The organism is Kitasatospora sp. HPM-01-4 (assembly GCF_051374625.1).
GTDB lineage: Bacteria > Actinomycetota > Actinomycetes > Streptomycetales > Streptomycetaceae > Kitasatospora.
In genome coordinates, this window is record NZ_JBPQGP010000005.1 from 4,634,018 (window position 1) to 4,862,609 (window position 228,592).

General features: G+C 71.7%; 190 protein-coding genes, 5 tRNA genes, 3 rRNA genes, 3 pseudogenes and 2 riboswitches (1 of these 203 only partly in view). Of the genes and pseudogenes, 110 read left to right on the forward strand and 91 right to left on the reverse strand.

Going from position 1 to position 228,592, the window contains the following annotated elements:
• Window positions 1-2,522, reverse strand: partial view of an ATP-dependent RNA helicase HrpA gene (gene hrpA / locus ACSMTC_RS20170; RefSeq protein WP_436561104.1) — the 5' portion only. It extends 1,444 nt beyond the left edge of the window; only the first 2,522 of its 3,966 coding nucleotides appear in the window; it begins with the start codon at window positions 2,520-2,522; its stop codon lies beyond the left edge, outside the window.
• Window positions 2,523-2,850: 328 nt separating this feature from the next.
• Here hrpA and ACSMTC_RS20175 point away from each other — a divergent pair, with 328 nt between their 5' ends.
• The 3 genes from ACSMTC_RS20175 to ACSMTC_RS20185 all read left to right on the forward strand — a co-directional run bounded on the left by ACSMTC_RS20175 (window position 2,851) and on the right by ACSMTC_RS20185 (window position 4,682).
• The gene (locus tag ACSMTC_RS20175; protein ID WP_436561105.1) at window positions 2,851-3,552 is read left to right on the forward strand and encodes a DUF899 family protein; all 702 of its coding nucleotides are present in this window, start codon (window positions 2,851-2,853) and stop codon (window positions 3,550-3,552) included.
• Window positions 3,553-4,072: 520 nt separating this feature from the next.
• A complete protein-coding gene (locus ACSMTC_RS20180) occupies window positions 4,073-4,408 on the forward strand; it encodes a helix-turn-helix domain-containing protein (protein WP_436561106.1) in 336 nt (111 codons plus the stop codon).
• 13 nt (window positions 4,409-4,421) lie between these two features.
• A complete protein-coding gene (locus ACSMTC_RS20185; RefSeq protein WP_436561107.1) occupies window positions 4,422-4,682 on the forward strand; it encodes a helix-turn-helix domain-containing protein in 261 nt (86 codons plus the stop codon).
• A gap of 131 nt (window positions 4,683-4,813) precedes the next feature.
• Here ACSMTC_RS20185 and ACSMTC_RS20190 read toward each other — a convergent pair.
• The 4 genes from ACSMTC_RS20190 to ACSMTC_RS20205 all read right to left on the reverse strand — a co-directional run bounded on the left by ACSMTC_RS20190 (window position 4,814) and on the right by ACSMTC_RS20205 (window position 5,592).
• Window positions 4,814-4,887 (reverse strand) — tRNA-Phe (locus tag ACSMTC_RS20190).
• Window positions 4,888-4,914: 27 nt separating this feature from the next.
• Window positions 4,915-4,988 (reverse strand) — tRNA-Asp (locus ACSMTC_RS20195).
• A 56-nt stretch (window positions 4,989-5,044) separates the two neighbouring features.
• A tRNA-Glu gene (locus ACSMTC_RS20200) sits at window positions 5,045-5,117 on the reverse strand.
• A gap of 133 nt (window positions 5,118-5,250) precedes the next feature.
• Complete coding sequence (locus ACSMTC_RS20205; protein WP_436564743.1) at window positions 5,251-5,592, reverse strand: metallopeptidase family protein; 342 nt, start codon at window positions 5,590-5,592, stop codon at window positions 5,251-5,253.
• A gap of 145 nt (window positions 5,593-5,737) precedes the next feature.
• Between ACSMTC_RS20205 and crcB (ACSMTC_RS20210) the strand changes: the two genes are divergently transcribed.
• The 6 genes from crcB (ACSMTC_RS20210) to ACSMTC_RS20235 all read left to right on the forward strand — a co-directional run bounded on the left by crcB (ACSMTC_RS20210) (window position 5,738) and on the right by ACSMTC_RS20235 (window position 11,208).
• Window positions 5,738-6,289, forward strand: a complete 552-nt coding sequence (crcB, locus tag ACSMTC_RS20210; protein WP_436561108.1) for a fluoride efflux transporter CrcB — start codon at window positions 5,738-5,740, stop codon at window positions 6,287-6,289.
• Entirely contained in the window at window positions 6,286-6,642 is a 357-nt protein-coding gene (locus tag ACSMTC_RS20215) for a DUF190 domain-containing protein (RefSeq protein ID WP_436561109.1), read from the forward strand. The genes crcB (ACSMTC_RS20210) and ACSMTC_RS20215 overlap by 4 nt, the downstream gene beginning before the upstream one ends.
• 14 nt (window positions 6,643-6,656) lie before the next feature.
• Complete coding sequence (gene crcB / locus ACSMTC_RS20220) at window positions 6,657-7,031, forward strand: fluoride efflux transporter CrcB (RefSeq protein ID WP_436564744.1); 375 nt, start codon at window positions 6,657-6,659, stop codon at window positions 7,029-7,031.
• Window positions 7,032-7,195: 164 nt separating this feature from the next.
• Complete coding sequence (locus ACSMTC_RS20225) at window positions 7,196-7,798, forward strand: hypothetical protein (protein ID WP_436561110.1); 603 nt, start codon at window positions 7,196-7,198, stop codon at window positions 7,796-7,798.
• Between the two features lie 195 nt (window positions 7,799-7,993).
• Window positions 7,994-10,267 (forward strand): DEAD/DEAH box helicase, encoded by a 2,274-nt coding sequence (locus ACSMTC_RS20230; RefSeq protein ID WP_436561111.1) that lies wholly within the window; start codon window positions 7,994-7,996, stop codon window positions 10,265-10,267.
• Window positions 10,268-10,380: 113 nt separating this feature from the next.
• A complete protein-coding gene (locus tag ACSMTC_RS20235; RefSeq protein ID WP_436561112.1) occupies window positions 10,381-11,208 on the forward strand; it encodes a TIGR02452 family protein in 828 nt (275 codons plus the stop codon).
• Between the two features lie 186 nt (window positions 11,209-11,394).
• Here the strand turns inward: ACSMTC_RS20235 and ACSMTC_RS20240 are convergent, their stop codons facing one another.
• The 3 genes from ACSMTC_RS20240 to ACSMTC_RS20250 form a co-directional block, all read right to left on the reverse strand.
• Window positions 11,395-11,691, reverse strand: coding sequence for a hypothetical protein (locus ACSMTC_RS20240; RefSeq protein ID WP_436561113.1), 297 nt, complete (start codon window positions 11,689-11,691; stop codon window positions 11,395-11,397).
• A gap of 77 nt (window positions 11,692-11,768) precedes the next feature.
• Window positions 11,769-12,479 (reverse strand): tyrosine-protein phosphatase, encoded by a 711-nt coding sequence (locus tag ACSMTC_RS20245; protein WP_436561114.1) that lies wholly within the window; start codon window positions 12,477-12,479, stop codon window positions 11,769-11,771.
• A gap of 241 nt (window positions 12,480-12,720) precedes the next feature.
• On the reverse strand, window positions 12,721-13,467 hold the full coding sequence (locus tag ACSMTC_RS20250) for an SDR family oxidoreductase (protein WP_436561115.1): 747 nt from the start codon (window positions 13,465-13,467) through the stop codon (window positions 12,721-12,723).
• Between the two features lie 100 nt (window positions 13,468-13,567).
• Here ACSMTC_RS20250 and ACSMTC_RS20255 point away from each other — a divergent pair, with 100 nt between their 5' ends.
• The 7 genes from ACSMTC_RS20255 (at window position 13,568) to ACSMTC_RS20285 (ending at window position 21,795) form a co-directional block, all read left to right on the forward strand.
• Window positions 13,568-14,002, forward strand: a complete 435-nt coding sequence (locus ACSMTC_RS20255; RefSeq protein WP_436561116.1) for a transglutaminase domain-containing protein — start codon at window positions 13,568-13,570, stop codon at window positions 14,000-14,002.
• A 133-nt stretch (window positions 14,003-14,135) separates the two neighbouring features.
• Complete coding sequence (locus ACSMTC_RS20260) at window positions 14,136-14,810, forward strand: nucleotidyltransferase domain-containing protein (RefSeq protein WP_436561117.1); 675 nt, start codon at window positions 14,136-14,138, stop codon at window positions 14,808-14,810.
• A gap of 154 nt (window positions 14,811-14,964) precedes the next feature.
• Window positions 14,965-15,037, forward strand: a tRNA-Lys gene (locus ACSMTC_RS20265).
• A 1,116-nt stretch (window positions 15,038-16,153) separates the two neighbouring features.
• Window positions 16,154-19,126 carry an AfsR/SARP family transcriptional regulator gene (locus ACSMTC_RS20270; RefSeq protein WP_436561118.1) on the forward strand — a complete coding sequence of 991 codons (2,973 nt, stop codon included), beginning with the start codon at window positions 16,154-16,156 and terminating at the stop codon, window positions 19,124-19,126.
• Window positions 19,127-19,366: 240 nt separating this feature from the next.
• Window positions 19,367-20,401: a 2,3-diaminopropionate biosynthesis protein SbnB gene (sbnB, locus tag ACSMTC_RS20275; RefSeq protein ID WP_436561119.1), complete on the forward strand. Its 1,035-nt coding sequence runs from the start codon at window positions 19,367-19,369 to the stop codon at window positions 20,399-20,401.
• A 52-nt stretch (window positions 20,402-20,453) separates the two neighbouring features.
• Window positions 20,454-21,443, forward strand: a complete 990-nt coding sequence (gene sbnA / locus ACSMTC_RS20280; RefSeq protein ID WP_436561120.1) for a 2,3-diaminopropionate biosynthesis protein SbnA — start codon at window positions 20,454-20,456, stop codon at window positions 21,441-21,443.
• 202 nt (window positions 21,444-21,645) lie between these two features.
• The gene (locus ACSMTC_RS20285) at window positions 21,646-21,795 is read left to right on the forward strand and encodes a hypothetical protein (RefSeq protein WP_436561121.1); all 150 of its coding nucleotides are present in this window, start codon (window positions 21,646-21,648) and stop codon (window positions 21,793-21,795) included.
• A gap of 127 nt (window positions 21,796-21,922) precedes the next feature.
• Here ACSMTC_RS20285 and ACSMTC_RS20290 read toward each other — a convergent pair.
• The 17 genes and pseudogenes from ACSMTC_RS20290 to ACSMTC_RS20370 all read right to left on the reverse strand — a co-directional run.
• A pseudogene (locus tag ACSMTC_RS20290) lies at window positions 21,923-22,912 on the reverse strand (hydroxyacid dehydrogenase); the annotation flags it as partial.
• A 186-nt stretch (window positions 22,913-23,098) separates the two neighbouring features.
• On the reverse strand, window positions 23,099-25,090 hold the full coding sequence (locus ACSMTC_RS20295; protein ID WP_436561122.1) for an FtsX-like permease family protein: 1,992 nt from the start codon (window positions 25,088-25,090) through the stop codon (window positions 23,099-23,101).
• A 64-nt stretch (window positions 25,091-25,154) separates the two neighbouring features.
• Complete coding sequence (locus ACSMTC_RS20300; RefSeq protein ID WP_436561123.1) at window positions 25,155-25,913, reverse strand: ABC transporter ATP-binding protein; 759 nt, start codon at window positions 25,911-25,913, stop codon at window positions 25,155-25,157.
• Between the two features lie 78 nt (window positions 25,914-25,991).
• Window positions 25,992-26,756: a DUF4097 family beta strand repeat-containing protein gene (locus ACSMTC_RS20305; protein WP_436561124.1), complete on the reverse strand. Its 765-nt coding sequence runs from the start codon at window positions 26,754-26,756 to the stop codon at window positions 25,992-25,994.
• A gap of 114 nt (window positions 26,757-26,870) precedes the next feature.
• Window positions 26,871-39,182, reverse strand: coding sequence for an amino acid adenylation domain-containing protein (locus ACSMTC_RS20310; RefSeq protein WP_436561125.1), 12,312 nt, complete (start codon window positions 39,180-39,182; stop codon window positions 26,871-26,873).
• A 79-nt stretch (window positions 39,183-39,261) separates the two neighbouring features.
• Complete coding sequence (locus ACSMTC_RS20315; protein WP_436561126.1) at window positions 39,262-39,480, reverse strand: MbtH family protein; 219 nt, start codon at window positions 39,478-39,480, stop codon at window positions 39,262-39,264.
• A gap of 38 nt (window positions 39,481-39,518) precedes the next feature.
• Window positions 39,519-40,274: a thioesterase II family protein gene (locus ACSMTC_RS20320; RefSeq protein ID WP_436561127.1), complete on the reverse strand. Its 756-nt coding sequence runs from the start codon at window positions 40,272-40,274 to the stop codon at window positions 39,519-39,521.
• Window positions 40,271-41,239 carry a TauD/TfdA family dioxygenase gene (locus ACSMTC_RS20325; protein ID WP_436561128.1) on the reverse strand — a complete coding sequence of 323 codons (969 nt, stop codon included), beginning with the start codon at window positions 41,237-41,239 and terminating at the stop codon, window positions 40,271-40,273. Before ACSMTC_RS20325 ends, ACSMTC_RS20320 begins: the two co-directional genes overlap by 4 nt.
• 228 nt (window positions 41,240-41,467) lie before the next feature.
• A complete protein-coding gene (locus tag ACSMTC_RS20330) occupies window positions 41,468-42,781 on the reverse strand; it encodes an MFS transporter (RefSeq protein WP_436561129.1) in 1,314 nt (437 codons plus the stop codon).
• A 73-nt stretch (window positions 42,782-42,854) separates the two neighbouring features.
• Window positions 42,855-53,576, reverse strand: a complete 10,722-nt coding sequence (locus ACSMTC_RS20335; protein ID WP_436561130.1) for a non-ribosomal peptide synthetase — start codon at window positions 53,574-53,576, stop codon at window positions 42,855-42,857.
• Window positions 53,573-58,561, reverse strand: a complete 4,989-nt coding sequence (locus ACSMTC_RS20340) for an amino acid adenylation domain-containing protein (RefSeq protein ID WP_436561131.1) — start codon at window positions 58,559-58,561, stop codon at window positions 53,573-53,575. Before ACSMTC_RS20340 ends, ACSMTC_RS20335 begins: the two co-directional genes overlap by 4 nt.
• A 46-nt stretch (window positions 58,562-58,607) precedes the next feature.
• Window positions 58,608-58,796: an MbtH family protein gene (locus ACSMTC_RS20345; protein ID WP_436561132.1), complete on the reverse strand. Its 189-nt coding sequence runs from the start codon at window positions 58,794-58,796 to the stop codon at window positions 58,608-58,610.
• A gap of 77 nt (window positions 58,797-58,873) precedes the next feature.
• Complete coding sequence (locus tag ACSMTC_RS20350; RefSeq protein WP_436561133.1) at window positions 58,874-59,815, reverse strand: TauD/TfdA family dioxygenase; 942 nt, start codon at window positions 59,813-59,815, stop codon at window positions 58,874-58,876.
• Between the two features lie 196 nt (window positions 59,816-60,011).
• A complete protein-coding gene (locus ACSMTC_RS20355; RefSeq protein WP_436561134.1) occupies window positions 60,012-60,944 on the reverse strand; it encodes an ornithine carbamoyltransferase in 933 nt (310 codons plus the stop codon).
• A 61-nt stretch (window positions 60,945-61,005) separates the two neighbouring features.
• On the reverse strand, window positions 61,006-62,811 hold the full coding sequence (locus ACSMTC_RS20360; protein ID WP_436561135.1) for a non-ribosomal peptide synthetase: 1,806 nt from the start codon (window positions 62,809-62,811) through the stop codon (window positions 61,006-61,008).
• A gap of 168 nt (window positions 62,812-62,979) precedes the next feature.
• Entirely contained in the window at window positions 62,980-65,322 is a 2,343-nt protein-coding gene (locus ACSMTC_RS20365; protein ID WP_436561136.1) for an MMPL family transporter, read from the reverse strand.
• 153 nt (window positions 65,323-65,475) lie between these two features.
• On the reverse strand, window positions 65,476-66,243 hold the full coding sequence (locus ACSMTC_RS20370; RefSeq protein ID WP_436561137.1) for a 4'-phosphopantetheinyl transferase family protein: 768 nt from the start codon (window positions 66,241-66,243) through the stop codon (window positions 65,476-65,478).
• A gap of 193 nt (window positions 66,244-66,436) precedes the next feature.
• On the opposite strand from ACSMTC_RS20370, the gene ACSMTC_RS20375 reads away from it, so the two are divergent.
• The gene (locus ACSMTC_RS20375; RefSeq protein ID WP_436561138.1) at window positions 66,437-67,597 is read left to right on the forward strand and encodes a hypothetical protein; all 1,161 of its coding nucleotides are present in this window, start codon (window positions 66,437-66,439) and stop codon (window positions 67,595-67,597) included.
• Window positions 67,598-67,658: 61 nt separating this feature from the next.
• Here the strand turns inward: ACSMTC_RS20375 and ACSMTC_RS20380 are convergent, their stop codons facing one another.
• Window positions 67,659-68,420 carry an AfsR/SARP family transcriptional regulator gene (locus tag ACSMTC_RS20380; protein WP_436561139.1) on the reverse strand — a complete coding sequence of 254 codons (762 nt, stop codon included), beginning with the start codon at window positions 68,418-68,420 and terminating at the stop codon, window positions 67,659-67,661.
• Window positions 68,421-68,778: 358 nt separating this feature from the next.
• Here ACSMTC_RS20380 and ACSMTC_RS20385 point away from each other — a divergent pair, with 358 nt between their 5' ends.
• The 7 genes from ACSMTC_RS20385 (at window position 68,779) to ACSMTC_RS20415 (ending at window position 76,394) form a co-directional block, all read left to right on the forward strand.
• Window positions 68,779-69,564: a VOC family protein gene (locus ACSMTC_RS20385; protein WP_436561140.1), complete on the forward strand. Its 786-nt coding sequence runs from the start codon at window positions 68,779-68,781 to the stop codon at window positions 69,562-69,564.
• Between the two features lie 166 nt (window positions 69,565-69,730).
• Complete coding sequence (locus ACSMTC_RS20390; protein WP_436561141.1) at window positions 69,731-70,495, forward strand: HAD family hydrolase; 765 nt, start codon at window positions 69,731-69,733, stop codon at window positions 70,493-70,495.
• Window positions 70,496-70,497: 2 nt separating this feature from the next.
• Entirely contained in the window at window positions 70,498-72,897 is a 2,400-nt protein-coding gene (locus ACSMTC_RS20395; RefSeq protein ID WP_436561142.1) for a glycoside hydrolase family 65 protein, read from the forward strand.
• 392 nt (window positions 72,898-73,289) lie between these two features.
• Window positions 73,290-74,525 (forward strand): S53 family peptidase, encoded by a 1,236-nt coding sequence (locus ACSMTC_RS20400; RefSeq protein ID WP_436564745.1) that lies wholly within the window; start codon window positions 73,290-73,292, stop codon window positions 74,523-74,525.
• 430 nt (window positions 74,526-74,955) lie between these two features.
• Window positions 74,956-75,363 carry a hypothetical protein gene (locus tag ACSMTC_RS20405; protein ID WP_436561143.1) on the forward strand — a complete coding sequence of 136 codons (408 nt, stop codon included), beginning with the start codon at window positions 74,956-74,958 and terminating at the stop codon, window positions 75,361-75,363.
• Between the two features lie 75 nt (window positions 75,364-75,438).
• A complete protein-coding gene (locus ACSMTC_RS20410; RefSeq protein WP_436561144.1) occupies window positions 75,439-76,053 on the forward strand; it encodes a sigma-70 family RNA polymerase sigma factor in 615 nt (204 codons plus the stop codon).
• Window positions 76,050-76,394, forward strand: a complete 345-nt coding sequence (locus ACSMTC_RS20415; RefSeq protein ID WP_436561145.1) for a hypothetical protein — start codon at window positions 76,050-76,052, stop codon at window positions 76,392-76,394. Before ACSMTC_RS20410 ends, ACSMTC_RS20415 begins: the two co-directional genes overlap by 4 nt.
• An 88-nt stretch (window positions 76,395-76,482) precedes the next feature.
• Here ACSMTC_RS20415 and ACSMTC_RS20420 read toward each other — a convergent pair whose 3' ends face one another.
• The 5 genes from ACSMTC_RS20420 to ACSMTC_RS20440 all read right to left on the reverse strand — a co-directional run bounded on the left by ACSMTC_RS20420 (window position 76,483) and on the right by ACSMTC_RS20440 (window position 78,186).
• Entirely contained in the window at window positions 76,483-76,968 is a 486-nt protein-coding gene (locus ACSMTC_RS20420) for an NUDIX domain-containing protein (protein WP_436561146.1), read from the reverse strand.
• On the reverse strand, window positions 76,968-77,474 hold the full coding sequence (locus tag ACSMTC_RS20425; protein WP_436561147.1) for a hypothetical protein: 507 nt from the start codon (window positions 77,472-77,474) through the stop codon (window positions 76,968-76,970). Before ACSMTC_RS20425 ends, ACSMTC_RS20420 begins: the two co-directional genes overlap by 1 nt.
• Window positions 77,471-77,602: a hypothetical protein gene (locus tag ACSMTC_RS20430; protein ID WP_436561148.1), complete on the reverse strand. Its 132-nt coding sequence runs from the start codon at window positions 77,600-77,602 to the stop codon at window positions 77,471-77,473. Before ACSMTC_RS20430 ends, ACSMTC_RS20425 begins: the two co-directional genes overlap by 4 nt.
• A 63-nt stretch (window positions 77,603-77,665) precedes the next feature.
• Window positions 77,666-77,884, reverse strand: a complete 219-nt coding sequence (locus ACSMTC_RS20435; RefSeq protein ID WP_436561149.1) for a hypothetical protein — start codon at window positions 77,882-77,884, stop codon at window positions 77,666-77,668.
• Complete coding sequence (locus ACSMTC_RS20440; RefSeq protein WP_436561150.1) at window positions 77,881-78,186, reverse strand: hypothetical protein; 306 nt, start codon at window positions 78,184-78,186, stop codon at window positions 77,881-77,883. The genes ACSMTC_RS20435 and ACSMTC_RS20440 overlap by 4 nt, the downstream gene beginning before the upstream one ends.
• 131 nt (window positions 78,187-78,317) lie before the next feature.
• Between ACSMTC_RS20440 and ACSMTC_RS20445 the strand changes: the two genes are divergently transcribed.
• The 5 genes from ACSMTC_RS20445 (at window position 78,318) to ACSMTC_RS20465 (ending at window position 80,691) form a co-directional block, all read left to right on the forward strand.
• Window positions 78,318-79,148, forward strand: a complete 831-nt coding sequence (locus ACSMTC_RS20445) for a helix-turn-helix domain-containing protein (protein ID WP_436561151.1) — start codon at window positions 78,318-78,320, stop codon at window positions 79,146-79,148.
• Entirely contained in the window at window positions 79,145-79,357 is a 213-nt protein-coding gene (locus ACSMTC_RS20450; protein WP_436561152.1) for a DUF397 domain-containing protein, read from the forward strand. The genes ACSMTC_RS20445 and ACSMTC_RS20450 overlap by 4 nt, the downstream gene beginning before the upstream one ends.
• A 279-nt stretch (window positions 79,358-79,636) precedes the next feature.
• Window positions 79,637-79,849 (forward strand): DUF397 domain-containing protein, encoded by a 213-nt coding sequence (locus ACSMTC_RS20455; RefSeq protein ID WP_436561153.1) that lies wholly within the window; start codon window positions 79,637-79,639, stop codon window positions 79,847-79,849.
• Between the two features lie 133 nt (window positions 79,850-79,982).
• Window positions 79,983-80,270, forward strand: a complete 288-nt coding sequence (locus tag ACSMTC_RS20460; RefSeq protein WP_436561154.1) for a DUF397 domain-containing protein — start codon at window positions 79,983-79,985, stop codon at window positions 80,268-80,270.
• A gap of 208 nt (window positions 80,271-80,478) precedes the next feature.
• Window positions 80,479-80,691, forward strand: coding sequence for a DUF397 domain-containing protein (locus ACSMTC_RS20465; RefSeq protein WP_436561155.1), 213 nt, complete (start codon window positions 80,479-80,481; stop codon window positions 80,689-80,691).
• A 625-nt stretch (window positions 80,692-81,316) separates the two neighbouring features.
• Here the strand turns inward: ACSMTC_RS20465 and ACSMTC_RS20470 are convergent.
• The 3 genes from ACSMTC_RS20470 to ACSMTC_RS20480 all read right to left on the reverse strand — a co-directional run bounded on the left by ACSMTC_RS20470 (window position 81,317) and on the right by ACSMTC_RS20480 (window position 84,212).
• Window positions 81,317-82,348, reverse strand: a complete 1,032-nt coding sequence (locus ACSMTC_RS20470; protein ID WP_436561156.1) for a ferritin-like domain-containing protein — start codon at window positions 82,346-82,348, stop codon at window positions 81,317-81,319.
• Between the two features lie 501 nt (window positions 82,349-82,849).
• Window positions 82,850-83,806 (reverse strand): aldo/keto reductase, encoded by a 957-nt coding sequence (locus tag ACSMTC_RS20475; RefSeq protein WP_436561157.1) that lies wholly within the window; start codon window positions 83,804-83,806, stop codon window positions 82,850-82,852.
• Window positions 83,807-83,858: 52 nt separating this feature from the next.
• Entirely contained in the window at window positions 83,859-84,212 is a 354-nt protein-coding gene (locus tag ACSMTC_RS20480) for an antibiotic biosynthesis monooxygenase family protein (protein WP_436561158.1), read from the reverse strand.
• Window positions 84,213-84,488: 276 nt separating this feature from the next.
• On the opposite strand from ACSMTC_RS20480, the gene ACSMTC_RS20485 reads away from it, so the two are divergent.
• Entirely contained in the window at window positions 84,489-85,427 is a 939-nt protein-coding gene (locus tag ACSMTC_RS20485) for a helix-turn-helix domain-containing protein (RefSeq protein ID WP_436561159.1), read from the forward strand.
• A gap of 62 nt (window positions 85,428-85,489) precedes the next feature.
• On the opposite strand, the gene ACSMTC_RS20490 is transcribed toward ACSMTC_RS20485, so the two are convergent.
• Complete coding sequence (locus ACSMTC_RS20490) at window positions 85,490-85,675, reverse strand: DUF1737 domain-containing protein (RefSeq protein WP_436561160.1); 186 nt, start codon at window positions 85,673-85,675, stop codon at window positions 85,490-85,492.
• Between the two features lie 380 nt (window positions 85,676-86,055).
• Here ACSMTC_RS20490 and ACSMTC_RS20495 point away from each other — a divergent pair, with 380 nt between their 5' ends.
• Window positions 86,056-86,481 carry a spore germination protein GerW family protein gene (locus ACSMTC_RS20495; RefSeq protein WP_436561161.1) on the forward strand — a complete coding sequence of 142 codons (426 nt, stop codon included), beginning with the start codon at window positions 86,056-86,058 and terminating at the stop codon, window positions 86,479-86,481.
• 143 nt (window positions 86,482-86,624) lie between these two features.
• Here the strand turns inward: ACSMTC_RS20495 and ACSMTC_RS20500 are convergent, their stop codons facing one another.
• Together ACSMTC_RS20500 and ACSMTC_RS20505 are read right to left on the reverse strand one after the other, a co-directional pair.
• Window positions 86,625-87,242: a hypothetical protein gene (locus ACSMTC_RS20500; protein ID WP_436561162.1), complete on the reverse strand. Its 618-nt coding sequence runs from the start codon at window positions 87,240-87,242 to the stop codon at window positions 86,625-86,627.
• Window positions 87,243-87,423: 181 nt separating this feature from the next.
• Window positions 87,424-87,942 carry an NUDIX hydrolase gene (locus ACSMTC_RS20505; protein ID WP_436561163.1) on the reverse strand — a complete coding sequence of 173 codons (519 nt, stop codon included), beginning with the start codon at window positions 87,940-87,942 and terminating at the stop codon, window positions 87,424-87,426.
• 223 nt (window positions 87,943-88,165) lie between these two features.
• Between ACSMTC_RS20505 and ACSMTC_RS20510 the strand changes: the two genes are divergently transcribed.
• From ACSMTC_RS20510 to ACSMTC_RS20540, 7 genes are all read left to right on the forward strand, one after another.
• Window positions 88,166-88,369: a hypothetical protein gene (locus tag ACSMTC_RS20510; protein WP_436561164.1), complete on the forward strand. Its 204-nt coding sequence runs from the start codon at window positions 88,166-88,168 to the stop codon at window positions 88,367-88,369.
• Window positions 88,353-88,862, forward strand: coding sequence for a DUF6879 family protein (locus ACSMTC_RS20515; RefSeq protein ID WP_436561165.1), 510 nt, complete (start codon window positions 88,353-88,355; stop codon window positions 88,860-88,862). The genes ACSMTC_RS20510 and ACSMTC_RS20515 overlap by 17 nt, the downstream gene beginning before the upstream one ends.
• 3 nt (window positions 88,863-88,865) lie before the next feature.
• The gene (locus ACSMTC_RS20520; protein WP_436561166.1) at window positions 88,866-89,693 is read left to right on the forward strand and encodes a helix-turn-helix domain-containing protein; all 828 of its coding nucleotides are present in this window, start codon (window positions 88,866-88,868) and stop codon (window positions 89,691-89,693) included.
• 148 nt (window positions 89,694-89,841) lie between these two features.
• Window positions 89,842-90,009, forward strand: coding sequence for a hypothetical protein (locus tag ACSMTC_RS20525; RefSeq protein WP_436561167.1), 168 nt, complete (start codon window positions 89,842-89,844; stop codon window positions 90,007-90,009).
• Window positions 90,010-91,182 (forward strand): methyltransferase domain-containing protein, encoded by a 1,173-nt coding sequence (locus tag ACSMTC_RS20530; protein ID WP_436561168.1) that lies wholly within the window; start codon window positions 90,010-90,012, stop codon window positions 91,180-91,182.
• A gap of 173 nt (window positions 91,183-91,355) precedes the next feature.
• Window positions 91,356-93,089 carry a pyruvate dehydrogenase gene (locus tag ACSMTC_RS20535; protein WP_436561169.1) on the forward strand — a complete coding sequence of 578 codons (1,734 nt, stop codon included), beginning with the start codon at window positions 91,356-91,358 and terminating at the stop codon, window positions 93,087-93,089.
• 450 nt (window positions 93,090-93,539) lie between these two features.
• On the forward strand, window positions 93,540-94,034 hold the full coding sequence (locus ACSMTC_RS20540; RefSeq protein ID WP_436561170.1) for a hypothetical protein: 495 nt from the start codon (window positions 93,540-93,542) through the stop codon (window positions 94,032-94,034).
• 39 nt (window positions 94,035-94,073) lie between these two features.
• Here the strand turns inward: ACSMTC_RS20540 and ACSMTC_RS20545 are convergent, their stop codons facing one another.
• On the reverse strand, window positions 94,074-94,847 hold the full coding sequence (locus tag ACSMTC_RS20545) for a helix-turn-helix transcriptional regulator (protein WP_436561171.1): 774 nt from the start codon (window positions 94,845-94,847) through the stop codon (window positions 94,074-94,076).
• A 111-nt stretch (window positions 94,848-94,958) separates the two neighbouring features.
• Between ACSMTC_RS20545 and ACSMTC_RS20550 the strand changes: the two genes are divergently transcribed.
• On the forward strand, window positions 94,959-95,543 hold the full coding sequence (locus ACSMTC_RS20550; RefSeq protein WP_436561172.1) for a helix-turn-helix domain-containing protein: 585 nt from the start codon (window positions 94,959-94,961) through the stop codon (window positions 95,541-95,543).
• A gap of 51 nt (window positions 95,544-95,594) precedes the next feature.
• Window positions 95,595-95,729 (forward strand): DUF6126 family protein, encoded by a 135-nt coding sequence (locus ACSMTC_RS20555; RefSeq protein WP_436561173.1) that lies wholly within the window; start codon window positions 95,595-95,597, stop codon window positions 95,727-95,729.
• A 47-nt stretch (window positions 95,730-95,776) separates the two neighbouring features.
• On the opposite strand, the gene pdxR is transcribed toward ACSMTC_RS20555, so the two are convergent.
• Window positions 95,777-97,222 (reverse strand): MocR-like pyridoxine biosynthesis transcription factor PdxR, encoded by a 1,446-nt coding sequence (gene pdxR / locus ACSMTC_RS20560; RefSeq protein WP_436561174.1) that lies wholly within the window; start codon window positions 97,220-97,222, stop codon window positions 95,777-95,779.
• A gap of 49 nt (window positions 97,223-97,271) precedes the next feature.
• Here pdxR and ACSMTC_RS20565 point away from each other — a divergent pair, with 49 nt between their 5' ends.
• The gene (locus ACSMTC_RS20565; protein ID WP_436561175.1) at window positions 97,272-97,751 is read left to right on the forward strand and encodes a carboxymuconolactone decarboxylase family protein; all 480 of its coding nucleotides are present in this window, start codon (window positions 97,272-97,274) and stop codon (window positions 97,749-97,751) included.
• 119 nt (window positions 97,752-97,870) lie between these two features.
• On the forward strand, window positions 97,871-98,701 hold the full coding sequence (locus tag ACSMTC_RS20570; protein WP_436561176.1) for an isocitrate lyase/PEP mutase family protein: 831 nt from the start codon (window positions 97,871-97,873) through the stop codon (window positions 98,699-98,701).
• A gap of 152 nt (window positions 98,702-98,853) precedes the next feature.
• Here the strand turns inward: ACSMTC_RS20570 and ACSMTC_RS20575 are convergent, their stop codons facing one another.
• The 10 genes from ACSMTC_RS20575 to ACSMTC_RS20620 all read right to left on the reverse strand — a co-directional run bounded on the left by ACSMTC_RS20575 (window position 98,854) and on the right by ACSMTC_RS20620 (window position 108,913).
• Window positions 98,854-99,876: a hypothetical protein gene (locus ACSMTC_RS20575; protein ID WP_436561177.1), complete on the reverse strand. Its 1,023-nt coding sequence runs from the start codon at window positions 99,874-99,876 to the stop codon at window positions 98,854-98,856.
• Between the two features lie 291 nt (window positions 99,877-100,167).
• Entirely contained in the window at window positions 100,168-101,403 is a 1,236-nt protein-coding gene (locus ACSMTC_RS20580) for a cytochrome P450 family protein (protein WP_436561178.1), read from the reverse strand.
• Between the two features lie 1,318 nt (window positions 101,404-102,721).
• Window positions 102,722-103,324 carry a GTP-binding protein gene (locus tag ACSMTC_RS20585; protein WP_436561179.1) on the reverse strand — a complete coding sequence of 201 codons (603 nt, stop codon included), beginning with the start codon at window positions 103,322-103,324 and terminating at the stop codon, window positions 102,722-102,724.
• Window positions 103,302-103,685 (reverse strand): DUF742 domain-containing protein, encoded by a 384-nt coding sequence (locus tag ACSMTC_RS20590; RefSeq protein WP_436561180.1) that lies wholly within the window; start codon window positions 103,683-103,685, stop codon window positions 103,302-103,304. The genes ACSMTC_RS20585 and ACSMTC_RS20590 overlap by 23 nt, the downstream gene beginning before the upstream one ends.
• A complete protein-coding gene (locus tag ACSMTC_RS20595; RefSeq protein ID WP_436561181.1) occupies window positions 103,682-104,095 on the reverse strand; it encodes a roadblock/LC7 domain-containing protein in 414 nt (137 codons plus the stop codon). Before ACSMTC_RS20595 ends, ACSMTC_RS20590 begins: the two co-directional genes overlap by 4 nt.
• Window positions 104,079-105,416 (reverse strand): ATP-binding protein, encoded by a 1,338-nt coding sequence (locus ACSMTC_RS20600; RefSeq protein WP_436564746.1) that lies wholly within the window; start codon window positions 105,414-105,416, stop codon window positions 104,079-104,081. The genes ACSMTC_RS20595 and ACSMTC_RS20600 overlap by 17 nt, the downstream gene beginning before the upstream one ends.
• Window positions 105,417-105,689: 273 nt before the next feature.
• Window positions 105,690-106,823: a PP2C family protein-serine/threonine phosphatase gene (locus ACSMTC_RS20605; RefSeq protein WP_436561182.1), complete on the reverse strand. Its 1,134-nt coding sequence runs from the start codon at window positions 106,821-106,823 to the stop codon at window positions 105,690-105,692.
• Window positions 106,824-106,973: 150 nt separating this feature from the next.
• Window positions 106,974-107,189, reverse strand: coding sequence for a hypothetical protein (locus ACSMTC_RS20610; RefSeq protein ID WP_436561183.1), 216 nt, complete (start codon window positions 107,187-107,189; stop codon window positions 106,974-106,976).
• Between the two features lie 330 nt (window positions 107,190-107,519).
• On the reverse strand, window positions 107,520-108,089 hold the full coding sequence (locus ACSMTC_RS20615; RefSeq protein ID WP_436561184.1) for a TetR/AcrR family transcriptional regulator: 570 nt from the start codon (window positions 108,087-108,089) through the stop codon (window positions 107,520-107,522).
• Complete coding sequence (locus ACSMTC_RS20620) at window positions 108,089-108,913, reverse strand: alpha/beta fold hydrolase (RefSeq protein WP_436561185.1); 825 nt, start codon at window positions 108,911-108,913, stop codon at window positions 108,089-108,091. Before ACSMTC_RS20620 ends, ACSMTC_RS20615 begins: the two co-directional genes overlap by 1 nt.
• Before the next feature lie 226 nt (window positions 108,914-109,139).
• Between ACSMTC_RS20620 and ACSMTC_RS20625 the strand changes: the two genes are divergently transcribed.
• Both ACSMTC_RS20625 and ACSMTC_RS20630 read left to right on the forward strand, forming a co-directional pair.
• Window positions 109,140-109,343 carry a tautomerase family protein gene (locus ACSMTC_RS20625; protein WP_436561186.1) on the forward strand — a complete coding sequence of 68 codons (204 nt, stop codon included), beginning with the start codon at window positions 109,140-109,142 and terminating at the stop codon, window positions 109,341-109,343.
• A gap of 171 nt (window positions 109,344-109,514) precedes the next feature.
• A riboswitch (cyclic di-AMP (ydaO/yuaA leader) is annotated at window positions 109,515-109,673 on the forward strand.
• A 12-nt stretch (window positions 109,674-109,685) separates the two neighbouring features.
• Window positions 109,686-110,561: a M23 family metallopeptidase gene (locus ACSMTC_RS20630; protein WP_436561187.1), complete on the forward strand. Its 876-nt coding sequence runs from the start codon at window positions 109,686-109,688 to the stop codon at window positions 110,559-110,561.
• 273 nt (window positions 110,562-110,834) lie between these two features.
• Here ACSMTC_RS20630 and ACSMTC_RS20635 read toward each other — a convergent pair whose 3' ends face one another.
• A complete protein-coding gene (locus ACSMTC_RS20635) occupies window positions 110,835-111,698 on the reverse strand; it encodes a hypothetical protein (protein ID WP_436561188.1) in 864 nt (287 codons plus the stop codon).
• 146 nt (window positions 111,699-111,844) lie between these two features.
• Here ACSMTC_RS20635 and ACSMTC_RS20640 point away from each other — a divergent pair, with 146 nt between their 5' ends.
• Both ACSMTC_RS20640 and ACSMTC_RS20645 read left to right on the forward strand, forming a co-directional pair.
• Entirely contained in the window at window positions 111,845-112,468 is a 624-nt protein-coding gene (locus tag ACSMTC_RS20640; RefSeq protein WP_436561189.1) for a GNAT family N-acetyltransferase, read from the forward strand.
• 70 nt (window positions 112,469-112,538) lie between these two features.
• A complete protein-coding gene (locus tag ACSMTC_RS20645; RefSeq protein WP_436561190.1) occupies window positions 112,539-113,282 on the forward strand; it encodes a sensor domain-containing protein in 744 nt (247 codons plus the stop codon).
• 89 nt (window positions 113,283-113,371) lie between these two features.
• On the opposite strand, the gene ACSMTC_RS20650 is transcribed toward ACSMTC_RS20645, so the two are convergent.
• The 7 genes from ACSMTC_RS20650 to ACSMTC_RS20680 all read right to left on the reverse strand — a co-directional run bounded on the left by ACSMTC_RS20650 (window position 113,372) and on the right by ACSMTC_RS20680 (window position 120,817).
• Entirely contained in the window at window positions 113,372-114,547 is a 1,176-nt protein-coding gene (locus ACSMTC_RS20650; RefSeq protein WP_436561191.1) for a hypothetical protein, read from the reverse strand.
• Between the two features lie 84 nt (window positions 114,548-114,631).
• Window positions 114,632-114,871 carry a hypothetical protein gene (locus ACSMTC_RS20655; protein ID WP_436561192.1) on the reverse strand — a complete coding sequence of 80 codons (240 nt, stop codon included), beginning with the start codon at window positions 114,869-114,871 and terminating at the stop codon, window positions 114,632-114,634.
• Between the two features lie 492 nt (window positions 114,872-115,363).
• Window positions 115,364-115,437 (reverse strand) — tRNA-Met (locus ACSMTC_RS20660).
• A 75-nt stretch (window positions 115,438-115,512) separates the two neighbouring features.
• Window positions 115,513-116,865 carry a PrsW family intramembrane metalloprotease gene (locus tag ACSMTC_RS20665; RefSeq protein ID WP_436561193.1) on the reverse strand — a complete coding sequence of 451 codons (1,353 nt, stop codon included), beginning with the start codon at window positions 116,863-116,865 and terminating at the stop codon, window positions 115,513-115,515.
• A gap of 162 nt (window positions 116,866-117,027) precedes the next feature.
• The gene (gene trmB / locus ACSMTC_RS20670) at window positions 117,028-117,858 is read right to left on the reverse strand and encodes a tRNA (guanosine(46)-N7)-methyltransferase TrmB (RefSeq protein ID WP_436561194.1); all 831 of its coding nucleotides are present in this window, start codon (window positions 117,856-117,858) and stop codon (window positions 117,028-117,030) included.
• Between the two features lie 55 nt (window positions 117,859-117,913).
• Window positions 117,914-119,152 (reverse strand): L-2-hydroxyglutarate oxidase, encoded by a 1,239-nt coding sequence (gene lhgO, locus ACSMTC_RS20675; protein WP_436561195.1) that lies wholly within the window; start codon window positions 119,150-119,152, stop codon window positions 117,914-117,916.
• Between the two features lie 243 nt (window positions 119,153-119,395).
• Window positions 119,396-120,817 (reverse strand): NsdA family TPR-like regulatory protein, encoded by a 1,422-nt coding sequence (locus ACSMTC_RS20680; protein ID WP_436561196.1) that lies wholly within the window; start codon window positions 120,815-120,817, stop codon window positions 119,396-119,398.
• A 1,003-nt stretch (window positions 120,818-121,820) separates the two neighbouring features.
• Between ACSMTC_RS20680 and ACSMTC_RS20685 the strand changes: the two genes are divergently transcribed.
• The 3 genes from ACSMTC_RS20685 to ACSMTC_RS20695 all read left to right on the forward strand — a co-directional run bounded on the left by ACSMTC_RS20685 (window position 121,821) and on the right by ACSMTC_RS20695 (window position 125,667).
• Window positions 121,821-124,109, forward strand: coding sequence for an asparagine synthase-related protein (locus ACSMTC_RS20685; protein ID WP_436561197.1), 2,289 nt, complete (start codon window positions 121,821-121,823; stop codon window positions 124,107-124,109).
• 174 nt (window positions 124,110-124,283) lie between these two features.
• Window positions 124,284-124,787, forward strand: a complete 504-nt coding sequence (locus tag ACSMTC_RS20690; protein WP_436561198.1) for a universal stress protein — start codon at window positions 124,284-124,286, stop codon at window positions 124,785-124,787.
• Window positions 124,788-124,971: 184 nt separating this feature from the next.
• Entirely contained in the window at window positions 124,972-125,667 is a 696-nt protein-coding gene (locus tag ACSMTC_RS20695) for a DsbA family oxidoreductase (RefSeq protein ID WP_436561199.1), read from the forward strand.
• A gap of 18 nt (window positions 125,668-125,685) precedes the next feature.
• On the opposite strand, the gene ACSMTC_RS20700 is transcribed toward ACSMTC_RS20695, so the two are convergent.
• Together ACSMTC_RS20700 and ACSMTC_RS20705 are read right to left on the reverse strand one after the other, a co-directional pair.
• The gene (locus ACSMTC_RS20700; protein ID WP_436561200.1) at window positions 125,686-127,899 is read right to left on the reverse strand and encodes a sigma-70 family RNA polymerase sigma factor; all 2,214 of its coding nucleotides are present in this window, start codon (window positions 127,897-127,899) and stop codon (window positions 125,686-125,688) included.
• 284 nt (window positions 127,900-128,183) lie between these two features.
• Window positions 128,184-129,458: a TetR/AcrR family transcriptional regulator gene (locus tag ACSMTC_RS20705; RefSeq protein ID WP_436561201.1), complete on the reverse strand. Its 1,275-nt coding sequence runs from the start codon at window positions 129,456-129,458 to the stop codon at window positions 128,184-128,186.
• Between the two features lie 380 nt (window positions 129,459-129,838).
• On the opposite strand from ACSMTC_RS20705, the gene ACSMTC_RS20710 reads away from it, so the two are divergent.
• From ACSMTC_RS20710 to pstB, 13 genes and pseudogenes are all read left to right on the forward strand, one after another.
• Window positions 129,839-131,230, forward strand: a complete 1,392-nt coding sequence (locus ACSMTC_RS20710; protein WP_436564747.1) for an NAD(P)/FAD-dependent oxidoreductase — start codon at window positions 129,839-129,841, stop codon at window positions 131,228-131,230.
• A 431-nt stretch (window positions 131,231-131,661) separates the two neighbouring features.
• Window positions 131,662-132,966 (forward strand): annotated as a pseudogene (locus tag ACSMTC_RS20715) (PP2C family protein-serine/threonine phosphatase); the annotation flags it as partial.
• 635 nt (window positions 132,967-133,601) lie between these two features.
• Window positions 133,602-135,125, forward strand: a 16S ribosomal RNA gene (locus ACSMTC_RS20720).
• 287 nt (window positions 135,126-135,412) lie between these two features.
• Window positions 135,413-138,523 (forward strand): 23S ribosomal RNA (locus ACSMTC_RS20725).
• A gap of 81 nt (window positions 138,524-138,604) precedes the next feature.
• Window positions 138,605-138,721, forward strand: a 5S ribosomal RNA gene (rrf, locus tag ACSMTC_RS20730).
• The 16S, 23S and 5S rRNA genes sit together here, the layout of an rRNA operon.
• Window positions 138,722-138,891: 170 nt before the next feature.
• The gene (gene mshD / locus ACSMTC_RS20735) at window positions 138,892-139,908 is read left to right on the forward strand and encodes a mycothiol synthase (protein ID WP_436561202.1); all 1,017 of its coding nucleotides are present in this window, start codon (window positions 138,892-138,894) and stop codon (window positions 139,906-139,908) included.
• Window positions 139,909-140,325: 417 nt separating this feature from the next.
• A complete protein-coding gene (locus ACSMTC_RS20740; RefSeq protein WP_436564748.1) occupies window positions 140,326-142,707 on the forward strand; it encodes an RNA degradosome polyphosphate kinase in 2,382 nt (793 codons plus the stop codon).
• Between the two features lie 203 nt (window positions 142,708-142,910).
• Complete coding sequence (locus tag ACSMTC_RS20745; protein ID WP_436561203.1) at window positions 142,911-144,029, forward strand: CHAD domain-containing protein; 1,119 nt, start codon at window positions 142,911-142,913, stop codon at window positions 144,027-144,029.
• A 27-nt stretch (window positions 144,030-144,056) separates the two neighbouring features.
• Window positions 144,057-144,545, forward strand: coding sequence for an NUDIX hydrolase (locus ACSMTC_RS20750; RefSeq protein ID WP_436561204.1), 489 nt, complete (start codon window positions 144,057-144,059; stop codon window positions 144,543-144,545).
• 227 nt (window positions 144,546-144,772) lie between these two features.
• Window positions 144,773-145,906 carry a phosphate ABC transporter substrate-binding protein PstS gene (gene pstS, locus ACSMTC_RS20755; protein WP_436561205.1) on the forward strand — a complete coding sequence of 378 codons (1,134 nt, stop codon included), beginning with the start codon at window positions 144,773-144,775 and terminating at the stop codon, window positions 145,904-145,906.
• Between the two features lie 139 nt (window positions 145,907-146,045).
• Complete coding sequence (gene pstC / locus ACSMTC_RS20760; protein ID WP_436561206.1) at window positions 146,046-147,020, forward strand: phosphate ABC transporter permease subunit PstC; 975 nt, start codon at window positions 146,046-146,048, stop codon at window positions 147,018-147,020.
• Window positions 147,017-148,087, forward strand: coding sequence for a phosphate ABC transporter permease PstA (pstA, locus tag ACSMTC_RS20765; RefSeq protein ID WP_436561207.1), 1,071 nt, complete (start codon window positions 147,017-147,019; stop codon window positions 148,085-148,087). The genes pstC and pstA overlap by 4 nt, the downstream gene beginning before the upstream one ends.
• Window positions 148,088-148,126: 39 nt before the next feature.
• On the forward strand, window positions 148,127-148,903 hold the full coding sequence (pstB, locus tag ACSMTC_RS20770; RefSeq protein ID WP_436561208.1) for a phosphate ABC transporter ATP-binding protein PstB: 777 nt from the start codon (window positions 148,127-148,129) through the stop codon (window positions 148,901-148,903).
• A 116-nt stretch (window positions 148,904-149,019) separates the two neighbouring features.
• On the opposite strand, the gene ACSMTC_RS20775 is transcribed toward pstB, so the two are convergent.
• Both ACSMTC_RS20775 and ACSMTC_RS20780 read right to left on the reverse strand, forming a co-directional pair.
• Window positions 149,020-150,009 (reverse strand): inorganic phosphate transporter, encoded by a 990-nt coding sequence (locus ACSMTC_RS20775; protein ID WP_436564749.1) that lies wholly within the window; start codon window positions 150,007-150,009, stop codon window positions 149,020-149,022.
• An 11-nt stretch (window positions 150,010-150,020) separates the two neighbouring features.
• On the reverse strand, window positions 150,021-150,641 hold the full coding sequence (locus ACSMTC_RS20780) for a DUF47 domain-containing protein (protein WP_436561209.1): 621 nt from the start codon (window positions 150,639-150,641) through the stop codon (window positions 150,021-150,023).
• 288 nt (window positions 150,642-150,929) lie between these two features.
• Here ACSMTC_RS20780 and ACSMTC_RS20785 point away from each other — a divergent pair, with 288 nt between their 5' ends.
• On the forward strand, window positions 150,930-151,244 hold the full coding sequence (locus ACSMTC_RS20785) for a metal-sensitive transcriptional regulator (RefSeq protein ID WP_436561210.1): 315 nt from the start codon (window positions 150,930-150,932) through the stop codon (window positions 151,242-151,244).
• Here the strand turns inward: ACSMTC_RS20785 and ACSMTC_RS20790 are convergent.
• A complete protein-coding gene (locus ACSMTC_RS20790) occupies window positions 151,230-151,466 on the reverse strand; it encodes a hypothetical protein (RefSeq protein ID WP_436561211.1) in 237 nt (78 codons plus the stop codon). The genes ACSMTC_RS20785 and ACSMTC_RS20790 overlap by 15 nt on opposite strands.
• 138 nt (window positions 151,467-151,604) lie before the next feature.
• Window positions 151,605-152,468: an SCO4651 family lipoprotein gene (locus ACSMTC_RS20795; RefSeq protein WP_436561212.1), complete on the reverse strand. Its 864-nt coding sequence runs from the start codon at window positions 152,466-152,468 to the stop codon at window positions 151,605-151,607.
• Window positions 152,469-152,626: 158 nt separating this feature from the next.
• Here ACSMTC_RS20795 and ACSMTC_RS20800 point away from each other — a divergent pair, with 158 nt between their 5' ends.
• Window positions 152,627-152,827 carry a hypothetical protein gene (locus ACSMTC_RS20800; protein WP_436561213.1) on the forward strand — a complete coding sequence of 67 codons (201 nt, stop codon included), beginning with the start codon at window positions 152,627-152,629 and terminating at the stop codon, window positions 152,825-152,827.
• Window positions 152,828-152,889: 62 nt separating this feature from the next.
• Here the strand turns inward: ACSMTC_RS20800 and ACSMTC_RS20805 are convergent, their stop codons facing one another.
• Both ACSMTC_RS20805 and ACSMTC_RS20810 read right to left on the reverse strand, forming a co-directional pair.
• Complete coding sequence (locus ACSMTC_RS20805) at window positions 152,890-153,636, reverse strand: phosphatase PAP2 family protein (RefSeq protein WP_436561214.1); 747 nt, start codon at window positions 153,634-153,636, stop codon at window positions 152,890-152,892.
• 151 nt (window positions 153,637-153,787) lie between these two features.
• Window positions 153,788-154,846: a C40 family peptidase gene (locus tag ACSMTC_RS20810; RefSeq protein ID WP_436561215.1), complete on the reverse strand. Its 1,059-nt coding sequence runs from the start codon at window positions 154,844-154,846 to the stop codon at window positions 153,788-153,790.
• 289 nt (window positions 154,847-155,135) lie between these two features.
• On the opposite strand from ACSMTC_RS20810, the gene ACSMTC_RS20815 reads away from it, so the two are divergent.
• From ACSMTC_RS20815 to ACSMTC_RS20840, 6 genes are all read left to right on the forward strand, one after another.
• Window positions 155,136-155,447, forward strand: coding sequence for a hypothetical protein (locus ACSMTC_RS20815; RefSeq protein WP_436564750.1), 312 nt, complete (start codon window positions 155,136-155,138; stop codon window positions 155,445-155,447).
• A gap of 135 nt (window positions 155,448-155,582) precedes the next feature.
• On the forward strand, window positions 155,583-156,392 hold the full coding sequence (locus ACSMTC_RS20820; protein WP_436561216.1) for a hypothetical protein: 810 nt from the start codon (window positions 155,583-155,585) through the stop codon (window positions 156,390-156,392).
• Entirely contained in the window at window positions 156,382-157,656 is a 1,275-nt protein-coding gene (locus tag ACSMTC_RS20825) for a hypothetical protein (protein WP_436561217.1), read from the forward strand. The genes ACSMTC_RS20820 and ACSMTC_RS20825 overlap by 11 nt, the downstream gene beginning before the upstream one ends.
• Before the next feature lie 61 nt (window positions 157,657-157,717).
• Window positions 157,718-159,292 (forward strand): SCO6880 family protein, encoded by a 1,575-nt coding sequence (locus tag ACSMTC_RS20830; RefSeq protein WP_436561218.1) that lies wholly within the window; start codon window positions 157,718-157,720, stop codon window positions 159,290-159,292.
• A gap of 21 nt (window positions 159,293-159,313) precedes the next feature.
• A complete protein-coding gene (locus tag ACSMTC_RS20835; protein ID WP_436561219.1) occupies window positions 159,314-160,663 on the forward strand; it encodes an ATP-binding protein in 1,350 nt (449 codons plus the stop codon).
• 121 nt (window positions 160,664-160,784) lie between these two features.
• Complete coding sequence (locus ACSMTC_RS20840) at window positions 160,785-162,560, forward strand: bifunctional metallophosphatase/5'-nucleotidase (RefSeq protein ID WP_436561220.1); 1,776 nt, start codon at window positions 160,785-160,787, stop codon at window positions 162,558-162,560.
• A 60-nt stretch (window positions 162,561-162,620) separates the two neighbouring features.
• On the opposite strand, the gene ACSMTC_RS20845 is transcribed toward ACSMTC_RS20840, so the two are convergent.
• The 5 genes from ACSMTC_RS20845 to ACSMTC_RS20865 form a co-directional block, all read right to left on the reverse strand.
• Window positions 162,621-164,084 carry a sensor histidine kinase gene (locus ACSMTC_RS20845; RefSeq protein ID WP_436561221.1) on the reverse strand — a complete coding sequence of 488 codons (1,464 nt, stop codon included), beginning with the start codon at window positions 164,082-164,084 and terminating at the stop codon, window positions 162,621-162,623.
• Window positions 164,081-164,854: a response regulator transcription factor gene (locus ACSMTC_RS20850; RefSeq protein ID WP_436561222.1), complete on the reverse strand. Its 774-nt coding sequence runs from the start codon at window positions 164,852-164,854 to the stop codon at window positions 164,081-164,083. Before ACSMTC_RS20850 ends, ACSMTC_RS20845 begins: the two co-directional genes overlap by 4 nt.
• 92 nt (window positions 164,855-164,946) lie before the next feature.
• On the reverse strand, window positions 164,947-166,068 hold the full coding sequence (locus ACSMTC_RS20855) for a S1C family serine protease (protein ID WP_436561223.1): 1,122 nt from the start codon (window positions 166,066-166,068) through the stop codon (window positions 164,947-164,949).
• 117 nt (window positions 166,069-166,185) lie between these two features.
• Window positions 166,186-167,229, reverse strand: a complete 1,044-nt coding sequence (locus ACSMTC_RS20860; RefSeq protein ID WP_436561224.1) for a LacI family DNA-binding transcriptional regulator — start codon at window positions 167,227-167,229, stop codon at window positions 166,186-166,188.
• A gap of 143 nt (window positions 167,230-167,372) precedes the next feature.
• A complete protein-coding gene (locus tag ACSMTC_RS20865; RefSeq protein ID WP_436561225.1) occupies window positions 167,373-168,107 on the reverse strand; it encodes a response regulator transcription factor in 735 nt (244 codons plus the stop codon).
• 753 nt (window positions 168,108-168,860) lie between these two features.
• Here ACSMTC_RS20865 and ACSMTC_RS20870 point away from each other — a divergent pair.
• From ACSMTC_RS20870 to ACSMTC_RS20895, 6 genes are all read left to right on the forward strand, one after another.
• The gene (locus ACSMTC_RS20870; RefSeq protein WP_436564751.1) at window positions 168,861-169,106 is read left to right on the forward strand and encodes a MoaD/ThiS family protein; all 246 of its coding nucleotides are present in this window, start codon (window positions 168,861-168,863) and stop codon (window positions 169,104-169,106) included.
• A 172-nt stretch (window positions 169,107-169,278) separates the two neighbouring features.
• Complete coding sequence (locus ACSMTC_RS20875; protein WP_436561226.1) at window positions 169,279-169,950, forward strand: LmeA family phospholipid-binding protein; 672 nt, start codon at window positions 169,279-169,281, stop codon at window positions 169,948-169,950.
• A 243-nt stretch (window positions 169,951-170,193) separates the two neighbouring features.
• On the forward strand, window positions 170,194-170,274 hold the full coding sequence (locus ACSMTC_RS20880) for an Ms5788A family Cys-rich leader peptide (RefSeq protein WP_370118893.1): 81 nt from the start codon (window positions 170,194-170,196) through the stop codon (window positions 170,272-170,274).
• Between the two features lie 213 nt (window positions 170,275-170,487).
• Window positions 170,488-171,321, forward strand: coding sequence for a sulfurtransferase (locus ACSMTC_RS20885; protein ID WP_436561227.1), 834 nt, complete (start codon window positions 170,488-170,490; stop codon window positions 171,319-171,321).
• A gap of 39 nt (window positions 171,322-171,360) precedes the next feature.
• Window positions 171,361-171,651, forward strand: coding sequence for a DUF1416 domain-containing protein (locus ACSMTC_RS20890; protein ID WP_436561228.1), 291 nt, complete (start codon window positions 171,361-171,363; stop codon window positions 171,649-171,651).
• Window positions 171,652-171,729: 78 nt separating this feature from the next.
• Entirely contained in the window at window positions 171,730-172,002 is a 273-nt protein-coding gene (locus ACSMTC_RS20895) for a DUF3099 domain-containing protein (RefSeq protein ID WP_436561229.1), read from the forward strand.
• A 4-nt stretch (window positions 172,003-172,006) separates the two neighbouring features.
• On the opposite strand, the gene ACSMTC_RS20900 is transcribed toward ACSMTC_RS20895, so the two are convergent.
• On the reverse strand, window positions 172,007-172,369 hold the full coding sequence (locus ACSMTC_RS20900) for a DsrE family protein (protein WP_436561230.1): 363 nt from the start codon (window positions 172,367-172,369) through the stop codon (window positions 172,007-172,009).
• A 273-nt stretch (window positions 172,370-172,642) separates the two neighbouring features.
• Here ACSMTC_RS20900 and ACSMTC_RS20905 point away from each other — a divergent pair, with 273 nt between their 5' ends.
• From ACSMTC_RS20905 to ygfZ, 3 genes are all read left to right on the forward strand, one after another.
• On the forward strand, window positions 172,643-173,227 hold the full coding sequence (locus ACSMTC_RS20905; RefSeq protein WP_436561231.1) for a heme-binding beta-barrel domain-containing protein: 585 nt from the start codon (window positions 172,643-172,645) through the stop codon (window positions 173,225-173,227).
• 113 nt (window positions 173,228-173,340) lie between these two features.
• A complete protein-coding gene (locus ACSMTC_RS20910) occupies window positions 173,341-173,790 on the forward strand; it encodes a Fur family transcriptional regulator (RefSeq protein WP_436561232.1) in 450 nt (149 codons plus the stop codon).
• Window positions 173,791-173,800: 10 nt separating this feature from the next.
• Window positions 173,801-174,796, forward strand: a complete 996-nt coding sequence (ygfZ, locus tag ACSMTC_RS20915) for a CAF17-like 4Fe-4S cluster assembly/insertion protein YgfZ (protein ID WP_436561233.1) — start codon at window positions 173,801-173,803, stop codon at window positions 174,794-174,796.
• A gap of 31 nt (window positions 174,797-174,827) precedes the next feature.
• Here ygfZ and dtd read toward each other — a convergent pair whose 3' ends face one another.
• Window positions 174,828-175,298: a D-aminoacyl-tRNA deacylase gene (dtd, locus tag ACSMTC_RS20920; protein ID WP_436561234.1), complete on the reverse strand. Its 471-nt coding sequence runs from the start codon at window positions 175,296-175,298 to the stop codon at window positions 174,828-174,830.
• 384 nt (window positions 175,299-175,682) lie between these two features.
• On the opposite strand from dtd, the gene ACSMTC_RS20925 reads away from it, so the two are divergent.
• The 3 genes from ACSMTC_RS20925 (at window position 175,683) to ACSMTC_RS20935 (ending at window position 177,660) form a co-directional block, all read left to right on the forward strand.
• Window positions 175,683-176,306, forward strand: a complete 624-nt coding sequence (locus ACSMTC_RS20925) for an RsiG family protein (RefSeq protein ID WP_436561235.1) — start codon at window positions 175,683-175,685, stop codon at window positions 176,304-176,306.
• 73 nt (window positions 176,307-176,379) lie between these two features.
• Window positions 176,380-177,336 (forward strand): asparaginase, encoded by a 957-nt coding sequence (locus ACSMTC_RS20930; protein WP_436561236.1) that lies wholly within the window; start codon window positions 176,380-176,382, stop codon window positions 177,334-177,336.
• A 108-nt stretch (window positions 177,337-177,444) separates the two neighbouring features.
• Window positions 177,445-177,660 (forward strand): dodecin, encoded by a 216-nt coding sequence (locus ACSMTC_RS20935; RefSeq protein ID WP_436561237.1) that lies wholly within the window; start codon window positions 177,445-177,447, stop codon window positions 177,658-177,660.
• 227 nt (window positions 177,661-177,887) lie between these two features.
• On the opposite strand, the gene ACSMTC_RS20940 is transcribed toward ACSMTC_RS20935, so the two are convergent.
• Both ACSMTC_RS20940 and ACSMTC_RS20945 read right to left on the reverse strand, forming a co-directional pair.
• On the reverse strand, window positions 177,888-178,559 hold the full coding sequence (locus ACSMTC_RS20940) for a biliverdin-producing heme oxygenase (RefSeq protein ID WP_436561238.1): 672 nt from the start codon (window positions 178,557-178,559) through the stop codon (window positions 177,888-177,890).
• 252 nt (window positions 178,560-178,811) lie between these two features.
• Window positions 178,812-179,303, reverse strand: coding sequence for an inorganic diphosphatase (locus ACSMTC_RS20945; protein ID WP_436561239.1), 492 nt, complete (start codon window positions 179,301-179,303; stop codon window positions 178,812-178,814).
• A gap of 76 nt (window positions 179,304-179,379) precedes the next feature.
• Here ACSMTC_RS20945 and dacB point away from each other — a divergent pair, with 76 nt between their 5' ends.
• From dacB to folE, 6 genes are all read left to right on the forward strand, one after another.
• Entirely contained in the window at window positions 179,380-180,873 is a 1,494-nt protein-coding gene (gene dacB / locus ACSMTC_RS20950) for a D-alanyl-D-alanine carboxypeptidase/D-alanyl-D-alanine endopeptidase (protein ID WP_436561240.1), read from the forward strand.
• A 195-nt stretch (window positions 180,874-181,068) separates the two neighbouring features.
• Window positions 181,069-182,271, forward strand: a complete 1,203-nt coding sequence (locus ACSMTC_RS20955) for a zinc-dependent metalloprotease (protein ID WP_436561241.1) — start codon at window positions 181,069-181,071, stop codon at window positions 182,269-182,271.
• A gap of 415 nt (window positions 182,272-182,686) precedes the next feature.
• Window positions 182,687-183,871 (forward strand): tRNA lysidine(34) synthetase TilS, encoded by a 1,185-nt coding sequence (gene tilS, locus ACSMTC_RS20960; protein WP_436561242.1) that lies wholly within the window; start codon window positions 182,687-182,689, stop codon window positions 183,869-183,871.
• Window positions 183,872-183,930: 59 nt separating this feature from the next.
• Entirely contained in the window at window positions 183,931-184,485 is a 555-nt protein-coding gene (hpt, locus tag ACSMTC_RS20965) for a hypoxanthine phosphoribosyltransferase (protein ID WP_436561243.1), read from the forward strand.
• A 242-nt stretch (window positions 184,486-184,727) separates the two neighbouring features.
• The gene (gene ftsH, locus ACSMTC_RS20970) at window positions 184,728-186,788 is read left to right on the forward strand and encodes an ATP-dependent zinc metalloprotease FtsH (RefSeq protein WP_436561244.1); all 2,061 of its coding nucleotides are present in this window, start codon (window positions 184,728-184,730) and stop codon (window positions 186,786-186,788) included.
• A gap of 103 nt (window positions 186,789-186,891) precedes the next feature.
• A complete protein-coding gene (gene folE / locus ACSMTC_RS20975) occupies window positions 186,892-187,497 on the forward strand; it encodes a GTP cyclohydrolase I FolE (RefSeq protein WP_436561245.1) in 606 nt (201 codons plus the stop codon).
• An 88-nt stretch (window positions 187,498-187,585) separates the two neighbouring features.
• Here folE and ACSMTC_RS20980 read toward each other — a convergent pair whose 3' ends face one another.
• Together ACSMTC_RS20980 and ACSMTC_RS20985 are read right to left on the reverse strand one after the other, a co-directional pair.
• Window positions 187,586-188,341 (reverse strand): ferritin-like domain-containing protein, encoded by a 756-nt coding sequence (locus ACSMTC_RS20980; RefSeq protein ID WP_436561246.1) that lies wholly within the window; start codon window positions 188,339-188,341, stop codon window positions 187,586-187,588.
• Window positions 188,342-188,459: 118 nt separating this feature from the next.
• The gene (locus ACSMTC_RS20985) at window positions 188,460-189,641 is read right to left on the reverse strand and encodes an alpha/beta hydrolase (RefSeq protein ID WP_436561247.1); all 1,182 of its coding nucleotides are present in this window, start codon (window positions 189,639-189,641) and stop codon (window positions 188,460-188,462) included.
• A 455-nt stretch (window positions 189,642-190,096) separates the two neighbouring features.
• Here ACSMTC_RS20985 and ACSMTC_RS20990 point away from each other — a divergent pair, with 455 nt between their 5' ends.
• The 7 genes from ACSMTC_RS20990 (at window position 190,097) to ACSMTC_RS21020 (ending at window position 197,206) form a co-directional block, all read left to right on the forward strand.
• On the forward strand, window positions 190,097-191,941 hold the full coding sequence (locus ACSMTC_RS20990) for a phosphatidylglycerol lysyltransferase domain-containing protein (protein ID WP_436561248.1): 1,845 nt from the start codon (window positions 190,097-190,099) through the stop codon (window positions 191,939-191,941).
• Between the two features lie 183 nt (window positions 191,942-192,124).
• Window positions 192,125-192,979 carry a dihydropteroate synthase gene (gene folP / locus ACSMTC_RS20995; RefSeq protein ID WP_436561249.1) on the forward strand — a complete coding sequence of 285 codons (855 nt, stop codon included), beginning with the start codon at window positions 192,125-192,127 and terminating at the stop codon, window positions 192,977-192,979.
• A gap of 26 nt (window positions 192,980-193,005) precedes the next feature.
• A complete protein-coding gene (locus ACSMTC_RS21000) occupies window positions 193,006-193,503 on the forward strand; it encodes a nuclear transport factor 2 family protein (RefSeq protein WP_436561250.1) in 498 nt (165 codons plus the stop codon).
• A 226-nt stretch (window positions 193,504-193,729) separates the two neighbouring features.
• Window positions 193,730-194,089 (forward strand): dihydroneopterin aldolase, encoded by a 360-nt coding sequence (gene folB / locus ACSMTC_RS21005; RefSeq protein WP_436564752.1) that lies wholly within the window; start codon window positions 193,730-193,732, stop codon window positions 194,087-194,089.
• A 46-nt stretch (window positions 194,090-194,135) separates the two neighbouring features.
• The gene (gene folK / locus ACSMTC_RS21010; protein WP_436561251.1) at window positions 194,136-194,732 is read left to right on the forward strand and encodes a 2-amino-4-hydroxy-6-hydroxymethyldihydropteridine diphosphokinase; all 597 of its coding nucleotides are present in this window, start codon (window positions 194,136-194,138) and stop codon (window positions 194,730-194,732) included.
• Window positions 194,733-195,008: 276 nt separating this feature from the next.
• A complete protein-coding gene (locus ACSMTC_RS21015) occupies window positions 195,009-195,497 on the forward strand; it encodes a DUF3180 domain-containing protein (RefSeq protein ID WP_436561252.1) in 489 nt (162 codons plus the stop codon).
• Between the two features lie 158 nt (window positions 195,498-195,655).
• A complete protein-coding gene (locus ACSMTC_RS21020; protein ID WP_436561253.1) occupies window positions 195,656-197,206 on the forward strand; it encodes a hypothetical protein in 1,551 nt (516 codons plus the stop codon).
• Window positions 197,207-197,279: 73 nt separating this feature from the next.
• Here the strand turns inward: ACSMTC_RS21020 and ACSMTC_RS21025 are convergent, their stop codons facing one another.
• Both ACSMTC_RS21025 and ACSMTC_RS21030 read right to left on the reverse strand, forming a co-directional pair.
• Window positions 197,280-197,855 (reverse strand): TerD family protein, encoded by a 576-nt coding sequence (locus ACSMTC_RS21025; protein ID WP_436561254.1) that lies wholly within the window; start codon window positions 197,853-197,855, stop codon window positions 197,280-197,282.
• Between the two features lie 111 nt (window positions 197,856-197,966).
• A complete protein-coding gene (locus ACSMTC_RS21030; RefSeq protein ID WP_436561255.1) occupies window positions 197,967-198,455 on the reverse strand; it encodes a hypothetical protein in 489 nt (162 codons plus the stop codon).
• Window positions 198,456-198,611: 156 nt separating this feature from the next.
• On the opposite strand from ACSMTC_RS21030, the gene arfB reads away from it, so the two are divergent.
• The gene (gene arfB, locus ACSMTC_RS21035) at window positions 198,612-199,043 is read left to right on the forward strand and encodes an alternative ribosome rescue aminoacyl-tRNA hydrolase ArfB (protein ID WP_436561256.1); all 432 of its coding nucleotides are present in this window, start codon (window positions 198,612-198,614) and stop codon (window positions 199,041-199,043) included.
• A 129-nt stretch (window positions 199,044-199,172) separates the two neighbouring features.
• Here arfB and ACSMTC_RS21040 read toward each other — a convergent pair whose 3' ends face one another.
• Window positions 199,173-199,718, reverse strand: a complete 546-nt coding sequence (locus tag ACSMTC_RS21040; protein WP_436561257.1) for a flavin reductase family protein — start codon at window positions 199,716-199,718, stop codon at window positions 199,173-199,175.
• Between the two features lie 371 nt (window positions 199,719-200,089).
• Between ACSMTC_RS21040 and ACSMTC_RS21045 the strand changes: the two genes are divergently transcribed.
• A complete protein-coding gene (locus tag ACSMTC_RS21045) occupies window positions 200,090-202,027 on the forward strand; it encodes a GGDEF domain-containing protein (protein ID WP_436561258.1) in 1,938 nt (645 codons plus the stop codon).
• 123 nt (window positions 202,028-202,150) lie between these two features.
• Entirely contained in the window at window positions 202,151-203,080 is a 930-nt protein-coding gene (locus ACSMTC_RS21050; protein ID WP_436564753.1) for a CBM35 domain-containing protein, read from the forward strand.
• 139 nt (window positions 203,081-203,219) lie between these two features.
• Here ACSMTC_RS21050 and nagA read toward each other — a convergent pair whose 3' ends face one another.
• The 3 genes from nagA to ACSMTC_RS21065 form a co-directional block, all read right to left on the reverse strand.
• Window positions 203,220-204,374, reverse strand: coding sequence for an N-acetylglucosamine-6-phosphate deacetylase (nagA, locus tag ACSMTC_RS21055; RefSeq protein WP_436564754.1), 1,155 nt, complete (start codon window positions 204,372-204,374; stop codon window positions 203,220-203,222).
• A gap of 71 nt (window positions 204,375-204,445) precedes the next feature.
• Window positions 204,446-205,393 (reverse strand): ROK family protein, encoded by a 948-nt coding sequence (locus tag ACSMTC_RS21060; RefSeq protein ID WP_436561259.1) that lies wholly within the window; start codon window positions 205,391-205,393, stop codon window positions 204,446-204,448.
• 192 nt (window positions 205,394-205,585) lie between these two features.
• On the reverse strand, window positions 205,586-206,506 hold the full coding sequence (locus tag ACSMTC_RS21065) for an SIS domain-containing protein (RefSeq protein WP_436561260.1): 921 nt from the start codon (window positions 206,504-206,506) through the stop codon (window positions 205,586-205,588).
• Between the two features lie 268 nt (window positions 206,507-206,774).
• On the opposite strand from ACSMTC_RS21065, the gene ACSMTC_RS21070 reads away from it, so the two are divergent.
• Complete coding sequence (locus tag ACSMTC_RS21070; protein ID WP_436561261.1) at window positions 206,775-207,569, forward strand: DeoR/GlpR family DNA-binding transcription regulator; 795 nt, start codon at window positions 206,775-206,777, stop codon at window positions 207,567-207,569.
• 46 nt (window positions 207,570-207,615) lie between these two features.
• Here ACSMTC_RS21070 and ACSMTC_RS21075 read toward each other — a convergent pair whose 3' ends face one another.
• Complete coding sequence (locus ACSMTC_RS21075; RefSeq protein ID WP_436561262.1) at window positions 207,616-208,044, reverse strand: nitroreductase/quinone reductase family protein; 429 nt, start codon at window positions 208,042-208,044, stop codon at window positions 207,616-207,618.
• A gap of 158 nt (window positions 208,045-208,202) precedes the next feature.
• Complete coding sequence (locus ACSMTC_RS21080) at window positions 208,203-208,556, reverse strand: cupin domain-containing protein (protein ID WP_436561263.1); 354 nt, start codon at window positions 208,554-208,556, stop codon at window positions 208,203-208,205.
• 125 nt (window positions 208,557-208,681) lie between these two features.
• On the opposite strand from ACSMTC_RS21080, the gene ACSMTC_RS21085 reads away from it, so the two are divergent.
• Together ACSMTC_RS21085 and otsB are read left to right on the forward strand one after the other, a co-directional pair.
• Window positions 208,682-208,918, forward strand: a complete 237-nt coding sequence (locus tag ACSMTC_RS21085; RefSeq protein ID WP_436561264.1) for a DUF3263 domain-containing protein — start codon at window positions 208,682-208,684, stop codon at window positions 208,916-208,918.
• 103 nt (window positions 208,919-209,021) lie between these two features.
• Window positions 209,022-209,888: a trehalose-phosphatase gene (otsB, locus tag ACSMTC_RS21090; RefSeq protein WP_436561265.1), complete on the forward strand. Its 867-nt coding sequence runs from the start codon at window positions 209,022-209,024 to the stop codon at window positions 209,886-209,888.
• Window positions 209,889-209,962: 74 nt separating this feature from the next.
• Here otsB and ACSMTC_RS21095 read toward each other — a convergent pair whose 3' ends face one another.
• Together ACSMTC_RS21095 and ACSMTC_RS21100 are read right to left on the reverse strand one after the other, a co-directional pair.
• The gene (locus ACSMTC_RS21095) at window positions 209,963-211,477 is read right to left on the reverse strand and encodes an alpha,alpha-trehalose-phosphate synthase (UDP-forming) (RefSeq protein WP_436561266.1); all 1,515 of its coding nucleotides are present in this window, start codon (window positions 211,475-211,477) and stop codon (window positions 209,963-209,965) included.
• Window positions 211,478-211,796: 319 nt separating this feature from the next.
• Window positions 211,797-212,822, reverse strand: a complete 1,026-nt coding sequence (locus tag ACSMTC_RS21100) for a glucosyl-3-phosphoglycerate synthase (protein ID WP_436561267.1) — start codon at window positions 212,820-212,822, stop codon at window positions 211,797-211,799.
• Between the two features lie 172 nt (window positions 212,823-212,994).
• Window positions 212,995-213,128, forward strand: a riboswitch (SAM riboswitch).
• Between the two features lie 17 nt (window positions 213,129-213,145).
• Here ACSMTC_RS21100 and thrC point away from each other — a divergent pair.
• The 5 genes from thrC (at window position 213,146) to ACSMTC_RS21125 (ending at window position 218,046) form a co-directional block, all read left to right on the forward strand.
• Entirely contained in the window at window positions 213,146-214,444 is a 1,299-nt protein-coding gene (gene thrC / locus ACSMTC_RS21105) for a threonine synthase (RefSeq protein ID WP_436561268.1), read from the forward strand.
• A 49-nt stretch (window positions 214,445-214,493) separates the two neighbouring features.
• Entirely contained in the window at window positions 214,494-214,772 is a 279-nt protein-coding gene (locus ACSMTC_RS21110) for a MoaD/ThiS family protein (protein ID WP_436561269.1), read from the forward strand.
• Between the two features lie 615 nt (window positions 214,773-215,387).
• Window positions 215,388-215,594, forward strand: coding sequence for a cold-shock protein (locus tag ACSMTC_RS21115; protein WP_344637795.1), 207 nt, complete (start codon window positions 215,388-215,390; stop codon window positions 215,592-215,594).
• A gap of 356 nt (window positions 215,595-215,950) precedes the next feature.
• Window positions 215,951-217,576: a chaperonin GroEL gene (groL, locus tag ACSMTC_RS21120; protein WP_436561270.1), complete on the forward strand. Its 1,626-nt coding sequence runs from the start codon at window positions 215,951-215,953 to the stop codon at window positions 217,574-217,576.
• Window positions 217,577-217,689: 113 nt separating this feature from the next.
• The gene (locus ACSMTC_RS21125; RefSeq protein ID WP_436561271.1) at window positions 217,690-218,046 is read left to right on the forward strand and encodes a hypothetical protein; all 357 of its coding nucleotides are present in this window, start codon (window positions 217,690-217,692) and stop codon (window positions 218,044-218,046) included.
• A 20-nt stretch (window positions 218,047-218,066) separates the two neighbouring features.
• Here ACSMTC_RS21125 and ACSMTC_RS21130 read toward each other — a convergent pair whose 3' ends face one another.
• Window positions 218,067-218,708 carry an HD domain-containing protein gene (locus ACSMTC_RS21130; RefSeq protein ID WP_436561272.1) on the reverse strand — a complete coding sequence of 214 codons (642 nt, stop codon included), beginning with the start codon at window positions 218,706-218,708 and terminating at the stop codon, window positions 218,067-218,069.
• A gap of 233 nt (window positions 218,709-218,941) precedes the next feature.
• Between ACSMTC_RS21130 and ACSMTC_RS21135 the strand changes: the two genes are divergently transcribed.
• Window positions 218,942-219,628, forward strand: a complete 687-nt coding sequence (locus tag ACSMTC_RS21135) for a copper homeostasis protein CutC (protein WP_436561273.1) — start codon at window positions 218,942-218,944, stop codon at window positions 219,626-219,628.
• 101 nt (window positions 219,629-219,729) lie between these two features.
• Here ACSMTC_RS21135 and ACSMTC_RS21140 read toward each other — a convergent pair whose 3' ends face one another.
• Complete coding sequence (locus ACSMTC_RS21140; protein ID WP_436561274.1) at window positions 219,730-221,850, reverse strand: HelD family protein; 2,121 nt, start codon at window positions 221,848-221,850, stop codon at window positions 219,730-219,732.
• A gap of 300 nt (window positions 221,851-222,150) precedes the next feature.
• Here ACSMTC_RS21140 and ACSMTC_RS21145 point away from each other — a divergent pair, with 300 nt between their 5' ends.
• Entirely contained in the window at window positions 222,151-222,306 is a 156-nt protein-coding gene (locus ACSMTC_RS21145; RefSeq protein WP_436561275.1) for a hypothetical protein, read from the forward strand.
• 54 nt (window positions 222,307-222,360) lie between these two features.
• On the opposite strand, the gene ACSMTC_RS21150 is transcribed toward ACSMTC_RS21145, so the two are convergent.
• Window positions 222,361-223,989: a DNA repair helicase XPB gene (locus tag ACSMTC_RS21150; protein WP_436561276.1), complete on the reverse strand. Its 1,629-nt coding sequence runs from the start codon at window positions 223,987-223,989 to the stop codon at window positions 222,361-222,363.
• Window positions 223,990-224,017: 28 nt separating this feature from the next.
• Here ACSMTC_RS21150 and ACSMTC_RS21155 point away from each other — a divergent pair, with 28 nt between their 5' ends.
• Window positions 224,018-225,649, forward strand: coding sequence for a recombinase family protein (locus tag ACSMTC_RS21155; RefSeq protein WP_436561277.1), 1,632 nt, complete (start codon window positions 224,018-224,020; stop codon window positions 225,647-225,649).
• A 464-nt stretch (window positions 225,650-226,113) separates the two neighbouring features.
• Here the strand turns inward: ACSMTC_RS21155 and ACSMTC_RS21160 are convergent, their stop codons facing one another.
• Complete coding sequence (locus ACSMTC_RS21160; RefSeq protein ID WP_436557603.1) at window positions 226,114-226,956, reverse strand: IS5 family transposase; 843 nt, start codon at window positions 226,954-226,956, stop codon at window positions 226,114-226,116.
• Window positions 226,957-227,694: 738 nt separating this feature from the next.
• Between ACSMTC_RS21160 and ACSMTC_RS21165 the strand changes: the two genes are divergently transcribed.
• Window positions 227,695-227,835: an HNH endonuclease gene (locus tag ACSMTC_RS21165; protein ID WP_436561278.1), complete on the forward strand. Its 141-nt coding sequence runs from the start codon at window positions 227,695-227,697 to the stop codon at window positions 227,833-227,835.
• 420 nt (window positions 227,836-228,255) lie between these two features.
• On the opposite strand, the pseudogene ACSMTC_RS21170 reads toward ACSMTC_RS21165, so the two are convergent.
• A pseudogene (locus ACSMTC_RS21170) lies at window positions 228,256-228,417 on the reverse strand (IS30 family transposase); the annotation flags it as partial.
• Between the last annotated feature and the right edge of the window lie 175 nt (window positions 228,418-228,592).

Genomic DNA, 228,592 nt, shown 5'->3' on the forward strand with positions numbered 1-228,592 from the left:
TGCTCGTGCCGGGCCTTCTTCCACCAGGAGTCGAAGTGCCGGGTGGAGACGATCTCCTCGGGCAGCCGGGAGTCGTAGAAGTCGAACAGGGTCTGGTCGTCCACCATGATGTCGCGGCGGCGGGCCCGGTTCTCCAGCTCCTCCACCTCGGAGAGCAGCTTGCGGTTCTCACCGAAGAACTTGTGGTGGGTCTCCCAGTCGCCCTCCACCAGTGCGTTGCGGATGAACAGTTCGCGGCAGAGCTCGGGGTCGATCCGGCCGTAGTTGACCTTGCGCTGGGCGACGATCGGCACCCCGTAGAGGGTGACCTTCTCGTACGCCAGCACCGCGCCGGACTTCTTCTCCCAGTGCGGCTCGCTGTACGTCTTCTTGATCAGGTGGCCGGCCAGCGGCTCGACCCACTCCGGCTCGATCTTCGCGTTGATCCTGGCCCAGAGCCGGGAGGTCTCGACGAGTTCGGCCGACATCACCCAGCGCGGCGGCTTCTTGAACAGCCCCGAGCCCGGGAAGACCGCGAACCGGGCGCCGCGCGCACCGCCGTACTCGCGCTTCTCCACGTCGAACAGGCCGATGTGCGAGAGCAGTCCGGAGAGCAGCGCCTGGTGGATCCGGTCGCCCTCCGGCTCCGCGTCCGGCTGCGGCTCGTCGATGGACACGTCCAACTGCTTGGCCACCGTGCGGAGTTGGTGGAAGATGTCCTGCCATTCGCGTATCCGCAGGTAGTTGAGGAACTCCGACTTGCACATCCGGCGGAAGGCGGAGGAGGAGAGTTCGCGCTGCTGCTCCCTGACGTACCGCCACATCGCCAGGTAGGAGAGGAAGTCGGAGGTCTCCGAGGAGAAGCGGCGGTGCCGGTCGTCGGCGGCCTGGCGCTTCTCGGCGGGGCGTTCGCGCGGGTCCTGGATGGAGAGCGCGGACGCGATCACCATCACGTCGTGGACGCAGCCGAGCCGGTCGGCCTCCAGCACCATGCGGGCCATCCGGGGGTCCACCGGGAGCTGGGCCAGCTTGCGGCCGAGCGCGGTCAGCCGCTTGCGCGGGTCCTTCTCGGCGGGGTCGAGGGCGCCGAGCTCGTGCAGGAGGCTGACGCCGTCCTTGATGTTGCGGGAGTCCGGCGGGTCCAGGAACGGGAAGGCGGAGATGTCGCCGAGACCGGCCGCCGTCATCTGCAGGATGACCGAGGCCAGGTTGGTGCGCAGGATCTCGGCGTCGGTGAACTCGGGGCGGGCGAGGAAGTCCTCCTCCGAGTAGAGCCGGATGCAGATGCCGTCCGAGGTACGGCCGCAGCGGCCCTTGCGCTGGTTGGCACTGGCCTGGCTGATCGCCTCGATCGGCAGCCGCTGCACCTTGGTGCGGTGGCTGTAGCGGGAGATCCGGGCGGTGCCCGGGTCGATCACGTACTTGATGCCGGGGACGGTGAGCGAGGTCTCGGCGACGTTGGTCGCCAGGACGATCCGGCGGCTGCTGGAGCGCTGGAAGACCCGGTGCTGCTCGGCCGAGCTCAGCCGGGCGTAGAGCGGCAGGACCTCGGTGAACTTCAGGTTCAGCTTGTTCAGCGCGTCGGCGGTGTCGCGGATCTCACGCTCGCCGGAGAGGAAGACCAGGATGTCGCCCGGGCCCTCGGCCTGGAGTTCCACGGCCGCGTCGCAGATCGCCTGGACCTGGTCGCGGTCCCGGTCGATGTCCTCCTCGCTCTCGCCCTCCTCCAGGATCGGGCGGTAGCGGACCTCGACCGGGTAGGTGCGGCCGGAGACCTCGATGATCGGGGCGTCGTCGAAGTGCGCCGCGAAGCGTTCGGGGTCGATGGTCGCGGAGGTGATCACGACCTTGAGGTCGGGGCGGCGGGGCAGCAGCTGCTTGACGTAGCCGAGGATGAAGTCGATGTTGAGGCTGCGCTCGTGCGCCTCGTCGATGATCAGGGTGTCGTACTGGCGCAGCTCGCGGTCGGTCTGGATCTCCGCCAGCAGGATGCCGTCCGTCATCAGCTTGACCAGGGTGTCCTGGCCGACCTGGTCGGTGAAGCGGACCTTCCAGCCGACCGCCTCGCCGAGCGGGGTCTTCAGCTCCTCGGCGACCCGCTCGGCCACCGTACGGGCGGCGATCCGGCGCGGCTGGGTGTGGCCGACCAGGCCCTTGATGCCCCGGCCCAGCTCCAGGCAGATCTTCGGGATCTGGGTGGTCTTGCCGGAGCCGGTCTCGCCCGCGACGATCACCACCTGGTGGTCGCGGATCGCGGCGAGGATCTCGTCCTTCTTCCGGCTCACCGGCAGCTCTTCGGGATAGCTGATCGCGGGGACGGCCTCGCGGCGCGCCCGGACGCGGAGCTCGGCCCTGTCGATCTCCGCCGACAGCTCCTCGGCGATCTTCTGCCGGGCCTCCGGCTTGCGGACCCGCCGGGCACCGTCCAGCCGTCGGCCGATCCGCTGCTGGTCGCGGATCGTGAGCTCGGGCAGTCGGGCGGCCAGCCCCCCGATGGTGGGCGCATCGGCGGGCTGGGCTACGGGAGAACTCACTGCGGACATCCCTCTAGGTTCGCAAGGAGGCGCAGGCAGGCGCACCTCGGTTTTCGAGCCCCTCCAGTGTCACAGACCGCCCGCCGCTACCGTCGAAGGCCGTCGGGGTCCGCGCCCGTGCTGGTCGATCCGCCCGCCTCGGGACGCCGTGCCCGCGTCCGGCGGGCCCTGAGACCGACCGGCACGCGACGCCGTGGGCCCTGTCGCCGGTCGGGCTGAGCGGGCGAGAGCGCGAGGTAGCGGGCCGGGGCGAAGGATTCCCGATTGCGCGGGCCGGGTAGCGGACGGAGGCTGACCGGTAGTCATCCATCGCCCCTTCGTCCCCAGGAACGGTCCCATGGCGAACCCTGGCCCCCGCCCTCACGACACCCGGCTGCCGGGCGAATCCCAGAGGTACCGCGAGGCCCGCGAGGAGCTGCGGCTGGCGGAGATCGAGCTGATGCGGCAGCGCGAGCGCCTCGCAGCCCAGCGCCGCGCCCTTCCCAAGGGGCCGCCGGTGCCCGACCACACCTTCCTGGAGGGCCCCCGATCGCTCGACGCGGGCGACGAACCGGTGAGCCGGGTCCGACTGAGCGAGCTCTTCACCGGGCCCGGGCGACCCCTGGTGATCTACCAGCTCATGTACGGCAAGCGGCAGACCGAGCCCTGTCCGATGTGCACCATGTGGATCGACGGGTACAACGGTGTCGCCCGGCACCTCGCCCGGAACATCGACTTCGCGATCGTCGGGGCCGCCGATCCGGTGCCCCTGCGGGCGCACGCACGCAGCCGCGGCTGGCACCGGCTGCGGCTGCTGAGCTGCGGGGATAACACCTTCAAGTACGACATGGGCAGCGAGGACGAGAACGGCGAGCAGGACTCCCGGATCTCGGTCTTCGACCGTGGGGCGGACGGCACCGTCCACCATCACTACTCGGCGACTCCGAGGATGGCCGAGGACATCGACCAGCGCGGGATCGACCTGCTCTCGCCGGTCTGGCACCTGCTGGACCTCACCCCGCAGGGGCGGGGCGACTGGTTCGCGGGTCTGGACTACTGATCCCCCGGGCGGCCGGCTCCCGCTTCCTCGCGGACCCGATCAAGGAGGTGGCCGTCCGCCGCGCCGTAGGGCTCAGGAGACACGAAAATGCCCCCCGGAGCGGGCTGCTTCGGGGCCTTTTCAGAGTAGTCCGGCGCCGGGACCGGCAGCGCCCGTACGCGGTGCTTGCCACGGCCCCGTTCCTCGGATCGGTACAGGGCTTCACGGCCGGCTGCGGTGAATGCGACGGTGTTATCGGTCAGTTCGACTGCGGCGAGGCCCGCGAGCACGGTGAGCGGGCACGCCACGCTACGACACCGCCGTGGCGCGCCTGGTCCAGCTCCGTGATGCCTGTGGCCACGTCGGGCGCGGCCTTGCGTTCCGGCAGCGGCTGGCCGCGCTCCGCGACCGGCACCTCCCCGGCTTGCTGCGCAGACTCGGGAACGGAGGTCAAGCGAGCCAAGGCTGCCAAGCTGGTGTGCGAGACGGGGCATCCGGAAGCTCATGAGATCTACAGTCGCAACACGGCGGAGGAGGAACGGTGAACCACGCACGCTGGCAGCTGGCTCGGGACAAGCGCGCGCTCCACGGGGAGTTCGAGCCCCCAGCGATCATCGCCGAGCGAGAGCAGATTCGTCTGGCCATGGCGCTCGGTCAGCTGGTCTACGACCGGCGCACCCAGCTGGGACTGAGCGAGGACGAGCTGGCGGTTCGCCTCGGTAGCACCGCTGATGAGGTGGAACACATCGAGGTTGGTGGAGTCCTCCCGGTCACGTCCGACCTGCTGCTGCGGATTGCCGCAGCTCTGGAGGTGTCAGTGGACGTCCACCTGGCGACCTCGGGCACGGCAGTCAGCTTCGCCGCTCGCGCCGCCTAGCTGGGAGGAAACCGTGGACTATGGCCAGCAGCCGTCCGTCGCTCTGCGGGACAGGCGAAAGCAACTGGGAATCTCCCAGACCGAACTCGCCCGGCGGGCCGGCATGACGCAGCCTGGCATCTCCCGCGTGGAACTTGGGGAGACGACCCCGACCCTGCCCCTCCTGGCGCGGCTCGCCGAGGCGCTGGAGGCAGACCTCGACATCCGGCTGGCCCCTCTGGACGGAAGGACGACGATGCGCTTCGTGCCCCACCGTCACGCCGACGCGGCGTGACGGCAGGGCCGGTGGCTTTGCGGCAGAGACGTGGAGAGGTCCTGACCGTCCGCTGTGCCGTTGGCGTCAAACGACGCAAAAATGCCCCCGAAGCGAGCTGCTTCGGGGGCACCGTGCCTGGTCATACGTTGTGGCCAGGGCCGGGGTCGAACCGGCGACCTTCCGCTTTTCAGGCGGACGCTCGTACCAACTGAGCTACCTGGCCGTACTGCACCGTCTCTTGCGAGACGAGCGATCCCGACGGGACTTGAACCCGCGACCTCCACCTTGACAGGGTGGCGAGCTAACCAACTGCTCCACGGGACCTTGCACGGTATCTCTCCGCGCAGGCCTTGCGGCACTGACTTTACTACGGTACTACGTGCCCCCAACGGGATTCGAACCCGTGCTACCGCCTTGAAAGGGCGGCGTCCTGGGCCACTAGACGATGAGGGCTTGCGGCCCTTCCGGCTGTTATCCAGCGTTCGGGGACGTCGAGAAGCATATGGGATGCCGGGCGCGAACACCAAAACGGATTCCGTCCGGGCGAGGCGGACCGTCAGGGCGGGCCGCCCGTACGGGGTGCGGGTCAGGACCAGCCGAGCTCGTGGAGCTCGCCGTCGTCGAAGCCGAAGTGGTGGGCCACCTCGTGGATCACCGTGGTGAGGACCTCCTCGACGACCTGTTCGCGGGTCTCGCAGTGCCGCAGGGTCGGGCCCAGGTAGATCAGGATGCGGTCCGGCAGCACGCCCGCGTACCACTCGCCGCGCTCGGTGAGCGGCGTGCCCTCGTACAGCCCGAGCAGGTCGGGGTGGTCCGGATCCGGTTCGTCCTCGACGAAGACGGCGACGTTGTCCATCATGGCCGCGAGCTGCGGGGGGATCTGGTCCAGGGCATCTGCGACCAGCGTCTCGAACTCGTCCCGGGTCATCTCCACCGCCCCATTGTCGGATGACGGGTGACGCGTCGCCAGATGATCGGCGGGGCGGCTTCCGGTGGGGCGGCTTCCGGTGGGGTGGCTTCGGGCGGGTCGGCCGGTCGTGCGGGGTGGTGATCGGCTGGTGATTCACTGAGGTGTGAATTCGGAACAAAAAGGGCGGGGCCGACGGCCATCGGCCCTCAGCGGGCAGGGACCCGCGGTGGCCGTGGTCGCGCTCGGCGGGATGGTCGGCGCCGCCGCGCGCTACGGCGCCGGCCTGCTGTGGCCCACCGCGCCGACCGCCTTCCCATGGACCACGCTGGTGGTGAACGTCGTCGGCTGCGCGGTGATCGGCGCCTTCCTGGTGCAGATCACCGAGGGGCGGACGCCGCACCCGCTGCTGCGCCCGTTCTTCGGCACCGGCGTCCTGGGCGGCTTCACCACGTTCTCGACGTACGCGGTGGACGTGCGGCGTCTGGTCGAGCACGGGCAGGCGGCGCGCGGCATGGCGTACCTGGCGGGGACCCTGCTGGCCGCGATGGCGGCGGTCTGGGCGGCATCGGCGCTGGTCCGGTGGCTGCGGGTGGTGTGGCGGGCCCGGGTCGCGGCGGTGGCGGGCGCCGGGGCGGCCGTCCGGGCGGCGTCCTCGGCCGGTGAGGGCGGTCCCGTCGGCGGCGGGACCGCAGAGGCTGATCGGAGTACGGAATGACCAGGCTGACGGGTGGCGCGCTGCGGCTGACGGTGTTCGTCGGGGAGAGCGACGGGTGGCACCACCGGCCGCTGTACAGCGAGATCGTGCACCGGGCGCACGCCGCCGGGCTGGCCGGGGCCAGCGTCTTCCGGGGGATCGAGGGCTTCGGGGCGTCCTCGCTGGTCCACACCGCGCGGCTGCTGTCGCTCAGCGAGGACCTGCCGGTGGCGGTGGTGATCGTGGACACCGAGGAGCGGGTGCGGGCCTTCCTGCCTGAGCTCGACGGACTGGTCGGGGAGGGGCTGGTGACCCTCGACGAGTGCGAGGTGGTCCGGTACGTCGGCCGCGGCCGGCAGGAGGCGGCCGAATGAGTACCGCGACGCTGGTGAACTGGCTGCTGGTGCTGGCGGGGGCCGCGGTCGGCGCCCCGCTGCGCTATCTGACGGACCGTGCGGTGCAGGCGCGCCACGACACGGTCTTCCCCTGGGGGACCTTCGCGGTCAACGTGGGCGGCTGCCTGGTGCTGGGGCTGGTCACGGGGGCGGTGGCCGCCGGGGCGGCGGGCCCGCAGGTGCAGCTGCTGCTCGGCACGGGCCTGTGCGGGGCACTGACCACCTACTCCACCTTCTCGTACGAGACGCTCCGGCTGGCCGAGGGCGGGGCCCGGCTGTTCGCGCTGGCGAACGTGGCCGGCAGCCTGCTGGCCGGGCTGGGCGCGGCGTGGGCGGGTGCCGCGGCGGCCCAGGCGCTCTGGGCCTGAACGGGCGGGGCCTGAACGGGCGGGGGCCTTCTCCGGGCGCCCGGGCAACGACTTGGTCACTGCCCGTGTCCGGTGGGCGCCGCGCGCGTTGGGCACCGGAAGCGGAGCGTGCGCGGCGGCCGTCCCAGGCCGGTCCGGGCGCGGGGAGGAGAAGTGGCTCGGTGATGGCAGGGCGGGCGAAGGCGGAGCGCGTGGTCCGGGTGGCCGCCGGGGACGGGGGTCGGCGCCCGAGGGGGAGCGCGCGGGTGCGGGTGGCCGGCGGGGTGGTGCTGGCGCTGGCCGGGATGGGGGTGGCCGGGTGCATGTCGGTCGGTGCGGGCTCCCCGGAGCAGCCCGGTACCCAGCCGGTCGGACGGACCGAGGTGGTCGGGAAGGTCGGCGCCAGCGGCGCGCCGGGCAAGCCCGGGGGCGGGCAGCGGTCGGAGCGTCCGGGCGAGCGCGGCGGGGGTCCGGAGGCGCCGGCCGGCGGCGGCGCCGAGGCCGCCCCGGGCGCGCCCGCACCCGGGGCCACCCCGCAGCCGGCCGCGGGGCAGCCGGGGACGACGCCCGGTGCGGAGAACGGCGGCACCCCGAGCGCGACGCCCGAGACGCCCGTGGCGGGCTCGTCGAAGCCTCCCGGCGGGCCGTCCGCGCCCCCGTCCGCCTCCTCGGGCGGTACGCCCAGCAGCGCCCCGAGCCCGGCTCCCCCGTCACCGACGAAGGCGCCGGAACCTTCACCGAGCAGTAGTCAATCGACGGCCCCGACCGGCGGATCCACCGGCCATTAGCGCTGTGGCCAGGGCATTTGCCTTGGATCCGGAGACTCCTCTATGGTGGTAGATCGTTCGTTTGATCCATTTGACTGGCGCCCTATTCCCATCTGGCGCCCTTGGCGCGTTCCGGCGATCCGTGGCTGACCGCATAGAGGCGGTTGTAAATCAGACCCCCGGACTTAGGCGCGTGCCACTTCCGGAAGGTTTTGAATGTCTCTCGTTGACGACGACCGCTTCGCCATGCCCGCGAACGGTTCGGACGCCGATGCCCCTGCCGCCACCGACTCCACCGAGATCGCCGACTCCGTCGAGACCGTCGACGCTGAGAACGTCGACGCCGAGAACGTCGACACCGCCGATGCGGACACCGCCGAGCCCACCATCACCTTCGGTGACCTGGGCCTGCCGGACGAGGTCGTGCGCGCCCTCGCCAAGCGCGGCGTCACCACCCCGTTCCCGATCCAGGCCGCGACCATCCCGGACGCCCTGGCCGGCAAGGACGTGCTGGGCCGTGGCCGCACCGGCTCCGGCAAGACCCTGAGCTTCGGTCTGCCGCTGCTGACCCGCCTCGCCGACGGCGACCGCACCAAGCCCAAGCACCCGCGCGGCCTGATCCTGGTCCCCACCCGCGAGCTGGCGATGCAGGTCGCCGACGCCCTGGAGCCGTTCGGCTCGGTGCTCGGCCTGCGCCTCAAGGTCGTCTGCGGCGGTACCTCGATGTCCAACCAGATCTACGCGCTGGAGCGCGGGGTCGACGTCCTGGTCGCCACCCCCGGCCGCCTGCGCGACCTGATCAACCGTGGCAGCGCCAAGCTGGACGACGTCCAGGTCGCCGTGCTCGACGAGGCCGACCAGATGGCCGACATGGGCTTCCTGCCCGAGGTCACCGAGATCCTCGACCAGGTCCCGGCCGGTGGCCAGCGCCTGCTGTTCTCCGCCACCCTGGAGAACGAGATCGACACCCTGGTCAAGCGCTACCTGAACAGCCCGGTCACCCACGAGGTCGACCCGTCGGCCGGCGCGGTCACCACCATGACCCACCACATCCTCGTGGTGAAGCCCAAGGACAAGGCGCCGATCACCAACGCGATCGCCGCCCGCAAGGGCCGCACGATCATCTTCGTCCGCACCCAGATGGGCGCCGACCGGGTGGCCGAGCAGCTGATCGAGGCCGGCGTGAAGGCCGACGCGCTGCACGGCGGTATGACCCAGGGCGCCCGTACCCGGGTCCTGGGCGACTTCAAGGACGGTTACGTCAACGTCGTGGTCGCCACCGACGTCGCCGCCCGTGGCATCCACGTGGACGGCATCGACCTGGTCCTCAACGTGGACCCGGCCGGTGACCACAAGGACTACCTGCACCGTTCCGGCCGCACCGCCCGCGCGGGCCGCTCCGGCACCGTCGTCACCCTGGTGCTGCCGCACCAGCGCCGCAGCGTCTTCCGCCTGATGGAGGACGCCGGTGTCGACGCCGGCCGCCACATCCTGGACCACGCCTTCGACCCCGAGGTCGCCCGGATCACCGGTGCCCGTTCGCTGATCGAGGTCCAGGCCGAGTCCGCCTCGGGCATCGCCGGTGCCGCCGAGCGCGAGGTCGCCGAGATGACCCGCCAGCTGGAGCGGGCGCAGAAGCGCGCCACCGAGCTGCGCGAGGAGGCCGACCGACTGGCCGCCCGGGCCGCGCGCGAGCGGGCGGAGCTGGGCATCGAGGACGAGCCCGCCGCTGAGGAGGGCACCGCCGAGGCCGCCGCCCCCGCGACCGAGACCGCCGCTCCGGCGGCCGAGGCCACCCGTACCCCGTCGTACCGCGAGGCGCGCGGTGAGCGCGGTGAGCGCGGCTCGTACGGTGACCGCGACCGCGAGCGCGGGCGTGAGGACCGGGGCTTCAGCCGGGACCGCGACCGGGAGCGTCCGTCCTTCGGCCGGGACCGTGGCGAGCGTGGTTTCGGCCGCGACCGGGACGACCGTGGCGGTCGTTCCTTCGGTGACCGTCCGGCCCGTTCCTTCGGTGACCGGGACCGTGGCGAGCGTGGTTTCGGCCGCGACCGCGACGACCGTGGCGGTCGTTCCTTCGGTGACCGTCCGGCCCGTTCCTTCGGTGACCGTCCGGCCTTCGACCGCGACCGCGGTGAGCGCGGCGGCCGTCCGCAGGGTGGCTTCAACCGCGATGACCGCGGCGGCCGTTCGTTCGGTGACCGGGACCGTGGCGAGCGTGGTTTCGGCCGCGACCGCGACGACCGTGGTGGCCGTTCCTTCGGTGACCGTCCGGCCCGTTCCTTCGGTGACCGTCCGGCCTTCGACCGCGACCGCGGTGAGCGCGGCGGCAACACCCGTCCGTTCGCCCGCCGGGACGACCACCGCTCCGGCGGCCGTCCGCAGGGCGGCTTCAACCGCGACGACCGCGGCGGCCGTTCCTTCGGTGACCGCGACTCGCGTGGCGGCAGCTTCAACGGCGGTGACCGCAAGCCGCGTTGGAAGAACTGACGCACCGCGTTGACCTTCGTCCGGGCCCGCTCCACTTCGGTGGGGCGGGCCCGGACGCGTTGCGGCCCGAAACCTTGTGGTGGTACGGCACGGGCTCACGTACGGTCACGGACATGAGCAGTGGATTGCACCAAGTCGCGGTCGTGAACGAGGAGATCGCGGAGCGCGGCAGCTACCGGGCGGACGGCACCGGGGCGGTCGTGGAGATCGGCGGGCTGCTGGCCGCCGCACGGGCGGGGACGGTCTCCTACGGCCCGGAGGAGAAGACCTGGGACGCCGGCCGGGGGCCGTTCACCGGGATCCCGGAGGTCACCGCCGAAGGGAGCATGCAGGCGGCCAGGCGCCTGGTCGAGGACGGCGGCGAGCACGTGGGCGTGCTCAACTTCGCCTCCGCGCGCAACCCCGGCGGCGGGTATCTGCGGGGCGCCAGGGCGCAGGAGGAGGACATCTGCCGCAGTGCGCTGCTGTACCACTGCCTGCTGGCGGCTCCCGACTACTACGAGGCGCACCGGGCCTCCTCGGACCTGCGCTACAGCCACCGGGTGATCTTCTCCCCGCACGTACCGGTGATCCGGGAGGGCCGGGGCGCCCTGCTGGCGCGGCCGTACACGGTCTCCTTCCTCACCTCGCCGGCTCCCAACGCCGGTCAGCTGGCCCGCCGTTCGGGCGGAACGCCGGTGGACGTCCGGGACGTGCTGGCCGAGCGGGCCGAGCGGGTGCTCGCGGTGGCGGCGCGGCACGGGGTGCGGGAGCTGGTGCTCGGGGCCTGGGGGTGCGGAGTCTTCCGCAACGACCCGAGGGAGGTCGCGGCGGCGTTCGAGTACGCGTTGGGGGCGTACGGCGCGGAGTTCACGCGGGTGGTGTTCGCCGTGTGGGACCGGGCCGCGGTGTCCGCGAACCGCATGGCGTTCGAGCAGCGCTTCGGCGGGGCGGCCCGCTGAGCGTTCTCCGCGTGGCGGGAGGGGCCCGGCTGAGGGGGCGGGGTGGCCTCCGGTCGACAAGTCGCGGGCCTGTCAGGGCACTCGGGGGGACCACCGGCCCGGCGGCCGGGTGAACGCGGGGGCCTGCCGCCGCCCGCGCTTCCCCGCGCCCAGGGGGTGCTTCTCAGCGCCCCCTGGGCGGGGCGCTCAGCGGCGGGTGGCGAGGACGGAGGCGGCCGCGACCACCCCGGTGACCGCGAACACCGAGGGCCAGGCGCCGATCTTCTTCGCGAGGGGGTGCGAACCGCCGAAGGCGGCCACGTAGAGGCCGGTCAGGGCGGCGGCCGTGCCGGTGCCCGCCTGCCGCTGCCACTGGTAGGCCGAGGCGGCACCCGCCGCGGCGAGGACCGCCCCGCCCAGCTCGCGCCGGCCGCTCCAGCGCGCGGCCCCGTACCCGCCGATGAGACCGGCCGCCGCCACCGCCGCCGTCGGGATCTTCGCCATCGTCCAACTCCTCCGCTGCTCTGTTCGTCGGCTTCCCGACGACCCTAACGCGCGCCCCTCGCCGGGAGTGCCGCCCGTCAGCCGGTCAGCGCGGCGCGCAGGGCGGTGAGCTCGGCGGCGGTGACGCCGTGGGCGCCGAGGAAGGCCTCGACGGAGCCGTGCCGGGTGCGCAGCCGGTGCAGGGCGTCCAGGAGGCACTCGGCGGTGACGGGACGGGAGAGCCGCTCCGCACCGGTCTCGTCGATGTACGGGACCGGCCCGTCCAGAAGGCCGAGGCCCGCGTTGGAGCGGAGGAAGTCGGCGGTGATGTCGGCCTCGGCGGCACCGAGCAGCTGCTGCAGGACGGCGACGGTGAGGCCGGTGCGGTCCTTGCCGACGGCGCAGTGCACCAGGGCCGGCAGCATGGCCGGGGCGGTGAGGTGCCGGATGACGGCGGCGATCGAGGGCCCGGCGGTCTCGGCCATGTAGAGGTAGAGCGCGGCCTGGTCGTCCGGCCAGGGGCGCTCGTCGCCCTGGCGCTCCGGGAGGGTCGGAAGGTTGAGGGCGGCCAGGTCGAGGCCGTGGAGCTCGTCCGGCCAGTGGGCCAGTTCCACGGCACCGCGGAGGTCGACGACGGAGCGGATGCCCAGCGCCTTGAGGCGCTGCGCACCCTCCGGGGTCAGCTGGTTGAGCGAACCGGAGCGGTAGAGCAGGCCCGGGCGGATCGGCCCGATGGCCGCGTCGCGGATGTTCCGGACGCCCGGGATGTCGAGGAATGGTGACGCTGCGTCGGAGTCACGGAGGCTCATGCCCGCCACCGTAGCTCGCCGGTGCCTTAGGCACGGGGCGTTCCGGATGAACGGTGGGCATCGGTGCCCCGGGGGTGGGCGGGTCGACCGTTCCGCGGAGCCGGCAAGCCGTACGGCCCCGCCGAATCGTCCCGCAGGTGCCCGCGGCGTCAACCGGCCCGCCAGGAGCGGCAGATCGTCGACACCCTCCTCCCCGCACCGCCCGTCGACCGTGCGGGGGCTCCGCGGGCCGTACGGGCGTTCAGCGTCCGCCGGCGAGGTCGAGGAAGCTGCCGGTGGCGTACGAGGAGGCGGGGGAGAGCAGCCAGAGGATGGCCTCGGCGACCTCCTCGGGCCGGCCGCCGCGTCCCATCGGCAGACTGGGGGCGACCCGGTCCACCCGGCCGGGCTCGCCGCCGAGCGCGTGGATCCCGGTGTGGATCAGGCCGGGGCGTACGCAGTTGACGCGGATGCCCTCGCGGGCGACCTCCAGGGCCAGCCCGCGGGTCATGGTGTCGAGGGCGCCCTTGGAGGCGGCGTAGTCCACGTACTCGTTCGGCGAGCCGAGGCGGGCGGCGGCGGAGGAGACGTTGACGATCGCACCGCCGGAGCCGCCGTAGCGGGTGGACATCCGGCGGACGGCCGCGCCCGCGCACAGGAACGGTCCGGTGATGTTGGCGGACCAGGTCCTGGCCAGCCGCTCCTCGTCCAACTCGTCGAGACGGCACTGCTTTTCGAGGGTGCCCGCGTTGTTGACCAGGCCGGTCAGCGGTCCGAGCTCCTCGTCCACGGTACGGAACAGCCGCTCCACGTCGGCGCTCCGGCCGACGTCCGCCCGGACCGCGAGCGCGGTGCCGCCGGCGGCGCGGATCTCCGCCACCACGGCGTCCGCGGCGGCTTCGTCCGACCGGTAGTTGACGCACACGTGGTACCCGCGGGCGGCAGCGAGCCGGGAGGTGGCGGCGCCGATACCGCGGCTGCCACCGGTGACCAGTACGACCTCGGACATGGTGGGACCTCCGCTATCGGCTGGGTGCACTGTCCGGGCCACCGTAGCCCAGATACCGGAATCCGCTGAGCTGGCCCGGGAATTCGCCGATCATGCCGCCATGAACGCCGAGACGAACGCTGAGACGAACGCCGCGACGGTTGCCGGGGCGAATGCCGAGGCGGATGCCGGGCCGTGCACCGGCTCGAACGCCGGGCCGATGAGGCTGCGCCCCGCCTCCGCCGCACTCGCCGACTACCTGGCCGCCGACGAGGTGATCGACCACGGCCACCCGGAGATCCGGGCCCTCGCCGACCGGCTGCGCGGCGTGCGCCCCGAGGCCGGGGCGCGCGCCGCCTTCGAGTACGTACGGGACGAGATCGCGCACTCCGGGGACGTCGGGGAGTGGAGCGCCGCGTACCGGGCCTCCGATGTGCTCGCGAACCGGAACGCGATCTGTCACGGCAAGGCGCACCTGCTCACCGCCCTGCTGCGGGCGCTCACGCGGGCGCGGCCTGGTGCGGCCGGGTACGACTACCTGCCGTCGGAGCTCTGAAGCCGTCCCCGCCCGTGTGCCGCACGGGGGGAATTCGTTCGCGTTCGGCCCGGTCAGCGGGAAGACTGCCTGGTCCAGGCGCTCACCACCCCGAGCCCCACCACCTTCAGCTCGCCGAGGGGGCGATCCACCCATGCGCATACTGCTCTCCGGCATCGTCGGCTCCACCGCCTACGGCCTCGCGCACGCCGGCTCGGACATCGACCGGCTCGGCCTGTTCGCCGCGCCCACCGAGCAGTTCCACGGCCTGCACCGCCCGGTGGAGTCGCGGGTCACCACCGCACCCGACCGCACCCTGCACGAGGCGGCGAAGTGGTGCCGGCTCGCCCTGAGCTGCAACCCGACCGCCGCCGAGCTGGTCTGGCTGCCCGACGGGCTGTACGAGGTGCGGACGCCCCTCGGTGAGGAGCTGATCGGGATCCGGCGCTCCTTCCTGAGCGAGCGCGCGGTACGGAACTCCTACCTCGGTTACGCCACACAGCAGTTCAGGAAGCTGAGCAGCCGCGACCCGTCCGACCGGACCTCCCGGACGCGGGCCGCCAAGCACGCCAGGCACCTGGTCCGGCTGCTCCGGCAGGGGCTCGCGCTGCACGAGACCGGCGAGCTGCGGATCCGGCTGTCCGACCCCGAGCGGGTCCGTGACCTCGGCGAACGCTACGCGGACCACCCGGAGCAGGCCGCCGGCCTGCTCGCCGACGCGGAGGCCCGTTTCGACCGCCCCGGCGTCCTGCCCGCCGAACCTGACGAGGACCCCGCCGAGTCCTGGCTGCGCCGCGTCCGCCTGGCCCACCTGGCCTCCCCCGCCTGACCGCCGGGAACGCCCCGCCCCTCCGGCCGTCTCGACCGGCGCACGTCAACCGGACACCTCGGCGCGACCGGACAATCCACTGGCCAATCGGCGGTGATCTCCGGGTAGGATCACCCTGGCAGGTGCTCTACCACTACGGTGGAGCGCAAGCCGCGGGCCGCTAGCTCAATTGGCAGAGCTGCGGACTTTTAATCCGTAGGTTCAGGGTTCGAGCCCCTGGCGGCCCACCGTGAAACGCCCAGGTCACCTGCTTCGGCCTGGGCGTTCGGCATTTCTTGAGCACCTGCCTCCGGCGAATATGTCGGTGCTCATTCAAATTGGTGATCAAGTGCCGGCCTGGCGTGCGAGGGGCGTGCCCGGACGGCACTGATGAAGCGTCAGGCGATGCGCCTCGATCCATCCGGCTCGCGGGTGCCGACTCCGGCGCACGGGGCCACGCTCGGCTCATGGTGAGTGGGGTGGAATCCGAACGGCGGCCTCGTCCTCGATGTGTTCCTGCGGGAACTGGGCCCTGGATGGCCGGAATCCGTCGGCCGTGTGCGGTGACTCCATGGCGGACCGGGCATAGCCATCGCGTACATGCCTGGTGAAACCGCCTTTCTGCTCGGGGAGTTGCACGTCGAACCCGGGTGATCGTGGGCGCGGCGGGGCATGGGGTGGTCGGCCGCGTCGAGCCGGGGCCGCGGCTGCCCGAAGAGGCGGCTGTCGAAGGAACGCGGCCTCCGGCGACGGAGTGTGACGGTCTTTCAGATAAATCCGACGCACTTCCACGGATTCCGATTTCCTCTCCGTCGCGGGCACGGAGACGGAACAGGGCGCGGCGGCAGTGGTTCTGGACGAGTCCGGTCGCATGAGGGGTCGGCGGGGTGTTTCCCGGGACGGGTGCGGGGGGGATGAAAGGCGGGATCGGGATGAGTGCCGGGGTGTGAGGAGGGGAGCTGGGTGCCGGGAAATAGCGGCGCGGGGCGCCGTGCGGCATCGGGGAGTTCGGCGCCGGTGGGGGCTTGGTGGCCGGTCAGTGGGGTCCGGGTGGCCGGAAGGCGGGGCCGGAGTGAACGCCGGTGCCGTGGAAGGGAAGGTGGGGGCACGGCGGTGGAAGGGTTCCCCCGATGGCATTACGTGGCCCGCCCGGACGAGGAGCACCGGTCCGTTGGGAGTCGGGTTCGGACGGAGCCAGTCGGCCGCTTCCGGAAGGTGCCGGAAACAAGTGGAGAAAGCTACTAGAGCGGTAGCGCGGTCCGACCGGTACTGTGATCATCGGTGGATCGGGCGTGCACTGAACGTGACTCGCTAGGGGTGGCGAGCCTCCCAATGAGGGGGCGGTTCGATGAACGGGGGAGCCGTTGGACGTTCAGCTCGACTTCGGACTGCTGGGGCCGCTCTCGGTGTCCGCGGCCGGCCGCCGTATCGCCGTCGGCGGGCCCAGGCAGCGGAGCGTTCTGGCGCTGCTGCTGCTCTCGCCGGACTCGGTGGTCTCGGTCGACGCCCTGGTGGACGCGGTCTGGCAGGGCGACCCTCCGGCCACCGCCCGTACCCAGGTGGCGATCTGCGTCGCCGGACTGCGGAAGATCTTCCGGGCCGAGGGCTGCGGCGACGACCTGATCACCACGGTGCACCCGGGCTACCAGCTCAACACCGCGGGCCACCGGGTCGACCTGGTCGAGTTCAACGAGCTGGTGGCGACGGCCGAGCAGGCGGTGAGCAGGGGGGACACCGCGGCGTCGGGGGAGCTGTACGACCGGGCGCTCGGGCTGTGGCGCGGCCCGGTGCTCTCGGGGGTCACCGGCCGGGCGGTGGAGGACGAGGCGGCGCGGCTGGAGGAGGTGCGGCTGGCGTACTACGAGGAGTCCACCAAGGTGCAGCTGGCGCTCGGCCGCCACCGGGAGGTGCTCGGCGGGCTGGCGGCCGTGGTCCGCGAGCATCCGCTGCGCGAACAGGCCAGGCACACCCTGATGCTCACTCAGTACCGGGCGGGCCAGCGGGCCGAGGCGTTGGAGACCTTCCGGGAGGGCCGTCGCCACTTCATCGACGAACTGGGCCTGGAGCCGGGCCCGTTGCTCCAGCAGCTGCACGACGCGATCCTCCAGGACGATCCGGCGCTGCTGCCTCCCCAGTCCGCCCCGGTGGCCGTGGAGCGGCCGGCGGCGCCGGCCGGCACCCACCCCACCCCCTCCTTCCTGCCGCCGAACGTGCCCGCCTTCACCGGCCGCGGCGAAGAGATCGCCACCCTGGACCGGCTGGTGACGGACCGTTCGGAGGAGCAGCCCCCGGCGATCGGCTTCATCACCGGAGTGGCCGGGGTCGGCAAGACCGGGCTCGCCGTGCACTGGGCGCACCGGGCGTCGGCGAACTTCCCGGACGGCAGGCTCTACGTCGACCTCTACGGGCACGACGAGACGCATGAGCCGACCACGGCCTCGGAAGTGCTGAGCCGCTTCCTGCGCGCGCTGGGCGTCCCCAGCGAGCAGATCCCGGCCGACCCCAACGAGCGCGGCTCGCTCTACCGCAGCCTGCTCGCGGACCGGCGGGTCCTGGTGGTGCTGGACAACGTCCGGACCATCGCCCAGGTCGTCCCCCTGCTGCCGAGCAACGGCCGCTGCTGCGTGGTCGTCACCAGCCGGCTGCCGATGGAGCAGCTGATGCTGCGGTACGGGGCGATCCGGGTCCAGCTCGGTGTGCTGCCGCCGGCCGAGGCGGTCGAGCTGCTCGCCAGGATCGTGCCCGAGGGCCGGATCGAGGCCGATCCGGCCCAGACCGAGCGGCTCTCCGAGCTGTGCGACCGGCTGCCGCTCGCGCTGCGGATCGCCGCCGCCCGGCTGGCCTCCAAGTCGCACTGGTCGGTACGCCACCTGGTGAACCGGCTGGCCGACGAGCGGCGCAGACTGGACGAGCTCAGCCAGGGCGAGTCCCAGGTCCGCGCCGGATTCGCGCTCAGCTACCGCTACCTTCCGTCGGACGCCGCCCGGCTGTACCGAAGACTCGGGCTGCTGGAGGTGCCGGACTTCACCGCCTGGGTCGGCGCGGCCCTGCTCGACGTACACCCCTTCGAGGCCGAGCGGCTGATGGAGCACCTCGTCGACGTGCAGCTGCTCGAGGTGGTCGGCACCGACGCCACCGGTCAGCTGCGCTACCGGCTGCAGAACCTGCTCCGGCTCTTCGCCAGGGAGCGGGTGCTGCAGGAAGAGGAGGAGGCCGACCGGACCGAGAGCCTGCAGCGGGCACTGCGCAGCTGGCTGACCATCGCCGAGCAGGCCCACCGGCTGGAGTACGGCGGCGACTTCTCGATCATCCACGGCGGCACCCCCCGCACCCCCGTCGACCCCATCCTGATGGAGGAGCTGCTCGCCACCCCGCTGGACTGGCTGGAGGCCGAGCGCCTCTCGCTGATCGCCGTGATCGAGCAGGCCGCCCGGCTCGGTGAGGACGAGCTGGCCTGGGATCTGACGATCTCCATCGCGGTGCTGTTCGAGACCCGTAACTACGTGGAGGACTGGCGGTTCTGCGCCGAGCGGTCCCTGACCGCGACCCGGGCGAGCGGGAACGTCCGCGGCGAGGCGATGATGCTGGAGAACCTGGGCGCGATGCGGACCCGGGCGCTCCAGCTGGCCGAGGCCGAGGAGTGCCTCAGCGCGTCCCTCGCGGGGTTCGAGCAGGTCGGCGAGGAGCACGGCCGCGCGCTGGCGCTGCGCTCGCTGGCGATCGTGGACCGTACCCGGGGCGATCTGGAGACCGCCGGGGTGCGTCTGCACGAGGCGGTGGCGACCTTCCGCAAGGTCGGTGACGTCTCCTCGGAGGCACACGCCCTGGGGTACCTGGCCCAGGGCGAGCTGGATCTGGGGCGGGCCGACGGAGCGGTGCGGTTCGGCCTCGAGTCGGTACGGATCTCCCGGGCGATCGGTGAGACCAGGGGCATGGCCCAGGCCATCCACCGGCTCGCCCGCGCGCATCTGATCCAGGGCCAGTTCGAGCTGGCCGAGGAGTCCTTCCGGGAGGTGGCCCGGATCGTCCGGGCGAAGGGCGATCTGCTGGGCACCGTGTACGCGCAGCTCGGCCTGGGTGAGACCAAGTCGCAGCGCGGGTTTCCCGACGAGGCGGCGGCCGAGCTGCTGGCGGCGCTGGAGGTCGTGCGGCAGATCGACAACCCGCTCGCCGAGGGCCGGGTCAATCTGGCCCTGAGCCATCTGAACGGCTGCCAGGGACGCATCGGCGAGGCGCGCCGGCAGGCCGCCCGGGCGAGCGAGCTGTTCCTGCGGGCCGGCTCCATGCGCAACCGGGAACTGGCGGAGAAGGAGCTGGCCAGGCTGGCCAGCGACTGACGCGAAGCGGGTGCCGAGGCCCCGCGGCGGACACCGGAAACGGGTGTCCGCCGCGGGGCCCCGGTATTTCCCGGCCCCCCTCGTCGAGTATTTGAAATCCATAGTCGCCGTATGAATTCCTGCTAGATCTTTTGCATAGATTCCGATGGCGCCGACGGAGAAGTCGGTGTTCGGCTGCTCGTCACGGCGACTGCGCAATTGGTACGAGGGCCGAGGAATAATCCGAGTTACGGAGTCCGCATGTCCCGAAGCAGTACGGTCCCCTCGTTCGCCGTGATTTCCGGTGCGCAGGTCCACGGCATCCTCGACGGCCGGCAGAAGGAGGTCGTCGACATCGTCGAGCAGGCCTATCGGATCCACGGCGACGGGGAGACGGTGAACCCGCCCTCGTACTTCCTGCGCTTCCCCGACCGGCCCAGCTCGCGCATCATCGCGCTGCCGGCCTCGATCGGCGGCGATGTCCGGGTGGACGGTCTGAAGTGGATCTCCAGCTTCCCGGAGAACGTCGCGGCGGGCATTCCCAGGGCCTCCGCCGTCCTGATCCTCAACGACCACGAGACCGGCTACCCGATCGCCTGCCTGGAGAGCTCGATCATCAGCGCGGCCCGCACCGCCGCCTCGGCCGCGCTCGCGGCCGCCAAGCTCACCGAGGGCCGCGAGCGGCCGCGCCGCATCGGCTTCATCGGGGTCGGCCTGATCGCCCGCTACATCCACAGCTACCTGGCCGGCACCGGCTGGTCCTTCGACTCCGCCGGGGTCCACGACCTGTCGGCCGAGCACGCGGCGGGCTTCGCCGGCTACCTGGCGCAGGCCGGGGACAACGGCGAGGTCACCGTGCACGACAGCGCCGAGTCGCTGATCAGGTCGAGCGACCTGGTGGTGTTCGCCACCGTCGCGGGCGCACCGCACGTCCACCAGCCCGAGTGGTTCTCGCACAACCCGCTCGTCCTGCACGTCTCGCTGCGCGACCTCTCGCCCGAGGTGGTCCTGGCGGCGACCAACATCGTGGACGACGTCGAGCACTGCCTGAAGGCCGACACCTCGCTGCACCTGGCCGAACAGCGGCTCGGCCACCGGGAGTTCGTCGACGGCACGCTCTACGACGTGCTCACCGGCCGCCTCCGGCCGCGGGCCGACCGGCCGGTGATCTTCTCACCGTTCGGGCTCGGTGTGCTCGACCTGGCGGTCGGCAAGCACGTCCACGACTGTGTGGCGAAGGCCGGACAGCTGGCGGTCGTCGAGGACTTCTTCCACGAACTGCGGCGCTACGGCTGATCCGTGACGGACCGTTCGCACCCTGCTCTGTCCGAATCTGGGAGGTACCACCGTGCCGATCATCTCGGCTCCGCACGACTTCAATGAACACGATCTCTTCGTCGATCTGAACCCCGGTCTGGGAATTCCGCTGTTCCTCAAGTGCGAGGGCATGAACTTCGCGGGCTCGGTCAAGCAGAAGGCCGCCGTCTCGATGATCGAGGAGGCGGAACGGGCGGGCCGCCTCGGGCCCGACTCGATTGTGGTGGAGTCCTCCTCCGGGAATCTCGGTGTGGCGCTCAGCATGATTGCGGCGAGCAAGGGCTATGGCTTCCTGTGCGTCACCGACTCCCGCTGCAACCTGGCCACGAGGCGGATGATGGAGGTCTTCGGGGCCCGGGTGCACACCATCACCGAGCCGGACCCGGTGACCGGTCTGCTCGGCGCCCGACTGGACCACGTCCGCCGGCTGGTGGAGAGCGACCGGCGGTACGTCTGGCTCAACCAGTACCTCAACCCCAGCAACTGGCAGGCCCACTACCGCTGGACGGCGCCGGCCATCGCCGCGCAGTTCCCGGAGCTGGACGTGCTGTTCGTCGGTGCGGGCACCACCGGCACCCTGATGGGCTGCGCCCGCTGGTTCAAGGAGCACCGCCCCGAGGTGCGGATCGTCGCGATCGACAGCGTCGGCTCGGTCATCTTCGGCACCCCGGCCGGGCCGCGCATGATCCCCGGCCTGGGGGCCGGGGTCCGGCCCGCGATGCTGGACGAGTCCTTCGTGGACGAGGCCCGCCACGTCGAGGAGGCGGACACCGTGCGGATGTGCCACCGTCTGGCCTCGCGCGGCTTCCTGTTCGGCGGCTCCACCGGCACGGTGGTCGCGGGGGCCGCCCGCTGGCTGGCCGAGCACGACGCCGTCGGCGCCGGTATCACCGCCGCGGCCATCTCCCCCGACCTGGGAGAGCGTTATCTGGACACCGTCTACCAGTCCAACTGGGCCCAGGGCGTCTACGGCGAGGACGTCCTCGCCGAACTCCACAGAGGCGAACCCGAGCTGGTGTGAACCCGACCTCTGCCGAGCCGACGACAAGTCGCTCGGCAGAGGTCTTCTGCCGTCCGGCCGACGGCTTCACCGGTCGGCCCGGGGCTCGTTATCGACCGCTCCGGCAGGCGAAAACGAATCGATAAGGGTTCGAAGTCGCCGCTTCCTACTGTCTATCTCGTCAGCGGGGAACACCGGACACTTCGGTAGAAAAAGGATTGACATGCGCCTCCTCGGTACCAAGATCACCAAGCAGATCGTCGTTGCTGCGCTGGGCGCGCTGGCGGTCTTCGGCGCCGTGAGTGCTACCGAGGCGGCCTCCCACACCCAGGCTGACGGCCAGATCGTGCCCGCCACCCAGGAATGGGGCTGAGCCGACCCCCTCCGACGGCAGAAGACCGCCGGCCCGCCCCGTGAACTCCGGGGCGGGCCGGCGGTCTTCTGTCACCGCACGGTCAGGCGGCAAGGACCTGTCGGCCCCGGGCCTCGACCGCCGCACCGTTGACCGCGTCCGGGACCGGCTCACCGGCCAGGGCCCGGCGCACCGACTCGGCGGCGAACACTCCCGCCTTCTCCTGGGCCTCGACGGTGCCCGCTCCCAGGTGCGGGGAGACCACCACTTGCTCCAGGCCGAACAGCGGGGAGTCGGTGCACGGTTCGACCGCGAACACGTCGAGGCCCGCCCCGGCGACCCGGCCGTCCCGGAGTGCCTCGAACAGTGCGGCCTCGTCGACGATCCCGCCACGGGAGGCGTTGACGATCCGGACACCCGGCTTCACCCGGCGCAGCGCCTCGGTGCCGATCAGCCCGACGGTCTCGGGCGTCTTCGGCAGGTGCACGGTGACGAAGTCGGCCTCGGCGAGGAGCTCCTCCAGGGAGACCTTGCGGACGCCGAGTTCGGCGGCGCGCTCCGGGGTCACATAGGGGTCGTAGGCGATCACGTCCATGTCGAAGGCGCCCATCCGGCGGGCCACCAGGGAGCCGATCCGGCCGAGGCCGACCACACCGAGGACCTTGCCCGACAGCTCCACGCCGGTGAACCGGCTGCGCTGCCAGGATCCGCCCTTGAGCGAGGCGTCGGCCTGCGGCAGGTTGCGGGCGACGCAGAGCAGCAGTCCGACGGCGAGCTCGGCGGCGCTGACGATGTTGGAGGTGGGCGCGTTCACCACCAGGACCCCGGCCTCGGTGGCGGCGGCCACGTCCACGTTGTCCAGGCCGACGCCCGCGCGGGCGATGACTCTGAGCCGGGGGGCGGCGGCGATCGCCTCGCGGTCCATTCTGGTCGCGCTGCGGACCAGGACGGCCTCGGCCTCGGCGAGCGCGGCGAACAGCGCGGCCCGGTCGGTGCCGTCGCAGTGGCGCACCTCGACCTCGGGGCCGAGCGCGGTGACGGTGGCCGGGGAGAGCTCCTCGGCGAGCAGGACGACGGGCCGGGCCGCGCCGGAGCGGGCCGGACGGTGGGTGGTCGGGCTGAGCTGGGAGCTGTTCACCGGGGTCTCCTCGGAGTCGGGCAGGTGGGGCGGGTGAGCGGGTCGGGCAAGTGGGTCGGGTGAGCGGGTCGGGCAGGCGGGTCGGGAAAGTCGGGGAAAACGGGTCGGGAAAACGGACAGGGGCGCGGGGCCCTGCTTGATCGACAAGCACGGCCCGGCGCCCCTGAGCGGTCTACTGGCGCCGGCCTACTGGCGCTGGCCCGCCAGGTCCAGCGGCCTGATGCGCAGCGCGAGCGAGGCCGGGAGCAGACTGGCGGCCAGGGCCAGGACCAGGCAGACGGCGGCACTGCCGGCCAGCGTGGTCCAGGGCAGGTTCCAGGCGATGGACGCCTGCGACCTGAGGACCATCCGGTTGAGCAGGCCCACCATGCCGGCCTGGGTGGCCGCGGTGACGAGCAGCGCGAGCGCGGTGGCGGTGGCGGTGGCCAGGACGGTCTCGAAGGCGACCATCCGGAGCACCTGGCGGCGGGTGCCGCCGGTCAGCCGCAGGGTGGCGAAGTCCCGCAGGCGGTCACCGGTGGACATCATCATGGTGTTGACGATGGCGATCAGGGCGTAGAGCAGGGCGGGGCCGAGGATCGCGATCATGGTGATCCACTGCTGGCGGACGGCGGGGTCGCTGTCGGCGCTCCCCCAGCTCTGGGCGGCGGTGAGCCGGGCACCGGTCCCGGACAGGGCGCTCTCGGCGGCCGCGCGGCCGCCGTCGGCGACGCTGAGGTAGGCGGCGCCCACCTGGCCGGTCGGGAGGTGTCCGGCCACCGCGTCCTCGGGCAGCAGTACCTGGGCCAGGCTGAGCTGGGCGCGGAACAGCGCGACGAGGCGTACGGGCACCGTGGTGCCGTCGGCGAGCGAGGCGTTCAGCCGGTCGCCGACCTGCCAGCCGTAGCCCTTGGCGAGTTCGGCGGAGACGGCGACCGAGGGGCCGTGCAGGTCGGCGGGCGAGCCGCCCTCGATCGGCAGGTTCCAGGCCGCGGCGAGGTCGCCGTCCACCACGGCCGCGGCGGTCGGGATCGACGGGGCCGGGACCACCTGGCGGTCGGCGTCCGGCATGCCGTCGAAGTCCAGGCCCTCCAGGACGGTGGGCGTCATGGTGACCGCGTTCGCCCCGGGCAGCGCGCGCAGCTTCCGGACGGTGTCCTGGGAGAGCCCCTGGCCCTGCGGCGGCTGCACCACGTACCCGGCCCGGAGCGCGGCCCGGGTCTGTGCGACGCGGGCGTCGGAGAAGCTCAGGGTGCCGCCGACGACCGCGCCGGTCAGGCCGATCACCAGGAACGCCGGAGTGACGGTGGAGACCGTACGGCGCACGGCGGCCAGCGCGTTCTGGCGCGCCAGCAGGCCGGTCGCGCCGCGCAGCGGGAGCACCGGCAGGGTGAACAGCCTGACCAGCGAGGGCACCAGGAGCGGCGCGAAGACCGCGATCGCGATGATGACCAGGACGTCGAAGAGCAGCGACCACTGCGGCAGGCTCTGCGGGTCGTGCATCGCCGGGTCGCCGCCCTGCTGGTTGCGGGAGGCGAAGAAGGCGCCGATGTCGGCGGCGACCAGGACCAGGTAGAGCACGCCGAGCAGCCAGCGGCTGAGCGGCATGACCTTGCGGTCCACCTTGGCGTCGCCCAGCGCCTCGGTCGGGCGCACCCGGCTGGCCCGGCGGGCGGCGGTGAACGCGCCGAGCAGGGCGACGACCAGTCCGGTGGCCGCGGCGATCAGCAGCGGAAGAGCGGCCGGGTGCGGGCCGAAGCCCGGCTGGGCCGCGCCGTGGTCGACCAGCCAGGAGGCGAAGGCGGGCGCGACGAGCAGGCCGAGCAGGCAGCCGGCGGCCGCGGCGGCGACGGCGACCACCAGGGCCTCACCGAGGACCAGCACCTGCACCTGCCGGGGAGTGGCGCCGACGGCCCGCAGCAGCGCGGTCTCCTGCCGCCGCTGTGCCACGGCGAAGGCGAAGGTGCTGGCCACCACGAACACCGAGACGAACCCGGCCAGGAAGGAGGAGTAGCTGAGCAGTTTGTGCAGCGAGGGTGCGCCGGGGGCCGAGTTGTCCTCGATGGTGGAGTTCAGCAGCAGCCCGACGGCGGCGATCAGGCCGACGCCCAGGGTGAGGGCGGTGAAGGAGCCCAGGAAGCCCAGCCAGCGGCGGCGCAGCGTCGCGGCGGCTATCGGGAGCAGCAGACGGGTACTCATGCGTGCGCCCCGCTCCGCTCGGCGGGGACGTCCGTCCGTACGCGCTTTAGGGTGGTTCGCTCGCTCATGCTCCCGCTCCCTGCGGGGACTTGTCGGACTCCAGCCGGGTCATCCGGTCGGCGACCTGGGCGGCGCTCGGCCGCTCCAGCTGGTCGACCAGCCGGCCGTCGGCGAGGAAGACCACGCGGTCGGCGTAGGAGGCGGCGACCGGGTCGTGGGTGACCATGATCGTGCTCTGCCCCTCGCCGTCCACCAGGGTGCGGAGCAGGCGCAGCACCTCGCGCCCGCTGCTGCTGTCGAGCGCACCGGTCGGCTCGTCGGCGAAGAGCACCTTCGGCCGGGTGATCAGGGCGCGGGCGATCGCCACCCGCTGCTGCTGACCGCCGGACATCTGCGAGGGCAGGTGACGCAGCCGGTCGCCGAGGCCCACCTGGGTCAGCGCCTCGCGCACCCGGTCCGCCGAAGGGCGGCGGCCCGCCAGGCGCAGCGGGAGGCCGACGTTCTGTTCCGCCGTCAGGGCGCCCAGCAGGTTGAAGGACTGGAAGACGAAGCCGATCCGCTCGCGACGGAGTTCGGTCAGCGCGGTCTCGTTGAGCGAGCCGAGCTCGACGCCGTCCACCAGGACCGAACCCGAAGTGGGCCGGTCGAGCCCGGCGGCGACCTGCAGCAGGGTGCTCTTGCCGGACCCGGAGGGGCCCATCACGGCCGTGAACGAGCCGCGGGCGAAGCCGATCGTGACCCCGGCCAGTGCCGTGACCTCTCCGGCGCCGTCCCCGTAGGACCGCCGCACCTGGTCCAGCTGTACCACGGTGTCGTTGTTCATCTCTTCTATCTCACTGTCGGGATCATGGGGCGGTCCAGGGTCCCACCGCGGGGTTCTTGGACGAAGGCTGAGTGGAGATCAGCCCGCGGAGGTGACCGAGATGTTGCCGCCGTCGGTGTGCACCTTGATCCGGTGCGGTGCGGACGGGTCGGTCTTGACCTGGACCTGCTGCGAGCCGCCGGTCGTGCCGGCGTCCACCGCGTAGACCCCGTCGGGCAGTTGGGTGGACACGTTGCCGCCGGAGGTGGTCAGCGTGACCTGGTCGGGGACGGCCGCGAAGCCCACGCTGATCGAGCCGCCGTCGGCCTTGGCGGTCACCTGCTTCGCCGTCAGGCCGTCCGCGTGGATCGCGCCGCCGTCGGAGCTCAGCTCGGTCGCCCCGGCCAGACCGGTGACCTTGATCGTGCCGCCCGAGCTGTGCAGGTGCGCCGCCACGTCCTTGGGCACCTCGACCCGGTAGCCCACCTCGCAGACCTTGTCACCGAAGAGGCCGCTGCCGCACTCGGAGGCCTGCAGGCTCAGCTGCGCACCGGAGGTGGTGTGCGTGCTCTTCGGCTTGTCGCCGTTGTAGCGCAGGGTCTCGGTGACCTGGACGGTGTTCTGGGTGCCGGCCACCACCTCGATCGTCCCGCCGGGGCTCTGCACGTTGAGGGTCGTGATGTGCTCGGAGACCTGGTAGGTCTGGGTCTCAGTGGAGACCTTGTCGCTGCCGCACCCGGTGAGCAGCGCTCCCGCCGCGACGGTGACGGTGCACCAGGCCAGGGCCTGCCGGGCCCTGGTCGAGGAACGGCGGGTGCGTATGGGGGCGGTGGCCGGGGACTGGATCTCTCGCTGGCTGTTCACGTGTTCGTCCTTCACTGTGGGCAACCGGCGCAAACCGGCTGATGATCGACTGGGGCCGGGCCCGGCCTGCGGACGGGGGTGCCGCAGGCCGGGCGGTCGGGAGGGCGGGCTCGGTCAGTAGCCGCCCCACTGGGCGAGGAGCTCGAGGTGCTCCTCCGGGGAGAGCAGATCGACCTGGCCGACGGGCAGCTGGGCGTCGTTCACCAGCTGTTCCATCACCCGGACCACCTGCTCCAGGAACCGTCGCGTCTCGGCCTCGGTGTAGACGTCCGGCCGGTAGCCGAGCCGCAGGTCGAGGGTGCTGCTGGAGAGCCCGCCCGCCTGCATGCGCAGCGGGTAGTGGGTGGCGTCCTGGCTGGTCGGCTCGGCCAGCCGGAGCTCGTCCCCGAGCAGGGCGGCCAGCGCCGAGATGTCCAGCGGGGTGTTCATGACGACCGTGGTGGTGTCGAAGAGCGCGCCGGTGCCCGCGAGTTGCTGGATCTCGCTGAGACCGAGGTGGTGGTGGTCGATCAGGCGGGACTGCTCGTCCTGGAGCCGGACGAGCAGCTCGGCCAGCGGCTCGTCCGGGCGGATGCGGACCCGGACCGGGACGGTGTTGATGGTCATGCCGATCATGCGCTCGATGCCGGGGACCTCGGCCGGGCGGCCGGAGACGGTCGAGCCGAAGACCACGTCGTCGCGGCCGGTCATCCGGGCCAGTACCAGGCCCCAGGCGGCCTGGACCACGGTGTTCAGCGTGATGCCGAGCGAGCGGGCCCGCTCGCCGAGCTCCGCCGTCAGCTGCTCCGCCACCTCGGTCCTGACCTGCTCCTGCGGCACCTCCTCGCTGTGGGCGAGTCCCGGCGCCACGATGGTGGGTTCGACCGGTCCTGCGAGGGCCTCGGACCAGGCGCGGGCGGCGCCCTCGCGGTCCTGGGCGGCCAGCCAGGCGAGGTAGCCGCGGGACGGGACGGGGGCGGGCAGCGAGCTGTCGTCGCCGTCGTGGGTGTAGAGGGTGAACAGCTCCTCGACCACGACCGGCAGCGACCAGCCGTCCCACAGGATGTGCGGCGCCGTCAGGATGACGCGGTGGTGACCGGACGCGAGCGCCACGACGTGGAAGCGCAGCAGCGGGGGGCGGTCCAGGTCGAAGGGCCGGCCGCGCTCGGCGTCGGCGATACGGGCCGCCTCGGCGGCGCGGTCGGCCTCGGTGAGGTGGCCGAGGTCGCTCTCCTGCCAGGGCAGTTCGACACTCCTGTGCACCACCTGGAGCGGGTGGTCGAGCCCCTCGTGCCGGAAGGCCACCCGCAGGTTGGACTGCCGGGCGAGCAGCTGCTCAGCCGCCCGCCGCAGCCTGGCCGGGTCCAGACCGCCGAGGAGGTCGAAGCGGATCTGCGTGGTGTAGGCGTCCGTCTCCCCGCCCGAGACCAGGGCGTGGAAGAGGAAGCCCTCCTGCAGCGTGGACAGCGGCAGTACCTCGGCGAGCCCAGGGTCGGCGGCCAGCAGGCGCGCGGTCTCCTCCTCCAGCCCGGGGAACGGACGGCCCTCGAAGTCCTCGGCCGCCTCGGCGGTCTCCTTGAGGCGGTCGGCGAGAGCGGCCGGGGTCCGGTGCTCGAAGATCTCGCGGACCGTGACCGCCAGCTTGCTTCCGCGCATCAGGGAGACGAGTTGGATGGCGGTGATGCTGTCGCCGCCGAGGTCGAAGAAGGAGTCCTCGGGGCCGGCCTGGGGGAGGCCGAGTACCTGGGCGAAGAGGGTGCAGAGGAGTTCCTCGCGCGCGGTGCGCGGGGTACGTCCGGTGGTTTCGGTGGCGAAGTCGGGTGCGGGCAGGGCCTTGCGGTCGATCTTGCCGTTGGGGGTGAGGGGGAAGGCGTCGAGGTGGACGACGGTGGCGGGGACCATGTACTCGGTGAGTGACTGGGCGAGGTGGGCGCGCAGTTCGGTGGAGTCGATGGTGTGGCCGTGGGTGGGGACGGCGTAGGCGACGAGGATCTTCCGGCCAGGCTGGTCCTCGCGGACGATGGCGGTGGCCCGGTCGACGGTGGGGTGGTTGGTGAGGGCTGCCTCGATCTCACCGAGTTCGATGCGGAAGCCGCGGATCTTGACTTGGTGGTCGGTGCGGCCGAGGTATTCCAGGGTGCCGTCGGGGTTGCGTCGGGCGAGGTCGCCGGTGCGGTACATCCGGGAGCCGGCGGGGCCGTAGGGGTTGGCGACGAAGCGTTCGGCGGTGAGCTCGGGGCGCTGGTGGTAGCCGCGGGCCAGGCCGGCGCCGGTGAGGTAGAGCTCTCCGGCGACGCCGGGCGGGGTGGGCTGGAGGTTGGCGTCGAGCAGGTAGACCTTGGTGTTGGGGACGGGTCGGCCCATCGGCGGGACGGTGCGGCCGGAGAGCGGTTCGCTCATGGTCGAGCAGACGGTGGACTCGGTGGGGCCGTAGCCGTTGAGCATCCGCCGGCCGTGGGACCAGCGTTCCACCAGGTCGGGTGCGCAGGCCTCGCCCGCGACCATCAGGGTGACCTGCGGGGGCAGGCCGTGCTCGGTCATCACCGGCAGCGCCGCCGGAGGAAGCGTCGCGTGCGTGATGTCCTGGCGGTGGACCACCTCGGCCAGGTTCGCACCCGGGAGCAGCTCCTCCGCCGAAGCGACCACGGCACAGGCACCGGTCAGCAGCGCCGGGTACAGCTCCCAGACCGCCGCGTCGAAGCTCGGCGAGGCGAACAGCAGGACCCGGCTTCCCGGGCCGAGGCCCATGCCCGCGACCTGCGCCGCGACCATGCTGGAGATGCCGTTGTGGGTGACGACGACGCCCTTGGGGCGGCCGGTGGAGCCCGAGGTGTAGATGACGTAGGCGGGGTTGAGCGCCGAGGCGCCGAGCGGGTGCGCGGTGGGTGCGTCTTCGAGCCGGTCGAGCAGCAGCACCGGGGTGCCGGCTGCGGGGAGCCGGTCGGCCAGCCGGGAGGTGGTGAGCAGCAGCGCGGGTGCGGCGTCGCCGATCATGTATTCCAGGCGGTCGGCCGGGTAGTCCGGGTCGAGCGGCAGGAACGCGGCACCGGACTTCGCGACCGCGAGCTGCGCGACGACCAGGTCGATCGAGCGGTGCAGCGCGATCGCCACGAACCGCTCGGGCGCCGCTCCGTGGGCGGCCAGGACGCGGGCCAACTCCTCGGCACGGCGGTCCAGTTCAGCGTACGAGACCTCCTCGTCCCCGTGGACCAGGGCGGTCGCGGCGGGGGTGCGGGCGGCCTGGGCGGTGAACAGTTCGGCGATCGTCCCCCGGGGCACTTCGGTGTCGGTGTCGTTGCCGTCCTCCAGCAGCCGCTGCCGCTCGGCGGGCGAGAGCACCTCCACCCGGCCCACCGGCACGGCCACATCGGCGACCAGCGTCTCGACCACCCGGACCAGGCGGCCCGCGATGGCCTCGACCTCCTGGCGGGAGAGCAGATCGGGCTGGAAGTCGAGCCGGAACCGCAGGGCGTCACCGGGCAGCGCGGCCAGGCCGAGCGTGTAGTGCACCGCGTCGTAGCCGCGCAGTCCGGTGAGCCGCGGACCGTCCTCGCTCCCGGCGAGGGTGGCCGGGTCGAGCGGGTAGCTCTCGAACACCATGGCGGTGTCGAAGAGTTCGCCGACCCCGGCGAGCCGCTGGATCTCGGCCAGGCCCAGGTGCTGGTGGGCCAGCAGCAGGGACTGCTCCTCCTGGAGCCGGGTGAGCAGCTCGACCAGGGTCTCGCCCGGGTCGAGGCGGAGCCGCAGCGGCAGGGTGTTGATGAACAGACCCACCATGTCCTCCACCCCGCGCAGCTCGGGCGAGCGGCCGGAGACGGTGACACCGAAGGTCACATCGGTGCTGCCGGTGGTCCGGCCCAGCGTGATGGCCCAGGCCGCCTGGAGCACGGTGTTCATGGTGAGCCCGAACGTCCGGGCGCGCTCGGCCAGTTGGGCCGACAGCTGCTCGCAGAGGCCGAACTCGACCCGCTGGGGCACCACCGGGTTACGGCCGGGGCGGACCTGGGCGACCCTGGTCGGGGTCTCCAGACCGTCCAGCGCCTGCCGCCAGGCGGCCCGGGCGGCCGGGCGGTCCAGGGTGGCGAGGTGCTCCAGGTGGTCCCCGAACGGGCGCACCCGGGGCAGCCCGGTGTGGTCGCCGCCGGACGCGTAGAGCGCCAGCAGCTCACGGACCAGGATCGGCATCGACCAGCCGTCCAGCAGCAGGTGGTGGTTGGTCAGCACCAGCCGGTGCCGTCCGGCGGCCAGCCGCAGCAGCGCGCAGCGCAGCAGCGGCGGCCGGGTCAGGTCGAAGCGGCGGGACCGCTCCTCGGCCTTCACCTGCTCCGAGCGCAGCTCGCGCTCGGCCTCGGCCAGGCCGATCACGTCGACGTCGGCCAGGCCGCTGAGGTCGACGCTCCGCCACTCCACCGCGACCCCGTCGAGGACCACCTGCACGGGGTGGCGCAGGCCGTCGTGGTGGAAGCCGGTCCGCAGGATCGGGTGCCGCAGCACCAGCGCGTCCACGGCGGCGCGCAGCCGGCCCGGGTCGAGCTCGCCGTCCAGGTCCAGGGCGACCTGGGCGGTGTAGACGTCGGCGCCCTGCTCGTCGTAGAGGCCGTGGAAGAGCAGGCCCTCCTGCAGCGGGGAGAGCGGCAGGATGTCCTGGAGTCCGGGGTGGGCGGCCTCCAGCAGCTCGACCTCGTCCTGGGTGAGCTCGGCCAGCGGGACGTCCGAGGGCGTACGGCCGCCGGCGCCCGGCCGGCCGGTGTGCTCGACCAGCCGGCGCAGGACGGCGAACCAGGACTCGGCCAGCTCGCGCACGCGCCGCTCGGGGAGCACTCCCTGCGCCCAGGTCCAGGTGGCGACCAGTTCGGGCCCCTGCGGGCCGTCCTCGGTGAGCGCGTTGAGCTCCAGTGCGTGGGCGAGCGGCATCCGCCCGTCCGCGCTCGGCAGGGCCTCGCCGGTCTGCGGCAGCAGCTGCCAGTCGCCGGTGGTGCCGGTGGCGAAGCGGCCCAGGTAGTTGAAGCCGATCTGGGGCTGCGGGTACTCGGCCAGCACGGCGCCGGCGTGGGGGTTGAGGTGGCGCAGCAGGCCGTAGCCGATGCCCTTGTCGGGCACCGAGCGCAGCTGCTCCTTGACCCGCTTGAGGGCCGCGCCGAGGTCGGGCGAGGCGGCGGGGTCCGGCTGGCCGGCGTCCAGGCGCACCGGGTACAGGCTGGTGAACCAGCCGACGGTACGGGACAGGTCGGCTCCGCCGACGGCGTCCTCCTCCCGGCCGTGGCCCTCCAGGTCGATCAGCGTGCCGCCGTCCGCCGGGCCGCGCCACTGGGCGAGCGCCACGGTGAAGGCGGTCAGCAGGACGTCGTTGACCTCGGCGTGGTAGGCGGACGTGGTGGCGGTCAGCAGCGGCTCGGTGAGGTCGGCCGGCAGCCGCAGCGTCAGCCGTCCCGAGGTGGCCGCGGTGTCCAGCCCGGCATCCAGCCCGCGCTCGCCGAGCAGCGGCTCACCGCCGGCCAGCAGGCCGCGCCAGAAGGGGAGTTCGGCCTCCCGCTCGGGGGTCAGGGCGGCCTCGGCCAGGCGCCGGGCCCAGGTGCGGTAGGAGGTGCCCACGGGCTCCGGCGCCGGGGTGCGGCCCGCGGCGACGGCCGCCCAGGCCCGCTCCAGCTCCGGGACCAGGACGCGCCAGGAGACGCCGTCGACCACCAGGTGGTGCAGCATCAGCAGCAGCCGTCCCGGCAGGTCGGGGCCGCGGTCGAACCAGACCGCCCGCACGGTCCGGCCCGTACGCGGGTCGAGCCGGGTCAGCGCGGCCTCGGCCTGCTCGGCCTGCAGGGTGTCCAGGGCGTCCTCGGCCAGGCCGGCGGCCGGGATCCGGTGCACGGCGTCGGCGGCCAAGCCGGTACCGGGGGCGGTGACCTCCAACTGCCAGTCGCCGTCGGTGTCCTGGACGGTGAGGCGCAGGCGCAGCGCGTCGTGGTGGTCGATCACGGCCTGCAGCGCGGCCGTCAGGTCCTCCACCCGGAGGCCGGCGGGGGTCCGCACCACCATGGCCTGGTTGAAGCCGGTGACGGGGCCGCCGCGCTCGGCCAGCCAGCGGACGATCGGAGTGGCGGGCACCGGGCCGATGCCGGCGCCGGGCGCCTCGGCCGTCCCGGTGCGCACCTCGGTCGCCACCTCGGCCAGACCGGCCGGGGTGCGGTGCCGGAAGACGTCGCGGGTGGTGATCGCCAGGCCTGCCCGGCGGGCCCGGGAGACCAGCTGGATGGACATGATGCTGTCGCCGCCGAGGTCGAAGAAGGAGTCCTCGGCCCCGGCCCGGCCGACTCCGAGTACCTCGGTGAAGAGGGAGCAGAGGAGTTCCTCGCGCGGGGTGCGCGGAGCACGTCCGGTGGACTCGGCGCCGAAGTCCGGCGCGGGCAGCGCCTCGCGGTCGAGCTTGCCGTTGACGGTCACCGGGAGGGCGGGCAGTTCGACGAAGGCGGCGGGCACCATGTGCTCGGGCAGCGAGCGGCCGAGGTGGGCGCGGAGTTCGGCCGGGTCGGGAGCCTCCTGGCCGGCGGCCACCAGGTACGCCACCAGGCGCTTGTCGCCGGGGCGGTCCTCGCGGACCACGACCGCGCACTGCGCCACCTCGGGGTGGCGGGCCAGCGCGTCGTCGATCTCACCGAGCTCGATCCGGAAGCCGCGGATCTTGACCTGGTGGTCGGTGCGGCCCAGGTACTCGACGGCACCGTCGGAGCGCCATCTGGCCAGGTCGCCGGTGCGGTACATCCGGGAGCCCGGGGCCCCGAAGGGGTTGGCGACGAAGCGCTCGGCGGTCAGCTCGGGACGGCCCAGGTAGCCGCGGGCCAGGCCGGCTCCGGCGATGTACAGCTCGCCGGGCACGCCGGGGGCCACGGGCTGCAGCGCCGCGTCGAGCACGTACAGGCGGATGTTCCAGATCGGACGGCCGATCGGCACCGGGCCCGGTCCGGCCTGCGGGTCGCAGGGCCAGTACGAGACGTCGACGGCGGCCTCGGTCGGGCCGTACAGGTTGTGCAGGCCGACGTCGAACCGGGCCTGGAACTGGGCCTGGAGCTCCCTGGGCAGCGCCTCACCGCTGCAGATCACCCGGCGCAGCCCGGCGGCGTCCGCCTCGGTGGCCTCCAGCAGGAACGCCTGCAGCATGGACGGCACGAAGTGCACGGTGGTGATCCGCTCGGTGCGGATCAGCTCGGCCAGGTACGCCGGGTCCTTGTGGCCCTCGGGCCTGGCGACCACCAGGGCCGCGCCCTCGATCAGCGGCCAGAAGAACTCCCAGACCGAGACGTCGAAGCCGGACGGCGTCTTCTGCAGCACCCGGTCGTCGGCGCCGAGACCGTACTCGGCCTGCATCCAGCGCAGCCGGTTGACGATCGCGGCGTGGGTGACCACGACGCCCTTGGGGCGGCCGGTGGAACCCGAGGTGTAGATCATGTAGGCGGGGTTGCCGGGGGTGGCGTCGCGTAGAACCCCGGCACCGTCGAGGGCGGCGGCGGTCTCGGGCAGGTCGAGCAGCAGCCGGGGGGTCTCGCTCGCGGGCAGCAGGCGGCTGGTGGCCGCGGTGGTGAGCAGCAGCGCGGGGGCGGAGTCGGCCAGCATGTACTCCAGCCGGTCCGCCGGGTAGCCGGGGTCCATCGGGACGTACGCCGCACCGGCCCGGTGCACGGCCAGCAGGGCGACGACCAGCTCGACGGAGCGCTCCAGGGCGACCGCGACGAACCGCTCGGGACCCGCGCCGTGGGCGGCCAGCAGCCGGGCCAGCCGCTCGACCCGCTCGTCGAGTTCGGCGTACGTCAGCTCGGCGTCCTCGAAGACCAGCGCGGTGGCCTGCGGGGTGCGCGCGGCCTGGGCGGAGAACAGCGAGGGCAGGGTGGCGCCGGCGCCCGCCAGGACGGGGTCGGTGTCGGTGCCGTTCCAGCCCAGCAGCACCTGGTGGCGCTCCTCGGCGGAGAGCAGGTCGACCAGGCCGACGGGCTGCGCCGGGTCGGCCGCGACGGCCGTGAGCAGCAGGCTCAGCCGCTCCAGGATCCGTCCGGCCTCGGCCTCGGTGTAGACGTCGGGCCGGTAGCCGAGCCGCAGGTGCAGGGCCGGGCTGAGCAGCCCGGGGCCGGCCTGGAGGCGCAGCGGGTAGTGGGTGGCGTCGTCGCTCTCCGGAGCGGTCAGCCGGAGCTCGTCCCCGAGCAGCGCCATCAGCGCGGGCAGGTCGAGCGGGAAGTTCTCGTACACCATGGTGGTGTCGAAGAGCGGTCCGGTGCCCGCGAGTTGCTGGATCTCGGCGAGTCCGAGGTGGTGGTGGTCGATCAGGCGGGACTGCTCGTCCTGGAGCCGGGCGAGCAGCTCGGCCAGCGTCTCCTGCGGGCGGATGCGGACCCGGACCGGGACGGTGTTGATGGTCATGCCGATCATGCGCTCGATGCCGGGGAGTTCGGCCTGGCGGCCGGAGACGGTCGAGCCGAAGACCACGTCGTCGCGGCCGGTCATCCGGGCCAGCACCAGGCCCCAGGCGGCCTGGATCACCGTGTTGAGGGTGACGCCGAGCGAGCGGGCCCGCTCGCCGAGCTCCGCCGTCAGCTCCGCCGACAGGTCGAGGTCGAGCTGCAGCTGCGGGCCCGCCTCGCCCTCGCCCAACTGCGGTGCCACGATGGTTGGTTCGGCAGGTCCTTCGAGCGCCTCGGACCAGGCCAGGGCGGCGCCCTCGCGGTCCTGGGCGGCCAGCCAGGCGAGGTAGCCGCGCACCGGGACGGGGGCGGGCAGCGAGCTGTCGTCACCGTCGTGGGTGTAGAGGGTGAACAGCTCCTCCACCAGGACGGGCAGCGACCAGCCGTCCCAGAGGATGTGGTGTGCCGTCAGGATGACGCGGTGGTGACCGGACGCGAGTGCCACGACGTGGAAGCGCAGCAGCGGGGGCCGGTCCAGGTCGAAGGGCCGGCCGCGCTCGGCGTCGGCGATACGGGCCGCCTCGGCGGCGCGGTCGGCCTCGGTGAGGTGGCCGAGGTCGCTCTCCTGCCAGGGCAGTTCGGCGTTCCTGTGGACCAGCTGGAGTGGGTGGTCGAGCCCCTCGTGCCGGAAGGAGGAGCACAGGTGGGGGTGGCGGGTGAGCAGTCGCTCGGCGGCCCGGCGCAGCCTGGCCGCCTCCAGGCCGCCTTCGAGGTCGAAGCGCAGCTGCGTGGTGTAGACGTCGGACTCCGCGCCGGACATCAGGGCGTGGAAGAGGAAGCCCTCCTGCAGCGTGGACAGCGGCAGTACCTCGGTGAGCCCAGGGTCGGCGGCCAGCAGGCGCGCGGTCTCCTCCTCCAGTCCGGGGAACGGACGGCCCTCGAAGTCCTCGGCCGCCTCGGTCGGGGCCGACTCCCGGGCGATCCCCGCCAGGGCGGCCGGAGTCCGGAGGGCGAAGATCTCCCGAACGGCGAGCGTCAGGCCCGACTGCTGGGCCCGGGAGACGAGTTGGATGGCGGTGATGCTGTCGCCGCCGAGGTCGAAGAAGGAGTCCTCGGGGCCGGCCTGGCCGACTCCCAGGACCTGGGTGAAGAGGGTGCAGAGGAGTTCCTCGCGCGGGGTGCGCGGGGTGCGTCCGGTGGTTTCGGTGGTGAAGTCGGGTGCGGGCAGGGCCTTGCGGTCGATCTTGCCGTTGGGGGTGAGGGGGAAGGCGTCGAGGTGGACGATGGTGGCGGGGACCATGTACTCGGTGAGTGACTGGGCGAGGTGGGCGCGCAGTTCGGTGGAGTCGATGGTGTGGTCGTGGGTGGGGACGGCGTAGGCGACGAGGATCTTCCGGCCGGGGGTGTCCTCGCGGACGATGACGGTGGCGCGGTCGACGGTGGGGTGGTTGGTGAGGGCTGCCTCGATCTCGCCGAGTTCGATGCGGAAGCCGCGGATCTTGACTTGGTGGTCGGTGCGGCCGAGGTATTCCAGGGTGCCGTCGGGGTTGCGTCGGGCGAGGTCGCCGGTGCGGTACATCCGGGAGCCGGCGGGGCCGTAGGGGTTGGCGACGAAGCGTTCGGCGGTGAGGTCGGGGCGCTGGTGGTAGCCGCGGGCCAGGCCGGCGCCGGTGAGGTAGAGCTCTCCGGCGATGCCGGGCGGGGTGGGCTGGAGGTTGGCGTCGAGCAGGTAGACCTTGGTGTTGGGGACGGGTCGGCCCATCGGCGGGACGGTGCGGCCGGAGAGCGGTTCGCTCATGGTCGAGCAGACGGTGGACTCGGTGGGGCCGTAGCCGTTGAGCATCCGCCGGCCGTGGGACCAGCGTTCCACCAGGTCGGGTGCGCAGGCCTCGCCCGCGACCATCAGGGTGACCTGCGAGGGCAGGCCGTGCTCGGTCATCACCGGCAGCGCCGCCGGAGGAAGCGTCACCTGGGTCACACGGTGACGGTGGATCACCTGGGCCAGGTTCGCTCCCGGCAGGAGTTCTTCGGCGGAGGCGATGATGACGCAGGCGCCGGTCAGCAGGGCGGCGTAGAGCTCCCAGACCGCGGCGTCGAAGCTCGGCGAGGCGAAGAGCAGGACCCGGCTGTCGGGGGTGAGGCCCGTTCCCATGAGCTGGGCACCGGCGACCATGCTGGAGATGCCGTTGTGGGTGACGACGACGCCCTTGGGGCGGCCGGTGGAGCCCGAGGTGTAGATCACGTAGGCGGGGTTGAGCACCGAAGCGCCGAGCGGGTGCGCGGTGGGTGCGTCCTCGAGCCGGTCGAGCAGCAGCACCGGGGCGCCCGTCGCCGGGAGGCGGTCGGCCAGCCGGGAGGTGGTGAGCAGCAGCGCGGGTGCGGCGTCGCCGATCATGTATTCCAGGCGGTCGGCCGGGTAGTCCGGGTCGAGCGGCAGGAACGCGGCACCGGACTTCGCGACCGCGAGCTGCGCGACGACCAGGTCGATCGAGCGGTGCAGCGCGATCGCCACGAACCGCTCGGGCGCCGCTCCGTGGGCGGCCAGTACGCGGGCCAACTCCTCGGCGCGGCGGTCCAGTTCAGCGTACGAGACCTCCTCGTTCCCGTGGACCAGGGCGGTCGCGGCGGGGGTGCGTGCGGCCTGGGCGGCGAACAGTTCGGCGATCGTCCCCCGGGGCACCTCGGTGTCGGTGTCGTTGCCGTCCTCCAGCAGCCGCTGCCGCTCGGCGGGCGAGAGCACCTCAACCCGCCCCACCGGCACGGCCACATCGGCCAGGACGGCCTCCAGGAAGCGCAGGAAGCGGTCCTGCAGCTCGGTGGCCTGCTCCGGGGTGTAGCCGGCGGGGTCGGTGTCGAAGTCGATCCGCAGCCCCTGCTCGGACGGGGCGTACACCGCGATGGCCAGGTCGTCCACCGGGCCGTTGGAGAGGTTGTGCGCGGTCACGGAGTGGGATCCGAACCGCAGGTCCATGGCGAAGGACATGATGTTGATCGAGGGGCCCACCAGAGCCTCGCCGCTGCCGCCGCCGAGCAGGTCGCGGCAGAGGTCCTCGTACCGCGTCAGCTGGTGCTTGAGCGTCTCGCGGACGGTCGCGGAGACCTGCGGGAGGAGGTCGGCCGGGCTCTGCTCCGGCCGGATGTCCAGGCGCAGCGGCAGCACGTTGGAGCACATGGACGGGGTCCGGCGGGCGAGCGGGGTGGCCCGCCCGGTCACCGGCAGGCCGAGCACCAGGTCGCGCCGGCCGGTCGTCCGGTGCAGGTACGCCGCGGTGATGGCGATCAGCAGGACGTGCCAGCGGGTACGGGACTCCTCGGCCGCGCGCTGCAGCCGCTCGGTGTGCCGCGGTGAGAGGTGGACGGTCCGGCGGGTGAAGGCGGTCGGCCCGGTGTGCACCGCGTCCGTCACCGCCTGCTCGGTCAGCCTCGGCGGCTCGGGGTGGTCGGCGAGCCGCTGCCGCCAGTAGCGGGTGTCCTCGGCCGCCCCCTCGGACGCCCGGTAGGCCGCGTCCTCGGCCAGCAGCTCGGTCAGCGCACCGAACGGGCTCGGGCCCGGTTCCGCTCCGGCGGCCAGCTGCGAGTAGTGCTCGGCGAACCGGTTGAGCAGCAGGTGGGCGCCGTACCCGTCGATCACGATGTGGTGCAGGCGGCGGTAGAACCGGAAGCGGTCCTCGGCCAGCTTGAACAGCGCGTGCCGGAAGAGCGGTCCCGCGGTCAGGTCGACCGGGGTGGCGAGGTCCTCGTGCATCCAGGCCAGGGCGGCGGCGTCCGGGTCGGGCTCGGCGGAGACGTCGACGAAGTCCAGGCCGGAGTCCGGCCCGACCTCGGCGTCGACGAGCTGCCACAGCCCGTCCGCGTCCCGCACCACGGCACGCGTCCGCATCGCCTCGGACTCCTGTCTGACTCTTCGCCAGGCCTCGTCCATCAGCGCCGGGTCGAGGGCACCGTGGATGTCGTGGTAGTCGGCCACGCTGTACTTGCGGCCGCTCGGGTCGAGGTCGTGGGCGAACCAGATGCCGGTCTGCGGAACCGACAACGGCAGGCGCAGGGTGCGTGCCACTTCAGACATTGCTCTCCACCATCAGGTCAGGTCGTGCTGTCGGTTCAGCGGGTCGGGCCGAGCGGAAAAACGGTGCGGGCGGCGGGAGTTACCGGGCGCCGGACATCTCGTCGCGGACGCTGCGCGGACGCAGGTCACTCCAGTGCGTGCGGATGTACTCGGCGCACTGCGCACGCGCGGACCGGTCGAGCGCCACCGTCCAGCCCTGCGGGATCGCCGCGAAGGCCGGCCAGAGGGAGTACTGCTGCTCGTCGTTGATCAGCACCAGGTAGTCGCTGTTCTCGTCGTCGAACGGGCTGGTCGCCATCGGTGTGCTTCCTGTTCGTGGTCGGAGGGGGTCGTGGATCAGGCCGCGCCGAGCCGGTCGACCAGCAGCGCGATGAGCTCCGCCGTCGCCGTCTCGGTGTAGAAGTGGCCGCCGGGCAGCACCTGCACCTCGTGTCCGGCGGTGCTGTAGGCGGCCCAACGCCAGGCGTCGGCCGTGGTGTTGGAGTCGTCCTGGTCGCCGACCAGCGAGGTGATCGGGCACAGCAGCGGCGCCCCGGGCGAGTAGCGGTAGCCACCGGTCAGCGCGAAGTCGCCGCGCAGCGCGGGCAGGGCCAGCTCGCGCAGCTCCTCGTCGTCGAGCATCGCCGCGCCCGCGCCGCCGAGCCGGCGGACGTAGGCCAGCACGCCCTCCTCGCCCTGGAACTCCGGCGGGAGCGGACGGCAGTCGGCGGGCGCCCTGCGGGCCGAGGTGAACAGCCGGACCAGCGCGGGACGCACCGGCGAGGGCAGCCGGCGGGCGGTCTCGAAGGCCACCGTCGCACCCATGCTGTGCCCGAAGAAGGCCGTCGGCCGGTCGAGCAGCGGGATCAGGGCCCGGGAGATCTCCCCCACCATCGTGGCCATGTCGGCGGCCGGCTCCTCGCCGAAGCGGTCCTGGCGGCCGGGGTACTGCACCGCGACCAGTTCGACCGACGGCGGCAGCAGCCCCGTCCAGGACCGGAAGGAGCTGGCCGCGCCGCCGGCGTGCGGGAAGCAGACCAGCCTGATCCGGGCGGCCGGGCGCGGGACGAAGGTACGGAACCACACGCTGGTGGCGGCGGGGGCCGTCGTCACCGCTGTGCGCCGTTCTGCGGCGGCGAGTACGGCTCGGCCATCGCGACGGCGATCTTGCGCGGGCCGGTGAAGGGCTCACGGCCGTGCGCGGCCAGCATGTTCTCGACCACCAGGACGTCGTCCTGCCGGTAGTCGAAGCGGGTGCTCGCGGCCCGGTAGCAGGAGCGCAGGTGGTCCAGGACGTCGTCGGGGATCCGGCCGCCGTCGCCGTAGTAGGTGTTGCTCGGCAGGTCGTCCTCGCCGAACAGCTCCAGCAGGCCGGAACGGACGTCCTCGGCCAGGGTGGTGACGTTGAAGAAGGTGATGTGGTTGAACCACACCTGCGCACCGGTCTCCGGGTGGGTGTGCACCGCCTCGCGGACGGCCCGGGTGCGCAGCCCGCCCTCGCGCCACTCGACGTCGAGCCGGCGGCCGCGGCAGTACTCCTCGACCTGGGCGCGGTCGTCGGTGTTGAAGACGTGCCGCCAGTCGGCCCCGAAGCCCTCGTGGAAGTTGCGCACCACCATCCACTTGCGGCGGGTGAACTCCTCGCGCACGGACGGGTCGATCAGCTGGTAGACCTTGCGGATGTCGGCCAGCGGGGTGGCGCCCAGGGTCAGCGGGGGCTGGACGCAGTGGAAGAACAGCAGGCGCGGCCAGGTGGCCTGGTAGGAGTTCTCGTTGTGGAGGAAGATCTCCTCCTCCGGCGGGTAGTCCGTCGAGGTGTAGACGTTGCCCTTGATGGAGTGGCGGGGCGAGGAACGCTCGGCGTAGGTGAGCGGTTCGCCGGAGAGCGCCCTGACCACCTCGGCGAAGCCGTCCACACCGCCGACCTCGAAGCCCCTGAGCAGCAGCGCACCGTGCCGGATGAGCTGCTCCCGGAGGTACTCACGCTCCTTGCCGATCAGCTCGACGATCCCCGGCCCGTCCTGCTCGCGCTCCAGGACGAACGGCAGTGGCTGCCCCTCGGCATGTGCAACGGTCATCAGCTGCGGTGCCCTTCACTCACGGTGCGGTCCGGCGGTGGACTCCGCCGGTCCGTACCACTCTCGCGAGCGGGCCTATATTTCTTTGATAGCCGGGTATTTAGGCGGCTGCCCGGCCGGATGGACGCCCAAGTCGCGTACGGCGCGGCCCGTCCGACCGCGAACGCGAGCGGCCCCGGCCGCGCGCCTGAAGGAGGCGGGCGGCCGGGGCCGGGGTCACAGCGGTCGTCAGGCGGCCCTGCGGACGGCCGGGGTGGCGATGGCCACGACGGCGAGCGCCGCCATCACGGCGGCCGCGCCCAGGATGGTGCGGGTCGTGCCGAAGTGGGCCAGCAGGAAGCCCGCGCCGAGCACGCCGATCGAGTTGAGTCCCGAGCTGATCAGGGCGAACACACTGGAGACCCGGCCCTGGAGCTCGTCCGGGGTCATCCGGACCTGGTAGACGCCGGCGGCCACGCTGAGCAGCGCCCCGGCGCACGCCGCCGCCGCCGAGAGCCCGGCGAGCACCGGCACCTGCGAGCTGAGCGCCATCGGTACCAGCAGCACCGCCCAGAGCACCAGCGAACCGGTGACGATGCCGGCCACCGACAGCCGGTCCATGAACCAGGAGCCGGCCAGCGCGCCGGCCACCCCGCCCAGGCCCGAGCCGAGACCGATCAGGCCCATCGCCGCCGGGGAGGCACCGTGCCGGGCGACGACCAGGACCAGGCCCAGCGCCACCACCTGGAACGCCATGTTGCTGCCCGCGACCAGCCCGACGGCGGTCCTGATGAAGCGGTTGCGCCAGACCCAGCCGAAGCCCTCGGCCAGTTCGGCGCGGACCGAGCCGGACGGCGTCCTGCGCTCGGTGCTCAGGTCGGTGCGGACCATCAGCAGCGCGCCCAGGGAGAGCAGGTGGGCCAGCGCCGAGACGCCGAACGGCATCCACCGCAGCAGGGCGAACAGGGCGCTGCCGGCCGGCTGGCCGAGCAGACCGGAGGCCTGCCCGCGGGCCTCGTTCTGCGACAGGGCCGCGGGCAGCTGCGCCTCGGGCACCACCTGCCGCACGGCGGCCCGCTCGGCCAGCAGGTAGACGATGCCGGCGGAGCCCTCCAGGAAGGCGGCGGTCGTCAGGTGCCACAGCCAGATGTGTCCGAGGGCGACGGCCACCGCCACGCTGGCCATGGTCAGCAGACCGACCAGATTGCTCAGGACCATCAGCCGGCGGCGGTCCCAGCGGTCCACCATGATGCCCGCGGGCAGCTGGGAGACCAGCCGGGGCAGCATCGCCGCGAAGCCGAGCACCCCGGCGGCGACCGGGGAACCGCCCTGCCAGACCAGCAGCAGCGGGTACGCGGCGGCGGTCGCCCGCATACCGATGGTGGACAGTCCTGCGCCGGTCCACAGCAGCAGGAAGTCCCGGTTCTTGCGGAGCGGTGCCGGGCGGCCGTGGGTCTCGGGCCCGGCCTGGGCCTCAGCGGCCGGGACCTGCTCCTCACCGGACTGGACCTCGGACTCCGCCCCGCCGGTCGCGGCGGGCGCTGCCAACTGGTGCGTGGTCACGTTCTCGACCTCTCGTGAGCATGGCGAGGGGTGCGGCAGGAGGGAAGCCCTCCTGCCGCACCCGGGGAAGGGGTCAGCCTCGGAGCGAGGCCGAAGCGGCGGTCAGCACCTGGGCGCTGGACTCCGCGTTGGTCAGCACCACCAGGCCGCTGCCCCGGTGGACCTGGCTCATCGAGACCGCCTGGTAGCCGCCGGGCGATCCACCGTGGCCGAACTCGACCTCCAGGCCGCCGGCGTCCACGATCGTGCCGAGACCGTAGAAGCCGGTGCTGTGCGGGGTGAGCATCTGCTCGGCGCTCCGCTGCGAGAGCAGGGCCAGCGGCCTGCCCAGGTAGCTGCGGCGGATCTCCAGTTCGAGCCGGGCCATGTCGGCCGCGGTGGTCCACAGGCCCGCAGCGGCGAGCTCCGTCTGGACCACCCAGCCGCCGGGGAGCACCCGGCCGTCCTGGTCGTGTCCCAGCGCCACCGGACGGCCGGCCCGCTGCGGGAGGGTCTGGTCGAAGCCGGTCGCCGCCATGCCCACCGGCTCGAAGACCAGCTCGGCCATCAGCACGGGGAAGGGCGCGCCGACGACGTCGGCCAGCAGCTGCTCCAGCACCGAGAAGTGGGCGTTGGACTTGCGGAACACCTCCCCCGGCGCCAGCTCCCGCCGCGTCGGCAGCCCGTCGCCGGGCGCGCCGTGGCGCAGCAGGTCGAGCAGGTCCGGCACCGGCTCGCCGGGACGGACCCCGCGCCGGGGCGTCTCGGTGAGACCGGCCAGGTGGCTCAGCAGGTGCCGGACGGTGACCGGCCGCTGGGTCACCTCGCCGGGCAGCTGCCAGGACCGGAGGTAGCGGTTGACGTCCTCGTCGAGGTCGATCAGACCGCGGTCCACCAGCCTGAGCACACCGAAGGCGGTGGCGTGCTTCGCCCAGGAGCCGACCTGGAAGAGCGTCTCGGGGGTGACCGGTTCCGAGCCGCCCTCGGCGAGGGTGCCCAGGGCGTGCAGCTCGACCAGCTCGCCGCCCTCGACCACCGCCAGGCTCGCTCCCGGGACCCCGCACTCCGCCAGGGCGTCCAGGACCGGCTGCAGGACGGTGTGCCCCTGCGGTCCGGCGGGTGCCGCGGCTGGGCCGGTCACCCGCTCCTCGGCGGCCTGGCCGTCGAGCGCCGCGGCCAGCTCGCCCAGCGTCCCGTACTGGTACAGCTGGAAGAGCGAGAGCGGCAGCCCCGCCTGGCGGGCCCCGGCGACCACCTTGATCACCAGGATCGAGTCACCGCCGAGCCGGAAGAAGTTGTCCAGGGTGCCGACCTGCTGTCCGCCGAGCACCTCGGACCAGATCCCGGCCAGTCGCCGCTCGGTGGCGGTGGCCGGCGCCACGTACTCGGTGCCGCGCTCCGCCGACTCGCCCGGCTCGGGCAGCGCGTTCCGGTCGACCTTGCCGTTGGCGGTCAGCGGGAGCGCCTCGAGCGGGACGAACACCGTCGGGATCATCGACTCGGGCAGCGACCGCGCCAGCAGCGTGTGGAGCTCCTCGGGCTGCGGCAGCTCCTCGGCCGGTACCAGGTAGCCGACCAGCCGCGGCCGGCCGGGGACGTCCTCGCGGACCGCCACCGCCGCCTGGGCGACCTGCGGCAGCTCGGTGAGGGCCGCCTCGATCTCGCCCAGCTCGATCCGCACGCCGCGGATCTTCACCTGGTGGTCGACCCGGCCGAGGAACTCCAGCGAGCCGTCCTCGTTCCAGGCCGCCACGTCACCGGTCCGGTACAGCCGCGACCCGGCCGGACCGAACGGGTCCGGGACGAACCGCTCGGCGGTCAGCTCCGGCCGGCCGCCGTAGCCCCGGGCCACGCCCACGCCGCCCGCGTACAGCTCACCGGGCACCCCGACCGGGGCCGGGGTGAGCGAGGCGTCCAGCACGTAGAGCCTGGTGTTGCGGACCGGGCGGCCGATGGTCACCCGGGCCTCGCCGATGGTGCTGTCGGGGCCGATCACCGCATGGGTGATGTCGTCCGAGCACTCGGTGGGGCCGTAGGCGTTGACCAGCGGGACACCGGGGAAGCGGTCGAGCCAGCGCCGGCACAGGTCCGGCGGGAGGGTCTCGCCGGTCACCACCAGGTACCGCAGCTCGGGCAGGGCGGCGGTCAGGGCACCGCTGTCCCAGGCGTCCAGGGCCGCGCGGAGCAGGGAGGGGACGACCTCCAGGACCGTCACCCGCTGCTGCTCGGCCCGCGGGACCAGCGCCAGCGGATCCACCGCCGAGGCGGCGTCCACCACATGGGTGCGGCCGCCGACCGCCAGGGCCGACAGCATCTGCCAGACCGAGATGTCGAAGGACATCGAGGCGTTCTGCGCCACCGCGTCGGCCGCGGTGATCCCGAGGTCCTCGATCTTGGCGATCAGGTGGTTGGCCATCCCGCGCCGGTGCACCTGGACGCCCTTGGGGCGGCCGGTGGAGCCGGAGGTGTAGATGACGTACGCCAGGTCCCCGGGCCGGGCCGACGGCTCCGGGTTGTCCGCGGGCCGGTCGGCCCACTGCCCGGGCTCGTCCAGCAGGACGGTGACCGGCGCCGGGGCCAGCGCCGCCAGCCGACCGGTGGTCAGCACCACCGCGACCCGGGCGTCCTCGACCATGTAGGCGAGGCGGTCGGCCGGGTAGGCCGGGTCGAGCGGCAGGTAGGCGCCGCCCGCCTTGAGCACCGCGAGGACGGCGACCACGGTGTCCGGGCTGCGGTCCGCGCAGATGCCGACCAGGGTGTCCCGGCCGACGCCCAGGGCGCGCAGGTGGTGGGCGAGCCGGTTGGCGCGCTCGTTGACCTCGGCGTAGCCGAGCACCGTGCCGTCGGCGGTCAGCGCGGGGCTCGCGGGGGTCGTCGCGGCGTGCCGCTCGAACTCCGCCTCGATGCTCAGCCAGTCCTCCGTCCGGCCGGTGGCGGTCCAGGCCGCCAGCAGCCGCTCGTCCTCGGCGGCCAGGCAGGCGGCCCTCGCGTCGCCGTCCGGGTCCGCGAGCATCGCCTCGAACACCGACCGGTACATCCCGGCCAGCCGCTCGCCGCCGCTGCGGCCGATCACCCTGGAGTCGGCGGTCAGGTTGAGACCGGCGCCGCCGGTGGCCACGCTCAGCGCGAACTCGGTCGAGCTCTCGCCGATGCTCGACGCGGCGTCGATGTCCGCCGAGTCGAAGGAGCGGAAGTCGTGGTAGTTGAAGATGACGTCGATCTGCCGGCGGCCGCCGCCCGTCTCCCGCTGGATCGTCTGCATCGGGTACCGGCGGTGCGGCCAGAGTTCGACCTCGCGGGCGAAGGTCCGCTCGACCAGCTCGCGCCAGGTGCGCGCGGTCCGGTCGGCCGGGAACGGCAGGGTGTTGAGGTACATGCCGAGCACCCGGTCGGCGCCCTCCACCTCGGGGCGGGCGTCGCAGACCAGACCGGTGTGGAAGGCGGCCTCGTCGGTGAGCCGGCTCAGCACCTTCAGGTGTCCCGCCAGCAGCACGCTCTTCAGCGAGACCCGGGCCTCGGACGCGAAGGCGCGCAGCCCCTGCTCCAGATCGGCCAGCGGCACCTGGAAGACCAGCGTCTTGCCCGGGCCGTCGCCCGGCTCACCCCAGCCCGCGGGCAGGCTCAGCGGGGCGTGCCGGCCCACCACGTCGTGCCAGTAGGCACGCTCCTCGGCCGAGGCCAGCGACTCCAGCTCACCGGCGATGAAGTCGGCGAACCGGACCGGCGGCATGTCGTACGGGGCGGGCTCCAGACCGTCCCTGAGCCGGCGGTAGCACTCCACCAGCTCGGTGAGCAGGGCGAACTGGCCCCAGCCCTGGGTGATCGCGTGCGGCTGGCTGAAGGCCAGACGCCAGGACCGGTCGCTCTCGAGGTGCACCGTCACCCGGAACAGCGGGGTGGCGGCCGGGTCGAAACCGGCTGCCCGCTCGGCGGCGAAGAAGGCGCGCAGGGCGCCCTGCTGCTCCTGCTCACCGAGCGCTCGCAGGTCCTCCACCCGCAGCGGTACGTCGACGTCCGCGTGCACCAGCTGCAGCGGCTGCGCGTACCCGGTCAGGTCGAAGGAGGTACGCAGCACCTCGTGGCGGTCGGTCACCACCGCGAGCGCCGCGCGCAGCGCGGGCTCGGAGAACGGCCGCTCGTCGCGGACCCGGTGCGAGACGCACTGCTGGTAGTTGGTGCCTTCCTCACCGGTACCCGACAGCATCTCCACCAGCATGCCGAGTTGAGCCTGCGAGACGGGGTAGGCGTCGGTGATGTCGGTGGGGAGTGCGGCCCGGTCCTCGGGGCTGATGAGGGCGAAGGGCTGGATGGTGGTGGCGGGTGCGGCGGTGGCGGGTCGGCCGGTGATGTGTTCGCAGAGCCGGGCGACGGTGCGGTGTTCGAAGACGTCGCGGACGGTGGTGTCGAACCCGGCGCTGCGCAGGGCACCGACCAGGGCGACGGCGCGGATGGAGTCGCCGCCGAGGTCGAAGAAGGTGTCCTCGATGCCGACCCGGTCGCGCTCCAGGACCTGGGCCCAGATGGCGGCCAGTTGCTCTTCGGCGGGGGTGCGCGGGGCGATGTAGGTGTCGCCCTGGGTTTCGGTGTCGGGGGCGGGCAGTGCGCGCTGGTCGAGCTTGCCGTTGACGGTCAGCGGGATCGCGTCCAGCGCCACGAAGGCGGCCGGGACCATGTAGTCCGGCAGCGACTGCCCTAGCAGCGCCCGCAGTTCGCGCGTCTGCGGCACCTCCTCCCCGGACGGGACGAGGTAGCCGACGAGGCGCTTGTCGCCGGGGGTGTCTTCGCGGACGACGACGACGGCTTGGCGGATGCCGGGGTGGGTGAGCAGGGCTTGGGTGATTTCGCCGAGTTCGATGCGGTAGCCGCGGATCTTGACCTGGTGGTCGATGCGGCCGAGGAACTCCAGGGTGCCGTCGGGGCGGCGGCGGGCGAGGTCGCCGCTGCGGTAGAGGCGTGAGCCGGTGGGTCCGTAGGGGTTGGGGATGAAGCGTTCGGCGGTCAGTTCGGGGCGGCGCAGGTAGCCGCGGGCCAGGCCGGGGCCGCCGACGTGGATTTCTCCGGGGACGCCGATGGGGACGAGGTTGCCCTGCTGGTCCAGGAGCACCACCGAAAGGTCTTCGAGCGGATCGCCGACGCGGTTGCTCGCCAGCGGCTCAAGGTCTTCCTCGGTGAGGCGGTGGTAGGTGGTGTGGACGGTGGTCTCGGTGATCCCGTACATGTTGATGAGTGCGGGGGCGTCGAGGCCGCGGCGGTCCACCCAGGGGCGCAGTTCGGTGGTTTCGAGTTTCTCGCCGGCGAAGACGACGGCGCGCAGGGCGAGTTGGTCGATGCGCGGGTCGTGGTTGGCGGCGAGGGCGATGAGTGAGCGGAACGCGGTGGGGGTCTGGGAGAGGACGGTGACCTTCTGTTCGACGAGGAGGTCGAGGAAGTCCTCGGGTGAGCGGGCCACGTCCTGGGGGATGACGACGACGGTGCCGCCGAACATCAGGGCGCCCCACATCTCGAAGACGGAGACGTCGAAGGCGTAGGAGTGGAACATCGACCAGACGTCGGTGGGGGAGAAGGCGTAGTGGCGGTTGGCGGTGTCCATGAGGCGGACGACGTTGGCGTGGGTGAGGACGACGCCCTTGGGCTTGCCGGTGGAGCCGGAGGTGTAGATGACGTAGATGGTGTTGTCCGGTCCGGCCTGCGGTTCGGGGTTGCCGGTGGGCTGGGCGGCGAGTTGTTCGGTGTCGCGGTCCAGGACCAGCTGGTGGCCTTCGAAGACGTCTTCCAGTACGCCGGTGGTGGTGCTGGTGGTGATGGCGATCTTGGCGCCGGCGTCGGCGAGGACGTAGCCGAGGCGGTCGGAGGGGTTGGCCGGGTCCAGCGGGAGGTAGCCGGCGCCGGACTTCAGCACACCGAGGAGAGTGGGGATCAGGTCCGCTCCGCGCTCCAGGCAGACACCGACCAGTGACTCCGGTCCGGCACCCAGGTCGCGCAGCAGGTGCGCGATGCGGTTGGCGCGCTCGTTCACCTCGGCGTAGGTCAGCGTGAGGCCGCCGGCCACCACCGCGACCGCGTCCGGCGTCTCGGCCGCCCGGGCCTCGAACAGCTCATGCGTGCACCGCTCGACGGAGCCGGTGGTGCGCGGTGTGCTCCACTCCTCGGCCAACTGCCGGTGCTCGTCGGCCGGGAGGCGGACGGCGGTCGCGTCGCCCTCGGCGTCCGCGGCCATCGCCTCCAGCACGGCGCGGTACATCCCGGCCAGCCGGTCGGAGTTGGCCTGGTTGATCGCGTGGCTGTCGGTGGTCAGGATGACGTAGCCGCCGCGCGAGGAGACCGTGAGCGGGAACTCGGTCGGGCTGTCGTCGTAGCCCACACCGTGGGCGACCAGCTCGGCGTCGACCTGGCGGAAGTCCTGGTAGTTGAAGAAGACGTCCATCAGGCGGCGGGAGCCGCCCCACTCACGCTGGATGGCCGGCATCGGGTACTGCCGGTGCGGCCAGAGTTCGACCTCGCGGGCGAAGGTCCGCTCGACCAGTTCGCGCCAGGTGCGCGCGGTGCGGTCGGCGACGAACGGCAGGGTGTTGAGGTACATGCCGAGCACCCGGTCGGCGCCCAGCGCCTCGGGGCGGGCGTCGCAGACCAGACCGCTGTGGAAGCTCGCCTCGTCGGTGAGCTGGCTCAGCACCTTGAGGTGCGCGGCCACCATGACGCTCTTCAGCGAGGCCTTGGCCTTTCCGGCCAGTGCGCGCAGCCTGGTCTCCAGGTCGTGCCAGGGCGCGGCGGTCTGCAGCATCCGGCGCGGCGTCTGCGGCGAGTCGCCCCAGCCGGAGGGCAGCGTGAAGCGGGCGTTGCCCGTCATCACACCCTGCCAGTAGGCGCGGTCGTCCTCGGACTCCAGCGCCTTCAGCTCGGTGGCGATGAAGTCGGCGAAGCGGACCGGCGGGTTGTCGTACGGCTCCGGCTCCAGACCGTCCCTGAGCGAGTGGTAGGTGCGGAGCAGCTCCATGACCAGCGAGTGGTGGCTCCAGCCCTCCAGGATCACGTGGTGCTCGGTGACCGAGAGCCACCAGCCGCCGTCGACCAGATGGGCGTCGAAGCGGATCAGCGGGGGTACGGCGGTGTCGAAGAGGTCGGCGCGCTCCTGGGCCGAGAAGGCACGCAGGGCCCGGTCCACCTCCTGGTCGCCGAGGCCGCGCAGGTCGTGCATGCCGAGCGCCATCTCGGCGGAGGCGTGCACCAGTTGGAGCGGCCGCGAGTACCCGGTCAGGTCGATGGAGGTGCGCAGCGCCTCGTGCCGGGCCGTCACCACCTGGCCCGCCTGCTGGAAGGCGGCGAGCGAGAAGGGCTTCTCGTCCTTGATCCGGAAGATGCTGCAGTTGTGGTAGCTGTTGCCGCCCTCACCGGCCTCCATCTCGACCACCATGCCGAGCTGGACCTGGGACAGCGGGTAGGCGTCGGTGATGTCGGTGGGGAGTGCGGCCCGGTCCTCGGGGCTGATGAGGGCGAAGGGCTGGACGGTGGTGGCGGGTGCGGCGGTGGCGGGTCGGCCGGTGATGTGTTCGCAGAGCCGGGCGACGGTGCGGTGCTCGAAGACGTCGCGGACGGTGGTGTCGAACCCGGCGTTGCGCAGGGCGCCCACGAGGACGACGGCGCGGATGGAGTCGCCGCCGAGGTCGAAGAAGGTGTCCTCGATGCCGACCCGGTCGCGCTCCAGGACCTGGGCCCAGATGGCGGCCAGCTGCTCTTCGGCGGGGGTGCGCGGGGCGACGTAGGTGTCGCCCTGGGTTTCGGTGTCGGGGGCGGGCAGTGCGCGCTGGTCGAGCTTGCCGTTGACGGTCAGCGGGATCGCGTCCAGCGTGACGTACGCGGCCGGGACCATGTAGTCGGGCAGGGTCTGGCTGAGCAGGCCGCGCAGTTCGCGGCCCTCCGGTGCCTCGCCGTCCACAGGGACGAGGTAGCCGACGAGGCGTTTGTCGCCGGGGGTGTCTTCGCGGACGACGACGACGGCTTGGCGGATGCCGGGGTGGGTGAGTAGTGCTTGGGTGATTTCGCCGAGTTCGATGCGGTAGCCGCGGATCTTGACCTGGTGGTCGATGCGGCCGAGGAACTCCAGGGTGCCGTCGGGGCGGCGGCGGGCGAGGTCGCCGCTGCGGTAGAGGCGTGAGCCGGTGGGTCCGTAGGGGTTGGGGATGAAGCGTTCGGCGGTCAGTTCGGGGCGGCGCAGGTAGCCGCGGGCCAGGCCGGGGCCGCCGACGTGGATTTCTCCGGGGACGCCGATGGGGACGAGGTTGCCCTGCTGGTCCAGGAGCACCACCGAAAGGTCTTCGAGCGGATCGCCGACGCGGTTGCTCGCCAGCGGCTCAAGGTCTTCCTCGGTGAGGCGGTGGTAGGTGGTGTGGACGGTGGTCTCGGTGATCCCGTACATGTTGATCAGTGCGGGGGCGTCGAGGCCGCGGCGGTCCACCCAGGGGCGCAGTTCGGTGGTTTCGAGTTTCTCGCCGGCGAAGACGACGGCGCGCAGGGCGAGTTGGTCGATGCGCGGGTCGTGGTTGGCGGCGAGGGCGATGAGTGAGCGGAACGCGGTGGGGGTCTGGGAGAGGACGGTGACCTTCTGTTCGACGAGGAGGTCGAGGAAGTCCTCGGGTGAGCGGGCGATGTCCTGGGGGATGACGACGACGGTGCCGCCGAACATCAGGGCGCCCCACATCTCGAAGACGGAGACGTCGAAGGCGTAGGAGTGGAACATCGACCAGACGTCGGTGGGGGAGAAGGCGTAGTGGCGGTTGGCGGTGTCCATGAGGCGGACGACGTTGGCGTGGGTGAGGACGACGCCCTTGGGCTTGCCGGTGGAGCCGGAGGTGTAGATGACGTAGATGGTGTTGTCCGGTCCGGCCTGCGGTTCGGGGTTGCCGGTGGGCTGGGCGGTGAGTTGTTCGGTGTCGCGGTCCAGGACCAGTTGGTGGCCTTCGAAGACGTCTTCGAGGACGCCGGTGGTGGTGCTGGTGGTGATGGCGATCTTGGCGCCGGCGTCGGCGAGGACGTAGCCGAGGCGGTCGGAGGGGTTGGCCGGGTCGAGTGGGAGGTAGCCGGCGCCGGACTTCAGCACACCGAGGAGAGTGGGGATCAGGTCCGCTCCGCGCTCCAGGCAGACACCGACCAGTGACTCCGGTCCGGCACCCAGGTCGCGCAGCAGGTGCGCGATGCGGTTGGCGCGCTCGTTCACCTCGGCGTAGGTGAGGGAGAGGCCGCCGGCCACCACCGCGACCGCGTCCGGCGTCTCGGCCGCCCGGGCCTCGAACAGCTCATGCGTGCACCGCTCGACCGAGTGGCCCGCCTGCCCGGTGCCGCCGGTCAGCAGCGCGGTCTCGGCGTCGTCCAGGATCTCCAGCCGGGAGAGCGGGAGGGTGGGGTCGGCCGCGGCGGCGGAGAGCAGGCGGATCAGGTGCCGGGCGGTCCGCTCGACGGTGGCCCGGTCGAAGAGCGAGGTGGCGTACTGGAGGCGCCCGCCGAAGGAGCCGTCCGGCCCCTCCTCGACCTGCAGGGTCAGGTCATACTTGGCGATGGCGTCGCGCCACTCGAAGGGCTCGATTCGCACACCCGCGAGGTCGACCGCGTCACCGCGCCACTCGTGCATGGTGAAGGCGACCTGGTGCAGCGGGGTACGGGACATGTCCCGCTCCGGCTGGAGCTCGTCCACCAGCAGGGCGAACGGGACGCCCTGGTGGTCGAAGGCGTCCAGCACGGTGCTCCGGGTGACGGTCAGCAGGTCGGTGAAGCGGGGGTCGCCCGCCCACTGGCCGCGCATCACCAGGGTGTTGATGCCGTAGCCGATGAGCTGCTGCAGCTCGGGCCGGGTCCGGCCGGACACCACGGTGCCGACCGAGACGTCCGACTGCCCGGTGTAGCGGGCGACGAGCACCTGGAAGGCGGTGAGCAGCACCGCGAACGGCGTGGTGCCGTGCTGCCCGGCCAGCTCGCGGACCCGGTCGCTCAGACCCGCCGGGAAGCTGAAGGGCATCTCGGCGCCGTCCGGCACCCGGACGGCCGGGCGGGGCCGGTCGGCGGGCAGGTCAGTGGGCAGTGCACCGGACAACTGGCCGCGCCAGTAGCTCAGTTGGCGCTCCAGCGCGGCGCCGGACAGCTGTGCGCGCTCCCAGGCCGCGTAGTCGGCGTACTGGACGGCGAGCGGGGCCAGCGGGGAGGGCAGGCCCTTGGCCAGGGCCGCGTACAGGGCGCTCAGCTCACCGCCGAAGATCCTGGTGGACCAGGCGTCGCAGGCAATGTGGTGGAAGACCACGGCCAGCACGTGGTCGTCCTCGGCGAGGCGGAGCAGCGTGGCCCGGACCGGCCACTCGGCCGCCAGGTCGAACGGCTTGGCCGCCTCCTGCTCCACCAGCTCCCTGGCGTGCGCCAGGCGCTCCTCGGCGCTCACCCCGGTGAGGTCCACCACCGGCAGGGCCGGGGCCGAGGGGGCGTCGACGACCTGCTGCGGCTCGGAGCCCCGCAGGGTGTAGCGGGTGCGCAGGATCTCGTGCCGGACGATGAGCTCGACCCAGGCCCGCTCCAGCGCGGTCGCGTCCAGCTCGCCGCGCATCCGCAGCACCAGCGGCACCAGGTACTCGGCGCTCTCCGGCTCCAGCCGGTTGAGGAACCACATCTGCTGCTGGCCGTAGGAGAGCGGCAGCGGCCCCGAGCGGTCCGCCCGCCCGATGCCCGTGCCGCGCGCGTTCCCGCGCCCGGCCCCGCGGCGGCCGGCCAGCCGGCTGCGCAGGAGCTCCTCGCGGAGAGCGTCGGCGGTGGCCGATCTCTCGTTCTCGGTGATGCTCACGCGTGCTCCTCGAACAGTTCGGAGTCGGTCATCCGGTCGATCTCGGCGCGGACGGCGGCCTCGACGGCCTCGGCCAGTGCGGCGATCGTCGGACCCTCGAAGACGGTGCGGATGGGAAGGGTGACGTCGAAGTCGGCCTGCAGCGAGGCGATCAGACGGATCGCCAGGATGGAGTTGCCGCCCGAGTAGAAGAAGTTGTCGAAGATCCCGACCCGGGTCCCGAGCAGCTCCTCCCAGATCTCCGAGATCCGCTCCTCCAGCGGCCCGCGCGGCTCGGCGCCGCCGGCGACCGGAACGGCCTCGGGGGCGGGGAGGGCCGCGCGGTCCAGCTTCCCGTTGGCGGTCAGCGGGATCGCCCCGATCGCGCTGAAGGCACTGGGCACCAGGTAGTCGGGCAGCTGCCGGGCGCAGTGCTCGGTCAGCTCGGCGGCCGGAACCTCGCCGTCGGCCGGGACGAAGTAACCGACCAGCCGGGCCTCGCCGTTGGCCTCCACTCTGGCGACCACCACGGCCTCGCGCACCCCGGGGTGGGTGGCCAGTACGGCCTGGGCCTCGCCGGGCTCGACCCGGTAGCCGCGGATCTTCACCTGGTGGTCGATCCGGCCGAGGAACTCGACGCTGCCGTCGGCGAGCCAGCGGGCCAGGTCGCCGGTGCGGTAGAGGCGGGCGCCCGCCGGACCGAACGGGTCGGGCAGGAAGCGCTCGGCGGTCAGCTCCGGACGTCCCGCGTAGCCGCGGGCGACTCCGGTGCCGCCGACGTACAGCTCGCCGACCGCACCCGTCGGCACCGGGCGCATCGCCTGGTCCAGCACGTACATCGACATGTTCGGCAGCGGCCGGCCGATCGGCACCACGCCGGCGCCGGCGTTGAGCGGCACCGGGTAGGTGCAGGTGCCGACCGAGGCCTCGGTCGGGCCGTACTCGTTGACCAGCCGGCCCTCGCCGAGCCAGCCGGCCCACTGCGCGGCGAGCTTGCCGGGCAGGGCCTCACCGGCCACCACCACGATCCCGGCCAGCGAGGCGGCCTGCTCGGGCGTCAGCTGGTGCGAGAGGATCTCCAGATGGCCGGGCGTCAGCTTGAGGAAGCTGAACGGACCGGCGGCGAGCAGCCGGGCGCCGAGCTCGGACAGGTCCAGGTCGGCCGGGAGCAGCACGGTGCGCTGACCGGCCATCAGCGGTGCCCAGACGTTCGGCACCACCAGGTCGAAGGCGACCGAGGAGAAGACCGCGCCGCCGCCGGTGCCGCGGGCGGCCAGCTCGTCCACCGCCCACTGGAGGTGGTTGGCCAGACCCCGGTGGGTGACGGCGACGCCCTTGGGGCGGCCGGTCGAGCCCGAGGTGTAGATCAGGTAGGCCAGCCGGTCGAGCGCCCCGGGGACACCGGGAGCGGTGGCCGGACGGGCGGCGATCGCCTCGGCGTCGAGGTCGACCCGCACCAGCTCGCCGGTGAAGGCCGCGAAGCGCTCGGCGTAGGCGGCCGAGGTCAGCACGGCGGGCGCGGCACTGTCGGCGGCCATTCCGGTGACCCGCTCGGCCGGCCAGGACGGGTCCATCGGCACGTACGCGCCGCCGGCCTTCCAGACCGCCAGGAAGGCGGTGACCAGCTCGACGCCGCGGTCCAGCAGGACGCCCACCGCGGACTCCGGGCCGACCCCGAGCTCGCGCAGGTGGTGGGCGAGCCGGTTGGCGCGGGCGTCCAGCTCGGCGTAGCTCAGCTCGACCCCGTCGGCGACCAGGGCCACCGCGTCCGGCGTCCCTGCGGCGTGGGCCTCGAACACCTCGTGCGCGGGGCGGTCCACGGGCGCGCCGGGGGCGGTCGCCCAGGTGCCGAGCACCTGGTCCAGTTCTTCGGCGGCGAGCAGTTCGATGTCGCCGAGGGCGGTCTCGGGGTCGGCGCTGACGGCGGACAGGACGCGCAGGAAGCGGTCGGCCAGCCGCTCGATGGTCGCGGCGTCGAACAGCGCGGTGGCGTACTCCAGGTTGCCGGCCATCGAGCCGTCCGGGCAGCGCCGCAGGTAGAGCGTCAGGTCGGTGTGGGCGATGCCCCACATCTCCTGCAGGACGAGGTCGTCCTCGGGGCGGCTGTCGGCGCCGTTGAACGATTCGTCGTGCAGGTCGAAGGCGACCTGGTAGAGCGGGGTGCTGGAGAGGTCGCGCTCCGGCGCCAGCGCCTCGACCAGCCGCTCGAACGGCAGGTTCTGGTGGGCGAAGGACTCCCGGGCGACATCGCGGGTGCGCTCCAGGGCCTGGCGGAACGTCAGCTCCGGCTCCAGCGCGCAGCGCAGCACCAGGCTGTTGAGGAAGAAGCCGACCACGCCCTCGATCTCGGGCAGGTCGCGCCCGGCCACCGGGGTGCCGACCGGCAGGTCCCACTGGCCGGACTGCCGTGCCAGCAGGGTGGCGAAGGCGGTCAGCAGGGTGGCGAACGGGGTGGCCCGGTGGCGCTGGCCGAGCGCGGTGAGCGCCTCGGCGACGGCCGCGGGCACGGTGAAGTTGACCACCGAGCCGCGCCCGTCGCGCACCGCGGCGCGCGGCCGGTCGGTGGGCAGCGAGACCGGGTTGGAGCCGGAGAGCACGGACTTCCAGTGCGCCAGCTCGGCCGTCAGCACCTCCTCGGTCAGCTGCGCGCGCTGCCAGACCGCGTAGTCGGCGTACTGCAGGGTGAGCGGGGCCAGGGCCGGCTCGCGGCCCTCGGCGAAGGCGGCGAGCAGCTCGAAGAACTCGCGCTCCAGCACGGCCGAGGACCAGCCGTCGGTGGTGATGTGGTGCATCACCAGCTCCAGCACCGGCTCGGGCTCGCCCTCGATGGTGATCAGCAGGGCGCGGACCAGCGGGCCCTGCTCCAGGTCGAAGCCGCGGCCGAACTCCTCGGCCAGCACGGCACCGGCCTGCTCGCGGGCGAGCCGGAGTTCGCGCAGCGGGAGCGGGGCCGGCGCGTCGATGACCTGGCGCGGCTCGCCGTCGAGGACGGTGAAGCGGGTGCGCAGCGACTCGTGCCTGGCCACCAGGGTGTCCAGCGCGCGGCGCACATCGGCGACCGGGGTGCCGGCGGGCACCCGCACCGCGAGTCCGGCCACGTACTCGGCGCTCTGCGGGTTCATCCGGTCCATGAACCAGAGCCGCTGCTGGCCGAAGGAGAGCGGCAGCACCCCGTCGCGCGCGACCGGGCGGACCGGCTCCGCCGCCGCCTGCTCGGGGGAGACCAGCTGGGCCTGGGCCTCGACGGTGGTCGCCGAGAACAGGCCGCGCAGCAGGATCTCCCGGCCGGAGGCGGTGCGCAGCTGGTTGGCGAGGCGGGTGAGCTGGAGCGAGGAGCCGCCCAGCTTGAAGAAGTCGTCGTGGACGCCGACCGAGTCGACCTTCAGGAGGTCCTGCCAGATCTTCGCGACCAGCCGCTCGGCGGTGGTGCGCGGGGCGATCTGCTCGGCCGCGGCGGCCTCCTCGGCCAGCCTGTCGGTGGGCAGCGCGGCGCGGTCCACCTTGCCGCTGGAGTTCAGCGGGAAGCTCTCCAGCCGGACGATCGAGGCGGGCAGGTGGGTGGTCGGCAGCCGGTCGCGGAGGAACTCGCGCAGCTCGGCGAGGACGCCCTCGTGGGCGGTCCGCACGAAGGCGGCGAGCCGCTTGGAGCCGTCGGCCACGGTGTAGGCGGTGACGGCGGCGCCGTGGACGCCCGGGTGGGCGGCCAGCGCGTCCTCGATCTCGCCGGGCTCGATCCGGACACCGTTGATCTTGACCTGGTCGTCGATGCGGCCGAGGTACTCCAGGATGCCGCCCTCGCGCCAGCGGACCCGGTCACCGGTGCGGTAGAGCCGGGAGCCGTCCTTGGCGAACGGGTCGGGGACGAAGCGCTCGGCGGTCAGGTCGGGGCGGCCCAGGTAGCCGCGGGCCACGCCCACCCCGCCCGCGTACAGCTCACCCGGGACACCGGGCGCGACCGGGCGGCCGGTCTGGTCGACGACCAGCACCCGCAGGCCGTCCAGCGGGCGGCCGATCGGCACCGGTCCCGACTGCTGCGCGGGATCGAAGCGGTGCGCGGTGACGTCGATCGAGCACTCGGTGGGACCGTAGGTGTTCCAGATCTCCACCGGAGCGGGGGCCAACGCGAGGACCTGCTGGGCCAGTTCGGCGTGCAGGGCCTCGCCGGCCGAGAAGAGCAGCCGCAGGCTGCCGCAGTGCTCCCAGCCCGGCTCGGCGACCAGCAGCCGCAGCACGGAGGGGACGACCTGCAGCACGGTGATGCGGTGGTCCGCCACCGCCCGCAGCAGCGCGGCCGGGTCGCGCTCCGCGCCGGCCGGGGCCATCACCACGGTGCCGCCGGTGACCAGCGGGCCGAAGACCTCCCAGCAGTGCGCGTCGAAGGTCAGCGCGGTCTTCTGCAGCATCCGGTCGGCCGCGGACAGGCCCGCGCGGCGGACAGCCCAGCCGATCCGGTTGGCGATACCGCCGTGGGTGGTCACCACGCCCTTGGGCGTCCCGGTGGAACCGGAGGTGTGGATGACGTAGGCGGCGTGAGCTGCGCCGACCGTGTTCTCGGGAGCCGTCACCGGCTGCGCCTCGATCGCCGCGCGGTCGTCGGCGGGCACGACCGGGCGGGCACCGGTCTCGCGGACCGCCTCGGCCAGCTCGGCGCCGGTGAGCACCAGCTCCACGCCGGTGTCCTGGACCAGCCAGGCCAGCCGCTGCCGCGGCTGCTCGGGGGAGAGCGGGACGTAGGCGGCGCCCGCCTTCCAGATCGCCAGCAGCGCGACGGCCAGGTCGAGGCCCCGGGGCAGGAAGACGCCGACCATGGCGTCGGGTCTCACCCCGAGACCTCTCAGGTGGTGGGCCAGTTGGTTGGCACGGGCGTCGAGCTCGGCGTAGCCGAGCTCTCGCTCCCCATCGACGACGGCGACCGCATCCGGAGTCAGCGACGCCTGGTGTGCGACGAGTTCGTGGACTAGGAACGGTCCCTCGGGGAAGGCGCCCGCTCGCGACTCGGGATTCATGACTTGGTGCTCCTCGTGATGGTCGGCGGTCCGTGGTTGGAAGGGGTCAGCCGGCGGTGCGCAGGCTCAGCGGACGCATGTCCGTCCAGATCTCGCCGATCCGGGCCAGGCACTCCTCGCGGGTGCCCTGCGTCCCCTCGGCGTGCCAGCCGGCCGGCAGCGCGCGGGCGGCCTGCCAGATCGAGTACTGCTCCTCGTCGTTGAGCACCACGAGGTAGGTCTGGTTCTCGGACACGGGGTCTCCTTGGTGGTTTCCTTGGTGATGGCGTGCGGTGGTGGTGTGCGGCGGTGGCGTGCGGTGGGGTGGAGCGGTCAGTCGGACATCGCGACGAGCACCCGTCGCGGGCCGGTGAAGGGCCGGCGGCCGTGGCCGACCTGGACGTTGTCGATCAGCAGCAGGTCGCCGGTGTGCCAGTCGACGTCGACGGCGGCCTCGAGTGCGCGGTCCCGCACCTGGATCACGTACTCGGCCGGGATCGGGCTGCCGTCGGCGAAGGCCACCGACTGCGGCAGCTCGTCGGCCGGCATGATCTGGGCGAGGGCCTTCGCGGTCTCGTCGCCCAGTGCGGCGGGGTGCCACTGGTCGGCCTGGTTGAACCAGACCTCCTCGCCGGTCAGCGGGTGGCGGGTGAAGGACGGGCGCAGCTGGACGATCCGCAGGCCGCCGTCGGCCTTCCACTCAAAGCCGGCGTCCGAGTCGGCCAGGAACTTCTCGACCTCGGCCCGGTCCTCGGTCTCGAAGGTCTGCTGCCAGCTCTTGCCGAGGCCCAGGCCGCCGTGCAGGTTCTGGGTGTAGCGCACGCCGCCGGCGAACGCCTCCCGGACCTCGGGGTCGACGGCGGCGAGCCAGCGGGTGCCGTCCACGACCGGGGTGGCACCGCCGGTCTCCGGCGCGACCTCGCAGAAGAACAGCAGCCGGGCGGGCCACTGGTGGGCGTACGACATCTCGTTGTGCATCGAGATGGTGAACTCCGGCGGGTACTCGGTCGAGGTGTAGACGTTCGAACCGACCTTCGTCCGGGGCGAGTTGCCGTGGACGTAGGCGAGCCGACGGGCCAGCGCGAGGTCGATCACCGGGTCGAGCCCGGCGCGGTCGACCTTGAATCCCCGGAAGACCAGGGCCTTCTCGCGGGCGAGCAGCCCACCGAGGTCGCGCACCCCGGTGAGGTACTCGATCAGCCCTTGCGCGCCGGCCGCCACCCCGGCGGAGTCCGGGGTGATCTCCAGCGGCGCCCAGTTGGGGCCAGCGTTCATCGACGATTCTCCTTACCGGGCAGGACTCCCGCCCGTTCGCACTCACTGTGTGCGGACGGCCTATATTTCTTCGTTCATTTCTCGGGCCCGGACGGGCACTTGGGGCATGGCTGACGGACCACCGACAGGTCTCTGACGGGCCTGTGACAAGCCCGGGTCCGCACCGGGTGGCACCGCCGGCCCCGGCGCGGCCGCGTCAGGCGACGACGCCCCGGCGGCACCACTCCAGAACGGCCATCGCGCTGTGCATCTTGTTCTCGGCCTGCTGGAAGGCGATGCTCGCCGGACCGTCCAGCACCTCGGCCGTGACCTCCTCGCCCCGGTGGGCGGGCAGGTCGTGCATGAAGACCGCGGCCGGGCTGCGCTCCATCAGCTCCCCGGTGATCTGGAAGGGGGCGAAGCGCTCGCGCCAGTCCGCGTCGGCCTTGCTGGTGCCGGTGGTCTGCCAGCGCGAGGTGTAGACGACGTCCGTGTCCTTCGGCGCCTGCTCCATGTCATGGCGCTCCGTCAGGCTCGACCCGGTGCGCGCCGCGTGGGCCAGTGCGCGCTCCAGGATGTGCGGTTCGAGCCCGTAGCCCGCCGGGGTCCGCAGCTCCAGCTCCACCCCCGGGTAGCGCATGAGCCCGAGGGCGAGCGCCGCGGCGGTGTTGTTGCCCTCGCCGACGTAGAGCACGCGCAGGCCCTCGATCCGGCCGAACTGGCCGTACATCGTGGTGAGATCGGTGAGCCCCTGGGTCGGGTGCTCGTCGGCGCTCATGGCGTTGACCACCGACATCCGGTCCTGCGCGGCCCAGCCGCGCATCTCCTCGGGGTCGTCCGAGGTCCTGGCCACCAGGACGTCGAGCATCCGGGAGAAGACCCGGCCGGTGTCCTGGGTGGTCTCGCCGGTGTTGGTCTGCAGGTCGGAGCCGCTGAAGGAGACGATCTGGGCCCCCAGCCGGAGCGCACCCGCCGAGAAGGCGGTCCTGGTGCGGGTCGAGGTCCGGCGGAAGTAGATCCCGGCGACCTCGCCGTGCAGCGGCTGCCCGCCGCGGGCGGTGCCCGCGGCGAAGGCGGCGCCGCGGCCCACGATGGCGTGCAGGTCGGCATCGGTGAGGTCGTCGAGCGAGATGAGGTGGCGTGCGGTCACAGCGGACTCCTGACGGTGGCCGGGCGGCGTCGCCGCCCGGGTGGTGACGGATCTGGCGGGGTCAGGCGGGAACGGGGGCACAGAGCAGCCGGGCCTGGGCCTCGACGGTGGTCGCGGAGAACAGGCCGGGCAGTCTGATGTCCCGGCCCGAGGCGGCACGCAACCGGTCGACCAGCCGGGCCAGTTGGAGCGAGGAGCCGCCGAGCCGGAAGTAGTCGTCGTGGACGCTGACGTCCCTGACCTTCAGCAGCTGCTGCCAGACCTCGGCGACCAGCCGCTCCTCGGGGGTCCTGGGCGCGACTCTGGCCGGCCCCTCGGCCGCCCCCGGGCCGCCCGGAAGCGGGAGCGCGGTGCGGTCCACCTTGCCGCTGGCGGTGAGCGGGAACTCCTCGACCTCGATCAGCACGGCGGAGACGGGCGTCCGGGCGAGCCGCTCGTCCAGGTACGCGCCCAGCTCCCGGAGGACCTCACCGCCCCTGGTCTGGACGTAGGCGGCGAGCCTCTCGGTGCCGTCCTCGGCCGTGAAGGCGGTGACGATGACGCCGCCCACCCCCGGGTGGGCGATCAACGCGCCCTCCACCTGGGCCGGTTCGATCCGCGCCCCGTCGGCCCAGGAGTGTTCGCCGATCCGGCCGAGGTACTCCAGGACGCCGTCCTCGCGCTGCCGTACCCGGTCGCCGGTGCGATAGAGCCGGGAGCCGTCCCCGGCGAACGGGTCGGGGACGAAGCGCTCGGCGGTGAGGGCGGGGCGGCCCAGGTAGCCGCGGGCCACGCCCACCCCGCCCGCGTACAGCTCACCCGGGACGCCGGGGGCGACCGGCCGGCCGTCCCGGTCGAGCACCAGGGCCCGCAGGTTGTCCAGCGGGCGGCCGATCGGCACCGGTCCCGACCGCTGCGCGGGATCGAAGCGGTGCGCGGTGACGTCGATCGAACAGGCCGCCGGGCCGTAGGTGTTCCAGATCTCCACCGGCCCGGGGACCAGGCGCATCGCCTGCTGGGCCAGTTCGGCGTGGAGCGGCTCACCGGCCGAGAACAGCAGCCGCAGGCTGCCGCAGTGCTCCCAGCCCGGCTCCGCGACCAGCAGCCGCAGCACCGAGGGGACCACCTGCAGCACGGTGATCCGGTGCTCGGCCACCGCCCGCAGCAGCACCGCGGGATCGCGTTCCGCACCGGCCGGGGCCATCACCACCGCGGCCCCGCTCACCAGCGGGCCGAAGACCTCCCAGCAGTGCGCGTCGAAGGTCAGCGCGGTCCTCTGCAGCACCCGGTCGAGCGCGCACAGACCGGGCCGGCGGACCGTCCAGCCGATCCGGTTGGCGATACCGCCGTGCGTGACCACCACACCCTTGGGCGCACCGGTGGCACCCGAGGTGTGGATCACGTAGGCGGCATGGTCGGGCCCGGCCGTGCTCTCCGGTGCCGTCTCCGGCAGCCGCTCGGAGCGGGCGAGCACGGCGGAGAGCGCCACCGGACGGGCACCGGAACGGGCGAGGACCTGCAGCACGGCGTCCTCGGCGACCACCAGCCCGACGCCGGTGTCCCGGACGGCGGCGGCCAGCCGGGAGCGGGGCTGGTCCGGGTCGAGCGGCAGATAGGCGCCGCCGGCCCGCCACACCGCCAGCAGGACGCAGACCAGGTCGGCGCTGCGCCGCAGGCAGACGCCGACCACGGTGTCCGGGCCGACGCCCAGGCCGCGCAGGGCGTGCGCCAGCCGGTTGGCCCGGGCGTCGAGCTCCGCGTAGTCGAGTTCCCGCCCGGCGGCCACCACGGCGGTCGCACGCGGGGTCAACGCCGCACGGGCGGCCACGAGTTCATGGACCAGGGCGGTCCGGGCGGGGGCGCCGACGGGCGGCGGTCCGGAAACCATGGGTACTCCTCCGGCGGTCAGCAGCGATTCACCTCCAACTGTCCGGTCGGGTTCCATACACGGCCCCTATTCGGGCTATCGGGCGGCGGTATCCGCCACCCCCCGCGGACGGAAACGGCCCGGCCGCCATCCCCTCGGGGACGGCGGCCGGGCGGTGGTGGCGGTACGTCAGACCAGGGCGAGCTCCGGCTCCGCTCCGGCGGCCCGGGGCTCCTCCCCGCTCTCCTCCTCCGCCTCGATGGTCAGGCCGGGAACCCAGCGCAGTGCCCGGGGCAGCGACCAGGCGCGTTCACCGAGCAGTTCGAGCAGGGCCGGCAGCAGCACCCCGCGGACCACCGTCGCATCGACCAGCACGGCGGTGGCCATGCCGACGCCGAGCATCTTGTAGTCGGCTGCGGAGAGGGTGGCGAAGATCGAGAAGACCGCGACCATCACCGCCGCCGCGCTGGTCACCACGCCGGCGCTGCCCCCGATGCCCTGCACGATCGCCTCGCGGCCGCTCGCTCCGCCGCTCCGCAGCTCCTTGATCCGGCTGAGGATGAAGACGTGGTAGTCCATCGAGAGCCCGAAGAGGATGACGAACATGAACAGCGGCAGCCAGCTGATCACCCCGCCGTACGGGTGGAAGTCCAGCAGTGAACTGCCGTGCCCGTCCTGGAAGATGAAGGTGACCAGGCCGTAGGCGGCCCCGATGGACAGCAGGTTGAGCAGGATCGAGATCAGCGGGATCCCGAGCGACCTGAAGGCGGCGACCAGCAGCAGGAAGGCGAAGCCCAGGACGAAGGCGAAGACGACCGGGGTGCGGCTGTCCACCGTGTCGGCGAAGTCGGAGATGGCGGTCTCCCCGGTGACCGCGTAGCGCAGCCCGTCCACCTTGCCGAGGCTGGCGGGGAGCGCCCGCTCCCGCAGGGTCTTCAGCGCCTGCCGGGCGGGGGCGTCGCTGACGTTCCCGGCCAGCGGTACGTAGATCACGGCGGTGTCGCCCCGGCCGATCGGGGTGAGCGCGACCGGCTCGTGCAGGTCCGTGCCGTCGGCCGCGACCTGGGCGTGCAGCTCGGCGACCGCCCGGTCGAAGGCCGGCGAGTGCAGCGCGGGGCCGGTCGCCACCACGATCGCGGGGGCGGGGCTGCCCGGGAACGCCTGCTGGATCGCGGTCATGTCGGCGATCTGCGGGATGCTCTGCGGCATCCGGTTCTCCAGGCTGGGGTCGGCCAGCCGCAGTCCGAGCGCGGGGAGCGCGGCCAGGGCCAGCAGGAGCACGGCCGAACCGCCCCACACCAGAGGACGCCTGACGACACGCCCGACGACCGCGTGCCAGAAGCGGGAGGTACGGGCGGTGGCCCGCCTGCGGCCGAGCCACGGGATCCGCGCGGCGTCGATCCGGTCGCCCAGCAGGGCGAGCAGGGCCGGGAGCGCGGTCAGCGAGCCGACCACCGAGAGCAGCACCACGGCGATGGTGCCGACCGTCATGCCGGTGAAGGTGTCGATACCGGTGAACAGCAGCCCGGCCATCGAGACCATCACGGTCAGTCCGGAGACCGCGACCGCCCGGCCCGAGGTGGCCGCGGTGATCCGCAGCGCCTGGGCGTGGCTGCGGCCCTCCCCGCGCTCCTCCCGGAAGCGGCGGAGGTAGAAGAGCGAGTAGTCGACGCCGACGGCCATGCCGACCAGCAGCACCACCGAGGAGGCCGTGCCGTTCACCGGCAGCCAGTGGCCCGCCAGGTGCATCGTGCCCAGCGCGGCGGCCACGGCGGTGATCGACAGCAGCACCGGGATGCCCGCGGCGACCAGCGCGCCGAAGACCACCAGCAGGATGACCAGCGTCAGCGGCACCGAGGTCAGTTCGGCCGTGGAGAAGTCCTTGTCCGTCGCCTCCTTGACCGCCTGGGCGACGCTGACGTCGCCCGCCTCGACGATCTTCAGCTCGGGGTGAGCGGCGGCGGTCTTCGCGACCGCCTGCTGCGCGGCCGCCACCGTGACATCGGAGTCGTCCCAGCCGAAGCCGGGGCCGACCAGGGTGAAGGTGACCAGCACGGACCGGCCGTCGGCCGAGACCTGGCCCCTGGCCTCGGCGGGCGTGGGTGCCACCACGTCGCCCACCTGGCCCGGCAGCGCCCGCAGCGCGGAGGCCACGTCGGCGACCCCGCGCTGGAGCGCCGGGTTCGCGGCGAAGCCCGCGGCGCCCTGGCCCGCCTGGACCAGCACGCTCTCGGCCGGCGGCCGGGAGTTGGGGCCGGCCTGGTCGATCATGCGCTGGGCCCGGCCCGACTCGCCCGGGTCGTAGCTCTTGGGCCCGTCGCCACCGGCCAGGCCGCCGGCGACCAGGCTCAGCACCACCAGGGCGAGCCAGCCGGCCAGGGCCGTCCAGGGACGGCGCGCGGACCAGCCGGCCACCCGCTGGATCAGGGGTGGCCGGCTTGGGACGGTCGTACGGATGTCGAGGGGATCTTGGCCACCGGGGACTGGCACGAAGCTCACCGCCGTTCTCTTCTCGGGAGTTCTCTTCTTCATGGGGAGTTCTCTTCGGAGCTGCTTCGGGTCCGCGCGGTCGGTCTTATCCGGGCTGCCTGCCCGCGTCGCACGGGTGGAGCGGGTTCCGGGGCCGCACCGCGGATCGGGGTGCGGGTCGGTCGGCCGTGCGTGCGCCGCCCGGCGGAGGGCCCGTCAGGGCGCGTGGTCGGCGGGCGGCGGGGTGAACCCGGCGGGGTAGTCGCGTACCAGCAGCGGTCCGGCGCCCGCCTGTTCACGGGCGATGGCCGCGTAGTGGCCGGGCCGTACCGGGACGTCCTCGACCACCCAGCGGCCGGGTCCGGTGGCGGCGGCGTGCTCGATGACCACCGGGCCCGCGGCCTGCGGCTGCACCTCGACGGCGCGTACGTCCGCGATCAGGCCGACGCCGCTGGCCTTCAGCACCGCCTCCTTGCGGGTCCAGCAGCGCAGGAACGCCGAGAGCCTGCGGTCCGGGTCGGGCTGGGCGTCCAGGTAGGCGAGTTCGGCGTCGGAGAGCACGATCGGGCCGACCTCCGCGGTCTCGACACCCGGCATGTCCTCCAGGTCGACACCGACCTGGAAGCCCGAGGTGACGGCCAGCAGCCAGTGCGGACCCGATCTGGAGAGGCTGTAGCTGAGATCGGTCGGCGGCCAGACGACACAGGGCGCGCCGTGGTCGGTTCCGGCGCACTCCGGGCAGCGCAGCCGGCCGAGCCGCAGACGCTCCGGTGCCACCTCCAGATAGCGGCCGAGGATGCGGCGGACCGCCGCATGGGCGCCCGCGTAGTGCAGGCCGGCCGGACTGGTCATCCGACGCGCCCGGTCCTGCTCGGCGGCGGACAGGATGCGTTCGTCGTCCGCACCGAGCGGCCCGACGGTACTGCCCTGCCACACGTGGGTCACGTCGGCGTCGAAGACATCGCGGTAGCCTCCGGCGCTCATCAACGGTGTCCTTTCCTGGGAAGCGTCGAACCCAGGTTGTGCGCTGCGGCTATACCGTTCCTATGCGAGACCCCTACCGCGCCTGGCATTTGAGAGGGTGTGGCTACCTATAGGGTCTAGGGTCCGATACAGGGAAAAGATAGAAGGCACCGGCACAGTCGGAGCGACGTCCCATTTCGCGAAGGAGACAGCGATGGCCAGTGATTCCGGGCCGTGTCCTGCCGACGGCCGGCCTGTCCCCGCCGCATGGACCAGAGGCCCGCAGGGGCACGAGGGGGTGTTCCAGCTGTGGCGCACCGTGCTCCGGGGCGAACCCTCCGACGGGGCCGAAACCGGCTTCGACGACCGTGAGTTGGCGGACGCGCAGCTGGCCTGGGCACTGCCGGCGGCCCGGACGCTCGACGCGGGCGAGCGGGCGCTGCGGCGCGCGATCCGCCTCGCGGTGGAGCGCCAGGGGCCGACGGGCCGCCCGCCGGCCGAGGATCCCGATGTGCGCCGCTCGCTGAGCCGGGCCGCCTCGCTGCTGTTCGCGGCCGAGGCGGCCGCCGTACTCTCGGCCCGGGCCGTGCACACCCTGACCGGAGAGCTGAGCGTCCTCGCCCCGGTGGTGTCGGCCCTCGTACCGACGCTGGTCGCCGAGGTGACGGCCACTCTCGCCGACCTGACGGAGAACGGCCCGGTGGACGTCCTGGCGGACCGGTACGAGCCGGTCGGCCCGGAGCCGCTGAGGGAGCGGAACGCGCTGGCCGCCCAGTTCCCTTGGCTGGTGCACGGGTTCGCCCTGGAGTCGACCGATGACCGGCTGCCCTCGACCATGCTGCTCGGTGCTCCGCTGCCGCCGCTCGACCGGTCCCGGCTGGTGCCACTCTCGCGCGGGGGGTGCAGCGTGGTGCAGGCCCTCCCGGCCGCCGTCGGGGTGCTGGGCCAGGACGGCGCCACGGCCCACGGCGGTGAGATCCACGACCTGGCCAAGGCCGTGCTCGCGGCCGGTGACGAGCTGCACCGGAGGATGGCCGAGGTGCTGAGCGTCACCGACTTCGAGCAGCCCGACCGCCGGCTCGCGGCCGGCTACGAGGACCTCTACGCGGCGGCCGCCTGCCTCCAGCTGTGGTCGGCGCAGCGCACGGCGGCCGACGGGCAGCCGCTGTGGGAGGACGGCATCTGGCTGCGGGCGGCCCTGCGCGAGCTGCTGCTCCGGCTGCGCGGTCTCCTGGAGAGTGCCCCGGCGGACGTCCCGGACCACGTCGGCGAAGCGCTGGCGGACCGGCTGGTCCACGCGGTCCGAACCGGTGGTCCGCTCACGCCGTTCGCGGTCGTGGCCGCCGGCGCCGCCGTGTCCGGCAGCGCGACCTGACACGGTCGGGGAAGAGTTCGGGAGCCCCGGTCCACGACCGGGGCTCCCGCTGGTCGGCGGATCAGGACGCCAGCTGGTGCGGGACCGCGGTCCTGACCTCGCCGCTCAGGATCGCCTGGTAGGTGCGGACCAGCAGCCGGCCGGGCTCCACACCCAGCTCGTCCGCCAGGATCCGCCGCCCGTCCAGGTACAGCGACATCGCCTCCGCCTGGCGCTCGGAGCGGTACAGGGCGGTCATCAGCAGCGCCCGGAACCGCTCGCGCATGGGGTACTGGGTGACCAGGCCGGTCAGCTCGGAGATGAGCTGACGGTGCCGGCCCAGGATCAGGTCGACCTCGATCATGGCCTCCAGCGCCTCCAGCCGGGCCTCGTCCAGCCTCGGCCGCTCGGCCAGCACCAGGTGGTCGGTGACGTCCGCGAGCGCCTCGCCGTGCCAGAACCCGAGCGACTCCCGCAGCCGCTCGGAGGCCAGCTCGTAGCGCTGCTCGCGCAGCGCCCGGAAGCCCTCCTGGGAGAGCTGGGTGAAGCGGGTGAGGTCGCAGGGGACGTGCTCGGCGATCAGCCGGTACCCCATCCGGAGTCTGACCAGTGGCACCTCTGAGCCGACTCTGCGCCGGATTCTGGAGGCATAGGTGTGGATCTGGGCACCGGCCGTGCTGGGCGGATTGGTGTCCCAGAGCATCCGGCTCAGGTACTCGTCGGACAGCGCCCGGCCACCGGCGAGCACCAGCGCGGCGAACATCGTGCGCTGCTTGGTGCCGCTGAGCGAGTCTTCATGGCCGCTGGTCCGGATGTGGACCGGACCGAGGATCCGGAACTCCATGGTGTCGTCCTCTCTCGTGGTTCCCCCGCGGCACCGCGTGGGATCGTGCGACGGTCGTGGCGGCCGGTACCGTCAAGCTCGTCGAGAGACGGGCTTGCGGATCCGTGATCCGCTGACCCCCGGAGCGTAGGAGCGGGCGTCATCGGGTCGATATCGCTTCTCTATCGGCCCTCCTCCGCACCCGCTGTGACCTGCGCGAACCAGCCGGCGTATAGAGCCCGTACAGAACGGGATGCCAGGCTGTCGGGCGCGTTTGCCGCGGGGCCGTCCCAGCACCGGGCCGGGCCGTTCCTCCGGTGGCAGGATCAGGCGGCGGCGGTCAAGGTGGGCGACGGGGGTCACCGCCGAGGGAGACGAGATGTCTGAAGTTACCGAGAAGTATGCGCCCGGTACCCCGTGCTGGGTGGACCTGATGGCGCCGGACCAGCAGGCCGCGCTCGACGTGTACCGCGACCTGTTCGGCTGGCAGGGCGAGATAGGCCCGCCCGAGTTCGGCGGGTACGCGATGTGCCTGCTGAACGGGAAGCCGGTCTGCGGCATCGGCCCGGCGATGGCGCCCCCGGGGCAGCCGGCCCCGCCCACCGTCTGGACCACCTACCTCTCGACCGACGACGCCGACGCCGCCCAGGCGGCCATCACCGCCAACGGCGGCACCGTGATGGTCCCGGTGATGGACGTGGGCACGGTCGGGCGGATGCTGATCGCCTCCGACCCGACCGGTGCGGTCTTCGGTGTCTGGCAGCCGCTGGACTTCTTCGGCGCGCAGGTGGTCAACGAGCCCGGCGCGCTCACCTGGAACGAGCTGCACACGGGGGACCCGGCCAAGGCGAAGACCTTCTACAAGGCCGTCTTCGGCGCCGATATCGAGCCGATGAGCATGGCGGAGGCGGGCGACTACCACGTGCTCAAGGTGGGCGGCCGCCCGGTCGGCGGCGTCGCCAACCTGGCCAACGCCCCGGCCGGCATGCCCGCGCACTGGCTGACGTACTTCGCCGTGGACGACACGGACAGCACGGTGGACGCACTGGTGAAGCGCAACGGCAACGTGCTGGTACCGCCCTTCGACATGCCGGCCGGGCGGATGTCGGTGGTCGCCGACCCGCAGGGCGCCGTCTTCGCGGTGATCAAGACGAAGCCGATGTAGGACCGGCGACGGGGAGCACGGCGAAGCGCGCCGACGGCTCCCCCTGGGCCGAACACCGCCTGGCCAGACAGAACTTGGCCGAAAGTCGCCGGGGCCGCCCGTTCGCGACGCGCAGATGCGGCGCAAATGGGCGGCTTCCGCTGCCGTTCCGCGCCACACTGGCGGCATGCTGGGACTTCCGGACCACATCCGAGCATTCCTCTTCGACCTCGACGGAGTGCTGACACAGACCGCGAAGGTGCATGCGGCGGCCTGGAAGGACATGTTCGACTCCTTCCTGAGGACCGAGGCCGAGCGCACCGGCGAGGAGTTCATCCCGTTCGACCCGGTCGGTGACTACGACGCGTACGTCGACGGCCGGCCCCGGCTGGACGGCACCCGGGAGTTCCTCGCCTCCCGGGGCATCCGGCTGCCCGAGGGCACCCCGGCCGACCCGCCGGGCACCCGCACCGTCCAGGGGCTGAGCAGCGCCAAGAACCGCACCGTGCTGCGCATGATCCAGGAGCAGGGCGTGCAGCCGTACCCGGGCTCGGTGGAGTACCTGCACCGGCTCCGGGTGCTCGGCCTGCCGCGCGCCGTGGTCTCCTCCAGCGCCAACTGCCGGGACGTCCTGCGGGCCGCGGGCATCGACGGACTGTTCGACGTGGTGATCGACGGGCTGGTCGCCAGGCGCGACAAGCTGCCGGGCAAGCCCGCGCCCGACACCTACCTGGCCGCCGCCCGGGCCCTGAAGACCCCGCCCGAGCACGCCGCCGTCTTCGAGGACGCCCTCGCCGGGGTGGAGTCCGGGCGGGCCGGCGGCTTCGGCGCGGTGGTCGGCGTGGACCGGGTCGGCCAGGCCGGAGCGCTGCGCGAACACGGCGCGGACATCGTGGTCAGGGACCTGGCCGAACTGATCGAGGCGGACTCCGCTCAGGAGGAGGGGAGTTAGGCATGGCCGCGACCAACGTCTTCACCATCGACCCCTGGGGCGTCGCCGAACACGGCCTGGACATCCCGGGGCTGGCCCGCGCCGAGTCGGTGTTCGCGCTCTCCAACGGCCACATCGGCCTGCGCGCCAACCTGGACGAGGGCGAACCGCACGGCCTGCCCGGCACCTACCTCAACGGCGTCTACGAGCTGCGCCCGCTGCCGTACGCCGAAGGCGGCTACGGCTTCCCCGAGTCCGGCCAGAGCGTCATCAACGTCACCAACGGGAAGATCATCCGGCTGCTGGTCGACGACGAGCCCTTCGATCTGCGCTACGGCAAACTCCTCAGCCACCAGCGGCAGCTGGACTTCCGCGAGGGTGTCCTGCGGCGCGAGGCCGAGTGGACCTCGCCTGCCGGGCGGACCATCAAGGTCACCTCCTCCCGGCTGGTCTCGCTGACCCAGCGGGCGGTCGCCGCGATCGACTACCGGGTCACCGCGGTGGACGGCCCGGTGCGGATCGTGCTCCAGTCCGAGCTGGTCGCCAACGAGCAGCTCCCGGAGGGCGTGGGCGATCCGCGGGCCGCGGCGGCCCTGGAGTCACCGCTGCTCGCCGAGGCCGCGCACGCCATCGGCAGCAAGGCGGTCCTGGTGCACCGGACCAGGTTCAGCGGCCTGCGGGTGGCGGCCGGGATGGACCACCTGGTCGAGGGGCCCGAACACTTCGACGCCACCGCCGAATGCGCCGAGAACCAGGGCCGGTACAGCGTCACCACCGTGCTGAACCCGGGCGAGTCCCTGCGACTGGTCAAGTTCATCGCGTACGGCTGGTCGGGCACCCGCTCGCTGCCCGCCGTCCGCGACCAGGTCGAGGCCGCGCTGACCGCCGCCCGGTTCACCGGCTGGGACGGGCTGGTCGCCGAACAGCAGCAGTTCCTCAAGAAGTTCTGGGAAACCAGCGACGTCCAGCTGGACGGCGACGTGGAGTTGCAGCAGGCCGTCCGCTTCGGGCTCTTCCACGTGCTCCAGGCGGGTGCGCGCAGCGAGGAACGGGCCATCCCCGCCAAGGGGTTGACCGGCCCCGGCTACGACGGCCACAGCTTCTGGGACACCGAGACCTTCGTCCTGCCGGTGCTCACCTACTCCATGCCGTCGGCGGTCAGGCAGGTGCTCGCCTGGCGGCACAGCACCCTGCCGATGGCCCGCGACCGGGCCGCCCAACTCGGCCTGTCCGGAGCGGTGTTCCCCTGGCGGACGATCCACGGCGAGGAGTGCTCGGGCTACTGGCCCGCCGGCACCGCGGCCTTCCACATCGGCGCGGACATCGCCGTCGCGGTCGCCCGCTACTGCCGGGCCACCGGGGACGTCGAGTTCGAGAAGACCCTGGGGCTCGAACTTCTGGTGGAGACCGCCCGGATGTGGCGCTCGCTCGGCCACCACGACTCCGAGGGCCGGTTCCGGATCGAGGGCGTCACCGGACCCGACGAGTACAGCGCCGTCGCCGACAACAACGTCTTCACCAACCTGATGGCGCAGACCAACCTGCGGGTCGCCGCCGAGACCGCCACCCGGCACATGCACGAGGCCACCGCCTTCGGCGTGGACACCGAGGAGGCGGCGACCTGGCGGGACGCCGCCGCGGCCATGTACATCCCCTACGACGAGCGGCTCGGCATCCACCCGCAGGCCGACGGCTTCACCGACCACCAGTTCTGGGACTTCGAGAACACCCCGCCGGAGAAGTACCCGCTGCTGCTGCACTACCCGTACTTCGACCTGTACCGCAAGCAGGTGGTCAAACAGGCCGACCTGGTGCTGGCCATGCAGGTGCGCGGCGACGCCTTCACCGACGAGCAGAAGGCCCGCAACTTCGCCTACTACGAGCGGCTCACGGTCCGCGACTCCTCGCTGTCCGCCTGCACCCAGGCGGTGATGGCGGCCGAGGTCGGCCAGCTGGACCTGGCGTACGACTACACCGCCGAAGCCGCCCTGATGGACCTGCACGACCTCGGCGGAAACACCAAGGACGGCCTGCACATGGCCTCGCTGGCCGGCGCCTGCATCGCCCTGGTGGCGGGCTTCGGCGGACTGCGCGACCACGACGACGAGCTCTCCTTCCGGCCCCGACTGCCCGCCGGGCTGCGTCGGCTGGCCTTCGCCATGGTGGTCAGGGACCGGCTGCTGCACGTGGACATCACCCACCAGCGCACCACCTACACACTGCGCCGGGGCCCGGCGATGACCCTGCTGCACGAGGGGGAGCAGCTGAAGCTGGAGCACGGCAGGCCGGTCGGCCGTTCCACCACCGTGCCCGAGACACCGCCCGAGGGGCTGTGTAACCAGCCACCCGGACGCGAACCGGCCAGGCGGCAGCCGCAGGCGGGCCTGCCGATCGGCGTGGTGGAGCACCTGCCGGCCGAGTGACGCCGCCGGGGGCGGAGGTCGCCGAGGGCGACGCTGCTTGATGCGGTGTCACCGCAATATTGCGCACCGTCAACTCCTCGGTGTGCCAGTGGGTTCCGTGTTGCGAGCGCAATGCCTCCGACCTGTGAATTGCTGTGAGTTCGACCAGCCCTTTCCCTTCGGGTGGTAAAGGGCTGGTCGAATCCTGGGCTGCCCATTGTTTGACCTGGCCATGTCTGGCTAGCGTCGGCGCCAGTTCCCGGTGGTGAGTAACGGCCTGAGCGGCCGTCATCTTCACCTGCCCGGATGCCGGCCCCCATCGGTCTCCGTGCGACCGCCCCCACGCACAGCCCCCACGCCTTCAAAGGGCTACCAGCCCAGCCACAGGAGGAAGTTCGGTGCATTCCCCCACCATGCCCGCGTCCACCCGCCGGTTCGCCCTGGCCCTCGCCGGTACCGCGGCCCTCGCCGTGTCCGCGATCTCCACCGCCGCTCCGGCCGGCGCCGCGTCAGCCACCGTCTACCACAAGGGAAACACCTCGTGGGTGCGGGCCTGTGACACCCTCGCCAAGGGTGACACCGTGAGCTGCAACGCCCTTCGGGTCACCAGCACGGTCCAGAAGGTCAAGCCGATGGGCGTCACCCCCAACGCGACGCCGTCCGGCTACGGCCCGAGCGACCTGATCGGCGCGTACAACCTGCCGGCCAACGGCGGCGCGGGCCAGACCATCGCCATCGTGGACGCGTACGACGACCCCAACGCCGAGTCCGACATGGCGGTCTACCGCTCCCAGTACGGCCTGCCGGCCTGCACCACCGCCAACGGCTGCTTCAAGAAGGTCAACCAGACCGGTGGCACCAAGCTGCCGTCGGCGAACTCGGGTTGGGCCGGTGAGATCTCGCTCGACCTCGACATGGTCTCCGCGATCGCCCCCAACGCGAAGATCATCCTGGTCGAGTCCACCACCGCCGGCATGGCCAACCTCGGCACCGGCGTGAACACCGCCGTCAAGCTCGGCGCCAAGTTCGTCTCCAACAGCTACGGCGCCCCGGAGTCCTCCTCCGACGCCTCGTACGACAGCTCCTACTACAACCACCCGGGCGTCGCCATCACCGTCAGCGCCGGTGACTCGGCGTACGGCGCGGAGTACCCGGCCTCCTCCAAGTACGTCACCGCCGTCGGTGGCACCGCGCTCAACCGCAGCTCCAATGCCCGTGGTTGGAGCGAGTCGGTGTGGTACACCAACAGCACCGAGGGCACCGGCTCCGGCTGCTCGGCCTACATCGCCAAGCCCACCTGGCAGAAGGACACCGGCTGCGGCAAGCGCACCGTCTCGGACGTCTCCGCCGTCGCGGACCCGGCCACCGGTGTGGCGGTCTACCAGACCTACGGCGGCAGCGGCTGGGCGGTCTACGGCGGCACCAGCGCCTCGTCCCCGATCATCGCGAGCGTCTACGCGCTGGCCGGCACCCCGTCCACCGGTAGCTACCCGGCCTCCTTCCCGTACGCCCACACCTCGTCCCTCAACGACGTGACCACGGGCTCCAACGGCAGCTGCTCCCCGTCCTACCTCTGCACGGCGGGCGTCGGCTACGACGGTCCGACCGGCCTCGGCACCCCGAACGGCCTCACCGCCTTCGCGGGCTGAGCCGGGCTTCGCCGAGTGGAGACGCGTCTTCAGGGATGCGGAACTGTGCTGCGGTGCCGCACTGTTCGGCGGCAGGGCTGAGGCGCGTCTGACGAATGCACGTGCCGGCTGACCCCTCGGCGGGCCACCACGGCCCCCGTACCTTCCTCCCCGTGTGGGAGGTCGGTGCGGGGGCTTTCCGCGTTCGAGCCGAGATCCTCCACCGGCCCGGGCGAGCGGCAGGACGTGGGCCCGGCACCGGGGCCGGTGCCCGCGCGGCAGATCAGGGCCGGCCTGCGGGGCCTGGGCACGCTCCCTCCGAGGAGCAGGCCGTGGTGAAGTTTCTCGGATGTGGTCGCAACCTCGGGGGACGTCGCACGTCTGGTGGGTTGAAGGCGCCCTTCAGCTGTTGTTCCAGACCGTGTTTCCGTCACTTCCTCGGGAGAGTCCCATGTCTTCGCACGCCAAGTTGAACTACCGTCCCCGCCTCCGGGTCCTGGGCACCGTCACCGGTGTCGCGCTGCTGCTGGGCGGCGGCTTCGCCGCGCAGGCCGTCGCCGACTCCGGCGCGAAGCCGGCCCCCGCCGCGCCGAAGGTCACCACGACCGGGGACGCGGCCCCGAAGGTCGTCGAGCCGGGCAAGTCGGGCGGTGCCCCGAAGGTCGTCGAGCCGGGCAAGTCGGGCGGTGCCCCGAAGGTCGTCGAGCCGGGCAAGTCGGGCGGTGCCCCGAAGGTCGTCGAGCCGGGCAAGTCGGGCGGTGCCCCGAAGGTCGTCGAGCCGGGCAAGTCGGGCTCCGGGGCCGCCCCGGCCGAGAATGCTCCCCGGGTGATCCAGCCGGGCAGCGGAGTCCAGAAGTAGCAGCAGCGGCAGCACCACGGGGCGGGCCGGCCTCTCCGCAGGCCCGCCCGCCCCTCCCGCAACGGATCGAGGCCCATGCAGTACGCCATTCCCGCAGCGCCGACATGGTGGTCCCGTCTCCTCTTCCGCGTGCCCCGGACCGGGGACGTGCCGGTACGGGGACATCATCTGCGGGCGCTCGATGCGCCGTACGACGACGAGCCGCCGCCCACGCTGACCGAGCTGTACCGGGCGCGGCGGCTCGACATGGTGCGGCTCGCGCTCTTCCTGGTGGACGATCTGCACACCGCCGAGGACGTCGTCCAGGACGCCTTCGCCGCAGTCCACCGTACGCACGGCACCTCGCTGAACGGGCTCCAGGACCCCGAGGCCTACCTGCGTACCGCCGTTGTCAACGCGGCCCGCTCCGTGCTGCGCAGACGTCGCACCGCCCGTGCCTACACCCCGCCCCACCAGGGTTACGGGCCGCCCGTCGAGGAGGGGCTGCTGCTCGCCGAGGAGCACCGTCAGGTGTTCGACGCGTTGGCACAATTGACGCGGCGCCAGCGAGAGGTGCTGGTGCTGCGCTACTGGTCGGAGCTGACCGAGGCGCAGATCGCGCAGACGCTCGGACTGTCGCGCGGCACGGTGAAGTCCACCGCGAGCCGCGCGCTGGATGTCCTGGAGAAGAAGCTGGGGGCGGGCCGATGAAGCCGGATGCCGAAGACCGCCGGTCGGCGACCGAGGACCGGCTGCGCGCCGCGCTGGCCGCCCGCGCCGCGCTCGTCACGCACCGCGACCTGTGCCGCGACGCACCCCCGCAGGGACGCGATTGGGGGGTGCGCCGGGTACGCGGGGTTGCCTTCGCCGCGCTCGGCGTGGCGGCTGCCGTGGTGGCCCTGTGTCTGCTGGTGCTGCTGCCCGGCAGCCCACGGGACCCGGCTCCGACGCCGCCCGCCGGCACCCCGGGCATCACTGAACCATCGCCGTCCACACCTGTGCGCCCGGTCGGCCCGTCCGCTGCGGATCCCAGTGTGATCAGCCGGCCATAGAGCATGTCCGGATCGCGGCCGGCCTTGCGCACTTCGCATCCTCGGACCCCGACGTCGTGCACACCGGTGCGTGGTTCCTGCCGGAGCATCAGACTGCGATGGCGCGGCCTTCGACGTGGTACACGGGCGCGAACGGGTCGGTGAGACGCAGCAGGGCGGACCAGATGCGGCGGGTCTGGTCGTCGGTGCAGCGGTCCGGGATGTAGTCGGGTTCGACCCAGGCGATCTCGCTGATGGTGGCGAGCGCCCTGGCGGGGATGGTCGCGGTGGCGGCGGTCTGCGTGGTGACCTGTGCCGTGAAGACGTGGTCGATGCCCTGGGGTGCGTCCTCGCGGGCGGTGACGTCGACGATGAGGGCGTCGGTGAAGTCCAGGCTGAGCCCGGTGGTGGCCCGGACGGTGCGGGCGGCGGCCAGGTGCGGCTGCTCGCCCTGGTGGGCGGGGCCGCCGGGCAGGGTCCAGCCGTCGCGGTCGTCCGGGTTGATGAGCAGGACGAAGCCCCGGGGGTTGGTGATCAGGGCCTGGCACTCCAGACGGATCCGGGGGAGCTGGTCGGGGGCGGTGTCGAAGTGCATCAACTGTCCTTAGTGGTCGCGCTGTTCAATGGAGAAGGTCGGGTGCACGGTGCCGCTTCGGCCGGCCGGACAGCGGTTGCGCGCCAGGCCGCGAGTCTCACCGCACCCCGGATGAAGCCCCAGGCCGCCGCCCCGTACGCGGCGACGACGGCGCTCCGCCAGGTGTGGACGATGAGCGAACCGGCGGTCAGGGCTGCGGCGGCCGTGAGCACCGCCAGGACGACGCTCATCGTCCGGTGGTGCCGCTCCAGCCACTGGGCCGGCGGCGCGGGCCGCTCGATCTGAACCATGCTGCTGTGCTTTCTGCTTGGTGCTCGTTGCTCCCAGCCGGCCGCGCACGCCTCGGGGGTGTACGCACGCGGCCGACCGGGGTTTCCCGCCCGGACTGGGGAGTTGTCGGACCCGGGCGGGAGTTCAATGCGGTGGCGCTCCGCGCGGACCGCCGCGCAGGCGCTGACCGCGAGGGCGAAGACCAGAGCCGTGCCGAGAAGCAGGTCGAGCGTCACGGCCCGTCTTCCGGGGACTTCGCGAACGTGCCGTCCTCGGCCAAGTCCTCTGCCTCGTCGGCGGGTTCGGGGCCCTTGGTGTCGGCCGGCTCGGGGGGATCCGCCCAGGCACCGTAGTCGGTATTCATGAAGGCAGTGGGTCGGTACGTCATCGCGGGATCTCCGTCAGCGTGGGCGCGGGGCAGGGGAGGTCATGTGGTCGCCTTCTTCGCGGGCCGCAGCAGGAGTCCGACCCGCTGGAAGACCGGCTCGTCCGGATGCTCGGCCGCGTACTCCGGGGGGAGCGTGTAGCCGAAGGCCCCACAGCCCGGACAGCGCCACTCCCGTACGCCGCCGTCGGACGGGGCGCTCGCCTCAATGTGCCTGCCGCAGCCCGGAGTAGAGCACGCCAGTGGACCGTTGTAGCTCATGCGATCCCGGTGCCCGACTTCGCCAACTGCGCCTCGGCGCCGAGCCTTACCACCGCCGCGAGTCGAGCAACCACGTCGGGCCGAGCCCTGCCCAGCTCCACCACGAAGACACCGCTGCCGATCACGGGAACCTGGTCAACTCCAAGGGAAGGCAACACGATCCCCGCCTGATCCAATGCGTCGGCCAAGCCGCGCCAGGCGGCCAGTGCCTCGATTCGCGGGCGCGTCATCATGCGATCAAGCAGTCTCGGCGGGCACTTCGCACGGTCGATCTGCGGCGGTCTGAGGGCGACGGCAGGCATAGGGGTGCTCCGATCGGTCGGGGGTGGTGACCCCGAATCTCACGTTCTGTGCTCCAAGGGTTGCGCTCCGGAGCTACGATCGGAAGTACGTCGCACTGGACACTTTGGTGCTGTGAAATGAGGCAGAAGCCTTGAGAGAAAAGAATCTTGATCCAACGTCATCTCCAGCTGCAGCCTACGCGGTGCAACTCCGCAGGTCGCGTAAGGCCAAGGGCTACTCACAGACGGAGCTCGCCAAAGAGGTGCGGTTCAGTGGTACCTACCTCTCGTACCTCGAACGAGCGGAGCGCGCGCCCACACTTCACTTCTCCCAGGCCGCCGACGTCGCCCTCGAAACTGGCGGGACCCTCGAACTGATGTGGTGGCACCTCAAGCACACGGCGCTGCTTGAGGGCTTCCCGGAGTACGTCGCCCAAGAGCAGAAGGCCACCGAGATTCGGATTTTTGGGCTGGGCATCATCCCTGGGCTTCTCCAGACCTCCGGGTACGCCGCAGCGCTCGCAGCGGCAGCCGTGCAGCGCGGCAGCATCACCCAGACCCAGGCCGAAGAACGCATCGAGTTTCACGTGACCCGCCAGCGGGTTCTGGAACGGACTCCTGCGCCGCTGGTTCATGCCGTACTCGACGAGTCCTGCCTCCGCCGCCCGATCGGAGGTCCGCAGGTCATGGCTGACCAGCTTCAGTTCTTGACGGCCTTGGCAGGCCGGTCAAGCGTGATCATCCAGGCGGCCCCGTTCGCTTTGGCTGAACTGGCGCCGTTCACTCTGGGCGTCATGCTGTTGACGCTTCCGGATCGAACGGTCCTTGGCTACTCGGAAGCCCAGCAGCGAGGCTTTCTTGAGCGCACAGCCGAGACGGTTAGGGCTTGGGAGAGGGACTACCATCGCTTGCAGGTTGAAGCGCTGCCCCAGGCTTCCTCCCTGGCAATGATCCGCGCCGCACGAGAGGAATTGCACGCATGATCAACTCCGTTGACCTGACTGGCGCGTTCTGGGCCAAGTCCTCCTACAGCCAGTCCGGCGGCAACTGCATCGAGGTCGCCCCGGGCTATCCCGGCATCATGCCCGTCCGCGACTCCAAGGACCCGCAGGGGCCCACCCTGGTCTTCTCTGCCGATGCCTTCGCGGCCTTCGTGGCGGGTGTGAAGAACGGCGAGTTCGGCGCCGTCTGACTATCCGTCTGCCCGAGACCCCACCGCCGTCCTCGTTCGGCCGTGGGGTCTCCTCATGTCCGCGCCTGTAGCTACACCGCCGACCCGGCATGAACGCCCGCATCGGACTCACCTTGCTGACCATGGCTGGATGCATCCAACTGCTTGCGCGGGATACCCCAACCAGGGGCGTTCCAGGCACGGGACCGGGCAGCTGTCGCTACGATCGACCTCAGGCCGCTGCGCCTGCGCAAGTCGCTTCCCTGGACGTCATCCGTGCAGCTTGGAGGAACTCGCATCATGACTCCCAACCCTGACCTGACCGGTGCTTCCTGGCTCAAGTCCAGCCACAGCAACAACGGCGGGCAGTGCATCGAGGTCGCCCCGGGTTACCCCGGCTTCATGCCCGTCCGCGACTCCAAGGACCCGCAGGGGCCTGCCCTGGTCTTCTCCGCCGACGCCTTCGCGGCCTTCGTGGCGGGTGTGAAGAGCGGCGAGTTCGGCTCCGTCTGATTACCTCTCCCTCACCGTACCTAGGGGTTGATAGAAGGCTCCGGTGCCGGCCACCCGCAGGGGTAGGAAGGTGCGGGACCGCTACCCGCCTCTGCCCGACCGATTCGCCGAGTCGTGAAAGGAACTGGCGACCATGACCTCCTCCCTCGACCTGTCGGGCGCGATGTGGATCAAGAGCACGCACTCGGATGGAAACGGCGGCAACTGCATCGAGTGGGCGCCCGTGTTCGCCCCACTCGGCGTGATCTCCGTCCGCGACTCCAAGGACCCGCAGGGGCCCGCCCTGGTCTTCTCCGCCGAGGCCTTCGCGGCCTTCGTGGCGGGTGTGAAGAACGGCGAGCGCCGTCTGACGGCCCGTACGCCCGAGACCCCACCGCCGTCCTCGTTCGGCCGTGGGGTCTCCTCAGCTCCACTCCTGTAGCTACACCGTCGGCTCGGCATGAGCGCCCGCATCGGACCCGCCTCGCTGACCATGGCTGGATGCATCCAACTGCCTGCGTGGAGTACCTCCAACCGGGGTTTCCCTGGAACGGAACCGGGCAGCTGTCGCTACGATCGGCCTCAGGCCGCTGTGCCTGCGCAAGTCGCTTCCCTGGACGTCATCCGTGCAGCTTGGAGGAACTCGCATCATGACCCCCAACCTTGACCTGACCGGTACTTCCTGGCTCAAGTCCAGCCACAGCGACAATGGCGGACAGTGCGTCGAGGTCGCCCCGGGCTACCCCGGCATCATGCCCGTCCGTGACTCCAAGGACCCGCAGGGGCCCGCCCTGGTCTTCTCCGCCGACGCCTTCGCGGCCTTCGTGGCGGGTGTGAAGAGCGGCGAGTTCGGCGCCGTCTGACTGCCCGCCCTCCCGAGACCCCACCGCCGTCCTCATTCGGCCGTGGGGTCTCCTCATCCCGACGGGCCTTGTGCAGCGCCCCTGATCTCAAGGGCTGCTCAGCGCCTGTCTCCGATCCCTCTCCCATGAAGCGGGCACGTCCTCAGCAGATAGGCCACGGTGACTCTCGGTGCGACCACGTCGCCCACCAGCGGTCGAATCATCCGCTGAACGTCGCCGCCGCGTTCGAGTGAGCCGGTCAAACCCCAACCGGTCGACAACTACCGCACCCTGCTCCAGAAGGTCGACGCCAGCGGGCCCGCCCAGACCTCGCGGACGAAGGCCGCCGCGCTGACCAAGCAGGCCCTGGACGCCTTGGAGGGCCTTAAACGAGGAGTCCCGCCCCTGCGGAGGTCGCCCGGAAGCTGGGGGCCGGGTGTCGCCGCGCTGCTGGTGCCGGCCGAGGGCCGCGTAAGCGCTGGCCCACCGGGAGTCCGTCACCGGATCGAGGCGGTCGCGCTACCTCGGGGACGGGGCGGGGACGGGGACGGGGACGGGGACGGGCGCTACGCGTCGTGGGCCAACCACGACGCGTGCGCCCGCCGGCTGAGCCGCACCCTGGCGGTATGCGGCGGTATCGCCTGGGTCAGCCGTGCTTGGGGTGGCCGGGGTGGATGAGGAACTCGGGCCCGTACACATGTGCGCTGTCATCCCGTAGGGGCTCGGCCATCAACGCCTGCGCAGCCGGTTTCAGCGCGAACATCGCACCGATCGAATCGCCCAGCGCGCCGTTGTCTCCCTCCTGCCATGCCTTCTCCAGGAGGCTGAGCATCTCGGTGTACTTGTCGTTGAAGGCGGTGAGGAGTCCCTGCACCTTCTCCGTGGGGTTGGGCCAGCGCTCCGCTGTGAGCCTGCCCATGGGGTACGTCTCGGGGAAGGGGACCGGATCCCCGACCCAGTCGTACGCTGTGGGGCCGTTGGGTGTGGGCACCAGCCTGTGTCCCTTCCAGATCTCACCGAAGCCGTAGTAGTGGGCCAGCCGTCCGTCGGCGGTGGGGTCGTCGGGGAGGTGGCTGGTGCCCTCTCCCTGCTCCTTGATCACGTCGATCGCCTCCGTGATCTGGTCGACCGAGGTGAACTTGGTCAGCTTGTTCCTGCCGATCGGCGTCTCCATCTGATGGCCCGCCCCGATGGTCGGGTTGACGTTCTTGAACGCGTCCCGCACCGCGTCGTAGAACTTGCCGATCGTGATCCACTCCTCGTACAGGGGCGCGAGCGGATTCTCGGGCATCTCGATCTCCATGAAGACCTCCCGGACGTACGTCTGGGTCAGCCCCTGGAGATACACCTCGATCGTCGGCCGCACATTGCCCGGCAGCTTGCCCGGATATGTCGGGGCCGCGGCGAGGATGTGCGGCGTCCCATCGATCGCCGACAGCATGTTGCACGCCATCCCCATGTGGTACATCTCGTCGTGGACGACGCTCTTGATCAGCTTCTCGGCTTCGGAGCCCTGGGTCTTGATGGACCACATGCCGCACAGGTAGGGCGGCAGGGTCGACAGCTCCAGGGCGATGGCGGACTGCAGACTGTCCTTGATCCACTTCAGGTCGTGATCGACCGCTGGGATCTCCATCAGCTCGGCGATCGGCATCGGTTTGGTGGCGAAGGTGGTCACGGCGATTCCCGTTCGTTCGGCGGAAGCGGCGGGCAGGCCCGGTCAGCGCGGACGAAGTCCAAGAAGAAGCCCCGGGGCCGATTGCGACAGATCAGTGCGACTCCGCACGCCGCTGAGTGCGCCTGCGATCGTTCCCGGGGGTGGATCGCGGCAAAGCGGGCAGACGGGTGAAGACTCCTTCGGCGTAGAGCCCCAAGAACGGCCCTGAAGCCGGCGTTCGAACGCCGATCCACCCCGGCCACCCAAAGCTTGCCGCACTCCGGGCAATCGGCCCGGCCTGCGCCGCTGAGTTCGGCCGCCACTCGCTTCCGCAGTCGGCGTTCCACCCGCCACTGCCCGGCACGACACGCCGTCGAGCAGAACACCGCATCGGGCCGCGCCGTCGGCCTCAGCCGATCACCGCAGCCCCTGGACTTCCGCTCCCCGGCCGGCTCGGTGCCTTGCGACACCAAGCCGGACCAGGACTCCGGGCTACCCAAAGTAGCGAACGGACACAGCCGTTCAGGCCACGGCGGGCGCCGCGTCGAGAATCGCGTCGATCTCGGCCAGTTCCCCGGGGGTCGGTACCCACTGCCCGGCGGCGGCATTGGCGCGCACCTGCTCGGCGCTGGTCGCCCCGGCGATGACCGAGCCGCAGCCGGGCCGTGCGGCGAGCGCGCCCACGCCGATCTCGAGGACGCTCCGGCCGTGCGCCTCGCCCCAGGCTGCGAGGCGCTCGACCGTGTCGAGGCCGGCCTCGGTCACCCGCTCGGGCCGCGATGCCAGGCGCGAGCCTGCGGGCACGCCCGTGGCACGGCGCACCTTCCCGGTCAGCATGCCGTTGGCGAGCGGGAAGTACGGCAGCACACCGAGGCCGTAGTGCAGCGCCGCAGGCACCACCTCCCGCTCCGCGCCACGTTCGAGCAGCGACCACTCGTTCTGGGCCGAGACGAACGGGACGGCCCCGATCTCCCGGGCGACGTGCGCGGCCTCGGCGATCTGCCAGCCGGTGAAGTTGGAGTGCCCGATGTAGCGCACCTTGCCTTCACGCACCAGCTCGCTGAGCGCGGCCAGCGTCTCGGCGATCGGGGTGTGCGGGTCAGGGGTGTGCAGCTGGTAGAGGTCGATGTGGTCGGTCTGCAGGCGTCGCAGCGACTCCTCGACCGCGCGCCGGACGTAGGCCCGACCGCCCTTCGCCCCGGCCGCGGGCCCGTACCCCATGTCCGCCTGCTGATGGCCGAACTTGGTGGCCAGCACGACCTCGTCGCGCCGCCCCTTCAACGCCTGGCCGAGCAGCGTCTCGGAGCCGCCCCCGCCGCCGTACATGTCGGCCGTGTCGAAGAGCGTCACCCCGGCGTCGAGTGCCGCGTCGACCACCGCGAGTGTCTGCGCCGCGTCGAGACGTCCGCCGAAGTTGTTGCAGCCGAGTCCGACCACGGAGACGAGGAGTCCGCTGTTGCCGAGCGTTCTGTATTCCATCGGGTCACTCTAGTTCCGGCACGACAACAAGACCGGCAGGCATGCCACTTGGTCACACTCGCGTGAACCCGTGGCTCCGCTCCACCTTCGCCACGTGCAGCGTGTAGCTCTGGTACCACTCGGCCCGCCCGCGCTTCTGCGCCGCGCGGTGTTCGGCGTTGGACTGCCACTCCGTGAGGGCGTCGGCGTCGCGGAAGTAGGCGACGGTGATGGCCAGCCCGCCGGGATTCTGTGCGTAGTCCATCCCCAGGTACCCGGGGATGTCCTTCACCAGGTCTTCCAGGCGTGCGTTGGTCTCGCTGTAGCCGCTCTGGTCCTCGGTTCGCACTGCACTGAAGACAGCCGCGTAGTAAGGGGGTTCATAGGCCTGGACGGGCGCAACAGGCGCTTCGGAGTGATTGCTCATGGCGCCACCGTATGGCGGGACGCGCCCGATGATCCAGGGTCTTTCCTGAACGGTGTACATAAGGGATCGAGCTCTTGACCAAAGCTGTCCGAGCTCCCCTCCAGCTCCCGGAAGCGGCCACGAGCCCGCCCAGCGTGTGCAGGAGTGCCCGTCGTCCTGGCCGTGTGCGGTATGCATGTGACGTATGTTCAGCGACTCTGAGGACGTCTCGGTCCGGGGCCCAGCTGGGGGAACAGCCTTGAGTCTCCAGTGACTGGAGACGGCAGAGTGGGGGACATGGACGCTACGGCCCTCTACTCGATCGGGGAGCTCTCCCGGCGGACCGGCCTGCCCGTGAGGACCATCCGGTTCTACTCCGATGCGGGGGTGGTAGCGCCGACCACCCGAAGTCCCGCCGGTTACCGGCTCTACGACCTCGACGCACTGCTTCGCCTGGAACTCCTCCGCACACTGCGCGAGCTGGGCGTGGACCTGGCCACGGTCCAACGGGTACTGGACCGCGAGCTCTCGGTGGCGGAGGTCGCCGCGGCGCACGCCGACGCCGTGGACGTCCAGATCCGGATGCTGCAACTGCGCCGGAGCGTTCTGCGAGTCGTGGCCGGACGCGGGTCCGATCCCGAGGAGACCAAGCTCATGCACAGGCTCACGCAGTTGTCCGACGAGGAACGCCGGCGTCTGATCGACGATTTCATCGATGGCACCTTCGGCACGGTGGATGCCGAACCGGCCGTGGTGGCCATGGTCCGCGCGGCCACTCCCGACCTCCCCGATGATCCGTCCAGCGAGCAGGTCGCCGCGTGGGTGGAGCTCGCCGAGCTGATCGGCGACGAGGACTTCCGGGCCCGGATCCGCCGGACGGCCGTGCACCAGGCCGCCGGGCGCACGCTCGACATCGAGAGCGAGGCCGGCGAGGAACTGATGGAGTTCACCCGTCAGAAGGTGGCGGAGGCCCGGGAGTCGGGCATCGACCCGCTCGGCGACAGGGCGGCACCCGTCATCGACGACCTCGTGCACCGCTTCGCCGAGGTGTTCGCGCGCACCCCTGACGCGGAGTTCCGGGACTGGATGGCCCGGCAGTTCGAAGAGGCGCACGATCCCCGGGTGGACCGGTACTGGCGGCTGGTGTGGATCGTCAACGGCTGGCAGGTGGTACCGGACCTGCTCCCGGTGTACCCCTGGCTCATCCAGGCCCTGCGCAATGACCGCGACGCGTAGTCACCGCGGTGTAGGCCGCCCCGGACCGTGGCGCCCGGCCGCCGGGTTCGCGCCCACGAGTCCTACGACCGTGTCGGCCACACCACCGCCTGGGCGACGATGACCCGCTCACCGTTGAAAGTGACCGCAGGGCCTTCGTGCAGTTCGTAGCCGAGAGCCAGCGCTTCGCTCACACGGTGGCAGAACGCGGCGTCGTCCGGGCCGGTCAGGACTCGGTAGATCGGCAATCCGTCCGGTGGTGTACTCATGAAGAGAAAGATCTCATGCGCACCCGCCCACCGAGCCAAGCGACCGGCATTCCCAGGGCCGATCGCTCCCAAGGTCGATCGCTCCCAAGGTCGTAAGGCGAACGCTGGCCGATGCGGCACCGGCCCGGCGCGAACGCCCTCATCGGACCCACCTTGCCGATCACGGGGGCGGCATCCAACTCGCCTGCGGGGACTGCTCCGAACCGGGGCTTGCCCGGAACGGGACCGGACTGCCGCCGCTACGATCGGGCTCAGGCCGATGCCCCTGCGAAAGCGGACTTGGTACTTGCTCATAGGTTTGCGGTCCGGTGAGCGGAGGACGGCTCGGCACGCTTCGTGGTTCCTGGCATCGCCGTACACACCGCCTCAGGAGGCGCTCGATGACCGTCCCGAATGAGATAGCCCGGCCCACCCCGCCTGCGAACTCGGCCACTGACCACGCCTCCGCCACCCTGCTGGGGCGGCTGGCCGGTGAACTCAGCAGCCGGGCCTCGAAGACGGTCGTCTACGGCGAGCCCGTCACCGCCGAGGGCGTCACCGTCATCCCGGTCGCCGAGGTCGGCATCGGCTTCGGCTTCGGTGGTGCTGCGGGACGCGAGGCCGGCGCCGCCGGGGCCGGTGAAGGCGTAGGGGGCGGGGGAGTTACGGCCAAGCCCCGTGGCTTCATCGAGATCAAGAACGGCGCGGCCACGTACAGGTCGATCCGCAAGCCCTGGCTGGACGTCGCCGTACCGATCGCCGCTCTCCTGGCGGGCGCCGCCGTTCCACTGGTCGCACGCCGCCTCACCAAGCGCCGCCTTGGGTGAGCAGGCCGTCTCTGTCGACCATGCCGGGCTGATCCGATGACGAGGACGGTGAACGGCCGGGGCGTCCTTGCCCGGGCCGTTCACCGCTCAACTCTCCTTCTCCCGTGCTCCGGTGGCGGGAGGCCGAGTGTTTCCCGAAGCCGTTACGAGGCGTTGGGCAGCTGGGCCTGCGCGTCGGCCAGGGTCCTCTGCGGGACGCCGATCAGCACCTGCGGGGAGCCGATGTCCCCGCTCGGGCAGAAGCGGGCGTCCTTGAAGACCGGGATGGGCAGAGCCAGGACTCCCTCGTTGCGGACCATGACGAGGAGGTTGCCGGTGGTGCAGCTCGCGTTCGGGGCGACCGGCGGGGCGGAGAGCCAGGTGACGGGCTGGTAGACCGAGTGCCCGACCTGCACCACCGTGCCGTGCTCCCGGTCGGTGGAGAAGATGCCGTCGCCCAGGACACCGGTGGTCAGCTTGGTGAACTCAGCGGTCGTGTGGTCGGTCCGCAGATCGGCGGGCCCGTACATCACGCAGTCCTGCCTTGAGGTGTTGGTGAGCTTGATGACACCGGTCCACCGGCCATCGGCACTCTCGTGCAGGCCGACCATCTTGGCCGCGATGTCGCTCTCCAGCTCCGAGTTGCCGCACAGCGCGACGTCATCACCACCCGACCTCGGCGCCGCTGCGGCGGCACTGGCAGGGCCGCTGAAGGCGGTGAGGGTGAGCACGGTGGTCGCGGCGAGAGCGGCGGCGGTGAAGAGACGGCGGTGAGCCGACATGGTGAACCCCCTGTGTTTCCCGGCCTGTTGGTCACAAGCGGCCGGTTTTGCGGTTGCTGGCACCCCTCTACACGTAGCTCCGGCCCCGCCGGTCGCGCCTGTTACAGTCCTGTGACGGACGGTTGTGCCGTGGCCTCGGCGCCGCGCCCCTGGCAGCGCCGGGCGTGCCCTGGTGCGGCCGCTACGCCGCAGGCACCAGGTTGCCGCGTTCGAGGGCCTCGCACAGGACGGAAGCGATCTCCTCGGGCAGCAGGTTCAGCGCCTCGATGGCCTCGGCGGTGAGGGGGACCTCTTCGAGGATGTACTCGCCGCGGTCGTCCCGCTGGAACTCGGGACCGCTCCTGTCGTCGAAGTTCCAAGTGCTGATCCGGGCGAGGTAGAAGAACTCCTTCTCCCCCTTGGCATTCTCCATCTCGTGGAGCAGGCGCACGATCTCGGCGTCGCCGGCGATCTCCTCGCGGACCTCTCGCAGCAGCGCGTCCTCCCGGGTCGCGTCGCTCTCCTCGACACCGCCACCGACGATCACCCAGTACGGCTCGATGCCCGGCCGGATGCGTTTGATCACGAGCGTGGTGCCGTCCGGGGTGATCAGGACGGCGCGGACGCGCTGCTTCGTGGGGTTGGTCTCTCTCTGCGGTTTGGCGGGACGGGGTGGTTCGTGGAGTGCCTGGTCGGCGTAGGTGATGACGGTGGTAACCACGAGGCCGGTGATGCCGTCTCGTCGGCGTACTCGGGTCGATTGTGGTTCTACTCAGAGCTCGTGTGTGACACATGACGTCCGCTATCGAAAGCATGATTGAGGAACCGTCAACAAACACTCGGATGGCGGTCTTTCCTGTACTGGAAAGCGAGGGGCCTTGACCCTGCGGTTGCCGAGTCGGGAGCATCGGACGAGGTGGTGAAGCGACCGAGGAGGGGCAACAGTGGCGCTTGAGAAGCTGGTGAGCGACTGCCGGGAGGGGCCATGCCCCACGCTGTGGCGTACGGAGGATGGGCGGTACATCGTCCAGGGCTACAAGGTGCTCGACCCTGCGCGGCTGGCCCAGATCGGCCTGCCGGAGAACGAAACGGCCGTGGAAGTCACGGCGGAACTCCTGGAAGGGTTCTTCGGTGCTGCTCGCGGGTGACGACTTCAACCGGCTGTTTCAGACCTTCGAGTCGTCCGCGTTCAAGATGGAGACCAAGGACCGTTACGACGTCGATGGCGAGCGTGACGTGTTCCGATCGTTCCTCGAAGGCGGAGAGATGCCCGAGGACTGGGAAGACAGCCCCTGGGTCCGGTCGATGACGGATACCGGTAAAACTCTGCAGAGGGTCCACATCATTTGCTCTCCCCTGAGTGACTACCTTCGGTTTGAACTCGGATGGGGTTACGTCGGGAACTCCCGTGCCGGTGAGGACATCCGAATCATCGACCTTGCAGGCCGGGAGATCAGCGGTCTTCCGGACCATGACTTCTGGCTCTTCGACGACTCCCGGGTCTATCGAATGCATTATGGCGTGGATGACGAATTCCTGGGGGCAGAGTCTCTGGGGGCGGAAGCCTTGCCGCAGTACCGGGCCTACCGGGATACATCGTGGAAGTACGCTATGCCGTATGCCGAATACTGGCAGCAGTAAAACTTGACCGCGAACGACAATCGTGAACTAGGGAAAGCCCTGCGGGCGCTTCGGGTGGCATCGGGAGTCACCGGTGAAGCCGTCGCCCGCAGGGCTTCCATGTCTGCGGGAAAGCTCAGCAAGATCGAGAACGGCCGGACATTGCCGACTGTCACTGACGTAGAGCTGATCCTGACCGCTCTCGGGGTTTCCGAGGGCGCCAAGGCTGAGTTCCTGGCGCAGGCCAGGGCGGCAGCCACGGAGGCGACGGCATGGCGCGTGCTGCGCCGCATGGGGCCTTGGAAGCATCAGCAGGCCATCAAGGCCATCGAAGTCCAGACGGCCAGGCTGAGACTCTTCCAGGGGCAGCTGATTCCCGGACTTCTTCAGACTCCGGAATACGTGGCGGCTGTTTTCTCTCTGGTCCCCGGGCAGTCGGTTGACTCCAAATCCAAAGCTGTGGCCGCTCGACTGGAGCGGCAGGTCGCCCTATACCAGACTGGCAAGGAATTTCACTTCCTGATCTGTGAGCATGTGCTGCGGTGGCTTATCTGTGATCGACTGGTCATGGCGGTGCAGCTCGACCGGCTGGTTTCACTCTCCCGTCTGCCCAATGTGAGCATCGGCGTACTTCCGCTCGCGCGTAGGATGCCGGACTTCCCGATGACGTGCTTCAGTCTCTATGACGATCGTATGGTGATCGTGGAAACTTTCCACTCCGAGATCACGACGAGAGACCCGAGGGACATAGAGACCTATGTCGGCACCTTCGACCAGTTTGCCTCGGTGGCTGTCCATGGCGATGAGGCGCGCAGTCTGATCGAGAACATTCGGGACGAGTTCTTGCAGTAGCAGGAAAGTTGGTGGATTGTGCTCCCCGTCGTCTTTAGCTTGGTCTCTGTCCCACCCGGGCTGCGGAAAGCCGGGTGGGCGGCCCGGCAAGAGGTAGGACAGGCAGCGGAAGCATTCTCTGCCTGAAGTGACGACCTGGAGGTACGCCATGCCCGCGTGGATCCTGTACAACGACCCCAAGCACGGCGGGGGAACCGGCTCCGGTACCGGCGGCAGCCAGCAGGACGACAGCAGCAGCGGCAACAAGCACGGCGGTGCCGGCAGTGACGAGGGCGGTAACACGTCCGACGGCCAGGGCCCGGCGACGGGCCGCTGAGTGAGCACCGAGGACATGGCGGAGGCCGGCCGTACACGGCTGGCCTCCGCGCTCATCGCCAACGGCTCGCTGTCCTCTGACTGGCTGGGGGCGTACAACGCCGTCCCGCGCCACCTGTTCGTGCCGGACACCGTTTGGCCCGGTATGGCAGATGGCGTTCGGCAGGGCGAGGCCGTCAGCCGGAAGAAGGACTCCTACGCCTGGTGGAACGCCGTCTACACCGATGTCCCGCTGACAACGCAGTGGGACGACGGCGAGCACGCAGGAGCCGGACGGGGTGCCATGCCGAGCTCGTCCAACTCCATGCCGACGATGGTGTTTTCGATGCTCAAGGCACTTGAAGTGCGCGGCGGCGAACGGGTGTTGGAGATCGGCACGGGCACCGGTTGGAACGCCGCTCTTCTCTCCCATCGGCTCGGTTCGGGCAACGTCGTGACCGTGGAGGTGGACGCGAGCAGCGCGGCCGAAGCCCAACGTCGTCTTGCCCGCGCGGCTTACGCTCCGCTGCCGATCGTCGCGGACGGCGCGGACGGCTATGCCAAGGGCGCGCCGTACGACCGGGTCATCGCCACGTGCTCCGTCCGGGACATCCCGCACGCCTGGGTGGAGCAGACGCGGCCCGGCGGCGTGATCCTCGCACCGTGGGGGCCGGAGTACGGCGGAGAGGCACTTGTCCGCCTCACGGCCGGGGGAGACGGCACCGCGAGCGGCCACTTCGTGACCTCGTCCGCCTTTATGCGGTTGCGCCGGCAACGCGCCGACCGGCCGAGCAGTCTGGCCTATCTCTCCGGGCCCTGGCCGGCGGACGGGACGAGGTCGTCAACCGGGCTCTCACCGGAGGAAATCGGCGGATGGCTCGCCATGTTCGCCATCGGGGTGCAGGTGCCCGAGGCCTTCCCGCTGACCGAGCGGTACGCGGACGGCTCGTACACGCTCTGGCTCCATGACAGCGCCGTCACCTCCTGGGCCACGGCGGACTGGGAACCCGGCCGGGACGAGTACGAGATCGTGCAGTCCGGGCCCCGCCGGCTGTGGGATGCCGTGGCCGAGGCCTGGACGTGGTGGGACGACCAGGGCCGTCCCGGCTTCGACCGGTTCGGCCTGACCGTGACGGCGGACGGACAGACGGTCTGGCTGGACAGCCCGGACAAGCCCGTGCCCCAACACCGCTGAAAGCCGGGGAGTGAGCGCTCCGCCGTGCGCGCCCCTACGACGCACACGGCGGAGCACCACCGCCCGTCCGTACATCCGCAGCTACCGCGTCCGGCCCACCCCGGATGCCCGGGGCTCACCGGACCCGCAGGCTGGTGCCGTCCTGTGACCGGCCGGTGAGACGAGGTGGCCCGATGGGCAGTGTGGCCGAGCAGATGGTGGAGGTACTCCGGCAGGCCGGGGTGGAGCGGGTCTACGGCGTGGTGGGTGACAGTCTCAATCCGGTGGTGGACGCCATCCGCCGGGCTCCGGACGTGCACTGGGTGCATGTCCGCAACGAGGAGGCGGGGGCCTTCGCGGCGGCGGCCGAGGCGGAGCTCACCGGCAGGATCGCGGTCTGCGCGGGTTCCTGCGGGCCCGGCAACACCCATCTGATCCAGGGGCTCTACGACGCCCAGCGCAGCGGCGTCCCGGTACTGGCGCTGGCCTCGCACATCCCCTCGGGGCAGATCGGCACCGGGTTCTTCCAGGAGACCCACCCGGAGCGGGTGTTCACCGACTGCAGCAGCTTCTGCGAGATGGTCGGCACCCCGGCTCAACTCCCGCGCCTGCTGCGGGTCGCGGTGCAGCACGCGATCGGTGCGCGAGGCGTCTCGGTGCTGGCCTTCCCCGGCGACGTCGCCGCCCTGCCCGCCGCCGGGCCGACCGGTACCAGCCACTTCCTCGCCGAGCAGGCCGTCGCCGCGCCGCCCTGGTCCCAGGTGCAGGCCCTGGCCACGGCGCTCAACTCGGCGGAGCGGGTGACCCTCTTCTGCGGGGCGGGGGTCAGGGACGCCCACGCCGGGGTGATGGAACTCGCCGGGAAGCTCAACTCCCCGATCGGGCACTCGCTGCGCGGCAAGGAGTGGATCCAGTACGACAATCCGTACGACGTCGGGATGAGCGGACTGCTCGGCTACGGGGCCTGCCACGATGCCCTGTACCAGGCCGATCTGGTGCTGCTGCTGGGTACCGACTTCCCGTACGACACCTTCCTGCCGCAGTCCCGCACCATCCAGGTCGACCACGACGCGACCCGGCTCGGGCGCCGCACCCCGCTCGAACTCGCGGTCCACGGCGATGTCTCGGCCACCCTGCGGGCGGTGATGCCGCTGCTGGAGCAGAAACGGGACCGCCGCTTCCTCGACGACACGCTGGCCAAGCACTGCAAGGTACTTGAGGACGTGATCGGCGCCTACACCAGGAAGATCGAGAACCAGGTGCCGATCCATCCCGAGTACGTCGCCGCCGTACTGGACGAACTGGCCGCCGACGACGCGGTGTTCACGGTCGACACCGGTATGTGCAACGTCTGGGCGGCCCGCTATCTGACGCCCAACGGCCGCCGCCGGGTGATCGGTTCCTTCCTGCACGGCTCGATGGCCAACGCGCTGCCGCACGCGATCGGCGCCCAACTCGCCTTCCCCGGGCGGCAGGTGATCTCGATGTCCGGTGACGGCGGAATCGGCATGCTGCTCGGCGAACTCCTCACCGTCGCCAAGCACCGGCTGCCGGTCAAGACCGTGGTCTTCAACAACGGCGCGCTCGGCATGATCAAGCTGGAGATGCTGGTCTCCGGTTACCCCGAGTGGGAGATCGACAACGGCGACGTGGACTACGCGGCCATCGCCCGCGCGATGGGCATCGAGGCGAAGCGGGTGACCGAGCCGGCCCGGGTGCGGGAGGTGCTGGCCGAGGCCCTGGAGCAGCCCGGTCCGGTGGTGGTGGACGTGGTCACCGACCCCAACGCGCTCTCCATCCCGCCGCGCATCACCGCCGCCCAGCTCAAGGGCTTCGCCCTGGCCGCGGGCAGGACCGTGCTGGCCGGAGGGGTCGGCAAGATGATCGACCTGGCGCGCAGCAACCTGCGCAACATCCCCCGGCCGTGAGACCGACCGACGGGCGACGCCGCGGGCCCTGTCGCCGGTCGGTCCGAGCGCGGACCAGCGCCCCGCGCTCCCTGGACTCCCCTGTGGTCCAGGGCAGGCGGGATCGGCTGCCGTCCGGCGCGAGAGTGGGGGCGGGCGGCCGGCGGTGTCTCTCCCGCCCCTTGGCTGAGATCCTGGCAGCCGCGCCGGGCCGGTGCCATGGGACGAACTTCCTACTGCGGCGGGCGCCGCCTCCGGGCCGGGGTGCGGTGCCCGCGCGGCCCCTTCTCACCCGCGCGGCGTCTTCACTCGCGCGGCCCCTTCTCACCCGCGCGGCCGCTTCTCATCCGCGCGGCCTCTTCTCACCCGCGCGGCGCCTTCACTCGCGTGGAGTAAGCGCACGGGCGGGAACCCGCTCGGGAAAGTAACCAGGAAGGGGGGAACCGCCGTCTTCGACCACCGGAGCCCGTGATGACCCGCACCCCGCGAACCCGCTCCAGCACCCCTGGACTGGCCGCCCCCCAGGGCGGGGGCCAGTCCCAGACCGTCGATCGCCCCAGTCCGCACCCCGGCGTGGTCTGGTTCCGCGCCCTGATCGCCGCGGGCTTCGCGGTGCTCGCCGCGCTGGCTCTGACCATCCTCATCCGCGGCTTCCTCGGCCTCGACGCCTTCGAGAGCCCCAGTGCCGCACACGAGGGCGATGATCCCAACACCGGTGCGCTGAGTGCCGGCGTCTTCGTCGCCACCCTGCTCGCCGTGGTCGTACTGCAGGTGGTCCAGCGGGTGTCCGAGCGCCCTGCCCAGGTCTTCCTGGGCGTCCTGGCCGCGGCCTACGTCGCTTTCCTGCTCGTCACGCTCTTCAGTGACCTGACGCCCTCGCAGAAGTCCGGTCAGCTCCTGGTCGGCCTGGCTCTCGCGGTCATCATCGCGATGCTGGCGGGATGGGCCGCCAAGGCGCCTGACTGACCTCCCCGGCCCGCCCCGCGGGTGGCCCGTGCCCGGCCTTCAGACCAGGCCCATCCGGCGGGCCACGAGCCCGGCGGAGACCTTGTTGTCGGTGCCGAGTTTCCGGTAGATCCGTTCCAGGTGGCGTTTGACCGTGTGCGGGGAGATGGCCAGCCGGCGGCCGATGGACGCGGCCGTGAGGCCTTCGGCGAGCAGGCTCAGCACGGTCACTTCGCGCGGTGTCAGCCCGTGCTCCACGGCCCGCTGCACCGTACTGACGGCACCGGCCGCCGCGGCGGCGTCGCGCAGCTGCCGCAGCCTGTGCTGCTGGCGGTCCGCGCTGCTCAGCAGTGGCTGGATCCGCTCGGCCATGGTGAGCAGGCGCGGGCCGAAGTCGCCGCCCCGGCGGCTGAGGACGACGGTCCGGACGGTGTTCCGGGTGGTGGTCAGCGGCAGGCCGAGCTGCTGGGTGGTGCCGAACGCCTGGTAGGCCTGGTCGTAGCAGGCCGAGCCGCGCCACCGGTCGCAGATCTGGGCCACCGTCACCGGACGGAACCCGCCGCCGCCGAGGTACCCGACCAGGGGGTGCTGCTGCTGGACCTGCCGCTCGACGTGCTCGCTGATCTCCGTTCCGATCCGCTTCGGCGCCCATCCATCGGTCCGGGCCGTCCGGTCGGCCCAGTGCATCTCGGTGATGCTCACGGTGCTGCTGGCGAAGACGTCGAGCAGGTGCTCCGCGAGCAGGTTCCACAGGTCCTCCGGCTCGTCGGTCTCCAGAACCGCGACGACCAGATCGAGTACCCGCCCGTATTCCAGGGTGTCCGACTTCGTCATGGCCCCAGCATCGCCTTCCGGACGGGCGGTCGTCGATGCCGCACCCTGGGTGAGTTTTGCCTCCTAGGCAAAATTCTTGCCTGAGAGGCATGGCGGGTGTGAACTGGACGCATGAGTGCGGACCAGGAGGTCGAGGGCCTCGCCGCCAGGCTCCGGGAGCGCCGGCTGAACAGTCGGCACACGCTCGAAGCGGCGGCGGCCCGGGTGGGCCTCTCCCCAGCGTATCTGTCGCGCCTGGAGACCGGGCAGCGGCAGCCCTCGCTGCCGGTGCTGCTCGGGCTGGCCCGGGCGTACGGCACGACGGTGGCCGGGCTGCTCGGCGAGCTGCCGGGCGAGCCGGACCCGGTGATCAGGGGCGGCGAGATCGGGCCCGGCCGGGCCGGCGGCTGGGGCTACCGGCGGGCTGGTGCCCCGGGGCGGGCGATGCAGGCGCTGCGCGTCCAGGTGCCCCCGGGTCTGCAGGACGCGGTGGTCCGGGTGCACCCCGGCGAGGAGTGGCTGTACATCCTGCGGGGGCGGCTGCGGCTGACCCTCGGCGAGCAGGACCACCTGCTGGAGGAGGGCGACTCCGCGCACTACGACTCGTTCACCCCGCACCGCATCGCGGCCGACTCCGCCAACGGTGTCGAGCTGCTCTTCATGCACACCCTGTTGCAGAGCCCGGGCGGCGAACTCTGCCTGGGCGGGGGCCACTGAGCTCCCAGGGTCCCGGTTTTTCCCAAGTAGGCCTCTGAAGGGAGACCCATCATGGCCAAGCAACCGATCGACGCCGCTGCGGTCCCGAACCGCGGTATCTGGGTACGCATAGTCCTCTACACCGTGGCGGGTCACGTGTTCGCGGGGTTCCTCTTCCTGCTCTTCGAGCTCGGCAACCGGAGGTAGCAGCCGGCCGGTCCGAGACCGGCCGGCGACGGCTCTCGCCGGCCGGTCTAGGGCGCGTCAACTCGCGGCGCGGACAGGCCGATCAGCGTGCACAGCGCGTCCAGCGCGGCCGGGAAGGCGTGCTCCGGCGGGGTGCCGTACCCGATCACCAGCGACGAGGGTGCGTCGGGTACGGGCTCGGCGGCCGGGGTGCGGCACTCCGACATGGTCTGCAGCGAAAGTCCCAGCCAGGCCGCCTGACGGCGGAGTTCGTCCTCGCTGAGCGAGCCCGGGGGCAGTCGCAGGACCGCGTGGAGCCCGGCCGCGATGCCGGTGACCTCGACGTCCGGGGCCCGTTCGGCCAGGGTGCGCACCAACTGGTCGCGCCGGCGCCGGTAGTGCAGCCGGCAGCGGCGGATGTGCCGGTCGAAGCCGCCCGAGGTGATCAGCTCGGCGAGGGCCAGCTGTTCCAGGACGCCGGACTGGTTGTCGGCCAACTCCTTCTCCCTGAGCACCGGTTCGAGCAGCTCCCCGGGCAGTGCCAGCCAGCCGAGGCGCAGTCCCGGCACCAGGCTCTTGCTGGTGGTGCCCGCGTACACCACCCGCTCCGGGTCCAGCGCCTGCATCGCGCCGACCGGCTGCCGGTCGTAGCGGAACTCGCCGTCGTAGTCGTCCTCGATGATGATCCCGCCGGTCTCCCTGGCCCAGGCGACGGCTGCGGCCCGGCGTGCGGCCCGCAGCGGCACGCCGGTCGGGAACTGGTGCGCCGAGGTGAGCACCACCGCACCCGCACCGGAGCCGGTCAGCAGATCGGTGCGCGCGCCGTCCTGGTCCAGCGGCAGGGCCACGGTCTCCAGGCCGGACGCCGTGATCACCTGCAACTGCGGCGGCAGCCCGTACTCCTCCACCGCGACCGCCCGTACGCCGCGCCCGCGCAGCGCGCCGCAGAGCAGACCGAGGCCCTGGGTGTAGCCCGCGCAGATCAGGATCCGCTCGGGGTCGGTGCGCACCCCGCGGGCCCGGGCCAGGTACTCCGCGAGGGCGCGGCGCAGCTCGATCCGCCCGCGCCGGTCGGTGTAGCCGAACGCCTCGTTGGGCGCGGCGGTCAGGGCCCGGCGGGAGGCCGCCAGCCAGGCGGACCGGGGGAACGTCGAGAGGTCGGGGCGGCCCGGCATCAGGTCGTAGCGGACCGAGGCGCGGCGCGGCCGGGTGGTCGGCGCGGTGGGCTCGGACGGCGTGCCGCGTTCGGCCACCACGGTGCCGGAGCCCTGCCGGGAGGCCAGCCAGCCCTCGGCGGCAAGCTGGGCGTAGGCCTCCGCGACGGTGTTCCTGGCGATACCGAGGTCGCCCGACAGGGCCCGCGAGGACGGCAGCCGGGTGCCGGGAGCCAGGCGGCCGTCGCGGACCGCGGCGCGCAGCGCGTCCTCCAGGGCCGCGCGCAGACCGAGCCCGCGCGACCGCCCGGCGGTCAGGTCGAGGTGCAGGTCGCCACCGAAAGTGGCCCAGGAATCCATGCTCCAAATGAACCACATGAGGGGGACACCCTCTGCCTACGGTGGTCGCATGACGACGAACCAGGATGCCTACGTCCCCGCCCCGCTCCAGCGGCTCTCGCTCCCGAAGCACGCTCCCGAGTTCTACCGCGCCATGATCGACCTGGACCGGGCCGCCTCCGCCGGGCTTGACCCGGTCATCGCCGAGCTGGTCAAGACGTACGCCTCGGTGATCAACGGCTGCGCCTTCTGCCTGGACATGCACACCACCGACGCCCGCAAGATCGGCGAGCAGGACCACCGGCTGCTCAGCCTCCCGGCCTGGCGCGAGACCCCGTGGTTCACCGCCCGCGAGCGGGCCGCCCTCGCCCTGACCGAGGCGGTCACCAAGGTCACCGAGGGCCATGTGCCGGACGCGGTCTTCGAGGAGGCGGCCAAGCTCTTCGACGAGAAGGAGCTGGCCCAGCTGCTCGCGATGATCATCACCATCAACTCGTGGAACCGCATCGCCATCTCCACCCGCCTCAGCCCGGCCCCCAGGGAGGCGTGAGCAGGGCCCTTCCGGGGGCGGGGCGAGCACGTGGAGCCCGCCCCGCCCCCGGAGGGGTTCTGCCGTTCAGGGCCGATTTCCGCCAGTCCACTGCTGCGTCTCACCGACAGGCTGTCACCATGACCACTCAGTACGACAAGGCCAAGCTCTTCACCGACCTGCACAGCCCCGGCAAGCCCCTGGTGCTGGCCAACGTCTGGGACGCCGCGAGCGCCCGACTGGTCGCCGCCGCCGGCGCACCGGCGATCGCCAGCGCCAGCGCCAGCGTCTGCTGGACGCTCGGCGCCCGCGACGGCGGCGGCCTCGACCGGGACCGGGCGCTGGCCCAGACCGCCCTGATCACCGGCGCGGTGGACCTGCCGGTCACGGCCGACCTGGAGAGCGGCTTCGCCGAGACCGCCGCCGGGGTGGGCGAGACCGTCACCGCCCTGCTGGCGACCGGCGCGGTCGGCGTCAACCTGGAGGACGGCCTGGACGGCGGGGCCCGCGAGCTGCGCCCGGTCGCGGAGGCGGCCGAGCGGATCGCCGCCGCCCGCGCCGCCGCCGACGCCGTGGGCGTAGCGCTGTTCGTCAACGCCAGGACGGACGTCTTCCTGCGCGGTGTCGGTGAGCCCGAGAGCCGCCTGGACGCCGCCCTCGCCCGGGGCCTGGCCTACGTCGAGGCGGGTGCGAACGGCGTGTTCGTCCCCGGCACGGCCGACCCGGCGGTGATCGCCGCGCTCGCCGAGGCCCTGCCGGTCCCGCTCAACGTGTCCGGCTCCGCCACGACCCCGAACGTCGCCGAGCTCGCCGCCCTGGGCGTCGGCCGGATCAGCCTCGGCCCCGGCCTCGCCGAGGTCGCGTACGCGGCGGTGCGGCGGGCCGCCCACGAGGCCTACGCCGAGGGCACCTTCGGCTCTCTCGCGGACGGCCTCACCTATCCGGAACTCAACGGTCTGTTCCGGAGCTGACCGGGAATCAGTAGCTGGGCCGCCCGGTCGCGGCCGCACCGGCGTCACGGGGCGCCGGTCACCGCGGCCGGGAAGGCCGGCAGCCGACAGGGGTGCGGGGCCCCGCCTGGACCAGGCGGAGCCCCGCACCCCTGTCGGCTGCCGCGGGCCGGTCAGCTGCGGCGGGCGCGGCGCCTGAGGCCGAACAGTGCCACGGTTCCGGCGGCGATCAGGGCGAGCGCGCCGGCGACCAGGCCGGTGCTGTTGCCGCCACCGCCCGTGGAGGCCAGCGAGGCCTCGGTGGTGGCCGGAGTGGCGGGGGTGGTCGGTGCGTCGCTGCTCCGCGGAACGGTGGCATCGACCACGGAGGCCTTGACGGGGGCGGTGGAGCTGCCGGTGTCGCCGGTGGTGGTCGTGCCGGCCGCGTCGTCGGCCGAGTCCGCCGGGCCGCCGGCGGGCGCCTTCGGGGTGGTGGACGTCTTGGTGGGCGCGGGCTCGGTGGCGGGCTTGGAGGACGCGTCGGTCGGGGCGGTGCTGGAGGTGGAGCCGGTGGACGGCTGCTCGGAGGGCGCGGGCTGCTCGGTGTCCGGCAGGGCGGGCAGCTCGGCCTTGCCGCTGGTCGGGCTGATGTCGCCATCCGCGCCCGCGTAGGCGAAAACGGCGCCGTACTTGATCGTCTTGGCCAGGTCGGCGGGCGCCTTGATGCGCAGGTCGAAGGAGCGGGACTGGCCGTCCGCGAGCGGGCCGTCGAGGGCGGCGGAGTTGACGTAGGCGGACGGGTCGCAGCCGCCGTGGGTCGGGAGCACGGCCGCCTGGCCGTCGTGCATCCACTCGATGGTGCCGGTCTTGGTGCCGATCACGCCGAGCTGGGTGAAGAAGGCCGGGACGGGCGTCACGTGCTGGTAGCCGGCACCGGTGTTGTTGGTCTCGGTGAGCCGGTACTCCCAGACCGCGGTGTCCCCCTCCACGTGGAGCGGCTTGGTGGAGCTCAGGGTCAGCGTGGGCGAGCCCTGGTGGACCGGGGCGTCGGCGACCGGGGACTCGCCCGGCAGCTTCACCACCGAGTCGTCCGCGCAGGGGATGACGGTGCTGCGGGCGGCGAACGCCGGAGTGGCGGCGGTGCCGACCACGGCGAGCACCAGGGCGGCGGCAGCGGCGGACTTCTTGGCGAGCGAGGCAGGGCGCCGGACGGTCATGGTGATTCCCCCTGGGATGTCGAAGTGGTCATGCTGTGGTGACGCGTCCCCCTGCACCGTTCTCTTCCCCCGGGCCAGTCCGTCGCGCAAGGAAAAGACTGCCAGCTGATCATCCGTAAGTAGTACGCCTACCGTCACCAAAACGTCACAAGCATCGCGGGTCCTCCACGGAAGGGGCGTTCCGTCGTCGCAGGTTCAGGGGGTCGTCGGCGACATGAGCCCAACTCCGCCCAGAGGAAGGCGACTTCGGCCGGACCGGGTACAAGCCGCCTTCCCCTGGGCGAGGTTTCCTCAGCGCCGCAGCCGCACCCGCAGCTCACGGACGCTGTTGCTGACGAAGGAGGCGATCGGCTCCGGCTCCGGTCCGTCCGCGAGCGAGAGGCCGGGGAAGCGTTCGAACAGGCCGCGCAGCGCGGTCTCCGCCTCCAGCCGGGCCAGGCCCGAGCCGAGGCAGAAGTGCGGGCCGTGGCCGAGCGAGAGGTGCCGGGCGGGCCGGCGGGAGAGGTCGAAGCGGTCGGCGTCGGGGTAGTGGGTCCCGTCCCGTCCGACGGCGGCGTACGAGGCGAGCATCGCCTCCCCGCGCCGGATCAGCGCACCGCCGGCGGAGGGGCCCCCGCCCACCTCGATGTCCTCGATCGCGTACCGAAGCGGGAACTGCCCCACCGGGGAGTCGTACCGCAGCGTCTCCTCGACCACCGCCGACCACGAGTACGTCCCGTCCAGCACCTGCCGCAGCTGCTCCGGGTGGGCGAGCAGCGCGCGCACCGCGTTGGTGATCAGGTTGAGCGTGGTCTCGTGCCCGGCGACCAGCATCAGCAGCAGGGTGCCGACCAACTCCTGTTCGCTGAGCCGGTCGTCGTCCTCGCGGGCGGCGATCAGGTCGCTGGTCAGGTCGTCGCCCGGCTCGGCCCGCTTGGCCTCGGCCAGCGAGGCCAGCAGCGCGAACAGCGAGGCCCGCGCGGCGACGGCGGCCTCCGGCGTGGCCGAGCTGCTCACCAGGGTGTCGGACAGGGCGTGCAGTTCGTCCTGCTGCTTCGGCGGCAGGCCGAGCAGCTGGCCGATCACCTGCATCGGCAGCGGGTAGGCGAAGTGCTCGCGCAGGTCGAAGTCGCCCTCCAGCAGGGCGACGTCGTCGAGCAGCCGCGCGGTCAGCCGCTCGATCCCGGGCTGCAGCGCGCTGACCCGGCGCGGGGTGAAGGCCTGGCTGACCAGGCCGCGCAGCCGCCGGTGGTTCTCACCGTCGGCGGTGACCATCCCGGGCACGGTGACGAAGTTGAGCAGCGGCCAGCCCTGGGGCAGGCGGTTCTCCCTGAAGGTGTCCCAGAGCTGCGGGTCCTTGCCGACCCGGGGGTCGGCGAGCAGCTGCTGCAGGGTGTCGTGGTGGGTTATCGCCCAGACCACCACCCCGCCAGGGAGTTCCACCAGGACCGCCGGCCCCGACTCTCTGAGCCGGGCGTTCTCGGCGTGCTGGTCGCGCCCGAAGGGGTCGAGCCGGACGGGTGCGGTGCGGGTGTCGGGGGTGTCCATACGGGCCTCTCTGGGGCGGGGGTACGCGGCGGGGTGAAGGCGCTGTAGAGCACCGGCAGGGACACCAGTGCTCGTGACCACGGCGACGGCCGCCAGGCCAGTTCGTGGGCGGGTACGGCGAGTTGGAGGTCGGGAAGCCGGTGTACCAGAGTCTCCACGGCGGTCTCCACGATCAGCCGGGCCGGGTGCTGGGCCGGGCAGACGTGCCGCCCCGCACCCCAGGCCAGGTGGGCGCGGTTGCCGCCGACCCCCTCGGAGCTCTGGACGGCCGGGTCGGCGTTGGCGCCGGCGATGCCGAGGACCAGCATGTCGCCCTCGCTGATGTACTGGCCGCCGAGGACGGTGTCGCCGGTGGCCCAGCGGCCGGGGAAGTTCTGGGTGGGCGGGTCGCGCCAGAGCACCTCGTCCAGGGCGTCCGAGACGGTCAGCCGGCCGCCCGCGAGGGTCGCCCGGAAACGGCGGTCGGTGAGCAGCAGGCGCAGGGTGTTGCCGGTCCAGTTGATGGTGGTCTCGTTGCCCGCGACCAGGATCACCACCAGGTGGTGCACCGCCTCCTCGTCGCTCAGCCCGGCCTCGTGCGCCAGCAGCCAGGAGGTGAGGTCGGCTCCCGGTGCGGTCCGGCAGCGGCGGACCAGGTCGACCAGGATGGCCTGGAACTCGGCGTTCGCCCGGACCGACTCCTTGCTGCTGTCCACGAAGTGGCTGATCAGTTCGATCAGGTGCGGTCCGGCCTCGGCGGGCAGGCCGAGCAGCTGGGTGAAGACCAGCAGCGGCAGCCGGCGCGCGTACTGGGCGATCAGGTCGGCGGTGCCGTCCGGACCCCAGCCGTCGATCAGGGAGTTGGCGGCGTTCTCGGTCAGCTGCCGCAGCTGCCGGTGGTCGATCCGGGCCAGGGTGTCGGAGACCGCGCCGCTGAGACGCTGGTGGTCGGCCCCGTCCAGGTTGAGCAGGGTGGGCCGCCAGGCGGTCATCGGCAGCAGCCGCGAGTCGGGTCTGAGCCTGCCCTCCCGGGGGATCCGCCAGCGGCGCGAGTCCTTGGAGAACAGCTTCTCGTTGCGGGTGAGTTCGAGCAGTTCGGCGTAGCCCAGCACCAGCCACGCCTCCACCCCGGGTTCCAGCTCGATCGGGGCGACCGGGCCGTGCTCGGCCCGCATCCTGGCGTACAGGCCGTGCGGGTCCTCCGCGACCGCGGCACCGTACAGCGGTGCGGTGCCGAGGCTCTCGTGCATCGGGCAGCCCGGTGGCGGGAGCCGGTGGTCGCCGGCGGCCCGCCCGCTCGTCGCCGGCTGCCGGACCGCGCCGTCGGGCGGGGGAATCGTCATGGCTGGAGCTCCAGGACCGCGGTGGAGTGCAGGTGGTCGACGAAGTCGATCAGGACGTCGTAGGCGGCCCGGCGGTCCCGGGCGTCGCACTTGAGCACCGGCACCTCGGGCAGCAGGTCGAGCGAGGAGCGCAGCTCCTCGTCGGGATAGTCCGGTGTGTCGGGGAAGGTGTTGACGGCGACGGCGAACGGGATCCGCTGCTCCTCCAGCCGCCCGAGCACATCGAAGCTCTCCTCGATCCGCCGGGCGTCGACCAGCGCGATGGCGCCGAGCGCGCCGCGCGAGAGGTCGTCCCACAGCGGCCAGAACCGCTGCTGTCCGGGAGTGCCGAAGAGGTAGAGGGCGAGCCTCGGGTTGAGTGTGATCCGGCCGAAGTCCAGGGCGACCGTGGTGGTGGTCTTCTCGGGGCGGCCGGTGAGGTCGTCCACGTCCGCGCCGGCGGCGGTCATGGTCTCCTCGGTGCGCAGCGGGGTGATCTCGCTCAGCGAGCCGACCAGGGTGGTCTTGCCCACCCCGAACGGACCGGTGACCAGGATCTTCACCGCACCCTGCACGGTGGACGGAAGGTAGACCGGCTCAGCGGAGTTGGCGGAGGCCAACGAGCACCTCTTCCAGAAGGGTTGCGGGCAGGCGTGCGGCCTGCCGTACGGGTGGGACTGCGGGGGGCAGGACCTGGACGGCGCCGAGGTCCCAGAGGTCGCCGATCAGCACCTTGACCACGGCGAGCGGCAGGCCGAGGTGGGCGGCGACCTCGGCGACCGAGAGCAGCTCCCGGCAGAGCGCCAGGATGCGCCGGTGCTCGCGGTTCAGCCCGGGCTGCTGCTCCAGGAGTTCGTCGATCCGGACGGCCGGGTCCACGCTGACCAGGCTCTCCAGCGCCAGCTCCGCCAGCTCCTGGACGCGCCCGCTCGGCCGGCTGCGGCCGCCCGTGATCACATACGGCCGGACCGGGCCGTTCAACGCGGCTCCCCGGCGGCCGCCTCCACTCGGGGCGGGCTGGTCAGGTGGGTTCCGATCCGCTCGACCAGCATCTGCATCTGGTACGCCACCAGGCCGGCGTCCACGGCCTCGCCGGTCACCACGGCCAGGTGCGCGCCGGCCCCGGCGGCCACGATGAACAGGTAGCCGCCGCCGTACTCGATGACGATCTGCCGGGTGCTGCTCTGCTGTCCGCCGAAGCCCTGCGCCACTCCGCGGGCCAGCGACTGGAGTCCGGAGCAGGCGGCGGCCAGCCGCTCGGCGTCGTCGCGGGCGATCCGCTCGCTGCGGCCGATCTCCAGACCGTCGTTGGACACCACGACGGCGTGCTGCACCTCGGGAACGCTGATGATGTCGGCCAGCAGCCAGCCGAGGTCAGGAGTGGTGGTCATGGAACTCTCCGAAGTGCCGGGGGGATTGGGGGGGAAATTGGGAGAAGGGCGAAGGGGAGGGGGAGGGGGAAGCGGGGAGGTCTTCGGGCAGCGGCCGGCCCCGGGCCGCCGAGCGGCCGTTGGCGGTACCGGCCTGGAAGAGGGACATGAAGGTCTGCGCGTCGCGGGCGGAACGCGGCGGTACGGGCAGCTCGACGGTCGTCTCGTCCGGAGCGTCGTCCGGAGCGTCGTCCGGAGCGTCGGTGGGCGCGGGGGCGGCGTGCCGGCGGTTCGCCCGGCGGGGCAGGCCGCCGGGGGTGGGCGGCAGCGCGGGTGCGTGCTCCTCGGGGGAGGGCCGCTGCTGCTCGGGGACCCGCTCCACCGGCGGCGGGTAGCCGGTGCCGGGCCTCACCGGGTGCTCGAACTCCTCCGCGCCCCGCCCGGTCGCGGACTTGGGCAGCGGTTCGGTGAGCAGCGGGGTCGGCAGCAGCACCACCACCCGCACCCCGCCGTACGGCGAGGGCGCGGAGGAGAGGGTGACCCTGAAGCCGTACTGCTCGGCGAGCCGGCCGACCGCGGCGAGTCCCAGCTGCGGGACCTCGCCGAGCCGGGAGACCTCCATGGCGCTGCCGCCCGAGAGTGCGACGGCGGCCTTCGCCACGGCGTGCTCGGGCATGCCGACCCCGGCGTCGTCGATCTCGATCACCGCGCCGTTGTGCACCGGCATCAGGGTGACGTGGACCTGGGTGCTGGGCGGGGAGTACCTGGTGGCGTTGTCGAGGAGTTCGGCGACGGCGTGGATCAGCGCCTCGGCGGCGGCGCCGACCACGGCGGTCTCGATCCGGCTGCGGATCACCACCCGCTGGAACGGCAGGATCCGGGACTGGGCGCCGCGCACCACGTCCTCCAGCGCGACCGGTTCGGGCCAGTGCCGTCCGGCCCGGGCACCGCAGAGCACGGCCAGGGTCTGTGCCAGGCGGGCCTGTTGGGCGGCGGCGTGGTCGGCCTTGAGCAGTCCCTCCAGCAGGGCGGGGTCGTCGTGCCGGCGCTCCATCTCGTCCAGGCCCGCCTGCTGGTCGTGGGCCATCACCAGGATGCGCCGGGCGACGCTGAGGAAGGCCCGGCGGGTGGAGGCGTTGAGCTCCTGCTCGTGCTCGATGGCGGCGTGCTCGCTGCTGCGCAGGGCGGCTTCGTCCTCCAGCCGGGCGCGCAGGGCGGCGAACTCCTGCTCCTGGACGTCCAGTCTGGCCTTCAGAGTGCGGCTGACCGCGCGGTACCGGGCGGCGGCCAGGAGGAAGAAGACGGCGAGCACGCCGGCAGCCGAACCGCACCACTGAGTCATCGTCACGCGGGGATTCTAGGGGGATGATCCTACGTATGTATGAACGTATCTGACGTTCAGTGACCTGATCACGACATTTCTGCTGTAGGACGGCTTGTTCAGGGTCGAAGTTTTTCGATTCGGACCATGGTTCACCTGGTGTAAACCTCAAATCCGGTTACAGTTCGGCAATTTCAGGTAGGGGCGCGGAGGTGTTCGGAGCGGGGAGTCCGCGCTCCCGGGCGCCGGCCCGGACGCTTACGGCTCCAAGCGCCTGCGCTTCCGGCCGCCGGCTCAGCTGCCCGCACCCAGGCGGCGGACGACGACCACCGTCCGGTCGTCGGCGACGTTGCGGGCGACGGTCCGCAGCAGCTCCGCCGCCGGATCGCCCGGCCCGCCGTACCGGAGCAGCGGCGTGGCCGCCTCCAGCAGCCGTCCGATGCCCTGGTCGATGTCCTCTCCGGGCACCTCCACCAGGCCGTCGCTGTAGAGCAGCAGCGAGTCCCCGTGCGCGAGCCGTCCGGCCGCCGGGGGGTAGTGCGTCCCCGCGAAGATCCCCAGCGCGGGCCCGCTCTCCCCGCGCAGCTCCCAACTCCCGCCGTGCGCACGGTGGTAGTGCCCGGCCGGCGGGTGTCCGGCGGTGAACAGCCGGTAGCGCCCGGTCGAGGGGGCGAGCGCGAGGTGGACGGCGGTGGCGAACTCGTCCTCCCAGTCACTGCGCGCCAGGTAGTCGTTGGCGCGGGGCAGGAAGGCCTCGGGCGGCACCGAGCCGAGCAGTATCGCGAACGCGCCGGACAGGTGCATCGACCGTGCGGCCGCCCGGCTGCCCTTGCCCGAGACGTCCACCAGGACCACCTCCAGCAGGTCCCGCTCGGGCCGCTGCGAGGTGAGCAGGAAGTCGCCGGCGAAGAAGACGCCGCTGACCGGGGAGATGGCCCGGTGGAAGCGCCAGTCCAGCAGCCGCTCCGGGAGACGGCCGAGGTCCCGGGTGCGCTCGGCGAGCTCCAGCAGCATGGTGTCGCCCCGGGTGCCGCGCAGTCCGAGCCGGCTGCGGTGGCGGGACATCAGCAGCCCGATCATCGCCGCGACCACCACCATCAGGGCCGAACCGGTCCGCACCCCGATGGGGGCACGCAGCATCCAGTCGGCGATCAGCCCGAGTCCGACCGGGATCAGCAGCAGCAGCTGCAGCCGGATGTGCAGGACGAAGCCGCCGACCAGCAGCGGCAGCATCAGCGCCGAGGGCGGGCAGTCGTCGGGCGCGACGATCGCCAGCAGGGTGAGGAGCACACTGGAGACGGCCAGCAGGGCGAGGGCGATCCGCTCCGCGCTCGGGTCGCCGTCCAGCAGCCGGCTCAGCCAGCGTCCGTAGGGGCCGCGCCGCACTGCTCCGGCGAGCCGTCGTGCCATCGTGGTGACTGCGGGCACGAGGACCTCCGCCGAGACTCGGGCCAGTCCGCTGACCAGCCGTAGGCTCAGGTCAATCTAGCGTCGCGGGCCCCGATCCACGTGAATGCCGCGTCGGGCGCACCCGGCGTCCGTCCGGCCGGGCCGCCGGTCCGGTGCCGGCGTCCGTCCCTACTGGCCGTCGCTCTCCCCGTACGGCTCCTGGGCGCGGACGGGGACCGGCCGCAGCGAACGCAGGCCCCGGGCGATCGCGAAGGCGCGCCGCAGGGTGTCGGCCAGGCCGTCGCCGAGAACGGGGCGGGCGGTCGTCGCGACGCCCGCGGCCGTGCCGCGCTGTCCCGGGATGAGACCGGTACCGGGACGGGTGGTCCGCGTGGTCTGCGTCATGCCGCCCTCCTCCTCGTGATCGTGCCCTGGGGCGACATGCCCCGTGTCCCTGGGCAGCCGGGCGCCGCTGACGGTTCGTGGGCCGCCCGGATGGTACCTACCCAGGCCGGACTCCGGTGCGGCCGGTGCTCTGCGACGGTTGGGTCTCGAATTCCACCCGGATCCGTATCGGGACGGCCGGATCCGCCCGGTCCGGTGCCCCTGTCCGACACGGGCCGTCGGCCGGACTCCCCCGCCGGCGAACTGCCCTGAGGGTCCGTCCCGTCCAGCCACCCTGGGCCCTGGGGAGCACATCCGTCAAGCCGGTGCCCCGCCTTCCTGAAGCCGTCTTCAGGGTGCCGGCCAGGCCCGCAGACCCTCGGTCAGCACGCGGACCAGCCGCTGCCGGGTCACCGTCAGGTCCTCGGCCAGTTGGAAGGCCCCGCCGGTGCAGAGCGAGGCGAAGCCGTGGGCCATCGAGCGCACCGTACGCGCCGCGTGGATCGCCTCCGGGCCTTCGAGTCCGTAACCGCGCAGCACCGCCAGGATCACCCCGACCAGCCGGCCGGCCGCGTACCGCAGCTCCTCGTCCTCCTGCGGGGCCTGCGGCAGCGCGGCGTACCGGCGCGGGTGGCGGCCCGCGTAGTCCAGGTAGGCCGCCATCAGCGCCTCGACGGCCTCGTCCCGGCTGCGCCCCAGCACCGCCGTGGCCAGCTGCTCGGCGAGCTCCTCGGTGATCCGGACGGCGATCAGCCGGCGCAGCTCGGCCAGACCGCCGCTGACGTGCTTGTAGAGGGACGGGGTGGCGACGCCCGCGCGGGTGGCGACGGCGGCCAGGGTGAGGGCCTCGGGGCCCTCCTCGTCGATCAGTTCGAGGGCATGGCCCACGACGGCGGCGGGGGTGAGTCCGACCCTGGGCATCAGGCGACCTCGTGCAGGAAGGGGAGCAGGGCGTCGGCGGTGGCCTCGGGGAACTCGGCCATCGGGTAGTGCCCGGCACCGCCGATCATCACCTTACGGCCCTTCAGCGCGGCGGCCTGCCGGTCGGCGAGCGCGGCCGGGTCGGGGAAGTCGACGTCCTTGCCGCCCATGATCACCAGGGCCGGGCAGCGCACCGTCGCCGCCGCTCCGAGGGCGATGGAGTCACCGGTCAGCTGGCCCCGGGTGGCGGCCTTCCGGCCGGGGGTGCGCAGCGCCGCCACCAGCCGAGCCCGGTGATTCTCGAAGTCGGCGGGCCTGCGCGAGGGGTAGTAGTACCGCTGGGCGGAGCCCCAGACGCCGGGGAAGGTCAGTACCAGCGGGGCCAGCGCCTTCATCAGCGCCCGCTGCAGGGCGTTCGGCGAGTGCTCCAGGAAGGCGGCGGTCACCGCGACCCCGGCGACCCGCTCGGGGGCGGCGGCCGCGGCCTTGACCACGGTGGCGCAGGTGTACGAGTGGCCGACCAGGACGGCCCGCGCGATGTCCAGGTGGTCCAGCAGGGCGAGCACGTCCTGCGCGACCGCATCGGGGGAGTAGTCGTCCCAGGCGATCGAGGACTCGCCGAAGCCGCGCAGGTCCATGGAGATCACCCGGTGGCCGGCCGCGGTGAGCAGCGGACGCAGGAACCGGTACAGGGTGCGGGACTCGAGTATCCCGGGGAGCAGCACCACGGTGGCGCCGCCGGTGGCCGCGCCGCTGTCGTCGAACGCGATCCGGCCGCCGGGGACGTCGAGGAACCGGGTGTCGGGCTGCTGGGTGCTGGACATGTCCTGCCTCCGCTGTCTTTCGTGGCTGCTTCCTGTAGCCATAAAGCTAAGGCTATTAGCCTTAGCCGTCAAGGGGTCCTCGGGGCGAGGTCTTCGGGGTCGGTTCCCGGGCTGAGGCGTCTTCGGGTGAGGCGTCCTCGGGCGAGGGGCCTTCGGGTCGAGGGGTCTTCAGGAACCGTGCGATACGGTGCGGCTGGCCGCAGATTCCGACCCCGAGGAGCCCCCCGTGCCGTTCATCAACGTCAAGCAGCTGGCCGGTCGCACCGAGGAGCAGAAGGCCGAGATCGCTCGCGAGCTCACCGAGACGTACTCCCGGATCACGGGCGTGAAGCCGGAGAACATCTGGGTGGCGATCGAGGAGGTGCCGCGTGAGAACTGGGCGATCGCCGGTACGACCGTCGCTGAGCTGGACCGTCAGAGCCAGGGCTGAACACCCTGGTGGATAACGGTCCGTCATCGGACAACCTGGCCAATAGTCACAAATCGACCATTACGCCCCAGGAAGCCAGGACTTCACCAGCTGTGCAGCTTGGAATCATGGGCTTCTCGGATTAACGTTTGATAACGCAGCGCGGTCGGCAACGCCGTACCCGAACGGCACCGTGCGCCGTCGCCTAATCCTCAGGACCCGCCTGCCGGACGGGTCCGGGAGCCGGGGAACCACGTTCCTGGGGTGAATCGGGCGGGCCTCGGTCCGCCCGTAGGAGACCTTCCTGCTCCGAACCCGTCAGCTAACCCGGTCGGCGCGAAGGAAGGAAAGGAGCGCGCCTTGGTGGCGTCCTTGTCGCACAGCCCTGCCAACCTCGGGCTCGGCAGCCTCGGGTCCGGCCCCCAGCTGCTCGACCTTCCGCAGGAGCCGGCAGCCGACGGGGCGGCTCGGCACCGGCTGCCGCGTCAGTCGCGCAGCGGCGGCTCGCTGCTCGGCGTGACCGCGATGGCCGCCGGCCTGGGTGCCACCGGGCTCGCCACCGCGGGAACGGCCGCCGCGGCCACCGTCGCCCAGCCGCCCGCCCCCGCACCGGCGCTCTCCGTCCCCGACACGGCCTCGGACCACGTGCTGGCCACCGACCCCGGACTCACCCTCACCGCCCGGATCCAGCAGCAGGCCGACGGGGAGCGCACCACCGCCGAGGAGTCCGCCCGGCTGGCCGCCGCTCAGGGGGCCGAGGCCAAGCGGGCCGTCCAGCAGGCCGAGGCCCAGGCCGCGGCCGAGCGTGCCCGGCTCGGCACCCTCCGGCTGCCGGTCGGCGACTACACGCTCACCGCGGAGTCCGCCCAGGCCGGTTCGCACTGGACCCGGCCGCACCCCGGCCTGGACTTCGCCGCCCGCGTCGGCACCCCGGTCACCGCCATCGGCGCGGGCACGGTCACCGCGGCCGGCTGGAGCGGAGCCCACGGGTACCGGGTGATCCAGACCCTGCCCGACGGCACCGAGATCTGGTACTGCCACCTCTCCGCCGTCTCCGCCGTCTCCGGTCAGGTCGCCGCCGGCACCCAGCTCGGCAGGGTCGGTGCCACCGGCAGCTCCCACGGCCTCCGGCCGGACAGCGCTGCCCCCGGCCCCCGCCTCCACCTGGAGGTCCGCCCGGCCGGCGGCGCCCCGGTCGACCCGCTGGCCTGGCTCCACTCCCACGGCCTCCAGCCGTAGCGGCCGTTCGGCCACCGGGCCGCCGACGGTGAGACGCGGGTAACTCCGGTGGCCGTGGCGGCCGTTCGGTGACCTGGCTTATCGACGGCGAGACGCGGGCGGCCCGGCGGCCTGGCGGTCGTTCGGCCACCGGCACGACTCGCAACGGGGCGCGAGCGACCCGGCGCCTTCGCGGGGCTCGCGCCGTCCGGGAGCCGGGGAACCGGACGGCTCCCGAGTTTCCCCGGGCGGTCGCACCGCCGATCGGGTGGCCGGGTGTTCCCGGCCGGGCCGTCAGGCCTGTGTGCCCGCCACGTACTCCTCGATCTCCTGCGTCCCCGGCTCCGGCGCGAGGTCCGGAAACTCCGCCACCAGCAGCTCGGGCAGCCCCGGCACCGTCCACTCCCCGCACAGCCGCAGCGCCTCCGCCGCCACCGCCGCCTCGAACCCCTCGAAATCCCCCGCGAGTTCGTCGGGCATCGGCAGCCCCAGGGCGTTCCGCCCGGCCAGATTGCGGTAGCTGCGCTCCATCAGCCGGTTCTCCAGCAGCAGCCGCGCACCGTCGGTGGCCATCCCCACCGAGAGCAGCCGCGCCCGGTTCCATCCCTCGTCCCCCTGGACCGGCTCCAGCAGCCCCTGCTCCTCCAGCCAGACGAAGCACGCGATCCGCTGCTCCTCAGTCAGCCCGCGGAACTCCTCCAGCCAGGCCCGCACGGCCGCCCCGTCGGCGACGTCCACGCCGTCGGCGCGCATCAGCAGCGCGTACAGCCGGGGCCAGGTCACCAGATGGGGCCGGCGCAGCAGGTCGCAGAGCAGCTCGCCCTGCCACTCGGCCTCCGCGTGCAGCTTCGCCTGCCGCTTCGCGTTCAGCCGCCGGGCGGCCCGCTGGTGCTCGATCAGCAGCCGCACCGCCCGCCCGTACGCCTCCGGCTCCGCCACGGGCTGCACGTACAGGTACAGCTGCTCGTACAGCAGCTGCTCCAGCAGCGCCGAGCTCAGCTCGGGGAAGCCCTCGTGCATCGGCGCGCCGCCGAGTTCCAGCAGGGTGAGCACCGTCCGCAGCGCCTCCTCGGGCACCGGCTCGTACCCCTGCTCGGCCGCCCAGGTGAGCAGGTCGGTGGTACGGGTATGCGGGGTGAGCTGCAGATCGTGGTTCACGCTACGTACCGTAGCCGGTGTGCCCCCACCCGGCGGCCGGGCGGGCGCCGGGCCCGCGCCTGCGGCCCGCCGTAGCGCAGTCCCGGACCGGCGGGCCCGGGGCAGCACCGGGCCCGCGCCTGCGGCCCGCTGTAGGGTCGGACGGCATGGAGCCAGAACTGGAGTCGGCCGAACCGGGACCGGTACGGCCGGGGCAGGCCGTGCTGCTGACCGGCCCGCGCCTCGCCCTCCGCGAGTTCCACCACACGCCCCGGGACGTGGACGCCCTGTACGCGGTCTTCGGCGACCCCGAGGCCGCCAGGTACCTGGCCTTCGAACCGGGTGACCACGACATGTGCGCCGACCAGATCGAGCTCTACATCGAACAGGCCGAGGCCGACCCGCGCACCGACTACCGGCTCGCCGTCACCGTGCTCGCCGACGACGAACCCGGGTACGCCACCCCGATCGGCACCGCCGTGCTCAGCCTCGGCGACCACCGCTCCGCCACCCTCGGGTACGCGCTGCGCCGCGACAGCTGGGGGCAGGGGTACGCGAGCGAAATCACCGCGCTGCTCTGCGAGTTCGCCTTCGGGACGCTCGGACTGCACCGCCTCGCCGCCCGGGTCGACCCGGAGAACGCCGCCTCCGTCCGAGTGCTCACCAAGGCCGGCTTCCAGCCGGAGGGCCGCCTCCGGCACGACCTCCGCCTGCGCGGCACCTGGTACGACTCACTGCTGTTCGCACTGCTGGAACACGAGTGGGTGGCGCCCGCTGCAGGACGGGGGTAGGGAGAACCCCACCCCGAAGTCGGCAGCAGGCTGCATTACGGCGGCGGGCCGGAACTGACACCGTTGAGGTGTGAGCACGGACGACACCAAGGGGCAGGCGATGAGCAGCACCGCGACCGGCGGCATGCACCGCACCGACCGCCACGACTCGCAGGGCAGCGCCGGGTCGGGGCTCTCCATCTTGCTGGCCCCGGTCACCGCCGCCACCTGGCGGCAGATCGGCTTCGCACTGAGCTCGCTGCCGCTCGCCGTGGCGGGCTTCGGCTTCGTCGTGGCCTTCTTCGCCGCCGGCATGGGCCTGCTGGTCACCGCGCTGGGCCTGCCACTGCTCGCCCTGCTGCTCACCGGCGCCCGCGGGCTCGGCGCCCTGGAGCGCCACCGGGCCCGTACGCTGCTCGACGCCGAGATGACGGCGCCGGCCCGGGTGGCGCCCAGCCGTCCAGGCTTCTGGGGCCAGATCACCGCCCGGCTGGCCGACCCGGCGGGCTGGAAGGCGGCGCTCTACCAGGTGGTGATGCTCCCCTGGAGCATCATCAGCTTCGCGATCACGACGGCCTTCCTGCTCCTCGGCTGGGTGCTCGCGCTGTACCCCACCTACCACTGGGCGTACCGCAAGTACGCGGGCTGGCCCGGCATGCAGCTGTTCGACTTCACCACGGAGAGCGGGCACTACCAGTACTACATATCCGCGCCCTGGCAGATCGCAGGCGTCTCGCTCCTCGGCATCGCGTTCCTCTACCTCACCGCGGGGCTGGTCCGTGCGATCAACGGTGTCAGCCGGGCGGCCATCCAGGGCCTGCTCTCCAACCGCTGACCTCAAGCCGTGCGAACCGCCAGGGCGCGTGGACCGGTGGGCAGCGCGGATGCAGGGGCAGGGGCAGACGCCTCCGGTGGCTCTCCCGGCTACACCTCTGCTCCGGCTTCCGCCGTGGCCCCGGTCCCGGCCCCGGTGCCAGTCCCGGCCGCAGCCCCGGCCGTCCCTGTCACCGCCCCCGGTCCGGCCGCGGTAGCGGTGCCGGTGCCCGTGCCCGTGCCAGCCTCAGCCCCGGCGGCCGCCCCTGCCCCGGCGCTCGCGCCCGTTCCGGCGCTCGAAGGTCCGGCCAGCAGCTGCAGGATCTCCTCGCCGACCACGCGCCGCCGCGAGTACGGGGGCACCGCGCTCACGTTCCGCAGCTTGTAGTCGATGGCCTCCCGCAGCGTCGCCCGCTGCTCATCGGTCAGTGCCGAGTCGGTGGCGATCTCCCGGGCGGCGAGCAGTGCCTGCAGCAGCTCGAACGGCGAGAGGTTGCGGTCGATCGCCCGGACGATCAGATCGAGGTTGGCCGGGTCGGGCTTGCCCTGGAGGAGGGCCAGCGCCTGGACCCGCAGGCCTTCCACGCCCGTGTCGAACATCTTCCGGACCTCGGGTGAGGTGTAGTCCAGCGCGCCCGCCGAGTTGGAGGTCTGGGCCACCGAGTCGGCCAGGGTCTGCCGGTCGGCGGTGGAGAGGGCCCGGGCGAGCAGCAGCCGGGTGAGCAGCCATCCGGACAGGAAGCCGAGCACGCCGAAGTAGACCACCACCACGGCCACCAGCGCTGACGCGCCGCTCTCGTCCCCGACCATGGGTGCCAGCGCGTCGCCCAGCTGCCGCAGCCGGTGCGGCACCGCGCCGAGCTGGGTGAGCCCGGCCCCCAGCAGGATCTTGGTCAGCCAGTCGGAGGCCTGCTCCAGGTTGGTGTTCGGCGCGTAGCTCGCGGTCGAGGTGGCGCTCAGATCGTTGGGGTGTGCGGCGGCGCCGCTGCTGAGCAGCCGGGGGATGCCGAACAGGAAGCCCATCCCGCCACCGACCGCCGTGGACATCGCGGCCACCAGCAGGCCCCCGCCGAGCACCCCGGCCCAGTGCCCGCTCGCCGCCGAGTAGAGCACCAGCCCCACCAGGCCGGCCCCGACCACACCGCCCAGGCCGTACCGCACCTCCGGCGCCAGCCCGGCTTCGTACCGCCCGTACCGGGCGTACCGGCGCCCGCCCGCCCGCCGACGCGTACCGGACAGCGAGCCGGCCACCGGACCGGACACCGCCCCCGACTCAGAACCGATCACCGACGGCCTCCCCCGATCCATCCGTTAGGTCCCAGCGACTGTAGCGGGCGCCGTCGGGGGCCGGACAGGGAGTGTGGCAGGGCTTCAGGAGTCGGCCGGGCCCTTGCCGCGCCGGGGGAACGACCGGTGTCTGAAGCGACGGCGGACCTCCCGGGCCGAGTTCCGCAGCTCGCTGAGCATCAGCAGGAGCAGCCACGGGCCGGTGATCAGCAGGGCGTTCCTGACCCAGCCCTGGTGCGAGATCCAGACGGACGCCCAGCTGGCGATCCCCGTCGTCAGGACGAAAGCGGCGACCGGAAGCACTCGGCGGAGATGTCTGGTCATTGGAGGCTCCCGGGCAGTGACGCATGGCGGATCGCAGTGCCGACCAGTCTTCCCGGCTCACCTTTGCGCGATCTTATCCGTTCATAGGTTGGGATCACTGGGTCGAATCCGGTCAAGGTCTGGAGACCCAGAGTCGGCCGGGCCCGGAAAGGCCGAACCCCCGGGGCCTCTACCTGAGGGTGTCCCGGGGGAACGACTACATCTGCGCGGTAACGCGTCCGCGGGGCCGGACCTAGAAGGCGGCCGCCACGGAGGCGCGCCCGAGCGAGTCAGATGCGCCTACCTGCGCAGTTGCGTGCGTACTCAACTCAGGATCACCTCCTTTCGTGTTCTGAGGCCAACCATAGGCAGGCCGAAGACCGGAGGCAACGGATTTATCCGCGGGAATCCGGAGCGGAAGCCCGGGGCGCGGATCGGGGATCAGGGGCGGAGCCGGTGAGGAGAACGCAGAAGGCCCGGCAGACGAATCTGCCGGGCCTTCTGGCTACTGAGTAGCGGGGACAGGATTTGAACCTGCGACCTCTGGGTTATGAGCCCAGCGAGCTACCGAGCTGCTCCACCCCGCGTCGGTGAACACAACAGTACGGGAGAGTCGCCGATAAGGGAAATCGGTTCTGTCGCGGCCCCGGGGCGCGGGTGCGTCATGCGGCGTTCCACCGTCTGGCCGAGCGCCTGGCCGGCGGATTGCCGGGCGGGTGGTCCGGGTGCCGGCCGAGTTTCGCGGTCCGGGTCCGGGCCCACACCGAGAAGCAGACCAGTGCGGCGAAGGCGGGCACCATCACCATCGCGTACACCAGCAGGAAGCCGTGGGTGCCGAGCCCGGCCGCAGCGTTCCAGACTCCGTGCAGGGCCATCGCCAGCAGCAGGCCGACCGGCGCCGCGAGCCTGGCCGCCCAGCGGCGGCCGGTGGTCAGGCTGATCGCGATTCCGAGCCCGGTGAGAGCGCTGAACAGCGGGTGCGCGAAGGGGGAGAGCAGCCCGCGCAGGACGAAGGTGTGGACGGTGGTGTCGAAGTCCCGCAGGCTGGGCGGCTCGCCGAGGCCGATGCCGTCCAGCCTGGTCTGCTGGTCGTCGGTGAAGGCCCGCCCGAGGTAGAGGGCGTTCTCGGTGAACGAGAAGCCGCAGGCGGTGACCCCGCCCAGGACCACCCCGGCCGCCAGGGTGCGCGGGCTGGACCGGGCCCGTCGCCGTCCGCCGCGCGGGTGCGGGCCGTGGTAGGTGACCGGGCGGAAGTACGGCAGCGGGCGCAGGAAGCGGCGCAGTCGCGGGGTGCCGCGCAGCCGCCGTACCGAGCGGCGCAGCGAGGCCGGGGACCGCCGGACCAGGACGGCGCAGGTGCGCTCGGCCCGGCAGCGCAGGCGCCGGTGCAGCGGGAGCAGCAGTATGACCAGGGCGGTGCCCTTGGCGCTCTCCTCGATCAGCGGGGTGGCGAAGTCGGCCCCGATCGTCTCGCCGCGCATGCTGCCCTGGTGGGCGACCAGGAAGTCGCTGGCCCAGCCGTTCGCCATGATCGCCACGGTGGTCGCCGCACAGGCGCCCCAGGCGAGGCAGAACAGGGCGTGCCGCAACGGCACCCGGGCGGTCTGGTTGAGCCAGGCGAGCGCGCCCAGCACGAAGGGCAGTGGCAGCAGCGCCAGGCCCAGGCCGACCAGCAGCCCGGTGGTGCCGGTCTGCCGGTGCACCAGTTGCAGGATGAGCACACCGCAGGCGGCGAGTGCGACGGCGGCCAGCGCGGAGGAGAGCGCGGGGTAGCGCAGGCTCGCGGCCCGCCTGAGCAGGCCCTCCAGGCGGACGTACCGGTGCCGGTCCAGCAGTCGGCCGATCCGTCGCACCCGGGGCCCCGGGATCGGCCCGGTACCGGCGGTGTGCGCGGACGTGCTGGCGGCGGACCCGGACGGTTCGGCGGCGCCCGGCACCGTGCCCGGGGCGGGGGAGGCGGCCGGGGGGAAGGGCGTTGCGTCGGGGGATGGGCCGTCGTCGGACGGACTGCTCACCCGGAAAGCGTAGGGGAACGGCGCAGCCCCAGGGAGCCTCCCGGCACTATCGGTGCCGGGGCAATCACCTCGGGTGACACCGCTTCGTCCGATCGCCGTGCGGCCGCCCCCGGAGGGCGTACGACCGGAGCCCGTCGCCGGGCCCGGTCGTCGCACCGTGTTTCAGCGGCGGCGGAACAGCAGGTCGTGTACGACGTGGCCCTTGGCTATCCCGGCGCGCTCGAACTTGGTGACCGGGCGCCAGTCGGGCCGGGGCGCGTAGCCGGGCACGCTGCCCTCGGGGTGGTCGGCGGGCTCCAGCCAGCCGGTGCCGTCGCCCTCGGGGTGCAGGTTCTCCAGCTCCGGCGAGGCGGAGAGTACGGCGAGCATCTGCTCGGCGTACGGCTCCCAGTCGGTGGCGCAGTGCACCAGCGCGCCGGGTGCCAGGCGGGGGAGCACCAGGTCGAGGAAGTGCGGCTGGACCAGGCGGCGCTTGTGGTGCTTGGGCTTGGGCCACGGGTCGGCGAAGAACACCCGCAGACCGGCCAGCGAGGCGTCCGGCAGCATGTCGCGCAGCAGGATCACCGCGTCACCGGCGGCCAGGCGGACGTTCTCGGAGCCGTCGCGCTCCAGCAGCTGCAGCAGGTTGCCGTGACCGGGGGTGTGCACATCGGCGGCCAGGATGCCCGTCGCCGGGTCGGCGGCGGCCATCGCGGCGGTGGTCTCCCCCATGCCGAAGCCGATCTCCAGCGTGACCGGCAGCCCGCCGAACAGGCTCCCGAGGTCGAGCGGGGTGCCGTCGATCGCCAGGCCGTACCGCTCCCAGCCCCGGTCCAGGGCACTGGCCTGGGCGCCGGTCATCCGGCCCCGGCGGGGCTGGAAGCTGCGGATCCGGCGCTCGCTGTGCTGGGCCTCGGTGGCCTTGTGCGGGTACATCGGCGCGGGGTACGCGGCCGGAGCGGCGGAGAGCCGGGCGGACGGGGAAGGCTGGGTGCTGGAGGCGGTGGCAGTCACAATCGCCCCATTCTACGGGGGTGCTGTCGCAACCGTGAGGGCCCTCGGGGCGCGGTCACACCTCCCGTTCGAAGGCGGCGACCGCCCGGCGCGCGACCTCGCGGCCGATCGGGAGCGAGGCGGTCGCCGCGGGCGAGGGCGCGTTGAGCACATGGACGGTCCGCCGCGGCGAGGACGGGTCGGCCGGGTCGAAGCCGGCGAAGGCGAAGTCGTCCAGCAGCGAGCCGTCCCGGGCCACCGCCTGCGCCCGCACCCCGGCCGTGGCCGGCACCAGGTCGGCGGCCGAGACCGCGGGGAGCAGCCGCTGCACGGCGGTCGTGAACGCCCGCTTGGACAGCGAGCGGTGCAGCTCGCCGATCTCGTACCGCCAGTGCCGCCGCGCTATCCGCCAGGTGCCGGGGAAGCCGGCCGTCTCGGCGAGGTCGCGCGGCCGGACCGTCCGCCAGTCGTACCCCTCGCGGGCCAGTGCGGGCACGGCGTTCGGGCCGACGTGGACATCGCCGTGCACGCCCCTGGTGAGGTGCACGCCGAGGAACGGGAAGGCCGGGTCGGGCACCGGGTACACCAGCCCCCGGACCAACTCCCGCCGCTCCGCGGCGAGCTCGTAGTACTCGCCGCGGAACGGGACGATCCGCACCCCGGGGTCGTCCCCGGCCATCCGCGCGATCCGGTCGCTGTGCAGCCCGGCACAGTTGACCAGCACCGCGCTGCGCAGCTCGGCGCCACCCTCGATCCGTACGGTGATCCCGTCCGCCCGCCGCTCGATCCCCTCGAGACCGCAGCCGGTGCGCAGCACCGCGCCCGCCTCCTCGGCGAGCACCGCGTAGCGCCGGGCGACCGCGGCGAAGTCGCAGATGCCGGTGGTGGCGACGTGCAGTCCGGCGATGCCGGTCACCTCGGGCTCGTACCCGGTGATCCCGGCGGCGTCCAGCTCGGTGACCGGGATGCCGTTCTCCCGGCCGCGCTGCGCCAGGGTGTGCAGGCGGGGCAGCTCCTCGCGTCCGGTGGCGACGATCAGCTTGCCGGTGACCTCGTACGGAAGGCCCTGCTCGCGGCAGAACGCGACCATCTCGGCCGCGCCCTGGGTGGCGTACCCGGCCTTCAGCGAGCCGGGACGGTAGTACACGCCGCTGTGGATGACCCCGCTGTTGCGGCCGGTCTGGTGGGCGGCGAAGCCGGGTTCCTTCTCCAGCAGCAGGACCCTCAGGTCCGGCCGGTGCCGGGTGAGCGCGTACGCGGTGGACAGCCCGACGATCCCGCCGCCCACCACCGTCACGTCGAAGTCGTACGCCACCGCCGCACCTTCTTCCTCCCCGGCACCCGCCGCCGGATGCCCGCGGCAGCGATGTTCCCAGGGGGAAGGGTGTGACCACCAGAGCCCGCGCCCCCGCCGGTGTGAGGGGGAGGCGGCGGGTGCGGGGCGCCGGATGTGTGTGGGGGGCCGAGGCCGGCGAAGGATCCGACGGCAGCCGGGAGGCCTGTCCTGGTCCGTCAACCATCCGACGGGAGGGCCGAGTTGCTCCCGTCGGAAGCGGCATCACGCCGGTGCGGCCAGCACCATCCGGGCCCGCTCGGTCAACTCCCTCACCCTGCGCTGGTCCTGGAACGGTTCGAGGCGGCGCAGCAGCTCGATCACGTAGTCGCGGCTGCGCTGGGAGGAGATCCGGCCGGCCACCTCGACCGCGCGCTCGCCGGCGGCGATGGCGGCGTCCAGGTCGCCCGCCTCGGCCTCGGCCATCGCCGAGACCACCAGCCGCAGGCCGTGCGAGCGGACGAAGCCCTCGGTCGGACGGGCCAGCGCCTCACGGGTGAACTGCCGGACCTTGGAGGGGACTCCGAGGTCGCGGAAGCACTCGGCGGCGTCGGCGGCCAGCCGGTCGTAGGCGTAGAAGTCGATCCACGCCGGATCGGGATCCCCGGCGCGTGAGCGCTCCAGCGCGCTCTCTGCCGCTGCGAGAGCGGTCGCACACGCCTGCGCGTTGCGGCCCTTCGCCTGGGCCCGGGCCTCCACCAGGTGGAAGAAGCTCATGGTGCGGGCGGTCGCCAGCCCCCGGTTCCGCTCCAGCGCGGCCTGGGCCAGGTCCACCGCCTCCTCGGCGAAGCCCCGGTAACTGGCCTGCAGGCTCATCGAGGCCAGCACATAGCCGCCGAGCGGTACGTCGGCCGCCGCGCGGGCGAGCCGCAGCGCCTGGATGTAGTACCGCTGGGCCGCCTCGTGCTGGCCGGTGTCGAAGGCCATCCACCCGGCCAGCCGAGTGAGTTCGGCCGTCGCGCCGAACAGCGCCCGCCCGACCGCGTCGCTGTACGAGGCCAGCAGCAGCGGTGCCGCCTCCACCCGCAGGCACTCCGGCACCATCGAGGAACGCCAGTCGCCGCCACCGTACTTGGAGTCCCAGCGGCGGGCCTCCTGGGCCGCCTCGCGGAGCTTGGCGGCGTCCGAGTGGCCGACCCGGTAGCCGGTCAGGTCCGGTGGCTGCACCTCGCGGGCCACCGAGCCGTCGGCCGGGGTGATCAGCCAGCGCGAGACCGGGGTGGCGTACGCGGCGACCGAGAAGGTCCCGGCCAGGCTGTCGCTCCACCGGCCGCCGCCGGGGCCGCGCCGCAGGTCCAGGTCGACCCGCCACAGGTCGGTGGCGGACCGCACCGCCTCCGGCACCTCGCGCGGGAAGGCGAGGCCGAGTTCGGGGGTCGGGTCGGTGTCGCCCAGGCCGATCTCGTCGAGCGGGACCGGGCGGCCGAGCTTGCCGGCGATCGCGGAGGCGATCAGATGCGGCACCGGGCCCTGCGGGATCATGCCCTTGCCGACCCAGCGGGCGACCGAGGTCTTGTCGTAGCGGAGCGTCAGGCCGCGCTGGGCGCCCAGGTCGTTGACCCGGCGGGCGAGGCCGGCGTTGCTGATCTGGGCGAGGGTGAGGAGCGCGCCGAGCCGTTCGTTCGGCCCTCGTGAGCTGATGGTCATGGTGGCGGCGGCACCCCCTGGCGGCGTCGTGCGGTGGCTGTGCTCCGGTGGTTTTTCCCGGCGTGCTTCGGTGGTACGTCAGTAGTGCCCGGTGGTGCCCCGTCGATCGGCTGGGCGCGGGCGGTACTTCGGCGGCTCTTCGGTGGTGCTCCGGCGGCGCGGCTGCCGCGGTGCCGGGGTGGCTCGCACTCGGCTTTCCGCCCGTCGCGGCGACGGGCGGGCCGCCGTGGCGCGGGGAAGCCCGCTCGGGGTTTCGAAAGCGACGCGTGGAACCTGGATGGTGCTGCACCTAGAGTAGTCGTCCGCGTTCCGAGGGTTAAGGGTCTGCATTCCGGATGGCGGGATCGCGCACCTGCCCCGGCGGCCTCCCGCCGGTATGGCGTCGGGCGGGGCCGCGCGTCGCGGACCCCCGTGCTCCGGTCCTGTGCAGACGTGCGCCCGGCCATGCCCCTTGGCCGGAGCGGCAGGTGGGCGATTCGCTGGTATCCGTGGGTCGGCCCGTCGTCGAGGACCCGGCGGGCCGGGGGATGCCGCTGCCTCCATCCCCGCGGGCGGCGGTGGGTCCGGGAGGGCATGCGGATGCCCTCCCGGGCAGTGCGATGCCTTTCGGCCATCCGTTGATGTCCATGTCAGAAGGGTCGCAAGGGCGGTTCCGGGTCGCGGAGGGGGAGGCCCGGCCCCGCTCCCAACCCCTCCCGGTAGTGGCCGCGGCCCTGTTCACGGGTGCTCCGCGAGTGGTCGCGGTCGCGCTCCAGGGTGCTCTGCGGGCGACAACGGCCAATGTGGGCAGATCCGGTGGCACCATGTCTCCAGGCGGTGCGTCGACGCCTGGCGGTGGAACGGCGTACCTGGTTCCCCGTCAGCTGGAGGCGTGATGCGGTGGCTCACGGGCTGGAGCGGCAGCGCGCCGACAATGAGCGCTGGCGCGTCTCCTGGCGTACGCCGGGCTCAAGGTAGTGGATCGCAGGCGCGTTCAGTGCCGCGCACACCCCCAGGTGCGCGGGTGCCCGACACGGCGTCCGGTGCTGCGGGTCCGTCCGCCATCACGGCGCACGCCGCGGCGCACCCCGCGGACCTCGCGCCCCCGCCCGCGATCCGTCCGCTGGCTGCCACCACCCTGTGGTCCGGGCCCAACCCGCTCTGGGCGGTGGGTGACTGGCGTCCCGAGGAGATCCGGCTGGTCTCCCTCAGACCCGGAGCCCCGGCCGTGGTCACCAGCGGGCCGACCGCACCCGAGGCCACCGAGGACGACACCCCGGCCACCACCCGCCTCGCCGTCATCGGCCACTGCGCCGCCTCCGACGCCGAGCTCGCCGCCGGCCTGGCCGCCGCCCGTGGCGGCGCGGTCCGTCACCTCACCGCCTGGCCCGGCAGCTACACCGTGGTGCTCAGGACCGGCACCCGCAGCACCGTGCTGCTCACCGACCTCGCCGGCGCACTCCCGGTCTTCCACGCCCCTTGGTACGGCGGAACGGCGTACGCAACCGCCGCGCTCCCCCTTGCCGACCTGATCGGCGCCGCGATCGACACCGGCCATCTCGCCGCCCGGCTGGCCTGCCCCGAGTCACCCGAGGCCCTCGGCACCGGCACCCCCTACCTGGGCGTGCGACGGGTCCCGCCCGGTCACGCCCTGAGCATCCACGGCGGGCGGCCCTACAGCGAGCCGTACGAGCCGGAACCAGCCCCAGGACGGCGCGAGGAGGCGCCGGCGGTGCGCGAGCTCACCCGTGCGCTGCTGGAGTCCGTCCGTTGCCGGGTGCGCACCCCGGCGCCGCCCGGCGACCGCCCCCGGCTCGGCGTGGACCTCTCCTACGGCACGGCCTCCGCGACCGTCGCACTGCTGGCCGCGGCCGTACCGATCGGCCCTTCGGCGACCCCCGTGGGCCCGGAGCCCGCCGGTCCGGCCGCCGCCGTGCGGAGCGGCGCGGTGAAGGGCTCCTGGGCCCGGTCGGCGGCCGCGGTGGACCGGCGCACGGCCGGTGGACCGGACGGCGGCGAACCGCTCGCCGCGGTCACGGTCGCCGAGGAAGGCCTCGACGGGGACGGCACCGGCGGCGCGGGCGCGAACCCCGGCGCGGGCACCGGCGTGGGCCCCGGCGCGGACGGCAGGGGACCGGTGCTCGCGGTGAAGGCCCCGCGCCTGCGCCACATCGTGCTGCCGCCGGTGCTTCCGTACTCCGGACTCGCCGGGCCCACGGCGGACGGCGCCGAGCCCGTGGCCTCCGCTCCCGGCGACCCGCTGCCGGATCCGCCGCCGGGACCGCTCACCGACGAACCGGGCCCGGCCCTGATCGCCACCGCCCGCCTGGGCGGCCGGTTCAGCCTCGGCGGCGCGGACCACCTCACCGGCTACGGAGCCCGCCACGTCCTGGACGGCCACCCGGCCCGGCTCGCCGACCTGGTCAGGGACGGCCGCTCCCGCGAACTGCTCTCCCCGGTGGCCGCGCTGGCCGGAGCCGACCTCGCCACCGCGGGCACCTTCGACGGCGCCGTCCGCACACCCGTCGGCGTGCTGCGCGCCGCGCACCGGCTGGCCAGGGCCGGGTACGCCGAGGCCCTCGACGACACCGCGGTCCGGCTGGTCGCCCGCCGCGCCGCCAGGCGCGGCCGGACGGCCGGCGAGAGCTCGGCCGCCGACCTCGCCTGGTGCGTACCGGGACCGGCCGCGGGCTTCCTCTCCGACGAGGCGCTCTCGGCCGTCGCGCTGCGCCTGCGGCTGGCCGCGCGGGCACCGGCCCCCACCGAACAGCCCGGCGCCCGCCGCGCCAGGCTCGCCCTGCACCGGCACGCCGCCGAGTACCGCACCCTGCTCCAGGCCGCCGAGCAGCACGGGCAGCGGCTGCACGCGCCCTTCCTGGACAACCAGGTGGTGCGGGCGGCCCGGCTGCTGCCCGACCGGATACGGCTGCAGCCCGGTGCGCGGCACGCCCTGCTGCGGTCCGTGCTGGCCGGGGCGGGGCGCACCGACCTGCCGGCCGACTGGGGCCGGGGCCCGCGCCCGGACCGCAACGGCGCGGCCCGCACCGGCCTGCGCCAGGCCGCCGACGGACTGACCGAACTCTTCCACCGCCCGCTGCTCGCCGAGGCCGGGCTGATCGACCTCCCCGCGGTCCGGGCCGCCCTCGCCCGCGCCGCCGACCCGTCCGCCGACCTCGCCCCCGGCACCCTGGCGGGCCTCGCCGACCTGGTCGCCACCGAGCTCTGGCTCCGCCGCGTCCACGCCCGCCGCCACGGCTCCAGCTGGACCGGCCTCCCGCAACCCGAGCGGCCGGCCCTGCCGCGCCCGGCGTGACCTGGTCGGCGTGACCTGGTCGGCGGCGCGGGCCCGGTCGCATCTCCCCCAGGGCGGACCAGGTCATCACGCGGTCCCGTTCGTCCTGAGGTCGCACCCTCGCGCCTTCGGCCGCGCCCGCACGGTCGCACGGCGGTCGAGCATGATGGAGGAAGCCGCCCAGAGGAGGCCACCGTGCCCGAACCGCTCCCGGTGCTCAGCGCGCCTCCCACCGCCGATCCGCCCGGCGTACTGGCCGCCTGTGACGGCTCGGACGGCTCGCTCTGGGCGCTGGAGCGCGCGATGAGCGAGGCGCAGCTGTTCGGACTGCCGCTGTACGTCCTGGCCGTGGTCAACCCGTCCCCGGCCGGGTACCCGCCGGGGATGGTGGAGCTGGTGCACGAGAGCGTCGAGCGGATGACCGTAGGCATGGCCGACGGGCTGCGCAGGTCCGTCGCCACCGTGCAGGCGGCCCGTGCCCGGCCGTACACGGGCGGACTCTCGCTGCACGTGGTGCTCGGCAACGTGATCGAGGTCCTGCTGTCCTGCACTCCCGGGCAGCACACCCTGGTGGTCGGCACCAGGGGCAACGGCGGCTTCAGCCGGCTGCTGCTCGGCTCGGTCAGTACGGCGGCCGTCCACCACGCCGCCTGCCCGGTCCTGGTGGTCCCGGCGCCACCGGCACCACCGGCGTACTGAGCCCGGCGCCCACGCCCCGTCGCCCACGCACGCCCACGTCTCCCAGGTGGCTCGCACCCCCCGGCACGGCCGGGCACCCCCCGGGGGTGCGGCCGGGCACATTCGGTACGGATCGGGAATTCCCGCAGGTCACCGATGGTTCCCCCGTTCGGTCGAACCCCATCCCCGACAGGAGCCCCACACCATGAAGGTCGAGATCTACTCGGACATCGCCTGCCCCTGGTGTTTCATCGGCAAGCGCCGCTTCGAGGAGGCCCTCGACCTGTTCCCGGGCAGGGACGGGGTCGAGGTGGTCTTCCGTCCGTACCAGCTGGTCCCGGACGCTCCCGAGCAGGCGACCCCGCACCGTGCCTGGCTGGCCGAGCGCTACGGCCCGCAGTCGGTGGCGATGGACGCCCGGGTCGCCGAGCTCGGCAGGGCGGAGGGCATCGACTACGACTTCGACACCGCACTGCACGTCAACACCTTCCTGGCCCACCGCCTGCTGCACCTCGCCGAGGCCGAGTACGGGGCCCGCAAGCAGGCCGAGCTCAAGGAAGCCCTGCTGAAGGCGCACTTCAGCGACGGTGTGGACGTCGGCGACCGGGAGCGGCTGACCGCGATAGCCGTCGCCGCGGGTCTGGACGGCGACCGGGTGGCCGCCTACCTGGCGGGCGACGAGGGCACCGCCGAGGTCCGCGCCCAGCTCGCCGAGGCACGTGAGCTCGGTATCACCGCCGTGCCCACCTTCGTCTTCGAGGGCAGGTGGGCCGTCCAGGGCGGCCAGGAGGCGGCCACCTTCCTCCGCGTCCTGGAGCAGGTCGCCGAACAGACCGCCGTCGAGGCGGCTCCCGCCGCGACCCCCGCCGCGGCCTGCACGGACGACTCCTGCGCGATCTGACGACCGGCCGGCGCCGCCTCAGTCGCAGCTGAACCGCGCGTTCGCCCAGTCCGCCAGGGTGATCAGCCCCCAGCTGCCGTGCACCGGGGTCACCACCAGCCGGATCGTGCGCCGGCCGTCCAGCGGCACCCGTACCGGGACGGGGTCGTCGCCCTGCTCGAACTCGTCGGAGCGCCACAGCGTCGTCCCGTTCTGGTCCTGGACGCTGAAGACCACCGCCCCGAACCGCACGGAGAGGTCGTCGAGCCCGGCGAGCGCCCGGAAGGACGAGCAGCTGCGGTTGAGGTCCACGGTCACCGTCGAGGACGGGTGCACGCTCAGCCCGTGCGGGTAGCGCCCACCGCTGATCCAGACGTGGTCGCGCTGCCAGACCCAGTCGCTCGCGCTGCTCCGGATGCTCGGCCCGGGCGGCGGCTGGCGGTCCGGACCACGGCTGAACGGAAGGTCGTTCAGCCAGAAGTCGGTCGGCGGGGCCGGGGGTGGGGTCGGCTTGACGGTGGGCGTCGGGACCGGTTCCGAGGGCTCGGGTGTCGGAACCGGCGGGGTCGGCTCGTCGGGCGGTGCCGACTGGGACACCGTCGGCTCCGGGGCCGGCGTCCGTGTCACGGACGGCTCGGGGGCCGGCGGCGAGGCGGCGGTCCGGCTCGGCCGGGGTGTGGGCTCCGCCGCCTTCCGGCGGGGGGCGGGGGGCGGTGTGAGCGCGGGTGCCGGTGAGGCCTGGGGAGTGCCGGAGGGCGTCGGGCCCGGCTTGGCGGCCGCCGGCGGCCGTGGGGGTGAGGAGGCCGCCGGCGCGGCCGCAGGCTCCTTGGGCTCGGGCGTACCCGTGAGCGCGTACGCGGCCACGGCGGCCGCCGCCACCGCGACACCGGCGGCGATGGCCGCCTTGGCGACGGCCCCGAGGCCCTCGCCGACGGCTGTTCCACCGCCTCCGCCGCCCGCCGTTCCGCCGGAGCCGGCCGCACCGGAGGCACCCGCGGTGGCGGAGCCCCCGCCGGCCGTACCGCCAGCCGCGCCGCCGGCCACCGCCGTCGCACCGGCGGCGCCCAGGCCGACTGCGGCCGCCGCCGCGGTGAAGTACCCGGCCCCGACCCAGACCAGCACTCCGCCGGGGAGGAGCGCCCGCAACCCGCTGTTGATCTCGGTCAGTTCGAGGTACGCGGCCGTGCAGCGGTCGCACTCCTGGACGTGTCTGCTCACCTCGGCCGCGGCCCGCTTGCGCAGCGAGCCGCGGGCGTACGCGCCGAGCCGGTTGGCGTACGCCTCGCAGTCCTGGGCCTGGCTGCCCGACACATGCGCCTGCAGGAAGGCGGTGGCCAGCCGGTCGCGGGCCCGGTGCGCCTGGACCGCCGTGGCGTTGGCGGTCTTGCCGAGCATCACCGCGACGGTCTTCGGGGACTCCCGCTCGACCTCGGTGTGCCAGAGCACCACCCGGTCGTCCTCGGGGAGTTCGACGAAGGCCTGCATGACCATCCGCTGGTCGGCCATCGCCATCGCCCAGGAGTCCGCGCCGGGGTCGGCCAGGTCGAGATCGACGGTGGCGGCCGAGGTCTGCGTGAACGTGGTGAAGTCGTCGACGAGTTGCTCCCGCCGCTCGCTGCGCGCCCAGGCGGCGGCCACGTTCCGGACCGCCGTCAGCAGATAGGCGCGGACCGCGAAGTCCGGCCCCTTGCCCGAGCGCAGGGCCTGGAGGGTGCGGGCGAAGACCTCGCCCGTCAGGTCCTCGGCGGTGAAGCTGTCCCGGCAGCAGGTCCGGGCGTAGCGGCGCACCGAGTCGGCGTGCCGCCGGTAGAGCTCCTCGTACGCGCGGTCGTCGCCGGCCCGGACCAGCTCGGTCAACTCGGCGTCGGAGGGTGGTCGTTCACCGTCCACGGGGGCGGCCGGCGCGGGCACCACGGCGCGGGCGACACCCTCCTGGGGTGCGTTCCGGTCCCGGCCGCTACCGACGAAGGCCTCCGGGGTCACGCCGCCCTGTCCGGCCGGCGCCTGTCCCGGCACCCGCCCGGAGAGCGACTCCCGGATCGGCATGCCGGCCTGGTCGGGAACCTGGCCGGACGCCCGGCCCGGCTTGCGGCCGGGCTGCTGGTGCGGCGTCTGCTCCCGTGCCTGTTCCGGTGCCTGCTTCGGTGTCTGGTGGGGCGACTGGTGGGGCGGCTGGGGCGACTGGGGCGGGGTCTGCTGCTGCCCCGGCAGGTCGAGGCCGTAGCCGTGGTCGTTCTGCTCCTCGGCGCTCAACGCGGCCTCCGGCGCTCGGTGGGGCCCGGGACGCGGACGCCGTCACGCCCCGGCGCGCCGTGGTCCGGCGAGCCGTGACCGCCGGCGCGACCGCACGGGACGGTGTGCCGATGCGCGGGTGTATCCCGGGAACCCACAGTAGGGCGAACGGCACGCAACGGGACAATGGCTCCAACCACGGCCAAAGAATGGCATAGCACGGCGGCCACCGGTAGCCGGACTGCCCGTCACCCACTCTTCCGGGCAGCCTTTAGCGGATGTGTTCGAGCCGGAACTGCCGTGTGTCAGTGGGCCCGCAGACCGTTCAGCAGGATCTGCAGCAGCCGGTCGCCGGGGGAGTTCTCCGCAAGCTCCCCGGGCGCGCGGCCGTCCGGCTCCCGGACGCCGCCGCCTCGCTCCCCGGAGGACGCGAAGCCGCCGGAGCCGGCCACCGCCACGGCAGCCCGGGCCGGGTGACTCTGGGTCACGTGCACCGGCACGGCCGCGGTCAGCACGAGCACCACGTCCGACACCGTGACCCCGGGCCGGAGTTCGCCCGCCGCACCGGCCCGCGCGACCAGCGCCGCCAGCAGGTGCAGCAGCAGCCGGGGATCGGCGTCGAAGGACGGCTGGGCATCGGCCTCCGCGGCGCGCTGCTCGGGCACCCACGGCTCCGCGAAGGCGAACTCCCCGGTTTGGCGCTCGACGAGGCCCTCGGCGCCGAGGCCCGGGGTGCCCAGGCTCCGTGGTCCGAAGTCCTGCGTGCCGAGACCCTGAGCGGGTGCGAAGCCCTCGGGGCCGAACTCCCGCGCGCCCAGACCCTGCGGGGGCGCGAAGCCCGGGGCGCCGAGCCGCTGCTCCGTGAAGTACTGCTCCGGCAGTCCGGGCGGCCGCTGCTCCGGGACGTGCGGTGCGGGCGTCCGGCCGAGCTCCTCCGCGTAGCGGAACGCCGAAGGCGGCAGCAGCCGGCCCGCACCCGACCCGACCGCCCGCGCGAGGTAACCGGCCAGTGCCTCCCAGGGACCCGCGTTCCCGTACAGGGACTCACGCGCCTGCTCGGTCAGCCATGCGACCTCCTCGGCCGCGATCCTCTGGACCAGCACCTCCTTGCTCGGGAACCGCCGGTACACCGTGCCGACCCCGACCCCGGCCCGCCGGGCGACCTCCTCCATCGGCGCGTCGTAGCCGAGTTCACCGAAGACCTGGCGGGCCGCGCGCAGCACGCTCTCCAGGTTCCGGCGGGCATCCACCCGCAGCCGGGCGGGTCCACCGGCGCGCGGCGAGTCTTCGGGCGTGCCGTAACCGCCATGCGCTCCCTGGGCGCCGTGTGCACCGTACGCGCCCTGTGTGCCGTGCGCCGCGGAGCCGTACGACTCGCGCGCCCCCGGCCCACGCTGTTCCGGCACGACACCGCCGGCCGCACCGAACCTGCCGGCCGCGCCGAGGTCCTGGCCGGCGCTGTGCAGGCCGCTCCGGCCCGAAGCGACCGCGCCGGTACCACCACCGCCGTCGAGGCCGCCGCTGCCATCCCCGGCCCTCGGCGCCACCGGGCGGCCGAGCACTCGTTCCTGATCCGTCATCCCAAACCTCCCCCCGCAGGCGCCCCGCATCGGGCGTCGCTGCCTGGCCAGTTCGCACCCCCCGGTGCGCGCGGTTTCGCCGCCCAGAACGGGGCGGCCTTCCTGGACCACCCTTCCCCGGTTGGCCCTGGCGCAGTCGGCCATCGCGGCGGTTGGCGCCGACCGATTCCGGGCTGACGCACAATCCGACCATAGTTCAAGGAAGTTCGCGGGAGAAGTGGCCCTAAATCCGGGTACGGAGATATATCCGCCCATCCGTAACGGAGCATTCCGCACCGCTTCCGGTACGGCCTGTGGACAAGAAGCCCGTCGACAGGGCGTCATGGAAGCGTGAAGCAGGTCACATCGGCAGCACATCGGCAGGAGGTGCCCTCATCAGGATTCTGATCGTCGGCGGCGGCTGCGCCGGAACGTCCGCCGCACTCCGTCTCCAGCAGCTGCTCAGGCCCCGACTCCAGGACGGCCGGGCCGAGATCACCTTGGTCGAGCCGCAGCCCTATCTGACCTACCAGCCACTGCTGGCGGAGGTCGCGGCCGGCTCCATCGACCCCAGGCACGTGGTCGTGCCGCTGCGCCGGCTGCTGCCGCGCTGCCGGGTCCTCACCGCCCGGATCACCAGGATCGAACACTCCGCCCGCCGGGCCTGGATCGACACTTCCGCACCCGGCGAGCACGGCGCCCCCGCCGAACTCGCCTACGACCTCCTGGTGGTGGCCCCGGGCTCGGTCTCCCGCACCGCACCCGTCCCCGGCCTGGCCGAACACGGCCTGGGCTTCGCCACCGTCGGCGAGGCGGTCAGCCTGCGCAACCACGTCCTGGAGCAGCTCGACCTCGCCTCCTCCACCCGGGACCCGGCTCTCCGCCAGGCGGCGCTCACCTTCGTCTTCGTCGGCGCCGGGTACGCGGGCGTCGGCGCGACGGCCGAACTGGAGGACATGGCCCGCTACGCCGTGAAGGGCTACCACAACCTGGCCGTCGAGGACCTGCGCTGGGTGCTGGTCGAGGCGACCGACCGCATCCTCCCCGAGGAGTCCCCCGAGCTGGCCGCCCACACCCTCGCCGAACTGCGCGACCGCAGCGTGGACGTACGCCTGGGCACCACCCTCGACTCCGCCACCGACCGGGTGATGACCCTCTCCGACGGCAGCCGCTTCGCCGCCCGCACCCTGGTCTGGACGGCGGGCATCCGGCCCGCACCGTTTCTCCGCGAGACCGACCTCCCACTGGACGCGGTGGGACGGGTCCGCTGCCTGCCCACGCTCCAGATCGCCGGAGCGGACGGCACTCCGCTCCCCGACGCCTGGGCGGCCGGGGACTGCGCGGCCGTGCCGGCCTCCGCCGCTGCCACGACTGCCGCTGCTTCGGCTGCCGAGGGCCCGACGACAGCCGATGGCGTCACCGGTGACGGCGTCGCCGACCTCTGCGCGCCCAACGCCCAGCACGCGATGGCCCAGGCCGAGCAGCTGGCCGAGAACGTCTCCGCCGCACTCGCCGGCCGTCCGCAGCGCCCCTACCAGCCGGCCCGCCAGGAGTGTTCGACCTCGCTCGGACTCGGCCGGGGCGTCGCGCACACCAGGCGCGGCCACCTCACCGGCCGCCGGGCCTGGTGGCTGCACCGGGCCCGCCATCTGCAGCGGCTGCCCAGCCTGGACCGGCGGGTGCGGGTGCTGACCGACTGGCTGCTCGGCGGCCTGTTCAACCGGGAGGTGGTCTCGCTCGGCTCGGTCGAGCATCCGCGCGCGGAGTTCGAGGCGGGTTTCCGGGAGCACTGAGGCCGGCGGGTTCGGCCCGCCGGCCATGCCGCCGAACGGGCCGCCGACTTCTGCGGCATTGACCGCGGCATTGATCGCAGCGGTGACCGCAGCGTTGACCGCGGCATTGATCGCAGCGTTGACCGCAGCGTTGACCGCGGCGTTGACCGCGGCGTTGACCGCAGCGTTGATTGCGGCGTTGACCAGGCCGTTGACCGCGCCGTTGACGGACCGGTCGGCGGCCGGGTGCCCGACTGTCCCCGGCCCCGCACCGGGCCCGTGCCGGCGTCGTACCGCGACCCGTACGCGCTGCAATGGTCATACGACTTCCGAAACCGGGGCCGGGCCTGACAGGATCTGCCCCACCGCGTCATCACGATGAGTGTCGATGTACGCACTAAGTGTGATTGTCCGTCTGGAAACTGACCGAGGAAGCGGCCGAGTTGAACCTCATGCGCTGGAGCGCCAGGCTCACCGGAGCCCCGTGGCGCGCCGCTCCCACCACCCGGCCCGACCCGGTCACCGTCCCGGCACCTCGCGATCCCAGCGCGACACCCGGCCCGCTCGATCCGCGTGACATCCAGGACCTGTACGACCTGCGGGAGGTGCTCGCCCGCCTCCCCGCCCCGGTCGCCGTCACCTACGGACCGCAGCACCAGCTCGGCTACGCCAACCGCGCCTACCGTGAACTCTTCGGCGAACGGACCAACGGGCTCCCCGCCTGCGAAGCCCTCCCGGAGCTCACCGCGCTCGGAGTGCTCCCCCTGCTGGACCAGGTCGTCCGCAGCCGCCGGCCACGAAGCGTCAAGGCCCGCCGCATCCTCGGACTCGCCGGCAACCGCTACTACAACGTCTCCTGCGTACCGCTGGGCGGTGGAGAACAGAAGGCGGCTCCGGCAGACGACGCCCTGGTGAGGCCCACCGTCGTGAAGTCCGCCGCAGAGGAGAGGGCGGCACCGGCAGGCGTCCTCATCTTCGCCGTCGAAGTCACCGACCAGGTCCAGGCCGCCTCCCGCCTCCGCGAGGCCGAGCGCCGCCAGAGACAGGCCGCGGTCACTCTGCAGCGCAGCCTTCTTCCGCAGAAACTCGAACAGCCCGACGGCCTCCGCGTCGCCGCCACGTACCAGCCGGGCGGGGCCGACGCGGCGGTCGGCGGTGACTGGTACGACGTCATCGGCCTCGGTGGCGGCCGGACCGCCCTCGTCATCGGTGACGTCATGGGCCGAGGCCTGCGTGCCGCCGCGGTCATGGGCCAGTTGCGTACCGCGGTCCGCGCCTACGCCCGCCTCGACCTCCCGCCCCACGAGGTCATGAGCCTGCTCGACGGCCTCGCCATGGAGATCGATGCCAACCAGATCGCCACCTGCACCTACGCCGTCTGGGACCCGGCCCCCGGCACTCTCCTCTACGCCTCCGCCGGCCACCTGCCGCTGCTGCTGCGCTGCCCCGACGGCACGGTGCTGCGGGGCGAGGAACAGAACGGCCCACCGCTGGGCACCGGCGGCGGCACCCACCACTCGCACACCCTCCGCCTCCTTCCCGGCACGACCGGCGTCCTCTACACGGACGGGCTGGTCGAACGCCGCGACGAGGACATCGACGAGGGCCTGGACCTGCTCGCCCACACCCTCGGCGGGGCCGTGGGCGGCCCCGAGATCGTCTGCGCCCGCCTGCTCCGCGCCATGGGCGTCACCTCCGAACACGACGACGACGTAGCGGTCCTCGCCTTCCACGTACCGCCGGCCCCGGGCACCGATCCGCTCCTTGACTCCCTCGAAGCAGAGGACTAAAGTTCTTCGAGCTGCCTGGCAGGGAGCACCGGACACGCATCGGCGCGGACGGTCCCGGGGCAGCCAATCCTCTGAAACACCACTTCTTCTGTTCGAGCTGAGTCGTGCGTTGTCGCGGCTTGGTGCGAATTGTCGTGTTGTTTTTCTGGATTGTGGCTGGATTCGCTTTTCGGAGCGGGGGTCGGCTAAAGTTTTGGACGTCGGACGGGCCGTCAGGTCGGGTCCGGCGGAAAGCCTCCTGAAGGCCGGGAAGCGCGAAGGACTCTGATAGAGTCTGGAACGCCGAAAGGCTGAAGGAAAGCGGATCGGGTGAGTGAAACTCCGGAAGACGGAGCGGAAAACATCTGATAAGCTGGAAACACGAAAGAACGAAGCGCCCGGAGGGCCCGCTGGAAGGCGGCTCGAAGGAAGCGTCCGTTCCTTGAGAACTCAACAGCGTGCCAAAAGTCAACGCCAGATATGTTGACATCCCCGGCGAGACCATCCGGTCTTGTTGGAGATTCCTTTTGTAATACACAGCGAGGACGCAGTGCGCGGGATCACCTCATTCCGGTGGTTGCCGTGCCGCTCAACGCGAGTGTTCACCCGATCACGGGTAATCATTCACGGAGAGTTTGATCCTGGCTCAGGACGAACGCTGGCGGCGTGCTTAACACATGCAAGTCGAACGGTGAAGCCCTTCGGGGTGGATCAGTGGCGAACGGGTGAGTAACACGTGGGAAATCTGCCCTGCACTCTGGGACAAGCCTTGGAAACGAGGTCTAATACCGGATATGACCTTCCTCTGCATGGGGGTTGGTGGAAAGCTCCGGCGGTGCAGGATGATCCCGCGGCCTATCAGCTTGTTGGTGGGGTAATGGCCTACCAAGGCGACGACGGGTAGCCGGCCTGAGAGGGCGACCGGCCACACTGGGACTGAGACACGGCCCAGACTCCTACGGGAGGCAGCAGTGGGGAATATTGCACAATGGGCGAAAGCCTGATGCAGCGACGCCGCGTGAGGGATGACGGCCTTCGGGTTGTAAACCTCTTTCAGCAGGGAAGAAGCGAAAGTGACGGTACCTGCAGAAGAAGCACCGGCTAACTACGTGCCAGCAGCCGCGGTAATACGTAGGGTGCGAGCGTTGTCCGGAATTATTGGGCGTAAAGAGCTCGTAGGCGGCCTGTCGCGTCGGATGTGAAAGCCCGGGGCTTAACCCCGGGTCTGCATTCGATACGGGCAGGCTAGAGTGTGGTAGGGGAGATCGGAATTCCTGGTGTAGCGGTGAAATGCGCAGATATCAGGAGGAACACCGGTGGCGAAGGCGGATCTCTGGGCCATTACTGACGCTGAGGAGCGAAAGCGTGGGGAGCGAACAGGATTAGATACCCTGGTAGTCCACGCCGTAAACGTTGGGAACTAGGTGTTGGCGACATTCCACGTCGTCGGTGCCGCAGCTAACGCATTAAGTTCCCCGCCTGGGGAGTACGGCCGCAAGGCTAAAACTCAAAGGAATTGACGGGGGCCCGCACAAGCAGCGGAGCATGTGGCTTAATTCGACGCAACGCGAAGAACCTTACCAAGGCTTGACATACACCGGAAACTGGCAGAGATGTCAGCCCCCTTGTGGTCGGTGTACAGGTGGTGCATGGTTGTCGTCAGCTCGTGTCGTGAGATGTTGGGTTAAGTCCCGCAACGAGCGCAACCCTTGTTCTGTGTTGCCAGCATGCCTTTCGGGGTGATGGGGACTCACAGGAGACTGCCGGGGTCAACTCGGAGGAAGGTGGGGATGACGTCAAATCATCATGCCCCTTATGTCTTGGGCTGCACACGTGCTACAATGGTCGGTACAAAGGGCTGCGATGCCGTGAGGCGGAGCGAATCCCAAAAAGCCGGCCTCAGTTCGGATTGGGGTCTGCAACTCGACCCCATGAAGTTGGAGTTGCTAGTAATCGCAGATCAGCATGCTGCGGTGAATACGTTCCCGGGCCTTGTACACACCGCCCGTCACGTCACGAAAGTCGGTAACACCCGAAGCCGGTGGCCTAACCCGTAAGGGGAGGAGCCGTCGAAGGTGGGACCAGCGATTGGGACGAAGTCGTAACAAGGTAGCCGTACCGGAAGGTGCGGCTGGATCACCTCCTTTCTAAGGAGCACATAGCCAGATCTGAGCGAATGCCTCAGATTGGTTGCTCATGGGTGGAACGTTGACTATTCGGCACAGTGAGGTCGTGGATCGTTAGTACTGCTCTTCGGGGCGTGGAACGCGGGTCTGGTGGCTTGGCTGTGTCGGGCACGTTGTTGGGTCCTGAGGGAACGGCTGTATGGCTGTTACCTCTAGGATGCCGGTCCTACTGACAGCATGGCTTGTCCGTGTCGCAGGTGGGTGACTGGTCGTTGTTTGAGAACTGCACAGTGGACGCGAGCATCTGTGGCCAAGTTTTTAAGGGCGCACGGTGGATGCCTTGGCACCAGGAACCGATGAAGGACGTGGGAGGCCGCGATAGTCCCCGGGGAGTCGTCAACCAGGCTTTGATCCGGGGGTTTCCGAATGGGGAAACCCGGCAGTCGTCATGGGCTGTCACCCGCTGCTGAACACATAGGCAGTGTGGAGGGAACGCGGGGAAGTGAAACATCTCAGTACCCGCAGGAAGAGAAAACAACCGTGATTCCGGGAGTAGTGGCGAGCGAAACCGGATGAGGCTAAACCTTGAGCGTGTGAGACCCGGCAGGGGTTGCGCTTGAGGGGTCGTGGGTTTTTTCTTGATCGGTCTGCCGGCCGGTCGGCGAGTCAGAAACCGTATGGGTAGTCGAAGGACATGCGAAAGGTCCGGCGTAGAGGGTAAGACCCCCGTAGACGAAATCTGTACGGCTCGCTTGAAGAATACCCAAGTAGCACGGGGCCCGAGAAATCCCGTGTGAATCTGGCGGGACCACCCGCTAAGCCTAAATATTCCCTGGTGACCGATAGCGGATAGTACCGTGAGGGAATGGTGAAAAGTACCGCGGGAGCGGAGTGAAATAGTACCTGAAACCGTGTGCCTACAAGCCGTGGGAGCGTCGTCACTTCGGTGGCCGTGACTGCGTGCCTTTTGAAGAATGAGCCTGCGAGTTTGCGGTGTGTAGCGAGGTTAACCCGTGTGGGGTAGCCGTAGCGAAAGCGAGTCCGAATAGGGCGTTTGAGTTGCATGCCCAAGACCCGAAGCGGAGTGATCTAGCCATGGGCAGGTTGAAGCGTGGGTAAGACCACGTGGAGGACCGAACCCACCAGGGTTGAAAACCTGGGGGATGACCTGTGGTTAGGGGTGAAAGGCCAATCAAACTCCGTGATAGCTGGTTCTCCCCGAAATGCATTTAGGTGCAGCGTCGCGTGTTTCTTGCCGGAGGTAGAGCACTGGATAGGCGATGGGCCTTACCGGGTTACTGACCTTAGCCAAACTCCGAATGCCGGTAAGTGAGAGCGCGGCAGTGAGACTGTGGGGGATAAGCTCCATGGTCGAGAGGGAAACAGCCCAGAACACCGACTAAGGTCCCTAAGCGTGTGCTAAGTGGGAAAGGATGTGGAGTCGCAGAGACAACCAGGAGGTTGGCTTAGAAGCAGCCACCCTTGAAAGAGTGCGTAATAGCTCACTGGTCAAGTGATTCCGCGCCGACAATGTAGCGGGGCTCAAGCACATCACCGAAGTCGTGTCATTGCAGCAATACTCCTAACGGGGGCTGTGATGGGTAGGGGAGCGTCGTGTGCCGGGTGAAGCGGCCGAGGAATCGAGTCGTGGACGGTATACGAGTGAGAATGCAGGCATGAGTAGCGATACAAGAGTGGGAAACTCTTGCGCCGATTGACCAAGGGTTCCTGGGTCAAGCTGATCTGCCCAGGGTAAGTCGGGACCTAAGGCGAGGCCGACAGGCGTAGTCGATGGACAACGGGTTGATATTCCCGTACCCGCTTTGAAGCGCCAACGCTGAACCCTCTGATGCTAAGCCCGTGAAGCCGTCCCGGAGTCTTCGGACAATGGGGAGTGGTGGAGCCGGTGACCCGAGGTGGTAGTAGGTGAGCGATGGGGTGACGCAGGAAGGTAGTCCAGCCCGGGCGGTGGTTGTCCCGGGGTAAGGGTGTAGGACGTAGGGTAGGCAAATCCGCCCTGCAATAGTCTGAGACCTGATGCCGAGCCGATTGTGGTGAAGTGGATGATCCTATGCTGTCGAGAAAAGCCTCTAGCGAGTTTCATGGCGGCCCGTACCCCAAACCGACTCAGGTGGTCAGGTAGAGAATACCGAGGCGTTCGGGTGAACTATGGTTAAGGAACTCGGCAAAATGCCCCCGTAACTTCGGGAGAAGGGGGGCCATTCCTGGTGATGAGTCTTGCACTCTGAGCTGGGGGTGGCCGCAGAGACCAGCGAGAAGCGACTGTTTACTAAAAACACAGGTCCGTGCGAAGCCGTAAGGCGATGTATACGGACTGACGCCTGCCCGGTGCTGGAACGTTAAGGGGACCGGTTAGTCATGATTCGTCGTGGCGAAGCTGAGAACTTAAGCGCCAGTAAACGGCGGTGGTAACTATAACCATCCTAAGGTAGCGAAATTCCTTGTCGGGTAAGTTCCGACCTGCACGAATGGCGTAACGACTTCTCGACTGTCTCAACCATAGGCCCGGTGAAATTGCATTACGAGTAAAGATGCTCGTTTCGCGCAGCAGGACGGAAAGACCCCGGGACCTTTACTATAGCTTGATATTGGTGTTCGGTTCGGCTTGTGTAGGATAGGTGGGAGACTTTGAAGCTGTGACGCCAGTCATGGTGGAGTCGCCGTTGAAATACCACTCTGGTCGTGCTGGATGTCTAACCTGGGTCCGTGATCCGGATCAGGGACAGTGTCTGGTGGGTAGTTTAACTGGGGCGGTTGCCTCCTAAAGGGTAACGGAGGCGCCCAAAGGTTCCCTCAGCCTGGTTGGCAATCAGGTGTTGAGTGTAAGTGCACAAGGGAGCTTGACTGTGAGACTGACGGGTCGAGCAGGTACGAAAGTAGGGACTAGTGATCCGGCGGTGGCTTGTGGAAGCGCCGTCGCTCAACGGATAAAAGGTACCCCGGGGATAACAGGCTGATCTTCCCCAAGAGTCCATATCGACGGGATGGTTTGGCACCTCGATGTCGGCTCGTCGCATCCTGGGGCTGGAGTAGGTCCCAAGGGTTGGGCTGTTCGCCCATTAAAGCGGTACGCGAGCTGGGTTTAGAACGTCGTGAGACAGTTCGGTCCCTATCCGCTGTGCGCGTAGGAGTGTTGAGAAGGGCTGTCCCTAGTACGAGAGGACCGGGACGGACGAACCTCTGGTGTGCCAGTTGTTCTGCCAAGGGCATGGCTGGTTGGCTACGTTCGGGAGGGATAACCGCTGAAAGCATCTAAGCGGGAAGCCTGCTTCGAGATGAGCACTCCCACCTCCTTGAGAGGGTAAGGCTCCCAGTAGACGACTGGGTTGATAGGCCGGATATGGAAGCCTCGTGAGGGGTGGAGTTGACCGGTACTAATAGGCCGAGGGCTTGTCCTCAGTTGCTCGCGTCCACTGTGTTGTTCTGAAACAACGACCCCGACCCTGTGTGGGTTGGTGCGGTTGATAGTTTCATAGTGTTTCGGTGGTCATAGCGTGAGGGAAACGCCCGGTTACATTCCGAACCCGGAAGCTAAGCCTTACAGCGCCGATGGTACTGCAGGGGGGACCCTGTGGGAGAGTAGGACGCCGCCGAACAATTTTTCTGAGAAGCCCTTCCCGGGATCCCCGGGGAGGGCTTCTCGCATTTCCGGACCCCGTATTTCGCGTCGGTTCGGGCAGCTTTCCCGCCTGGCCAGCTGACAGAGCCAAGGCTGACTGCGGGCAAGGCCCTGCAAGCGACAGCTGACGCGACGTAGGGTCGGGTCATGACTTCTTCCGCCACTCCCAGCCCCGAGACGTCGCGCCGTACCTACTCCCGCACGCTGCCGCAGACCAGCAGCAGCATCGTTGCCACGCCACTGCTCTCGGTGGAGGAGGCCCGGGCGGCCGCCGAGGTCATCGCGGAGGCGGCGGTCGCGGACGAGCGGCAGGCCGTGTCCGAACAGGGCCGGCTCCGGCTGAAGTCGACGGAGGCCCGGCCCGGTGTGCTGCATCTGATCCAGTGGGCCGACAGCCGGCCCGAGTCGGGCACGGCCGAGACCGGCACGGCCGCCGGCTACGCGCAGCTGGAGCTGCCGAGCGGTGGCAGGGCCGGAACGGCCGAGCTGACCGTCGCACCCGGCTCGCGGGGGCTCGGCCTCGGCCGGCACCTGGTGGACGCGGTCCTCGCCGAGGCCGCGGCAGCCGCCCCCGAGGCGCCGGTGGAGTTCTGGGCGCACGGCGGTCACCCGGCCGCCCGCCACCTCGCCACCGTCTACGGCGCCGAGCTGGTGCGCGAGCTGCGGCAGATGCGCCGCACCGCGGCTCTGCCCGAGGCCGTGGAGGTGCCCGACGGGGTCGAGGTGCGGGCGTTCCGCCCCGGCCAGGACGACACCGCGTGGCTGCGGCTGAACGCGCTGGCCTTCGCGCACCACCCGGAACAGGGCTCCTGGAGCGAGCAGGACCTGGCGGACCGGCTGGCCGAGCCCTGGTTCGACCCGAGCGGGTTCTTCCTGGCCTTCCGTGGTGAGCAGCTGGTCGGCTTCCACTGGACGAAGGTGCACCCGGAGGGGATCGGCGAGGTGTACGTGGTCGGGGTGGACCCGGCCGAGCAGGGCAACGGCCTGGGCAGGGTGCTGACGGCGATCGGTCTTCGTCACCTGGCGGAGGACCGTAAGCAGCAGACCGTGATGCTTTACGTGGACGCTGACAACTCGGCCGCGGTCCGGGTATATGAACGGTTGGGGTTCACCATCCACGAGGTGGACCTGATGTACCGCGTCCAGGCCCGCCGGGACTCGTGACCGACCGACCCCGGATCCGTCATCGAGTCCGCAGCCGCAGCCGGGCCCGGAGGCCGCGCTGGGATCCGGGTGGGGCTCCTGGGACGGTGGCGCCGTAAGGGACGCCCGGGGCCACCCGGGCGGGCCTCCGGCGCGTCGGTGCCACCGCATCCACGGGGGTGACCGCCTCAGCTTTCCTCCCGGCCATGCGGTGTTTACCGTGGATTAAATTGCCGCCGCGAAGATCACAGGATGACGTCCGTAGCGCCTCGCCTCCGCGCGGTCGGCCAGTATCCGTGGGTCGGCCGTCTTCCGGCCGCACCCGGCGAGTGCGAGCCTGGGCCGCGGTACGAGGACCGCACACACGTGACGACGGGCTCCGGCCGTCCGAGCGCCGGGCACCGCCCGGACACCGTCCTGCTGGAGGAGCTGGATTCCATGAGCGTCCCCCGCCCTGCACAAGCCGCACCGTCCGCCTCCTCGTCCAAGGGCTCGGCCGCCGGGCCGGCGACCGGTGCGCCGGAGGCCGCTGCCGCGCAGGCGACCAGGGCCAGAGCAGCCGCCAAGCGCTCGAAGGCACCCGCACCTGCCACGAGCACCCCCGCACCTGCCACGAGCGCGCCCGCAGCCGACCCGCCGACCGGCACCGACGCCGCCGCGATCCCGGTTCCCGGTGTCTCCTCGGTGCTCGGACTGGCGCTGGAGGACCACGACGAGTACACCTCGTCCGCCGTCCCGGACCTCGAAGAGCTTCCGGCGGGGAGGTTCCTGGACCGGGAGCGCAGCTGGCTGGCGTTCAACGAGCGGGTGCTGGAGCTGGCCGAGGACCCGCGGATCCCGCTGCTGGAGCGGGCCAAGTTCCTGGCCATCTTCGCCAGCAACCTGGACGAGTTCTTCATGGTCAGGGTGGCCGGCCTCAAGCGCAGGATCGCCACGGGAGTGGCGCAGCGTTCGGCCTCCGGTCTGCAGCCCCGCGAGGTGCTGGACCAGATCTGGACCAGGTCACGCGAGCTGATGGCCCGTCATGCCGCGGCGTTCCAGCAGGAGGTGCTGCCGGATCTGGCGATGGAGGGCATCGAGCTGGTCCGCTGGCCGGAGCTGACCGAGAAGGAGCAGGCCCGGCTGCACACGCTGTTCCGGCAGAAGATCTTCCCGGTGCTGACGCCCCTCGCGGTGGACCCGGCACACCCGTTCCCGTACATATCGGGCCTGAGCCTCAATCTGGCCGTGGTGGTCCGCAACCCGGTGTCCGGGCACAAGCACTTCGCCCGGGTGAAGGTCCCGCAGTCTCTCTCCCGGTTCCTGGAGGCGTCGCCGCAGCGGTACGTTCCGCTGGAGGACGTGATGGGGGCGCACCTGGAGGAGCTGTTCCCGGGGATGGAGGTGCTGGCGCACCACGCCTTCAGGGTCACTCGCAACGAGGACCTGGAGGTGGAGGAGGACGACACCGAGAACATCCTCAAGGCGCTGGAGAAGGAGCTGATGCGGCGGCGGTTCGGCCCGCCGGTGCGGCTCGAGGTCGAGGAGTCGATCGATCCGTACATCCTGGACCTGCTGGTCCGCGAGCTGAACATCACCGAGGCGGAGGTCTTCCCGCTGCCGGGGCCGCTGGACCTGACGGGTCTGTTCGGGATCTCGGAGCTGGAGCGCCCGGAGCTGAAGTACCCGAAGTTCGTGGCGGGCACGGCGCGCGGGCTGACCGACGTGGAGTCGGCCTCGCAGCCGGACATCTTCGCCGCCATGCGGGAGCGGGACGTGCTGCTGCACCACCCGTACGACAGCTTCTCCACCTCGGTGCAGGCGTTCCTGGAGCAGGCGGCGGCCGACCCGGACGTGCTGGCGATCAAGCAGACGCTGTACCGGACCTCGGGTGACTCGCCGATCGTGGACGCGCTGATCGACGCGGCGGAGGCGGGCAAGCAGGTACTGGTCCTGGTCGAGATCAAGGCGCGGTTCGACGAGCAGGCGAACATCAAGTGGGCCCGGAAGCTGGAGGAGGCCGGCTGCCACGTGGTGTACGGCCTGATCGGGCTGAAGACGCACTGCAAGCTCTCGCTGGTGGTCCGCCAGGAGGGCGACATCCTGCGCCGCTACTCGCACGTCGGGACCGGCAACTACCACCCCAAGACCGCCCGGCTGTACGAGGACATCGGGCTGCTGACGGCTGATCCGCAGGTCGGCGCGGACCTCTCGGACCTGTTCAACCGGCTGTCGGGCTACTCGCGGCGCGAGTCGTACCGGCGGCTGCTGACCGCGCCGCGCGGGCTGCGCGACGGGCTGCTGGCCCGGATCCACGCGGAGGTCGCGCACCACCGGGCCGGGCGGCCCGCGTACGTGCGGATCAAGGTCAACTCGATCGTGGACGAGGCCGTGATCGACGCCCTCTACCGGGCCTCCCAGGCGGGGGTGCCGGTGGACGTCTGGGTGCGCGGGATCTGTGCCATCCGGCCGGGCGTGGCGGGGCTGAGCGAGAACATCCGGGTGCGCAGCATCCTGGGGCGCTTCCTGGAGCACTCGCGGATCTTCGTCTTCGGCAACGGCGGCGAGCCCGAGGTGTGGATCGGCAGCGCGGACATGCTGCACCGCAATCTGGACCGCCGGATCGAGACGCTGGTCCGGGTGACCGACCCGGCGCACCGGGCGGAGCTGGCCGGGCTGCTCGACCTGGGGATGTCGGACGAGACCGACGCCTGGCACCTCGGCCCGGACGGGGGCTGGACCAGGCACTCCGAAGACGGCGACGGCCGGCCGCTGCGGCACGTCCAGGACCTGCTGGTCGACTCGCGCCAGCGCCGCCGTACGGCCCGGGCGGCCCGCTGACCGGACCGCAGCAGCACCCCGAGCGCAGCGCCAACTGACCGCACCACCCACCCAGCTCAGCACCTACCGGCTCAGCACGAGCCGCCGGTCGGCACCGCAGCCGGCCGGCGGCATTCGGCAGGCGGCCGTGGCAGCGACCAGCGACCACGGCAGCCGGCCACCAGCCCTGGGGAACGGTCCCCGGGGGGACGGGGAACCCAGCCATGACCGATGTGCCGATGACGGCCCGGACCGGGCCGAAGGCCGCGAACGCCTCCACCGGGGAGATCCTCTCCGGCTACCTCACCGCCCAGGCCGGCGCGTTCCTGCGCGCGCTGCCTCAGGCGGTGGGCGAGGCCGGTTCGAGACCGGGAGCGCTCCCGGCGGGCGGGGCGAGTGCGGCCGCGGCGGCCGGTACCGAGGAGCTGCTGCGGGCGGTGCGGCGGATCGGCGGCGCGCTGCACACCTTCGCGGCGGCCTTCGAGCGTGACTGGTCGGCGGAGACCAGGTCCGAACTGCGCTGGCTGCTCAATCTGCTGGCGCAGGAGCCCGCCCTGCTGCGGCGGTCGGCCCGGCTGCTGGCGGCGCTGGACTCGCTGAGCGAGACCGATCCGCTGGGGCCCGGCATGCTCGCCGGGCACGCGGGCGCGCCCAAGGCACGTGCGCTGCTGGAGCGCCAGCTCACGCTGGCCAGGACCAGGGCGCACTCCACCGTGCTGCAGGAGCTGCGGTCGGCCCGGCTGCACGCGCTGGCCGACCGGATGACCCTGCTGGCCGGTGATGTGCCGCTGCTGGACGGCGTGGCGCGGCAGGAGGGCGGCACGCTGCCCCCGCTGGCGGCGGAGGCCTTCGGGGCGCTGGCGGCGGAGGCCCAGCGGCTGCCGTTGAGCCGGGCGGCGACCCCGTACGGCGGGGAGGGCCTGCGCCGGCTCGGCACCGTCCCCGCCGCGCGGGAGCCCTCGGCCGAGCCCCGGACCCGGGGCGGCGAGGTGGACGCGGACTCCGCGGTGGCGGCGGACGACGCGCCGTGGCACCGGGTGCGGATCCTGGTCAAGCGGGCCAGGTACGCGCTGGAGGTCTGCGGTGCTCCTGACGCGGAGCTCGATCTGCTGGACTGCACGCTGCACCGCCACCAGGAGGCGGCGGACGCGGCGGTCACGGTGGCCACGGCAGCGCGTACACCGAGGATCACCCCGGCGACCGCCTACGTCCTCGGTGTGGTGCATGCTGATCAGCGGCTGGAGGTGGAGGCGGCCAGGTACGCCTTCGGCCACCAGTGGCCGAATCTCGCCCTTGGTCTGCCGCAGGCCCAGGGAGCACCCCCAGCACCTCGGATGGCATAGATGGGCAACCTGAGTACACCGCGCGCCGTGAGACCGGGGCAGGACCAGCTGCGGCGCAGGCGGTCCGGGCACGGGCCGACCGTCCTGGCGGCGGGCGCGGTGCTCTGGGTGCCCGGACCGGAGAAGAAGAACGGGCAGGGGCGGAAGAAGCCCAGGATCGCCTTGATCCACCGGCCGAAGTACCGGGACTGGACCCTGCCCAAGGGGAAGCTGGACCCCGGCGAGGGCTGGCAGGAGGCGGCGCTGCGCGAGGTGTGGGAGGAGACCGGGCTGAGCTGCGTGCTGGGGGAGGAGCTGCCGGCGCAGCACTACCTGGCACAGGGGCGGCCGAAGGAGGTCCGGTACTGGGCGGCGGTGCCGACGGCGGGCCGGTTCGCGCCGAACCGTGAGGTGGACCGGCTGGAGTGGCTGCCGCCGCGGAAGGCGCGTGCGCGCCTGACGTACGAGCGGGACCGCCTGTTGGTGGACGCGCTGCTGGTACTGCTGGCGGATCAGCGGTGTACTCCGTTGGAGTGATCTCGCCGCGTTCTGCCCGTGATTCAACCGTTACTACCGGACGCTGTTTCCTGCCATCCGTTCGAGGTTCACTCTCCGTTCATTTGTGACCGCCTGATGCGTCACCTGCCCGGCCTAACTTCAGGGTTACCGGAGGGCCGAACGGGCCCCGGACCTCAGCAAAACCTGCGTCCACGAGCGATGCTCGGCCCGATGGACGCGGGTAGTGCCACAGAAAGGGACACCCTGTGAAGCTCCAGCGGAACGGCCGCACCAAGGCCCTCGCGATCGGTGCCATGGCGCTCGTTGGCTCGCTGTCGCTCTCGGCCTGCGGCTCCGACGACAACAACACCGCGAGCTCCCAGTCCTCGGGTGGCAGCGCAGCGCCGGCCGCGCAGATCGCCTGCGCCGGCAAGGGCCAGCTGCTCGCGGCCGGTTCGACCGCGCAGGGCGACGCGATCGACGTCTGGAAGAACGCCTACGGTTCCGCCTGCTCCGGTACGACGATCACTTACGGTGGCGGCGGCTCCGGCGCCGGTGTCCAGCAGTTCAACCAGGGCAAGATCAGCTTCGCGGGTTCCGACTCGGCGCTGAAGCCCGCTGAGGTGGACGCCTCCAAGGCCGTCTGCAAGAGCGGCCAGGGCATCGACCTCCCGATGGTCGCCGGCCTGATCTCGATCGTCTACAACGTCGACGGTGTGGACAACCTGGTCCTGGACGGCCCGACCCTGGCCAAGATCTTCGACTCGCAGATCACCAAGTGGAACGACCCGGAGATCGCCAAGCTCAACCCGGACGCCAAGCTGCCGGACGCCGACATCCAGGCCTTCCACCGCTCGGAGGACTCGGGTACCACCGACAACCTGACCAAGTACCTGTCGAAGGCCGGCGGCGGCGCCTGGAGCTACCCGTCCGGCAAGACCTGGGCGGGCAAGGGCGGCCAGTCGGCCAACGGCAGCGCCGGTGTCGCCGCGCAGGTCAAGCAGGTCAAGAACTCGATCGGCTACGTCGAGCTGGCCTACGCCAAGAACAACAACCTGAAGAGCGCCCTGATCAACACCGGCGCCTCCAAGCCGGTCGCGGCCACCGCCGAGAACGCCGCCAACACCTTCGCCAAGGCGAAGATCACCGGTACCGGCAGTGACCTGGCGCTGAACCTCGACTACGCGACCAAGGACGAGGGCTCCTACCCGATGGTCATGGTCACCTACGAGATCGTCTGCGACAAGGGCAACAAGGCCGACACCCTGGACGCCCTGAAGTCCTTCCTGACCTACACCATCAGCGACAACGGCCAGCAGGCCATCGGCGCCAAGGGCTACGTCCCGCTGCCGAAGGAGCTGGCCGCCAAGGTGCAGGCCGTCATCCCGACCCTCGCCTGATCCATCCGCACCACCGGCCGGGTAGCCCTCGATGGGGGGCAGGGCTGCCCGGCCCGCACCACGACCACATAGTCCGGGGCACCGCCGCCATGGTGCCGTCCCCCTGCGGGGCAGCGCCGCCAGACCGGAGTAGACGATCATGACTTCATCCCCCCCTGCCACCTCGGCTGGCAGGGACCGTCGGCCACGACGCGACAGCCGCGTCGGCGACAGCATCTTCTTCAACATCTCCCGGGGCTCGGGCATTCTGCTGCTGGTCATCATGGCCGCCATCGCAGGTTTCCTGGCCTACCGTTCGGGCCTGGCCCTCTCGAAGAACGAGGGCAACTTCCTCACCACCTTCGAGTGGAACCCGGACGGCCCCAAGCCGGTCTTCGGCATCGCGGTGCTCGCCTTCGGCACCATCGTCAGCGCGCTGATCGCGATGGCGATCGCGGTCCCGGTCGCGATCGGGGTGGCGCTGTTCATCTCGCACTACGCGCCGCGGAGGATCGCCCAGCCGTTCGCCTACCTGGTGGACCTGCTGGCCGCCGTCCCCAGCATCGTCTACGGCCTGTGGGGCGCGCTCTTCCTGGTGCCGCACATGAGCGGCCTGACCGCGTGGATGGACCAGTACCTCGGCTGGACGTACATCTTCAGCCAGACCCAGCACGGGGTGACCCCGCGCAACCTGTTCACGGTCGGCATCCTGCTGGCGATCATGATCCTGCCGATCATCACCGCGGTGACCCGCGAGGTCTTCCGCCAGGTCCCGCGGATGCACGAGGAGGCGGCACTCGCCCTCGGTGCGACCCGCTGGGAGATGATCCGCACCGCCGTACTGCCGTTCGGCCGCCCCGGCATCATCTCGGCCTCGATGCTCGGCCTCGGCCGCGCGCTCGGTGAGACCATCGCGGTCGCCACCGTGCTCTCCGCCAGCAACGTCCTGTCGCTGCACATCCTGGACCCGGGCGGCGGCACCTTCGCCCAGAACATCGCCCTGAAGTTCGGCGAGGCCCAGCCCTTCGGCCGGGACGCCCTGATGGCCTCCGGTCTGGTCCTGTTCGTGATCACCCTCCTGGTGAACGGCGCCGCCCGCCTGATCATCGCGCGCCGCAAGGAGTACAGCGCATGAGTGCAGTAACGACCACCTCCGCCGAGCCCTTGCTGCGCCGCGGGCTGACCACCGCCCGGCTGCCCAGGTGGGCCCCGCTCGGGACGGCGGTCCTCTCGGTCGCCCTCGGCTGCGGGATCGGCGCCGGGGCGGGACTGAAGAGCCACCTGCAGTGGGGGCTGATCTCCGCCGCGCTGTTCGTGATCCTCAGCTACGGCCTCGCGGCCAAGGTCGAGGGCCGCCGCCAGGCCAAGGACCGCATGGCCACCTCGGTGGTCTGGGTCGCCTTCGTGCTGGCCGTCGTCCCGCTCGCCTCCCTGACGGTCTACACGGTCCAGCAGGGCGCCGGCGTGGTGAACGGCAACTTCCTCACCCACTCCATGAAGAACGTCATCTCCTCGGGCCCCGGCGGCGGTATCTACCACGCGCTGATCGGCACCCTGGAGCAGGTCGGCCTGGCCACCGCGATCTCCGCCCCGATCGGCCTGCTGACCGCCGTCTACCTGGTCGAGTACGGCCGGGGCCGACTGGCCAAGGTGGTCACCTTCTTCGTCGACGTGATGACGGGTGTCCCGTCGATCGTCGCCGGTCTGTTCATCCTCTCGCTCTGGAACATCCTCCTCGGCTTCGACTACTCCGGCTTCTCCGGCAGCCTCGCGCTGGCGATCCTGATGATGCCGGTCGTGGTCCGCTCCACCGAGGAGATGCTCAAGCTCGTCCCGAACGAGCTGCGGGAGGCCTCGTACGCCCTGGGCGTGCCCAAGTGGAAGACCATCCTGCGGATCGTCATCCCGACCGCGATCGGGGGCATCACCACCGGTGTGATGCTCGCCGTCGCCCGGATCACGGGTGAGACCGCGCCGGTGATGATGCTGGTGTTCGGCGCCGACTTCATCAACAACGACCCGTTCAACGGCCCGCAGCAGTCCCTGCCGCTCTACATCTGGCAGCAGTACGCCATGGTCAACAACGACTTCGGTTACGCCCGAGCCTGGGGTGCCGCCCTGGTGCTGATCGCCTTCGTGATGGGGCTCAACCTCATCGCGCGGGGCGTCGCCCGCTGGCGCTCGCCCAAGGCCGGCCACTGACACCGACTGACGTACGAGAACGAAAGTAGACGAAAGATCATGGCCAAGCGCATCGACGTCAGCGGACTGTCCGCGTACTACGGCACCACCCGGGCCATCGAGGACATCTCGATGACCATCGAGCCCCGCTCGGTGACGGCCTTCATCGGCCCCTCCGGCTGCGGCAAGTCCACCTTCCTGCGCACCCTCAACCGGATGCACGAGGTCATCCCCGGCGCCCGGGTCGAGGGCAAGGTGATGCTGGACGACGAGAACCTGTACGGGGCCAACGTCGACCCGGTCGCCGTCCGCCGCTCGGTCGGCATGGTGTTCCAGCGGCCGAACCCCTTCCCGACCATGTCGATCTACGACAACGTGGTCGCCGGCCTGAAGCTCGCCGGGGTCAGGAAGAAGGCCGTCCTGGACGGCGTCGTCGAGAAGTCCCTCCAGGGCGCCAACCTGTGGAACGAGGTCAAGGACCGGCTGAACAAGCCCGGCGCGGGCCTCTCCGGTGGTCAGCAGCAGCGTCTGTGCATCGCCCGGGCCATCGCGGTCGAGCCGCAGGTCCTGCTGATGGACGAGCCCTGCTCGGCGCTCGACCCGATCTCCACCCTCGCCATCGAGGACCTGATCAGCGAGCTGAAGTCGCAGTTCACCATCGTGATCGTCACCCACAACATGCAGCAGGCGGCCCGCGTCTCGGACCGCACCGCCTTCTTCAACCTGGCCGGCGTCGGCCAGCCGGGCAAGCTCATCGAGCTGGACGACACCAACCGGATCTTCTCCAACCCGTCGGTGCAGGCGACCGAGGACTACATCTCCGGTCGCTTCGGCTAAACGTCGGCACCCGTGAGCTGCTCCGTGGCGCTGCATGGCGGTGCCGCCGCGGAGCATGATGAGGGCCCGCCCCCGAGCTGTGGGGGCGGGCCCTGCCATGTCCGGTCGGTGTTCCGCTACAGGAACAGCAGGTTGACCAGCCCGTACATCACCGCGGCGACCAGGCCGGCCGCGGGCATCGTGATGAACCAGCCGAGCACGATGTTCTTGGCGACGCCCCAGCGCACCGCGCGGATCCGCTTGGTGGCACCCGCGCCCATGATCGCGGCGGTGATCACATGGGTGGTGGAGATCGGCGCCTTGAAGACGAACGACGTGATGTACATGACCGCCGCGGAGGTGGCCTCCGCGGCGAAGCCCTGCGGCGGGTCCAGCTCGATGATCTTCCGGCCGAGGGTGCGCATGATCCGCCAGCCGCCCGCGTAGGTGCCCAGCGAGAGCATGGTGGCGCAGGAGATCTTCACCCAGATCGGGATGTCGCCGCCGTGCTGGTGACCCGAGATGGTGAGTGCCATCACCACGATGCCCATGGTCTTCTGGGCGTCCTGCAGACCGTGGGCCAGGGCCATGGCGGCGGCCGAGGCGGTCTGCGCGACCCGGAAGTTGCGCTTGGCGCGGTGCGGGTTGGCCTTCTTGAAGATCCACAGGATCGCCAGCATCGCCAGGAAGCCGCCGATCAGGCCCACGATCGGCGAGACCACCATCGGAACGATGATCTTGTCGATCACCCCGGACCAGATGACCCCGGTCCCGCCGGCCAGTGCGGCGCCGACCAGGCCGCCGAAGAGCGCGTGCGAGGACGAGGACGGCAGACCGAAGTACCAGGTGACCAGGTTCCAGGCGATCGCACCGACCAGACCCGCGAACAGGATTCCCATGCCCTGGCTGCCGGTCGGGGTCTCGATGATCCCGCTGGAGACGGTGTGTGCCACGCCGCTGCCCAGGAAGGCACCGGCCAGGTTCATCACGGCGGCCATCGCCAGTGCCGCCCGGGGGGTGAGCGCCCGGGTGGACACCGAGGTGGCGATGGCGTTCGCGGAGTCGTGGAAGCCGTTGGTGTACGTGAAGAAGAACGCCACGCCGATGACGGCGATGAGTGCTGCCATGTCCACGCTGGTCAGGACTCCTTGACCGCGATGGTCTCCACGGTGTTCGCCACGTGTTCGAAGGCGTCGGCGGCCTCTTCGAGGACGTCGACGATCTGCTTCAGCTTGAGCACCTCGATGGCCTCGTACTGGCCGCTGAACAGATGGGCGAGCAGCTTGCGGTGGATCTGGTCCGCCTGGTTCTCCAGCCGGTTGACCTCGATCCAGTACTCGGTCAGGTTGTCCATGCTGCGCAGGTTCGGCATCGCCGCCGCGGTCAGCTCGGCGGCCCTGGCCAGCACCTCGATCTGCTGCTCGATGCCCTTCGGCAGGGTCTGGATGTCATAGAGGACGACCAGGTCGACCGCCTCCTCCATGAAGTCCATGATGTCGTCCAGCGAGGAGGCCAGGCTGTAGATGTCCTCGCGGTCGAAGGGCGTGATGAAGGAGGAGTTCAGCTGATGGAACACCGCATGGGTGGTGTCGTCTCCGGCGTGCTCGGCGGCGCGCATGCGCTCGACGATCTCCGCGCGGGCCGACACGTCTGAACCCAGCAGTTCCAGCAGGAGCTTCGATCCCACGACCAGGTTCTCCGCGGCTGCGGCGAACATGTCGTAGAAGCTTGTCTCCTTCGGGGTCAGGCTAAAACGCACGGAAATCTCCGATGTGCGGGGTAGGGACTGAACGATGCTAGGCGCAAGGCGTCACAACTGTGCAAACGGGGTGACGACACGCGAACCGGAAGTTCCTCTTCCGACAAGGCATCGGGACGGGTGGGTCCGCACGGCGCCGGGCGGACGTAAGTACCCAGTGTGACGGAATCCGCGGCCGGGTGCCCGGGGTGCCCGGGAGCACGGGCCGGCGCCCGCACCCGGGGAACACTCCGGTCTGGCGGAGTGTTGCAGACTGGTGGCTCAGGCAGACACCTAAGGCGGGCCGGGATGACCACGACCACCAGCACCGAGGCGCACGGACCGCACGGTTACAGCCCCCACAAGTCCGAGCACCTGAAGCGGCTGCGCCGGATCGAGGGCCAGATCCGGGGCCTGCAGCGGATGGTCGACGAGGACACCTACTGCATCGACGTCCTGACCCAGGTCTCGGCCAGCACCAAGGCACTGCAGTCCTTCGCGCTCGTGCTGCTGGAGGAGCACCTGCGGCACTGCGTCGCGGCCGCGGCGGAGCACGGCGGGGCCGAGCTGGACGCCAAGGTGGCCGAGGCCGGCGCCGCGATCTCCCGGCTACTGCGCTCCTGACGCCCCCCGGGGCTCCTCGGGCGCCGGACCGCCGCAGGGCCGGTGCCCGGTTCGGTCGGCCCGGGCGACCTCGCAGTTCAACAGGACCTGGTCGATGTGTTCGGGGGCCAGCCGCTCCTCGGGGCTGGCGGTCGCGGCGATCATCAGCTCGCCGGCCAGCTCGATCTCGTCCAGTGCGGTCTGGTCGTGGCCTCCCCTGCGGCCTTTTGAGGACGCCCCCATGCGCACCACCCCTCCGACCGTACGGCAGGAGGCCGGTAGCCTCCGACACCAGCGTAGGGAGGGAACGGGCCATACCCCATGGCACGTACGGGCCATCTCTGCCGCCGCAGGAACTATTTACGGCGCGGCCGGGAGCCCCTAGCCGGGCGAAGAGGAGGGCTTCATCGAGATGATGTCGGCCGCCCCGGGCTCACTCGCGTCCACCGTGGCACCGAAGTCGTCGAGCGACACCGTGGAGACCACCTTCACCTGGTCCTTCGCCTCCTTGGACCCGGCCACCCCGGCGAACGTGAAGGTCTCGACCACCTTGTGCAGCCGGCCCTGCCCGTCCAGCCAGACCTCGTAGGGGACCTCCTTCACCGTGAAGGTCTGCGCGGCCATCCGCAGCCCGTCACCGCCCCGGCCCCCGGTGGCTTCGGCCGCCCTGGCCAGGTCGAGGGTGCCCTTGTAGTGCTTGAGCTGCTGGCCGCCCGCCGTCTCGGTGCCGACCAGCTCGGCCTTCTGCGCACCGCGCAGCGCCCCCGCGGCGCTGGCCGGATCGGTGGCCCCGCTGCTGACCAGGTTGCCGTCCGCGAGCTGACGGACGTCCAGCTTGACCCACTTGCCCGCCGGGATCTTGGCGCCGCTGTTCTGCAGATACACGGTGCCGGGCAGCATCACCTCGACGACCCTGCCGGTGGTGGCGGCGCCCGGGGGAACGTCGATCTCCAGCCTGCCGATCCGGTTCTGGTAGTCGTACCCGCCGCTGCCGTGGAAGACGGCCTTCTTCTCGGGTGACTCGGTGACCAGCTCGGTGGTGGCCCTGGCCGAACCGGTCCGCCCGGTGATGTCGGCGGCACTGTGCACCGCGGTGAGCGGGTCGGCGGAGAGCTGGTCGGCCGAGCTCGCCGAGGGGTGGCTGCCGCCGCCGCAGGCGGTGAGAGCCGCGGCGAGCATGGCCGTCAAGGCGCCGGTACGGGCGGGACCGACGGTGCGCCGGTGACTTCTGGTCAGCTCGTTCACTCTTGCGACAACCCCCTCGGGCCCTCGGCCCGGCAAGCCGCCTACCCGGTTGGGCAGAACTCTTGACGGTGCAACGAGCGGTCGCCTCGGGGGTTACGCCACGGGAGGGGTACGGAATTCGTCGCGCGGCAGGGGCGGAGCGCGTTACGGTGAGCGATGTGTCCAGTGAGCTGCCGGCCCATTCCGGCGCAGCCCCCTCGTCCCTTCTGGCGGATTCGGCCTCCCCGCACCGGGTGACGGTCGAGGAACGCGGTTCCTTCTGCTTCGCCAACTGCAGCTGCGGCTGGTTCGCTCCGGGCCGTCGCTCCCGCGACCGCGCCCGCCGCGACATCGAAACCCACCTCGCCGAACCGGGATAGCCCGGTGTCAGCCCCGGGGTGCGGGGAACCGCACGCCCGGGGAGTCGCCTCGCAGGGCCGGTTCAGGCCGCGAGATCGGAGTCGTGTGCCTGGTCCTCGGTGCGGGACCCGCGGCCGCGGCCGCGGCGGCGGCCCTCCGCTCCCCGGCGCCGTCCGCCGCCCTGGGCGCGTCCGGCGCCCCGCTCGGCGGCCTGAGGGGCCACCAGCAGGGGCGCGATCCTGGTCCGGGTCAGTGAGTGGCAGAGCGGGACCAGCACGGCCATGGCGATCGGTGCCAGCAGCAGCACCACCGCGGTGGCCAGCGCGAAACCGCCGATCACATCGGTCGGATAGTGGACGCCCATGAACATCCGGCAGAAGCCCTGGAGCAGTGCGAGACTGCCGGCGATCATTCCGAGCCGCTTGTTGACCAGGAACAGTGAGACGGCGAAGCCCATGGACATCGCGGAGTGGTCGCTGACGAAGGAGAGCGTGCCCTCCTTGCCCTGGACCAGGACGTCGAGGTCGGGATGGTCCACGAAGGGCCGGGGCCGGTTGACGATCGCCGAGATCGGGATGTTGGCGACCTCGGTGATGGCCACCGAGAGCGGGACCCAGAGCATCCCGGCGATGGCGACCGGTGCGTCCGGGCGGCGGCGGGCCTGCAGCCAGCCGGTCGCGCACAGCGCGGCGAGCCCGATCAGGATGCCGTACTCGCCGATCCAGGAGACCAGGCTGTCGACCCATACCGGCGACGCCTTGGCCAGGCCGTTGATCGCGCGCAGCAGACTGAGATCAGGGCCGGTCGTGTCGGCCAGCAGCGCTGACACGCCGCACCTCCCTGGTCGGTGGTTCCGTTCCGATCAAACGTGATCGACGGGCAAAACGTCACTCGTGTGGCCCAGGGTTCCACGGAAACGTCCTGTTATGGAAACTTGACTGACCGTACACTCCGCTTGCACACGGGTTGTCGGCCGGATGTCAGCTTTTTGCCGCCCCTTGACCGGGGGTGCTGGGAGGGATGATGGACCCGTCGTCGGTGCGCTGCAGGGCCTGGGCGCCGTCGGAGGTGACCCGGGTGGCGCCGATGTAGTCCCGCTGGTCGATGGTGTCGTAGCGGATCACCGCACCGGTGTGCGGAGCGTCGATCATGTAGCCGCCGCCGACGTAGATGCCGACGTGGTGGATGCTCCGCGGGTCGTTCAGGTCGTTGGCGAAGAACACCAGGTCGCCCGGGCGCAGTTGGTCGCGTGAGGGGTGCTCGCCGGCGTACCACTGGTCGTTCGCCACCCGGGGCAGGCTGATGCCGACGGTGGCGTACGCGGCCTGGGTGAGGCCCGAGCAGTCGAAGCGGCCGTCCTGGGAGGGCAAACCCTCGCCGCCCCAGAGGTAGGGCGTGCCGAGCTTGGTCTGGGCGTAGTAGATCGCGCCCGAGGACTGTGCGGACAGCGCGACCGAGGTGGTCGGGGTGGGGGCGGTGAAACTGCGGGCCAGCGTCTTGATGTTGCGGACGTACCCCTGGGTCTCGCTGTAGGCCGGGACGCCGTCGGATTTGATGACCGCGTAGGGGCCGGCGTTGTAGGCGGCCAGCATGTTGGACTGCTTGTCGCCGGGCACCTGGGCGACGTCCTTGGCGAGTGCGCAGTCGTAGTTGGCGGCGGAGGCGATGGCGTCCGCCGGGTTCCAGATGTCGGCCTTGCCGTCGCCGTCACCGTCGATGCCGTAGGTGGCCCAGGTGCCCTCCAGGAACTGGGCCATGCCGTACGCCTTGGCGGGGCTGCGGGCTGACGGATCGAAACCGCTCTCCTGATAGAGCTGGGCCGCCAGCATCGGGGGGGAGATCTCGGGGCAGAGTGTGCCCCATTTCTGGATCAGCGGCTGGTAAGCGGCCGGGACCGTCCCGCTGGAGAGCGGGAGATTGTTGGTCGCCCCCTGAGTGGTGCCGCCGGCGGCGAAGGTGCCGAGCGTGACCACGGCGATGAATCCGATCGCCACAGCGCCCGCACCAGCAGCTACGGCGCTCGCCTTCCCGAGTACCATCAGCACCATCCCGACGAGTCGTCAGTTGTCCGCGTTCTGGAAGGCGTTGCTCAGCGCAATCATCACAGATACTAAGAGTGAGCGGTATCCTTCGTATGGTGGACATCCTGTCGTACCTGTCCCACATCGCACGACCAATCCGCGAGAAGTAGCCAAAGCGACATCAGATCTGGCCAAGAATAGGTCCTGGCTCTTCGCGCCGGGGTGCTGGGGGCCTTGAATTTGCCTGATCGGGCGGTGAGATGGAATGAACCTGAGCAGCGTGGACGGCAGCAAGTTGATCGGTAGTCTGGCGGCGGATCCGCCCAAGAAACCCGATATCAACACCATCATCGGTGGAATCGCCCCGGACTGGGGGCCGTTCGCCAGTCTCGGTTCCGAGGCCAGGGTGATGGTGGAGGTCGTCATGGCGGTGGCCATTCTGGCCTGTCTGGCGATCGCCGTCTGGGGGGCGGCCAAGCAACGGATCGGCGCGACGGCGATGAGGGACTCCTTCAGCGCCGAGCAGGGCAAGGGGCTGATCATCGCCGGGCTGACCGGCGTGTTCATCATCGGTTCGCTCGGCACCCTGTTCACCATTGTCTACGGCATGGCCATCTGACGAGCAGATAGTCATCTAGTCGTCCCTGGCGGATCCGCTGTGCCGTACCCGCCGGGGTTGACGCGCATCCCGCCGGGTGTGCACCAGATCCGACCTCGGGGCCCGCCTGGGCTCCACCGCACCAGGAGGGCCGCCGTGCCGGTGTCCGACGACCAGCCGCACACCCGCACCCGGCTACCGGTCGGCGAACAGTCCGTCTACCAACAGCTGAACGGGCGCCAGCCACGGCCGCTGCGCACCCTGTTGGCGATCCTCGCGGTGGTCACCCTGCTGGTGATCGGGATCTCCATCGCCAACAGCGGCAAGTCCGCCCCCGGCAAGCAGGCCCCCTCCGCCGACCAGGCCAAGCCCGCCCCCGCCGCCACCCTCCCGAGCGGCCAGGACCCGGTCACCACCACCAGCAACGGCATCGCCAACGGCTACCCGCACACCGACCAGGGCGCCCAGTCCGCGGCCGCCAACTACGCGGTGGCGCTCGGCTCCGAGCAGATGTTCCACGCCGACACCAGACGCACCGTCATCACCACCATCGCGGATCCGACCGTGGCCGCCGCCCTCCAGGCCCGGCTGGACCAGGGGTTCACCCCGGAGATCATCGCCAAGTTCGGCCTCGACGCCCAGGGCAGGGCACCCAAGGGGCTGACCTTCGTCAGCCGCACCGTCCCGGTCGGGACGAAGACCACCAACTCGGCCGACACCGCGACCAAGGTGGACGTCTGGTGCACCGGGCTGCACGGCCTGGCCGGGGACGGTTCGACCCAGCCGGTCTCGGCGGACTGGTTCACCCTCAGCCTGACCATGCGATGGACCGGCAGCGACTGGAAGCTCACCGACTACAGTCGGAAGTCCGGTCCGGCGCCCGTCCCCGGTGACCAGCAGGCCGCCACCGCCGAGGAGATCACCGCAGCTGTCCAGGACTTCGGAGGCTTCCGCTATGCCCGCTGACCGAGGTTCCTTCGTCCGCAGGGCCGGTGCGCTCGCTGGCGCGCTTGCCACCGTCCAGTTCTTCGCGCTGCTCGCCGCCCAGCGGGTCTTCGCCGACCCGAGTTCTAGCCCGAGCCCGAGTCCTAGTCCGAGTGCGTCCTGCAACATCCAGGTCCCGCTGCCGGGCAACGACCAGGTCTGCCCGCCCCCCGGCGTCCCGGTCGTCGGTCCGACCGGCTCCGTCGCCAATGTCACCGACCCGCTGGGCTCGCTCGCCAAAGGCTGTGCTCAGGCGGCCGCCTGGGTGGTGCGCAAGCTGTCCGGGGCGATCGACGGCACCACGCAGGTGGACTTCACCAACGCGGCCTTCCTGCAGCAGTACGCGGTGGTCTTCGCCGGCTCGACCGTGATCACGCTGGTGCTCTGGCTGCTGGCGGTCACCAAGCGGGCGGTGCGGGGGGCGCCGCTGACCCAGGCGATCTCCGAGGCGATCGGCTTCCTGTGGCTGACGGTGGTCGCCTCCGCCTTCACCCCGCTGATCCTCTACACCGTGGTGAGCGCCACCGACGGGCTGACCACGGCCATCGCCGCCGGGACCAAGTCCGACACCGGCACCTACCTGGGCGGCTTCGCCGACACCCTGGAGAAGGGCAGCCTGGGCGGCGGTCCGCTGATCCTGATCATCGTCTCGCTGGTGGCCGTGCTGGCGGCGGCCGTGCTCTGGCTGGAACTGCTGATCCGCGCCGCGATGCTGTACGTCGGCGCGCTGCTGGGGACCGCCGTGTACGCCGGCCTGGTGGACAAGCAGCTCTGGAAGCACGTCCGGCGCTGGGCCGGGCTGATGACCGCGGTCGACCTGGCCAAGCCGATCATCGTGATCATCCTCGGGCTGGCCGGGGCGGTGGCCACCGGTGCGGGGGCCGACGACGACTTCGCCCGGGTGCTCTCGGGGCTGGCCATCCTGTTCCTGTCGATCTTCGCCAGTGCCACCGTCTACCGCTTCGTGCCGGGCTTCGGCGACGAGATGCTGCAGATGCGCCGGGCCAGGGCCAGCGCGGTCAGCGCCGGGTCGGCGATGATCAACGGCCCGGCCAACCTGGTCAAGCAGGGCATCACGGCGCACGGTTCGCGCGGCGGCCCGCAGGCGGCCACCGGCCAGACCGGTGGCTCCGGTGGCAACGCGGTCGGCTCGGGCATCGCCGCCCACGCCGGGCGTGCCGCGAACCCGGCCCCGGCGACCCCGGCCCAGGCTCCACCTCCGCGGGACCCCAACTCCTCGTCGTGAAGCCGACGCATCAGGCAGAGTGATCACCAGCAGCAGTCGAGCGAAGGGAGGGTGACCGGTCGTGAGCAGCGAACCGCTCGGCCAGTACGGCGCCCAGTACGCCCAGCCGTATGTGCACCAGCGCCGCACCTATCTGATCGGCAAGTCCCGGCCCAACGCGCCGATCGGCCGCAACCGGGAGTCCGGGGAGATCATGCTGATCATCTTCGGGGCCTTCCTCGGCATGGTCTGGGGCCTGGCGATGCCGGTCCTGCCGTTGCGGATCGCCGGCCTGGTCGCCTTCCCGCTGCTCGCCATCGCCGCCGTGTACGTGCCGTACCGGCGCCGCACCTTCTACAAGTGGGTGGAGATCAACCGCAGCTACCGGCGCACCGTGCGCAGCGGCCGGGCGGTGTGGCGTTCCGACGCCATGGACGCCGGTACCCGTCTGGACGGCCGCGAGGTGGAGGTCGGCCCGCCGCCGGGCGTCGGCCGGCTGCGCTGGCTGAGCGCGCCGTTCGGCCCGGACGAGGTCGCGGTGCTGATGCACCTGGAGCGCCGTACCGTCACCGCCGCGATCGAGATCGAGGGACCGGGTGTCGGCCTGCGCGACTCGGAGGACCAGGAGGCGCTGGTCGACCGGTTCGGCACGCTGCTGAAGCACGTGGCCAACGGCGACGGCTTCGTGACCCGGCTGCAGATGCTGGCCCGTACGCTGCCCGCCGACCCGGACGCGCACGCCAAGGACGTCGAGCGGCGCGGCAACTCGGACGCGCCGGGCTGGCTCAAGGACTCCTACGACCAGTTGCAGTCGATGGTCTCCACCTCCTCGGAGCAGCACCGGGCGTACCTGGTGGCCTGTATGCACTACAACCGGGACCTGGCGGCCGAGGCGCACGCGATGGGGCGGACGGCCGACGGGCAGCGGGCCAGGGACGACGACGGTCTGGCCGCCGTGATGGCCCGTGAACTGACCGACATCTGCGCCCGGTTGGCCGAGGCCGACATCCGGGTGCGGCAGCCGCTGGGCCAGGCCAGGCTCTCCTCGCTGCTGCACTCGATGTACGACCCGGACCACCCGATCGACCACATCCAGGCGATGTCCCGGCGGAACGCCTGGCCGGCCGAACTGGACGCCACCCACCCGCAGTTCCTGCAGGCCAAGACGCGCGAGTCGGCGACCAGGGAGCCGTGGTGCCACTCCACGGCCTGGATCAAGGAGTGGCCGCTGACCCCGGTGGGGGTCAACTTCCTGGCGCCGCTGCTGGTGCACACCCCGGACGTGATCCGTACGGTGGCCGTCACCATGGACCTGGAGCCGACCGACGTCGCGATCGAGCGGATGCTCACCGAGAAGACCAACGACGAGGCGGAGTCCAGCCGGGCGGCCAAGATGAACCGCACGGTCGACCCGCGCGACCTGGCCCACTCCGGCCGGGTGGACCAGCGCGGTGACGACCTGGCCTCGGGCGCGGCCGGGGTCAACCTGGTCGGGTACATCACGGTGTCCTCGCGCAGCCCCGAGGCGCTCGCCCGTGACAAGCGCACCATCCGGGCCTCGGCGGGCAAGTCCTACCTGAAGCTGGAGTGGTGCGACCGCGAGCACCACCGGGCCTTCGTCAACACCCTCCCGTTCGCCACGGGCATCCGCCGCTGATCCCCTCTGGAGGCCCGCGTCATGTCGCTCGGCAACCTCACCGACTCCTTCACCAGCCTGATGTTCGGCCGGGTGGAGACCACCCGGCTGCCGGTCCGCACCTCGACCGGGCAGGCACAGGCGGTCTACCTGCCCACCGCCGCCCCGGGTCTCGGCGACTCGGGCGTGATCATCGGCCGTGAGGTGTACAGCGGCAAGGGGTACGTCTACGACCCGTTCCAGCTCTACGGGCAGCAGCTGCCCGCCCCGCACTGGCTGGTGCTCGGTGAGTCCGGCAACGGCAAGTCGGCGCTGGAGAAGACCTATGTGCTGCGCCAACTGCGCTTCCGTGACCGGCAGGTGGTGGTGCTGGACGCGCAGGGCGAGGACGGCGTCGGCGAGTGGAACCTGATCGCCGAGGCGCTGGGGATAAAGTCCATCCGGCTGGACCCGATGGCCGCCAGGGACGGCGGGGTGAAGCTCAACCCGCTGGATCCGGCGATCACCACCACCGGTCAGCTGTCGCTGCTGCGCACCATCATCGAGGTGGCGATGGGGCGCGGTCTCGAGGAGCGGGCCGGCTTCGCGCTGAAGGCGGCGCACTCCCATGTGCACGCCACGGTGAAGGACCGCCAGCCGGTGCTGGACGACATCATCACCACGCTGCGCAATCCCGACCTCACCTCGGTGGAGTCGCTCGGGGTGGACGTCCAGGACGTGCAGTCCTGGGGGCTCGACGTGGCGCTGGTGCTGGACCGGCTGGTCGACGGTGACCTGCGCGGCATGTTCGACGGGCCGACCACGGCCGGGATCAACCTGGACGCACCGCTGATCGTCTTCGACCTCTCGCACATCGACCGCAACTCGATCGCGATGCCGATCCTGATGGCGATCGTCGGGGTCTGGCTGGAGCACACCTGGCTGCGGCCGGACCGGGTGAAGCGCATCTTCCTGGTCGAGGAGGCCTGGCACATCATCAACAGCCCCTTCGTGGCCCAGCTGTTCCAGCGGCTGCTGAAGTTCGGGCGGCGCCTGGGCCTCTCCTTCGTCGCGGTGGTGCACCACCTCTCGGACGTGGTGGACGGGGCGGCGGCCAAGGAGGCGTCGGCGATCCTGAAGATGGCCTCCACCAGGACGATCTACATGCAGAAGGCGGAGGAGGCGCGGTCCACCGGCCGGGTGCTCGGCCTGCCCCGCTGGGCGGTCGAGATCATCCCGACGCTGTCGCCCGGTATCGCGGTCTGGGATGTCAACGGCAATGTGCAGGTGGTGAAGCACATCATCACCGAGGCGGAACGGCCGCTGGTGTACACGGACCGCGCGATGACCGAGGACGCGGTGGCGGAGCGGCAGCGGGCGGAGCAGCAACTGGCCGCCGAGCCGGGAATGTAGCGCGTCCGATTCTCTGTCCGGTCAAGAATCGGCAATGTATTCGTTACGTCAGATGTCCTGACAGCTACGCGCGTTGACCCTAGGCTGCAGTCACCGACGAGCCGCTTGCGGGGGGAGACGTATGTTCACAGCCAGGTACCGGGTGAGGGCGGCAGCCGCCGCTGCCGGTCTGATCGGCGCCGTGCTGGTGCCGAATGTCGCCGAGGCGCACGGTCGCCACGGGGTCGAGGACCTCCAGCTCCTGGCCGTCAACGACTTCCACGGCAACCTGGAGCCCCCGGCGGGGTCCTCCGGCACCATCAGGGAGGTCGATCCGAAGACGGGCCAGGTCGTCTCGACTCCGGCCGGCGGCGTGGAGTACCTGGCCACCGAGCTGCGCCGGGCCCGCGAAGGCCATCCCAACTCGGTCACCGTCGCCGCCGGGGACATCGTCGGCGCCAGCCCGCTGCTCTCCAGCCTGTTCCACGACGAGCCGACCATCGAGGCGATGAACAAGCTCGGCCTGGACGTGACCAGTGTCGGCAACCACGAGTTCGACCAGGGCTCCGCCGAGCTGCTGCGCAAGCAGAACGGCGGCTGCGCGGCGGACGGTTGCAAGGGCGGGCACCGGTTCAAGGGCGCCGAGTTCCAGTACCTGGCCGCCAACGTCACCAACGAGAAGACCGGCCGGACCCTGCTGCCCCCGTACTGGGTGAAGAACGTGCACGGGGTCAAGGTCGGCTTCATCGGGGCGACGCTGGAGGGCACCCCCAACATCGTCACGGCGCAGGGCGTCAAGGGCCTGAAGTTCGGCAACGAGGTCACCACGATCAACAAGTACGCCGCCGAGCTCAAGCGCAGGGGCGTCAACTCGATCGTCGCGCTGATCCACGAGGGCGGGTACCCGGCCTCCAGCACGTACAACTACGACTGCGGCCCGGCCGGTCAGGGCATCTCGGGGCCGATCGTGGACATCGCGAAGAAGCTCGACCCGGCGGTCGGCGCGATCGTCACCGGGCACACCCACAACTCGTACGCCTGCACCATCCCGGACCCGAACGGCGTGCCGCGCTCGGTGACCAGCGCCGCCTCCTTCGGCCGGCTCTACACCGAGATCGACCTGAAGCTGGACCGGCGGACCGGTACCATCGTCCGCCCCTCGGTCACCGCGGCCAACCACGTGGTGCGGCGGGACGTGCCCAAGGCGCCCGACATGACCAGGCTGATCGAGCAGTACGACAAGCTGGCCGCGCCGATCGCCAACCGCCCGGTCGGCTACATCGGTGCGGACGTCAACGGCCGCGGTTCCAGCGCGTTCGAGAAGCCGCTCGGTGACGTGATCGCCGACGCCCAGCTGGAGGGGATGGCCCCCAAGGACAAGGGCGGCGCGCAGATCGCCTTCATGAACCCCGGCGGTATCCGCTCCGACCTGGTCTACAAGGCCAGTGGCGGTGAGGGCGACGGTGTGGTGACGTACGGCGAGGCGTTCACCGTCCAGCCGTTCACCAACATGATGCAGGTCAAGACGCTGACCGGGGCGCAGCTCATCCAGCTGCTCCAGCAGCAGGTGAGCGGGCCGAACGCCGATGCGCCGAAGATCCTGCAGTCCTCGGCCGGTCTGACCTACACCCTCGACCTGAACAGGACGGGCGCCGACCGGATCGTGGTCGCCTCGGTGAAGCTGAACGGCACCCCGGTCGATCCGGCCGCCTCCTACCGGGTCGCGGCCAACGAGTTCCTGGCCGGCGGCGGCGACGGCTTCCCCGCCTTCGCGGCCGGGACCGACAAGCTGGTGGGCCCCTCCGACCTGGACGTGTTCACCGCCTACCTCGGGGCGCACAGCAAGGCGGGCAGCCCGCTGGCCGTTCCGGCGCAGGACCGGATCAAGGTCATCGGCGTCGGCGAGGACAAGGACTGACACTCGCCCGAGCGTTGAGGGGCGGGGTGCCTTCGGGCGCCCCGCCCCTTTCGCTCGGTCCTACTGCGGTACGTCGGCCTGGCCCGGCATCCGGACCGTGGCCAGGGCACCGGGGCCGCCGTCCAGGGCCGGGCCGAGGGCGACCTCGCCGCCGCTGTCCCTGATGGTCTGCGCGACTATCGACAGCCCGAGCCCGCTGCCGGGGAGCTGGCGGGAGGACGGCGAGCGCCAGAACCGGTCGAAGACGTACGGGAGTTCGTCGGGCGGGATGCCCGGGCCGTGGTCGCGGACGGTCAACATGCCGCTCCGCAGGGCGATATCGATGGTGCCGCCGGGCGGCGAGTACTTGACCGCGTTGTCCAGCAGGTTGATCACGGCACGTTCCAGGGCCGGGCTGTCGCCGCGGACGTACCAGGGCTCGATCGCGACCGCGAAGGTGAGGCTGGGGCCGCGCAGCTTCGCCCGGTCGACGGCGCGGGTGGCGATGTCGTGCAGGGCCACCACGGTGAGGTTCTGGCCGGGCTTGGGGGAGTCCGGGCGGGAGAGCTGGAGCAGGTCGCCGATGAGCAGGGTGAGTTCCTGCATCTGCGCCTTCATGTTGCCCAGCAGCTTGCTGCGGGTGGCGGGCGGCAGCGGGCGGCCGGTGTCGTCGCTGCGGATCAGCAGGTCGACGTTGGTGCGCAGGGAGGTGAGCGGGGTGCGCAGCTCGTGGCCCGCGTCGGCGATCAGCCGGGTCTGGCGCTCGCGGGAGTTCAGCAGCGCGGTGGACATCGAGTTGAACGAGGTGGCCAGCCGGGCGATCTCGTCGTTGCCCTGGACCGGGATGGTGGTGCCGACCTCCTCGGTGCGGGCGATGTGCTCGACCACGTCGGTGAGCTGGTCCACCGGCTTGAGCGCCTGCCGCGCCACCAGCGTTCCGGTCAACCCGGCGCCGATCACGCCGAGGCCGGCGACGCCGATCAGGACCAGGCCGAGGCCGCGAAGCGTCTGCTGCACATATTCGGTTGGTGCCGCTACGAGTACCACCAGAGGCTGGCCATCGGGCGCGATAACGGTCGACTGCCGAACCATCGCGGGCTTGCCGTCATCCTGGAAGCTGCCCTCACGGTAGGTGGACTGACCGGGGACGTTGATGTGCTTCAAATCCGATGGGTCGGTCTGGATGATCTTGTCTGAGCCGAAAGGGAAGCAGACCCTCCCGTCGACAGTGAGCAGCTCGGTATCCCATCCCTTGGGACGGTAATGGCCACCATCCAGCCGGTCGGTGGCTGCCTGGGTGTATGCGAGTGCCTGCCTCGGATCCTTGAAACAGCTCGAAAGGCTTTGCTGAGCCGGCAGTCGGACCTGCGCCACCTCCTTCAGGCTGTCCCGCACCTGTCCGTACAGCCGGTCGCTGACCAGGAACCAGCAGGCCAGGGCCGACAGCGCGATGGTCACCGCCACCGCGGCGGCGGTGAGCATGGCCAACCGGCTCCGCAGGGAGCGGGAGCGGAACCAGCCGGTCAGCCGGTGGAGCAGTTTCACGCCGCGGCGCCCGCTGCGGTGCGCAGGGCGTAGCCGACGCCGCGGACGGTCTGGATCAGGCGGGACATGCCGCCCTGCTCGGTCTTGCGGCGCAGGTACATGACGTACACGTCCAGCGAGTTGGAGGAGGGCTCGAAGTCGAAGCCCCAGACCGCCTTGAGGATCTGCTCACGGGTGAGGACCTGGCGGGGGTGCGAGAGGAACATCTCCAGCAGCATGAACTCGGTGCGGGTGAGCTCGATCGACTTGCCCTCGCGGGTGACCTCGCGGGTGGCCGTGTTCATCCGCAGACCGCCGAAGGCGAGTACGTCGCTGTCGCTGTCGTCGGCGGCCGCGCGGGCGGCGGCCTCGTTGGCGATGGCGTTGCGGCGCAGCAGGGCGCGGACCCGGGCGAGCAGCTCGTCCAGCTCGAACGGCTTGGCGAGGTAGTCGTCGGCGCCGACGTCCAGGCCGGTGACCCGGTCGCCGACGGCGTCGCGGGCGGTGAGCATCAGGACCGGCACGGTGTCGCCGCGCCCCCGCATCCGGCGGACGGCGGTGAGGCCGTCCATCCGGGGCATCATGATGTCCAGCAGGACGAGGTCGGGCCGGTCGTGCTCGACGGCGTCCAGCGCCTCGTAGCCGTCGGTGGCGGTGGTGACGTCGTAGCCCTCGAAGGCGAGGCTGCTCTCCAGGGCGTCCCGCAGGGCGGGCTCGTCGTCGACCACGAGGACGCGGGCGGTGGAGCCCGCGCCCTCGGCAGGGGTGCGGTCGTCGGCGGGGGGAGTCATGGGCCGGTGCCCTTTCTTCGTCCGGGTGTCCTGTGCAATTGTGCGTCGAGCGGGCCGTGAATCCGGCGGATCGCCGGAGCTCCGGTTGACGGCTAGAGGGTCTGGCCGGCCTGGAGCTTGGGCAGGACCTGCTTGATGTCGTTGATCGGGATCGCGAAGCCGAGGCCGACGCTGCCCGCTTCGCCGGTGCCGGAACCGCCGCTGCTGTCCGAGTACATCGCCGAGTTGAGGCCGATCACCTGGCCGCCGGCGTTGATCAGCGGGCCGCCGGAGTTCCCGGGGTTGAGCGCCGCGTCGGTCTGCAGGGCCTTGTAGGTGGCGGTGTCCCCGCTGGGGGTGGAGTCGGGGCGCTGGCCGGGGAGGAACGGGAAGCCGAAGCCGCCGTTGCCGCGGGTGGAGCCCTCGTCGACCTGGACGGTGACCGGGCGGTTCTTGGCGCTGATGATGCCGGAGGTGACCGTGCCGGTGAGGCCCTCGGGGTTGCCGATGGCGACCACGGGGTCGCCGATCTGCATGCTGTCGGAGTTGCCGAGGGTGGCGGGGGCGAGGCCGCTGACACCGGAGGCGTCGATCACCGCGACGTCCATCGACTTGTCGGTGCCCTTCACGGTCGCGTCGGCGGTGGTGCCGTTGTGGAAGGTGACGGTGATCTGGCCGTCGTCGCTGACCGCGCCGGAGATGACGTGGTAGTTGGTGAGGATCTGTCCGCCGGAGGTGAGGATCACGCCGGTGCCGGTCGCGGTGCCGGTGCCGGTCCGCACGGTGATCTGGACGACGCTCGGGGAGACCGCGGCGGCGATCGCGGCGACGTTCCCGCTGGAGTTCGAGGAGACCGGGCTGGCCACGGTGGAGGAGGCGGCGCTGGTGGCGGCGGTCCGGTGGTCGACGAGCGCGCCCCCGGCCATGCCGCCGAGCACGGCGGCGACCGCGGCCACGGCGGTGACCAGGGCGAGCCGGCCCCTGAGCAGGCCGCGCCTGGCATGGCTGGCGGGGGCCTGAGGTGCGGTGGGAGGCAGCTCGGCGGTCGGGAACCCGGCGGTCGGGAACTCGCCGCCCGGGAGCTCGCCGCCCGGGAGCTCGCCGCCCGGCCGTCCCGCGGCCGGCTGCTCCGGCGCGGGCCAGTGGCCGTAGCGGTATGAGGCGTTGCTGTCCGACCCGGTGCCGTACGGACCGGAGGCCGACTGCTCTTCGTTGGTGCGGTGCTGATCGCTCATGGGACCAACGTCCGCCTGCTGCATGAAGATCTGATGAGAACCGACTTTGAACCGGCCGAGAAGCCTGTTGACTTCTCATAAAGCCAGGTCAGCGTACGGATCAACCGGCCTGTCCGGTCAGCTCTCAGCGGGTCCGTTGCAACCGCAGGAACGCCGCACCACCAGCCGCGACGGGAACTTGCGCACCCGCTCGGTGTCGGAGCCGGGGACCATCAGCGAGTCGTCCAGCACCAGGTCGACCGCGGCCCTGGCCATCGCGTCCCGGTCGGAGGCCACCGTGGTCAGCGGCGGCTCGACGAACGCGGCCTCGGGCACGTCGTCGTAACCGGCCACCGCCAGGTCCTCCGGCACCCGCAGGCCGACCTCGCGGGCCGCCCGCAGCACACCGATCGCCTGGTCGTCGGTGGAGCAGAAGATGGCCGGCGGCCGGTTCGCGGAGCGCAGCAGCTCCAGCGCGACCTGGTAGGTTCCGTAGCGGTGGAACGGGGCGTCCATCAGGTACGGCTCGGTGGGCAGGCCGTGCGCGTCCATGGCCCGCTGCCAGCCCTCGACGTGGTCGATGACCGGGTCGCCCGGCGCGGGCGCCTCCACCGGGCCGCCGAGGCAGAGCACGTACGGGTGGCCGTGGTGTTCCAGCAGGTGGCGGACGGCCAGCTCGGCGCCGGCCACGTCGTCGCTGACCACCGCGACGTCGTCGATCGCCTCGGGGCGGCGGTGCAGCAGCACCACCTTGGCGCCCTCCATGGCGGCGAACTCCTCCGCCGCGCGCTGGGAGGGACCCTGGCTGACCAGGATCAGGCCGGACACCCGCATGCCGAGGAAGGCGCGGACGTAGTGCACCTCGCGGTCGTCCGCGTAGTCGGAGTTGCCGATCAGGACCAGCTTGCCGCGCTCGGAGGCCGCTCGCTCCACCGCGTGTGCCATCTCGGCGAAGAAGGGCTGGCGGGCGTCGGGCACCACCATGCCGATCAGGTTGGTGCGGCGGGAGGCCATCGCCTGGGCGACGCTGTTCGGCCGGTAGCCGAGCTGGTCGATCGCCGCGAGCACCTTCTCCCTGGTCGCGGGCGCGACCGGGCGCGGCCCGTTGTTGATGACGTAGCTGACGACCGCCGTCGAGGTCCCAGCCAGTCGGGCTACATCGTCGCGCGTCACCTTGGCCACGCAGGGAGTCTACGCGGGTGGCACGACAGTGGCTTGAACCGTGTCACGGATGACACACCTCTGTGACCATGCTGTTGGTGCAGAAGTGGACAAGCCGGACGGTCGCCGCCGCGACCGCCGGCCCGGTGCCCTGTCCAGACCTCTCAGGCCTCTCGCTGCACGGCCGCCAGGGGCGCCTCGACGCCCGGACGCTCGCCCTTGTCCGGGGCGGTCGGCACCACGAAGCGGTAGCCGACGTTGCGGACGGTGCCGATCAGCTGCTCGTGCTCCACCCCCAGCTTGGCCCGCAGCCGCCGGACGTGGACGTCGACCGTACGGGTGCCCCCGAAGTAGTCGTAGCCCCAGACCTCCTGCAGCAGCTGCGCCCGGGTGAAGACCCGGCCGGGGTGCTGCGCGAGGTACTTGAGCAGCTCGAACTCCTTGAAGGTGAGGTCCAGCACCCGCCCCTTGATCTTGGCGGAGTAGGTCGCCTCGTCCACCGAGAGGTCGCCGTTGCGGATCTCCATCGGGCTGTCGTCCGCCGTGACCTGGAGCCGGCCCGTCGCCAGCCGGAGCCGGGCCTCGACCTCGGCGGGCCCGGCGGTGTCCAGCAGGACGTCGTCGATCCCCCACTCGGCGGTGACGGCGGCCAGTCCGCCCTCGGTGACCACCAGGATCAGCGGGCAGCCGATCCCGGTGGAGCGCAGCAGCTGGCAGAGGCTGCGGATCTGTGGCAGATCACGCCGTCCGTCGACCAGGATCACGTCGGCACTCGGTGTGTCCACCAGGGCCGAGCCCTCGGCGGGCGCCACCCGTACGTTGTGCAGCAGCAGTCCGAGGGCGGGCAGCACCTCGGCGGACGGCTGCAGTGCGTTGGTGAGGAGCAGGAGAGAACTCATACCCGGTGGTCCCCTTTCCGGGTCGTCGCGGTCGCAGCGGTACGGCTGCCGCCACAGCCGGAACTGTCGGCTGCGAAGTGAGGGTGAGCCGGGGGAGGACCCTGCACCGGGGACGTGCCGGCCGGTTCCGCGGGGCGCAGGGCAGCACGGGGTGCGCACAGGAGGTCCCGCAACCTCCGGTACTCCGTCCGTGCCCTGCTCATCCGCGAACCTTCCGGGTCTGCTCCCGCACCGGGTGGCGGCCCGGGGCGGTCCTCGTGGTCGGCGCGGGTGGGGCACCGGCGGTGAGGACGTCCGTGGTGGGTGTCCTGAATGCACGAAAGGACCCGGGGGCGACTCTGCCCGGATCCCTTATGTTCACGAGAATAGCCGACCGCTCCGCGCGGGGGGAGAGCGTCGGAACGTCGGCTGGGCCACACGGCCCCGGCGGGCCGGCTCCCGCCAGGGCGGGCCATGAACCGGCCATGAACCGGCCTTGACCCGGCTTTGACTCCCCGCCGGTGCCGCCCGGCCCGGCGCCGTCCGGTCGAGGCCGGCCCGTTCGAGGCCGGCGGCCCGCTTCGGTCATCATGGGAGCCGCACCGGCCGCACGGTACGTGTACGCCGGACAACGGGCGGCCCGGCGACAGGGAGCCGGACGGCCGCACCGGGCCAGGACGACGAGGAGGGGTTGCCATGGCCGCGACCACCGATGCCGGCGACGCGCTCATCTCACCCGTGCGGGTGACGTCACCGGTACGGGTGACGGGGACCATCAGGTACTGGGCCGCGGCCAAGGCGGCCGCCCAGACCGCCGAGGAGCCGTACCTGGCCGCGACGCTGGCAGAGGCGCTCGCCGCGGTGCGCGCCCGGCACGCGGGCCGTCCGCGGCTGGGCGAGGTGCTCGACCACTGCTCCTTCCTGGTGGACGGCGAGCAGGTCGGCCGCCGGGACCACACCGCCGTCCCGCTCACCGAAGGCGGCACCGTCGAGGTCCTGCCCCCGTTCGCCGGAGGGTGACCGCCGTCGGGCACGGGACGTGGGGAAGCGCGCGGGCAGCCGCGCGGCTCCGCGCGCCCGAGGGCGCTGCCCCAAGCGGGCGGCGGCGCGTCCGGGGACCGGAACCGTCCCCGGATCCGGTTCGTCGTAGGTCCGTACGGTGCTTGGACCGGACGGGGACGAGAGGTACGGAATGCGTGGCGGGCTCAAGCTGATCATCGGCCTGGCGGTCCTGCTGGGACTGCTGGTGGGCGCGGACCGGATCGCGGTCGGCGTGGCCCAGGACGAGGCGGCCGACCGGCTGGTCTCCACCGGGGTGATCAGCGGCCGGCCGACGGTCTCGATCGACGGGTTCCCCTTCCTCACCCAGGCGGTGGCGGGCCGCTTCGACAGCGTCCGGCTCTCGGGCGAGGGCGTCACGGTCAGCGACGGCCGGGAGAAGGTGCCGCTGCGCTCGTTCAGCATGCGGCTGTCGGGGGTCGAGGTCGGCGGCGACCTGCGCAGCGCCACCGTGCACAGCGGCAGCGGCAGCGGTGTCGTCGCCTACTCAGACGTGGCCCAACTGGTCTCGGGCACCGACCGGATCGAGCTCTCCTACGGGGGGCCGGGCAAGGTGAAGGCCTCGGTCGGCGGGATGCCGCTCGGCCAGGGCGACGTGCACAGCAAGGGCGACACCATCACCGCCGACGGCTTCCAACTCGCCGGTCTCGGCGCGCTGTTGAACGGTACGGCGAACGGCCTGCTGGGCCCGCACAGCTTCACCCTGACCGATCTGCCGGGCGGGCTGAGCCTGGAGAGTGTGACGCCGCAGCAGGACGGGTTGAAGCTCACCTTCCAGGGCAGCGACGTCAAGCTGATCGGCTGACCCGGGCCGCCGGCACCGGGCCGGACGGCAGGCCGGCGCCGCTGTCGCGTATCGCTCTGCGAGACGGGCTGTCCATCACGGGCTCATGGAACGGCCTGTCGCGCCGCTTCGGGTCGCCCCGGAACGGCGCCGGCTAAACCCCGGTCATCGGAAAAATCCCCGAATCCCAGCATGCGGAATTTTTAATCTCAGTATTCGGCACCCTGGTGACAGCGGGCGGGCCTTGTCCCTAGCATCGTCGGCATGAAGCGACAGGCGGAACTCACCAAGCGGCGGGCGGTAGACCTGTGCCGCGTGGCCGCCTGCCTGTGTCGAATGCGCTGACCGGGCGTTCCGGCCGGTACTCCCGGCCCGCCCAATCCCTTGCCCCCGGCCTGAACTGGCACTCTGCCGCCCAGAGCCGCCGGCATCCTCCGAACTGAGCACGGCGCGATCCGCAACACCCTCGTCTCGCCATCCGGACAGATGTGCGGACGGGGCGCAGTCGAGCACCTCCTCAAGCAGCCTTCCGCCAACCGCCCCCGGATGGAGAATCCCATGAGCCGCAGCGACGTCCTGGTCGACGCCGACTGGGTCCAGGCCCACCTGGACGACCCGAAGGTCGTCATCGTCGAGGTGGACGAGGACACCTCCGCGTACGAGAAGAACCACATCCGCAACGCCGTCCGGATCGACTGGAAGAAGGACCTCCAGGACCCGGTCCGCCGCGACTTCGTCGACCAGGCCGGCTTCGAGGCGCTGCTCAGCGCCAAGGGCATCGCGGGCGACCACACCGTGGTGCTCTACGGCGGCAACAACAACTGGTTCGCCTCGTACGCCTACTGGTACTTCAAGCTGTACGGACACGGCGACGTCCGACTGCTGGACGGCGGTCGCAAGAAGTGGGAGCTGGACTCCCGCGAGCTGGTCGTCGAGGTGCCCCAGCGTGCGGCGACCGAGTACCGCGCCAAGGCCCAGGACAGCTCGATCCGCGCCTTCCGTGACGACGTGCTGGCCGCGATCGGCAACCTGAACCTGGTCGACGTCCGTTCGCCCGACGAGTTCAGCGGCAAGCTGCTCGCCCCGGCGCACCTCCCGCAGGAGCAGTCGCAGCGCCCGGGCCACGTCCCGAGCGCCCGCAACATCCCCTGGGCCAAGAACGCCAACGACGACGGCACCTTCAAGAGCGACGAGGAGCTGACGGCCCTCTACGCGGCCGAGGGCGTCGACCTGGCCAAGGACACCATCGCCTACTGCCGGATCGGCGAGCGCTCGGCGCTCACCTGGTTCGTGCTGCACGAGCTGCTCGGCCAGCAGAACGTGAAGAACTACGACGGCTCGTGGACCGAGTACGGCAGCCTGGTCGGCGTGCCGATCGAGCTCGGCAACTGATCACCCGGCCCGACACCGGTAAGCGGAGGAGAGACAGACATGTGCGGTGCGAAGGCCGGCGGCCCGGACCTGGCAGGAGTTGACGTGGCCAAGGAGACGATCATCCAGGGTTCGGTGACCCGCGACGGCGAGCCGGTGCACGGCTACGTCCGACTGCTGGACGGGAACGGCGACTTCACCGCCGAGGTGCCCACCTCGGCCAGTGGTCAGTTCCGCTTCTTTGCCCGTCCGGGCACCTGGACGCTGCGCGCGCTGGTACCGGGCGCGACCGTGGACCGCGTGGTGGTCGCCTCCCTCGGCGCCCAGACCGAGGTTCCGATCGCGGTCTGACGCGGTCCTGCCCGACTCACGGGCGAACGCACCGAGGGCCCCTGCCACGGCGGGGGCCCTCGGCCATACCCTGGAGACGTGCAGGCACGTCGGCGCCACGTCCGCTACTTCGTCATGATGGGCATCTGCATCGGCATGTTCGTCCTGGCGTGGGGCGTGGTGCGGTTCTGGTCGCTTCCGGCCGCGATCGGGATGTGCCTGGTGGCCATGGTCATCCCGCCGCTCGCCGCCGTCTTCGCCAACAAGCGCGACCCGGACGACGACTGGTGGAACGATCCGCGCTGGGACGACCCCAGGTGGGACCAGCCGGGCCACGACCGGGACCACCCGGACCACGAGCAGCGCCCCTGAGGCGTCAGTACACCAGGGCCTGGACGCCGTCGGCCATGATCTCGCTGACGAAGACCTGGGCACCGGCGATCCGGACGCCGTCCAGGGTGTCCTTCTCGGTGATGTCCCGCCGGGCCGCGCACTGGGTGCAGAGCGTGACGGTGCCGGCCGCGAGGATCGAGTCCAGCAGGTCGGGCAGCGGTGCGGCGTGCGGCAGTTCGAACTCCGCCGCCCGTCCCGGCAGCGCGAACCAGGACGACTCACCGGTGAGCCAGAGCGAGACCTCGACCCCGCTGGCGACGGCGACCCCCGCCACCGTGAACGCCTGGGAGCAGCGCTCCGGCGCGTCCGCCCCGGCTGTGACCTTGATGACCAGCTTCTTCGTCATGACGCCACCATAGCGACGGGAAGTCGGGGCTCACCGAGACCCGGCGAAGGGCGGCGGATAGACTCTGCGCCGTCGTACTGTCCGCCTTCCCCGCTACTGGGAGCGTCCCGTGACCGGTCTCGAAATCTTCTTCGACTGCCTGCTTGCTCTCATGGCGGTCCTGATCACCTGGTTCGCCATCTTCTCCGTGATGAAGCTGTACCAGGGTCAGCGCTGATCCCGGCTGCCGTACGGTTGAAGTCGAGTCCACCCCCGACGACAGCGACCAGGAACATGATCGAGATTCCCTCCGACCTCCACAAGGACGTCGTCCCGCTGGCCTTCCTCCTGGGTACCTGGGAGGGGGCGGGCGTCTACGACTTCCCCGGCACGGAGAAGTGCAACTTCGGCCAGGAGCTCGTCTTCCGGCACGACGGCCGTCCCTTCCTGGAGTTCCGCTCCCGCACCTGGGTGCTGAACAACGAGGGCGAGAAGGTCCGTCCGCTGGAGAGCGAGCACGGCTTCTGGCGGGTCACCACCAACCAGCACGGCACCAGCGGCGAGCGTGAGATCGAGTTCTCCTCGGTCCGCGACGACGGCACCGTGGAGATCTGGTACGGCAAGCTGCACGACGGCAAGCCGCAGATCGACCTCGCCACCGACGCGGTCGCCCGGATCGAGGGCGCGGCCCCGTACAGCGGCGGCAAGCGGCTCTACGGTCTGGTGAAGGAGGAGCTGCTCTGGGTCGGCGAGAAGGCCGCCCCCGAGGTTCCGCTGCGGCCGTACATGTCGGCGCAGCTGAAGAAGGTGCTCAACCCGGCCAAGCTGGTCCAGGACATCGCGGACCTCCCGGACGACGGCATCGCCTTCTTCCGCTGAGCCCCGTCCACCGGGTACGCGGAGTACCGACGTACGGCGTGCAAGACAGGGACCGGCCGAACGGCCGGTCCCTACACTTGTCTCACGACCTCGAACCGGGCAGGGGCAGCACCGTGGCGAACACCGACACTCCCATCGACTGGAAGGCCGACCTGCGTGAGCGCGGCTACCGCCTCACCCCGCAGCGCCAGCTGGTGCTGGAGGCGGTCGACGTGCTCGACCACGCCACGCCCGACGAGATCCTCTGCCAGGTCAGGAAGACCGCCAGCGGGGTCAACATCTCCACCGTGTACCGGACGCTGGAGCTGCTGGAGGAGCTCGGGCTGGTCTCGCACGCCCACCTCGGCCACGGCGCGCCCACCTACCACCTGGCCGGCCGGCACACCCATCTGCACCTGGTCTGCCGGGACTGCGACGGGATCACCGAGACCGACACCGCGATCGCCGCGCCGCTGATCGAGAGCCTGCGCGAGGAGCACGGATTCGACACCGACCTCAAGCATTTCGCCATCTTCGGCCGCTGCGCCGACTGCACCGCCAAGCTGCCGCGGGAACGGCCGTAAGCTGACCGGTATGACCGGTACCAAGAGCCCGCTGCTCGCCCTGCCCGGCGCCGTCCCCGCCGAGGGCCCCGACGAGGGTGTGGCCGCCCACTACGGCGAGATCTTCCCCGAGCAGCGGCGGCTGGCCGCAGGCGAGGGCTTCGTGGACCTCTCGCACCGCGGCGTGGTCACCGTCACCGGCGAGGACCGGCTGTCCTGGCTGCACCTGCTGCTCACCCAGCACGTCAGCCAGCTCCCGCCGCAGCAGGCCACCGAGGCGCTGATCCTCTCCCCGCACGGGCACGTCGAGCACGCCCTCTACCTGGTGGACGACGGCAGCACGGTCTGGGCGCACGTCGAGCCCGGCACCCAGCAGGCGCTGGTCGCGTACCTGGAGAGCATGAAGTTCTTCTACCGGGTCGAGGTCAGGGACGCGACCGCCGACTACGCGGTGGTGCACCTGCCGCACGGATCCACCGCCTCCGCCGAGGGGGCCGCCGCCGTCCGCGAGCTGTCGCCGGGCGGTTCTGCCCAGGGCCCGTACGGGCGCGACCTGTTCGTGCCGCGCGACCAGCTGGAGAAGCTCACCGCCGGCTACGGTCCGGCCGCCGGGATCTGGGCGTACGAGGCGCTGCGGATCGAGGCGCACCGCCCGCGCCTGGGCTTCGAGACCGACCACCGCACCATCCCGCACGAGGTGGACTGGCTGACCACCGCCGTGCACCTGCAGAAGGGCTGCTACCGGGGCCAGGAGACGGTCGCCCGGGTGCACAACCTCGGCCGCCCGCCGCGCCGCCTGGTCTTCCTGCACCTGGACGGCCTGGAGGAGACGCTGCCGCCGCACGGCAGTGAGGTCAGGCTGGCGAGCGACCCGCAGGGGCGCGCACTCGGCTTCGTGACCTCCTCGGCGCGCCACCACGAGCTGGGGCCGATCGCCCTGGCGATCGTCAAGCGGAACGTGCCGGTGGACGTGCAGCTGCTGGCCGGTACGGTGCCGGCGGCGCAGGAGGTCGTGGTCCCGCAGTAGTCCCGGGCCGCGCGGGTGGCCACAGCGGCGGTCAGACCTCCAGCAGTACCGTGAACGGACCGTCGTTCACCAGCGCGACCTTCATGTCCGCGCCGAACCGGCCGGTCTCCACCTTGGCGCCGAGCGTCCGCAGTTCGGCCACCACGGCGTCCACCAGGGGCTCGGCGAGCGGGCCGGGGGCGGCGGCGTTCCAGGTGGGGCGGCGGCCCTTGCGGGCGTCCCCGTACAGCGTGAACTGGCTGATCACCAGCAGCGGGGCGCCCAGGTCGGAACAGGACCGCTCGGTGCTCTGACTCGCGCGCTCGCCTTCCGGGCCGGTGTCCCCGCCGCCGTCGAAGATGCGCAGCGTCCAGAGTTTGCGGGCCAGCTGGGCCGCCTTGGCGGGGGTGTCGTCGTGGGTGACACCGACCAGGACGCAGAGCCCCGGTCCGTCGATCGATCCGACGCTCTCGCCGTCCACCGTCACACTGGCCCCGGCCACTCGCTGCACCACTGCTCGCATGCCGCCATTGTGCCGGAGGCGCACAACACCTCGGCGCGCGCCGGGGTCTAGCAACGCGCGCCGGTAGCGACCTGGTGCTGCCTGCGGATTGCTCTCTTCGTATCAGCCACCCCTGTTCGCCAGAGGGCCGTTCGGGTGGCAGGTCGGTGCACCGGCGGGGCCGGGGTGGCACGCTGTGGGCGTAGCAAGGCGCGGATCCGTCGTGTTCGAACGGCAGAGCCCGCGTTCCGGCCGGATAACCCGGACGGGTGGTAGCGGCGCCCCGGGGGAACCCCGCAGGGGCGCCTAGGCGTGCCCCAGAGCGGCAGCGTGCGGGCACGGGCCGGACGAGGTGCCCGGGGCGGGATCGGACAGCGTGACCAGGACAGCGGTAGGTGGTTGGTGATGGACGCGAGCAGCACGGCCCACGGTCAGCCGTACGGGTACGCCGAGCCGGGCGCCAAGGTGTGGGAGGGCCCCGCGGAGTGCGACCTCGCCGGGCTGGACCTGGAGGAGCTGCGGTCGCTCCGCCGGGACGCCCAGGAGCAGGAGGCCGACCTCTCGTACCTCCGCCGGCTGCTGCAGGGCCGGCTCGACATCCTGCAGGCCGAGCTCGAACGGCGCCGGGTGCACCCCGCCGTCCCGGCGGCCGGTACGGTCCTCGGACACGGCGCCCACCCGGAGGCCGGCGCGGAGTCGGTGGCCCTGCTGGACCGGCTGCCGGCGATCCTCGCCGACCCGCCCTCGGTCGTCCGCCGCCCGGCCCGGCACGTCACGCTCGGGACGCCGCGCGGCGAGCGGTACCGGCGCGAGGCCGACGCCCTGATCGGGGACGTCCAGCTGGCCGACCTGGCCGCCCGCCCCACCGCCGACCTGCTGGCCGCCGTCGAGCGGCTGGCCGAGCACGAGCGCCAGGTCTCGGGTCGGCGACAGATTCTGCAGCGCACGGCGGACGGCTGCAGTGCGGAGATCACCCGCAGGTACCGTGAAGGGGAGGCGCGGGTCGAGGACCTGCTCGCGGACGGCTGATCCGCGGGACGGGACGGAGGCGGCCGGCGCACACGTTTCCCCGCCTGGCCACCCTCACCGTGGAGCTTCACCGATGTCGCAGTCTGCCGCCGCCCTGCCCGTCCTCGCCGAGGTCATACGCTCCGGCTTCGTCGAGGGCCGTCACCACGGCTCGCTGGTGCTGCTCGCGGCCGACGGCTCGGTGCGGCTGGCGCTCGGCCGCCCGGACGCCCCGGTCTTCCCCCGCTCCACCGCCAAGCCGTTCCAGGCCGTGGCGACCCTGCGCGCCGGTCTGGCGATCGAGGGGGAGCTGCTCGCGCTCGCGGCCTCCAGCCACTCCGCGGAATCGTTTCACCGCGATGCGGTGAGGGAGATCCTCCGCGGTGCCGGGCTCACCGAGGACGCCCTGCGGACCCCCGCCGAGCTCCCGCTCGACCAGGTCGAGGCGGAGGAGCTGCTCGGCAGCGGCGGACGCCGCAGCCCGATCATGATGGACTGCTCCGGCAAGCACGCCGGCTGGCTGGCCGCCTGCGTCGCCAACGGCTGGGACACCGAGAGCTACCTCGACCCGGCGCACCCGATCCAGCAGCTGGCCCGGGAGGCCCTGGCGGAGTCCACCGGCGAGACCCCGGCGCACCTGGGCGTCGACGGCTGCGGCGCCCCGCTGCTGGCCGTCTCGCTCACCGGTCTGGCCCGCGCCTACCGCGCGCTGCTGCTCGCCGAGCCCGGCACCGTGCAGCGCCGGGTCGCCGACGCGATGCGCGCCCACCCCGAGTACGTCGCCGGTACCCGCCGCGCCGACACCTGGCTGATGCGGGCGGTGCCCGGGGCGCTGTCCAAGATGGGTGCCGAGGCCGTCCAGGTGGTCGCGCTGCCGGACGGACAGGCGCTCGCTTTCAAGATCGACGACGGTGCGGAGCGGGCCCGCGGACCGGTGCTGGCCGAGGCGCTGCGGCGGCTCGGCGTCCGGCACGAGGTGCTGGACCGGATCGGCGCCGAGCCGCTGCACGGCGGGGGCGCGGTGGTCGGCGAGGTGCGGGCGGCCTTCTGACGGGCCGGTGAGAGCCGCCCCGGGGCCCTCCCGGGTGCGGGCCGGGTCCTGGTGCGGCACGGTGGAGCGGGGGAGCCGTGCCGCCACTCAGGTACCCAGGAGACCGCCATGAGCGACCACATCTACCGCGTCACCGAGATCGTCGGCTCCTCGCAGGAGGGTGTCGACGCCGCGATCCAGAACGGCATCAACCGGGCTGCCCGGACGCTGCGCAACCTGGACTGGTTCGAGGTGGTCCAGGTGCGCGGACACATCGAGGACGGGCGGATCGGGCACTACCAGGTCGGTCTCAAGGTCGGCTTCCGTCTGGACGCCGAGGACTGAGCCCTGCCGCCGCGGCCCGACCCGCGGTCAACGGCGGCGCCCCGACGGGGGTTCGGCCGCTGGGCGGCGGTACGGGGCGAGCGGGCCCGCGGCGTCGCGTGCCGATAGCTCTCGCCTGGACGCACATCCCTCGTCGCGCGCAGCGCCGCTGCGCTCTCCTCACGATGCACGCCCAGACTCGGCTCTCGCCCCGCTCCTTGATCCACGCTCCCTATTGCCGGTCGGTCTCAGGCGCTGAGCGGGTAGCGGGTGTCGAGATCGGCGAACAGGGCGCTGTTGAGGGTGAAGGCGCGCTTGCACTCGTCGACCACCCGGCGGCGCTCGACCTCGTCCATGGCGAGCCCGGCGGCGTCCAGCCTGGCGCGGTAGTCGCGCTTGAAGGCGGCCGGGTTGCCGACCTCCTCGAAGACGTAGAAGTGGACGCCGGCGCCCTTGCGTTCGAAGCCCCAGGTCTTCTCGGCGATGCCGCGGATGATCTGACCGCCCGACAGGTCGCCCAGGTAACGGGTGTAGTGGTGGGCCAGGTAGCCGTGCGGCCAGTCGGCGGCGAGCTCCTCGATCCGGGCGGTGTACGCGGCGGTGGCGGGCAGCGGGGTGAGCCCGGACCGCCAGCCGGGGCCGCGCAGGTGCTCCAGATCGCGTTCGAGCGCGGCCGTACGGAACAGCGCGGAGTCGATGAACGGGCCGACCACCGGATGCCGCGCCAGCTCGGCGGCCCGGCCCTCCAGCGCCCGGTAGACGAACCAGAGCTGCCCGGACAGCTCGGCGTACGCATCGCGGCCGAGCCGGCCGGTGAGCAGGTGCGACATGAAGGAGGACTGCTCGGCGGCCTCGTGCTCCGCACTGCTGGCGGAGCGCAGCACGGCGGAGAAGGCGGTGGGCGGCTCGTGGCTGGGCATTCGGGCCTCCGGTCCGGTCGGTGGGCGGGGCGGTGCTCCCGGGCCGGCATCTTGCCGACACGGTGTCGGGAAAACTCCCCTGCCCAGTGTGCCCCGCCGGAGCTGCTCGGGGAAGGTGCGAAAAACCCGGCGAAAGCCTGGAAACCGTAGATAAGGGGCGGACGTGGCTGCGCGGGCAGCAAAAAGCCGGGGCGAGCAGTGCTGCTCGCCCCGGCAGGCGGTCTCGGGAGGCGAGACCGGTGAGCTGGGGGCTCAGTGGCCGCCCTGCTCCTCCAGGCGCTTGATCGAGGCGTTGATCTCGGCCTCGGCCTCCTCACGGCCGACCCAGTGCGAGCCCTCGACCGACTTGCCCGGCTCCAGGTCCTTGTAGACCTCGAAGAAGTGCTGGATCTCCAGGCGGTCGAACTCCGGGACGTCGTGGATGTCGGCCAGGTGCTTCCAGCGCGGGTCGGTCGCCGGGACGCACAGCAGCTTGTCGTCGCCGCCGGCCTCGTCGGTCATGTGGAACATGCCGATCGCGCGGCACTTGATCAGGCAGCCCGGGAAGGTCGGCTCCTCCAGGAGGACCAGGGCGTCCAGCGGGTCGCCGTCCTCGCCCAGGGTGCCCTCGACGTAGCCGTAGTCGGCCGGGTAGCGGGTCGAGGTGAAGAGCATGCGGTCGAGGCGGAGCCGGCCGCTCTCATGGTCGACCTCGTACTTGTTCCGCGAGCCCTTCGGGATCTCGATCAGGACGTCGAACTCCAACGGTTCCTCCAAGGTAGGGACTGACAGAATCCAAGTGTCTCCTACGGTGGGGTGTGCTCAGGAAAGGGGCGGGTCGGTGCAGCGAAGTGCAGGGGCGGGACGCGGGCGCAGGACGGCGGTCGCCGGGGTGCTGGGTGCGGCCCTGGCCCTCGGCGGGCTGGTCACGGGCCCGGAACAGGCCTCCGCCCACCCCTCCCCGGCGGCGGGCCCAAGCCGGGCCGCGGCCGACGGTGCGGGCACCGCGTCCCCCGCGAACCGGCAGGCTCCGCCGGACGCCGCCCCGCGCGCGGTCGCCACCGGCGGTCCGGTGCTCGCCGCCCCGGTGGCCGGGCCCGGCACGCTGCCGACCACGGCGGGTCTCCAGCGCGACCTGGCACAGGTGCTGCAGGACAGGGGCCTGGGCACGCTGAACTTCGCCATCGCCGACGGCAGTACCGGTCAGTTCCTCTACGGCTCCGGTGAGACCACGCCCGCCACCCCCGCCTCCACCACCAAGCTGCTCACCGCCGTCGCCGTCCTCGCGCTGCTCCCGGCCGACGCCCGGATCTCCACCAGGGTCGTCAAGGGCGCCGCCCCCGGCGAGATCACCCTCGTCGGTGGTGGCGACCCGACCCTCTCCGTGCTGCCGCAGGACCGGGTCCAGGTCGGCGGGCTCCCGGTGGACGCCGAGTCCGCCCCGGCCTCGCTCACCGAACTGGCCCGGCAGACCGCCGACGCCCTCAAGGCCGCCGGTACCCCCACGGTGAAGCTGGGCTACGACACCTCGCTCTACAGCGGTCCGCTGCTGCACAAGGAGAACGACTACGCCAACATCGCCCCGGTGACCCCGCTCATGGCCGACGAGGGCAAGGTCGACCCGACGGCCACCATCGACGCCCCCTCGCGCTACACCGACCCGGCCGACCAGGCGACCGAGACCTTCGCCGGGCTCCTCAGGGCCCAGGGCATCACGGTGGACGGCAAGGCGACGCAGGTCACCGCGGCCCAGGGCGCGCAGCAGCTCGCCGAGGTGAGGTCGCCGACCATCCCCCGCCTGGTCGAGCGGACCCTCACTACCTCCGACAACACCCTCGCCGAGGCCCTCGCCCGCCAGGCGGCCCTCGCCGCGCACAAGCCCGCCAGTTTCGACGGCGGGGTGGCCGCGGTGACCGAGACCCTGCAGAAGCTGGGCGTGCCGATGGACGGGGTCGTCATCAACGACGGCAGCGGGCTGTACACCGGCAACCTGATCTCACCGCTGGTCCTCGCCAAGCTGCTCTCGGTCGCCGCCTCCCCCGAACACCCCGAACTGCGACCGGTGCTGACAGGTCTTCCGATCGCCGGCTTCACCGGCACCCTGCGCTCCCGGTTCGGTGCCTCCTCGGGGGCGCAGAACGCGGCCGGGATCGTCCGGGCGAAGACCGGCACCCTCGGCGACAGCGGCGTCTTCACCCTGGCCGGCACGGTGGTGGACGCCGACGGCCGGGTGCTGGTCTTCGCCTTCATGAACAAGAGCGTCAGCGACGGTGCCGCCGCCCGCGCCGCCACCGACCGCGCGGTCGCCCGCCTGGCCGCCTGCGGCTGCCGGTAGGACCTCCGGGGGCGCGGGGAAGCATGCGGAGCGCCCGGCGCGTTCGGGCGGCCACCCCGGAGCCCTTGCGCCCCGGGCGGCGGTATGCGCCGCCGCCGGACCGCGCGCTCCTCCGCCGTCGTCCGGCCGACCGGCCACTCGGGGACGGGCCGCGACTGTCTCCCCTCGGCCGCCGTGAGCACGTACGGTGATGGCATGACGAGCGCGAGCAGCGGTGCCGACATGGTCGATTGGGAACTCGCGGTCGCGACGGCGACCCGGCTGGCCCGACCGGGTCCCGAGGTGACCAGGGAACAGGCCCGCGAGGTGGTCTCCGAGCTGCACCGGCACGCGCTGGCGGCGGAGGAGCACGTACGCGAGTACACCGGGATGCGCTCCAGCAGTCTGGTCTCGGCCGTCGGCACGCCGGTCCTGGTGGTGGACCGCCCGGGGTGGGTGCGGGCCAACGTGGCGGGCTTCCGGACGATCGTCCAGCCGCTGGTGGACAAGCTGCAGGCGCGCCGCCGCGACTCGGCCGGTGCCGCCCTGTTCGGCTCGGTCGGCGAGAAGGCGACCGGAGTGGAGGTCGGCGTGGTGCTCGCCTTCCTCTCCACCAAGGTCCTGGGCCAGTACGAGACCTTCGCCCCGGCCGCGCTCGGTCCCGGGAGCGGCTCCGAGGCGCCGGTGGCCCCGGACAGCCCGGCCGGGCTCTTCGCGGAGGACGGCTCCCGGCCCGAGTCCGGGCCGCTGTCGCCGGGCCCCGGCCGACTGCTGCTGGTGGCGCCGAACATCGTGCACGTGGAACGCGAGCTGGACGTCGACCCGCACGACTTCCGCCTCTGGGTCTGCCTGCACGAGGAGACCCACCGCACCCAGTTCAGTGCCGTCCCCTGGCTGCGCGACCACATCCAGTCCGAGGTGCAGTCCTTCCTGGCGCAGACCGACGTGGACCCGGCCGCGCTGCTGGAACGGGTCAGGGACACCGTCGGCGGCGGTCTGCCGGGCCTCGGCGGCCGGGGTGACGGCTCGGCGCCCGCCACGCTCCTGGACCTGGTCCAGACACCCGAGCAGCGGGAGATCCTCGGCCGGCTCACGGCGGTGATGTCGCTGCTCGAAGGCCACGCGGACGTGGTCATGGACGGGGTCGGCCCGCAGGTGGTGCCGAGCGTCGCGGAGATCCGGGAGAAGTTCCAGCAGCGGCGGGACCGGGGGACGGGACGGCTCGACCTGATGCTGCGGCGGCTGCTCGGCATGGACGCCAAGCTGCGCCAGTACCAGGACGGGGCGGTCTTCGTCCGGGACGTGGTGGACCGCGTCGGGATGGCCGGTTTCAACCGGGTCTGGACCTCCCCGAACACCCTCCCGACCAAGGAGGAGATCCACGACCCCGCCGCCTGGGTCGCCCGGGTCACCGGCTGACCGGCCCGGGGACGGCCGGTCGGCCGGAGTGCGCCCCGGTGGCGCGGAAGCCCGCGGAACCGGCCCGCTCCGAGGACGCACCGCCACCCGCGCGGTGCCGCGCGCCCGCGCCGAGGTGCGGCGTGCCCGGGTGGCGTGCCGGCGCATCCGCCCGCGCGGTGCCGCGGCCGGAGGGTGCGCGGGCGTTCGGGAGCCCACATGGGTGGTGCAGGCGTACTGGCGGGGGTGCAGGAACGTTTCTGCATTCACCCGTACGTGGGACCGTGGTCGTACCGGTGGCGCGGGTGGCGTAGCCGATGCCCGGATTCTGCGACCATCTGTGAGCACCTGGTGACCGATAGCTGACAGGGTGTCACGCCCGGCCGGCCCCCTCACCGCCCCGCTCCGTCCCTCAGCTGCCAAGGAGTGCCTCACCGTGGGCCCACACCCCGCCGTCGCGGCGATACGTCTCGCCGTCCGCCGTGCCCTCACCGAGCTCGCCGCCGAGACCGGCGTGAGCCTCACCGCCCCGGCTCCCCGTACCCGCCCCGCGTCCGCGCCGGTCACCGTCACCAGCACCGCGACCGCCGCCACCAGCGCCGGCGGTCCCCCCGCCGCCCTGGCCGGCAGCGGCCCGGCCGCCACCCGGCTGATCGGAAACGCCCGCCGCCACCCCTCCGGACTGCCCCGCACCCCTGCCGCACCGGGTTCCCCGCTGGTGCTGGTGGCGGTCAGCGGCGGCGCCGACTCGATGGCGCTGGCCATCGCGACCGCCTTCGAGGCGCCCAAGCTGGGCCTGCGGGTCGGGGCCGTGACCGTCGACCACGGCCTGCAGCCGGGCTCCGCCGAGCGCGCCCAACAGGTCGCCGACCGGCTGCGTGAGCTGGGCCTCGACCCGGTCGAGGTGATCCCGGTCCAGGTGGGCCAGCAGGGCGGCCCGGAGAACGCCGCCCGGGACGCGAGATACGCCGCGCTGGACGCCGCCGCCGAGCGCCACCGGTCCATCGCGGTACTGCTCGGGCACACCCGGGACGACCAGGCGGAGACCGTCCTGCTGGGCCTGGCCCGAGGCTCCGGCGCCCGGTCGCTGGCGGGGATGCCCGCGCACAAGGGCCGCTACCGCCGGCCGCTGCTGGAGCTGGACCGGGCCGCCACCCGCCAGGCGTGCGCGGCGCAGTCCATCCCGGTCTGGGACGACCCGCACAACTCCGACCCGGCCTACACCCGCTCCCGGGTCCGCCACGAGGTGCTGCCGGTGCTGGAGAAGCACCTGGGGACCGGGGTGGTCGAGGCGCTGGCCAGGACCGCCCGGCTGTTCCGCGACGACGCGGACGCCCTCGATCAGTGGGCGGCCCTCGCGGAGCGCGACCTCCGTACGGGCGAAGGCACACTGGACGCCGGCAAACTGGCCGAACTGCCGCCCGCCGTACGCCGCCGGGTGCTGCGCCGGGCCGCGCTGCGGGCGGGCTGCCCGGGCGGTGACCTGTTCGCCCGGCACCTGGAGACGGTCGACCAACTGGTCACCGGTTGGCGCGGTCAGGGCCCGCTACACCTACCCGGGGGCGTCGAGGTCACCCGAAGGTGTGGCACGCTGGTCTTTCGGCGACAGAGCGACAGCTGAGCAGTGGTCGCGGGGCCGTCGCCGAAACAGGACCCCGAACGTTTGAGGACGTATCCCCGGTGGATCAGAACGACATGGGCGCCGACCTGGCGAAGGTGCTCATCAGCAAGGACGAGATCGACGCCAAGCTGCTTGAGCTGGCCGAGCGGATCGACCGGGACTACGCCGGGCGGGATCTGCTGATCGTCGGTGTGCTCAAGGGCGCGGTGATGGTCATGGCCGACCTCGCCCGGGCCCTGCACTCGCAGGTCACGATGGACTGGATGGCGGTCTCCTCGTACGGGATGGGCACCAAGTCCTCCGGCGTGGTGCGGATCCTCAAGGACCTCGACACCGACATCGCCGGCAGGGACGTGCTGATCGTCGAGGACATCATCGACTCCGGTCTGACCCTGTCCTGGCTGCTGGGCAACCTGGGCTCGCGCAACCCGGCCTCGCTGGAGGTCTGCACCCTGCTGCGCAAGCCGGACGCGGCCAAGGTCGAGATCGACGTCAAGTACGTCGGCTTCGACATCCCGAACGAGTTCGTCGTCGGCTACGGCCTGGACTTCCAGGAGAAGCTGCGCAACCTGCCGTTCATCGGCACCCTGGCCCCGCACGTCTACGGCGGCTGACCGGCCGCTGCCGGACGGTTGACACCGTTCGGGCGACGGGTGGGAACAGGTCGCTGTTCCCACCCGTTGAGCGGGGGTAGGAAAATACGTCGTGTCGCCCAGCTCTCGTCGTGAGCGGGGGTGGCTGCGGTACGGTCCAATTAACCGCTCTTCTCATGAGCACATACCGGATGCGCCGTCGGCCGACAGCCGAGCAGCGCCGTTGAGTGGCAGGAGGGACGGGGCGTCACCGCCCCGCATGGATGGACGTCAAGCGATACTTCCGTGCGCCGATCATGTGGATCGTGCTGGCCGTCCTTGCCGTTGTCGTGCTGATGCAGGTCGTTTCGGACTCGAACGGCTACAAGACGGTGGACACCGGGCAGGTCGTCGCGGCGATCGACGCCAAGCAGGTCAAGTCGGCGCAGATCACTACTGGTGACTCGAACACAATCAAGATCCAGCTGAAGGACGGCGCGAAGCTGCCCTCGGCCGGTACCGGCGGCCGGGTGCCGTCCGGCAGCAAGTTCCAGGCGTCGTACGTCGGCGACCAGGGCGTTGCCGTGGCCAACACCCTGCAGGGCCAGATCAACTCGGGCGACAAGAACGCGCTGCCCGAGGGCTACACCATCACCCCCGAGAAGCAGTCCACCTTCGTCAGCCTGCTGCTGTCGATGCTGCCGATCGTCATCATCGTGCTGGTCTTCCTGTTCCTGATGAACCAGATGCAGGGCGGCGGCTCCCGGGTCATGCAGTTCGGCAAGTCCAAGGCCAAGCTGCTCACCAAGGACACCCCGAAGACCACCTTCGCGGACGTCGCGGGTGCGGACGAGGCGGTGGAGGAGCTCCAGGAGATCAAGGAGTTCCTGCAGGAGCCGGCGAAGTTCCAGGCCGTCGGCGCCAAGATCCCCAAGGGTGTGCTGCTCTACGGCCCGCCCGGTACCGGTAAGACCCTGCTCGCGCGCGCCGTCGCGGGCGAGGCGGGTGTGCCGTTCTACTCGATCTCCGGTTCCGACTTCGTCGAGATGTTCGTCGGTGTGGGCGCCTCCCGCGTCCGTGACCTGTTCGAGCAGGCCAAGGCGAACGCTCCGGCGATCATCTTCGTCGACGAGATCGACGCCGTCGGCCGGCACCGCGGTGCGGGCCTCGGCGGTGGCCACGACGAGCGCGAGCAGACCCTCAACCAGCTGCTGGTCGAGATGGACGGCTTCGACGTCAAGGGCGGCGTGATCCTGATCGCCGCCACCAACCGCCCGGACATCCTGGACCCGGCGCTGCTGCGCCCCGGCCGCTTCGACCGGCAGATCGCCGTCGACCGCCCGGACCTGCAGGGCCGCCTGGAGATCCTCAAGGTCCACCAGAAGGGCAAGCCGATCGCGCCCGACGTCGACCTCTCGGCCGTCGCCAAGCGCACCCCCGGCTTCACCGGTGCCGATCTGTCCAACGTCCTGAACGAGGCCGCCCTGCTGACGGCCCGCTCGGACAAGAAGCTGATCGACAACGGCATCCTGGACGAGGCGATCGACCGCGTCGTGGCGGGTCCGCAGAAGCGCACGCGGATCATGTCCGACAAGGAGAAGAAGATCACCGCGTACCACGAGGGCGGTCACGCCCTGGTCGCGGCGGCCTCTCCGAACGCCGACCCGGTGCACAAGATCACCATCCTGTCCCGCGGCCGGGCCCTGGGCTACACCATGGTCCTGCCGGACGAGGACAAGTACTCGACCACCCGTAACGAGATGCTCGACCAGCTGGCCTACATGCTGGGTGGGCGCGCGGCGGAGGAGCTGGTCTTCCACGACCCGACCACCGGCGCCTCGAACGACATCGAGAAGGCCACCGCGACGGCCCGCGCGATGGTCACCCAGTACGGCATGAGCGAGCGCCTCGGCGCGATCAAGTTCGGTTCGGACTCCTCCGAGCCGTTCCTCGGTCGCGAGATGGCCCACCAGCGCGACTACTCGGAAGAGGTCGCCGGGCTGGTGGACGAGGAGGTCAAGAAGCTCATCGAGAACGCGCACAACGAGGCCTGGGAGATCCTGGTCGAGAACCGCGACGTGCTCGACAACCTGGTCCTGGAGCTGCTGGAGAAGGAGACGCTGAACAAGGAGCAGATCGCCGAGATCTTCGCTCCGATCGTGAAGCGCCCGGCCCGTCCGGCCTGGACCGGTTCCTCCCGCCGTACGCCGTCCACCCGCCCGCCGGTGCAGTCGCCCAAGGAGCTGGCGCTGACCAACGGCATCGCCGCCTCCGCCGCGGAGACCACCCAGGTGGACATCATGAAGCTGCCCCCGATCGCCGGTGACGGTTCGACGGAGAGCTGAGTACCTGTACGGAATGGATGCCGCGTCACCGGGGTTTGTACCCTGGAGGCGCGGCATCCGTGCTGCTGGGACCTTCCGTACGACGACCACAAGCGAGGCACGCATGATCGACCCGGTGACTCTCGACCAGCCCGTGCCGGTCCGGGCGTTCGACCAGGAACGGGCTGAGAAGGCGGTGCGGGAGCTGCTGCTCGCGGTCGGCGAGGATCCGGACCGGGAGGGCCTGCTGGAGACCCCGGCTCGGGTCGCGCGTGCCTACAAGGAGATATTCGCCGGCCTCTGGCAGGAGCCCGAGGACGTCCTGACCACCACCTTCGACCTCGGCCACGACGAGATGGTGCTGGTGAAGGACATCGAGGTGTTCTCCACCTGCGAGCACCACCTGGTCCCGTTCCAGGGCGTCGCCCACGTCGGGTACATCCCCTCCGTCAGCGGCAAGATCACCGGGCTGTCCAAGCTCGCCCGGCTGGTGGACGTCTACGCCCGCCGTCCGCAGGTGCAGGAGCGGCTCACCAGCCAGGTCGCCGACTCGCTGATGCGGATCCTGGAGCCGCGCGGCGCGATCGTGGTGATCGAGTGCGAGCACATGTGCATGTCGATGCGCGGCATCCGCAAGCCCGGGGCCAAGACGCTCACCTCGGCGGTACGGGGGCAGCTGCGGGATCCCGCCACGCGTGCCGAGGCGATGAGCCTGATCATCGGACGGTAGGGCGCACCGCCCCCGGGGCGCGGGGCCTTCCGCCCCGCGTACGCGGATGATCGGCGGCGCCCGCGCCCCGGCCTCTCAGGCCCCCGCTTCAGGCACCGAGTGCGTTGCGCTTGGCGGGCATGCGGAGGCGGACCATCCGGCGGCGGCCGAGGGTGAGGTCGTAGAGGTAGAGGGCCTGGACACCGGCGATCAGGACGGCCCGCTGCCAGCGGGGCCAGCCCAGGATCCGTCCCATCGCGCCCAGCACCGCGAGACCGACGTCGCGGTGGGTGCGGATCTCGCCGCGGGCGGTGCGGTCCAGGACGTGCCGGATGTACGGGCCGTGGCCCTGGGCGGTGAGGCGGAGCAGTTCCTCGTGGCAGTACGCGAGGTGGTTGTCCTCGTCGGCGGAGATCATCCGCATGGCTCTGGCCAGCTCGGGGTTGGTTCCGTACGCCTTCACCAGTTGCCGCATCTGCTCGGCGGCCCGCTGCTCGGTGACCCGGCTGTGCGCCAGGTAGGTGATGATCTCGCGGTCGGTCAGCGGGACGTCCAGGGCGAGCCGCTCGTGCGAGAGGCCGAAGCCCCTGCGCTCCAGCAGCATGCAGTAGTCGGTGTCCGGTGGGACGGCCACCTTGTCCAGGCCGCGCCGGTGCAGCAGCTGGGTGAAGATCCGGCCGTGCTTGCGTTCGTCGGCGCCGTGCCGGCCGATCTTCGGGGCCAGTACCGGATCGGTGGTCAGCGACTGGATCCGCTCGTTCTCCCAGCCGCCTTGGTCCTCTCCACCGGCCGCGATGCTGCAGAAGAGGCGGTAGGCCTCGTCGTTCCGGTAGATCTCGTCGAAGAGCGATCGGGAGCCGAGCATCTGGCCTCCTGGCGCGTGCTGGGGTTGCGGTCGGCGGGGAGACGTTCCCCGGCGGCGGCCCCAAGGCGGGTGGCCGGCGGCGGAATCACCCGGCCGGGGGAGAGCGCTCCCCGGGCGGCTACCGGCGGGGCTCGCGGTCCTGCGGCGTCTTGAGGTGGTCGCTCATCCACTCCAGCGCGGACGGCAGCTCGCGCCGCCAGGTCTCGAAGCTGTGGCCGCCGTCGTCCAGGACGAGCGAGTCCACCCGGAACTCCGGGTCGGCGTCGGCGACGCGCTTGGCGTTGGCCAGGAACGCCTGGGTCTGGGCGAAGTCCCCCTCCGCCCTGGTGCTCACCACCAGCAGCGAGACCCTGGGGGCGGGCAGGTTCCGCAGCCGCCAGTTGAGGTCGCTGTGCTGGGCGTCGGTCTGGTTGCCGCCGAACAGGTCCCCGTCGGTCCAGTGGTCGTCGGGCACCTGGTAGTCGGCGTGCATGCCGGTCGCGGCGGCGTACACCTCGGGGTGGCGCATGGCCAGGCGCAGCGCGCAGCTGCCGCCGGTGGAGTAGCCGAGCACCCCCCAGGAGGCGGCCGAGCGGCTGAGCCGGTAGCTGGCGCGCAGGGCGTCCGGCAGGTCCCTGGCGAACCAGGTCTCGGTCTGCGGGCCGCCCGCGACGTTCACGCACTCGGTGTTGCGCGGCGGGGCGACGGTCGGGCGGGCCATCACGATCACGGTGGGCGCCGTCCGGCCGGTCCGCTCCAGCTCCCAGGCGGTCTGCGGCACCCGCAGACCCTCGATCAGATGCAGCGAGGGGCCCGGGTAGCCGGCCAGGGTGAGCAGCACCGGGAAGCGCATCCGGGAGTAGCGGGGGATGAAGTACTCGGGCGGCAGGTAGATGAACACCTGGTCCAGGAGGCCGGATTCGGTCCCGGTGACCTTGACGGAGTCGACCCGGCCGACCTCCTCGGGCCTGCCCTGCGGCAGGTCCTTGATCGTCTCCAGTCCGCCCTCGGTGGTCGGCCGGACCAGGCCGCCGCTCTTCGGCGCGGCGCCCTTGGGGCGCTCGGAGCCCGCCAGGGCCAGCGGCGCGCCGCCCGGGTGGAGCAGGTCGTTCCAGGAGGTGTAGAAGCCGTACGAGTTGTTGACCGACAGGGCCAGCACCGCCAGGACCGAGAGCTGAACGGCCGTCAGCAGGCCGACCCGGCCGAGCATCGGCAGCGGGTGCTGGCGGGCGAGCCGGGGCCACAGCCAGAGGGTGCAGAACAGGGAGGCGGTGGCCAGCGCGGTGAGCGAGTACACCAGCGCACTGCTGGTCAGTTCCATCCGGATTCGCCCTCCCTTGGGTAGCAGTGGGGCCAGGGTTCATCGTGGGGCGCTGGACTCGGGGCAGCCAGTGGGGCTGCGCCGCCCGGGGTCCGTCACGGCTTCGGACCGGCCGCGTCGCGCCCGCTGCGGAGGGTGCAACCGAAGCTCTAGAATGCGGCGTCCAGCGTGTGTGACGCGTGTGCGGACGTCCCCGTGGCGCGCCGTGTCGGCGTTGGGCCACCCACCTGCCATCGCCGCCGTCCGGGCGTTCAGCCGTCCCGCTGGACCCGCCGGCCGGGCGGCGTCCCTGTCCCCGAGGCGTCCGTGCCGCAGGGGTGTCCCCGGGAGATTACCGTTCGGGGATGCGTCCTTGACGAACGGATTGCCAGACCAAGGAATAGTCATGAAGGTCTATCACAGCTCCTCCCCCGGAGTGACAGGACAGCCCGTTCCAGCCTCTACCCTGAGCTTTTATGAGCGTTCCCGTGTCCGTTGAGCCGTCACCCGAGCAGCCCCGTCGTCGGGGGCTGCAGACGCTGCGCAGCCAAGCTGCCTCCGTCCCCCGCGCCTGGTTGCCGGGAGCCGTCGGGTACGCCTGTCTGCTGATCGGTCTGCTGGACATCGCCAGCGCCGTCTTCCCGAGGCTCCGGCACACCCGGGTGCACAGCTGGGCCGGGCAGCTGCCGGGCAGCACCACCACGCTGGCCGCGGTCGGGACCCTCATGGTCGGCACCCTGCTGGTGCTGCTGGCGCACGCGCTGCGCCGTCGCAAGCGGCGCGCCTGGCGGGCGGTCGTGGTGCTGCTGCCGGTCAGCTTCGCGCTGCACCTGCTGCGCTGGCACCAGATCGGCCCGGCGGTGGTCTCGCTGGCGCTGTTCGTGGTGATCCTGGTCCACCGCCGCGAGTTCTACGCCAAGGCCGACCCGCGCACCCGCTGGCGGGCCGTGGTCAACCTGGTGGTCATGGGCGCCTTCAGCGTGCTGCTCGGCATGGTGATCGTGAGCGTCCACCCCAGCTCCGAGATCGGGCACCCGACCTTCACGCAGCGCCTGGAGGAGACCGTGTACGGCCTCTTCGGCTTCGACGGCCCGGTCCGGTACCACACCGAGCGGGTCACCGACCTGGTGGCGTACTCGCTCGGCGCGCTGGGCCTGATGACGGCCTTCATCTCCGCCTACCTGGCGCTGCGTCCGGAGAAGCCGGAGCCGGTGCTGAACGCCGAGGACGAGGAGAAGGTCCGGGCGCTGCTGGAGCGGCACGGGGCGCGCGACTCGCTCGGGTACTTCGCGCTGCGCCGGGACAAGAGCGTGCTGTTCTCGCCGAGCGGCAAGGCGGCGATCTCGTACCGGGTCATCTCCGGTGTCATGCTGGCCTCCGGTGACCCGGTGGGTGACGTCGAGGCGTGGCCGGGCGCGATCAAGGTCTTCATGGCGGAGGCCCGTGAGCACGCCTGGGTGCCGGCCGTGGTCGGCTGCAGCGAGGTCGGCGGCGAGGTCTGGACCCGTGAGGCGGGCCTGGACGCGCTGGAGCTGGGCGACGAGGCGATCGTGGACACCTCCGCCTTCTCGCTGTCGGGCCGTGCCATGCGCAACGTCCGCCAGATGGTGAAGCGGATCGAGCGCAACGGCTACTCCTGCAAGGTGCGCCGGGTCTCCGAGCTGACCCTGGAGGAGAAGCGGCGCATCGCGGACGCGGCCGCCCGCTGGCGCGGTACCGACACCGAGCGCGGCTTCTCGATGGCGCTGGGCCGCTTCGGCGACCCGAGCGACGACGGGGGTGTGGTGGTCACGGCCCACAAGGCTCCGGAGGAGGGCGAGGCTCCGGGCGGCGACGACCTGAAGGCCGTGCTGCACTTCGTGCCCTGGGGCAAGGACGGCATCTCGCTGGAGCTGATGCGGCGCGACCGCGCGGCCGACCCGGGCCTGAACGAGCTGCTGATCGTGGCGGCGCTGCAGGAGAGCCCGAACCTGGGCGTCAAGCGGGTGTCGCTGAACTTCGCGATGTTCCGCTCGGCGCTGGCCCGTGGCGAGCGGATCGGTGCGGGGCCGGTGCTGCGCGCCTGGCGCGGGCTGCTGGTCTTCCTCTCGCGCTGGTTCCAGATCGAGTCGCTGTACAAGTTCAACGCCAAGTTCCAGCCGGTCTGGGAGCCGCGCTTCCTGGTCTACCCGCAGACCCGGGACCTGCCGCGGATCGGCTTCGCCGTGATGCAGGCGGAGGCGTTCATCACGCTGGGCATGCCGAAGTTCGGCCGCAAGCGGCAGCGCGAGGGGCTGATGCCGGAGGCGGCGCGGCTCGGTTCGGTGACCGAGGCGGCGTGAGCGGGCGGGGTGTCGCAGGAGCCGCGGTCCGGCTCCGCGGCATCCGGTGCGGGACGGCCGGTGAGGGATGGCCGATGACGGCTCACCGATGACCGGTGGTGAATGACCGATGACGGCTGACGGATTCTGGAATCTGTCAGCCGTCATCGCATTTCCGGCCTCGCACGGCTCGATAATGGCCCTATGATCCACCTTCCCGGGCTTCCCCAGCTCGACCGCTGTGCGGTCATGGGCATCGTCAACGTCACCCCCGACTCGTTCTCCGACGGCGGCATGTGGCTCGATCCCGCCGCCGCAGTCGCCCACGGTCTGCGGCTCGCCGCGAGCGGCGCGGACATGGTGGACGTCGGCGGTGAGTCCACCCGTCCCGGTTCCCACCGGGTCACCGAGGCGGAGGAGCTGCGGCGGGTGATCCCGGTGGTCCGTGAGCTGGCCGCGGCCGGGGTGGCGGTCAGCATCGACACCATGCGGGCGGGTGTCGCCGAGCAGGCGGTGGCCGCCGGGGCCCGGCTGGTCAACGACGTCTCCGGCGGCCTGGCCGATCCGGCGATGGCCCAGGTGGTCGCGGACACCGGCGCCCCCTTCGTGGTGATGCACTGGCGCGGCCAGTCCGCGGAGATGGACGGCCTGGCCGTGTACCGGGACGTGGTGGGCGAGGTCGCCGCCGAGCTGGCGCAGCGGATGGAGGAGCTGCTGGCCGCCGGGGTGAAGGAGGAGCAGCTGATCCTGGACCCGGGTCTCGGCTTCGCCAAGACCAGCGAGCACAACTGGGCCCTGCTGGGCCGCCTCGACGCGCTCACCGCGCTCGGTCGCCCGGTGCTGGTGGCCGCTTCGCGCAAGCGGTTCCTGGGTACGCTGCTCGCCGACCCGGAAACCGGGGAGCCGCGCTCGGTCAGGGAGCGGGACGACGCCACCGCGGCGATCTCGGCGCTCTCGGCCCGGGCCGGTGCGTGGGCGGTCCGGGTCCATGACGTGGCCGGCACGGCCGACGCCGTACGAGTGGTCGCGGCCTGGCAGCAGGCGGCGAGGAGGGGGTAGCGGCTTGGCACGGCTCTGGAGGAAGCATGGCGGGTGACGGCAGGGTGAGCGGCACGGGCCGCGAGGCGGCGCCGGAGCTGGACCGGGAGGCCGTCCTGGCGGCGAACCGGGCACTCTACGAGGCGCTGGAGAACGGTGATCTGGAGGCCGTCGAGTCCATCTGGCTGGGCGCGGGTGAGGCCGACGACAAGGGCGGGGTGATCTGCGTCCACCCCGGCTGGCCGGTGCTGCGCGGCCGGGCCCAGGTGACCCGCTCCTACATGTTGATCATGATGAACACGGAGTACATCCAGTTCTTCCTGACCGACGTGGAGGTCGAGCTGCAGGGCGATGTGGCCCTTGTCACGTGTACCGAGAACATCCTCTCCGGCGGTGAGGCCGAGGAGGAGGGCGAGCTCGGTCCGCTGATCGGCGGAAAGGTCGTCTCCACCAATCTGTTCCGGCGCACGGCGGACGGCTGGAAGCTCTGGTCGCACCATGGCTCACCCGTCCTGACCAGCGGAGACGACGAGGGCGAGGACTGATCGCGGACCGGCTCCGCAGGGGGTGGCCGGCCGGGGCCCGCCCGTTCCGCGGACGGACACCCAACCTTCACGTCAATCGCCGATCCGGCGTGCGTGAGGGGTGGTTGTGCCGGGTAGGACGGTCCAGGTCCGCGGGGGCTCGCAGGTAGATTCGATTCCGGCGGGCGATTCGGCCCGCCACCCTGCCCCCCAGGGCGGGGCCCGTCCAGGTGGGAGAAGTGAGTTGCTGGACCGCGTCACCCTGCGGGGCCTGCGTGCCCGGGGCCATCACGGCGTTTTCGAGCGGGAGCGCATCGAGGGCCAGACCTTCGTGGTCGATCTCGTGCTGTTCCTGGACACCCGCCCGGCCGCTTCCGGTGACGACCTCACCCGCACGGCGCACTACGGCCTCGTCGCCGAGGAGGTGACCGCGATCATCGCCGGCGAGCCGGTCGACCTGATCGAGACCCTCGCCCAGCGGATCGCCGACCAGTGCCTCAAGCACGAGGCGGTTCAGGAGGTCGAGGTGACCGTGCACAAGCCGGACGCCCCGATCACCGTCCCCTTCGACGATGTGACCGTCACCATTCACCGGGGCCGCGTATGACGCGTACCCTTCAATGTCCCACAGCCCGAGCCGTAGAGGGATACCGATGAGCACCGACCCGACCGCCCCGCCGAGCACCTTCGACCTGGAGCGTCGAGTCGACAGTGCCGACTCGACCCTGCACGATCCGAGGCACGCCGTGATCGCCCTCGGCAGCAACCTCGGCAACCGCCTGGAGACCCTGCAGGGCGCCGTGGACGCGCTGGAGGACACCCCCGGCATCCGCGTCACCGCCGTCTCCGGCGTGTTCGAGACCGAGGCCGTCGGCGGCCCCGCCGAGCAGCCGAACTACTACAACGCCGTGGTCGTGCTGCGCACCACCCTGCCGCCCAGCTCGCTGCTGGAGCGCGCCAATGCCGTCGAGGACGCCTTCGGGCGGGTCCGCTCCGTCCGCTGGGGCGCGCGCACCCTGGACGTCGACATCCTCGCGTACGAGGGCGTCACCAGTGACGACCCGCACCTGCTGCTGCCGCACCCCCGGGCGCACGAGCGCGCCTTCGTGCTGGCGCCCTGGCTGGACGCCGAGCCGGACGGGGAGGTGCCCGGGCACGGCCGGCTCGCCGACCTGCTGAAGGGGCTGGGCGAGGAGGCCGCCGCGGGGGTCTGGCGGCGCGAGGACATCCAGCTGCGGTTGCCGGAGTAAGGCCTCGTGGGGGAGCGGGCCCGGATGCGAGGGTCCGCTCCCCCGCCCGCCTGTCCCTGCGGGCACGGCCGGGGTTCGGACGTCCGGGGCGGGGTGCGTGCCGGGGCGGGAACCTCGCGGTGGGGGTCGGCCGTACGGGTAAGTGATCGGACGGGGGCGGCCCGGGTACGGTGGCGTGTGACGTCGCGTTGGTGCGGCCGTCCGTCAGATCGGTCCCCGGCCGCCGGCCGGGGTGCCTCATGCCGTCGCGTACGTCGGGAAGGAACCCAAGTCCCAGTGAAGCCGCTCCGCCTCCGCCTGCTCCTGGGTATCGCCATCGTGGCGGCGGTGCTCGCCTGGGCAGGTGCCAAGCTCTGGGACTCCTTCGGCCAGCTGCCCGGCGTGCCGACGGCCGCGCCGATCGTGCTGGCGGTGGTCGCCGTGGTCCTGCTCGCCGCGGCGATCTCGCTCCGGGGCCGGCTGAAGGCCATGCGGGAGCGGCAGCCGGGGGCCAAGGGGGTGGACCCGCTGAGCGCCGCCCGGGCGGTGGTCCTGGGCCAGGCCAGCGCGCTGGTCTCGGCCGTGGTGACCGGAATCTACGGCGGTGTCGGCGTCTACCTGCTCGGTCTGCTGGACGTCACCGCCCGCAAGCAGCAGGCCGTGACGGCCGGGTTCGCGGTGCTGGCGGGGGCCGGGGTGGTCGCCGCCGCGCTCTGGCTGCAGCACGTCTGCCGGCTGCCCGAGGACCACGACGACCCCTCCGGGCCCGCTGCCTCGCCCCGCTGAACGGAGAGCGGGCCCCGCGCGCTCGGCCCTCCATCGGCCCCGGGCCGCCATGACGCCGGGTGATGGTTCGGGTACCTGACGTGTTTCCGGTCCGCTGTCAAGAGCCGAAAGAGTGTCGCGGCTGACAGCTCCCCAATTCGCACGCTAGTTTCTTGGTCATGTCACGTGGACGCCACCGTCAATCCTCCGTCCTCGGCCGGGCCGCACCTCCCATCGCGGCGGGTGCCCTCGTCCTCGCCGCACTGGCCGCACTGGTGGTCAGCCCCGACGTGCCCCTGGTCCGGTCGGTCGGAGTGGCGGCGGTGTGCGGCGCCGTCGGCATGGCCGTACTGCTGCGCCAGCGGGACCGGTCCGCCAAGCAGGCCGCCGAGGCCGCCGCGAAGCGCAGGCTGGTGGCCGAGGAGCGCTACGAGGAGCAGATCGCCGAGGCCGAGTACGCCGCAGAGGTGGCCGAGGAACGGGCCACCCGGTTCGGGCGGCGGCTGACCGCCGAGAAGGCGCGGCTGGCCAAGGCCGAGACGGAGATCGCCCGGCTGCTCCGGGAGCGTGCCGTCGCCATCGCCGAGCAGGCCACGAAGGAGGCCGAGGCGGCCCAGCGGGCGCTTGCGGCCACCCGCCCCGTGCACCCGGCCAGCCCGGCCGCGTACGTCCGTGCCGCGTCCGTGCTGCGGCAGCTGGAGCGGGACGCGGAACGGGCCGCGGCGCGCCGCGAGGGTCCGGCGCGGGCGCAGCTGGAGCTGCGGCCGAAGGCGCGGGCGGTTCCGGCCTCGGCGGCGGGTACGGCTGCGGCGGCCGGGGGCGCGTCGGGGGCGGCTCAGCTGGTGCCGGCGGTGTCGGTGGCACCGGCCACTCCCGCCGTGCCTGTGGTGCCCTCGGTGCCCCGGCCCGCTGCCGTTCCTGCGGCGCCTGCCGTTCCTGCCGTGCCCGGTGTTCCTGCCACGCCTGCCGAGCCTGCCGAGCCTGCCGCTCGGAACGGGTCGGCCGGGCCCGTCGCGTCGGGTGAGGGGCGTACCCCTCGCCTTGCCCCGGTCGCTCCGGCTGCCCCGGTCGCCTCGTCCGGTGAGCCGACGGCACCCGCCGTGCCCGCCGCGCCGGTCGCGCCCAGGCCCGCGCCGCCGCAGGAGGCCAGGGCCGCCGCGCAGGTCACTGCTCCGGCGCGGTCCGCCGGGCTTCCCGCCCTCGGTCCGCTGCCCGCGCGCCCGGCGCCGTCGGTGTCGTCCGTGCCGCGGCCGGGTGCCGGGGACGGTACGCCCGGCGAGGCGGCGGTGCCGCAGCCCCGTGTCCTCGGCGGTGCGATGCCGCCGCGGGCCCTCGGGGTGGCGGGTGCCGCCGCGCAGGGTGCTCCCGGCGTTTCCGCCGCGCGGCAGCAGCGTCCGCGTCCGCAGGGGGCCGGCCGGTCCTCGGGGTTCAGCTTCTTCGGGCGTCCCGGTGCGGTCCGTCCGGCGGTTCCGGCGCCCGTCACGGGCGGTGCGGCGGAGCTGGGCGAGCGGGCCGATCTGGCGGATGTGGTCGGTGACGAGGCTGTGGCGGAGAGCGTCCGGTACGGAGTCCCGGAGGCCACCGAGACGGCTGCCGAGCCCGCTGCCGCGGCCCCCGGCCAGTCGGCACCGGGGGAGGAGAGCCCGGAGGTGGTGGACCTGACCCCGCACGACGAGACCGAACTCCTGGAGGTCTCCGAACTGCGCGCCAAGCACGGCCGGCAGCGGTAACGACCGGCGGTACCGACAACGGACGCCCGGCCCCCGTCGAAGGGGCCGGGCGTCCGCCGTCGGTGCGGGTGCGTCAGATCGCGACGCCGAAGTCCTGGGCGATGCCCGCGAGGCCGGAGGCGTAGCCCTGGCCGATGGCGCGGAACTTCCACTCGGTGCCGTTGCGGTAGATCTCGCCGAAGATCATGGCGGTCTCGACGGCGGCGTCCTCGGAGAGGTCGTAGCGGGCGATCTCGGCGCCGCCGGCCGCGTTGAGCACGCGGATGTAGGCGTTGCGGACCTGGCCGAAGTTCTGGCCGCGGGCGACCCCGTCGTAGATCGTGACGGGGACGACGATCCTGGCGGCCTCGGCGGGCAGGCCGGCCAGGCTGATCTTGATCTGCTCGTCGTCGCCCTCGCCCTCACCGGTGCGGTTGTCACCGGTGTGCACCACGGTGCCGTCCGGGGTGCTGGTGTTGTTGAAGAAGACGAAGTGGCCGTTGGACAGCACCTTGCCGTCCGCGTTCAGCACGATCGCGCTGGCGTCCAGGTCGAACTCGGTGCCCGTGGTGGTCCGTACGTCCCAGCCGAGGCCGACGGTGACTGCGGCCAGGCCCGGGGCCTCCTTGGTCAGCGAGACGTTGCCACCCTTGGAGAGGCTGACTGGCATGGTGTGTGGTGTCCCTTCGTTGCTCTTGAAGGTAAAGAACGTAAAGGGATCGAAGGTGGTTCCAGCCCGCCTGGATTGATCCGCCGTCAGTGCGGTGGCCGCGGACGCCGGTCAGACGCGGGGGTACTTCCCTTGCAGCGTCCAGATGTTGGGGTTGTCGCCCAGGCCTTCGTGCAGCTCGGTGAGGTCCGCGATCACGTCCTGGAGGAAGTCCCTGGCCTCCCGGCGCAGTTCGGCGTGGCGCACCACGGCGGGCGGGGTGTTCCGCCGCCAGGTCGCGCTGATCTCCACCAGGCCGAACCGGCGGGCGAAGCGCAGCAGTTCGGTGTTCTGGGTGAAGTCCAGGTCGAAGGTCTGCACGGCGGCGGAGCGGCTGCCGCGCGCGTCGCGGTCCAGCTCCTCCACGGAGTCGCAGAGCGCCCAGGCGAAGTCGAGCACCGGAACCCATCCCCAGGCTGTGGACAAGTCCCGGCCGTCCGCCTCCAGGAAGATGTCGCCGCAGAACAGGTCGTACCGCAGGCTGCGCACCGAGGCGCTGCGGTAGTCGGTCTGCGGGGGGTCGGGGAAGCGGTCCGAGAGGGAGTAGTCGAGCTCGATCACGTACGCCATTGTCCGGCATGCGGGAGCGGGCGCGGGGGACCGGCGGTGGTTGTCCACAGCTGTGGACAAGTGGAGAAGGCGACAAAGGGGGAAGGCGCCGAGTCGACGGGTGGATAACCGGGTGACCCGGGCGCGCCGTGGCGGGATGATGGGCGTATGCCTGAGCCAATCCGCGTTCGGGGCTCGGTGGTCGTACCGGACGCCGAGCTCGTCTGGCGCTTCTCGCGTTCGTCCGGTCCCGGTGGCCAGCACGTCAACACCTCCGACACCCAGGTCGAGTTGCGTTACGACCTGGCCGCCTCGAACGCCCTGCCGCAGGTCTGGAAGGAGCGGGCGCTGGAGCGGCTCGCGGGCCGGCTGGTGGACGGCGGGGTGCTGGTCGTCCGGGCCTCCGAGCACCGGTCGCAGTGGCGCAACCGCGAGGTCGCGGCCGCGCGGCTGGCGTCCCTGCTGGGGGAGGCGACGGCGCCGCCGCCGAAGGTCCGGCGGGCGACCAAGCCGAGCAGGGGGATGGTCGAGCGGCGGCTGCAGGACAAGCGGCGCAGGTCGGAGCTGAAGCAGGGGCGGGGCCGGCCTTCGGCGTACTGACGCCCTTGCGCACAGGCCGAGTTGACGTCCGCGTGGGGCTCTCCGGAGTGCGGCCGAGCGGGATGGCCCTGGCGGCCGACGTCCCGTCGGGGGCGGTCGACCGGGCCGGGCGCGGCGGTCGCCCGGCGTTCAGCCCAGTCTGCGGTAGCCGGTGCGGAAGTAGAGCAGCGGCCTGGTGTCCGGGCCCGGGACGTGGGCCGCCAGCACCCGGCCGATCAGCAGGGTGTGGTCGCCCGCGGAGACCCGCTGCTCGGTGCGGCACTCGACGGTGGCGAGGGCGCCGTCGATCAGCGGGGCGTTCGCGAACTCGCCGCGGTGGTGCGGGGTGTCGGCGAACAGCAGGCGGTCGCTGAGGCGGCCCTTCATGGCGAAGCGGGACGCGATCGTCCGGTGCTCCTCGCCGAGCAGGGAGACCGCCCAGGTGTCCACCCGGGAGAGCAGCTCGTCCATCCGGGAGTCCTCGCGCACCGAGACCAGCACCAGCGGCGGTTCCAGTGAGACCGAGAGGAACGAGGTCGCGGTCATCCCGGCGTCCTCGCCGTCGGCCCCGCCTTCGGGGTCGTGGGCGGTCACCAGGGTGACGCCGGCGGCGAGCTGGGCGAGCGCGGCCCGGAACTCGTCGGCGGTGGCGGTCGGGGCGGCGGAGGCTGACTGTGGGGAGTGCACGTACCGCACGGTAGTCGGCGCGGTGGGTGGCCGGCATCGGGCCCTGGTCGTAGGACCGCCTAGGCCTGCGGTCCCATCGGGGTGTCCGGCGCACGGGCGGCGGCCCACCCCGGGACGGGGGCGGACGCCTCCCGGCGGCCATGGGGCTTCGGCGGCGGAATCCGGCCGCCTACCAGCGGATGGTCGTGATTGTCCGGGAACGGCAGGGTTTCAGATATCTGAACTACATATGCACACCTATGTATTGTGTGATTTGAGTCACAACTGGTGGCCTATTGTTGACCGAGCGTGCCGATCGCAGTGCTCGCTGTGATTCAGTTCTTCTGGCAATCGGACCATAACCAATCAAGAACTATCCGAAGCAGCCGGGGAGCCCCCGCATGGAAGCCGAGTCGGAGCCGTACGTCCGCCTGGCGACCCTTCGCACTTTGCACCGGGTCGTGGCGGACCTCAACGCTGCCCGCAGCCTGGCAGGCACCCTGCAGGCCGTGGTCGAGGGCGCGGTGCACGGGCTCGGCTTCGACGCGGCCGCCGTCAGTCTGGTGCGGCCGGACGGCGATCTGGTGGTGGCGGCGGTCTGGGAGATCGAGGAGAGCGCCTTCGGCGGGCCGGCCGTGCTGCTCGGCCAGGTCGGGTCGCGGGAGTCCTGGGACCGGCTGCTGGGCGTCAGCGACCACTGGGGCACGCTGCGCTTCCTGCCGCACGACCGGGGCTGGGCCGTCGGCCACGACATCCCGCGCTGGACCGGTGACGGCCCGCTGCCCGTGTACGCCAACGACTGGCACCCCTCCGACGCCCTGCTCGCCCCGATGTACAGCGCGGGCGGCGACCTGCTGGGGGTGCTCTCGGTGGACCGTCCGCGCAGCGGCAAGCGCCCGGGTGCGTGGACCCGCGAGGCGCTCGAGATGTTCTCCCTGCAGGCGTCCATCGCCATCGGCAACGCCAGGCTACGCGCGGAGATGCAGCGCGCGCTGGCCCGGCTGGAGAAGGAGCAGCAGGCGCTGCGGGCCAGCGAGGAGAGCTTCCGGCAGGCCTTCGAGTTCGCGCCGAGCGGGATGGCCATCACCGAGCTGCACGGCGCCGGGCGGGGCCAGCTGAGCCGGGTCAACGACGCCCTGTGCCGGCTGCTCGGCCGCCCCAGGGCGACCCTGCGGCAGCAGCGCTTCGCCGACCTGGTGCACCCCGACGACCTGGCGCTGCTGCACCGCACCAGCGCCGACGGGGGCCGGGCCGAACTACGGCTCTCCCGGCGGGACGGCGGCTACCTGTGGGTCTGTCTGCGCAACTCCGTGGTGACCGACGCGGCCGAGGGGCCGAGCTTTCTGCTGACCCACGTCGAGGACATCGAGGAGCGCAAGCGGCACGAGCTCCAACTCGCCCACCGGGCCAGCCACGACGCGCTCACCGGCCTGCCCAACAGCGCCGAGCTGCGGTCCAGGCTCGCCCGCCGGCTGTGCGACCAGCCGCAGCTGCCGACACCGGCCGGGCACGGCGCGGTCCGCTCCGAGATCGCCCACCCGGAGATCGGCTTCACTCCGCCGGGGTGCGTCCCGCCGGGCTACGCCCCGCCCGGGTACCCCGACACCGCCTACGGCGACCCGTTCGGGGCGCCGCGCACACAGCCCGCGTACGCCGCCCAGACCGCCTCGTACAGCGCGCACGGCGCGTACGCCGGGCTGGGCGCCCCCGCCCCGCTGACGCACGGCTACGGCGCCCCTGACGGCTCCGGGGACGGGGGCGACTCGCGCTCGCCGGAACGGGACCGCGCGGACTTCGCCACCGGGCGCCCGCCGGGCTACCGGGACGAGCCGCCGCCGGACCACGTGCACGCCGTGGTGCCCTCCGAGGGCGGCGGCGAGCTGTGGAGCGGCGCCTTCCGGAGCGGCGGGGTCGAGAAGGGGCTCGCGGTGCTCTTCTGCGACCTGGACGGCTTCAAGTCGATCAACGACCGGTTCGGGCACAAGGCGGGCGACGCGGTCCTGATCGAGGTGGCCAGACGGCTCCAGCAGGCCGTGCGCGAGGGCGACACGGTGGCCCGCCTCGGCGGGGACGAGTTCGTGGTGCTGGCCGACGGGATCGGCCGCGAGGAGGCCAAGGACCTCGCCGGGCGGCTGCGCAACGCGATCGTCCCGCCGATGCGGATCGACAACCGGACCACCCGGGTCGGCGTCAGCCTGGGGATCGGCTGGGCGGGTTGCGGGATGAGCATCGAGGAGGTCCTGCACGCCGCCGATGAGCGGATGTACGACGAGAAGCGGGCGCGTGGAGGCGGTGTGAGGGGCGCGCGCGGAGAGCGTTCGCATCGGCGCGCGGGCTGAGCACGGCTCAGGGCGCCTTTCCTTGCTGTCGGGTCCGGAAGGTAGGGTTCCCGGGTACGACCGTCACCACTGGCCCGTACGGCGCACCGCCGTGCGGTGCGCTGCGATGGGGAGTTGACCACCGTGACCACGGACGGCAGCAACGGCGCGCCCGAGAGCGCGGCCGAGGACGACCCGTTCGCCTACCTCTACCGCCCGGCCGAGGGTGAGGCGGCACCCGACACGACCCCGGTGCCGGGGCAGCCGCGGACCTCGTACTCGCGCCCGGTGGAGGTCGGCCGGGCCCAGTACGGCCAGCACCCGCGCCCGCCGTACGGGCAGCAGCAGCCGCCGGCGGCTGCCTCGCCGACCCAGACCGTGCCGCAGCAGCCGAGCCGCTACGCGGAGCGCTCCCGTCCGCAGCCGGGCGAGGAGCGGGCCTCCGGCGGGCGCGGCAAGGCCGCGGTGATCGGCGTGGTGGCGGTGATCGCCGCGATCGCGATCGGCGGCGGAATCGCACTGTCCAACGGCGACCCGGGCAAGTCCGACGGGGCCGCCAAGGCCTCCCACGGCCCCAGCGCACCGGCGAGCCAGAGCGCGAACCCGAGCGCCGCGGCCTCCTCGGCCGCACCCTCGGTGCCGGCGCCGTCGACGGACACCATCGCCGACGCCTCCAAGCTGCAGCTGCAGAACGCCGAGGTGGGCAACAGCATCAAGAACGCGAAGTCGCAGGACGGCAGTTACGTCACCCTGGCCGGCGGGCCCAACTCCTCGGTGAGCTGGACGATTTCGGTGGCCACGGCGGGTACGTACAAGTTCTGGGTGCACTACAACAACCCGGGTGCCGACATCAACGGCACCGTGATGGTGAACGGCAAGGAGTTCTCGACCCCGATCGGGCTGTTGAACTACACCCACTCCAGCGATCCCGACCAGGCCTGGACCCGGAGCAACATATGGCCGCAGCTGCAGGCCGGGGCCAACACCATCTCGATCTCGGTCCCGGCCGGGAGCAGCCTTCCGATCGACCAGGTGGCTATCAGGCCGCAGTCGGACTCCAACCCGCCCTGGTGACAACCGCCCGTCGGCGGAGCGCGCCGGGCCGGCCCGGCGGCGATCGCCTCGGTGGTACGGGAAGCGTCCCGGTCGTCCCGCCCGAGGGGTGAGTAGCGGGACGCAGTGCCGCTACTCACCCCCTGGCGGGGCAGGTAGTTCAGCCCGTACGGGCCACCGTGCGGAAGCGGTCTCCGCCTGTGATCCACTCCCCGCGGCGCATCACCGCGACGAGGTCGTAGGTGTCGGAGTCCAGCACCACCAGGTCGGCGTTCTTGCCCGCCTCCAGGGAGCCGATGGAGTCCGACAGGCCGAGCAGCCGGGCCGGGACGGTGGACAGGGACCGCACGGTCTGGCCGAGGCTCAGGCGGTTGACGGTGACGGAGCGCTTGAAGGCGACGTCGAGGGTGAGGGTGGAGCCGGCGATGGCGCCGCCCTCGACCAGCCGGGCGACGCCGTTCTCGACCCGGACCTGGAGCGGGCCGAGCGGGTAGAGCCCGTCGCCCATCCCGGCCGCGCCCATCGCGTCGGTGATCAGCGCGACCCGGTCGGCGCCCGCCGTGCCGTACGCGAGGTCGAGCACCGAGGGGTGCAGGTGGACGCCGTCGTTGATCAGCTCGACGGTGACCCGCTCGTCCTCCAGCAGGGCGACGATCGGGCCCGGGGCGCGGTGCTGGATGCCGGGCATCGCGTTGAACAGGTGGGTGGCGACGGTGGCGCCGGCCTCGATCGCCTCCAGCGTCTTGTCGTAGTCGGAGTCGGTGTGGCCGACGGCCGCGATGATGCCGAGGTCGGCGAGCATCCGCACCGACTCCAGGCCGCCCGGCAGCTCCGGCGCGAGGGTGAACATCCTGGCGTGGCCGCGCGCGGCGTCCGCCAGTTTGCGCACCAGCGCCGGGTCCGGGTCGCGCAGCAGGTCGGGGCGGTGGGCGCCGCACCGGCCCGGGGAGATGAACGGGCCCTCGAAGTGGATGCCGGCCAGCACCCCGTCCTCGACCAGTTCGGCGAGCACGGCCGCCTGGCGGCAGAGGTCGTCGATCTCGCCGGTGACGGTGGACGCCACCGTGGTGGTGGTCCCGTGCTCCAGGTGCGTGCGGGCCGCCTTGAGGGCCTGCTCGGCCGCACCGGAGGCGTACGAGGCGCCGCCGCCGCCGTGCACGTGCAGGTCGACGAAGCCCGGGACGACGGTGTGACCGGTCAGGTCGAGGTCGCCCGGTGCGGTCTCGCCGCCGAGGCCCGCGATCCGCGTCCCCTCGACGGCCAGCCGGCCGTGCTCGACGACGCCGTCCGGAAGTACCAGTCGGGCGCCCGCCAGCGCGGTACCGGTGGGGAAGGGGGCGCTTTCCGGCCGAAGGCCGAGGGGCGCTGATTGATTCCGCGCGGTCGTCACGCGGTCACCTCCATCGAGAGCAGATCCCAGGCGAGCAGGCCCGCGCCCAGGGAGGCGGCGGTGTCTTTGAGCATGGCCGGTACGACCTTCGGGGGCATCTGGAAGGTCAGCCGCTCGGCGACCGCCGCGCGTAGGGGCGTGAAGAGGGTGTCACCGGCTTCCGCCAGTCCGCCGCCGACGACCACGGTGGAGGGGTCGAGCAGGCTCTGGGCCAGCACGATCCCGTCCGCGAGGGCGTCCACGGCGCGTCGCCAGACCGCGGCGGCCCGTCGGTCCCCGGCTTCGACGGCCGCCGCGCAGGCCGCCGCGTCCGCCGTGGGGACACCGCTCGCCTCGGCCCAGGCCCGGGAGACGGCCGAGGCCGACGCCAGGGTCTCCAGGCAGCCGCGGGCCCCGCAGCCGCAGGCCGGACCGCCGGGCCGGACCACGACGTGGCCGATCTCGCCGCCGTAGCCGTGGGCGCCCGCCTCGATCCGGCCCTCGATGCCGATCGCGCCGGCGATGCCGGTGCCGAGTGCGATGAACAGGAACCGGTCCACGCCCCGGCCGGCGCCGAGCCGCCCCTCGGCCAGCCCGCCGGTCCGGACGTCGTGGCCGAGGGCGATCGGCATGCTCCCGCCGTCCGGGCCGCCGAGGCGCTCACCGAGCAGCTTGCGCAGCGGCAGGTCCCGCCAGCCGAGGTTGGCGGAGAAGACCGCGATCCCGTTCTTCTCGTCGATCGTCCCCGGCACGGCGACGCCGGCCGCGAGCGGCGCGCTGCCGAAGCGGCTGCGGCCCTCGTCGGCGAGGTCGGCGGCGAAGTCGAGGATGGTGGCGACGACGGCGTCGGTGCCGTGTTCCCGCCCGGTCGGCCGGCGTGCTTCGAACAGCACGGAGCCGTCCTGGGCGAGCAGCGCGGCCTTCATGCCGGTGCCGCCCACATCGAGTGCGATGACGTGCTTCACGGGTGACAGTTTCCCTTGGCCAGGTCAGAGAGGTCTAGTCCAGTTGGCGGATTGGTCTGGTCCATCAGGAGTGAGCTTGGTCGCCCTCCGGGGTGCACGGGGGTGCCGGAGGCTCGGGCGGCCGTTCTCCCTGTTGTACGGATGGCGCCGGGGAGTGTCCAGGGTTGTGCCGCAGGCGGGTGGGGGCGTGTCCTAGGCGAGGATGATCGAGCGGGTGAGGGCGCGCGGCTCGTCGGGGTCCAGGCCGCGGGAGGCGGCCAGGGCGACGGCCAGCCGCTGCGCCCTGACCAGGTCGGCCAGCGGGTCCAGCCCGTCGGCGCCGGAGTCCGCCACCAGCAGGGCGCCGGTGCGGGCGATGTCCGCCGCCAGGCCGTCCGGCAGCTCGCCGAAGGACCAGACCGCCCGGCCGGGGGCGGCGATGCTGATCGGTCCGTGGCGGTACTCCATCGCCGGGTACGCCTCGGTCCAGGCGGTGGCCGCCTCGCGCATCTTCAGCCCGGCCTCCTGGGCGAGGCCGTAGGTCCAGCCCCGGCCGAGGAAGGTGACCTGCTCGGCGGCGAGCAGACCCTCGGGCAGCGGCTGGGCGATGGCCCGCTCGGCGTCCTCGGCGGCCCGCAGGACGCTTTCGACGCCGGCCGGGAGTGCGCCCTCCAGCTCCAGGTGGGCGCGGAGCAGGGCGAGTGCCGTGGTGGCGAACCGGGTCTGGACCACCGAGCGCTCGTCGGCGAAGTCCAGTACCAGCAGCCGGTCGGCGGCCCGGGAGATCGGGGTGCCGGGATCGGCGGTGATGGCCGAGGCCGGCGTCCGGACGCGGCCGAGCACGTCCAGCACCTCGGTGGTGGTGCCCGAGCGGCTGATCGCCAGCACCCGGTCGTATGTGCGGCGGTACGGGAACTCGGAGGCCGCCAGCGCGTCGGTCTCGCCGTGCCCGCCGCCCTCCCGCAGGGCGGCGTAGGCCTGGGCCATGAACCAGGAGGTGCCGCAGCCGATCACGGCGACCCGCTCACCGCGCTTCGGCAGGGCGGGGGCGGACTCGGCGGCGAGTTCGGCGGCGCGGCGCCAGTTCGCGGGCTGGGTGGCGAGCTCCTCGCCGGTCAGGGAAGTCAAAGCCATGGGTACGAGCTCCTCGGAGTGCTCAGGACCATTGCTGCGGCTCCAGAACCTGTGAAACCGCAATGCTTGAATCTGATTGCGTTATAGCGGTTTCGCGCAGTATTACGCAATGGTTCGAGCGTCGATGCGGCGGTCGGCCGGTTGTGGAGCACGCTCGGGCGGCGTTGATGTGCAAAGCTGTCCAGGCTTCGCGTACCCGCGCGCGGTACCGACCGCGCCGGCTACGCCGGTTGCGTCGGTTGCGTCGGTACAGGAGGAGCGGACCAGCGTGTCCAGGTACGAGCGGTGGAACGCCCTGCTGGAACTGCTCGCCGAGCAGGGCAAGTTGGAGGTCGAGGAGGCCGCCGAGGCGCTGGAGGTCTCCGCCGCCACCATCCGGCGCGACCTGGACCAGCTCGCCCGTCAGCAGATGGTCACCCGCACCCGGGGCGGGGCGGTGGCGCACAACGTCTCCTACGACCTGCCGCTGCGCTACAAGACGGCCCGGAACGCCGACGCCAAGCAGCGGATCGGTGCGGCGGTGGCGGGCCTGATCGCGGTCGGCGAGGTGGTCGGCCTCAACGGCGGGACCACCACCACCGAGGTGGCCCGCGCGCTGGCGGTCCGCCCCGACCTGGCCGAGCGGCCGGAGGGCGGCCCCGGGCAGAGCGTGACCATCGTGACCAACGCCCTGAACATCGCCGCCGAGCTGGCGGTCCGCCCGCAGGTGAAGATCGTGCTGACCGGCGGGGTCGCCCGGCCGCAGTCGTACGAGCTGATCGGCCCGCTCGCGGGGCTGGTGCTGAACGAACTCACCCTGGACGTCACGGTGCTGGGTGTGGACGCACTCGACGCCGAGCAGGGGGCGACCGCCCACCACGAGGGCGAGGCCAGCGTCAACCGGCTGCTCGCCGAACGGGCCCGCCGGGTCGTGGTGGCCGCCGACTCCTCCAAGCTGGGCCACCGGGCCTTCGCCCGGATCTGCGGGGTCGACCGGATCGGCACCCTGGTCACCGACGAGGGCGTCGACCCCGAGCTGGCCGCCGCCTTCACCGAGGCCGGGGTGCGGGTGATCGCGGTCTGAACTCCGGCGGTGTGCACGGGAGTTCGGACTGAGGGGGCGCCGGTCGTCAGGCGCGGACCAGGGCGACCATCGGGATCGTGCGGTTCGAGCGGGTGCGGTACTCGGTGAAGTCGGGGTTGATGGCGGCCGCGCGGGCCCAGAGCTCATCGTGCTCGGCCTCGTCCACCAGGACGGGGCGGACCCGCAGGCGCTCCGCGCCGACCTCCACGGTTGCTTCGCCCGCGGCCATCAGGTTGTGGAACCAGGCGGGTGCCTTCGGGGCGCCGCCGTTGGACGCGAGGACGACGAACCGGTCCGGATCGGCGAGGTGCACCAGCGGGGTGGTGCGGACCAGGCCGGTGCGGGCGCCCTTGGTGGTGAGCAGGAGCAGCGGCACGCCTTCGAACGAGCCGCCGACCCTGCCCTGGTTGGCGCGGAACTCCTCGATCACGGAGAGGTTGAAGGGGTTGCCGTTGACGGCGCTGGTCTCGGCCATGGCGGTGTCCTCTCGGGCCGGCGGTACGGGTCCTGACCGCCGTAACGCCGGCCGGCGCGATATTCATCCGCACCACGTGACGGAGTTTCAGCCAAGACCGACCGGCATGCGACGCCGCGGGCCCTGTTGCCGGTCGGTCCAAGCTGCCGGTCGGCGGCTCAGTCCTCGCCGAGGTCGATCGAGTAGGCCTTGCGCAGGGTCTCGTGGACGGTCCAGGTGGTGCGGTCGCCCTCGCGCAGGACGGCGAAGTCACCCGGGCCGACGTTCAGGGTCGGGCCGCCCTCGATCTCGATGGTGGCGCGTCCGCTCACCACCACGAACAGCTCGTCCGCCTCGACGTCGGTCACCACGCCCGGGGTGATCTGCCAGACCCCGCGCAGCCGGCGGCCGTCCTCGGACTCCCAGAGCACCTTGCCGGTGACCTCCGGGGTGCCGGAGACGATCTGGGCGGGGTCGAGCGGCTCGGGTTCGAGGTCGAGGCCGGGGATGTGCAGAGCGAAGCTGTTGGTCATGCCCCGACGCTAGCCGGGCGGTGGGGGCGGCGGGGACGACAGGGTGTGTCCGAGCGGCCGGGCACAATGACACTCCGTACGGGGACGCTCCGGACGGGCCTGGTGCCGGCCCGGCGAAGAGGGAGGTGGGTGTGGTGTCCGGTCTGAGTGAGCGGGAGCTCGCGGTGCTCGCGCTGGAGGCGCGTCAGTGGCGTACGGCTGGTGCCAAGGAACGTGCCATCAGGGAGGAGCTCGACCTCTCGGCCACCCGGTACTACCAGCTGCTCAACGGTCTCCTCGACCGCGAGGAGGCGCTCGCGCACGACCCGGTACTGGTCAACCGGCTCCGCCGGATCAGGGCGGCCAAGCGCTCACAGCGGTAACCGTTCCGACGGCGGCGCCCGGTGGCGGGAAGACGATCCTGCCGGGGCGGCCCGTCCGTGCCCTCGGCGGCGGCCCGCGCGCCTGACGGGTACGGTGCTGGGCATGGGTAGGACTGGACGGTTCGTACCGAGGACCCCGGCCGGGCAGGCGGGTCTGGCGGCCCTGCTGGCGGCGCCCGCCGAGGCCGTGATCGCGCTGGACTTCGACGGGACGCTGGCCCCGATCGTTCCCGATCCCGAGCGGGCGCGTGCCCATCCGGGCGCGGTGGCCGCACTCTCCAGACTCGCTCCGCTGGTCGGTGCGGTGGTGGTGGTGACGGGCCGCCCGGCGGCCGTCGCCGCGCGGTACGGCGGCTTCCCGGACGCCCCCGGGCTCGGACACCTCACCGTGCTCGGACAGTACGGCGCCGAGCGCTGGGAGGCCGGGACCGGTGAGCTGACCGCTCCCGAGCCGCCGCCCGGGGTGGCCGCCGTCCGCGCCGGACTGCCCGGTGTGCTGGAGCGGTCGGGTGCGCACCCCGGCACCTGGGTCGAGGACAAGGGCCGCGCGCTGGCGGTGCACACCCGTCGTACCGAGGCCCCGGACGCCGCGCTCGATCTGCTCCGCGAACCGCTCGCCCGGCTGGCCGCCGCCCACGGCCTGGTGGTCGAACCGGGCCGCTACGTCGTGGAGTTGCGCCCGCCGGGGGTGGACAAGGGGGCGGCGCTGACCGCCTTCCTGGCCGAGCGCCCGGCGGCCGGCGCCGTGCTGTACGCCGGGGACGACCTCGGCGACCTGCCCGCGTACGCGGCCGTGGAGAAGCGGCGGGCGGACGGGCTGCCGGGCCTGCTGGTGTGCAGCAGCGGGATGGTGGAGGGCGAGGCCCAGGTGCGCGAACTCGCCGACCGGGCCGACCTGTCGGTGCCCGGACCGTCCGGACTGGCCGCGCTGCTGGACGGGTTGGCGGACCGGATCGGTTCGGCCGGCTGACTCCCCGGGGGCGGCCGGTGGGCACCGCGTTGGAGCGTGCCCCGCGCCCCGGCCCGCCCGCCCCCGGGGAGCGGTCAGTCCAGGGCGCGCAGCTGGTCCAGGAACCACCGCTGGGGCGGGAGCGCGGTGGCCGCGGCGGCCAGGCGCTTGGTCCGGTCGGCGCGTTCACCGGCGGGCATGGTCAGGCCCCGGTGCAGGGCGTCGGCGGTGGCGACGATGTCGTACGGGTTCACCGGGAGGGCGTCGTCGGCGAGTTCGGCGTAGGCGCCGGCCTCGCGGGAGAGCACCAGGGCGCACCCGGCGTCGGAGACCACCGGAACCTCCTTGGCGACCAGGTTCATCCCGTCCCTGATCGGGTTGACCAGCGCCACGTCGGCAAGCCGGTAGGCGGCCAGCGAGCGCGGGAAGTCGTCGTTGACGTGCAGGATCAGCGGGTGCCAACTCGCCGTGCCGAACTCGTCGTTGATCTCCTGGGCGATCCGCTGGACGGCCGCCGTGTACTCCCGGTACTCGGGCAGGTCGTGGCGCGAGGGGTAGGCGAAGGCGATGTGCACCACCCGGTCCCGCCACTCGGGGCGGGTGCGCAGCAGGTGCCGGTAGGCGAGCAGGCCGCGGACGATGTTCTTGCTCAGCTCGGTCCGGTCCACCCGGACGACGGTCCGGCGCGGCGTCCCGTCGGCCGAGGCGCCGACCGACTCGCGCAGGGCGGCCAGCCTGGCGTCCACGTCCGGCTGGTGGGCCCGGGTGCGGAGGAAGTCGGCGTCGGCGCCGAGGCCGTGCACACCGAGCCGGACGGTGCGGCCGGCGGGGGCGCCCTCGGCCGGGGACGGGGGGAGGGTGACGGTGAGGGCGTCCCGGTCCACCGTCGCGCCGAGCACCGCCTCGCAGCAGTCGGCGAAGGCGAGGGCCCAGCGGAGCGTCAGGAAGGCCGCCCGGTCGGCGCCGAGGATGCCGTTCAGCACCGCCTCGGCGACGTCGTCCGGCAGCATCCGGTAGTACTCGGGCGGGGCCCAAGGGGTGTGCGAGAAGTGGCCGATGCGCAGGTCGGGGCGGAGTTCGCGGAGCAGGGCCGGGACCAGTGAGAGGTGGTAGTCCTGGACGAGCACCGCCGCGCCCGGGGCGGCCTCGGCGGCCAGTGCCCGGGCGAAGGCGGTGTTGTACGCCTGGTAGGACTCCCACTCGCGGCGGAACCGCTCGTCGAACAGCGGCGAGACCGGGGTGTCGTACAGCAGGTGGTGGACGAACCACAGGCTGGAGTTGGCGATCCCGTTGTAGGCGCGGTTGAAGGTGCCCGGGTCGATGTCGAGCATCCGCACGGCCTGGCCGCCGACCTCGAAGCCGCCCAGGTCCAGCCGGCCCTCGGGGGAGCGGCGGACCGCCGCGCGGTCGGCGTCGCCGAGCGCCGCGCAGACCCAGACACAGGAGGGGTCGTCGATCGAGGAGAGGCCGGAGACCAGGCCGCCACCGCCCCGGCGCAGGGTCAGTGAGCCGTCGTCCTCGAGGGTGAAGGACACCGGGCCGCGGTTCGAGGCCACCAGGATCGGTGCCCTGCCGGTCGGATTCGAACGTTCGGTCGCGAAGTCGGCCATCAGTCCTCTTCTCAGGGCCGCGGATTCATCCGAAGGGATGGGCTCCCGGTGTGCGGTGGCTGGGAGCACTGCGGATCCGTACGGTCGGTGACCTGCTCACAGGCAGCGGTCAGGGCTTGGCCGTCATGAGGTTCTGCGGAGCCGGGTGAGAAGCCTCCCCCTTGGCGGGGAGGAGTCACGAGGTTCCACGGGGCCACCGAGTGGGAAGCCCTCTCGTCGCGAGAGGGAGGGGTCACGTCTTCAACCTTGCCGGGCGGCACTGGCCGCAAACCACGCGCACCTCAGGCGGCACATCGCGGCGGCCGCACCGCGCGGGCCGTCACCCGGCGGCGCGGCGCACCGGGTGCTCCGCGTACTCCGGGACCGTCCGCATCGGGGGCCGCTCCAGCGCCGTGACCGGGTGGGTGTGGGAGGTGAAGCCGTGCTCGAGCGGGTCGCGGGTGAACTGGGTGAGGTGCGGGTGGACCAGGTCGGCCGCCGACTTGAGGCGGTGGGTGCGCTCCAGGCGTTCCAGGGCCGTGCGGTAGATGGTGGCGGCCATCCGGCCGAGGGCCTGCGCGTCCTGGTGGCGGTGGTGCCGGACGCCGACGTCCACCTGGGCCAGGGCGTCGAGGCCGACCTCGTCCAGCGCGTCCACCAGCAGGCCGAGTTCCACCCCGTACCCGGTCGGGAAGTGCAGCCGCTCCAGCAGTGAACGCCGCGCCGCGTACTCCCCGCCCAGCGGCTGGACGAACCCGGCCAGCTGCGGCCAGTGCAGGTTGAGCAGCGGCCGCGCGACCAGTTCGGTGACCCGGCCGCCCCCGGCGGGCACCACCGCGCCCTCGGTCTCCAGGGGCCGGTCGTACATCGCCTTGACCAGCTGGATCCCGGGATCGGTGAGCAGCGGCCCGACGATCCCGGAGACGAACGCCGGGTCGAACTCGCGCAGGTCGGCGTCGATGAAGCAGACGATCTCACCGGAGGTGGCCAGCAGCGAGCGCCAGAGCACCTCGCCCTTGCCGGGCACGGCGGGTATCCGCGGCAGCAGGTCGTCGCGGTGCACCACCCGGGCACCGGCGGCGGCGGCCAGTTCGGCGGTCCGGTCCACCGAGCCGGAGTCGACCACCACCAGCTCGTCGACCAGCGGCAGCCGCTCCATCAGTTCGCGCCGGATCGTCCGGACGATCTCCCCGACCGTCGGCTCCTCGTCCAGCGCGGGCAGCACCACGCTGACCGTGCCTGCCCGGCCGGCCGCCCGCTTGGCCGCCAGCAGCGCCTCGGCGGGACGGTCGGCGGCCGTCCAGGAATGGTCGCGCAGCCAGCGCTCCACCTCCGGCAACGGGGCCTCGGTCTGCTGGTCGAGCACGGTGTCGCTCCTTGTGGTCGGGTGGCAACGGACGGGTCCGTCTCGCGGGTCGGACGCTCTCCTTTGAGCTTGACACCTTCGGCTACAGTCTTCGTAACTCGGCCGGACCTTCGCATCGCGGGGTCGGTCGCGCCGCGTCACCGGCATCACCAGGGTGACCACAACTTCACAGAGCTCATCCAGAGGGACTGAGGGAACGGCCCGTTGACGTCCCGGCAACCTTCTCGCTCGGCAGGCACACAGGCCCCGGCGGGACAGGTGCCAATTCCGGCCCGTGACGCGACCGCGCCATGGGGAAGATGAGGAGAGAGGCCTCCGCCATCATGGCTACCGCTACCCAAGTACCTGTCGCCACCGTCGACCTCGGCCCCGCCACCGCGCTGTCCTGCCGCGAGTGCGGCACCCGCTTCCCCCTCGGTCCGAGCTTCGCCTGCCTGGAGTGCTTCGGTCCGCTGGAGATCGCCTACGACTTCGGCTCCGCGGAGGCTTCCGGTCAGGGCGCCGAGGAGCTCCGCCGGCGGATCGAGGCCGGCCCGGCCAGCATCTGGCGCTACGCCCCGCTGCTGCCCGTCCCGGCCGACGTGGCCGGCAAGCCCAACCTGAACCCCGGCTGGACCCCGTTGGTCAAGGCCGACAACCTGGGCCGGGAGCTGGGCTTCACCGCACAGCTGCACATCAAGGACGACTCCGGCAACCCGACCCACTCCTTCAAGGACCGGGTGGTCGCCTGCGCCATCGAGGCGGCCCGCGCCTTCGACTTCACCACCCTGTCGTGCTCTTCGACCGGCAACCTGGCCGGTGCGGTGGGTGCGGCGGCGGCCCGGGCCGGGTTCAGGTCCTGCGTGTTCATCCCGCACGACCTGGAGCAGGGCAAGGTCGTGATGGCCGGCGTCTACGGCGGCGAACTGGTCGGCATCGAGGGCAACTACGACGATGTGAACCGGTTCTGCTCCGAGCTCATCGGCGACCCGGCCGGTGCGGGCTGGGGCTTCGTCAACGTCAACCTCCGCCCGTACTACGGCGAGGGCTCCAAGACCCTGGCGTACGAGATCTGCGAACAGCTCGGCTGGCGGCTGCCGGAGCAGATCGTGGTCCCGGTCGCCTCGGGCTCCCAGCTCACCAAGATCGACAAGGGGCTGCGGGAGCTGATCGGGCTCGGCCTGGTCGAGGACCGGCCGTACCGGATCTTCGGCGCCCAGGCCGAGGGCTGCTCCCCGGTGTCCGCCGCCTTCAAGGCGGGCCATGACGTGATCCGCCCGGTCAAGCCGGACACCATCGCCAAGTCGCTGGCGATCGGCAACCCGGCCGACGGCCCGTACGTGCTGGACATCGCCCGCCGCACCGGCGGCGCGGTCGAGGACGTCACCGACGCCGAGGTGGTGGCCGCGATCAGGCTGCTGGCCCGGACCGAGGGCATCTTCGCCGAGACCGCCGGCGGGGTGACCGTCGGCGTGCTGAAGAAGCTGGTCGAGACCGGCCGGCTGGACCCGGCCAAGGAGACCGTCGCGATCAACACCGGCGACGGCCTGAAGACCCTGGACGCGGTGGCCGACGCGGGCCTGACCGCCACCATCCGCCCGACGCTGGACTCCTTCCGCGCCGCCGGCCTGGCATCCGCCTGATCCCGCCCGCCCGGCGCCTCACGACCACCCCACCTAGGAGCTTCGCACCATGAGCGCTTCCGTCCGCATCCCGACCATCCTGCGCACCTACACCGGCGGTGCCGCCGAGGTGACCGCCGAGGGCGCGACCCTGGCCGCCGTCATCGCCGACCTGGACGCCAACCACCCCGGCATCGCCGCCCGCATCCTGGACGACACGGGCCGGCTGCGCCGCTTCGTCAACGTCTACGTCAACGACGACGACGTGCGCTTCGCGGAGGGCCTGGCGACCGAGATCGGGGACGGCGCCAGCGTCTCGGTCATCCCCGCGGTGGCAGGCGGCTGCTGACCGCCCGACAGCCGGCCCCGACGCCCCGGGGCTAGCACACCGGAGCCGTCGGCGGGCATGGAATGCCTATTTCCGTGCCGGTCGGCGGCTCTTGGCATGTCGATGGAAAAGTGCGACCTGAAGTGGAGGTAAAGTGCGCACGTGCCGGCGGACTCCCCGTCGGCGGTACTCCGGGAGCGCGCGGCCCGCGGCCGGCCGGCTACTGACGCTCCGACAGCCGATCGGGTACGCAGGGCTCTTCCGGCCGCTGAGACGGACCTCGGGCAGTCTGCCGCAGAGGATGTCAGGACGACGTCAGAAATTCACCGGCGATTTGCGGCCGTTCGTCCATTATGCCCGGCAGGAATCGGCACGGTGTGCCGCTTTTATCCCACGGCTTCCGAAAGCTTCCGGATGGAATTCCCAGAAGTTGGGCCTGTTGCAGAGGGCACCTGTCCGGATACATTCAGCGGCGGTCGCACGCAATCACCCGTCGGCCCGGCAACTCCCGGGGAACGGCGGAGGTTTGCGGCGTGCACGGCTGCGCCCAGGGGGGGTTCCCCGGGCCTGCCTACCAGCCTGGGCCCGCACCCTGCGGGTCCGTGAAGGGCCAGCACAGCACAAGGGGAGTTCGGAATGGCTCAGGGCACCGTCAAGTGGTTCAACGCGGAGAAGGGCTACGGCTTCATCGCGGTCGACGGTGGTGCGGACGTGTTCGTCCACTACAGCGCGATCCAGATGGACGGCTACCGCACCCTCGAAGAGGGCCAGCGGGTCGAGTTCGAGATCTCCCAGGGGCAGAAGGGCCCGCAGGCGGACATGGTCCGCGCCGCTGCGGTCTGACCTTCCGGCCTGCGGAGGCCTCGGCTCGGTCACGAGCTGGCGCTCACGTCGATTCGAGCGGTGGGCCCGTACGACACCAGTCGTACGGGCCCACCGCCGTCTTCGGGGGTCCGGCCCCGTGGCGGCCGCGGCCGCCGTGATCGCCGACTGCCGGTCGACACTGTCGCATTGGGCTTGCACTCGGTATCCCAGAGTGCTAATCATTGGCGTTAGCACTCTCCGCTTGAGAGTGACAAACGGACCGGGTCGGTGAGGTCCCGGGGAGCGGTAGGGGAAAGGACCCCCGTTCCCGAGGGCCGTCCGTCGCGGGCACTCCTGGTCCGAGCAGTCGACCGTGTCCTGGAGGACCACTTCCGATGGCCAAGATCATCGCGTTTGACGAGGAAGCTCGCCGCGGCCTTGAGCGCGGCATGAACCAGCTTGCCGACGCAGTCAAGGTGACGCTGGGCCCCAAGGGCCGCAACGTCGTCCTTGAGAAGAAGTGGGGCGCCCCCACGATCACCAACGACGGTGTCTCCATCGCCAAGGAGATCGAGCTCGAGGACCCGTACGAGAAGATCGGCGCGGAGCTCGTCAAGGAGGTCGCCAAGAAGACCGACGACGTCGCGGGTGACGGCACCACCACCGCCACCGTGCTGGCCCAGGCCCTGGTTCGCGAGGGTCTGCGCAACGTCGCCGCCGGCGCCAACCCGATGGCCCTGAAGCGCGGTATCGAGAAGGCCGTCGCCGCCGTCTCGGACCAGCTGCTGGCCCAGGCCAAGGACGTGGAGACCAAGGAGCAGATCGCCTCCACCGCCTCCATCTCCGCCGCTGACACCCAGATCGGCGAGCTGATCGCCGAGGCCATGGACAAGGTCGGCAAGGAAGGCGTCATCACCGTCGAGGAGAGCAACACCTTCGGTCTGGAGCTTGAGCTCACCGAGGGCATGCGCTTCGACAAGGGCTACATCTCCGCCTACTTCGCCACCGACCTGGAGCGCATGGAGGCGACCTTCGAGGACCCGTACATCCTCATCGCCAACTCCAAGATCGGCTCGGTCAAGGACCTGCTCCCGCTGCTGGAGAAGGTCATGCAGAGCGGCAAGCCGCTGGTCATCATCGCCGAGGACGTCGAGGGCGAGGCCCTGTCGACCCTGGTCGTGAACAAGATCCGTGGCACCTTCAAGTCCGTCGCCGTCAAGGCCCCGGGCTTCGGTGACCGCCGCAAGGCCATGCTCGGCGACATCGCCATCCTCACCGGTGGCACCGTCATCTCCGAGGAGGTCGGCCTCAAGCTGGAGAACGCCGGTCTGGACCTGCTGGGCACCGCCCGCAAGGTGGTCATCACCAAGGACGAGACCACCATCGTCGACGGTGGCGGCGAGAGCGACCAGGTCGCCGGCCGGGTGAACCAGATCCGCGCCGAGATCGAGAACAGCGACTCGGACTACGACCGCGAGAAGCTCCAGGAGCGCCTCGCCAAGCTGGCCGGCGGCGTGGCCGTCATCAAGGCCGGCGCGGCCACCGAGGTCGAGCTCAAGGAGCGCAAGCACCGCATCGAGGACGCCGTTCGCAACGCGAAGGCCGCCGTCGAGGAGGGCATCGTCGCCGGTGGTGGCGTCGCCCTGCTGCAGGCCTCCTCGGTCGCGTTCGAGAAGCTGGAGCTGGACGGCGACGAGGCCACCGGTGCCAACATCGTCAAGCTCGCCGTCGAGGCCCCGCTGAAGCAGATCGCGGTCAACGCCGGCCTCGAGGGTGGCGTCGTGGTGGAGAAGGTTCGCAACCTCCCCAACGGCCACGGCCTGAACGCCGCCACCAACGAGTACGTCGACCTGATCGGCCAGGGCATCATCGACCCGGCCAAGGTCACCCGCTCCGCGCTGCAGAACGCCGCCTCCATCGCGGCTCTGTTCCTCACCACCGAGGCCGTCATCGCCGACAAGCCGGAGAAGGCCGCTGCCCCGGCCGGCGGCGGCATGCCGGGCGGTGACATGGACTTCTGATCCTCTTCGAGGATCGGCGAGTTCTGATCGTCTGCGAGGGCGGTCTCCCCACTGCGGGGAGGCCGCCCTCGCGGCGTTCCCGGCCGCCAAGTGACCTGCGGGACAATGGGTCAATGGCCAGCTCTGAGATCGAAACCGCCCTGCACACCGCCCGCGCCCTGGTCCTCGCCGACCTCACCGCCCGTGACGTCGCCGAGGCGGCGGTGGTCTCGCTGGTCGAGAAGGCGGTCGTCCACCGCCGCTGGTGGCTGGAGCAGTGGCCGGCCGGAGTCGAGTTCGTCCTCGGGCTGCTGGCCCAGGACATCCAGGACGCCCTGCTCGAGGAGTACGGGCGGTGGCCGCTGTGCACCGTCTGCGCGGCCGAGGGCGACCCGCATGCGCTGAGCGTGGAGCCGGAGTTGGGCCCGGAGCCGCACTGGGTGTGCGGCAAGAACGGCACCGTGGTGGCGCCGGTCGGGCAGCTGGTCTGAGCCCTGCCCCCGGAGGGTGTTCAGCCGAGCGCGGCGAGTTCGGCGGTCAGATTGGCCCGGGCCGGGGCGTCGAAGCGCTCCCGGGCCTCGGGAGTGCGGTAGAGGGCGGGCAGATCGAGCAACTGCCGCAGCACGGCGGCCCGTCCGGCGCGGAAGGCGTCCTCGGGGACGAAGCCGTACTCCTCCCGCACCGCCGCAGCGTATGCCGCGTACGCCTCGGGTGGGCCGCCGAGCACGGCCAGATCGGCGTCGCAGAGCACCTCGCCGTTGCGGTCCCCGGGCTCGGGGCGGTGGGTGGTGGTGAGCAGGACCAGCCGGACCACCTCGGCGGTCAGCTCCTCGGCCAGGCCGGCCTCGTGCAGTGCGCGGGCCGCCAGCCGGGCGCTGCGCTCCTCGTTCTCGGATCGGTCCGGCCGGTAGACCGCGTCGTGGAACCAGGCCGCCAGCCGGACGGCGTCCGGGTCCTCGGCGTGTGGGGCCAGCGCGTCAGCGTGGTCGAGTACCGCGGCGAGGTGCGCCGTGGTGTGGTACCGCCGCTGGGGCTCGGCCCAGCGGTCCAGCAGGTCGCGCCCGTAGGCCGCGGGGTCGGCGGTGGCGCCGCAGCGGGTCAGCAGGGCGTTCCAGCGGTCGAGCAGGTCGTCGTACCGGGGCTCGGTGGGCATGGCGGCCATTGTGGCGCAACGGGCGGACGGCGCGTCAGGGCGGGCGGCCGGGCAGGTGGGTACGGCGGTTCTTCCGCGGCGCGGCCGGTGGGGCGGCGACCGGGCCGCCGGTGGCCCACCGACCCGGGCACGGCCGGGGCGGGGAATGGCCCCCGGCCCGGGGCGAGGGCGGGTCGCCGGCCCGGGGCGAGGGCGGGTCGCCGCGCCGGAAGCCGGTGTGGCAAGGTAGCGATATGTCTAGACCAATCTTCGAAGTCATCGCGCTGACGGTGCAGGATGCCCAGGCGGCCGAGTCCGGCGGCGCCGACCGCCTCGAACTGGTCACCGACATGGCCGCCGACGGGCTCACCCCGTCGGTCGCCGACTTCGCGGCCATCCGGGCCGCCGTCTCCGTCCCGCTGCGGGTGATGCTGCGGATCCGCGACGGCTTCGCGCCGGGCGGCCTGGACGAACTCTGCGACCGCGCGGCCGCGCTGCGGGCCGAAGGGGCCGAGGAGTTCGTGTTCGGGTTCCTGGACGCGGACGGTGCCGTGGACCTGGCCGCCACCGCCGCCGTCGCGGAGGCCGTCGCGGGCTGCCGGTGGACGTTCCACCGGGCCATCGACCACAGCGCCGACCGGGCCGCGGTCCGGGCCGCGGTCGGCGAACTGCCGGGCCTGGACACCTTCCTGACCTCCGGCGCACCGGCCGGGGTGGGCGCCGGACTCGGCGTCCTGGCGGGAGAGCTGGCCAAGTCCGGCGAACCGGGCTACCGGCAGCGGATCCTGGTCGGCGGCGGACTGCGCGCCGAGCACGTCCCGGAGCTGCGGGCGGCCGGTTTCGACGCCTTCCACATCGGCGGCGCCGTCCGCGCGGGCGGCTGGACCTCCCCGGGCGACCCCGCCAGGGTCGCCGAATGGCGCGCCCTGATCGACGCCTGAGCACTGCTCGCCGGGGAGCGGCCGCGACCGCCGGGCGGCGCGGGGAGCGGAACGACCCGCCCCGCGCCGCCCGGCGGTCAGCTGCCCGCAGCCCGGACGGGCTAGCCCCGCAGCTGCTCGGGCAGGGGCTCGGAGTGGACCACCGTGAGGCCCGAGACCGCACGGGTCAGGGCGACGTACAGCCGGCGCAGGCCGGTGCGTTCGTCCGGTTCGCCCGCGACCACGGCGGCGGGCTCGTCCAGGACCACGTAGTCGTACTCGAGGCCCTTGGCGAGTGAGGCCGGGACCAGGGTGAGCCGGGCCTCGGCGCTGGTCTCGGTGCCGGGGTCGAGGAAGGGCAGCCCGGCCTCGGTGAGGGCCTCGGCGAGCAGCGGGATCCGGGCGTCGGCGGCGATCAGGCCGGTGGAACCCTCGCGGTCCAGCGCCTTGCGGCAGGACTCGACGACCGCCGGGACCAGTCCGGTGGACCCGTCCGGGACGCGTTCGATCGCCAGCGAGTCGGGGGTGTCGCGGATCGAGGTCGCCGGGGCCAGCCCGGGGGCGATCGCGGGGAGCAGCCGGGAGGCGTACGCGATGACCTCCTCGGGCACCCGGAAGCCGGTGGTGAGCTCCTCGATGTGGGCGGCGGACTTGCCCAGGTGCTGCAGGGCCTCGGGCCAACTGCCGGTCGCCCAGGGGGTGGTGCCCTGGGCGAGGTCGCCGAGGATGGTCGCCGAGCCGGTGGAGCAGCGGCGGCCGACGGCCCGGTACTGCATGGGGGAGAGGTCCTGCGCCTCGTCCAGCACCACGTGCCCGAGCGAGGGGGTGCGCTGCACCAGGTCGACCGCCTCGTCGACGAGCACGGCGTCGGCCGGGGTCCAGGGGGCGGTCTTCAGGGAGCGTCCCGGCTTGGGCCACCGGATCGCGGCCTGCTCCTCGGCGTCCAGGATCCCGTCAGCGCACTCGGCCAGGAACTCGGCGTCGGTGAGCAGCCGGTACACCAGCTTGGCCGGGTCGACCGGCGGCCAGCACTGCTTGACCACCGCCTTGACCGCCGAGTTGCGGGCGACCGCGTCCTGGACCCGGTCGTCGGGGGCCTCGCCGCCCTGCTCCATCTTCAGCAGGACGGCGTGTGCGATGCGCTGCGGCAGTGCCTCCCCGGCCGCGCCGTAGCGGGTGTCGCGGTCCTTCAACTCCTCGATGATCTCGACCAGTTCGTACACGGGAACCCGCCAGCGGCGGGAGCCCCGGACCACCACGCAGGGTTCGGTGGGCAGGCTGATCCCGGCCCGTACGGCGCGGCGCAGCACCTCGGCCATCCGGGCGCTGCCCTTGACGACGGCGGCCTCGGCGCTGTCGGTGCCGCGTACCTCGACATGGCCGACGAGTTGCTGGACGGTGGCCTGGGCGACGTCCAACTCGCCGAGGGCGGGCAGGACCTGCTCGATGTAGTGGAGGAAGGAACTGTTCGGCCCGATCACCAGGGTGCCGGTGCGGGCGAGCCGCTCGCGGTGCGCGTAGAGCAGGTAGGCGACTCGGTGCAGGCCGACGGCGGTCTTGCCGGTGCCGGGGGCACCCTGGACGCAGACCGTGCCGGCGATGTCGGCGCGGACGATCTCGTCCTGCTCGGGCTGGATGGTGGCGACGATGTCGCGCATCGGGCCGACGCGGGGCTTCTCGATCTCGGCCGCGAGCAGCGCGGAGCGGGTGTCGGACTCCGCGGGGTCGGTGAGGTTCTCGTCCTCGTAGGCGGTCAACTCGCCGCCGGTGTAGCCGAACCGGCGGCGGCGTTCGACGTCCATCGGGTCGTTGCGGCTGGCCCGGTAGAACGGCTGGGAGACCGGCGCGCGCCAGTCGATCACCATCGGGTCGCCGTCCGCGTCGTGCACGTGCCTGCGCCCGATGTAGAACCGCTCACCCGAGCCGCCCTCCCGTCGCCCGCCACCACCCTTGCTCGACACGCTTCGCGTGGCCCCTCCTGTTGCCAACTCCTCGTTGATGGCGTGCAGATAGTCCAGCCGGCCGAAGAACAGCGGGGTGTGGGCGAGGTCGGCCAGCGCGGCGATGCGCTGCTCGACCTGCTTCTGCAGGACGAGGGTGGAGACCCAGGTGCCGGTGACGTCGCGCAGGTCGAGGGACTCGACGTCCTCGCGCATGGCCTTCAACGCGGCTCTGGAGGAGGCCAGATGGTCGCGCTCGCGCTGCAGGGGATCGGTGGAGGGGTGGTCGGTGGGGGCGTGCACAGCGAACCTTCCCGGCTGCCCTCGCGATGGGGCAGCGGACTCGTGGTAGCTCACAGTGAAGGACACGGCCGGTTGCCGACCGGCCGGACCTCCCACGGCTGCCGACGGCTGGCACCACGGTTCGGGAGGCGGCAAGACCGGAGATCATAGACCGCCGCCGGGTCCTGCGCTAATCGTTTTCTCAGGGTCGGGTGCGCCCTGACGTAGGGGTCGCGTACGCCTGGAGAAGGACGGACGGCCCGGTCATCGCGCCCTTGGGACTGACGACCCGGCGGCGGGGCGGGACCTAGCGTTGAGGACATGAACAGCGAACGCGTCAAGCAGCACCGGCCCGCCAGGGGCACCGCCGGCAACCGCCGCCGCGGCCCGATGGCCCAGGCCGTCCGCAACATGGGGATCATGCTCGACACCGCCGCGCGGGTGGTCTTCCTCGGGCGCGACGGTGTCGGGCTCTGACCCCTCCTCAACTCCCGGTCGGCGGCCGCCGCCGACCGGTCGTGAGGTGCCCCGCTACACGTCGTCGGCGTCGATGATCCGGTACGCGTAGCCCTGCTCGGCCAGGAAGCGCTGCCGGTGGGCGGCGAAGTCCTGGTCCACGGTGTCGCGGGCCACCACCGAGTAGAAGTGCGCCGCGTGGCCGTCCGCCTTGGGCCGCAGCACCCGGCCGAGGCGCTGGGCCTCCTCCTGGCGGGAGCCGAAGGTGCCGGAGACCTGGATGGCGACGGTCGCCTCCGGCAGGTCGATGGAGAAGTTGGCCACCTTGGAGACCACCAGCACGCTGATCTCCTTGCTCCGGAACGCGTCGAAGAGCTTCTCGCGCTGGGCGTTGGTGGTCTCGCCCTTGATCACGGGTGCGTCGAGCGCCTCGCCCAACTCGTCGAGCTGGTCGATGTACTGGCCGATGATCAGGGTCTGGTCGCCCTTGTGCTTCCTGACCAGCGCCTCCACCACCCGCCGCTTGGTCGCGGTGGTGGAGCAGAACCGGTACCGCTCCTCGGGCTCGGCGGTCGCGTACGCGAGGCGCTCGGAGTCGGTGAGCGTGACCCGGACCTCGCAGCAGTCGGCCGGCGCGATGTAGCCCTGGGCCTCGATCTCCTTCCACGGCGCGTCGAAGCGCTTGGGCCCGATCAGCGAGAAGACGTCGCCCTCGCGGCCGTCCTCGCGGACCAGGGTCGCGGTCAGCCCGAGCCGCCGCCTGGCCTGCAGGTCGGCGGTGAACTTGAAGACCGGCGCGGGCAGCAGGTGCACCTCGTCGTAGACCACCAGGCCCCAGTTGCGGGCGTCGAACAGCTCCAGGTGCGGGTAGACGCCCTTCCGCTTGGTGGTCATCACCTGGTACGTGGCGATGGTGACCGGGCGGATCTCCTTGCGGGCGCCGCTGTACTCGCCGATCTCGTCCTCGGTCAGCGAGGTCCGCTTCACCAGCTCGTGCTTCCACTGCCGGGCCGAGACGGTGTTGGTGACCAGGATCAGCGTGGTCGACTTGGCCTCCGCCATCGCCGCCGCGCCGACCAGCGTCTTGCCCGCGCCGCAGGGCAGCACGACCACACCGCTGCCGCCGTGCCAGAAGCCCTCGACGGCCTGCCGCTGGTACGGGCGCAGCGCCCAGCCGTCCTCCTCCAGGTGGATCGGGTGCGCCTCGCCGTCCACGTACCCGGCGTGGTCCTCGGCGGGCCAGCCGAGCTTGAGCAGCACCTGCTTGATCTGCCCGCGCTCGGAGGGGTGCACGATCACGGTGTCGGGGTCGACCCGGGCGCCGACCAGCGGGGCGATCCGCTTGGAGCGCAGCACCTCCTCCAGCACCGGCCGGTCGGTGGTGGTGAGCACCAGGCCGTGCACCGGGTGCTTGAGGAGCTGGAGGCGGCCGTAGCGGCCCATGGTCTCGGCGATGTCCACCAGTAGCGCGTGCGGTACCGGATAGCGGGAGTAGGTCACCAGGGCGTCCACGACCTGCTCGGCGTCGTGCCCGGCGGCCCGCGCGTTCCACAGACCGAGCGGGGTGACCCGGTAGGTGTGCACGTGCTCGGGAGCGCGCTCCAGCTCGGCGAAGGGCGCGATCACCCGGCGGCAGGCGGCGGCCTTCGGGTGGTCGATCTCCAGCAGCAGCGTCTTGTCGCTCTGGACGATCAAGCAGGACACACATACCTCCACGATTAGGATCGTCAGGGTGACAGAGACCACAACTGCCACTGCTCGGGCCCTGCCCCGGGCCCGGCGCCGGAAGGGCGTTCCGGCCAACGCGCCTGGAATGCGCGCTTCTATCTATGTTCGCCTATCGCGCGAAACGGAGGAGAGTACTTCCCCGGAGCGCCAGCGAGCGGCCTGTGAGGCACTGTGCGCGGCGCGCGGATGGACCGTCGTAGCGGTCGAGGAAGACATCGACGTTTCCGGCTTCTCGCGCGGGCTGGAGCGTCCGGGGCTCCAGCGGGTTCTGTCGAGGCTACCCGAGCTCGATGTCATCGTGTTCTTCAAGATCGACCGACTTGCACGCTCCACCGTGGACTTCGCCGAGATCATGCGGATCACGGAGGCACAGGGCGTAGCACTGGCGTCCGCCACCGAACCGCTGGACCTCACGTCGTCCATGGGGCGCGCCATGGCGAAGGTCATCGCGGTCTTCGCCGAGCTGGAGTCCGACACCATCGGCATGAGGGTCTCCAGCGCTCACGAGCACCTGCGCCGTGAAGGCCGCTACACCGGGGGACGAGTCCCGTACGGCTACCGCGTCGTCCCGAATCCGGACGGCGCGGGCAAGGTGCTGGAGGTCAACGCGGAGGAAGCGAAGACGATTCACACGATCGTGGAGCGGGTGCTGGCGAAGGACTCGCTCATGACCATCGCGGCGGACCTGAGCAAGGGCAACGTGCCCTCTCCCGGCCACTCTTCGCGGCAGACAACCGGGAAGCGCAGCGACTCGAAGAAGTGGTACACGACCACGCTTCGGAGCCTGCTCACCAACCCGCAGTTGCTCGGCCAGGTGATCGAGGACGGCAGGCCCATCCTGCGCACGGACGGCCTGCCGCTGGTCAATCGCACCCCGATCCTGGACATGGACACCTGGCAGGCCCTCCAGGACGAGTTGGAGCGGCGCGCCAGCCCTGGCGACCGGCGGCGCGAGGGCACATCGCTGCTGCGCGGTATCGCGCACTGCGCGCTCTGCGGCTTCCGCATGTACACCTACGTGGCCAAGGGGCAGACCCGGTACCGGTGCATCGGTCGGTTGAAGAAGCGGCAAGGTGGTGAGCAGATCGACTGCTACGGCGTGAGCATCGCCGGTGAGGCGATGGAAGCGCAGGTGAAGGCGAAGTTCCTCGATGCGTTCGGTCGGCTCCCTGTGGTGCGGATGGTCGAGCACGTCGGCGAGGACTTCAGGCCGCAGATCAGGCAGGCGAAGGAAGCACTGAACGACCTTGAGAAGGACCGGTACGACCGTGGCCTGTTCAAGGGCGAGGACGGCGCGAACCGCTTCGCTGCGCAGTACGCCAAGCTCGAAGAGCGCATCGCCTCGCTGGAGGAGAAGCAGCGCCAAGCCAAGCCTGCTGGGGTGGTCGGGGTACCGACAGGGCAGACGTTCGCGCAGCACTGGGAGGCAGCTGACACGGCGGGCAAGCGTGATCTGCTACTTGAGGCTGGCGCGTACGTCGAGGTCTCCCCGGCCACGAAGAGCGGTCGCACGCTGGACATGTCTCGACTGGCCGTCCACCTCGGCGAGGACGGGAAGGTCCGGCGTGCCGACGCAGACGGTAAGGATGTTGAGCACGTGGTCCGAGAGTTCGTAATGCGTGAGGCGGAGGCGTAGGAGCCGCCCGTAGCGACGCATACAGCCCCTGTCTGGCAACCGCCCGGCGGGGGCTCTTTCGTGTCCGTAGACGGCCGTACAGCCGCTCGGGTCTCAGTCGGCCGGCGTGTCCGAAGCGTGTCGTTGGCTGTGGGCTTGAGTTGTTCCGAGCATGGCTGAGTGCCGTTCACGGCTCGGTGATGGGGAATCTTGGTGGCGGCTCGTCCGGCTCTCCTGGCAGCCTGTGTGACCTGCGGAGGTTCTGTCAGAGGCTCCGCTTAGGGTCGTGTGCGGCGTTGAACTTCGGTCGCAGTTTCGTCGGGGGAATGGCGGATCGATGTTGCTGGAGGGGGCGCTACATGGCCCTGCTTTGCCTCTTTGCACCCCACCCGGCACCCGGTCCCAGCCCTTGGGGCTACTGGCCTGTGGCGCTCCCGCCGCCAGTCTTCATGATCAACTAAGAGGCTGCGCAGATAGGCGGCTGGTCATGGGCGGCGTCGGGGGCGGGTGTCCCAGCGGTGGGTGGTCCAGGCTCGGCGGATCAGACTGCGGACGGTGATGACGGTGTCGGCGAGGTCGAAGAAGGCTTCGATGACGCTGGTGCGGCGCTCGTAGCAGCGGGCGAGGCGGTGGAAGGCGTTCTGCCAGGCGTGGGTGCGCTCGACATGCCATCGCCGGGTGGCCTGGACCGGCGCCTTGGTCCCCTTGCGCGCGATCTGACCGCACAGCTTCCGCTCGTCGAGCACGGCACGGGACTTGTCCGAGTCGTAGCCGGCGTCGAGGTGGACGGTGATCTCGTCGGGCAACGGCCCAAGTCCCTCCAGGAGATCGAGAGTTGGCGCCAGGAGCGGCGAGTCGTGGCGGTTGGCGCCGGCCAGGACGCGGCCGAGCGGGATGCCGTAGCCATCGGTCATCCCGGACCGTTTCATGCCCTGCTTGCCCCGGTCGACGGGTGAGCGTCCGGCCGCTTCGCCGCCGCCGGGGGCCTTGGTGATGGCGCCGTCCACGGCAATCTGGTCGAGGACGAGGCCGACGACGCGGTCATAGGCCTGGAGGGCGATCTGCTTCAGGCGGGCGAACAGGCCCAGGCCGATCCACTCGTCGCGGCGGCCTCGGATCGTGGCGGCCGAGCAGGTCGAGTCCGCTATCGCCTCGTAGGAGCAACCGAACCGCAGGACTTGGAGCAGCTTGTCGAAGACGATCCGGTCGCTGATCCGGCGTCGGTGGCAGCCCAGCGGGTGGGCTGGATCGAACTGTGGCCGCTGCGGCAGCAGGGCGGCGAATTGGTCCCAGAGCGGTTCGGTCAGCCAGAATGGCAGCACAGGCACAGGTCTCCCCAATGATCACAGAGCGTCGCAACTCCATGATCAAGGAACCTGTGCCTGTCTCGTCCGCCGACTGGTCCCACCAACCGCCTATCTGCGCAGCCTCTAAATGGATGAGGTGGGGTTCCGTTTGACGGCCCTTGATGAGTCGCGAGCTACATGCTCGGAGTGCGGTACTCCGCGCCCCCGGTCCGACCGTGCGACGTGCGGCGCGACGCTCTGTGTTGAGTCCGCCCGGTTGCAGGTTGCTGCCCGCCGTGCGCGGGAGGCGGTGCGTGCTGCCGCTGGTGCTCCCCGTTGCCATCGTTGCGATGAGCCACACGGCCGTGCTGCGTGGGCGCTGTATTGCGTGCCGTGTGCTGAGGAAGTGGACGAGTCCCGGCGTGCAGAGCACAGCAAGCAGTTGGAGCAGAAGCGGCAAGAGGCCGCCCGGAAGTCGTGCCAGGGGCCGAGGTGCTCGGAGCCTGTGGGCCTGTCAGGTGGCCGGGATCGTTCCTACTGTTCGGATCGGTGCCGTCGCGCTGCCGAGCACCTGCGTAAGCGCGCCCGGACCAAGTCTGAGCCGGTGCCTTGCCGACGTTGCGGTAAGCCTGTGGTCCTCAAGTTCCGTGATGGCGTGTGCCGTTCGTGTCAGAAGGTGCAGCGCATCGTTGCGCGCCGGGTGACGCTTCAACGTCGTGTGCGTGAGGCGCATGGGGATGCCGGGTGCTTCCACTGCTCCGCAGCGCTGCCAGAGGGGGCGTGATCGACCATCTGACCCCGATATCGCGGGGCGGGCTCTCGACGGTCGCCAACATGCGTGTGGTGTGCGTGGTGTGCAATACGTCGAAGAAGGACCGGCTGTTGGACGAGTGGTCTCCGCCGCTCCTGGTGGGACGCTGACTGCCCCCAGGAGCAGGCGGTTCGGTGCTCGGCGGCTATGACGGCTGGTGGGGCGGGTACTGGCCGTCAGGCTGCCCCCGTGCACCCCTGAGGTGCCCTGGCTGGTCACGTCGACCGATCGGGGCTTTCGCGTGCCCGCCCCACAGTGGGGGTGGTGGTGGAGTGACGGTTAGAGAGCTATTTCTAGGTTCTCTTAGACATGTCTAGAGAAACCAGATTTAGAGCTTCGAGCGTCACCACGTCACCACCGGGCGGGCGGGAACGAAGCCTCGGACCGGCTCAGCCGGCGAGGGAACCAGTCTCGCTGACCCAACGGCAGAGGGGCGCGACACCGGCCCCGCCTGGGCGCCGTCGGTCGGAGAGATCCCCGGTTCGAGTCCGGGGGCGGGCGCCAAGGCGAACGACGATTATAAACCGGGTTCAAGGGGTCGTTGCAACACCGCTGGTTTGGAGCGAGAGTAGCTGATCGCCGAGGGCCTCCGCAGGAGTTCTCCAGCCGAGTGTTTTCCGCGGCCGGGTATTGAGCGCGCCGGCGACGGCTTCGAGGTCGCGGGCGGTCCAGCGGGCCAGGTCCGTGCCCTTGCTCCGCAGCGCTGCCCTTCGGGACGAGTAGCAGCGCGCCAGCGCCCAACTGCTCATTCGGGCGACCCAAGCCCCCTGGCCGTCGCGCCGCTTTGGAAAGGTCCCCATAGCGGCGCAGCATGCTGTTCGTGACCTAGCGGACACGGACAGCACTGATCGCCTTGAGGTGAGGGAG

Bases quoted from the DNA above. Each gene is read 5' to 3' on its own strand.
- ACSMTC_RS20985 (WP_436561247.1), bottom strand. From the start codon at position 189,641: ATGGAACTGACCAGCAGTGCGCTGGTGTACTCGCTCACCGCGCTGGCC.
- ACSMTC_RS20375 (WP_436561138.1), top strand. From the start codon at position 66,437: ATGGCCAGTGATTCCGGGCCGTGTCCTGCCGACGGCCGGCCTGTCCCC.
- dtd (WP_436561234.1), bottom strand. From the start codon at position 175,298: ATGCGAGCAGTGGTGCAGCGAGTGGCCGGGGCCAGTGTGACGGTGGAC.
- ACSMTC_RS20440 (WP_436561150.1), bottom strand. From the start codon at position 78,186: ATGCCTGCCGTCGCCCTCAGACCGCCGCAGATCGACCGTGCGAAGTGC.
- ACSMTC_RS20865 (WP_436561225.1), bottom strand. From the start codon at position 168,107: ATGAGTTCTCTCCTGCTCCTCACCAACGCACTGCAGCCGTCCGCCGAG.
- ACSMTC_RS20695 (WP_436561199.1), top strand. From the start codon at position 124,972: ATGAAGGTCGAGATCTACTCGGACATCGCCTGCCCCTGGTGTTTCATC.
- ACSMTC_RS20430 (WP_436561148.1), bottom strand. From the start codon at position 77,602: ATGAATACCGACTACGGTGCCTGGGCGGATCCCCCCGAGCCGGCCGAC.
- ACSMTC_RS20245 (WP_436561114.1), bottom strand. From the start codon at position 12,479: ATGAGCCTCCGTGACTCCGACGCAGCGTCACCATTCCTCGACATCCCG.
- sbnB (WP_436561119.1), top strand. From the start codon at position 19,367: ATGTCCCGAAGCAGTACGGTCCCCTCGTTCGCCGTGATTTCCGGTGCG.
- ACSMTC_RS20905 (WP_436561231.1), top strand. From the start codon at position 172,643: ATGATCGAGATTCCCTCCGACCTCCACAAGGACGTCGTCCCGCTGGCC.
- ACSMTC_RS20380 (WP_436561139.1), bottom strand. From the start codon at position 68,420: ATGGAGTTCCGGATCCTCGGTCCGGTCCACATCCGGACCAGCGGCCAT.
- ACSMTC_RS20615 (WP_436561184.1), bottom strand. From the start codon at position 108,089: ATGCCCAGGGTCGGACTCACCCCCGCCGCCGTCGTGGGCCATGCCCTC.
- ACSMTC_RS20810 (WP_436561215.1), bottom strand. From the start codon at position 154,846: ATGGTACTCGGGAAGGCGAGCGCCGTAGCTGCTGGTGCGGGCGCTGTG.
- ACSMTC_RS20435 (WP_436561149.1), bottom strand. From the start codon at position 77,884: ATGAGCTACAACGGTCCACTGGCGTGCTCTACTCCGGGCTGCGGCAGG.
- ACSMTC_RS20940 (WP_436561238.1), bottom strand. From the start codon at position 178,559: ATGCCCAGCCACGAGCCGCCCACCGCCTTCTCCGCCGTGCTGCGCTCC.
- folP (WP_436561249.1), top strand. From the start codon at position 192,125: ATGATCCACCTTCCCGGGCTTCCCCAGCTCGACCGCTGTGCGGTCATG.
- ACSMTC_RS20315 (WP_436561126.1), bottom strand. From the start codon at position 39,480: ATGGCGACCAGCCCGTTCGACGACGAGAACAGCGACTACCTGGTGCTG.
- ACSMTC_RS20450 (WP_436561152.1), top strand. From the start codon at position 79,145: ATGATCAACTCCGTTGACCTGACTGGCGCGTTCTGGGCCAAGTCCTCC.
- ACSMTC_RS20230 (WP_436561111.1), top strand. From the start codon at position 7,994: ATGTCTCTCGTTGACGACGACCGCTTCGCCATGCCCGCGAACGGTTCG.
- thrC (WP_436561268.1), top strand. From the start codon at position 213,146: ATGGCTACCGCTACCCAAGTACCTGTCGCCACCGTCGACCTCGGCCCC.
- ACSMTC_RS20255 (WP_436561116.1), top strand. From the start codon at position 13,568: ATGAACGCCGAGACGAACGCTGAGACGAACGCCGCGACGGTTGCCGGG.
- folE (WP_436561245.1), top strand. From the start codon at position 186,892: ATGATCGACCCGGTGACTCTCGACCAGCCCGTGCCGGTCCGGGCGTTC.
- ACSMTC_RS20325 (WP_436561128.1), bottom strand. From the start codon at position 41,239: ATGACCGTTGCACATGCCGAGGGGCAGCCACTGCCGTTCGTCCTGGAG.
- ACSMTC_RS20745 (WP_436561203.1), top strand. From the start codon at position 142,911: ATGACCGATGTGCCGATGACGGCCCGGACCGGGCCGAAGGCCGCGAAC.
- ACSMTC_RS21080 (WP_436561263.1), bottom strand. From the start codon at position 208,556: ATGACCAACAGCTTCGCTCTGCACATCCCCGGCCTCGACCTCGAACCC.
- ACSMTC_RS20775 (WP_436564749.1), bottom strand. From the start codon at position 150,009: ATGGCAGCACTCATCGCCGTCATCGGCGTGGCGTTCTTCTTCACGTAC.
- ACSMTC_RS20875 (WP_436561226.1), top strand. From the start codon at position 169,279: ATGCGTGGCGGGCTCAAGCTGATCATCGGCCTGGCGGTCCTGCTGGGA.
- ACSMTC_RS20640 (WP_436561189.1), top strand. From the start codon at position 111,845: ATGGAGCCAGAACTGGAGTCGGCCGAACCGGGACCGGTACGGCCGGGG.
- ACSMTC_RS20395 (WP_436561142.1), top strand. From the start codon at position 70,498: ATGGCCGCGACCAACGTCTTCACCATCGACCCCTGGGGCGTCGCCGAA.
- ACSMTC_RS20790 (WP_436561211.1), bottom strand. From the start codon at position 151,466: ATGGGGGCGTCCTCAAAAGGCCGCAGGGGAGGCCACGACCAGACCGCA.
- ACSMTC_RS21115 (WP_344637795.1), top strand. From the start codon at position 215,388: ATGGCTCAGGGCACCGTCAAGTGGTTCAACGCGGAGAAGGGCTACGGC.
- ACSMTC_RS20400 (WP_436564745.1), top strand. From the start codon at position 73,290: ATGCCCGCGTCCACCCGCCGGTTCGCCCTGGCCCTCGCCGGTACCGCG.
- ACSMTC_RS20365 (WP_436561136.1), bottom strand. From the start codon at position 65,322: ATGAAGAAGAGAACTCCCGAGAAGAGAACGGCGGTGAGCTTCGTGCCA.
- pstB (WP_436561208.1), top strand. From the start codon at position 148,127: ATGGCCAAGCGCATCGACGTCAGCGGACTGTCCGCGTACTACGGCACC.
- ACSMTC_RS20495 (WP_436561161.1), top strand. From the start codon at position 86,056: ATGACCGTCCCGAATGAGATAGCCCGGCCCACCCCGCCTGCGAACTCG.
- ACSMTC_RS20930 (WP_436561236.1), top strand. From the start codon at position 176,380: ATGTCGCAGTCTGCCGCCGCCCTGCCCGTCCTCGCCGAGGTCATACGC.
- ACSMTC_RS20300 (WP_436561123.1), bottom strand. From the start codon at position 25,913: ATGAACAACGACACCGTGGTACAGCTGGACCAGGTGCGGCGGTCCTAC.
- ACSMTC_RS20785 (WP_436561210.1), top strand. From the start codon at position 150,930: ATGACCACGACCACCAGCACCGAGGCGCACGGACCGCACGGTTACAGC.
- ACSMTC_RS20310 (WP_436561125.1), bottom strand. From the start codon at position 39,182: ATGTCTGAAGTGGCACGCACCCTGCGCCTGCCGTTGTCGGTTCCGCAG.
- ACSMTC_RS20260 (WP_436561117.1), top strand. From the start codon at position 14,136: ATGCGCATACTGCTCTCCGGCATCGTCGGCTCCACCGCCTACGGCCTC.
- ACSMTC_RS20825 (WP_436561217.1), top strand. From the start codon at position 156,382: ATGCCCGCTGACCGAGGTTCCTTCGTCCGCAGGGCCGGTGCGCTCGCT.
- ACSMTC_RS20420 (WP_436561146.1), bottom strand. From the start codon at position 76,968: ATGCACTTCGACACCGCCCCCGACCAGCTCCCCCGGATCCGTCTGGAG.
- ACSMTC_RS20545 (WP_436561171.1), bottom strand. From the start codon at position 94,847: ATGACGAAGTCGGACACCCTGGAATACGGGCGGGTACTCGATCTGGTC.
- ACSMTC_RS21025 (WP_436561254.1), bottom strand. From the start codon at position 197,855: ATGCCAGTCAGCCTCTCCAAGGGTGGCAACGTCTCGCTGACCAAGGAG.
- ACSMTC_RS20540 (WP_436561170.1), top strand. From the start codon at position 93,540: ATGACCCGCACCCCGCGAACCCGCTCCAGCACCCCTGGACTGGCCGCC.
- ACSMTC_RS20370 (WP_436561137.1), bottom strand. From the start codon at position 66,243: ATGAGCGCCGGAGGCTACCGCGATGTCTTCGACGCCGACGTGACCCAC.
- ACSMTC_RS20555 (WP_436561173.1), top strand. From the start codon at position 95,595: ATGGCCAAGCAACCGATCGACGCCGCTGCGGTCCCGAACCGCGGTATC.
- ygfZ (WP_436561233.1), top strand. From the start codon at position 173,801: ATGACCGGTACCAAGAGCCCGCTGCTCGCCCTGCCCGGCGCCGTCCCC.
- ACSMTC_RS20410 (WP_436561144.1), top strand. From the start codon at position 75,439: ATGCAGTACGCCATTCCCGCAGCGCCGACATGGTGGTCCCGTCTCCTC.
- groL (WP_436561270.1), top strand. From the start codon at position 215,951: ATGGCCAAGATCATCGCGTTTGACGAGGAAGCTCGCCGCGGCCTTGAG.
- ACSMTC_RS20925 (WP_436561235.1), top strand. From the start codon at position 175,683: ATGGACGCGAGCAGCACGGCCCACGGTCAGCCGTACGGGTACGCCGAG.
- ACSMTC_RS20490 (WP_436561160.1), bottom strand. From the start codon at position 85,675: ATGAGTACACCACCGGACGGATTGCCGATCTACCGAGTCCTGACCGGC.
- ACSMTC_RS20580 (WP_436561178.1), bottom strand. From the start codon at position 101,403: ATGGACACCCCCGACACCCGCACCGCACCCGTCCGGCTCGACCCCTTC.
- otsB (WP_436561265.1), top strand. From the start codon at position 209,022: ATGGGTAGGACTGGACGGTTCGTACCGAGGACCCCGGCCGGGCAGGCG.
- ACSMTC_RS20550 (WP_436561172.1), top strand. From the start codon at position 94,959: ATGAGTGCGGACCAGGAGGTCGAGGGCCTCGCCGCCAGGCTCCGGGAG.
- ACSMTC_RS20525 (WP_436561167.1), top strand. From the start codon at position 89,842: ATGCCCGCGTGGATCCTGTACAACGACCCCAAGCACGGCGGGGGAACC.
- ACSMTC_RS20890 (WP_436561228.1), top strand. From the start codon at position 171,361: ATGTGCGGTGCGAAGGCCGGCGGCCCGGACCTGGCAGGAGTTGACGTG.
- ACSMTC_RS20900 (WP_436561230.1), bottom strand. From the start codon at position 172,369: ATGACGAAGAAGCTGGTCATCAAGGTCACAGCCGGGGCGGACGCGCCG.
- ACSMTC_RS20840 (WP_436561220.1), top strand. From the start codon at position 160,785: ATGTTCACAGCCAGGTACCGGGTGAGGGCGGCAGCCGCCGCTGCCGGT.
- ACSMTC_RS20485 (WP_436561159.1), top strand. From the start codon at position 84,489: ATGGACGCTACGGCCCTCTACTCGATCGGGGAGCTCTCCCGGCGGACC.
- ACSMTC_RS20610 (WP_436561183.1), bottom strand. From the start codon at position 107,189: ATGACGCAGACCACGCGGACCACCCGTCCCGGTACCGGTCTCATCCCG.
- ACSMTC_RS20885 (WP_436561227.1), top strand. From the start codon at position 170,488: ATGAGCCGCAGCGACGTCCTGGTCGACGCCGACTGGGTCCAGGCCCAC.
- ACSMTC_RS20385 (WP_436561140.1), top strand. From the start codon at position 68,779: ATGTCTGAAGTTACCGAGAAGTATGCGCCCGGTACCCCGTGCTGGGTG.
- ACSMTC_RS20205 (WP_436564743.1), bottom strand. From the start codon at position 5,592: ATGACCCGGGACGAGTTCGAGACGCTGGTCGCAGATGCCCTGGACCAG.
- folK (WP_436561251.1), top strand. From the start codon at position 194,136: ATGAGCACCGACCCGACCGCCCCGCCGAGCACCTTCGACCTGGAGCGT.
- pdxR (WP_436561174.1), bottom strand. From the start codon at position 97,222: ATGGATTCCTGGGCCACTTTCGGTGGCGACCTGCACCTCGACCTGACC.
- ACSMTC_RS20225 (WP_436561110.1), top strand. From the start codon at position 7,196: ATGGCAGGGCGGGCGAAGGCGGAGCGCGTGGTCCGGGTGGCCGCCGGG.
- ACSMTC_RS20535 (WP_436561169.1), top strand. From the start codon at position 91,356: ATGGGCAGTGTGGCCGAGCAGATGGTGGAGGTACTCCGGCAGGCCGGG.
- ACSMTC_RS20460 (WP_436561154.1), top strand. From the start codon at position 79,983: ATGACCTCCTCCCTCGACCTGTCGGGCGCGATGTGGATCAAGAGCACG.
- ACSMTC_RS20855 (WP_436561223.1), bottom strand. From the start codon at position 166,068: ATGAGCGATCAGCACCGCACCAACGAAGAGCAGTCGGCCTCCGGTCCG.
- mshD (WP_436561202.1), top strand. From the start codon at position 138,892: ATGACTTCTTCCGCCACTCCCAGCCCCGAGACGTCGCGCCGTACCTAC.
- ACSMTC_RS20465 (WP_436561155.1), top strand. From the start codon at position 80,479: ATGACCCCCAACCTTGACCTGACCGGTACTTCCTGGCTCAAGTCCAGC.
- ACSMTC_RS20455 (WP_436561153.1), top strand. From the start codon at position 79,637: ATGACTCCCAACCCTGACCTGACCGGTGCTTCCTGGCTCAAGTCCAGC.
- ftsH (WP_436561244.1), top strand. From the start codon at position 184,728: ATGGACGTCAAGCGATACTTCCGTGCGCCGATCATGTGGATCGTGCTG.
- ACSMTC_RS20655 (WP_436561192.1), bottom strand. From the start codon at position 114,871: ATGACCAGACATCTCCGCCGAGTGCTTCCGGTCGCCGCTTTCGTCCTG.
- ACSMTC_RS20705 (WP_436561201.1), bottom strand. From the start codon at position 129,458: ATGACGGATCAGGAACGAGTGCTCGGCCGCCCGGTGGCGCCGAGGGCC.
- ACSMTC_RS20955 (WP_436561241.1), top strand. From the start codon at position 181,069: ATGACGAGCGCGAGCAGCGGTGCCGACATGGTCGATTGGGAACTCGCG.
- ACSMTC_RS20990 (WP_436561248.1), top strand. From the start codon at position 190,097: ATGAGCGTTCCCGTGTCCGTTGAGCCGTCACCCGAGCAGCCCCGTCGT.
- ACSMTC_RS20295 (WP_436561122.1), bottom strand. From the start codon at position 25,090: ATGAGTACCCGTCTGCTGCTCCCGATAGCCGCCGCGACGCTGCGCCGC.
- ACSMTC_RS21125 (WP_436561271.1), top strand. From the start codon at position 217,690: ATGGCCAGCTCTGAGATCGAAACCGCCCTGCACACCGCCCGCGCCCTG.
- ACSMTC_RS20390 (WP_436561141.1), top strand. From the start codon at position 69,731: ATGCTGGGACTTCCGGACCACATCCGAGCATTCCTCTTCGACCTCGAC.
- ACSMTC_RS20620 (WP_436561185.1), bottom strand. From the start codon at position 108,913: ATGTCCAGCACCCAGCAGCCCGACACCCGGTTCCTCGACGTCCCCGGC.
- ACSMTC_RS20480 (WP_436561158.1), bottom strand. From the start codon at position 84,212: ATGAGCAATCACTCCGAAGCGCCTGTTGCGCCCGTCCAGGCCTATGAA.
- ACSMTC_RS21095 (WP_436561266.1), bottom strand. From the start codon at position 211,477: ATGGCCGACTTCGCGACCGAACGTTCGAATCCGACCGGCAGGGCACCG.
- ACSMTC_RS21020 (WP_436561253.1), top strand. From the start codon at position 195,656: ATGTCACGTGGACGCCACCGTCAATCCTCCGTCCTCGGCCGGGCCGCA.
- ACSMTC_RS20740 (WP_436564748.1), top strand. From the start codon at position 140,326: ATGAGCGTCCCCCGCCCTGCACAAGCCGCACCGTCCGCCTCCTCGTCC.
- ACSMTC_RS21145 (WP_436561275.1), top strand. From the start codon at position 222,151: ATGAACAGCGAACGCGTCAAGCAGCACCGGCCCGCCAGGGGCACCGCC.
- ACSMTC_RS20360 (WP_436561135.1), bottom strand. From the start codon at position 62,811: ATGGTTTCCGGACCGCCGCCCGTCGGCGCCCCCGCCCGGACCGCCCTG.
- arfB (WP_436561256.1), top strand. From the start codon at position 198,612: ATGCCTGAGCCAATCCGCGTTCGGGGCTCGGTGGTCGTACCGGACGCC.
- ACSMTC_RS20575 (WP_436561177.1), bottom strand. From the start codon at position 99,876: ATGACCGTCCGGCGCCCTGCCTCGCTCGCCAAGAAGTCCGCCGCTGCC.
- ACSMTC_RS20595 (WP_436561181.1), bottom strand. From the start codon at position 104,095: ATGACCACCACTCCTGACCTCGGCTGGCTGCTGGCCGACATCATCAGC.
- ACSMTC_RS20880 (WP_370118893.1), top strand. From the start codon at position 170,194: ATGAAGCGACAGGCGGAACTCACCAAGCGGCGGGCGGTAGACCTGTGC.
- ACSMTC_RS20340 (WP_436561131.1), bottom strand. From the start codon at position 58,561: ATGAATCCCGAGTCGCGAGCGGGCGCCTTCCCCGAGGGACCGTTCCTA.
- ACSMTC_RS20835 (WP_436561219.1), top strand. From the start codon at position 159,314: ATGTCGCTCGGCAACCTCACCGACTCCTTCACCAGCCTGATGTTCGGC.
- ACSMTC_RS20405 (WP_436561143.1), top strand. From the start codon at position 74,956: ATGTCTTCGCACGCCAAGTTGAACTACCGTCCCCGCCTCCGGGTCCTG.
- ACSMTC_RS20350 (WP_436561133.1), bottom strand. From the start codon at position 59,815: ATGAACGCTGGCCCCAACTGGGCGCCGCTGGAGATCACCCCGGACTCC.
- ACSMTC_RS20680 (WP_436561196.1), bottom strand. From the start codon at position 120,817: ATGACCATCAGCTCACGAGGGCCGAACGAACGGCTCGGCGCGCTCCTC.
- ACSMTC_RS21135 (WP_436561273.1), top strand. From the start codon at position 218,942: ATGTCTAGACCAATCTTCGAAGTCATCGCGCTGACGGTGCAGGATGCC.
- ACSMTC_RS20285 (WP_436561121.1), top strand. From the start codon at position 21,646: ATGCGCCTCCTCGGTACCAAGATCACCAAGCAGATCGTCGTTGCTGCG.
- ACSMTC_RS20500 (WP_436561162.1), bottom strand. From the start codon at position 87,242: ATGTCGGCTCACCGCCGTCTCTTCACCGCCGCCGCTCTCGCCGCGACC.
- ACSMTC_RS20600 (WP_436564746.1), bottom strand. From the start codon at position 105,416: ATGACTCAGTGGTGCGGTTCGGCTGCCGGCGTGCTCGCCGTCTTCTTC.
- ACSMTC_RS20850 (WP_436561222.1), bottom strand. From the start codon at position 164,854: ATGACTCCCCCCGCCGACGACCGCACCCCTGCCGAGGGCGCGGGCTCC.
- ACSMTC_RS21045 (WP_436561258.1), top strand. From the start codon at position 200,090: ATGGAAGCCGAGTCGGAGCCGTACGTCCGCCTGGCGACCCTTCGCACT.
- ACSMTC_RS21000 (WP_436561250.1), top strand. From the start codon at position 193,006: ATGGCGGGTGACGGCAGGGTGAGCGGCACGGGCCGCGAGGCGGCGCCG.
- ACSMTC_RS21065 (WP_436561260.1), bottom strand. From the start codon at position 206,506: ATGGCTTTGACTTCCCTGACCGGCGAGGAGCTCGCCACCCAGCCCGCG.
- ACSMTC_RS20215 (WP_436561109.1), top strand. From the start codon at position 6,286: ATGACCAGGCTGACGGGTGGCGCGCTGCGGCTGACGGTGTTCGTCGGG.
- ACSMTC_RS21130 (WP_436561272.1), bottom strand. From the start codon at position 218,708: ATGCCCACCGAGCCCCGGTACGACGACCTGCTCGACCGCTGGAACGCC.
- ACSMTC_RS20175 (WP_436561105.1), top strand. From the start codon at position 2,851: ATGGCGAACCCTGGCCCCCGCCCTCACGACACCCGGCTGCCGGGCGAA.
- ACSMTC_RS20565 (WP_436561175.1), top strand. From the start codon at position 97,272: ATGACGACGAACCAGGATGCCTACGTCCCCGCCCCGCTCCAGCGGCTC.
- ACSMTC_RS20980 (WP_436561246.1), bottom strand. From the start codon at position 188,341: ATGCTCGGCTCCCGATCGCTCTTCGACGAGATCTACCGGAACGACGAG.
- ACSMTC_RS20235 (WP_436561112.1), top strand. From the start codon at position 10,381: ATGAGCAGTGGATTGCACCAAGTCGCGGTCGTGAACGAGGAGATCGCG.
- ACSMTC_RS21110 (WP_436561269.1), top strand. From the start codon at position 214,494: ATGAGCGCTTCCGTCCGCATCCCGACCATCCTGCGCACCTACACCGGC.
- ACSMTC_RS20475 (WP_436561157.1), bottom strand. From the start codon at position 83,806: ATGGAATACAGAACGCTCGGCAACAGCGGACTCCTCGTCTCCGTGGTC.
- ACSMTC_RS20250 (WP_436561115.1), bottom strand. From the start codon at position 13,467: ATGTCCGAGGTCGTACTGGTCACCGGTGGCAGCCGCGGTATCGGCGCC.
- pstC (WP_436561206.1), top strand. From the start codon at position 146,046: ATGACTTCATCCCCCCCTGCCACCTCGGCTGGCAGGGACCGTCGGCCA.
- ACSMTC_RS21075 (WP_436561262.1), bottom strand. From the start codon at position 208,044: ATGGCCGAGACCAGCGCCGTCAACGGCAACCCCTTCAACCTCTCCGTG.
- pstA (WP_436561207.1), top strand. From the start codon at position 147,017: ATGAGTGCAGTAACGACCACCTCCGCCGAGCCCTTGCTGCGCCGCGGG.
- ACSMTC_RS20415 (WP_436561145.1), top strand. From the start codon at position 76,050: ATGAAGCCGGATGCCGAAGACCGCCGGTCGGCGACCGAGGACCGGCTG.
- ACSMTC_RS20240 (WP_436561113.1), bottom strand. From the start codon at position 11,691: ATGGCGAAGATCCCGACGGCGGCGGTGGCGGCGGCCGGTCTCATCGGC.
- ACSMTC_RS20570 (WP_436561176.1), top strand. From the start codon at position 97,871: ATGACCACTCAGTACGACAAGGCCAAGCTCTTCACCGACCTGCACAGC.
- ACSMTC_RS20935 (WP_436561237.1), top strand. From the start codon at position 177,445: ATGAGCGACCACATCTACCGCGTCACCGAGATCGTCGGCTCCTCGCAG.